The sequence below is a fragment of the Streptomyces sp. NPDC002896 genome, assembly GCF_040295225.1.
Classification (GTDB): domain Bacteria; phylum Actinomycetota; class Actinomycetes; order Streptomycetales; family Streptomycetaceae; genus Streptomyces.
Map to the genome: position 1 here is coordinate 111,915 of NZ_JBEOVA010000010.1, position 230,686 is coordinate 342,600.

A 230,686-nucleotide genomic window follows, 5' to 3' on the forward strand; every position below is an offset into this window, starting at 1 on the left:
CGGCTTGTGTCCGAGAGTTCCTCACAGAGGAATTCTAACCCGCTATGTGTTCCGCAGAAGAAAACTCGCTCTATGGTCATCGCCATGCGAGACAGCGCCGTCCGCAACCGGCGGCGCCCGTAGGAGAAAGGGACGTGCTCCTCATGTCCGAACAGGAAACGGCCGCCGAGCCGCAGGACCCCAGACTCACCGAGCTCTACAAGGAGTTCGACGCGCTCGGGCTGATCCCGCTGTGGACCGAGCGCGAGGACCTGATGCCGCTTCACCCCAAGCCGGCCGCGATCCCGCACCGCTGGCGCTGGGCCGAGCTGTACGCCACCGCCGTCAAGGCGGGCGAGCTGGTGCCGGTCGGCCGGGGCGGCGAGCGCCGTGCGATCTCCCTCTCCAACCCGGGGCTGCACGGCCTGCCGCACGCGACCCCGACGCTGTGGGCCGCGATCCAGTACCTCGGCCCGAACGAGGTCGCGCCGGTCCACCGCCACGCGCAGAACGCGTTCCGCTTCGTCCTGGAGGGCGAGGGCGTGTGGACGATCGTCGACGGCGACCCGGTCGCGATGCGCCGCGGCGACCTGCTGCTGACGCCGGGCTGGGCCTGGCACGGCCACCACAACACCACCGACCAGCCGATGGCGTGGCTGGACGGCCTGGACATCCCGCTGTCCTCCGCGCTGAACACGGAGTTCTTCGAGTTCGGCCCGAACACGCTGGACGACCGCTCGACGCCCGAGCGCTCCAAGGCGGAGCGGGTCTGGGGCCACCCGGGTCTGCGCCCGCTGTCCGGCCTCGCGGACACCCCCAAGTCGCCGCTCGCCGCCTACCGCTGGGAGCACACCGACGCCGCGCTCGCCGGCCAGCTGGAGCTGGAGGCGGAGGGCCACGAAGGCGTCACCGCCCACCCGGGCCACGCGGCGATCCGCTTCTCCAACCCGACCACCGGCGCCGACGCGCTGCCGACCATCCGCACGGAGATGCACCGGCTGCTCGCCGGGGCGACCGTCCCCGCGTCGCGCGAGGTCGCCTCCTCCGTGTGGCAGGTCTTCGAGGGCGAGGGCGCGTTCGTCGTGAACGGCGAGCGGTTCGACGTCACGCACGGCGACCTGGTCACCGTCCCGTCCTGGGCCGAGGTGTCCATCGAGGCGGGCGCGGGCGAGCAGCTCGACCTGTTCCGCTTCAGCGACGCCCCCGTCATCGAGAAGCTCCACTTCCACACCCTTCCCGCCTCGGTCGCCGAAAGGACCACCCACTGATGAAGCTCGCCACTATCCGCACCGCCGGAACCACCGCCGCCGTACGCATCGACGGCGACACCGCGGTCGAGACCGGCCACCCCGACCTGGGCGCCCTGCTCGCCGACCCGAACTGGAAGCAGACCGCCGCCGCGGCCTCCGGCGCCTCGCACGCCGTCGACTCGCTCGACTACGCGCCGGTCGTCCCCAACCCGGGCAAGATCATCTGCGTCGGCCTCAACTACCGGAACCACATCCTCGAGATGGGCCGCGAGCTGCCGCAGTACCCGACGCTGTTCGCCAAGTACCCCGAGGCGCTCGTCGGCCCGTACGACGAGGTCGTGCTGCCCGCCGCGTCCGACGCGATCGACTGGGAGGCCGAGCTCGCCGTCGTCATCGGCGCCACGGTCCGCCACGCCGACAAGGAGACCGCGGCCGCCGCCATCGCGGGCTACTCGGTCCTCAACGACGTGACCGCCCGCGACTGGCAGTACCGCTCCCCGATGTGGCTGCAGGGCAAGACCTTCGAGGCCACCACGCCCTTCGGCCCGGTCCTGGTCACGCCGGACGAGGCCGAGCCCGCGTCGGGTCTCACCCTCACCGGCGCCGTCGACGGCGAGACCGTGCAGCAGGCCGACACCTCCGACCTCGTCTTCGACGCAGCCACCCTCGTCTCGTACATCTCGACGATCCTGACCCTCAAGCCGGGCGACGTGATCGCCACCGGTACGCCGGGCGGTGTGGGCCACGCCCGCAAGCCGCAGCGGTACCTCGCCGACGGCCAGACGCTGACCACCTCGGTGTCCGGGATCGGCGAGCTGCGCAACGTGTGCCGCGCGGAGAAGACCGATGGCTGAGCGTGGTTTCGCGCGCACGCTCGGCTGGGTGCACGAGGGCTCGGCGCTCTTCCACAAGCGCCTGGACGAGCTGGGCGACGCGGCGGCCGAAGGGCCGTCGCTGCTGCCCGGCTGGTCCCGGGCGCACGTGCTGACGCATCTCGCCCGCAATGCGGACGCCCTGGTCAACCTGCTGACCTGGGCCCGTACCGGGGTCGAGACGCCGATGTACCCGAACCCCGAGTCGCGCCTGGACGACATCGAGCAGGGCGCCCACCGCCCCGCCTCCGTGGTCCTCATGGACTTCCGGGACGCCGACGCCCGGCTGCTCGCCACCATCGACGCGCTGCCCGCCGAATCCTGGGAGTCCATCGTCCGCAGCGCGCTGGGCCGCACCATCCCGGCGAGCGAGGTGCCGTGGATGCGCACGCGCGAGATCTGGGTGCACCTGGTGGACCTGGGCGGGGGCGACGACACCGACGCGTTCCCGGCCGACCTGGTCGACGCGCTGCTCGCCGAGGTGTCGGCGACGGTCGGAGCCAAGGACGACTGCCCGGCGGTGCTGCTGCGGCCGACCGACCGGGACGGCGCCGAGTACCGGCTGGGCCCGGACAGCACCAAGCCGGAGGTCGTCGCCGCTCCCGCGGCCGGGCTGTGCGCCTGGCTGCTGGGCCGTGACACGGCGGGCGCCCGCGCGGCGCGCAGCTCCGCTCAGGCGGTACTGCCGCGCTGGCTCTGAACGAGCGCGCGAAGGAGTGAACAGCGAGGGCTCGCACCCCCAAGAGCCGCCGAGCGGAAGCTCGCGCACGAGCCCTCGCACGATCTTGCAAAGGAGCAAGCAATGAGCAGCCATGACAGGCTCATCGTCATCGGCGGCGGCATCGGCGGCGTGGCGACGGCCCTGGCGGCCCGTCGCGCGGGCCGCGAGGTGACCCTGCTCGAGCAGGCGTCCGCCTTCACCGAGGTCGGCGCGGGCCTGCAGATGGCACCCAACGCCACCCGCGTACTGCGGGACCTCGGCGTCCTCGACCAGGTCGTCGCGGCGGGCGTCCTCCCCGAGCACCTCGTCTTCCACAACGCGGTCGACGGCAAGGAGCTGACGCGGGTCCGCCTGGACGCCGCGTACGAGGAGCACTTCGGCGGCCCGTACGTGGTCGTCCACCGCAGCGACCTGCTGGACATCCTGGTCCGGGCCGCCGAAAAGGCCGGCGTGGAGATGCTGACCGGTCGGCGTGTCGAGGACATCGAGCAGCACACCGGATCGGTCACGGTCCGCACGGCCGACGGCACCGAGTACACGGGCGCCGCGGTCGTCGCCGCCGACGGTCTGCACTCGCGTACGCGCACGCTGTTCAGCGACGACGAGCCGATCCAGTCCGGCTATGTCGCCTACCGCGGAACGATCCCGATGGAGGACGTCCAGGGCGGCGAGAACCTGCGCGACGTGCTGGTGTGGATGGGCCCGAAGCTGCACCTGGTGCAGTACCCGCTGCGCTCCGGCGCCCTCTACAACCAGGTCGCCGTCTTCCGCAGCCCCGGCTTCGACCGCGGCGAGGAGAAGTGGGGCGGCCCGGAGGAGATGGAGCAGGTCTTCACGGCCGCCTGCGAGCCGGTGCGCCGGGCGCTGCCGGGCCTGGGCCGGCAGCGGTGGTGGCCGATGGCCGACCGCGAGCCGATCTCCTGCTGGACGAAGGACCGGATCGCCCTGCTCGGCGACTCCGCCCACCCGATGCTCCAGTACCTGGCGCAGGGCGCCTGCCAGGCCCTGGAGGACGCGGCCACGCTGGCCTCCGCGGCGACCCGGCACACCGCCGCCGACGGCACGGTCGCCTGGCCGTCCGCCCTGGAGGAGTACGCCGCGGAGCGCGCGCCGCAGACCGCCCGCGTGCAGTCCACCGCCCGTATCTGGGGTGAGATGTGGCACGTCGAGGGCGTCGCCGCGCTGCTGCGCGACGAGGTGTTCCGCAACCGCGCCGACGACGATCTCAGCTACGCCGAGTGGCTGTGGGGCCGTCGAGCAGCGTGAACGCGCCCATGAGCGGGGTCCGGCGTGTGCCGGGCCCCGCTCCGCGCTGCCCGCAGGTGGTCTGTCCCGACATGCCCACCCGCGTGAATTCATGCACAAGCTCGGCTCTAGCATGGGGCGCGTGCCAAAAGTGACCCGAGCCGATGCCGCCCGAGCCGTGCGCAACCCGCTGGCCTTCATCGCCGACCGCTGGACTCCGCAGCCGCGGACCGTTCAGCGCGCGGCCCTGTCCGCCGTCGTCATGATGGCGGTCATCGTGGTCACCGGCGGTGCGGTACGGCTGACCGGTTCGGGCCTCGGGTGCCCGACATGGCCCAAGTGCACCGACGACTCGCTCACCGCGACCAGCGCGATGGGCGTCCACGGCGCCATCGAGTTCGGCAACCGGATGCTCACCTACGTGCTGTGCGCCGCGGTCGGCTGGGCGATCATCGCCGCGCGCTCGCAGAAGCCGTGGCGGCGGAGCCTCACGCGGCTCGGCTGGGCGCAGTTCTGGCTGGTCATGAGCAATGCGATCCTCGGCGGCATCGTCGTGCTCGTGGGCCTCAACCCGTACACGGTCGCGGCGCACTTCCTGCTCTCCTCGGCACTGATCGCCGTCGCCACGGTGATGTGGCAGCGCACCCGCGAGGGCGACGCCGCTCCCCGCCCCCTTGTCGGCAAGCCTGTCCGACAGATGGTGTGGGTCCTGGTCGCCGCCTCCGTGCTGCTGATCATGGTCGGCACCGTGGTCACCGGCGCGGGCCCGCATGCGGGCGACTCGAGCGACGTGCCACGCATGCCGGTCGACTGGGAGGCCGTCGCCAAGCTTCATGCCGTCCTGGCCTGGATCGTGGTGACCCTCACCTTCGCCCTGTGGTTCGTCCTCAAGGCAGTGGACGCCCCCAAGGGGCCGCTGCACCGCACCCGTGACCTGTTCCTGGTCCTGCTCGCCCAGGGCGCGATCGGCTACGTCCAGTACTTCACGGACCTCCCCGAGGCCCTGGTGGCGCTGCACATGCTCGGCTCGGCCGTCATGTGGATCGCGGTCCTGCGCGTCCTTCTGTCGCTACGGGAGCGGCCCGTCGAGGAGCCGGCCGCCGTGGCCCCGGCGCAGCGGCACGCGGTGGCGTCGCCCGCGTCCTGACGCGGCCGGCACCCGCCCCCGGCCCGCGCGCCCGCCCTGGCCTGTGCCTGCCCCTGGCCTGCACCGGGCGGCCCGGATCCGGCCATTCTCGGTCGGCGTTCTCCTGAATACGCCCGTCCGCTCCCACCATGAGACCGCATGCGAGATCACATCGAGATCGCATCGGACTGCTGGGGGGCGGGACATGGGTGCATGCTCCGGTGAGAACCGAGCCGCGTGCTTTCACATCAAGGGCGTGCCTCTTGATGCGCCCGGGCTCGGTTACGAGATGCCGGTCGGGCGCGACGGGCTCTCGTCGGCGGGGTACGCCGTCGCGGCGGTGATCGCGGCGGTCGCCCTGCTTCCCCTGTTCAGCGACTTCAGCTGGGGGCGGCTCGGCATGGCGGTCCTGCTCGTCCCGGCCGCGCTGGCGGTCGCCTCTGGGTGGCGTCGCAGGAGGGAACGGGCGGCCAGGTTCGCCGAGCGGGTGCTCAACACGGGCGCGAGCGAAGGCCCGGACCTACGTCACTGCACGGGCTGCCACTACGTCCTCGATCGCCGGGCCGCAGGCACGATCGACGCGCCCACGCACCAACGCGGTTATCGCCAGTGGGCGGCGGGGCAGGGGGCCTGGTTCGCACGGCCCGCGGCGGACGAGAACAGCAAGTCCTAACCCACCCCGTACACCCGCCGCGCATTGCCCGCCGCGATGAGCCCCGCCACCCGCTGCGCATCCGCAAGTGACCACGCTCCGTCGGCGACCCACCCACCGAGCACCCTGCTCAGCGCCTCCCGGAAGAGGCGTGCTCCGACCACATGGAGTTCGGCCAGGGCGTGTGCGCCGCTGGAGAACAGGAGCTTGCCGAAGGGGGCGAGTTCCAGGATCTCGGCGAGGACGGTCGCCGCTCGGGCCCCGATGCGAACGAGGGCCGCGCCCAGGTCGGCGTACACGTGCGGGAAGACGGCGGCCAGGTGGGCCGTGTGCCGGTGGTACGGGTAGCCATGCAGCAGCACCAGGTCCGTGCCGAGCCCCGCTGTGGCCCGTACGAAATCCGTGAGCAGGGCCGGGTCCGTGCGGTCTACGCGCAGGCCCGGCTCGGCGAGCCCGGCGTGCAGCTGCAGCGGGCGGCCCGAGGCGACGGCCATCCACAGCAGGTGCCGCAGCAGTACCTGGTCGGTGAGGGTGCCGCCCGCCCGGCGGCCGGCCAGCCAGCGGCCGGCGGCGCCCCGCACCTCTCCCGGGCCGGGCGGTTCTGGCGCGAGCGCCAGGCCGTCGCGTACGCCCGCGACCGAGGTGAAGGCCACGGCGTGCGCGGCGGCGGCGTGCACCGACTCGGCGAGGTTGGCGAGGAACGAGGCCACGCTGCCTGAGGTGTCCGCGACCTGCTCGGCCAGCAGCTCCAGGCGGATGATCTCGTGCGCCTCGGCGTTCCCGGCGGCGGCCATCTCGCGCGGGCCGCTCAGATCGCCCGGCAGCCCCGTGTCGACGAGGTACGTCGTGATGCCGCTGCCCCGCAGCAGCCTGCGCCCCGCCTCGAGCACGCCGAGTTCGCGGCGCCGCGCGAGATAGCGGGCCGGGTCGCAGTGCGGTTCCAGGCCGAGCAGCGGCGGGCACCAGCGGCGTACGGCGAACCCGGTCTGGGTGTCGAAGAAGGTGGTCCCGGCGGCGGGCGGCCCCTCGCCTCGGCCCAGCTGGGCCTCGAAGGTGCCGAGCCCCAGCTCCGTACGCAGCACGCCATGGCAGTACTGATCCACCAGCGACGGCGTTTCGATCATCCGGATCCCCCCGAAAATAGACCGCGCCTACACGGTCCTAACGGGTGAACCGGCCGCCAGGTGTTGCCCTGGCCTCAACCAGTTGGGCCCCGGGACACACTTCGGCCGCGGCAGGGCTACCGCACCGCCGCGGCCGGGACTTCCCACAGGCCCGGGCAGTCAGCCGTTGCTGCGGCCGCCGACCTGGATTCCCGCCATGCGCGACCACTCGTAAGGCCCGGTCTTCACCTTGGCCGCGAATTCGCCGTCGAAGGCCTCGTGGCGGGTGATTCCGGACTTCTCCACGGCCCGCTCGGCGATCTCGTACGAGGGGGCCACCAGGTCGCCCCAACCGCCGTCCTCACCGACGAGGACGATGCGGGCGCCCTTCTGCCCGATGTAGGCGATCTGTCCCTCGGCGCCGCCGTGCGCCTTGGCGAAGGTGCCGATCTCCTTGGCGAGCTTGGCCGTCCTGCGCTCGGCCCTGGCGGCCTCCTTGCGGTCGCCGCCGGACTTCTCGCTGCTCTCGTCAACCTGCTGGGTCTCTGCCATGGCCTGATGCTACCCACGGGTAGATCAACTGGCGACGGGCGGGCCACGTGGCCTTGGCCACGCTCCCCCAAGTCTCGGCTTCTCCCCCAGTGCCTTAAAGGCCTGGGAGGTACCCCCAGACCAGGTGGCACCCCCATCGCCCGCCGGACGAACAGCTATGGAGAAGCGGCTGCGGCTACCTCAGGAAGGGGTCCACCGCGACCGCCACGAACAGCAGCGACACATAGGTGATGGACCAGTGGAACAGGCGCATCTCCTTGAGCTTGCCGCCCGTGACTTCGGCCTGGGCACGCGCCTGCAGCGCGTGGGCCTCCCACAGCCACCAGCCGCCCGTCACCAGGGCCACCACCGTGTAGAACCAGCCGGTGTAGCCGAGCGGCTGCAGCAGCAGCGATGCGCCGACCATCACCCAGCTGTAGAGGACGATCTGCCGGGCGACCACCTTGTTCGAGGCGATGACCGGAAGCATCGGCACGCCCACGCGCGCGTAGTCGTCCTTCACCTTCATCGACAGCGGCCAGTAGTGCGGCGGCGTCCAGAAGAAGATGACGAGGAAGAGGATGACGGCGGCGTACGACAGGGAGTTCGTGACCGCCGACCAGCCGATGAGGACCGGCATGCAGCCGGCGATGCCGCCCCACACGATGTTCTGCGCCGTACGCCGCTTCAGGATCATCGTGTAGACGACGACGTAGAACAGCAGGGCGCCCAGCGAGAGCCACGCGGACAGCCAGTTGACGAGCAGTCCGAACCAGAGCGTGGAGACGACGGCGAGGGTGATGCCGAAGACGAGGCACTCGCGCGGGGAGACCATGCCGGTGACCAGCGGCCGCTGCGAGGTGCGGTCCATGAGCGCGTCGATGTCGCGGTCGATGTACATGTTGAGCGCGTTGGCGCCGCCCGCGGACAGATAACCGCCGACGCAGGTCACGAGCACCAGCCAGAGGTCCGGCACACCCTGCTCGGCGAGGAACATCACCGGGACCGTGGTGATGAGCAGAAGCTCGATGATCCGTGGCTTGGTCAGCGCCACGAACGCCTTGACACGGGCCCCGAACGGCCGGTGGCTCGGGCTCGTCCCGGTTACTCCCGCAGGACGGGATTCAACGGCCGTCACGCACACCCCTGACAGAGACATCCCAGCGAGCCTCGGCGTGAAGGCCGAGTAAAGGCTCGCGCGTACCACGCCACTTTAGACGTTGCCCGTCCTCGCCCTTCGCGGGGGGTCGCCCGTGTTGGTCAAGGGGCGCTGCAACGTGCACGGATGTTCTCGAATGAGCATTCAAATGAGCGGCTCCGTATTCACCTGCTGAATACGGAATACGGCCCCGGCCATGCGGATACCGCCGGGGCCCGGCAGTCTGGAATGGCCCGATAAAAAGCCCCTACTCACAGCGGTAGTCTCGACACCGGCCGGCGAGCCCAGAGAACGCCGGCATTCGACATGTGGAGAGGAGCCCTGACCCAGGGTGAGCACCGAGCCGACCACTACAGACCTCGAGTGGACCGAGTTGGACCAGCGGGCCGTCGACACCGCCCGCATCCTGGCCGCCGACGCCGTACAGAAGGTCGGCAACGGCCATCCCGGTACGGCGATGAGCCTGGCCCCCGCCGCCTACACCCTCTTCCAGAAGGTGATGCGGCACGACCCGGCGGACTCCGACTGGACGGGCCGTGACCGGTTCGTCCTGTCCGCGGGTCACTCGTCCCTGACCCTCTACACCCAGCTGTACCTGGCCGGCTTCGGCCTGGAGCTGGACGATCTGAAGGCCTTCCGCACCTGGGGCTCCAAGACCCCCGGCCACCCCGAGTACGGCCACACCAAGGGCGTCGAGACGACGACCGGCCCGCTCGGCCAGGGTGTCGCCAACGCGGTGGGCATGGCGATGGCCGCCCGCTACGAGCGCGGCCTGTTCGACCCCGAGGCGGCCTCCGGCACCTCGCCGTTCGACCACTTCATCTACTGCATCGCCGGTGACGGCTGCCTCCAGGAGGGCATCTCCGCCGAGGCGTCCTCGCTGGCCGGGCACCAGAAGCTCGGCAACCTGATCCTGCTGTGGGACGACAACCACATCTCGATCGAGGGCGACACCGAGACCGCCGTCTCCGAGGACACCGTCAAGCGCTACGAGGCGTACGGCTGGCACGTGCAGCGGATCGCCCCGAAGCCGGACGGCGACCTCGACCCGCACGCCATCTACAACGCGATCGAGGCCGCGAAGAAGGTGACGGACAGGCCGTCCTTCATCGCGATGCGCTCGATCATCGCCTGGCCCGCCCCGAACGCGCAGAACACCGAGGCCGCGCACGGCTCGGCGCTGGGCGACGACGAGGTCGCCGCCACCAAGCGCGTCCTCGGCTTCGACCCGGAGCAGTCCTTCGAGGTCGCCGGCGAGGTCCTGGCCCACACCCGCCAGGCCCTTGACCGCGGCCGCGAGGCCAAGGCGAAGTGGGAGAAGTCGTTCCAGGAGTGGCGCAGCGCCAGCCCGGAGCGGGCCGCGGAGTTCGACCGCATCGCCGCGGGCGAGCTGCCCGACGGCTGGGAGGAGAAGCTCCCGGTCTTCGAGGAGGGCAAGGCCGTCGCCACGCGCGCCGCGTCCGGCAAGGTGCTGCAGGCGCTCGGTGCGGTGATCCCGGAGCTGTGGGGCGGCTCGGCCGACCTGGCCGGCTCCAACAACACCACCATCGACAAGAACTCCTCGTTCCTGCCCGCGGACAACCCGCTGCCGGAGGCCGATCCGTACGGCCGCACCATCCACTTCGGCATCCGCGAGCACTCGATGGCCGCGGAGATGAACGGCATCGCGCTCCACGGCAACACCCGCATCTACGGCGGCACCTTCCTGGTGTTCTCCGACTACATGCGCAACGCCGTCCGCCTGTCCGCGCTGATGCACGTGCCGGTGACGTACGTGTGGACGCACGACTCCATCGGTCTCGGTGAGGACGGTCCCACGCACCAGCCGGTCGAGCACCTGGCCTCGCTGCGCGCCATCCCGGGCCTGAACGTCATCCGTCCCGCCGACGCCAACGAGACCGCGATCGCCTGGCGGGAGATCCTCAGGCGCTGGACGAAGGAGTTCGGCAAGGGCGCCCCGCACGGTCTGGCGCTGACCCGCCAGGGCGTGCCGGTCTACGAGCCCAACGAGGACACCGCGCGCGGCGGTTACGTCCTGTTCGACGCCGAGGGCGGCGACGCTCAGGTGGTCCTGATCGCGACCGGCTCCGAGGTGCACGTGGCCGTCGAGGCCCGCGAGCAGCTGCAGGCCGCCGGCGTCCCCACCCGCGTGGTGTCGATGCCGTGCGTGGAGTGGTTCGAGCAGCAGGACCAGGGGTACCGGGACAGCGTCCTGCCGCCTTCCCTGAAGGCACGCGTCGCAGTCGAGGCCGGCATCGGCCTGACCTGGCACCGGTTCGTCGGTGACGCCGGCCGCATTGTTTCGCTGGAGCACTTCGGCGCGTCGGCGGACGGCAAGGTCCTCTTCCGCGAGTTCGGCTTCACTCCCGAGAACGTGGCCGCCGCCGCGCGGGAATCCATCGACGCCGCTCAGCGCTGACGCTTATATACGACCAAGTAGGAGATGCATTTTCCATGACAGACGCACTCAAGCGCCTCTCGGATGAAGGCGTCGCGATCTGGCTGGACGACCTGTCCCGCAAGCGGATCACGTCCGGGAACCTTTCGGAGCTCATCGACCAGCAGCACGTCGTGGGCGTGACGACCAACCCGTCGATCTTCCAGAAGGCGATCTCGTCGGGTGACGGCTACGAGCAGCAGCTCGCCGACCTCGCCGCCCGCAAGGTCACGGTCGAGGAAGCCATCCGCATGATCACCACTGCGGACGTGCGGGACGCCGCCGACATCCTGCGGCCCGTCTTCGACGAGACCGGCGGCCAGGACGGCCGGGTCTCGATCGAGGTCGACCCGCGCCTGGCCCACAACACCACGGCGACGATCGCCGAGGCCAAGCAGCTCGCCTGGCTGGTGGACCGACCCAACACGCTGATCAAGATCCCGGCCACCAAGGCGGGTCTCCCGGCCATCACCGAGGTGATCGGCCTGGGCATCAGCGTCAACGTCACGCTGATCTTCTCGCTGGAGCGCTACCGCGAGGTCATGGACGCCTACCTGGCGGGCCTGGAGAAGGCCAAGGCCGCGGGCCTCGACCTCTCCAAGATCCGCTCGGTCGCGTCGTTCTTCGTGTCCCGCGTGGACACCGAGATCGACAAGCGGCTGGACGCCCTGGGCACTCCGGAGGCCAAGGAGGCCCGCGGCAAGGCCGCCCTCGCCAACGCCCGCCTCGCCTACCAGGCGTACGAGGAGGTCTTCTCCTCGGACCGCTGGGCGGCCCTCGACAAGGCCGGCGCCAACAGGCAGCGCCCCCTGTGGGCCTCCACCGGCGTGAAGGACCCGGCGTACAAGGACACCCTGTACGTCGACGACCTGGTCGCCCCGGGCACGGTCAACACCATGCCGGAGGCCACGCTGGAGGCGACCGCCGACCACGGCGAGATCCGGGGCAACACCATCGCTGGCACGTACGAGCAGGCCCGCGCCGACCTCGACGCCGTCGAGCGGCTCGGCATCTCCTACGACGACGTGGTGCAGGTCCTCGAGGACGAGGGCGTCGAGAAGTTCGAGTCGTCCTGGAACGACCTGCTCAAGTCGACCGAGGCTGAGCTTCAGCGCCTCGCCCCCTCGGAGGGCTGACGCCTTGACCGCAGTACACGGAGCGAATCCGCTTCGTGACCCCGCAGACCGACGGCTCCCGCGTATCGCGGGGCCGTCGGGCCTGGTCATCTTCGGTGTCACGGGCGATTTGTCACGCAAAAAGCTGATGCCTGCCGTCTATGATCTCGCGAACCGAGGTCTGCTGCCCCCGGGCTTCTCGCTCCTCGGCTTCGCCCGCCGCGAGTGGCAGGACGAGGACTTCGCGCAGGTGGTTCACGACGCCGTCAAGCAGCACTCCCGCACCCCCTTCCGCGAGGAGGTGTGGCAGCAGCTCATACAGGGGATGCGCTTCGTCCAGGGCGACTTCGACGACGACACCGCCTTCGAGCAGCTGCGCGCCACGATCCAGGAGCTGGACAAGGCGCAGGGCACCGGCGGGAACTTCGCCTTCTACCTCTCCGTACCTCCCAAGTTCTTCCCGCAGGTCGTCCAGCAGCTGAAGAAGCACGGACTGGCCGACCAGCAGAACGGCTCCTGGCGCCGCGCGGTCATCGAGAAGCCCTTCGGGCACGATCTGGCCTCCGCCAAGGAGCTCAACTCGATCGTCCACGAGGTGTTCGCCCCGGAGCAGGTCTTCCGGATCGACCACTACCTGGGCAAGGAGACCGTCCAGAACATCCTGGCGCTCCGGTTCGCCAACACCCTCTTCGAGCCGATCTGGAACCGGTCGTACGTCGACCACGTGCAGATCACGATGGCCGAGGACATCGGCATCGGCGGCCGCGCCGGTTACTACGACGGCATCGGCGCCGCCCGCGACGTCATCCAGAACCACCTGCTCCAGCTCCTCGCGCTGACCGCGATGGAGGAGCCCGCCTCCTTCGATGCGGACGCGCTGGCGGCCGAGAAGACGAAGGTCCTCGGCGCCGTGAAGCTGCCCAAGGACCTCGGCAAGGGCACCGTGCGGGCCCAGTACGCGGCCGGCTGGCAGGGCGGCGCGAAGGTCACCGGCTATCTGCAGGAAGACGGCATCGACCCGCAGTCGAAGACCGACACCTACGCGGCGATCAAGCTCGGGGTCGACAACCGCCGCTGGGCGGGCGTCCCGTTCTACCTGCGCACCGGCAAGCGCCTGGGCCGTCGCGTCACCGAGATCGCGGTCGTCTTCCAGCGCGCGCCGCACTCCCCGTTCGACCACACGGCGACGGAGGAGCTCGGGCAGAACGCCCTGGTCATCCGCGTCCAGCCGGACGAGGGCGTGACGGTGCGGTTCGGCTCCAAGGTGCCGGGCACCTCCATGGAGGTCCGGGACGTGTCGATGGACTTCGCGTACGGCGAGTCCTTCACGGAGTCCAGCCCGGAGGCGTACGAGCGGCTCATCCTCGACGTCCTGCTCGGCGACGCCAACCTCTTCCCGCGCACGGAGGAGGTCGAGCTGTCCTGGAAGATCCTCGACCCGATCGAGGAGTACTGGGACAACAACGGCAAGCCCGCGCAGTACCCGGCGGGCACGTGGGGACCCGTCGAGGCGGACGAAATGCTCGAACGAGACGGACGGAGCTGGCGTCGGCCATGAACATCGACCTCACGAACACCACCGCCAGCAAGATCAACAAGGCGCTCATCGAGGGCCGCCGCGCGATCGGCACCCCCGCGGTGGGCATGGTGCTCACGCTCGTCATCGTCACCGACGAGGAGAACGCGTACGACGCCCTCAAGGCGGCCAGCGACGCCTCCCGCGAGCACCCCTCACGCACCCTGGTCGTCATCAAGCGCGTCTCGCGTTCGCCCCGCGACCGCACGAGCTCGCGCCTCGACGCCGATGTGCGCGTGGGCGCGGACGCGGGCACCGGCGAGACGGTCGTGCTGCGGCTGTACGGCGAGGTCGTGAACCACGCCCAGTCCGTGGTGCTGCCGCTGCTCCTGCCGGATGCCCCGGTGGTCGTCTGGTGGCCGGTCAACCCGCCGCTCGACCCCGCGAACGACCCGCTCGGTGCGCTCGCCCAGCGCCGGGTCACCGACACCTACGCCGCCGAGCAGCCCGTGAAGGAGCTGAGCGCGCGCGCCGAGGCGTACACGCCGGGCGACACGGACCTGTCGTGGACCCGCATCACCCCGTGGCGGTCCATGCTGGCCGCGGCCCTGGACCAGGTGACCTGCGAGGTCACGTCGGTCGAGGTCGAGGGCGAGGAGTTCAACCCGAGCTGCGAGCTGCTCGCCATGTGGCTCGCCGACCGGCTGGACGTGCCGGTCCAGCGGTCGGTGTCGGCCGGGCCCGGCCTGACGGCCGTACGGCTGGCCACGAGCTGCGGCCCGGTCGTGCTGGACCGCGCGGACGGTGCGCTCGCGACCCTGTCCATCCAGGGCCAGCCCGACCGTGCGGTGGCGCTCCAGCGGCGCGACACGGCCGAGCTGATTGCAGAGGAGCTGCGCCGGCTCGACCCCGACGACACGTACGCGTCGGCCCTGAGGTATGGCGTGGAGCGGCTGGCCGGTCCGTCGTCGGCGCCCGTGGAGGGTGAGGACGTGCCGTCGGCCGCCGCCGAGTCGAACGGGTCCGCCGAGGCCGCCGAGTCGGCCGGGGCCGCGGAGGCACCCGCCAAGGCCGAGGCACCCGCCAAGGGTCCGGCGAAGAAGACGACGAGCAAGGCCCCGGCGAAGAAGGCGGCGGCGAAGTGACCATGGCACCGCAGCTCGTCGTGCACCGCGACAAGGAGCTGATGGCACAGGCCGCGGCGGCCCGGCTGATCACGAAGATCGTGGACGCCCAGGCCGCCCGCGGCTTCGCCTCGGTGGTCCTCACCGGCGGGCGCAACGGCAACGGCCTGCTGGCCGCGCTGGCCGCCGCGCCCGCCCGGGACGCCGTCGACTGGGGCCGCCTCGACCTGTGGTGGGGCGACGAGCGGTTCCTGCCCGAGGGCGACCCTGACCGCAACGTCACCCAGGCCCGCGAGGCCCTGCTCGACGCGGTCCCGCTGGACCCGAAGCGCGTCCACGCCATGCCGGCCTCGGACGGGCCGTACGGCAACGACGCGGACGCGGCAGCGGCGGCCTACGCGGCCGAACTCGCCGCCGCGGCAGGCCCGGAGGACCACGGCCCCGTCCCGTCCTTCGACGTGCTGATGCTCGGCGTCGGACCGGACACGCACGTGGCGTCGCTCTTCCCGGAGCTTCCCGCGGTCCGCGAGACGGAACGCACGGTGGTCGGCGTGCACGGCGCCCCGAAGCCGCCGCCCACCCGGATCACCCTCACCCTGCCGGCGATTCGGGCGGCGCGTGAGGTGTGGCTGCTGGCGGCCGGGGAGGACAAGGCGCAGGCCGCGGCCATCGCCCTGTCGGGTGCGGGCGAGATCCAGGCCCCGGCAGCGGGCGCTCGCGGCCGCTCCCGCACCCTCTGGCTCCTGGACGCGGCAGCGGCCTCGCGGCTGCCCCGGTCGCTGTATCCGCCGGCGTCGCCCTGAGCGGACCGCCCTGTTTTCGCACACTCCGAAGCCTCTCGAGGGAGCCACCACTGGTGGCCTCTGCGCGAGTTGGTTCTCTGCCCCGCTGGATGTCATCCGGCGGGGCAGAGTGCATGAGGCGCGATCACGCCAAGACCGGGTCCCAGCCCCTCAGCACACGCTGTGTATGGCAGGACGCCTGTATGGCGACAGCCCGGTGTCGGCTCTTGATGAGTGCGTGATTGTCGCGACGCCAACCGGCACGAAGGCTGCTCCGGGCAGAACCGGAGGTCTACGCCGCCACCCGGCGGTAACTGCTGCCGTCCCGCTCCCGCGCCAGCAGGCCGTTCTCCACGCAGTACCGCCGCAGCGCCGACGTGTCGTCGTGAACCGTGCGGAACGCGTCGTTGATCTCGCGCTCGGTGTAGCTGCGGTCGGCGGCGAAGAGGGTTTCCGTGAGGTGGGCGAGGAGTTCACGGCGCACGACGGGACGTACCGGGATGGTGGTGAGGCGCCCCTGGGCGAAGAACCCGGTCAGGCGGCGCGGCACGCCCGCCGGGGCCGCCTCCGCGGGGCGCTCGCGACGGAACACGGACGGGTCCGCACGCAGGGAGCCGTCCGGGAGCCGCTCGACGAGGCCCGCGGTGAGCAGCCGCCCCAGGTGCCTGCGCGCCGCAGCTGAGTCCTCGTCGAGCGGCGGCAGGTCGCCGAGGACGATGCGGGCGTAGAGCTGCAGTCGTTCCGGATCGGCGAGTGCGGCTAGAAGCTGGTCCATGGGGGCCCTCCCGGCAGGTGATGGAGCCGGAGCAGTGTCACCTGCCGGACGGCACCCACGCATCCGATTAACGGCCGCGCACGTGTCCGATCAACGGCCGTGCAGCTCGCGGTACTTGGCGACCAGCGCCTTGGTGGACTCGTCGAGCCCCGGCACGTCGGCGCCCTCGGTGAGGGCCGGCTCGACGCGCTTGGCGAGGACCTTGCCGAGCTCGACACCCCACTGGTCGAAGGAGTCGATGTTCCATACGGCGCCCTGCACGAACACCTTCTGCTCGTACAGCGCGACGAGCTGTCCGAGCACGGAGGGCGTGAGCTCGCGCGCGAGGATCGTGGTCGTCGGGTGGTTGCCCTTGAACGTCTTGTGCGGCACGAGCTCCTCCGCCACGCCCTCGGCCCGCACCTCCTCAGGCGTCTTGCCGAACGCCAGCGCCTGGGTCTGCGCGAAGAAGTTGGCCATCAGCAGGTCGTGCTGGGCGACCAGGCCCGGCTGCAGATCGGCGACGGGGTTGGCGAAGCCGATGAAGTCCGCCGGGATCAGCTTCGTGCCCTGGTGGATCAACTGGAAGTACGCGTGCTGTCCGTTGGTGCCCGGCGTACCCCAGACGACCGGTCCGGTCTCCCACTCCACCGGCGTGCCGTCACGGGTCACGGACTTGCCGTTGGACTCCATGTCCAGCTGCTGCAGATACGCGGTGAACTTGGACAGGTAGTGCGAGTAGGGCAGCACCGCGTGCGACTGCGCGCCGTGGAAGTTGCCGTACCAGATGCCCAGCAGGCCGAGCAGCAGCGGCACGTTGGACTCGGCGGGTGCGGTGCGGAAGTGCTCGTCGACCAGGTGGAAGCCGTCGAGCATCTCCCGGAACCGGTCCGGGCCGATGGCGATCATCAACGACAGGCCGATCGCCGAGTCGTACGAGTACCGCCCGCCGACCCAGTCCCAGAACTCGAACATGTTGGCCGTGTCGATGCCGAAGTCGGCGACCTTCTCGGCGTTCGTGGACAGCGCCACGAAGTGCTTGGCGACGGCATCCTGACCGGCCCCCAGCTCGTTCAGCAGCCAGGTGCGCGCGGACGTCGCGTTGGTGATGGTCTCGATGGTGGTGAAGGTCTTCGACGCGATGATGAACAGCGTCTCGGCCGCGTCCAGGTCCCGCACGGCCTCGTGCAGGTCGGCACCGTCGACGTTCGAGACGAAGCGCACGGTCAGGTCGCGGTCGGTGAAGGCGCGCAGCGCCTCGTACGCCATGGCCGGGCCGAGGTCGGAGCCGCCGATGCCGATATTGACCACGTTCTTGATGCGCTTGCCGGTGTGGCCGGTCCACTCGCCGGAGCGGATCCGCTCGGAGAAGGCGCTCATCTTGTCGAGGACGGCGTGCACCTTAGGGACCACGTTCTCGCCGTCGACCTCGATGACCGCGTCACGCGGGGCGCGCAGCGCGACGTGGAGAACCGCGCGGTCCTCGGTGGTGTTGATCTTCTCGCCCCGGAACATGGCGTCCCGCAGCCCGAACACGTCGGTGGCGGCGACCAGGTCCCGCAGCAGGGCCAGCGTCTCGTCCGTGACCAGGTGCTTGGAGTAGTCGACGTACAGATCGCCGACCTGCAGCGTGTAGCCCGTGCCGCGCTCCGGGTCCGCGGCGAACACCTCACGCAGCTGCACCTCCCCCAGCTGCTCCCGGTGCTTGGCCAGAGCGGTCCACTCGGGCGTCTGGTTGAGCCTGGTACGGCGTTCTGCATTCATCTCGGACTTCAGCCTTCTCTTGTACCTGCGTACGTCCTGCGTACCTTGCCCCGCTGCACTCCCAAACCTAATTGATCAGGTGTCGCCACGAGCGGTCTGTCCGCCGTTGGTGGGTTTAAGGGCGGGCAACAGGGCGGTGACGGACAGGACGAACAGCGCGGCCGCCAGCAGCGCGGGTGTGTTCAGTCCCCAGGCAGTGGCCACGGCACCGCCCAGCAGGGCACCGAGCGGCGCTCCCGCGACCGCCAGGGTGCGGAAGGCCGAACTGATCCGGCCGAGCATCTCCGCGGGGCCCCGCTGCTGCATCAGCGTCGTCGTGCTGACGTTCCACACCATGCCCATGAGACCGAAGACCGCCAGACTCGCGACCACCGCGGCCAGGCTGCGCACCGTGCCCACCACCACCAGGGCGCCGATCTGCGCCGAACCCGCGATGACGACGCTGCGTATCCGGCCCACCCGGGCCACGAGTCTGCCCTGCACCCATCCCCCGGTCAGGCTGCCGACCGCGTACGCCGTCATGGCGGCCGCGTATCCGCCGTTGCCCGCGTCGAGCCAGCCCGTCACGAGGAGCACCATCGTGGCGATCAGCGCCCCCATGCCGATGTTGCAGAGGGCCGTCGCGGCGCACAGCCCTCGCAGCGCACGGTCGCGCCACAGTGCCCGCAACCCGGCGGCGATGTCCCCGCGCAGGGTGCTTCCCGCCGGTCTGGGGCCGCGCTGAGGGGCAGAGGTCCGCAGCGATGCCACGAGCGCCGCCGCCACCAGATAGGTCAGGGCGTCAGCCGCGAACGGGACGGCCATTCCCGCGATGATCAGCAGGGGCACCGCGGGCGCCGCGAGCAGACCGCCCGCGATCTGCTGACCGGTGAGCAGACGCGCGTTCGCACTGCCCAGTGCGTCCTCGTCCACCAGGGTGGGAAGCAGCGCCGTGGCGGCGTTGTCGAAGAGCGTCTGGAGTGTGGTGAGCGCGAAGGCGAGGGCGATGAGCAGCCCTATGGTCGCGTGCCCGAGCGCCACGGCCGCCGCGAAGCCGGCCACCAGCAGGCCCCGCACTACATCCACGCTCCACATGACGCGCCGCTGGTCGACGCGGTCTGCCACCGCCCCGCCCAGCAGCCCGAAGACGATCCACGGCAGATAGCCGCAGGCCGTCACGGACGCGATCAGCATCGGCTCGTCCGTCAGCGAGGCCGCGAGCAGCGGTAAGGCCGCCATCCGCAGCGCATCGCCGAATCTCGACAGCACGGCAGCCGTCCACAGGCGCCCGAATCCCCCGCGCCACGTGGGCGCGGAGGCACCCACAGCTTCGGTCGTCGTCACAACGTCCCCCTCCGGTCCAGTGATTCAGAACCGTAGAGGCCGCCACTGACAATCGACCGCGCGCGAGGGCCGGGCAGGCCAGATCCGAAGCCCAGCCCGGATCCGAAGCCGTAAGACGACTCCGGCCGGACACCGCACATGGGTGCCCGGCCGGACTCCGACTCCTAGATTTCGCCGCGCAGTTTGGCGAGCGCCTCGGCGAGGATCGCCTCGCCGTCCGCGTCGCTGCGCCGCTCCCGTACGTACGCGAGATGCGTCTTGTACGGCTCGGTGCGCGGCGGGTCCGGCGGGTTGTCCCGGTCCTGCCCGGCGGGAAAGCCGCAGCGCGGGCAGTCCCAAGTCTCGGGAACCTGCGCGTCGCTTGCGAAGCTCGGCTGCGTCTCGTGCCCGTTAGAGCACCAGAAGGAGATGCGCAGCCGCGGCGCGGACTCACCGCGCTCGGCCTCGCCCATCGGCCCCGCCCCGACCCGGCTTCCTCGGATCGCGTTGCCACTTGCCACGGTCGTAACTCCCTGCGTGATGGTGCCGCGAAGCACATGGCCTGTCGCTTCGCTGCGGGCGCCTCAGTCTACGTAAGGCCCAACGCGCGTCCAGTGACCGGAGTTACACCCCGTCCAAGACGCAAGCCCCATGATAAGCCGCGCATAAAGAGCGCGTACCGAGCATGGGGCCTTACGTGAGCTGTGTTCAGTTGTCGGCGTGCCGTCGTACCACCGCTGCGTCGTCAGCTGTTGACCTTCATCAACACGCCGAGTACGACAATGCACGCAAACCACAGCAGACCGATCACCAGAGTGATCCGGTCGAGGTTGCGCTCGGCGACCGAGGAGCCGCCGACGGACGACTGCATGCCGCCACCGAACATGTCGGAGAGGCCGCCGCCCTTCCCCTTGTGCATCAGCACCAGCAGCATCAGCAGCAGGCTGAAGACGATCAGGGCGATCGAGAACCCCAAAACCACAGCTGGACCAACTTCCTCGGATTCGGATGAACGACGGGGGCACAGCGACAGCGCTGTGCCCCCGCAAGGGTACGACGGATCGCCGCTACCGCATACTCACTGGTCGCGGAAGCGCACGATCTTGACGAACTCGTCCGCGTCCAGCGAAGCGCCGCCCACCAGGGCACCGTCGACGTCGGGCTGAGCCATGATCGCGGCGACGTTGGAGCCCTTCACGGAGCCGCCGTACTGGATTCGGACCTTGTCGGCCAGCTCCTGCGAGTACAGCTCGGCCAGGCGGCCGCGGATCGCCCCGCAGACCTCCTGAGCGTCCTCGGGCGTGGCGACCTCGCCGGTGCCGATCGCCCAGACCGGCTCGTACGCGATCACGATGGACTCGGTCTGCTCGGCCGGGACGTCCTTGAGGGCGCCGTCGACCTGCGCGAGCGTGTAGGAGACCTGGTTGCCCGCCTTGCGGATCTCCAGGCCCTCGCCGACGCAGAGGATCGGGGTCAGGCCGTGCTTGTAGGCGGCCTTGACCTTGGCGTTGACGAGCTCGTCGGTCTCGTTGTGGTACTGGCGGCGCTCGGAGTGGCCGATGGCCACGTACGTGCACTTCAGCTTGGCCAGCAGCGAGCCGGAGATCTCGCCGGTGTAGGCGCCGGCGTCGTGCGCCGAGACGTCCTGGGCGCCGTACTTGATCTTCAGCTTGTCGCCGTCGACCAGGGTCTGGACGGAGCGCAGGTCGGTGTAGGGCGGCAGGACGGCGACCTCGCAGGCCTCGTAGTCCTTGTCGGCCAGGGCGAAGGCGAGCTTCTGGACGTGCGCGATGGCCTCGAGGTGGTTGAGGTTCATCTTCCAGTTGCCCGCCATCAGCGGGGTGCGGGAGCTCACGGGTGTTCAGTCCTCCAGTGCGGCGAGGCCGGGGAGCGTCTTGCCCTCGAGGTATTCGAGGGAGGCGCCGCCGCCGGTCGAGATGTGGCCGAATGCGTTCTCGTCGAATCCCAGGATGCGGACGGCCGCGGCGGAGTCGCCGCCGCCGACGACCGTGAAGGCCTTGGAGTCGAGAAGGGCCTGGGCGACCACCTTGGTGCCCTCGGCGTAGTCGGGGTGCTCGAAGACGCCCATCGGACCGTTCCAGAAGACGGTGGCCGCGTCGGCGAGCTTCGAGGCGTAGAGGTTGCAGGTCTCCGGGCCGATGTCGAGGCCCATCCCGTCGGCGGGGATGGCGTCGGCTGCGACCGCGGTGGGGTTGGCCGGCGCCTTGGTCTTCAGGTCCGGGAACTCGGGCGCGACCAGGGCGTCGACGGGCAGGACCAGCTCGACGCCGGTCTTCTCCGCGCGCTCGATGTACTCGATGACGGCCGGGATCTGGTCCTCCTGGAGGAGGGACTTGCCGATCTCGTACCCCTTGGCCTTCAGGAAGGTGTACACCATGCCGCCGCCGATCAGCAGACGGTCGGCCTTGCCGAGCAGCTGGTCGATGACGGCGAGCTTGTCGGAGACCTTGGCGCCGCCGAGCACGACGACGTACGGGCGCTGGACGTCCTCGGTGAGCTTCTTGAGGACGCCGACCTCGGTGGCGATGAGGTAGCCCGCGTAGTGCGGCAGGCGGGCCGGGAGGTCGTAGACCGAGGCGTGCCGCCGGTGCACGGCGCCGAAGCCGTCGCCCACGTACACGTCGGCGAGGGCCGCGAGCTGGTCGGCGAACTCGCCGCGCTCGGTGTCGTCCTTGCTGGTCTCGCCGGCGTTGAAGCGCAGGTTCTCGATGACCGCGACCTGGCCGGGCTGGAGGCCGTCCACCGCGTCGTGCGCGGCGGGGCCGACGGTGTCCTGCGCGAAGGCCACGGGCTTGCCGAGCAGTTCACCGAGCCGCTCGGCGGCGGGCAGCAGCGAGAACGCCGGGTCCGGGGCGCCCTTGGGGCGGCCGAGGTGGGAGGCGACGACGACCTTGGCGCCCGCGCCGGCCAGTGCCTTCACGGTCGGCAGCACGGCACGGATACGGCCGTCGTCGGTGATCCGGCCGTCGGCCAGCGGCACGTTGAGGTCGGCGCGGACGAAGACCCGCTTGCCGTCGACGCCTTCGGCGAGAAGTTCGTCGATGGTCTTCATGGAGTGGCTCCTTAGGGATGCTCTGAGGGAAGCTCTGGACGTGCGGCAGGGCCCGGGTGGCGCCGCGTCGCGCCACCCGAGCCCTGCTGCTCACATCGGAGTGCCTGCCGTGTCAGATACGGATCAGAGCTGGCCGCCGACGAAGACCGTGAGGTCGACGAGGCGGTTGGAGTAGCCCCACTCGTTGTCGTACCAGCCGAGGATCTTCACCGACTTGCCGTCCTGGACCATGGTCAGGGAGGAGTCGAAGGTGCAGGACGCCGGGTCGCTGACGATGTCCGAGGACACGATCGGGTCCTCGGTGTAGAACAGGATGCCCTTGAGGTCGCCGTCGTCGGCGGCCTTCTTGAACGCGGCGTTGACCTCGTCCTTGGTGACCTCGCGCTGCAGCTCCACGACCAGGTCGGTGGCCGAGCCGGTCGGGACCGGGACGCGCATCGCGATGCCGTCCAGCTTGCCCTTGAGCTGCGGGAGGACCAGCGCGGTGGCCTTCGCGGCACCGGTGGTGGTCGGGATGATGTTCTCCGCGGCGGCACGGGCGCGGCGCAGGTCCTTGTGCGGGAAGTCCAGGATGCGCTGGTCGTTCGTGTACGCGTGCACGGTGGTCATCAGACCCTTGACGATGCCGAAGTTCTCGTCGAGGACCTTCGCCATCGGCGCCACGCAGTTGGTGGTGCAGGAGGCGTTGGAGATGACGTGGTGGTTCGCCGGGTCGTACTTGTCCTGGTTGACGCCCATCACGATGGTGATGTCCTCGTTCTTGGCCGGAGCCGAGATGAGGACCTTCTTGGCGCCGCCGGCGATGTGCTTCGCGGCGTCGTCGCGGTTGGTGAAGATGCCGGTCGACTCGACGACGATGTCGACGCCCAGCTCTCCCCACGGGATGTCGGCCGGGTTGCGCTCGGACAGCACCTTGATGGTGTGGCCGTCGACCGTGATGGTGTCCTCGGTGTGCGACACGTCGGCCTTGAGGCGGCCGAGGATGGTGTCGTACTTCAGCAGGTGAGCGGTGGTCGCGGTGTCACCCAGGTCGTTGACAGCCACGATCTCGATGTCTGCACCCTGCTCCAGCAGCGCGCGGAAGTAGTTACGACCGATGCGGCCAAAGCCGTTGATGCCTACGCGGATCGTCACGAACCGATCTCCTCGTTAGGTACGCCGGGTTTCGACGCCGGCGAGTTGTATAGGGATGTCCCCGACCGCCTATGACCCTACCTCTCCAGGGGCCCCGGAGTGACATCGAGAGGGTCGCGACGCGACACGTGCGATGCGTACCAGCCAGTAGGTGTGTGGGCCCCTGTTTACAAGGGCTGACGGCCGAGAGTCGGCCCGCTCCGATGAGCGGGATTTACCCCTTGGCGACCGCCTCCGGAGCACCTTGACGACACCCTCCGCCGGGGTCTGATGTCCACCCGCGGCCACCGGCGCCGCGCGTCAACGGCGCCCACGATGACGGGCGACGTACGGTGCCCGCGCCCCGAGTGGGCGCAGGAGCCGGGGCGTTGGGTTCCGCATCCGAGGGCCGGCGGTCAGCCCGCGAGGTTGTCCGCCAGCTCCTCCGAGAGGTTGGACTCCGTCCCCGGGATGCCCAGGTCCTGGGCCCGCTTGTCGGCCATGGCCAGCAGGCGGCGGATACGGCCCGCGACGGCGTCCTTGGTCAGCGGCGGGTCGGCGAGCGCGCCCAGCTCCTCCAGGGACGCCTGCTTGTGCTCCATGCGCAGCCGGCCGGCGGCCGCGAGGTGCTCGGGGACCTCCTCGCCGAGGATCTCCAGGGCACGCTGGACGCGGGCGCCGGCGGCGACCGCGGCGCGCGCGGACCGGCGCAGGTTGGCGTCGTCGAAGTTGGCGAGGCGGTTGGCGGTGGCGCGGACCTCGCGGCGCATCCGCCGCTCCTCCCAGGCCAGCACCGACTCATGGGCGCCGAGCCGGGTGAGCAGCGCGCCGATCGCGTCGCCGTCGCGCACGACGACCCGGTCCACGCCCCGTACCTCACGGGCCTTGGCTGCGATCGACAGCCGGCGGGCCGCGCCGACCAGCGCGAGCGCCGCCTCGGGGCCCGGGCAGGTCACCTCGAGCGAGGAGGAGCGGCCGGGCTCGGTGAGCGAACCATGGGCGAGGAAGGCACCGCGCCAGGCGGCCTCCGCGTCACAGGTGGCCCCCGAGACCACCTGCGGGGGCAGCCCGCGGATGGGGCGGCCGCGGCCGTCCACAAGACCCGTCTGGCGGGCCAGCTGGTCACCGCCCGCGACCACGCGTACGACATAACGCGAGCCGCGCCGCAGCCCGCCGGGAGCCATCACGATCAGCTCGGAACTGTGTCCGAAGATCTCCAGGATGTCCCGCTTCAGCCGGCGCGCCGCCATCGCGGTGTCCAGCTCCGCCTCGATCACGATGCGGCCGCTCACCAGGTGCAGCCCGCCCGCGAACCGAAGGATCGCCGAGACCTCCGCCTTTCTGCAGCAGGTCCGGGTGACGGGTAGCCGGGAGATCTCGTCCTTCACCGCTGCCGTCATCGCCATGGGCCGATCCTTCCATGCATCCGAAAAATACGGTCGTACGCGGCAGCCAACAGCTCCGGGTCGTGCCGGGGGCTGCCGTCGGTCCGGGCGACCGGCGCCAGCTCGACCGCGGCGCCGAACCGCCTGGCGGCCTCGGTCAGCGACTCGCAGTCGGGCACGGCGGCCTCGTCGGCCAGCACCACGTCCAGGGCGAGTTTAGGGGCGTGTCGTCCCAAAACCTCCAAATGACGCTGCGGGGAGAAGCCTGAGGTTTCGCCGGGCTGCGGGGCCAGGTTGAGGGAGAGCACCCGGCGGGCCTTGGTCTCCATGAGGGCGTCCAGCAGCTCGGGCACGAGCAGATGCGGGATCACGGAGGAGAACCAGGAGCCGGGGCCGAGCACCACCCAGTCCGCGTCGAGGACGGCCGCGACGGCCTCGGGGACGGCGGGAGGGTCGTTCGGCACGAGGTGCACGGACTGCACCTCACCCGGGGTGAGCGCGACGGTTGCCTGGCCGCGGACCGTGTCGACCTCGTCGGGCCGCTCCGGATCATGGCCTCGTACGAGCGCCTGGAGCTCCAGTGGGACCGCGGACATCGGCAGGACGCGGCCGTGCGCGCCCAGCAGCTTGCCGACCAGGTCGAGGGCCTGGACATGGTCGCCGAGCTGCTCCCACAGGGCCACGATCAGCAGATTGCCGACCGCGTGCTCGTGCAGGTCCCCCTTGGACTGGAAGCGGTGCTGGATGACGCGGGCCCAGGTCTGGCCCCACTCGTCGTCACCGCACAGCGCCGCCAGGGCCTTGCGCAGATCGCCGGGCGGGAGCACGCCGAGTTCGTCGCGCAGCCGTCCGCTGGAGCCGCCGTCGTCGGCGACCGTGACGACGGCGGTGAGGTCACCGGTGATCCGGCGCAGCGCGGCGAGCGAGGCGGACAGGCCCATGCCGCCGCCGAGCGCGACGACCTTGGGCTGGGCGCCGCGGCGGCGTACCCTCCCGGCGCCACCTGTGATCCGGCGGAGCCTGCGCAGCCGGAGATTGGGTTCGCTCACTCGCGCCCCATGTCCCGGTGGACGACGACGGTCTCCACTCCCTCGGAGGCGAGTCGCTTGGCGAGCTTCTCCGACATGGCGACGGAACGGTGCTTGCCGCCGGTACAGCCGACCGCGATGGTCACATAGCGCTTGCCCTCGCGGCGGTACCCGGCGGCGATGAGCTGGAGCAGCTCCGAGTACTGGTTGAGGAACTCCTTGGCGCCGGGCTGGTTGAAGACGTAGCCCGAGACCTCCTCGTTGAGGCCGGTGTACGGGCGCAGCTCCGGGACCCAGTGCGGGTTCGGCAGGAAGCGGCAGTCGACGACGAGGTCGGCGTCGACCGGGAGGCCGTACTTGTAGCCGAAGGACATCACCGTGGCGCGCAGCTCCGGCTCCTCGTCGCCCGCGAACTGGGCGTCCATCTTGGCGCGCAGCTCGTGGACGTTGAGGCTGGAGGTGTCGATCACCAGGTCGGCGTCGCCGCGCAGCTCGCGCAGCAGATCGCGCTCGGCTGCGATGCCGTCGACGATCCGGCCGTCGCCCTGCAGCGGGTGGGGCCGGCGCACGGACTCGAAGCGGCGGACCAGGGCGTCGTCGGAGGACTCCAGGAAAACGATCCGCCGGGTGACGTGCCTGGCCTCCAGGTCCGCGAGCGACTCGCGGAGGTTGTCGAAGAAGCGGCGGCCGCGGACGTCGACGACCACCGCGATCCGTGCGACGTTGCCCTGCGAGCGGGCGCCGAGCTCCACCATGGTGGGGATCAGCGCGGGCGGCAGGTTGTCGACGACGAACCAGCCGAGGTCCTCGAGACACTTGGCCGCCGTGGACCGGCCGGCGCCGGACATTCCCGAGATGATCACCAGCTCGGGGATCGCGGAGTCGGGAGCTCCGTTCCCCTCGTTGGTCGTGCCCGTACTCACCTGTGCTCCATGTTCGGCTTGTGCGCTGGGCGCGCTGTGTGCGTTCGGTGCGCTGCGCGAGTCCGGTGCGCTCGGTTCGCTGCTCGCGCCGGGGGCGCGGTTCGCGCTCGGTTCGTTGCTCGCGGTCGGTTCGTTGCCTGCGTTCGTGGCGTGCTGTTCGCTCTGCGGACGATGATCGCTCTCGTTACTGTGTGCGCCCTGTCCGTGTGCGCCGTGCTCGCTCATGTCTCCTGCCCCCGTCTTTCGTACGAGGCCCCCGCGGCCCCGGCCTCTTGCCCGGAACCCGCGGGTGCGGGCTCCTCGTCCTCAATGATCTCTCCAGTGGCCGTGTTCACGGCGGGTGCCGCGGGCGCCGTACGCGCCAGGGCCCCGAGGATCGTCTCGGCCGTCTTGCGGCCCACGCCCGGCACCTCGCAGATCTGCTCGAGGGTCGCGGCCCGCAGCTTCTTCACCGAACCGAAGTGCCTGATCAGGGCCTGTTTCCGGGCGTCGCCCAGGCCCGGCACCTCGTCCAGGGGGCCCGCCTTGAAGCGCTTGGCCCGCTTGGTGCGCTGATAGGTGATCGCAAACCTGTGCGCCTCGTCGCGTACGCGCTGCAGGAGATACAGGCCCTCGCTGGTGCGCGGCAGGACCAGCGGGTCGCCCTCGTCGGGCACCCACACCTCTTCGAGGCGCTTGGCGAGCCCGCACACCGCGATGTCGTCGATGCCGAGCTCGTCGAGGGCCTTCTTGGCTGCGGCGACCTGCGGCTGGCCGCCGTCGACGACGACGAGCTGCGGAGGGTAGGCGAACCGCTTGGGGCGGCCGGTGTCGTCGACCAGACGCGCGCGGGCGTCGTCGTCCTCGGCGCCCGCGAGCGAGCCGTCCACGGTCGGCTCCGCTGAAGAGCCGTGCACGGTCGGTTCCGCGAAAGAGCCGTCCACAGCGGGTTCCGTCGAGGAGTCCTCGGCCAGTTCCGGCGAGGAGCCGTCGCCGGCCCACTCCCCCGTCTTCTCCTGCTCGGCCAGGTACCGCTTGAAGCGCCGCGTGATCACCTCGTGCATGGACCGGACGTCGTCCTGTCCTGCGAAGCCCCTGATCTGGAACCGCCGGTACTCGCTCTTGCGAGCCAGGCCGTCCTCGAAGACGACCATGGACGCGACGACGTCGTCGCCCTGCAGATGCGAGATGTCGTAGCACTCGATCCGCAGCGGGGCGCTGTCGAGGTCCAGGGCCTCGGCGATCTCCTCCAGGGCGCGCGAGCGCGTGGTGAGGTCCGATGCACGCTTGGTCTTGTGCAGCGCGAGGGCCTGCTGGGCGTTGCGCTGCACGGTCTCCATGAGCGCCTTCTTGTCGCCGCGCTGCGGGATGCGCAGTGACACGTTCGACCCGCGGCGGCCGGTGAGCCATTCCTGCACCGGTTCGGCGGGTTCGGGCAGCGCCGGGACCAGGACCTCCTTGGGCACGGAGTCGCCGGTCTCCTCGCCGTACAGCTGTTGCAGCGCGTGCTCCACCAGATCACCGGTGGTGACGGCCTCCACCTTGTCGGTGACCCAGCCGCGCTGGCCGCGCACCCGGCCGCCGCGGACATGGAAGATCTGGACGGCTGCCTCGAGCTCGTCCTCGGCGACCGCCATCAGATCGGCGTCCGTCGCGTCCGCGAGCACGACCGCGTTCTTCTCCATCGCCTTCTTCAGGGCGCCTATGTCGTCGCGCAGGCGTGCCGCCTTCTCGTACTCCATCTCCTCGGCGGCGTCCATCATCTGCTTCTCCAGACGACGGATGTACGTGCCCGTGCGTCCGGCCATGAAGTCGCAGAACTCCTCGGCGAGTTCGCGGTGCTCGTCGGGGGAGACCCGGGCGACGCAGGGGGCCGAGCACTTGCCGATGTAGCCGAGGAGGCAGGGGCGGCCGGTGCGGGCCGCGTTCTTGAAGACGCCCGCGGAGCAGGTCCGTACGGGGAAGACGCGCAGCAGGAGGTCCACGGTGTCGCGGATCGCCCACGCGTGCGCGTACGGCCCGAAGTAGCGCACGCCCTTCTTCTTGTGGCCGCGCATGACCTGGACCCGCGGAAACTCCTCGTTCATGGTCACCGCGAGATACGGATAGCTCTTGTCGTCGCGGTACTTGACGTTGAACCGGGGGTCGAACTCCTTGATCCAGGAGTACTCCAGCTGCAGCGCCTCGACCTCCGTCGACACCACTGTCCACTCCACGGACGCGGCCGTGGTGACCATGGTGCGCGTGCGCGGGTGCAGGCCCGCGAGGTCCTGGAAGTAGTTCGCCAGGCGCTGGCGCAGGCTCTTCGCCTTGCCGACGTAGATCACGCGCCGGTGCTCGTCGCGGAACCTGTAGACCCCCGGCGAGTCGGGGATCTGTCCCGGCTTGGGGCGGTAGCTGGAGGGGTCTGCCATGTCTCACACCCTACTTGCGGGGACCGACAGCGGGGCGTGCCCGCGGAGCTCTCGCCCGCCGGGACGGAGTGGAGGGTCCGGCATGGACGACGGAAGAACGATCAGCATCAAATCCCTATGTAATGGATGAAACACCGTGTATGGGGTTCACGCGGGCGTTTACGCTCGGGCGGAGATGAGATACGTTCCCGCGGGCACCGCAACCGGGGAGGGCGTGCCTGGCGATGACCGGCCGCGCCCGCGCCCACCTCTGAACACCGATCACTGCGCCTCGTGAGGGTGCGCGAGAAAGGAACCGTCTCGTGATCGTCGTCGCCGGTGAGGCCCTGATCGATCTCGTTCCGCAGCCGGGACCGAACGTCGGCGGGCTGCCGGACCTCGCCCCGCGCCTGGGCGGCGGCCCCTACAACACCGCTGTGGCGCTGGGCCGCCTCGGCTCCCCCACGGCCTTCTGCTCGCGGGTGTCGGCCGATGCGTTCGGCGAGGCGCTGCTGGGCGGGCTGCGTGCCGCCGGTGTGGATGTGTCTTACGTCGAGCGCGGTCCGGAGCCGACGACGCTCGCCGTCGCCTCGATCGGCGCTGACGGTTCGGCGGGCTACTCGTTCTACGTCGAGGGAACGGCGGACCGGCTGTTCTCCGTGCCGGACCAACTGCCGCCCGGTACGCGCGCGGTGTCGTTCGGAACCTGTTCGCTGGTCCTGGAGCCGGGTGCGACCGCGTACGCGGAGCTGATGCGGGCCGCTGCCGGGCAGGGTGTGTTCACGACGCTGGACCCGAACATCCGGCCGGGGCTGATTCCGGACGCGGACGCCTATCGTGCGCGGTTCCGCTCCTGGCTGCCGCACACCGGCCTTGTGAAGCTGTCGGAGGAGGACGCCGAGTGGCTCGGCGGCGCGCCGAAGGAGTGGCTGGCGGCCGGGCCCGCCGCGGTCGTGCTGACCCACGGGGGCGACGGCCTCACGGTTCTGACCAGGGACGGCGGGGAGTTCGCGGTGCCGGGCGTGCGCGTCGACGTCGTCGACACGATCGGCGCGGGTGACACGGTGAACGCCGCGCTGCTGCACCGGCTCGCCGCGCACGACGCGCTGTCCGTGGAAGCCGTGGCGGCGCTCGGCGAGGACGACTGGCACGACATCGTCGGCTTCGCGGCCCGCGCCGCGGCGATCACCTGCTCCCGCCCGGGAGCGCAGCCGCCGTACGCCGCCGAACTGGGCCTGTAGGTCAGCCGCTGACGGTGCGTGCTTTCAACGTGCTGTGCCCCACGGGGAGTTCCCGTGGGGCACAGCACGTATCGAGCCCACGTAGCGAGCGCACGTCTCGAGCGCGCCTATCCGGGGCGTCCGCCGACGGCGCCGCGCGCTGGGCGGCTCAGGCCTTCCGGGACGCCGCCGCCTTCTTGGCCGCGGTCTTGGCCGTGGCCGTCTTCCTCGGCGTGGAGTTGACCGCGACGGTCTTCCTGGCCGCCGTCTTGCGCGGCGCCGTGGTCGACGACGCGTCGCTGATGCGGTCGGCGCCAAGGATCTCGCGCAGGAACTTGCCGGTGTGGCTCGCCGGAACCCCGGCGACCTGCTCCGGCGTGCCCTCCGCGACGACGAGGCCGCCGCCGTTGCCGCCCTCGGGGCCCATGTCGACGACCCAGTCGGCGGTCTTGATCACGTCGAGGTTGTGCTCGATGACGATGACCGTGTTGCCCTTGTCGACCAGGTCGGACAGCACCGAGATCAGCTTGCTGATGTCCTCGAAGTGCAGACCCGTGGTCGGCTCGTCCAGGACATACACCGTGCGTCCCGTGGAACGCTTCTGCAGCTCGCTCGCGAGCTTCACACGCTGGGCCTCACCGCCGGAGAGCGTGGGCGCGGGCTGGCCGAGACGGACGTATCCGAGACCGACGTCGTTGAGCGTCCTCAGGTGGCGGGCGATCGCGGGCACTGCCTCGAAGAAGCCGAGGGCCTCCTCGATCGGCATGTCCAGCACCTCGGCGATGGACTTGCCCTTGTAGTGCACCTCCAGGGTCTCCCGGTTGTAGCGCGCGCCGTGGCAGACCTCGCACGGGACGTACACGTCCGGCAGGAAGTTCATCTCGATCTTGATGGTGCCGTCACCGGAGCAGTTCTCGCAGCGGCCGCCCTTGACGTTGAAGGAGAAGCGGCCCGGCAGATAGCCGCGCACCTTCGCCTCCGTCGTCTCCGCGAACAGCTTGCGGACGTGGTCGAAGACGCCGGTGTACGTCGCCGGGTTCGACCGCGGCGTACGGCCGATGGGCGACTGGTCGACGTGCACCACCTTGTCGACGAGGTCGTCGCCGTCGACGCGCGTGTGCCGTCCCGGAACGCTCCGGGCGCCGTTCAGCTCTCGCGCGAGGTGCGTGTAGAGGATGTCGTTGACCAGCGTGGACTTGCCGGAGCCGGAGACGCCCGTGACGGCCGTGAGGACGCCGAGCGGGAACGACACATCGATGTCCTGCAGGTTGTTCTCACGGGCACCGTGCACCGTGAGCTGACGCTTCGGGTCGACGGGCCGGCGGATGTCGGGCAGGACGATGGACTTCTTGCCGGACAGGTACTGGCCGGTCATCGACTCGCTGTTGGTCAGCAGCTCCGCGAGCGGGCCGCTGTGCACGACCTTGCCGCCGTGCTCACCGGCGCCCGGGCCGATGTCGACGACCCAGTCCGCGACCTTGATGGTGTCCTCGTCGTGCTCGACGACGATGAGCGTGTTGCCCATGTCGCGCAGCCGGACCAGGGTCTCGATGAGCCGGTGGTTGTCGCGCTGGTGCAGGCCGATGGACGGCTCGTCGAGAACGTAGAGCACGCCGACGAGACCGGAGCCGATCTGGGTGGCCAGACGGATGCGCTGGGCCTCGCCGCCGGACAGCGTGCCGGCCGCACGGTTCAGCGACAGGTAGTCGAGGCCCACGTCGACCAGGAAGCGCAGCCGCTCGTTGACCTCCTTCAGGACCCGCTCGGCGATCTTCTTGTCACGGGCGCTGAGCTTCAGCTCGCCCAGGAAGTCCGCGCAGTCGCTGATCGACATGGCCGAGACCTCGGCGATGGACTTCTCCATGATCGTGACAGCGAGCACGATCGGCTTGAGGCGCGTGCCCTCACAGGTGGGGCAGGGCACCTCGCGCATGTAGCCCTCGAAGCGCTCGCGGCTGGCGTCGCTCTCGGCCTCGCTGTGCCGCCGCTTCACGAACGTGACGGCGCCCTCGAACGGGGTCGTGTACCGCCGCTCGCGGCCGTACCGGTTGCGGTACCGCACCTCGATCTGCGTCTTGTGCCCGTACAGCAGGGCCTTCTTGGCGCGCTGCGGCAGCCCTGCCCACGGGATGTCGGTACGGAAGCCGAGGGCGTCGGCGAGCGCCCCGATCAGACGCCCGAAGTAGTCCTTGGTGTGGCCGTGCGACCAGGGGTGGATGGCCCCCTCGTCGAGGGACTTCTCCTCGTCGGGGACGATCAGCTCGGGGTCGACCTCCATGCGCGTGCCGATGCCGGTGCACTCGGGGCAGGCGCCGAAGGGCGAGTTGAAGGAGAAGGAGCGGGGCTCGAGCTCCTCGAAGGACAGGTCGTCGTACGGGCAGTAGAGGTGCTCCGAGTACATGCGCTCGCGCTCGGGGTCGTCCTCGGGGAGGTCGACGAAGTCGAGCACGACCATGCCGCCGGCGAGGCCGAGGGCCGTCTCCACGGAGTCGGTCAGGCGGCGCTTGGCGCCGTCCTTCACCGTGAGGCGGTCGACGACCACCTCGATGGTGTGCTTCTCCTGCTTCTTCAGCTTCGGTGGGTCGCTGAGGTGAATCGTCTCGCCATCGACGCGGGCCCGGCTGTAGCCCTTCGTCTGCAGGTCGCTGAAGAGGTCGACGAACTCGCCCTTGCGCTCGCGCACGAGAGGCGAGAGGACCTGGAAGCGGCTGCCCTCGGGCAGCTCGAGGACCTTGTCGACGATCGCCTGCGGCGACTGGCGCGAGATGGGGCGGCCGCACTCGGGGCAGTGCGGCTTGCCGATGCGCGCGAAGAGCAGGCGCAGGTAGTCGTAGACCTCGGTGATGGTGCCGACCGTCGAGCGCGGATTGCGCGAGGTCGACTTCTGGTCGATCGAGACGGCCGGGGAGAGGCCCTCGATGAAGTCGACGTCCGGCTTGTCCATCTGCCCGAGGAACTGCCGGGCGTACGAGGAGAGCGACTCGACGTACCGCCGCTGGCCCTCGGCGAAGATCGTGTCGAAGGCGAGCGACGACTTGCCCGACCCGGACAGACCCGTGAAGACGATGAGGGAGTCGCGCGGGAGGTCGAGCGAGACGTTCTTCAGGTTGTGCTCGCGCGCTCCACGGACGATGAGACGGTCGGCCACGCCGGTCCGCACCTTTCTTGAGAGAAGCGACAGGGGCGGGGCCCCCGTCTCTCACAGACTAGGGGGAGCCACCGACAGCGCCGGATGGGTTTCGCTGGTTGGTAACAATTCCGGACCTTCCAGCATGCCCGACGCCGCGCTCGAGCTTATAGCACGCGCATTCGATTTTGGTCGGCGCTCCACCACCTTCACCCGAACGTGTGGCGGGGCTATCGTCGGCCCCATGAACGATCATGTGCGCGACCTGGCGTCTGTACGTGACGCGACCGACCGGCTGCTGAACGCAGCCGCCGAACTGGACAACGCGTCCGTCGCCGAGCCGTCACGGCTTCCCGGCTGGACCCGCGGCCACATCCTCGCTCACCTCGCCCGCAACGCCGACGCGCTCGTGAACGTCCTCGCCGGTCGCCCCATGTACGCGACCCCCGAGCAGCGGGAGGCCGACATCGAGCGGGACGCCTCGCGCCGGCTCGGGGAACAGCTCACGGACCTGCGCGAGAGCGCCGCCCGCTTCCAGGAGGCGGGCGCGACCCCCGCCGACTGGTCCCGCACGGTGAAGCTGCGCAACGGCGTGACGGATGCGGCGTCCCGGGTGCCGTTCCGGCGGTGGATCGAGGTCGAGCTGCACCACGTGGACCTCGGCATCGGATACGAGCTGGAGGACCTGCCGGAGGAGTTCGTCCAGCGGGAGATCGACTTCCTGACGGAACGCTTCCGCGGACACCCCGGCGTACCGGCCGTCCTCATCCGGCAGGACGACGGCCGCGAGATCCCCACGGGCCGCGCGCGCAAGGACGGGGACGCGATCACCGTGACGGGCCGCCAGGCCGACCTCCTCGGCTGGCTCGCGGGCCGCCGCGACGGCTCGGGCCTCACGGCCGCGGGCGGACCCCTTCCCGTACTGCCACCCCTGTGATCCGCTGAGTAGGCTGACTGGCATGACGTACAGCGGAGCGGTGAAGGTCGGCGGACCTGCGGACGTGCACGAGTTGCAGGACCTGATGATCTCCAAGGTCGCGGTCGGCCCCATGGACAACAACGCCTATGTGCTGCGCTGCCGGGCCACGGACGAGCAGTTGCTGATCGACGCGGCCGCCGAGCCGGAGACATTGCTGACGCTGATCGGTGACGACGGCATCACGTCCGTCGTCACCACGCACCGGCACGGCGACCACTGGCAGGCGCTGGCGCAGGTGGTGGAGGCCACGGGCGCACGCACCTATGCCGGGCGGTACGACGCGGAGGGCATCCCCGTCCCGACCGACGTGCTGGTCGAGGACGGCGACACGATCCGCGTGGGCCGCGTCGAGCTCACCGCCCGACACCTGGTGGGCCACACCCCCGGCTCGATCGCCCTCGTCTACGACGACCCGCACGGGCACCCGCACGTGTTCACGGGCGACTGCCTGTTCCCGGGCGGCGTCGGCAACACCCGCAAGGACCCGAAGGCCTTCGCCAGCCTCCTGCACGACGTGGAGACGAAGATCTTCGAGCCGCTACCGGACGAGACGTGGGTGTACCCGGGGCACGGCAACGACACGTCGCTGGGCTCGGAGCGCCCGCATCTGCCGGAGTGGCGCGCGCGGGGCTGGTAACGCGCGCCACCTGCCCGGCGCGCGTGCACCGCGGGCTCGTAGCCGGACACGGCGAAGGCGATCCGTCGGTCCGTCCTCACCCGTATCCGCGGCCTCGCCGGAGGAACCCCCCGCTGCCGTGGGTGTGTCCCTGCACGTTGGTGCTGCGCGTGTCCCCGCGCGCTAGTGCGCCGCGTCCAGCCGGGCCCGCTGATCCTCCGTCAACTCCAGTTCCACCGCGGCCAGGTTCTCCTCCAACTGCGCCACCGACGACGCCCCGGCCAGCGGGATCACGGGCAGGCTGCCGCCGATCTGCCAGGCCAGCACGACCTGGTTGACGGTCACCCCGGTCTCCTTGGCGACCTCGCGCAGCACCGCGAGCCGGGTGGGTGTTCCCGGGTGTTCGTAGTCCGGCGGCAGCGGCCTGTCCTCCCTGGCGTAGGCGCCCTTGAGCAGGGGCGAGTAGGCGACCAGGGTCAGGCCGGGCTCGGCCCGCAGGTAGCTGAGCAGCTCGGCGCCGGCATGGCCGAGGCTGCCGTCCGGGAAGATCGGCTCGGGCACATCGGTGCGCGGCCTGAGGTGGCTGTGCTGGTACTGCAGGACCTCGTAGCCCGGCAGCCCGGCCGCCGCGGCGAGAGCGCGGGCCCGCTCCACCCGCCAGATCGCGTGGTTGCTCACCCCGAGCAGCCCTACCGTCCCTTCGGCCACCAGTTCGGCGAAGCCCTCGACGGTGTCGCGCAGGGGGACGGTCCGGTCCTCGACGTGCGCGTAGAGGAGGTCGATCCTGTCCACCCCGAGCCGCTCCCGGCTGCGCTCGGCGGACTCCCGGATCACCTTCGGGGACAGCCCCTCCGGATTGTCGACGTAGCTGGTGCCGGGCGCGAGCGGCCGCGCGCCCAGCTTTGTGGCGATGACGATCTCGTCGCCGACGCCCCGGCTGCGCCGCCAGCGTCCGAGCAGTTCCTCGCTCTGCCCGCCCTGACTGCCGTCGATCCAGAAGGCGTAGTTGTCGGAGGTGTCGATGAACGTCCCGCCGGCCTCGACATAGCGGTCCAGGATGGCGAAGGAGGTCTTCTCGTCCGTCTGCGAACCGAAGAGCATCGCGCCGAGAGCAAGCACGCTCACCTCGCGTCGGGTTTTCGGATCGGTGCCTATGGTGCGGTACTTCACGGGGTCCCCTCCCGTTCGGGCCCGTAGTCCCGGGCTTTGAACGGGAGTCTGCGACTTGGAGCGCACGCGAGGGCAAGGTCTTCGGGCCAACGGAAGAAATGTGATGACGGCTCGACGGGCAGGGGGCGCAGGAGCCCAAGAAGCCCGTTGACACGGTGCGTTCACACGGCCGCAACGCCCGTTCCCAGTATGCGGAACGTTATCGGTGTGATCTCGACAGACCGCTGCGCAAACGGTAATTCTCCCGCCATGCACCTCGCTCACCGCGCCCTGCGCGTTTACGCCTGCTCCGCCGTCCTTCTGCTCGCGGCGGCCGCGGGCTGTGCGCCTCAGCCCGAGGAGAATGCCGCGGACAAGCCCTCCGCCAAGGAGACCTGCGCCAAGGGCGGACTGCCCACGCAGACGTCCGGGAAGCTGACCGTCGGCACCGACAAGCCCGCGTACGCGCCGTGGTTCCAGGACGACGATCCGGCCAATGGCAAGGGCTACGAGTCGGCTGTGGCGTACGCCGTGGCGAAGCAGCTCGGCTACGGCAAGAGCGATGTCGTCTGGCAGACCGTGCCGTTCAACAGCTCCTTCGCGCCAGGTGAGAAGAAGTTCGACTTCGACATCAACCAGGTGTCCATCAGCGACGCCCGCAAGAAGGCCGTCGATTTCTCCTCCGGCTACTACACCGTGCGCCAGGCGGTCATCGCGCTGAAGTCGTCCAAGGCCGCGGACGCGAAGAGCGTGGCCGACCTGAAGGGCTTCAAGCTCGGCGCCCAGGTGGGCACCACGAGCCTGGACTACATCAACGACGTCGTGCAGCCCAAGCAGAAGCCGGCCGTCTACCAGAAGAACGACTTCGCCAAGTCGGCGCTGAAGAACGGTCAGGTCGACGCCATCGTCGTCGACCTGCCGACCGCGTTCTACATCACCAGTGCCGAAGTAACGGACGCCGAGGTGGTCGGGCAGTTCGAGGACGCCGGGGGTGAGCCGGAGCAGTTCGGGCTCGTCCTGGCCAAGGGCAGCTCGCTCACCTCGTGCGTGACCGGTGCGGTGGACGCCCTGCGCAAGGACGGCACGCTCGCGGCACTGGAGCAGAAGTGGCTCTCTGACGTCGTCGACGCACCGGTGCTCAAATGACCGTGAGCGAGGGGCTGTCGAAGGACGACGGCACTCGGGACGACCGGGCCGGGGTTGGTGGCGGCCGGGTCGGAATCGATGGCGACCGGACCGGGGACGGCGGCGGACGGGCCGGCGAGGAGACGGTGACCGATGGGTACGTCCCCTCGCAGCGCCGTATCGAGCGGGAGCGCTACAAGCGCTCCCGGACCCGCCGCGCGACCGCCGTCGCCGCGCTCAGCACCCTGGCCTCCGCGACCGTGCTATATCTCGTCGTCACCAACTCGCCGGGCTGGCCGACCACGAAGGAGACGTTCTTCAGCGCCCACTACGCGCGCGTGGCGCTCCCCCAGGTGCTGGAGGGGCTGTGGCTGAATCTGCGGCTGCTGGTCGTGTGCGGCGCGTCGGTGCTGGTCATCGGCTTGCTGCTGGCTGTTGCGCGCACGCTGCGCGGCCCGGTCTTCTTCCCTCTACGGGTCCTGGCGGCCGCGTACACGGACTTCTTCCGCGGCCTGCCGCTCATCATCTGCCTGCTGATGGTGATCTTCGGTCTGCCGGCGCTGCGGCTGCAGGGCACCCCCAATGACCCGGTGGTGCTGGGCGGCATCGGGCTGGTGCTGACGTATTCGGCGTATGTCGCCGAGGTGTTCCGCGCCGGGATCGAGTCCGTGCATCCCTCGCAGCGCGCCGCCGCCCGCTCGCTGGGGCTCAGCAACGGGCAGGCACTGCGGTACGTGGTGCTGCCGCAGGCGGTGCGGCGCGTGGTGCCGCCCCTCCTGAACGATCTGGTGTCCCTGCAGAAGGACACCGGCCTCGTCTCGATCGGGGGCGCGGTCGACGCCGTGTACGCGGCCCAGATCATCGTCGGCAAGGACTGGAACTTCACGCCGTACGTCGTCGCCGGCCTGCTCTTCGTCGCGCTGACGATCCCGATGACGCGCTTCACGGACTGGGTGACGGCCCGCATGGACCGGCGCCGGGCACAGGGAGGGATCGTATGACGGCGGGGAAGTCTGAGCCGGCGGGCGCAGTGCCTGCGTCGGCGGCGGGAACGCCTGTGCCCGCGGCCGGGACACCGGTGTTGCGCATGGAGTCGGTGCGTAAGACCTTCGGACGCACAGTGGTGCTGCGCGATGTGGACCTGGAGGTCGCTCCGCACACCGTGACGGCGCTGATCGGCGCCTCCGGGTCCGGGAAGTCCACGCTGCTGCGCTGCGCGAACCTCCTGGAGGAGATCGACGACGGGGCCGTCTTCCTGGACGGCGAGGAGATCACCGATCCCCGGACCGACCATGACGCGGTCCGCCGGCGCATCGGTGTGGTCTTCCAGGCCTACAACCTCTTTCCGCACATGACAGTGCTCGACAACGTGACGCTCGCCCCGCGCCGGGTGCACGGCGTGGACCGCGCGGCGGCGGAGGAGCAGGCGCGTGAGCTGCTGGAACGGCTGGGTCTGGGTGCGAAGGCCGGTGAGTATCCGGACCGGCTGAGCGGCGGACAGCAGCAGCGGGCCGCGATCGTACGGGCGTTGGCGGTCCGCCCCCGGCTGCTGCTGCTCGACGAGATCACCGCGGCCCTCGATCCCGAACTGGTGGGTGAGGTCCTGAGCGTCGTCCGGGATCTGAAGGACGACGGGATGACCATGGTCATCGCCACCCATGAGATGGGCTTCGCACGGGACGTCGCTGACCAGGTCTGTTTTCTGGACGGTGGGGTGGTTCTGGAGCGGGGCACGGCGGACGAGGTCTTCGGCGATCCGCAGCAGGAGCGTACGAGACGGTTCCTACGGCGGATCGTTGAGGCGGGGCGGCTGTAACCCCTCGCGCGGGGCGTGTGTCGCCCCTCGCGCGGGGCGTGGTCGCTACGCCGTGCGCTGCGCGACCAGCGCGGCCACTCGTTCAACGGCGAACGCGTACCCCTGGACGCCGCAGCCCGCGATGACGCCGTCCGCACGCAGTGAGACGTACGAGTGGTGCCGGAACTCCTCGCGCTGGTGGATGTTGGAGATGTGGACCTCCAACACCGGCATACCGTCACAGGTGTTGAGGGCATCCAGGATCGCCACGGAGGTGTGGGAGTAGGCGGCCGGGTTGATCACGATGCCGACGTGGTTCTGGCGGGCCTCGTGGATCCAGTCGACCAACTCGCCCTCGTGGTTCGACTGACGGAAGTCGACGGCGCCGCCGTGCGCGGCCGCCGCCTTGGCGCACAGCGCCTCGACGTCGGCGAGGGTGTCGGAGCCGTAGATCTCCGGCTGCCGCTGGCCGAGGAGGTTCAGGTTGGGCCCGTTGAGGATCATGATGGGGGCGCTGGCGAAGGTGCGGGGCACGGGTCCTCCTGTGTCGATCGGCAGCCGCGTTCGGCCTGGGCCTGCGGCTGCGTCCTGCGGCTGCGTTCGGTGCTGTCGAGACCGGTCTATCACGGTGCTCCGGGCCGCCGCTCTGGGATGGAGCGCCGCTGGCTAAGGCGTGATCGCCAGCTCCAAGTACGCCGCGAACAGCACCAAGTGGACACCGCCCTGCAGCGGGGTCGCGCGGCCCGGCACAACGGTGAGGATGCTGACCCCGATCGTGAGGGCGAGCAGCACCAGGTGGACGGAGCCGAGCCCAAGGACGAGCGGCCCCGACAGCCACAAGGAGGCCAACGCCACTGCGGGAATGGTCAGCCCGATGCTGGCCATCGCCGATCCCAGGGCCAGGTTCAGACTGGTTTGCACCCGGTCGCGGCGGGCGGCACGCAACGCGGCGATGGTCTCGGGCAGCAGCACGAGCAGCGCGATGATGACGCCGACCACCGAGTGCGGCATTCCGGCCGCCTCCACGCCGGACTCGATCGTCGGTGACACGCCCTTCGCGAGGCCGACGACGCCGACGAGTGCACATCCCAGGAGAAGAAGGCTGATGAGGGCGATCCGGGCGGACGGGGCTTCCGCGTGCTGGTCCGCGTCGATCACCTCGCCCTTCCTGGTCATCGGAAGGAAGTAGTCGCGGTGCCGGATCGTCTGCGTGGCGACGAACAGGCCGTAGAGCACCACTGAGGCCAGCGCGGCGAAGACGAGCTGGGCCGTGGAGAACTCGGGCCCCGGCTTGCTGGTCGTGAAGGTCGGCAGCGCCAGGCTGAGGGTGGCCAGCGTGGCCACGGTCGCGAGGGCGGCGCCCGTTCCCTCCGGGTTGAACACAGCCACGCGATGGCGCAGCGCGGCCACGAGCAGGGTCAGGCCGACGATGCCGTTGCAGGTGATCATCACGGCGGCGAAGACGGTGTCCCGGGCGAGCGTGGCGCTCTTGGCGCCGCCGTCCGCCATGAGCGCGACGATCAGCGCGACTTCGATGACCGTCACCGCCACGGCGAGGACGAGCGAGCCGAAGGGTTCGCCGACGCGGTGTGCGACCACCTCGGCGTGGTGCACCGCGGCGAGCACCGCGGCCGCGAGCACCAGCGTCATGAGGACGACGACGGCTCCGGGAACGGAGCGTCCCCAGGTGGCGACCAGCAGCAGCACTGCGAACAAAGGCATGACGGTCGTCCAGTGCGCCGCCAGTTCCCGGAGCCGTACGATCATGATCCTGATGCTTTCAGACGAGTACAGATGGTGCATTCCAGGCACGCACGGCGAGCCGCGGGCGATCTGCTGCCGAGCGCCTGCCGCCGAATGCCTCCTGCCTTCCTGCCTACGGGGGGCTTCCGCCGTCGACTGACAGCACCCCGGCCGGCGGCCGCAGCCGGCGACAGCGCGATGGCCGATGGGCACGGCCACGCACGCCGCCGCGGCCGGGGGCCACCGTCGGCGGCCGATTCCTCTGCCGCCGACGGTGCCGGGCTCAATCGCCCGCACCCGCTGTCAACCGCAGCTGCCGTCAGCTGCCGACACTGTTCTTCGAGGTCTCGGCAACCTCCGCTGCCTCCGCGGACTCGGCCTCGGCCTGCTTCCTGGACGCCATCAGGCTGGTGATGGTCGTGACGATCAGGACGGCACAGATGACGCCCAGCGAGACCGGTATGGAGATCTCCGGGACATGCACGCCCGACTCGTGCAGGGCGTGCAGCACCAGCTTGACGCCGATGAAGCCGAGGATGACCGACAGCCCGTAGCTGAGGTGGACCAGCTTCTTGAGCAGCCCGCCGATGAGGAAGTACAGCTGCCGCAGACCCATCAGGGCAAAGGCGTTGGCGGTGAAGACGATGTACGGGTCCTCGGTGAGACCGAAGATCGCGGGAATCGAGTCCAGCGCGAAGAGCACGTCCGTGGTGCCGATCGCCAGCATCACGACCAGCATCGGCGTCATGACGCGCTTGCCGTTCTGCTGGATCCACAGCTTGGTGCCGTGGTAGCGGTCGGCCACCCCGAAGCGCTTCTCGGCGGCCTTGAGCAGCCGGTTCTCCTCGTACTCCTCGTCCTCATCGTCGGCCCTGGCCTCCTGGATCAGCTTCCAGGCGGTGTAGATCAGGAACGCGCCGAATATGTAGAAGACCCACGAGAAGCTGGCGATGATCGCGGCACCCGCCGCGATGAACACCGCGCGCAGGACCAGGGCGATCAGCACGCCGACGAGCAGTACGCGCTGCTGGTACTGCGATGGCACCGCGAACTTCGCCATGATCAGAACGAAGACGAAGAGGTTGTCGACGCTCAGCGACTTCTCGGTGATGAAGCCCGCGAAGAACTCTCCGGCGGGCTGACCGCCCCCGAAGACCAGCAGCCCGAGCCCGAACAGGGCCGCGAGGGCGATCCAGACGACCGTCCAGATCCCGGCTTCCTTGATCGATACGTCATGGGGTTTGCGGCCGATCAAGAAGTCGACCGCGATCAGGGCACTCAGGCCCAGGATTGTGAGGACCCATAGGGTCAGGGAAACATCCACTGCGCCTCCGGCAGTACGTAACGTCATTTCTCAGCGCGTCGCTGCCGGAGGTCTCTTCCACCCAGGAGGCATGTGTCGCGCATGATGTGCGCGTGCGCCTCGGGCCGGCGCCCCGGGACCTGGCCTGGTCCGTATTGACGGGTACGCCGCAGCAGGAGTACTCCCCTCCGCGGAGAACACACTACTTGAATTACCAAGGAAAGGTAAAGGGTGAGGTAAAGCACAGCCCAAATCCGCAGGTCAAAGGCGCTCTTCGACCTCACTTGGGATGCAGGCCCGGTTGCCGGGTTGACGCAGGGAGGGACCGCCGCTGACGCGGCGAGCCGACCCGCAGCGGGGTGCTCAGGGGTCCTCAGGAACGCTCAGCGGCTTCCCAGGGAGTCCTCGGCGTCCTCAGCGGTTCCACGGTCGGCGTGCGGCAGCGACCTGGTTCAGCACATGATGCAGAACCTGGCTGCCAGGCGGGACGAGCGGCGGCTCGTACGTCCACGCGTGACCGACCCACGGGTCGGCCAGGTGATCGTCGGGGACCGGCGTCAGGCGCAGCATCGACCGCCACAGAGGGTCGAGCAACGGACCGTACGCCGCGGCGTCCTCGCGGTCAGCCACCAGCATCAGGTGTACGCCGACGTCCGGACCCTCGTCCGCGAGATAGCGCAGCTGTGTCACGGCGCGGTCGTCGAAGCCGTGCGGGAAGTCGTTGACGATCAGCAGTTGTTGCGCGGTGTCCAGGTCGGGCGGCAGTGCGTCCGTGGCGCCGCTGCGGATCGCCATCTGCACCAGGTCCACGCGCTGGGTGAGCTTGGCGAGCACGCCCGAGACGCCCGCCGGACCGACGGCCGGCGGCCCGGCCAGCACACCGGCCGCCACGAGTGGGCCGAGCGGACCGGCACCGGAACCGGCGGCATCGATCACGTGCACGGTGAACTCGCCCGCCGGGTAGGCGGCGAGCAGGCGCGCGGCATGGGCGACGGCCGCGTCCAGGGCCAGGCGGCGCAGCTGCCCGGAGTCGGCGAACGAGGCGGAGCCCGAAGAGGAACGGCCGCTGTCGATCCAAAGGCCCCGCTCCAGCGGCAGCCGCACGAGCATCGGAATCCGGAGATCGGTGCGCTCGGGCAGATGGAGGTCGCCCAGGCGCAGGGCCATCGGTATCTCCGTCGGTGCCCGGTAGGCATGCCAGACCGGGTTGTCCCAGCGGGCGTAGGCAGGGGGAAGGGCGGGCTCGACGACGTCGGCCTCGGCACGGAGCTGGGCGAGGTCCCGGTCGAGTACCTGCCGTGCCTGCTCCACGAGTTGGGCGTGTCTGGCGCGGGCTGCTTCGCGCGCCGCGTCACCGGCGCCGCCGATGCGGCTGCGCGGGTCGGAGAGGACCTTGTCGAGCTCCTGCTCCATGCGGGAGTCGGCGAAGTCGACGGCGCTGCGGTAGGCCGCGGCCGTCCGGGCAAGGTCCTCGAACATGCCCCACACCTGGTTGTAGAGCCGCTCCTCCATGGACCAGCCCGTGGCGTCGCCCGCGACCGGCTGGGCCGCCTGCCCAGGCCCGGCGGGCGGCGTGGTGGGCGGTGGCGGCGGAGGCGCGGTGGTCTGGCGGCGCGGATGCGTGTAGTCGATGGAGCCGCCGGAAGAGGGCGCCGCGCTGCCACCCGGTGCGGCGGTCTGGGCGCCGGAAGCTGCAGATACGGGATCCATGGGGCTGGGTGACCCTGCGGGCGGCGCCGCATCCGAAGGGCCCGCCGGAGCCGTGCCGGGCCCGCCCCCCGCGCCCGTTGCACCCGCCCCAGGTGATGCCGTACGCACCCGTGTCTCGTCCGATGTGCGCGGTGGCGGCGGCGCGACCGAGCGGGCGAGCCCTCGCGCCACGGCGTCGTTGATTGCTTGTGCAAGTTGAGGCGCGGCTCCCGCCAGGCCCTGGTCGGTCAGCAGCGCGGCGAGGCCGCCCGCGTATCCCTGGCCGATGGCGCGCACCTTCCAGGCGCCCTGGCGGCGGTAGAGCTCCAGAGCGACCACGGCGGACTCGACGTCCAGCCCCGTGATGGTGTAGCTGGCGACCTCGCTGCCGTCGAGTCCGGTGACCGCCACGAAGGGGGCGGCCACGGCGCCGAAGCGGACCGGGCCCCCGACGCCCACAGGCAGCGCGAGCAGCACACTGACCCGGTGCACCGTCTCCGGCAGCACGCCCAGGTCCACCGCGAGACGGTGGTCGGCCGCGGCCTGCTTGGAGACCTCGAGCCCGGGCAGGATCGGTGATCCGGGATGGACCACCCATTCCGCGCCGGGCACGCTGCCCTGCTCGTCGCTCAGCGTGGCGCCCGCCACGACCGGCGTGCCGGCCGACACCCGTATTTCCAGACGGGTGTGGGTGAGGGCATGGTTCTGCCCCCGGACCAGCTCGGCCGTCATCGCCTTCGTCCCCCTCTTCGAGCAGCTTGCTGTGCCGCCGGTGCTCGTGTTCGTGCCGTGTGCGCTCGGGCGGGCCGCGCCCGCCCGCCGTGGCTACAGGTGCGGCAGGATCGCCGGCATCAGGTCCTGGAAGGTGCGGCCATTGGCCGGCGTGCCCAGGGCGGTCATCTGCCAGCCCGAGCCGGCGCGGTGCACCTTTGCCATGATCTGTGCCGTGTACGCGCCGCCACCGTTGAGCGTGTAGCGAGCGAGCTCCTGGCCGTTGGTCTCGTCGACCAGGCGGCAGAACGCGTTCTGCACCTCCTGGAACGTCTGGCCGGTGAACGAGTTCACCGTGAAGACGATCTGGTCGATGTGGACCGGGATGCGCTGCAGGTCGACGAGGACCGCCTCGTCGTCCCCACCCTGGCCCACACCGCCGACGAGATTGTCACCGGTGTGCCGCACGGAGCCGTCGTCGCTGACGAGGTGGCGGAAGAACACGACGTCCACCGGCTGCTTGTCCGCGAACAGCACGGCCGAGGCGTCGAGGTCGATCTCCCGAGTGCGCGAACCGAACAGTCCACGCCTCGGGGCCGCCTGCCAGCCGAGACCCATACGCACCGCGGTCAGGGTGCCCCCGTCGTTCTTCTGCAGACTGATGGCCTGACCCTTGGTCATGTTGACCGTCACGTGCTGTTCCCCTCTCGAACTCTCCCCTGAACCGCAGTCAGTGCGGTTGCTCAGCACCCTATGCACGGCCACTGACAGTGCCGCCCGCCGGACAGCACTTTGTGTCGGTCTTGCAACACATCGGAGTTCGCCGCCTCGGGCACCTCGTCGGCTTCGGCCCGGCCGGACTCGGTGAGCGCCGGATCCCGGAGATCGGCTGTCAGGCCAGGCCCGCCTCCTTCATCTGCCGCAGCTCCTTCTTCATCTCCGACACCTCGTCGCGCAGCCGCGCCGCAATCTCGAACTGCAGATCGGCGGCAGCGGCACGCATCCGCTCGGTCAACTCCTCGATCTGCCCGGCCAGTTCGGCCGCAGGACGGTCCGTGGGCACGGTCTCCTTCACCTTGCCCTTGGCGGACTTGGCCGGTTTGGCGCCCTTGCCGGCCGCGGCCGCGGCGCCGGCACGCGAGGGCACCGGCACCTTGCCGCCCTTGCCGTCCTTTGTCTGGCGGTATCCCGTTCCCAGCAGCTGCTCGGTGTCGACCTCCTCGCGCGCGATGGTCGCCACGATGTCGTTGATCTTCTTGCGGAGCGGCTGCGGATCGATACCGTTCGCCGTGTTGTACGCGACCTGCTTCTCCCGGCGGCGGTTGGTCTCCTCGATGGCCTTCTCCATCGCCGGGGTGATCTTGTCGGCGTACATATGGACCTGGCCGGAGACATTGCGCGCCGCTCGGCCGATGGTCTGGATCAGCGAAGTGCCCGAGCGCAGGAAGCCCTCCTTGTCGGCGTCGAGGATCGACACCAGGGAGACCTCGGGGAGGTCGAGGCCCTCACGCAGCAGGTTGATGCCGACCAGCACGTCGAACTCGCCGGACCGCAGCTCGCGAAGGAGCTCGACGCGGCGCAGGGTGTCGACGTCGCTGTGGAGATAGCGGACCTGGATGCCCAGCTCCAGGAAGTAGTCCGTGAGGTCCTCGGCCATCTTCTTGGTGAGCGTGGTGACCAGGACCCGCTCGTCCTTCTCGGTGCGCTTCCGGATCTCGTGCACCAGGTCGTCGATCTGCCCCTGGGTGGGCTTGACCACGACCTCCGGGTCGACCAGGCCGGTGGGGCGGATGATCTGCTCGACGTACCCGTCAGCGCGCGAGAGCTCGTACTTGCCGGGGGTCGCCGACAGGTACACGGTCTGCCCGATGCGCTCCTGGAACTCCTCCCACTTCAGCGGCCGGTTGTCGAGGGCGGACGGCAGCCGGAAGCCGTGCTCGACGAGGGTGCGCTTACGGGAGGCGTCGCCCTCGTACATGGCGCCGATCTGCGGGACCGTGTTGTGCGACTCGTCGATGACGAGCATGAAGTCGTCCGGGAAGTAGTCCAGGAGGGTGTTGGGCGGGGAGCCGGGCTCGCGGCCGTCGAAGTGCATCGAGTAGTTCTCGACGCCGGAGCAGGAGCCGATCTGGCGGAGCATCTCCAGGTCGTAGGTGGTGCGCATGCGCAGCCGCTGGGCCTCCAGGAGCTTGCCCTGCTTCTCCAGCTCGGCGAGGCGCTCCTCGAGCTCCTTCTCGATGCCGTTGACGGCCTTCTCCATGCGCTCCGGGCCCGCCACGTAGTGCGATGCCGGGAAGACATAGAGCTGCTCGTCGTCGCTGATGACCTCGCCGGTCAGCGGATGCAGCGTGGAGAGGGCCTCGATCTCGTCGCCGAACATCTCGATGCGGACGGCCAGTTCCTCGTAGACCGGGAAGATCTCGATGGTGTCGCCGCGGACCCGGAAGGTGCCCCGGGTGAACGCCACGTCGTTGCGTGTGTACTGGATGTCGACGAAGCGGCGCAGCATGTCGTCACGGTCGATCTCGTCGCCGACCTTGAGCGGGACCATGCGGTCCACGTACTCCTGCGGAGTGCCGAGGCCGTAGATGCAGGAGACCGAGGCGACCACGACGACGTCGCGACGGGTCAGCAGCGAGTTCGTCGCGGAGTGGCGCAGGCGCTCGACCTCCTCGTTGATCGAGGAGTCCTTCTCGATGTAGGTGTCGGACTGCGGGACGTACGCCTCGGGCTGGTAGTAGTCGTAGTACGAGACGAAGTACTCGACGGCGTTGTTCGGGAGCAGCTCGCGGAACTCGTTCGCCAGCTGGGCGGCCAGCGTCTTGTTCGGCGCCATCACGAGCGTGGGACGCTGTAGCTTCTCGATCATCCACGCGGTGGTCGCCGACTTGCCGGTGCCGGTCGCACCGAGCAGGACGACATCCTTCTCACCTGCGCTGATGCGCCGCTCCAGCTCGGCGATGGCCGCCGGCTGGTCACCGCTGGGCTGGTAGGGGCTGACGACCTCGAAGGGCGCCACCGTGCGTTCGATCTTGGATACGGGCCGCATGGAATCCACCGTACGACCCCCCACTGACAACGCGGGCGCATCACCGGGTTTGTGCAGGTCAGGCCCTGGTCACCAGCTCTGAGGGGTCCGTGCGCGGCCGGAGCGCGGCGGACGATGACCGGCGCGCGCGGGCGAGTGGGCCGGGGGGACCGGTGCGTCGGTGGTGCCGTGCCCGTGCCCGTGCCAGGCGGGCCTGCCCGTCACCAGCAGCGGGTCGAGTATCACGACGGCGCCGGCCACGACGAGGATGACCAGCGGGCCGATCATCATGGGCGCAAGCATCTCGGCCGATGAGTGGTCTGCGTGAGATCCGGTCGGACTGTCCAGCTGGACACGGAGGGCCGCCATGCCTGTGTAGTGCATGCCGCTGACGGCAAGGCCCATGACGAGACTCGCGCCCAGGCTCCACCGGAATCCCCTGACCTGGCCGGCGGCCCACAGCGACGCGGTGGCGGCCGCCATGGCGATCACCACCGACACGGCGACCATCAGGGTGTTGTACTGCAGCTCCCCGGGCAGACGCATTCCGGCCATTCCCAGGTAGTGCATGGAGGCGATCCCGAGCCCCGTGATGGTGCCTCCGGTGAAGAGGGCCGCACCTTTGGCGCCCCGGTAGCCGACGATGAAGATCCCGATGCCGACCATGACGACCGCGAGCCCCAGGGACGCGAAGGTCATCGGCTTGTCGTAGTGGATGGGGGCCCCTTTGACGGTGAAGCCCATCATCGCGACGAAGTGCATGGTCCAGATTCCGGACCCGATCGCCGCCGAGCCGAGTGCCAGCCAGCCCGGCCGCCAGGACGGCGTGCGCAGCGCTCTGGTCGTGCACCGCAGGCCGAGCGCGCCGCCAAGACAGGCCATCACATACGCCACCACCGGGGTGACGAGTCCATAGCTGAATCCGTCGACCGTGCCCTGCATGCGCAACCCTTCCACCCTTTGTGCCCTGCGATCTCTGTGGGCCCATGACTCATGGTCGCCTGAGCGGGCGTACTCGAGGCAGAGAGTATGGCCCGCCCGGAACGGGCGAGCGATTTTCCTGCAAAGAATTCGTAGCCATCGCGCGCGTGCGGGCACACAACCGGCCTCGCGCACCTCTGTTCAGCGTCTGGCCATCCTGCACCTGTCTTCCGTTGCTCCTCCGCTGTCACGCTCGAGCAGTCCATGATCTCAGTGTGTGATCTGACGAACGCGAGGAGTACACGTGTACGCACGCCCTGCCGCAGCAACCACCGCCGCGCTCCTGGGGGGCATCGCACTCATCCTCCCCACAGCCTCCGCTCACGCCGCCGAGCACGACGAACCGCTGGTCATCGCCCACCGCGGGGCCTCCGCATACGCCCCGGAGAACACTCTCGCAGCCGTCGACCTGGCGGCCGACATGGGGTTCCGGTGGGTCGAGAACGACGTCCAGCGCACCAAGGACGGCGAGCTCGTGGTGATCCACGACGACAATCTGAAGCGGACGACGAACGTCGAGGAGGTCTTCCCGGACCGCGCCCCGTGGAAGGTCGCGGACTTCACAACGGCGGAGATCGCACGGCTCGACGCGGGCAGCTGGTTCGGCCCCGAGTACGCCGGCGCGCGCGTGCCGACGCTCAAGCAGTACATGAACCGGCTCTCGCACAACCACCAGAAGCTCGTCCTGGAGATCAAGAAGCCGGAGCTGTACCCGGGCATCGAGCAGCAGACCCTGCATGTGCTGCGCAACGAGGGCTGGCTCGACCGCGCCCACGTCAGCAGCAAGCTCGTCATCCAGAGCTTCAGCGCGCAGAGCGTGCAGACGGTGCACGCTCTGCGGCCCGATATCAAGACGGGCTTCCTCGGCACACCGGCGACAGCAGACCTGCCGAAGTACGCCGAGTTCGCCGACCAGATCAATGCGACGCACACCTCGATCTCCGCCGACTACGTGTCCGCGATCCATGCCCTCAAGGGACCGCACGGCAAGCCGCTGGAGATCTCCACCTGGACCGTCGACAGCGCGGCGAACGCACGGCGGGCGGCAGGCTTCGGCGTGGACGGCATCATCACGAACGCCCCTGACGTCGTACGCAGCGCCGTGACCGAGGACTGAATCCGGCCTCGTCGGCCGTCATCCGATGGGCCGGGGGCCGGTGGTGTCCCGGTGGTGCGGGCGGAGGCGGTGCCCGTCCGCACCCCGGCGCCACGGCCGGTGCCGGGTCGTTGTCAGTGCCGGGTCGTACGGTGGTCCGCATGAACAGCCATGGGCAGGACGGACAGCAGAACGGGCAGTCCGGGCAGCGGGTCGTGTGGACCGTCGTCCGCACCGACATCGGACCGCTGCTGCTGGCCGCGACCGAGGACGGCCTGGTCAACGTCGTCTTCCACGCGTCCGAAGCGGTGCGGGACAAAGCGGTCGAAGCGCTCGCAGCGCGTCTGGGCACCGAGCCGGTCGAGGCACCCGACTCGCCGCTGCTGGCCGAGCCCATACGTCAGCTCGCCGCGTACTTCGCCGGTGAGCGGCACGATTTCGAGCTCCCGCTGGACTGGACCCTGGTCTCCGGCTTCAACCGCCAGGTCCTGCGCGAACTGGCAGCAGCCGTCCCGTACGGCGCGCTCGTGGGCTATGGCGACCTTGCGGCCCGGGTGGGCCAGCCCGGCGCGGCACAGGCGGTCGGGGCAGCCATGGGTGCCAATCCCCTGCCGGTCGTCGTGCCGTGCCACCGGGTGGTGGAAAGCGACGGCGGCATCGGTGGGTTCGGCGGCGGCCTGGAGACCAAGCGGCACCTCCTCGCCCTGGAGGGGGTGCTGCCGCAGCCGCTGTTCTGAGCGGGATGCGATGACCGATCCCTCCCGCTCCCGCTCCTGATCAGACCGCTGCGGGAAGCAGAGAGGAACGCCCAACGCGGGGCTGAAGACCGCTACGGGGAACGTCCAGCCCAGCCCAGAGCCGAAATGAGCCCTGAGCGATAACCCGTGTCCGGATGTCAGTGCGGGCTGACACACTGCGCCGGTGACCTCCTCCACATCCCTCGTGCCCCAGCCGCGTGCGTACGCCCGGTGGCTGCCGGTCCGGCACCGGCTTCTGCTGCCCGCGCCGACGCCCGTCGCCGGTGTCTCCGTGGCCGCACGCGCCTCGGCGGGCGACCAGGGGTGCGCGCGATGAGCACGACCGAGAAACGGCCTGCCGCCGCGTCCGTCGCACCGCATGCGATGGCCGCCCTGCGACGCCGTATATCCGTCGTGCTGATCGCCAGTCAGATACTCGGCGGGCTGGGCGTGGCCACCGGCATCGCCCTGGCCGCCGTACTGGCCCAGCAGGTCAGCGGCACCGAGGCGCTGGCCGGGCTCGCGCCCACGGCGACCGTCGCGGGCACGGCGCTGCTGTCGGTGCCGCTGGCCGCGCTGATGACCGCCCGCGGCCGCCGGCCCGGTCTGGTGCTGGCTTATCTGATCGGAGCGCTGGGCGCGGGGGTCGTCGTCGCGGCCGCAGTCATGGGGAGCTTTCCACTCCTGTTGGTGGGCATGGCAGGGTTCGGTGCGGCCTCGTCAGCCAATCTGCAGGCGCGGTTCGCGGCCGCGGATCTGGTGGAGCCCCAGCGGCGGGCCCGAGCCATTGCGAACGTCGTGTGGGCGACAACGATCGGGGCGGTCCTGGGCCCGAACATCGCGGCGCCCGCGGGCGCCGGCGCGTCCGGACTCGGCATACCCGCGGCCGCTGGCCCCTTCCTCTGGGCCGCAGGCGTCTTCCTCGTCGCGGCGGTGCTGGTGCTGGTCCTGCTGCGCCCCGACCCACTTCTGACGGCTCGCGCCCTCTCCCCCGACGATGAGCAGTCCGCCGAAGGCCGCTCCATCCGGGCGGGCATCGCCGCGGTCCGTGCCTCGCCACGCGCCCGGCTCGCGCTGGCGACGGTCGCCGTCTCGCACACCGCGATGGTCGCGGTCATGTCGATGACCCCGGTGGACCTGGGCCATCACGGCGCGAGCATCGACCTCATCGGACTGGTGATCAGTGTGCACATTGCGGGCATGTACGGGTTCTCGCCAGTGATGGGGAGGCTCTCGGACCGGTTCGGCCGGCTCTCCGTGATCGGACTGTCCGTCGGACTTCTGGCCTGCGCGGCGCTGCTCGCGGGCACTGCGGGAGGCAGCCATGGGCAGAGCGCGGCGGGCCTTTTTCTGCTGGGACTGGGCTGGTCAGCGGGGCTGGTCTCTGGTTCCGCGCTGCTCACCGACTCCGTCCCGGGGCCCGCGCGGGCCGCTGCGCAGGGCCTCTCGGACCTGACGATGAACACGGCGGCGGGCCTCGGCGGCGCGGCGGCCGGACTCGTGGTGGCGCAGGCGAGCTACGGCTGGCTCAACCTGATCGCCGCCGGCCTGCTCCTGCCGCTCGCCGCGCTCGCTCTGTTCACCCGCGCTCGCTGAGCGGTTCAAGGTGCGAGCAGCGGTTCAAGGTGCATGACGGTGCACAACGCACCGGGCGCCCCGAGGTGCATGGTTCGCAGTTTCACCAGCAAGCGCGCCGTTGTGCTTCCGCACGCCCGGACTGGAACCCGCCACACGGGGAAGGCGGTTGGGGAACCCACCTGGCGTGGGAAGGCGTGGCGGGGGCAGGGACAGAAGCCTGACGCTGCCCGCTCGCCGGTATGCAGAGGGAGTCGTGGACGCATGGAGATCTCCGGCATCATCAGCGCGATAGTGATCGGCATCCTCATCGGCGCCCTGGGGCGCCTCGTGCTTCCCGGCCGACAGCGGATCGGCATCCTGTTGACGATTCTGGTGGGCATCGTGGCCGCGCTGCTCGGCTCGGCGATCGCTGCAGGAATCGGAGTGGCCGACACCGATGGTGTCGACTGGGCCGAGTGGCTGATCCAGATCGGCCTGGCGGCGCTGGGGATCGCACTGCTCGACCGCGGACGCGTTCGCCGCTGACGCCTTACGGCGGCCCAGGCAGCCGACGCCCCGGCGGCTCCCGTGCCCTGGCCGCCCGATGCTGAACGGTGCCGTAGCACGTGATGGCACATCGTCAGGCGTCACGCCGGCGCGGCGTCATGCCGGGTCGTAGTGCCGGGCCTCGAAGATGTTGCCGTCCGGGTCACGGAAGTAGAAACTGCGCCGGGCGTTCCCGCGGGCGCCGAACGCGTCGTAGGAGAACTCCGAAATGGGCGTGTTGCGCTCCTCCAGCCGGGTGTGCAAGGCGTCGAAGTCCTCTCCGGGCAGGGAGATGCAGACATGGTTCACGGGGTGCCCGGCGCTGTCGGCCGCGCCGGGGACTGCGTCCATCCGCTCGGCCAGGGACAGCGGCGCCAGGTCGAAGATGGTCTCCTCGTTGAGCCTCACGGACGGGAAGGAGACCTTTCCCTGGGCGAACTCCGTCAGTCGCAGCGGCGTCAGTCCCACCACCTTCTCGTAGAACTCCGCCGACGCGAGCGGATCGCTCACCCAGAGGACGACGTGGTCGAGGCGCGCGATATCTGTCATGCCCCCAGGCTGCTGCGGTCTCCTGCGCCGCACAAGGGTTTGACCGGGCGCCCCGGCTGCCAGGGATGAGGGGGAGACCGACAGGCAGGAGGCAGGCGCGTGCTGATGGTGTCCGAGGAAGTACGGGAGGCGGTCGGGGCGCGGCGGCCGGTCGTGGCGCTGGAGTCCACGATCATCGCTCACGGGCTGCCGCGCCCGCACAATCTGCAGGTGGCGCTGGAGCTCGAGGCGGTCGTACGCACGGAGGGCGCCGTTCCCGCGACGATCGCCGTGCTGGACGGGCGGCCCCATGTCGGTCTGGACAAGGAGCAGCTGGAGCGGGTCGCCAACGAGGACGGGATCCGCAAACTGGGCCACCGGGATCTCGCCCTCGCGGTCGCTGCGGGAGCGAGCGGGGCCACGACCGTGTCGGCGACGGCGCTGCTCGCCGCGCGCGCGGGAGTACGGGTGTTCGCGACGGGCGGGCTCGGCGGGGTGCACCGCGAGTGGACGGTGACACAGGACGAGTCGGCCGACCTGGGGCTGCTGGCCCGTACCCGCATCACGGTGGTGTGCGCAGGCGTGAAGTCGATCCTGGACGTGGCTGCGACGCTCCAGCGCCTGGAGACGCTGGGGGTGGCGGTGGCGGGGTACGGCACGGCGCGCTTCCCCGGCTTCTATCTGTCCGACTCTGGACATCCGGTCGAGTGGACGCTGAACTCGCCCGGCGAGGTCGCGGACGTCATGCGGGCCCAGGACGCGCTCGGCGCCCCCGAGTCGGCGCTGATCGTCGCCAACCCCGTGCCCGAAGCCGAGCAGCTCGATCCCGCGCTGCACGCGCGCGTGCTCGCCGACGCGCTGCGGGCCTGCGACGAGCAGCGCGTCACAGGGCAGGCGGTCACACCGTTTCTGCTGGACTACCTGGTGCGGCACACCGACGGTGCGTCCTTGCGCGCCAATCTGGCGGCGGTGCGCGGCAACGTACGGCTGGCGGCGCGCATCGCGGCGGCCTGGTCCCCGGCGTGACTGCGACCGATCACTGTGCGTCGGGCGCGACGCCGACGGCTTCAGGCACCGGTGCGGCTGGGCTGTCAGAGATTTCGGGGGCGCCTACTGCGTCGGAGACGAGGGGTGTGCCGAGGACGCCGAGTGAGCCGGGTGCCCTGCTGGTCGTCGGTGACGTCATCACGGACGTCGTCGCCCGGCACCACACGCCACTGGCCCCGGGCACGGACACGGTGGCCACTGTCCGGACGCTGCCTGGCGGCGCCGGCGCCAACGTCGCCTGCTGGGCGGCCCGCTGCGGCTGCGCGGACGTTCGGCTGCTGGGGCGTGTGGGCGCCGAAGCCGTTGCGTGGCACGAGCGGGCCTTGACCGACTCGGGGGTACGCCCCCGCCTCGTCGTGGATCCGGAGGCGCCCACGGGGACGGTGATCTGCCTCGTCGATGCCGGCGCATCGGCGGAGCGAACCTTCCTCACGGACAGCGGGGCGTCCCTACGGCTCTCCCCCGCCGACTGGTCGCCGTCGGGGCTGGACGGCGTCGCACGGCTGCATCTGTCCGGCTACCTGTGCTTCTCAGAGCCGAGCCGCGCCCTGGTGAGGGCGGCTGTGGCGTCGGCACGCGCGCGTGGCGTGCCGGTGAGCATGGACCCCGCCTCTGCAGGCTTCCTCAGGGAGCTGGGCGTGGACCGGTTTCTGGAACTGACGAAGGGCATCGACGTGCTACTGCCCAGCGGGGACGAGGCGCGGTTGCTGACCGGCGTACCGGATGACGTCGACGCGGCGGCCGAGCTGAGCCGCCATTTCTCGTTGGTCGTGGTCAAGCGGGGCTCCGAGGGCGCGGTGGTGGCACGCGCGGGAGCGGTGCGGGCCCGGATTCCTGCGGTGCCCGCAACGGCACGGGACACCACGGGCGCCGGCGACGCCTTCACCGGCGCCTTCCTCGCCGCCCTGCTCAGGGGCTCGGACGCGGACGCGGCGGCCATCGAGGGCTGCCGGGCGGGGGCACACGCCGTACAGCTGGTAGGCGCCAGGCCCGATACGACGACTCCGGATTCGGCGGCTCCGGATTCGGCGGCTCCGGATTCGGCGGCTCCGGATTCGGCGGCTCGGGAAGCATCAGCTCCAGAGGCTTCCGCCCAGGTGCGATCGGTATCGGGTCAGGGTTTCCCGGCGCACGGGCGGTAGACACCGCCCGGCGGACCACCGGCCCCCCCTGTCATCGCGAGCCTCACGGCTTGCGACAGGGCGTCCCGGCCCCTACTCCTTGCGACCCCACGCGGAGATCATCGGTGCGGTGGCGAGGTCCATCTCGCCGGAGGCCACGTTCATGAGGTGCCGGTCGATCTCCTCGTCGGTGGCGAGCCCCGCGGCCACGAGATGGGCGCGCACCTCCTGGACGGTCGCGGTCTCCAGCTCGGCGCAAGCGGGTGAGGCGAGCGGGAAGTGGACCTCCGCCTCCACCTTGTGCAGCCCGGCCTCGCGCATGAGCCGGGGCAGACTGCGGCCGTACGAGAGGTCGGCGCCGCGCTCGGCAAGCAAGGCACGGAATGCCTTGCGCAGCCGGTTCGCCAGCTCCTGGGCGGGGCCGTGCTCATCGGGGCAGAGAAGGGGTTGCAAGGCGGGGTCGGTGTCCTCGACAAGCAGATGTCCGCCAGGCCGCAGGGCCTTGACCATGGACTGCAGCGCCGGTGCGTGGTCCGGTAGATGAACGAGGACGTGCCGTGCGTGCACGATGTCGAAGCGCTCGGCGGGCAACGGCTCGGTGCCCACGTCGTGGCGGCGCACCTCGATGGGCGGCCGGGCCGCCAATGCCACCCGGGAGGTGTCGGTGTCGGTCACGAGGACCCGCCCGGTGGGCCCGACCTTCTTGGCGAGCCAGGTCGCCACGGAGGCGCCGTAGGCACCGACCTCCCAACATCGCCGGCCCGGGCTGATGCCGAGTCTTTCGATGTGGCGGAACGTCGTGGGGTCGAAGAGTGCGGCGAGTGCGTCGAATCGCCGCCCTGCCCCGGTCTGGTTCTGCGTCTGCTTCTGCGTCTGGCTGCTGTTGAGGAGACGACTGTCAGTTCGCGTCATGCCCTGATCATTCCAGTTTGCCCTGTTCAACCGTGTAGTTCTGGTTCGTCCATGCAGTTGACGATCGCGTTCCGAAGCGGATTACTCCGTTCCCACAGGCCGCCACGGGGGGTGTGGCACGTGCTGGCAGACTGGCTCGCCAAGTCATCGAGTCCAGCGCAAGGAGCTCCGCATGTCGATGGCAGGGAACCTGTTGAAGGTGGGCGGTCTCCACAAGGTGGGTGGCCTCCGGAAGGTGGCGCGCCTGGGGAGGCGACGCCCGCGTGTCGATCTGAGTCACCCCGCCCGCTCCCCCCTGGGCTCCGCGGTGGTGAACTGCGTGACGTACCGGGACGGCATCCGCCAGCCGGGAGGCCGCGACCTGGTCGAGGCGGTCGAGCTCGTCCGCAAAGCCAGGGAGGGCTTCGTGTGGCTGGGCCTGCACGAGCCGACCGAGCGGGAGTTCGCGGGGATAGCGGAGCTGTTCGACCTGCACCCGCTGGCGGTGGAGGACGCGATCGACGCCCACCAGCGCCCGAAGGTCGAGCGGTACGGCGACACGCTCTTCGCCGTGTTCAAGACCGTCTGCTACGTGGATCACGCCGAACTGACCCCGACCAGCGAGGTGGTGGATACCGGCGAGATCATGGTCTTCGTCGGCCGGGACTTCGTCATCACGGTCCGTCACGGAAGGCACGGCTCGCTCGGCCCGGTGCGCGAAGGACTGGAGGCGACCTCGGAGCAGTTGGCCAAGGGCCCGGCCGCGGTACTGCACGCGATCGCCGACCATGTGGTGGACGACTATCTGGCCTGCACGGACGCAATGCAGGCCGACATCGACCAGGTCGAGACGGATGTGTTCACCGAGACCGGGGCGCGTGCCGATCCCGGTCGCATCTATCAGCTGAAGCGTGAGCTGCTGGAGCTGAAGCGAGCCGTGGTCCCCCTCAGCCGGCCGGTGCAGGTGCTCGCCACGGAGCCGCTGCGGGTGGTGGACCCGGAGATACAGGCGTACTTCCGGGATGTCTCCGACCATCTGCTGCGGGCCACGGAGCAGATAGCCGCGTTCGACGAGCTGCTGAACTCGATCCTGCAGGCGCACCTCGCGCAGGTGACGGTGGCTCAGAACGAGGACATGCGGAAGATCACGGCCTGGGCGGCGGTGATCGCGGTGCCGACGATGGTCTGCGGGGTGTACGGCATGAACTTCGACTACATGCCGGAGCTCCACTGGCGGCTCGGCTACCCGGGCGTCCTTGTGCTGACCGCGGTGGCCTGTCTCGTCCTGTACCGCGGATTCCGGCGCAGCGGCTGGCTGTGACGGGGACGGAAGCGCTGCTCAGCAGACGATCACTTCAGCCGTTCCAGGCCGGATGCCGTGGGTCGTCGGCTCGTACGAGTACGTCGGCCGCCGAGCCCGGGTCCACCTCGGACTCGTACCGCTCGAAGGCCGGCAGCGTCCAGTGCTCGTTCTCGGGCGTGCGCCGCCGGAGCGCGCCCGTCGACAGCCGCACGTGAACGGTCAGGTCGAAGGGGAACCAGCGTCCCAGGAGGAGGGGGCCGTGCAGCAACAGGATGCCGCCGGGCGGGAGTTGTACGTAGGTGCTGCGTGTGGCCCGGTCGGCGGCAGCGTCCCAGAGATCGGGCAGCACACGACCGGTGCCCCCGGGGTCGAGAGGCCCGAAGACCTCCCGCCACAGCGCGCCCGTGTCGAACCAGCCGGCGTAGTAGGAGTCCACGTCCTCGCGTCCGTACTCGAACCGCAGCGACGCGGGCCGCAGAAATCCTTCGGCGCCGACGACGAGCACGGCGCGGCCCCGGGAGCGCAGGACCTCGGCGACCTGCTGGGCAAGGTCGCCGGGGCGGGCGGCCGGTGCCCCGTCGAAGGCGATTCGCGGCCAGGAGCTCCCGTCGTGGGGCTTCAGGTCGAGCAGTCGGTCGGCAAGCGAGTCGCCGAGCCGTTCCCAGGTGATCGCTTCGAGTCGCACATGGTCCATCATGCCGCGCCCCCGGACACGGCCCTTCGGGCATTCGGGCCTCCACCCGCCGACCACGGCAGGTCCATGGTGCGCGGCGGGAATGAAACGCGTATGGCGACCTCCCCCACTGCCCCTGGCCCCGATGGGCCTCTCGTGTTCCAGTCCGTGAAGCGGCAGCGGCACTGTGCACAGTGCCGCGGCGGGCCGCTGTCGCTGCTCGTACTCGAGGGCGGCGCGCCGCGCTGTCTCGACTGTGCCGACCTGGGCCATCTGGTGTTCCTCGCCCGCGGCGACACCGCGCTGACGCGGCGGGCTCGGGAGGGCAGCACGCTGTCCGCGGTCGTCGTCCGCTTCAACCGGCGACGCGGCCGGTACGAGCGGCAGGGCGTCCTTGTCGAGGAGGACGCGCTCGCGCGGGCCGAGGAGCGGTGTCTGGCGGATGCCGAGGCCCGGGCGCGGCGCCGGGCGCGTGACGCGAAGCGGCGGGAGGCTGAGGACGTGCGCTTCACCGTGGCGTTCGCAGAGGAGATACGCCGCCTCTTTCCCGGCTGCCCACCCGGCCGGGCACGGGCGATCGCTGCTCACGCCTCGGCGCGGGGCAGCGGCCGCGTCGGCCGTAGCGCCGCGGGCCGGGCTCTGTCCGAGACCGCGGTGACGGCTGCGGTCTCGGCGGCGGTGCGGCACACGGACACGCCGTACGACGGTCTGCTGATGAGCGGCGTGCCCCGGCAGGAGGCACGCCACAGGATCGGACCGACGGTGGAAGCGACGCTGCGGGCCTGGCGTGCGGGCGCGGACACGGGCACGAGCGCGGGCACGGCCACGGCCACGAGCACGGGCGCCGGCGCCGGCGCGGCCACGGCTACGCGCACGGGCGGGGACGCGGGCATGGCCACGGCTACGGGTACTGCCACGGCTCCGGGCACGGCCAGGGATACGAGGCGTGAGGCGTATGGGAGTTGACGTGATCGAGGGACCTTACTTCGTGCTCACTCTGCTGGGGGCGCTCGCCTGCGCGCTGGTGGCCGGAGTCTTCGTCGCCTTCTCCACCTTCGTGATGAAGGCACTCGCCTCACTCCCCGCCCCTCAGGGAATCGCCGCGATGAACGCGATCAACGTGACAGCGGTCGGCCCCGCCTTCATGGCCCTCTTCATAGGTGCGGCCGGGTTGTGTGCCGTGCTGGCCGTGGTGACCTTCGTGCTGTGGCCGGACAAGGGGACGGTCGAGCTGCTGCTGGGTTGCGCGCTGTATCTGGTCGGCTCGTTCGGGGTGACCGTCGCGGCGAACGTCCCACGGAACGAGGCGCTCGCCAAGCTCGACCCCGAGGCGCCGGAGAGCGCCGAGTACTGGCGTAGATATGTGGACGAATGGAGCATGTGGAACCACATACGCAGTGCCGCGTCGCTCATCGCGAGTGCCTCGTTCGTTCTGGCCCTCACCCTCTGACGAGGCTGGCCCCCACGACGTGCACCGCGGACGCGACGCATGGTGGCGGCGCGACGTATGGTGGCGGGAAGACGCTGTCCCCCGCAGGCAAGGGAGACGGCCATGGCCGATCCCAAGGGTTTCCTCACCACCTCCCGCCAGGAATGGCCGCGGCGCCCGGTCGAGGAGCGGGTCCGGGACTGGGACGAGGTCTACGTCCCCGGCGCCCTGCTCCCGATCATCAGCGCGCAGGCCAACCGCTGCATGGACTGCGGCATACCGTTCTGCCATGACGCCTGTCCGCTGGGCAATCTGATCCCGGAGTGGAACGACCTGGTCTCGCGTGAGGACTGGCGGGCGGCGAGCGAGCGGCTGCACGCCACGAACAACTTCCCGGAGTTCACCGGGCGGCTCTGTCCCGCCCCGTGCGAGGCGGGCTGTGTGCTGGCGATCAACCAGCCGGCGGTCACGATCAAGAACGTCGAGGCGGCCATCGCGGACCGCGCCTGGGCCGACGGGCTGACACCGCCGCGGCCCCCCGACCGACTGTCGGGTCGCACGGTCGCGGTCGTCGGCTCCGGCCCGGCCGGGCTCGCCGCGGCGCAGCAGTTGACGCGGGTGGGGCACACCGTCGCGGTGTACGAGCGGGACGACCGTATCGGGGGGCTGATGCGGTACGGGATCCCCGGGTTCAAGATGGAGAAGCACCACCTGGAGCGGCGGATCGGGCAGATGGAGGCGGAGGGCACCAAGTTCCGGGCGAGCACGGCCATCGGGCGGGACATAGGGGCGGAGGAGCTGCGGGCGCGGTACGACGCGGTGGTGCTGGCCGTCGGCGCCACGGCGTGGCGTGAACTGCCCGTACCAGGGCGGGAGTTGGCTGGCATACACCAGGCAATGGAGTATCTGCCGCTGGCCAACCGGGTGTGCGAGGGCGATCTCGACGTCTCGCCCCTGTCCGCCAGGGGCAAGCACGTCGTGATCGTGGGCGGCGGCGACACCGGGGCGGACTGCCTGGGCACGGCGGTACGCGAAGAGGCGGCGTCCGTGACCCAGCTGGACATCTATCCGCAGCCGGCGACCGAGCGGACGGAGACGGATCCCTGGCCGACGTACCCGAAGATCTACCGGCTGTCGGCCGCGCACGAGGAGGCCAGGGACCTGGTCACCGCGCCCGCGGCGGACGCGGACGCACGCCTCTTCGCGGCGTCCACGCTCCGCTTCACAGGGGACGAGACCGGACATGTGCGGGCCCTGCACCTCGTTGAAGTGGACGCGGCGCGGAAGCCCAAGCCCGGCACGGAGCGCACGCTCCCCGCCGACCTGGTCCTGCTCGCGCTCGGGTTCTCCGGACCTGACCGGGGGGACGGGCTCGTCGATCAGCTGGGGCTCGCCCTCGACGAGCGCGGCACCATCGCGCGGGACGCGGGCTTCGCGACCAACGTCCCGGGCGTCTTTGCCGCCGGGGATGCGGCGCGCGGCCAGTCACTGATCGTCTGGGCGATCGCCGAGGGCCGCGCGGTGGCGGCGGCCGTCGACCGCCATCTGACGGGCTCGGACCGCCTCCCGTCCCCGATAGGTCCATACGACCGCCCGCTGCGCGCGTAACGCTCACCGCGCCCCGCGCCCGACGGCCCACGCCCCTCAGGACTGTCCGCCAGCCCGTGTGCGCGCCGCCGCGGCCCCCTGCCGCTGACCCTTTACCTCTTGCGCGCCACCCCCGCATACCCCGGAACAGGCCCGTCGTCCTGCCCCGGGACAGGCTCGCCGAGCTCCGGGTGCCAGACGGTCGGGACCACGACTCCAGGTTCCACGAGGTCCAGGCCGTCGAAGAAGCGGGCGACCTCGGCGTGGCTGCGCAGCGCCATGGTGAGCGCCCGGGCCTTGTACATGTCACCGGCCTCCGACGCGGTGTCCGGCGTGAAGTCGGCCGTCGCATGGGACAGCATCAGAAAGCTCCCGGCGGGCAGATCCGCCATGAGCCGGTCCACCAGCTCGTACGCCCCGTCCTCGTCGGAGATGAAGTGCAGCAGCGCGACGAGCGACAGGGCGACGGGCTGCGTGAGGTCCAGGATCTTCCGCGCCTGGTCGAGGATCGTGCCCGGATCGCGCACATCGGCCTGGACGAACTCTGTGGCGCCCTCGGGCGTGCTGCGCAGCAGCGCCTCGGCGTGGGCCAGCACGATGGGGTCGTTGTCGCAGTACACGACGCGTGCGTCGGGCGCGATGCGCTGCGCGATCTGGTGGAGGTTCGGCTCGGTGGGTATGCCCGTGCCGATGTCCAGGAACTGGCGTACGCCCTGCAGGGCCAGCCAGTGCGTGGCGCGCTGCATGAAGGATCGGTTGATGCGCGCCAGGACCGGAACACGCGGCTCGAGAGCCAGCAGCTGCTCACCCATCTCCACGTCGACGGGGTAGTTGTCCTTGCCTCCCAGGAACCAGTCGTACATGCGCGCCGGATGGGGCTTGCTCGTGTCGATCACCGGGTCTTTCCGGGATGCCGTGGATTCCGGCGCAGCAGCGGCGTCTTGCCCAGTCACGGCGTCTTGCCCCGTCATGAGTAACTCCATAAGTCGGAAGAACGACCAGCACGGTCCAGCGTGCCGAAAGGATCGAGAGAATCGAGAGAGTGGAGAAAATGGCTGGTCACGACAGCAAGAAGTCCGCTTCTCCGGCCTTTGCGCCCTCGATGAACGCGTTGATCTCGCCGGGCGTGTAGATCAGGGCAGGTCCGTCGGGGTCGGCCGAGTGGCGCACCGCGACCCTGCCGTCCGAAAGCTTCATGGCCTCCACGCAGTTGCCGCCGTTGCCGCCGCTCCACGGCTTGTGCCAGCCCTCGGTGCCGAGTTCGCGGGCGGGCATGCCGTTGTAGATCCGCCCGCCGTCGGCACGGTGGATGCCGTCGGTGGTGCGTATCCGGGCCTTGATCCGGTCCATTCACAGCTCCTTGCGGAATTCCCGGAGGATTTCCTTCGTGCGTCGTGCCGTTGCGGCCTGCGCCGCCATGCGGTCCAGGACCTCGAGATGCGTGGCGACCTCGGCACGCGCGTCCAGATAGACCGCACCGGTCAGGTACTCGCTGTAGACCATGTCCGGGAGCTCCGGCATGGCGAAGCGGAAGAGTAGGAACGGCCCGTACGTGCCCGGGTGCGGTCCGGACGCGAACTCGGCGATCTGCAGCGTCACATTGGGCAGCTGCAGGGCCTCGAGCAGCCGGTCGGCCTGCGCCCGCATCACCTTCGGCCCGCCGACGGGACGGCGCAGCGCCGTCTCCTCCATCACGACCCACAGTCGCGGGGCGTCCTCGCGGGTGAGCAGCTGCTGGCGCTGCATCCGCAGGGCCACATGGCGTTCGATGTCGTCGGGCCGGGTCTGGCCGATCGCGCCGGACTCCATGACGGCGCGGGTGTAGTCCTCGGTCTGCAGCAGCCCGGGGACGAAGTGCGGTTCGTACGAGCGGATGAGGCTCGCGGCCCCCTCCAGGCTGACGTGCATGCTGAACCAGCCCGGCAGGATGTCGTGGAACCGCTGCCACCAGCCCGGCCTGTTGGCCTCCTCGGCGAGCGTGACGAACGCGTCGGCCTCGCCGTCGGGGACTCCGTAGGACTTCAGCAGCAGCTGCAGATACGGGATCTTCAGCGCGACCTCGGCCGTCTCCATACGGCGGACGGTGGCCGGGGCCACGCGCAGGACGCGGGCGGCCTCCTCGCGCTTGAGGCCGGCCCGCTCCCGCAGGTCCTGGAGGCGTCGGCCGAGGACGACCTGACCGACTGTGGGTGCGGACCGCGGTTCGCTCACGCTCCACCTCCGTCCGGTTCCAAGTAGCCCGACAACAGCCCCGGCCCCGCCGGGCCGTTCCCTCGACCGACTACGCCAAGCCGCACGAAACCACGCCAACTCGGCCCGCACAGCGGGTCGTTGCGAGCAGTGTGCCATGGCCCTTCACCAGGGCACACTGCACTCTGCACTTTTCAGAGTGGCTCTTGCCAAGTGTTCGGGACGGGGAGATAGTTGCTTCCGTGACTACTTCCGCGCGGTTAGGAGCAGACGCCGCCGAGGCGGGCCCCGGCATGCCCGCCGGGGTGTACGTCGGTGCGCCCGCCGGACGCCGGTTCAGCTTCGAACTGGCGGTGCATCCGCGCTCCGCAGGGCAGGCCCGGCGGCTGACGCGCGCCCGGTTGAGCGGCTGGTCCGTCGGCGAGGACACCTGCGAGACGGCCGCCCTGGTCATCTCCGAGCTGGTCACGAACGCACTGGTCCACACCGCGTCCCGGGTGATCGTGTGCGAGCTGCGCGACGACGCCCGTCGGCTCCGGATATCCGTCCGCGACGAGGGATGTACGCCCGGCGAGCCGCACCCGTCTCCGCGGCGGCCCGAGGAGGAGCACGGGAGGGGATTGCTCCTCGTCGAGGCCGTGAGCAGCGCGTGGGGCGCCCAGGAAGCCGGGTCCGGCCTGCTCGTGTGGGCGGACCTGCGGCGGGCGGGGGACGACGCCCGCGAGGCGGAGGCCGGGGCGGACGGGGTTCGCGGCACGGGGACCTCGTGGCTGTGACAAGGCCGCGAGCCCTGACCGTCGACACGCTGGCCGGCCTGGCGCGCCGACGGCGCCCGCTCCGCTTACCGCCGCTACGGCTGGCTGTTCCCTCCGGGATGTCGGCGCCCCTGGGCTGCGACGCGGTCGCGGTGCCGGCGGCGTACGGGCGGCGGCTGCTGGCACGGCTGCCGCGGGCGGGGTGCGTCTACGGCGACGGAGCGCACTGGTGGTGGCTCGTGCCGTCCGACTCCGACGTCGCCATGGAGTGGCCCGCGCCCGCGCACTACGCCGCGGGAGCGGTGGTTCCGGATGCCTGCGCGCGGCCTGGGCTGGTCCACCGCCCGGATGGCACGTCCGTGGCGTACACCCCGCCGATCCCGCTCTATCTCGCCGTGTGCCAGATCACGGGGGCGAGGCCCGCGTGGTCGCGCCCGGTCAGCGGTTAGCCGGTCGCGGACGGTTCACCGGCGCGGCTAGTCCGAGGCCTCCCGCGGCCGTACGACCACCAGGAACGCGTCCGACGCCAGGTCCATCACGACCTCGGCGAGCTGCCCCTCCAAGCGGAGTGTGTTCGCGAACTCCTCCGCCGGCCAGGACCCTCGCGGACCACCGGCCGGAAAGCGCTCCAGCACCACGCATCCGTTCACCGCACTCTCCTGTTCTCGTGCCCGGCCCACACCTTCGAGGACCGTTCAGGAACTAGAACGCATCGCGAGCCTGTTCGGTCTGCGACGTGACGGTACTGAAACCTAGTTGAAACGCCAAATGTACTCAGGGTTCACTCTCGTACCGTGGCCCTCCCCTCACACACCGTGCTCAGAAGTGGCGCGGCCCACGGTCTACGGATCGCAGCGGCCTTGCCGCTCGGAGGTTAGGCCGTCGTGATCCGGGTGCGAGGCTCCGCCAGCTCCTTGCGCCGGGTGAGCTCCGCGAGGTCAGCGCAGAGTGCGGTCAGGTGCCGGGCATGCTGCTCGGGCATGCGGCCGGTGTCGTCGAGGTGCACGGCGCAGGCCGTCGCGGTGTCCACGATCAGTTCGAGCATGGCCGCGACCTCTCCTGCGCCGGCCGTGTGCCGGGCGAGTGTGGGCAGTTCGGCGGCTGAGACCTCGCTGGCGGCTCGGGCCTGGGCGAGCGCGCGGTAGGCCGCCCGGCGCAGCGCCCAGCGGGCCGCGCGGTCATCGGAGCCGCTCAGCACGTGGCCGAGGTAGGCGTCCGCGGCCCGCATGGCTGCCGCCAGGCGGGTCCGCACGCCGCTCCCGCCGTGCCCCGGCAGCGGCAGATGCCCGACGATCAGCACGATCGCGCAGGCCAGCAGCGTCTCGCCGATCCGGCTCCAGGCCGCCTGCGGTTCGCCGCCGACCATCACGAGGCCGAGCACGAGGACGGTCACGACGGCGGTCTGCGCGGCGAAGTGCCGGGTGGCGACGGGGATCAGGGCACCGCTGAGGGCCACCAGGCCGACCAGCCCGTACGGCGAGGGCAGCAGCGCTGCGAAGGCGGCGAAGAGCGCGGCGCCCAGCACGGTGCCGAGGGCCCGGCACAGCACGCGCGACACGAGCGGTCCGAGGTCGGGCTTGACCAGGAAGACGGCGGTGGCGGGCAGCCAGTACCAGTGCACGTGGTGCAGGGCCTGCGCCACAGCGGCGCTGGCACCGAGGCAGAGCGCGACCCGCACGCCGTACTCGCGGCCGCCGGATCCCAGGGCCCGGCGGGCGGCGGGCAGCAGCCGGCTCTTGCGCCGCGGCAGGTGTCCCGTGCCGCTGTCGAAGGCTTCGGCCGCGTGCAGCAGGGCGTCGTCGAGGGCGCGCAGGCCGGCGTCGTAGCGGGCCGGCGCGGGGAGCGGACCGGGCGCCTCCCCGCTGCGGACGGCGCCCGCGAGCCTGCGCGGGCCTTCCGAGGCCTCGGCGGGGAGGGTCCGGCCCGCCCAGGCGAGCGCGGTCGCGGCCTCGGCGAGCGGCAGCGCGGCGAGGTACTGCGCATGCAGCCGCCGCTCGGCCGAGGAGCTGGGCCTGGCCCGCAGCCGCGGACCGGACAGGGCATCCTGCGCATGGTCGAGCGCGGCGGTGAGCGCGGCGCGACGGGCGAGGGCGTCGGGCCCTCCGACCGCGTCGAGCAGGCCGGCGATGGCGGCGTAGACGTCCCCGACAGCCGTACGCTCACCGTCGAACCGGAAGGACCCGGCGGCGCCCGGGGCGCCTGGCGACGGCAGCAGGAGGCGCAACGCGATCAGCCAGCCCGCGCCGGCGAGGTAGCACAGGGCGCGCTGCCATCCGGGCTCGGGCAGCTGCATCCCTGCGCCGATCGCCGCGCCCACCAGCAGTTGCGTCCCCACCGCGGAGGCGACGGGCCCCACGGCACTGACGGCACCGGCGACGAGTCCGAGCACGGCGAGCCCCGCGATCAGCGCGACGGCGCCCGTCCGGCCTTCGGCATCCGCCGCATACCCCGCGGTGTACGACCCGAGAAGCAGCCCGCACGCCCCGGCGACGGCCGGCACGCCCAGCCGCTGCACGGCGGAACGCCGGCTACCCCGACGGTCGTTGATCCCCGCCAGCATGGCCCCGAGCGCGGCGACGACACCGACGGACGGCCGCCCCCACAACACCGCCGCCAGCAACAGGGGCCCGGCGGCCAGCGCGCCGCGGACGACGGCGCTCCAGGCCACGGGTCCGCGCTGGGCACGCAGGGCATGGGCCAGCCAGGGCGGTATGGCGGAGGAGAAACGGGCGGGGACGTGCACGGGGCTCCTGTCGGGCGGGGGCGGGGTGCGCCTTCGGACGACTTCGGCCAGGGCTGTCAGTCCGACGATAGGGGATGGATTTGAAGGGATCGGGACGTGACCATTTCCGTAATGTGACAGCCCCTGGCGGCTCGTGTGTGTTCCCGGATCCCGATGTGTCCCGGATCCTGAGAACGACCGAAACGGCCGGATCCAGAGCACGGCCGAAACACCGGCCTGCCGAACGGTCGACCGGTCGGCCGCAGGACAGCGCACTGCGGAGCCGAAACGGACCCCCGATCGGAGCCGCCGTCAGCCCTTCACAGCGTTCTCCACTGCCCGTTCGAAGAGCGCCTGTGCCTCGTCGACCGCCAGGGCGATCGCCTCGGGACGCTCTCCCAGCGACGCGACGATGTCGTCAACCGCCCGCAGCCCCGCCCGCTCCAGCAGCCGCTTCTCGTTCGTCACCCATTCCCCGCGCGCCGCGAGGATTGCGTGCGCCGTCTGCATCGCGGCGATCGCGAGGGAACCCGCGACCTCCGTACGGCGGCCGGCGGGCGCGTGGTTGGCCTTCGCGTACGCGAGGGTGGACCGTGCGGTGCCGTACCAGCGCTCGGGGGCGGTGCCGCGCAGCTTCTCCGGGTAGGCCGAGGGGCGGGGCAGTTCGCCCCGCAGTACCCGGTTCACGGCGAGCTCGGCGACGAGCAGGTAGCTGGGGATTCCCGCGAGATGGAACAGCAGCGGCTCGACGTGGAAGCGCCCGGCCTCCGCCTCGGCCAGTTCGTGCTCGACGACGTCGAGGTCGCGGTAGTGCACGTCGGTGCGCCGCCCGTCGATCGTCAGCCAGGCGCCGCCGTTGAAGATGCCACCGCCCCATCCGCCGATCTCGGATACCTCGCCCTCCCAGCCGATGGCGCCCAGGGCCCGCAGGCCCGCGGGGTCGAAGTCTCCGCGGTAGTAGACCGCGAGGTCCCAGTCGCTGTCGGGCCGGTGGGTGCCCTGGGCGCGGGAGCCGCCGAGGGCGACCGCGCGGACGGTGGGGAGGGCCGCAAGATGGTCGGCCACGTGGTCGAGAAAGGTTTCGTCGTTCATCACCTGGTGGGTGGTCGGGTGGACCCGATGGTCACATTACCGACCGACCGGGCCCGGATCACCGTGCCGTGCTGCACGCCGCCACTGACCTTGTCGGGCGCGCTCCCTCGCCGCCGTGCGGATGGCTCGGGGCCCAACTCGGCCAGGAGTGCGCGCAGTTCGGCTGCCGCGGTCGGGTCCGATCGCAGGGTGCGGCGCAACCGGTTGCGCCATTCCGCCTGTACGCCGGCCTCGGCATCCTGATCCTCGGCGCCGCGTGCGGCGACGAGTTGGGCCCGCGAGGCCTCGAGTTCGCCCTCGACCACCGTCTCGTCGCCGCCCCGCCGCCGCGAGAAGAACGCGACCGCGCGGCCGCGTGCCTGCACCCATCCTTCGGTCACCATCTGCTGCACGAGCGCCGTCGCCCCCGCTGCCGCCAGTGCACTCAACTCCGCGTCCACCGAGCCCCCTTTGTCGCTCGTCGCCGCTCCGGCCGGACGCCCCCACGGTATCCCGGTGACTAACGTGACGTATCCGACCGCGCACGATGAGTGCCGCTCGTGGCGCACGTAACCCGAGGCCACGCGCCAACCGAAGTCCGCCCAAGCCTCGGGCGCGTCCCCCTTCCGGCGGTCGCACTCGCGGGCCCTTCGGTGGCTCCATGTCCGCAATTCAGGTGCGTACGCAGCGCTTGGCACCACATGATCGGCCGGTAGGGCCCCACCGCCGGTACCGACCAGCCGGCCCCCGGCGCCCGGCCCGCGCCCGAACAGATCCCGGAGTAAGCAACCCATGCTGATCGAACACCGCGGTCACCGCCCCACGGTCCCCGCCTCCGCCTACGTCTCCCCCACCGCCACCCTCTGCGGCGCCGTCGTGCTGGGTGAAGGTGCCCGTGTGCTGCACGGGGCCGTGCTCACGGCCGAAGACGGCGAGGTACGGGTCGGGGCTGACGTCGTCGTCATGGAGAACGCGCTCGTGCGGGGGCGGGCGCGGCATCCGGCCGTCATCGGGGACGCCGTTCTCGTAGGGCCGCACGCGCACGTCAACGGGGCCACCATCGAGGACGAGGTCTTCGTCGCCACCGGCGCCTCCGTCTTCCCGGGTGCGGTCGCCGGCGCCGGGTCGGAGCTGCGGATCAACAGCGTGCTGCAGGTCAACTCGGTCCTGCCGCCCGGAACCACCGTCCCCATCGGGTGGATCGCCGTCGGCAACCCGGCCCGGCTCTTCTCGCCCGACCGGCACGACGAACTGTGGGAGGTGCAGCAGACCCTGGACTTCCCCGGCACCGTCTACGGCGTCCCCCGCGGCACACCCCTGCGCGACATCATGGCCCGCCAGAGCAGCTTCTACGGGGCCCACAAGGACGACCGGGTCGTGGAGGGCTGAGTCTCCACCGGTACGGCGGCTGCCTCCAGCGGTACGGCGGCCGCGTCCGCCGCCGCGAAGAGTCCGTGGTCACCGCACCGGCCCGCTCGTCCCCCGTACCACCAGCTCGGGGTCCACCACCGCCTCCCGCGGCTCGACGCCCTCCCCCTCCAGCCGCTCCACGGCGAACCGCACCGCGCGCTCGGCCATCAGGAGGAAGTCCTGGCGGACCGTCGTCAGGCCCATGGGCATGAGGTGGGAGAGATGGCTGTCGTCGTAGCCGACGACCGAGACCTCGCCGGGGACGTCGATGCCCGCGCGGCCTAAGGACATCAGCAGGCCCATCGCACAGCGGTCGTTGGCCGCCAGGACCGCCGTCGGCAGCTCGTCCTGCGCCGCCAGGATGCGGCCCGCCTCGATGCCGGCGTCCTCGTCGTGCGCTCCGGGGATGACGCGGATCTCGTCGGCCAGGCCGTGCCGGCGCATGGAGTAGCGGTAGGCGCGGCGGCGCTCGGCCGAGCCGGGCCCGCGGCCGCCGTCGACGTGCGCGATGCGGCGGTGGCCCAGTTCGACGAGGTGGTCCAGGGCCTGCCGTACCCCCTTCGCCTCGGCGGTGCGGACGCTGTCGACGCGGGCGCCGCGCACCCGGCGCGCGACCGCGACGGCGACCGTGCGATGGCCGAGTGCGTCCAGGTCGGCGGCGGTCGAGCGCGGGCCGAGCAGGATCAGTGCCTCGCAGCGGTGGCTCAGCAGGGCCTCGATCGCCTTGCGTTCGTCGCGGCCCGGGGCGTCGGCCGAAAGCAGGACGTCGTAGCCGAGGCGTTCGGCCTCGCGGTAGATGGCCTCGACGAGGTCCGCCTGGAAGGGCTGGTGCAGGGTCAGCATCACGCCGAGCGTGCGGCTGCGGCCCCGCGCGAGGAGGCGTGCCGCGCTGTCGGGCCGGTAGCCGAGCTCTTCGGCGACGCGCAGCACGCGTTCGCGGGTCTCCTGGCTCGCCCCCGGCTGGTTGCGGAAGACGATGGAGACCAGCGCCCTGGACACGCCCGCCCTCTCGGCGACGTGCGCCATCGTGGGGCGCCGCCTGCCCGGTGCACGCATCAGAGGTCTGACCTTCCTGTCCGTTCGGAGGTCCGACCTTCGCGTATTCGTGGATCTGTGTATTGGAGTAATTCGAGCCCTCCTGGACGTGCCGATGAGCAGCCCCACAGGAGCCTATTGACATGACATTCGAACGGCAGTCATCGTTACTCGCCGCTAGAGCGCGCTAGCGGAGCGGAGCAGCACCGGGTGTGCCTGAGGGCCAACTCGCCCCGGATGGGGATCGATGACAGGGGAACCGATGACCGAGACGATACGGCTCACCACTGCGCAGGCCCTCGTCCGCTTCCTCGCCAGTCAGTACAGCGAGCGCGACGGCCTGGAGCAGCGGCTGATCCCGGGGGCGTGGGGCGTCTTCGGGCACGGCAACGCCTCCGGCATCGGTCAGGCACTCCTCCAGGCGGCCCTCACGGGCGAGGCCGATCTGCCGTACTACGTGGCCCGCAACGAGCAGGGCATGGTGCACGCCGCCGTGGCCTTCGCCAGGATGCGGGACCGGCTGGCCGCCTTCGCCTGCACGGCGTCGACAGGGCCTGGTTCGACGAACATGATCGCGGGTGCGGCGCTCGCCACCGCCAACCGTCTCCCCGTACTCCTCCTCCCCGGCGAAATGGTCGCGACCCGGGGCCCCAACCCGGTGCTGCACCTGGAGGCAACCGGGGCCGGGGACATAACGGTCAGCGACGCGTTCCGCTCGGTGTCGAAGTTCTTCGACCGGATCACGCGTCCCGAGCAGCTCATCCCCGCCGCGACGGCCGCGATGCGGGTGCTGACGGACCCGGTGGAGACGGGCGCGGTCACGCTCGTGCTGCCGCAGGACGTGCAGGCGGAGGCCTCCGACTGGCCGGTGACGTTCTTCCGGCGCCGGGTCTGGCGCGTGGGCCGCCCGGTGCCGGAGCCGGCCGCGCTGGCGCGGGCCTCCCATCTGCTGCGGGAGGCGAAGAGGCCGCTGATCGTCGCGGGCGGCGGTGTCGTGTACTCCGGCGCCGAGACGCTGCTGCGCGCGTTCTCCGAGGCCACCGGCATCCCGGTCGCCGAGACAGGCGCCGGCAAGGGCGCGGTGGCGTGGGACCACCCGTACGCGGTGGGCGGCATCGGCCCGACGGGTTCGTACGCGGCGCAGGAGGTGGCGAGGGAGGCCGACGTGGTCCTCGGCATCGGCACCCGCTACAGCGACCTCGCGACCGCCGGCCACGCCGTCTTCGGAAACCCGGACGTCACGTTCGTCAACCTCAACGTCGCCCGGCTCGACTCGGTCGGGCAGTCCGCCGAACCGCTGGTCGCCGACGCCCGGCTCGGCATCCAGGCGCTCGTGGGCGCGCTCACGGACTGGGAGGTCGGCGAGGCGTACCGCCGGCGCACCCGTGAACTCGTCGCCGAGGCCCGGCGGCTCGAGGACGAGAGCTTCCGAGGCGGCCACGGCCCGCTGCCCGCCACGGCCGACATCCTGCGCACGCTCAACGAGATACTCGACGACCGCGACGTCGTGATCAACGCGGCCGGGTCCGTACCGGGCGACCTGCAGCAGCTGTGGCGGGCCCGCGACCCGAAGGCCTACCACGTCGAGTACGCGTACTCGTGCCTGGGTTACGAGGTCGCGGCCGGCGTCGGCGCGAAGCTGGCCGATCCCTCGCGCGAGGTCGTCCTGCTGGTCGGCGACGCCTCGTATCTGATGATGGCTCAGGAGATCGCCGGCATGGTGTCCGAGGGCATGAAGGTAGTCATCGTCCTGGTCCAGAACCGCGGGTTCGCGTCGGTCGAGGCGCCGGCGGAGCTGCCCGGCCCGCAGTGGTCCGGTGCACAGTATCGTTTCCGCGACGGGGAGCAGGCGCTGCCCGCCGGCGGCAGGCGCCCCGTCGACCTGGCCGCCAACGCCGCGTCGCTCGGCGCGGACGTCCTGCACGCCGCGACGGTGGACGAGTTCCGCACGGCGGTCGAGAAGGCGAAGGCCGGCAGCCGCACCACGGTCGTGCACGTCGAGACCGACCCGTGTTCCGTTCTGGCTCCTGCGCCCGGAAACCCGGATGCGGAGGCGCTCGCGTTCTGACGGTGTCCGCCGCCACGGCGCCTGCGCCTACGCCTGGGACGGGGGACGAGCTGGCCGCAGCACCATGGTCCGGGTCCGGGTCCGGGTCCGGGTCGGATCATCCCCTCGTCGGCCCGGCCGAGGCCCCCGGTGATCCCCAGGTGCGCCGCTTCGGCCGTGGCCGGGCGTAGCTGCCCGCGCGACTGGTCGCGAGCCCCAGCGCAACCAGCGAATCCGCGAGCTTTCACGGCCGCCGCGACCCCGTCCACCACGGGCAGGCCCAGCTTGTCGCCGACCGCGCGGCGCAGCCCGGTCATGTCTTCAGCCGCCCTGGCCGGTCAGGCCCTGTCGCCCTCGCCCTCGCCCTCGTGCGCGACCGCGTACTTGTCCGTGGCCGCCACCAGCGCTTCCTTCATGCCCGGCGCCCCCGCGTTGTGCCCGACGTCGTCCACGATCACCAACTCGCTGCCCGGCCAGGCGTGGTGCAGCCGCCACACGATGCCCAGCAGGTTGCCGAAGTCGAGGCTGCCCTGGACCAGCGTGCCGGGGATGCCCTTGAGCAGCGGGGCGTCGCGCAGGACGACGCCCTCCTCGTTGCCATCGCCGAGGAAGTGGTCATTGCCGAAGTAGTGCGTGACGATGCGGGCAAAGGCGGCGCGGAAGACGGGGTCCTCGTAGCGCGGGATGGAGCGCGGCGGCGCGGGCGCCATCGCCGTCTCCCAGTCCGTCCAGGCCCGGGCGGTGCTCTCCCGTACCTCGGCGTCCGGCGACTCCAGCAGCCGGTTGTACGCGGCCGCGAGATCGCCGTCGCGCTCGTCCTCGGGCACATGGTCGCGGAACCGGGCGAACTCCTCGGGGAAGATCTGCCCGAGGCCGCGCGTCAGCAGCGCCACCTCGGGACTCGAGCCCGTGGCCACACCCGTGAGGACCAGCTCCGACACACTGCCCGGGTGCGTCTGCGCGTACCGCAGCCCCAGCACCGAGCCCCACGAGACCCCCCACACCAGCCACCGCTCGATGCCGAGATGGCGGCGCAGCAGCTCCAGGTCGGCGATCACATGAGCCGTCGTGTTGACGCTCATGTCCGTGTCGTACGCGCTCGCGTGCGGAGTGGAACGGCCGCAGCCACGCTGGTCGAGGAGGACGATGCGGTACGCGGCCGGGTCGAACAGGCGGCGGAAGTACGGCGTGCAGCCGGAGCCCGGCCCGCCGTGCAGCACCACGGCGGGCTTGCCGCGCGGATTGCCGCAGACCTCCCAGTACACGTGGTTGCCGTCACCGACGTCGAGCATGCCGTGGTCGTGCGGTTCTATGTCCGGATAGAGGCCCATCCGGGCAATCTAGCCCGCGCTACGGCTGCGTCGCCTGCACATTTCTCATCCGTCCGTACGCGTACACGCAGCCCGCGAGCGCCAGGTCGGACAGCAGCATGAAGCCGATCGAGTAGGAGTCCTTGGCGCTGTAGATCGCGCCCATGACGAGAGGCGGCACGAAACCGCCGAGGCCGCCCATCGCGCCGACGATGCCGGTGACGGAGCCGACCTGCGGCTGTGGCGTGACCCTGGAGACGAGCGCGAACACGCTGCCGCTGGTGGTGCCGAGGCCGGCCGCCATCAGCAGGAAGCAGAGCGTGCCGACGGGGGCAAGCGCCGGGTCGAAGGACTGGACGATGGCGAACAGCGCGACGACGCCGAGCGCGACGCAGGTGACGATCGCGGGGTGGATGTGGTCCGAGAGCCATCCGCCGATCGGCCGGAAGATGACGGTGACCAGGGCGAATCCGGCCGCCTTGGTGCCGGATTCGGTGGCGCTCAGGCCGTACCAGGTCTTCAGATACGTCGGCAGGTACACGCCGAACGCGACGATGCCGCCGAACCCGATCGCGTACAGCGCGGACAGCTCCCACGTCACCCGGAGCCGGCCCGCCTGCCCGAGCCGGGTGCCGAGCGAGGTGGACGGGATCGGCCGGCCCGGCCGGTCGGTGATGAGAAGCGCGGCGAGCACGGCGAAGACGGCGAGCGCGATGGCGACGACGATGAATGGCAGGTTCTCGCCCTGCTTGGCGATGCGCGGCGTGAAGAATCCGGACAGCGCCACACCGCCCATGCCCATTCCGAAAACGCCGAGTGCGAAGCCCCGGTGGGCCGGTGGAAACCACGAGTTGACCAGCGGAACGCCGATCGCGAAGGTCGTGCCGCCGAGGCCGAGCAGGAATCCCACGACGAGCATCGCCCCGTAGCTGCCCCGGGCGGGGATGACCAGCAGCACCGGAATGATGGTGAGCGCCGTGACCAGCGGGAACATCAGTTTCGCGCCATAGCGGTCGGTGAGCGCGCCCGCCGGGATGCGGCCCAGCGAGCCGACGAGCACCGGGATCGCGACCAGCAGCGACTGCTGGAAGGAGCTCAGGCCCAGACTCTCCTTGAAGTCCCCGCTGAGCGGCGAGATCAGGTTCCAGGCCCAGAACGTGAGCCCGAACCCGATCGTGGCCATGATCAGATTCCGGTACGCGGCCGCGGAGGGGGCAGTCGCCGGTCCGCCCTCAGCGACCGAGGGGGCCGTCTTCGTGTCTTTCACGCCCCCACGCTAGGAACAGCCGTCCGGGGAGGCCCGATCTACTGCTCCATACGAGGGGCGCCCGCCTGCTGCTCCATGGGCTGCGGCCCTTCCGGAACCTCCGGAAGCAGCCCTGCCGCCCGGGCTGCCGTCCCGAGCACGTCCCGCAGCATGGCGGGGGTGAGCCTCCCCGTGAACGTGTTGCGCTGGCTCACGTGGAAGCAGCCGAAGACCTCGAGCGGTGAACCGCCGTCCGTGGCGGGCAGCGTCAGGCGGGCGCCGTGCGCGAAGGCCGGGCGGGGCCGGGGAACGGCCCAGCCGGCCGCGCCGAACGCCGGAAGCGCGGCGTCCCAGCCGAAGGCACCGAGGGCGACGGCGGCGCGCAGATGGGGGCGCAGCAGTTCGAGCTCGCGCACCAGCCAGGGCCGGCAGGTGTCGCGTTCCTCAGGCGTGGGCTTGTTGGCGGGGGGCGCGCAGTGCACGGGCGCGGTGACGCGGACGCCGCGCAGGGTGAGGCCGTCGTCGCGCGAGACGGCGTCGGGCTGTGATGCCAGGCCCAGGTCGTACAGCGCCGCGTACAGCACATCGCCCGAGCGGTCTCCGGTGAACATCCGACCGGTGCGGTTCCCGCCGTGCGCGGCCGGCGCCAGGCCGATGACCAGCAGCGGCGCGGTGGGCGGGCCGAAACCGGGGACCGGGCGGCCCCAGTACGTCCAGTCCGCGAAGGACGCGCGCCTGGTCTCCGCGACCTGCTCGCGCCACTCGACGAGCCGTGGGCAGGCACGGCAGTCGGTGAGGGCGGCGTCGAGCTCGGCGAGGTTGCGCACGCCTCCACCGTAAGCGCGCGGAGAAAAAGCGGAGAAAAAGACGTCCGGGGCGGCCGCAGCGGGGCACTAAGGTCGAGGCATGGCTGGTCGAGACATGGCTTCAGGGGACCCGGACGGCACGGCGGGCGCCGCGGGTGAGGGATCCGCGCGCGTCGACAGCTGGATCTGGTCCGTACGGCTGGTCAAGACCCGGTCGTTGGGGGCCGCCGCATGCCGCGGCGGGCATGTGCGGGTCAACGGCGAGCGCGTGAAGCCCGCCCACGGTGTGCGCGTCGGCGACGAGGTGCGGCTCCGGCACGAGGGCCAGGAGCGGATCGTCGTGGTGAAGCGCATCATCCGCAAGCGCGTCGGCGCGCCGGTCGCCGTCGAGTGCTACGTCGACAACAGCCCGCCGCCTCCGCCCCGCGAGGCCGTCGCCCCGGCAGGCGTACGAGACCGGGGCACCGGCCGTCCGACCAAGCGCGACCGCCGCGAGATGGAGCGGCTGCGCGGCCTCGGCGGCCCTGGCGGGCCGCCGGCCGAGCAGTAGGTCGATTCACGCTCGTCGCCGGATGAGCCGCAGCAGCTCGGCGTTCTGCCGACGGCGTGCCCAGGCGATGAGAGCGAACGGCACGATGAAGATCACCGGTGTGGCCGCGTACTGGCCGTCGAAGACCGCGATCTGCGTGATGAACGCCCCGATCATCAGCCCGATGAAGGCCACGGACGCCACCGATGACAGCACCGGGATCAACAGGGCGACGGCTCCGGCCAGCTCCAGGGCGCCGATGGTGTACATGCCACCGGCGCCCCACCCGAGCTTGTCGAAGGACTCGGCCGCCGACGGATGCGCGATGAGTTTGGGCAGAGCGCTCGCGGCCGCGAAGAACAGGGCGAGCAGCACCTGGAGGGTGAGCAGCGCGAGATGGGCACGGCGGCCAAGCTGCCCGGCGGCGGCGCTCTCGGTGGCTCCAGCGGCGGAGGTGTCTGCGGTGGCGGGGTTGGTGGTCTCGGACATCGGGCTCTCCTCGGTGATCAGGTGCCGTTCGGCAGTCACCAAGACAGACCGGCCCGTGCCCCCGAACTCATCGGCCAGGCCCGGATTTCCCGAAGAGGGCTAGCGGACCGGCAGCGCCCGCACCCACGTCCCGTCGTCCGTCAGATACCGGTCGACCGTCAGGCCTGCTCCCGCGAGCGCCTCCTCGAAGGCCTCCTTCGTGAGAGGGCGGGACAGGAACGTCTGGGTCCACGTGGCGTCCGGGAAGACGTATTCCGCGTGCACCGAGTTCACGCGGTCCCCGACCGGCTCCGCGGACACGATGCGTACGGTGAAGCCGCTCGGGTCGACCCTCTCCCTCGGCAGATTCGTGTGGTAGTCCTCGCCTTCGCGCTGGATCAACACGCAGCCGCCGTCGGCGACATGGCGCCGACAGGTGTTCAGCAGGCCGCTCTGCACGTCCACGTCGCCTGCGTGCACCAGGAAGGAGCCGAGCACCACCGCGTCGAACGTCTCGGCGAGGTCCAGGTCCTCGATGGGCGTGCACACCGTGCGCGCGCCGCGGACCCGCTCCAGCATCTCGGCCGACTCGTCCACCGCCGTGACCATGAAACCCCGCTCAAGCAGCGGATGCGTCACCCGCCCCACACCGCTGCCCAGCTCCAGGATGTGCGCCCCCGCCGGCACGGCCCCGGCGATGACGTCCGGCTCGGCGCCCACGGGCAGCCGCGCATACAGATCGACCGCGCAGCCGTCCGGCGTGATCGCGCCGGGCCCCGTCCCTTCGTATCCCTTACGCATCCCACCGCTCATGGCCCGCCAACGAACCCCTGTCTCCGTGCGTTCCCTCGCCCCCGGTACCGCGGCGGAAACCAGCCACGGCCGCGTACCAGTTCCGCTCTCCCCCTTCGCATTCCTTCGCCGCTCGCTCCCGCGTTCGCCGCACCCCGTCAGGGGTACTCCGGGGGCAGGGAGCAGTGGTGGCGATGCGTACAGGCAGTGAACCGTTGACAGCGCGCAGTCCCCTGCGGATGCGCTTCTGGCTGAGCGTCTGGGGCGTGATCGTCACGGTCGCGGGCACGGTGGCGTTCGCCCTGGCGGGTCGTCCGGGGTGGGCGGCGGCGTGCGCAGCCGTGTGGCTGATCACCATCATCGACATGGCGGTGATCCTCAAGCACATCCGCGAGGGTCCGCATTACCAGCCAGGACGGGACGTTCCGCCCTACCCGCCCGACCGATGACCGGTGGTGATGGCGGCCGCTCATCGTCGGTGCCGGCGGCTGCGTCAGGAATCGAACCGCGCGGCCTTGACGTACTGGGGTCGCGGGTCGAGCGCCGCGGCGAGCCGGAAGTGCCGCAGCGCCTGGTCGGGCTTGCCCGAGCGCTCATAGGTGCGGGCGAGTGCGAAGTGGGCGAACGCGTTGTCGGGCTCGCGCTCCAGGACGATCGTGAACTCGAGCTCGGCAGGGCGCAGTTGTGCCGCGGCAAAGAACGCGCGCGCACGCAGCAACCGCGCCGCGGTGTTCTCCGGGTGGGCGGCGATGACCCGGTCGAGAAGCTTCACCGCACCGCGCGGGTCACGGGCGGCCAGCAACTGCTCGGCCGCACGGAAGTCGATGACATCGGTTTCCGGCGTACGTTCGGCGTGTTCGGGCACGACTGAGTCCTTCCCTGACTGCACGTCTTCAACGCCCGCCCCAGCCCCTGCTATTCCGGGGCCGGCCGCGAAGCCCTGTGCGCCAGATCCCGCCACACGGCGTGGACCTGTTCCCGCAGCTCGGCGAGCGGCACGTCGTTGTCGATCACGATGTCCGCGATCTCCAGGCGCCTCTCCCTGGTCGCCTGCGCGGCCATGCGCGCCCGTGCGTCCTCCTCGGTCATGCGGCGCAGGCGGACCAACCGGTCCAGCTGGGTCTCCGGGCTCGCGTCGACGACGACCACCACGTCGTACAGGGGGGCCAGGGTGTTCTCGGCGAGCAGCGGCACATCGTGGATGACGACGGCGTCGTCGGGAGCGGCGGCCTCCAGTTCGGCGGAGCGCGCGCGCACCAGCGGATGCACGATCGAGTTGAGCAGGGCCAGCCGGTCTGCGTCGGCGAAGACGATCGTGCCCAGCTTCGGACGGTCCAGGGAGCCGTCCGCGTGCAGGACCTCCTCGCCGAAGGCCTCAACGATCGTGGCGAGCCCCGGAGTTCCGGGCTCCACCACCTCACGTGCGATCTTGTCCGCGTCGATCAGCACCGCGCCGCACTCGACGAGCAGCCGCGACACCTCGCTCTTGCCGGCACCGATGCCCCCGGTCAGGCCCACTCTCAGCATGTCCGGAAGCTTAGGCCCTCGCGTCACGCACCGCTCCGGTGCCCGTGCCGCCAGGCGCTAGAGGTCGCCCTCCCGCTCCGCGAGGAACTTTTCGAACTCCCGGCCGATCTCGTCGGCGGACGGGATGTCGGCGGGTTCCGCCAGCATGTTGCCGCGGGTCTCGGCGCCCGCCGCGGCGTCGTACTGGTGCTCGAGACCCTGGACCAGCGCGACGAGCTCCTCGTCGCCCTCCCGGATCTGCCGGTCGATCTCGGTCTGCGTGCGCTGCGCGTCGGTGCGCAGGGAGTGCGCGACGCCGGGCAGTACGAGACCGGTCGCAGCGGTGATCGCCTCCAGGACGGTCAGCGCGGCGTCGGGATACGGGGAGCGAGCGACGTAGTGCGGAACGTGTGCGGCGACACCGAGCACATCGTGTCCGGAGTCGATGAGCCGGTACTCGATGAGCGACTCGGCACTTCCGGGCACCTGGGCCTCTTCGAAGGGGCTGCGGTGGCCCGGGACGAGGTCGGTGCGATTGCCGTGCGGGGTGAGTCCGACCGGACGTGTGTGCGGAACGCCCATCGGAATGCCATGGAAGTTCACCGACAGCCGCACGCCGAGCCGTTCGACGATCTGCCGGACGGCGGCCGCGAAGCGCTCCCACTCGACGTCGGGTTCGGGGCCGGACAGCAGCAGGAAGGGCGCCCCCGTGGCGTCCTGGACGAGAAGTACCTCCAGTGTGGGCACCTCATAATCGGTCCAGCGGTCGCGCTTGAACGTCAACAGCGGGCGTCGGGCGCGATAGTCGACGAGGCGGTCGTGGTCGAAGCGCGCCACGACCTGGTGGGGCAAGGAATCGAGGAGACGTTCGACGATCTGGTCGCCGGTGTCGCCCGCGTCGATGTAACCGTCGAAGTGGTAGAGCATGACCAGTCCCGCCGACTCCTGTGCGAGCGCCATGTCGACGGCGGTGAGCCCCTTGGGCTCCCATGCGTACAAACCCTGCGGATCAAGCACTGTGACCGCTCCTCCTCGTGTTCGTACAGCAGAACGCGCGACGGGGCGCGGGCATTCCCGCCCGCGCCCCTGCACACCTGCTCTCAGCAGTGCGTTGCGTGCCTCACGACGCCAGTACGCGCGCGTGGAGCGCCGTAACAGCCTTGCGCGCCGACGTGAAAGCGCCGTGCTGCCACGCGTCGGTGTAGCTCAGCCAGTCGCCCGCGAAGTACACGCGCCCGGTGGGCTCGTTCAGGGGCTTGTACCGCGGGTGGTCGGGACCGTCGGGGGTGTCGTGCCAGGCCGCCTCGAGATACGGGGTCTGCCGCCAGTGGTGCGAGAAGGAGGAGGCGAGCTCGGTGCGGTACTTCTCGCCGTAGATCTTCACTCCGGCGCCCACGGCGCGCTTCTCACGCTCCTTCGGGGTGAGTGCGGCATACGAGTCCGCGTCCTCGTCGTAGTTGTAGTAGCCGACCATCACGCCTCGCTCACCGTTGTAGCCGTACGAGGGGTGCCAGATGTGGGTGACGTCGAGGTCGGTCTCGGTGATGCCGCCGTAGATGTTGTGGTCGAGCTCCCACCAACGGGACTTGTACTCGAGGCCGATCTTGCCGGCGGACTGCGGCGTGATGGCCTCGAGGGCCGTCTGCACGCCGGATCCGAGGTTATTCGGGACCTTGGCGAGGATGTTGGGCGGCGTGGCCGCGATGCAGTAGTCGGCGTCGACGGTGTAGGTGCGGCCGCCCTGTGTGTAGGTGACGGTGACGCCGTCTCCCTTGTCGGTGATCTTCGTGACGGCGGCGCCGGTACGGACCCGGTGCTCGCCGATCGCCTTGGTCAGCGCCTTCGGTATCTGGTCCATGCCGCCGACCGGCTGGAACATCAGCATCGCCTGGTCGAACTCGAACTCGAAGGAGAAGTAGCGCCCGACGCCGGTCGCGAAGACCTCGGACGCGGACGGAACGTCGCCGAGGAGCACACCGGGGGTGCCCGCCGCGGCCGGGACGGTGGTGTACCCCCGGCGCGGACCGCCCTCGTACTGCAGCTTGTCACCGAGCTCGCCGAAGTCCTTCAGGAACTCAATCAGCCGCTCCTGATCGGCGGTGGTCAACTGCGCGTTCAGGGCGCCCTTGTCGGTCGCCTTGGCCAGGAACTCGGAGACGTAGCCGTATACATCGGCCTTGGCCGTGCGGTAGCGCATCGGCTTGGTCATGCCGGCGGACTCGTTGAAGATGTAGGCGTCGGCGTTGACGTTGGTGAATACCTCGACCGGTACGCCGAGTTCACGGCAGTAGTCGAGGGTGACCATCCACTGCGGGAGGCGCGCGGGGCCCGCGTTCATGTACTGGCCGTCGCTGAAACGCGCAGTCTGCTTGTTGCCGTTGAGGTCGGTGGTGGAATCGCCTCCGCGCACCGTGAAGTTGCGTCCACCGGTGCGGTCTCTGGCTTCCAGGACCGTACAGTCGTAGCCCGCCTTGCCGAGTTCGTACGCGGAGGCGAGCCCGGCGATGCCGCCGCCGATGACGACCACCTTGGCCGCGCCACGACCGCTGAGCGTGAAGTCCCCGGACTGCGGGGCACGGAAGGGCTGTTCACGCTGCGCCGCCTGCGCGGTGGGGGCAAGACCCAGGGCACCCATGGTGGCGAACATCGCGCCCGCACCACCCGTGAGACCCACATTGCGGAGAAACGCTCGTCGGCTGGTGCCCGTACCGGCCTGAGGCTGTGCCATGTGTTCGGCTCCCCTAATCGATCATGACTGATGAAGGGATCCTGACAAGAACCTGTTACAACCCGACGGGATTCATGTATCCACCACATTTCTCACGCTGTGGCACGGCTGCGCTGCTATGAGCGCACGCGCCGTTCCCGCCATGGGCAGCAATCTCGCGCAACGCCGACGCTGTACCGCTGTGGGCGGAGCGCCCGACCGCTGTGGGCAGGCGTTCCGCAGGGCGACGGGGGTCCCCCCTGCTCGAACGAAGCCGAGAGCTTGGGGGAGGGTGGGCACAGCCCACGACGGCCGGCAACCGGAAAACTAGGGCGCCGGGGCTACCCAGGCAACGCACTGGGGCCCGCACCCAAAGGGTGCGGGCCCCAGTGTTACCGGCTAAGCCCTAGCGGCTGGGGGTCCCCCCGGCCGAAGGTTGGGCGAGTTCAGCTCTGACCACCGGCGAGCTTCTCGCGCAGCGCAGCCAGCGCCTCATCCGAGGCAAGCGCCCCGGAGTTGTCCGCGGACTCCGAGGAGTACGACCCACCGGTCGCGGCCGGAGCCGCACCCGCCGCGTCGCCGCCCTCGGCCGCAGCCTGGGCGTCGGCCTCGCGGGACTTGATGACCTGCGCCTGGTGCTGCTCGAAGCGAGCCTGCGCCTCGGCGTACTGGTGCTCCCACGCCTCGCGCTGGGTCTCGTAGCCCTCGAGCCAGTCGTTGGTCTCGGGGTCGAAGCCCTCGGGGTAGATGTAGTTGCCCTGGTCGTCGTACGACGCGGCCATGCCGTACAGCGTCGGGTCGAACTCGACCGAGGCCGGGTCGGCACCGAAGGCCTCGTTGGCCTGCTTCAGCGAGAGGCTGATGCGGCGGCGCTCGAGGTCGATGTCGATGACCTTGACGAAGATCTCGTCGTTGACCTGGACGACCTGCTCCGGGATCTCCACGTGGCGCTCGGCCAGCTCGGAGATGTGGACCAGGCCCTCGATGCCCTCGTCGACGCGGACGAACGCACCGAACGGAACGAGCTTGGTGACCTTACCCGGGACGACCTGACCGATCTGGTGGGTCCGGGCGAACTGCTGCCACGGGTCCTCCTGGGTCGCCTTCAGCGACAGGGAGACGCGCTCGCGGTCCATGTCGACGTCGAGGACCTCGACGGTGACCTCCTGGCCGACCTCGACAACCTCGGAGGGGTGGTCGATGTGCTTCCAGGACAGCTCGGAGACGTGGACCAGACCGTCGACGCCACCCAGGTCCACGAAGGCACCGAAGTTGACGATCGAGGAGACCACACCGGACCGCACCTGACCCTTCTGGAGGGTGGTGAGGAAGGTCTGGCGGACCTCGGACTGGGTCTGCTCCAGCCAGGCACGGCGGGACAGGACCACGTTGTTGCGGTTCTTGTCCAGCTCGATGATCTTCGCCTCGAGCTCCTTGCCGACGTACGGCTGGAGGTCGCGGACGCGGCGCATCTCGACGAGAGAGGCCGGGAGGAAGCCGCGGAGGCCGATGTCGAGGATGAGACCACCCTTGACGACCTCGATGACGGTACCGGTGACGATGCCGTCTTCTTCCTTGATCTTCTCGATCGTGCCCCAGGCACGCTCGTACTGGGCGCGCTTCTTCGAGAGGATCAGGCGCCCTTCCTTGTCCTCCTTCTGGAGGACCAGGGCCTCGATCTCGTCGCCGACGGCGACGACCTCGTTCGGGTCGACGTCGTGCTTGATCGAGAGCTCGCGGCTCGGGATGACACCTTCGGTCTTGTAACCGATGTCGAGCAGGACCTCGTCCCGGTCGACCTTCACGATGACGCCGTCGACGATGTCGCCGTCGTTGAAGTACTTGATCGTCTCGTCGATCGCGGCGAGGAAGGCTTCCTCGTTACCGATGTCGTTGACCGCAACCTGCGGGGTGGTGGCGGTGGTCTCGGTGCTGCTCGTCATGTGGGAAAGGGCTCCGGTACGGACATTGAGTCGTAGGTACTGCTTACGCCGGGAGCCCGTTTCGCTCTGCAGAAGCCGGACAGCTTAGGAGGCACGTTTTCCGGTTTTCCATTGAAACGGAAAGCGCCTCGACAACCGAGGGGACATACAACAGATGCGAGCGCAGCCTGCTATGTCTGAGGTGCGCAGGCCCGCAGCGCAACTTGTAGCATACGGGGGCAGCGGGGCAGGGTCAATGCGCGAACGCGCACACCCGGGGCGGATCGCCGCATTCCCGGCACAAGACCTGTTGTCTGAGGCCACAGGGGCCGCACCGCACTCCGTCGCGACACGCACGCAGCGTCACGACCGGCGCGGCAGCGCAGCCCCGCGGCACGACGCCGTCGAGACCCGTCACGACAGATCTGCAGCAGGTGACCGAAGAGTACGACGAGGGAGCCGACCATCCAAGAGCCTGAGCTGCCGGAACCGGAAGCCACTCGACGTGAGACCGATGTCACGGAGAGCAGTCGCGCGAGTCGCGGCTGGTGGGACCGGAACGCGGACGAGTACCAGCGCGATCACGGCGCCTTTCTCGGCGACGACCGTTTCGTCTGGGGCCCGGAAGGGCTCGACGAGGCGCAGGCGGCGCTGCTGGGCCCCGCGGCCGAGCTGAAGGGCAAGCACGTCCTGGAGATCGGTGCGGGCGCGGCGCAATGCTCGCGGTGGCTGGCCGCGCAGGGCGCCCGGCCTGTCGCACTCGACCTCTCGCACCGGCAGCTGCAGCACGCGCTGCGGATCGGCGCCGACGGGGTCGGGTTGGTGCAGGCCGATGCGGGGGCCCTGCCGTTCGCGGACGGCTCCTTCGACCTGGCCTGCTCGGCGTACGGGGCGCTGCCGTTCGTCGCGGACCCGGTGCGGGTCCTTCGGGAGGTGCGCCGTGTGCTGCGTCCCGGTGGCAGGTTCGTCTTCTCCGTCACGCATCCCATCCGGTGGGCGTTCCCGGACGAACCGGGCCCGGAGGGCCTGTCGGTGGCCGCCTCATACTTCGACCGCACGCCGTACGTGGAACAGGACGAGCAGGGGCGTGCCGTGTACGTCGAGCACCACAGGACGCTCGGTGACCGCGTCCGGGACGTGGTCGCGGCGGGTTTCCGGCTCGTCGACCTCGTCGAGCCGGAGTGGCCGGCCTGGAACAGCCAGGAGTGGGGCGGGTGGTCGCCGCTGCGCGGGAATCTGATCCCGGGTACGGCGATCTTCGTCTGCGTACGGGACCGGTGACTGCTTACGGGACCGGTCAGGTGACGTGCGCACGGGGCTGGAGACTGGGGGCGTGATCCGTACCGACGCCCTCGAGCGGCTGCCCGTCCGTACCGCCGTGTCCGCGCTGCGGGAGGCGCTGGATGAACACGGCACCGCGGTGCTGTGCGCGCCGCCCGGGACGGGCAAGACGACGTTCGTGCCGCTGGCGCTGGCCGGTCTGCTGGGCGACTCTCCGGCGGGCGCAGGGGATGCGGTGCGGCGCGTCGTCGTCGCCGAGCCGAGGCGCATCGCCGCGCGTGCCGCCGCCCGGCGGATGGCGTGGCTGCTGGGCGAGAAGACCGGGCAGCGGGTGGGTTACACGGTGCGCGGTGAGCGCGTGGTGGGGCGGCACGCGCGCGTGGAGGTCGTCACGACGGGTGTTCTGCTGCAGCGGCTGCAGCGGGATCCCGAGTTGGCGGGTGTCGATGCGGTGGTCATCGACGAGTGCCATGAGCGGCATCTGGACGCGGACACGGTCGCGGCGTTCCTGCTGGACGTACGGGCGGCGCTGCGGCCGGAGCTGCGGTTGCTGGCGGCCTCGGCGACGACCGATGCGGAGGGGTGGGCGCGGCTGCTGGGCGGTGCGCCGGTGGTGGAGGCGGAGGGCGTCTCGTATCCGGTGGACGTGGTGTGGGCGCCGCCCGCGCAGCCGGTGCGGCCGCCGCACGGGATGCGGGTGGATCCGGCGCTGCTGACGCATGTGGCGGCGGTGGTGCGGCGGGCGCTGGCGGAGCGGGGCGGGGATGTCCTGTGTTTCCTGCCGGGGGTCGGGGAGATCGCCCGGGTGGCCGGTCATCTGGCGGGGCTGGGCGGGGTCGAGGTGCTTCAGGTGCACGGCCGGGCGCCGACAGCGGTGCAGGACGCGGTGCTGGCGGGCTCGCCGGACGGTACGCGCAGGGTGGTGCTGGCGACGTCGGTCGCGGAGTCGAGTCTGACGGTGCCGGGGGTGCGGGTGGTCGTCGACTCCGGGCTGGCGCGGGAGCCTCGCGTGGACCATGCGCGCGGGCTCAGCGCCCTGACCACGGTGCGGGCCTCACAGGCGGCGGGACGGCAGCGGGCGGGACGGGCCGGGCGTGAGGCACCGGGTGCCGTGTACCGGTGCTGGTCGGAGGCGGAGGACGGGCGGTTGCCGCGGTTCCCGGCGCCGGAGATCAAGGTGGCGGACCTGGCCTCGTTCGCTCTGCAGGCTGCGTGCTGGGGCGACCCGGACGCGTCGGGTCTGGCGCTGCTCGATCCGCCGCCGGGCGGGGCGATGGCCGCGGCGCGGGAGGTCCTCCACGCCATCGGTGCCGTCGACCCGGCCGGCCGGGCCACCGAGCGGGGCACCCGCATGGCACGGCTCGGGCTCCATCCGCGGCTGGCGCGCGCCCTGCTCGACGGGGCCGGCGAGGTGGGAGCGCGGCGGGCCGCGGAGGTGGTCGCCCTACTCAGCGAGGAGCCGCCGCGCGAGTACGGCGACGACCTGGCCGCGGCCTGGCGGACCGCTCGCCGCGGCCGTGACGCCTACGGGGCGCGCTGGCGGACGGAGGCACGGCGGCTGGAGTCCGCTGTCGCACCGGGCGGGGGCGCGGCGGACGCCCGGTCCACCGAGCCCGCCGAGGCCTCGGGGCCTGGCTCGGACGCCGACGACGCGGCTCGCGCCGTGCCCGCGAACGGCGGGCACGCGGACAGCGGGATCCCGGACCGCGAGCGCTCGGACGACGGTGCCCCGCGTGTCGGTGCCGCGCGCGACGGGAGCGGAGCGGACGCCCGGCCTGCCGAAGCCGCGGGGCCGGGCCCAGCCGCCGAGGATGCGACTCACGCCGTGCCCGCGGACAGCGGGCACGCGGGCAGCAGGACCCCGGACCGCGAGCGCTCGGACGACGGTGCCCCGCGTGTCGGTGCCGCGCGCGACGGGAGCGGAGCGGACGCCCGGTCTGTCGAGGCCGTCGGGGCCGCGGCGTCCGGCTCGGACGCCGCGGGCACCATTCACGCCGTGCCCGCGGGTGGCGAGCGCCCGGATCGCGGGCCGGCGGACGACGGTGCCGGGCGTGCCAGGGGTGCCGCGCCCGGCAGGGGCGCGCACAACCGTGCTGCTCCGCAGGCCCTGTCCGCAGGCGGCGGTGCGTACGCCCGGCACACCGACGACCTTGTCGCCGGGCTCGTTGCCGCGCTGGCGTTTCCCGAGCGGGTGGCGCAGGTGCGGGGCGGAGGGGTGTACCGCATGGTGTCCGGGACCGGTGCCGAACTCGGCGAGGGTTCCGCGTTGCGCGGGACACCGTGGATCGCGGTGGCCGTGGCCGACCGGCCCGTGGGGGCCGGGCACGCGCGCGTGCGGCTCGGCGCCGTGATCGACGAGGCGACCGCGCGCCGGGCGGCCGCTTCCCTGTACGCCGAGGGCGAGGAGGTCGGCTGGGCGGACGGCGACGTCGTCGCCCGGCGTGTCGAGCGGCTGGGGGCCGTGGAGCTGGTCGTGAGCCCGCTCAAGGACGCCGACCCCGGCCTCGTACGCGAGGCGCTGATGGAGGGGTTGCGGCGCGAGGGGCTGGGGCTGCTGCGCTGGTCGCGGGACGCCGAAGCGCTGCGGCAGCGGCTCGCCTTCCTGTACCGGCACAAGGGCGCCCCCTGGCCGGACGTATCGGACGATGCCCTGCACGCGCGCGTGGGCGAGTGGCTGGAGCCCGAGCTGAGCCGTGCCCACAGGCGGACCGATCTGGAGCGCATCGACGCGGGCCAGGCGCTCACGCGGCTGCTGCCGTGGGCGTCCGGTGAGGCGGTCCGACTGGACGAGCTGGCGCCCGAGCGCGTCGAGGTGCCGAGCGGGTCCAGGATCCGGATCGACTACGGCGACCCCGAACAGCCCGTACTGGCCGTGAAGCTGCAGGAGATGTTCGGCCTTGCCGAGACGCCGCGCGTGGCCGGAGTTCCGCTGCTCGTACACCTGCTCTCGCCCGCCGGCCGCCCGGCCGCCGTCACCGCCGACCTGGCCTCCTTCTGGCGCGACGGCTACCGGTCCGTGCGCGCCGAACTGCGCGGCCGTTACCCCAAGCACCCATGGCCCGAGGACCCGGCCACCGCCGAGCCCACCCGCCACACGAACGCGCGGCTCAGGCGTTGACCGGTTGCGGCTCCGGCTGGCGCTCCCCCGCCGCCGCCGGGTCCCCCGGCCTGCGGCCGCGCGCCTCCAGTACGAGCGACAGCGTGAGCAGGGCGACGCCGAGGCCGAGGAAACCCCAGGGCAGATACGACGTCAGCAGCAGGACGAGCGTGCGCTGGGACTTGACCAGGGCGACCGTCGACCTGATGTAGTCCTCGCGCATCTTGACGTGTCCGGCGAACACCGTGACCTTGTCGCGGTCGCCGAGCAGCGTTCCGCCGCGCAGTTCCTCCTTGTGGATCTCCTCGCCGTAGACCGGGGCGCCGGTGACGGGTTCCACCCAGAACCTCCGCACGGTCGTGTACCAGCGGGTGGTGCCCGTCTTGGCGACCGACTCGGGGGTGATGCCCTCGACCGGCATCGTCTTCGGCATGCTGACCTTGGTCCAGGGGATGGTCTGCTCGAAGTAGTAGACCTCGACGCCGCGGAAGTTCTGCGTGCCCTTGTAGTGGATGGGTGTGGTGATGCGGGCCTGGGCGTCGAAGTACTCGTAGTCCCGCTTCTCGGTCAGGAAGGGCCACTTGAACTCGATGCCCTCCCGTTTGACCGGGTCCCCGTCGACCATCTCGCCGGGTGCGTGGACGGGCTCCTGGGTGTGCGCGTCAAAGATGTACCGTTCGGGGATCTTGGAGACCATGCTGCCGTCCGGGCCCTGGACGTAGGAGAGCCCGTCCCAGACCACGACGTCGCGGCCGGCGCTCTTCTCGATCTTTTCGGACTCCTCCACGTTGCCCTTGAGGGTCTGCACGATGGTGATCTTGCCAACCTTCTTGGCCTGCATGGTGCCGTAATCGAGGAAGGTCGCGGGCGTCGCCTCCAGCACCATGGTCTGGTAGTGGTTCGCCGGGATCTTCGCCAGCCGGGGGAAGCCGTACCAGCGCATGAGCGGGGACAGCGCCGTGCAGAACACGGCGAGGGCGAGCAGGACCAGGCTGGCCTTGCGGCGCATCTCGACGGCCCTCCTACGGGTCAGGGGTGTGCGGGGACGGTGGTGAGCAGCGGGTTCGGTGAGGTCTCGCCCGGTGGTGAGCCGACGGCGGTGAGCGTGAGCACCAGGGCGAACGCGACGGCGAGACCGGTGGCAGCGGCGATGAGGGCACGCACAGAGGGCCTCCCGGCGGTCTGATGACAGTGATCTGATGCAGCGTCAGGGCTGGGGCACCGTAGCAACGGCCGCGCGAGATGAGAACACGTTGCACATGCAGAACGGCGCCCCTCTGCCGGCGGTGGCAGAGGGGCGCCGCTGTGTGCGAGCTGCCGTGCTTACGAGGCGGTGGCCGCCTCCACGTTCAATTCGACCGTGAGCGTCGCGCCGCCCGTGGTGTTGATGCGGAGCAGGAACGTGCCGGTGGTGTCGTCCGCGTACAGCTGCGGCAGCTTCAGCAGACCGTTCGCGTCCGTCTCGAGGCCCGTGAGGGTGCGAACGGGGTTGCCGTCGGCGTCCTTGAAGTAGGGGCCATTGTCGTTCTGCGTGGTGTCGTCCGCCGACTTGATCAGGGTCGCGGTGGCCGCGACACCGTCCGCGGCGGCGCCCTTGTAGGTGGCCTTGACCTCGACGGCGTCCGCGAACTGGCCGCCGGGCGTGCAGGTCAGCGCGGTGTCGCTGGTGCGTACGAGGGTGTCGGCCTGGCGCTCGGTGACCGTCGCCGTGTAGTCGAGACCGGAGAGGGTGCGGCCCACGACGGCTGCGCGAACGGTGAAGTCGCCCGTCTTCTCGCCCGCCTGGAGCGTCGGAGCCGTGGCCGTGCCGGTCGCCGACGTGGTGACCGTGGCGATGGTCTCTCCGCCGGTGAAGGTCGCGTCCGTGTCGCCGACGATCGTGAACCGCACCCTGACCTTGGGCACGCCCACGCCCGACGCGGACTCGGCCCGCACGGACACCCGCTCGCCGAACGCGTCGCCCGCCATCGCCGTCAGGCCCCCGGTGCCCGCGTCCTCCAGGCGCGCCACGGTGTCGGTGGGGGTGGGCGAAGGGCTGGGCGTGGCCGAGCCGGTTCCGGGATCGGTCGGGGCGGGGCTCGTCGTACCGCCGCCCGGCTTCGTGGTGCCCGGCTTCTGCGTACTGGGCTTGGTCGTCCCGGGAGTGGTCGGGGACGGGCTGGGGCTCGGACCGTCGCTGTCGTCGCTGCGGTCGGTCGGCAGGACGCCCGTGCCGTCCGGGACCTCGTGGGTGCCCTTGCGGTAGTACTCGAGCCACTTCAGGACCGTGTTCAGGTAGTCCTGCGAGTGGTTGTAGCTGAGGATGGCCGCGTGCAGCTGCGAGGTGACCGACAGGTCGCGGTCGCCCGCACACAGATAGCGGCCGGCGGCGAGCGCCGCGTCGTAGATGTTGTTGGGGTCCTTCTTGCCGTCGCCGTTGCCGTCCGAGCCCCAGCTCTCCCACGTCGAGGGGATGAACTGCATGGGGCCGACAGCACGGTCGTGCACCGTGTCGCCGTCGTACGCGCCGCCGTCGGTGTCGGTGATCTTCGCGAAGCCGTTGCCGTTGAGGGGCGGTCCGAGGATGCCGGTCGTGGTGCCATTCGCGTCCACGCGTCCGCCGCGGGCCTGGCCCGACTCGACCTTGCCGATGGCCGCGAGCAGTTGCCAGGGGAGGTTGCAGCCGGGCTTGGACTCCGCGAGGGCGGCCTCGGCCTTCTTGTACGCGTCGAGGACGGTGGCGGGTATGCCGGCTTCGGTCTCACCACTGTTGCCGCTACCGTCATCGTCGCCGTCGCTGGGCGTCTCGGTGGGGCTGTTGAGGGGCGGCAGATCCATGTAGTAAGGGGAGTTGCCGGTCGCGCCGGGGTCGGTGTCGGTGTCGGCCGCGGGGCTGTCCGTGCGCTGCCGACCGGTGTCGCTGTCGGTCAGGCCGGGGGCCTGGGACGCGGACAGTGCCGCGACCGTGGCCGCCGCCAGGGCGGCGGTTGCCATCCCCTTGCGCAGCCTCCTGCCGAAGTGCGCCGCCATTCCGAGAACCCCTCCCATTGACGATCGTGCGGGACCGTCCGCGCTCCCCAGCGCGCGACCCACGTGACACTACGACAACTTGGGGCGCCTAGACACCTGTTCGTGCCCGATATTCACCGGTTGGCCACTCCTGATTTCAGCCATCCTCCACGTCCGGGCACCCGCATCGGCCCGATCGGCGCGTCCCGCATACTGGGCGGCATTGATCGCGACACGGTTACGGGGCGCACGGTCGGGGCGGCGCGATCAGTGGGCACTGTCCAAGGGGCACTGTCCAAGGGGGAACTGTCCGAGGGGGACTCTTGCCGTTCACGCTCAGCCATGCGGCCGCAGTACTGCCGGTGATCCGCCGTGACGGCACGGGGCGGGGGCTGCTGATTCCGTCGGCGCTCGTCGCGGGCTCTTTTACGCCCGACATGACGTACTTCGCGGCGAGTGTGCTGCCCGGAGCCATGGAGTTCGGGGATTACACGCACTCCGCCCTGGGTGTGTTCACGGTCGACGCCCTTATCGCGGCGGCGCTCGTCGGCGTGTGGAGGGTGCTGCGCGAGCCGTTGGTGGCGCTGCTGCCGCGTACTTGGCAGGGCCGTACGTATGCGCTGCTGCGCGGGGGCGAAGGAGCAGGGCAGCGGGGGCGGTGGTCCCCGGGGGCGTTGATCGTGTGGGGGTACGTCTCGGTGGTGCTCGGGGCGGCCACGCATGTCGTATGGGATGCGTTCACGCATCTCGACCGGTGGGGGATGCGGGTGTTCCCCGTGCTCGGCGAGGAGGTCGCGGGCTCGCCGCTGTACTGGTACGCGCAGTACGGCGGTTCGGCTCTGGCTCTGGTGGTGATCGCGCTGTTCATCGGCTCGGCGCTGCGCCGGCTGCCGTCACCGTCCGCCGAGCCTGTTCGTGTGCCTGAAATGTCCGTCCGCGGGCGGTGGTTGGCGGCTGTCCTGATCGGCGGATGCGCGGCGGTGGGTGCCGCGCACCGGGCGCTCCGCTGGTGGGCGTACTGGGGCGCGACCGCCAAGGCGTGGGAACTGATCCCGACGCTGTGCTTCGGCGCGGGGGCAGGACTGGCCGTGGGGTTTGTCTTGTACGGAGTGGGGGTGCGGGGGTTGCGGGCAGCGGGGCCGGCCACTGCCGCCGACTCCGCCTCCGCGGCAGCGGAGGCCTCAGCGCGCACGGACGCGGGGCCCGCGACGCCGCGTTGACACGGCCGCGCCTCACCGTTGTGGGCAGGCGGGGCGGAACGCCTGCCCACAACGGCGGCAGCGCTAGTGCGCTGCCGACTCCCAGTCCGCCCCCACCCCCACAGAAACATCCAGCGGCGCCCGCAGCTGCACGGCCGACGCCATCTCGCGGCGGACGATCTCCTCGGCCGCCTCCCGCTCGCCGGGGGCGATCTCGAGCACGATCTCGTCGTGGACCTGGAGCAGCATCCGCGACTTCAGCTGCGCCTCGGTCAGTGCCTGGTCCACCTTCAGCATGGCGAGCTTGACGATGTCGGCCGCAGTGCCCTGGATGGGTGCGTTGAGCGCCATCCGCTCGGCCATCTCGCGGCGCTGCCGGTTGTCGCTGTTGAGGTCGGGCAGATAGCGGCGACGGCCGAACAGCGTCTCCGTATATCCCGTGGCTCGGGCCTCGTCGACGACGCGGCGCAGATAGTCGCGTACGCCGCCGAACCGCTCGAAGTACGTCTCCATCAGCCCGCGCGCCTCGGCGGCCTCGATGTTCAGCTGCTGCGAGAGGCCGAAGGCCGAAAGGCCGTACGCGAGGCCGTAGGACATGGCCTTGATCTTGCGGCGCATCTCGGCGTCGACCGCGGACCGCTCCACGGAGAACACCTGCGAGGCGACGGTGGTGTGCAGGTCCTCGCCGGAGGTGAACGCCTCGATGAGGCCCTCGTCCTCGGACAGGTGCGCCATCACGCGCAGCTCGATCTGGCTGTAGTCGGCGGTCATGAGGGACTCGAAGCCCTCGCCGACGACGAAGCCGCGACGGATGGCGCGGCCCTCGTCCGTGCGCACCGGGATGTTCTGCAGGTTGGGGTCGGTGGAGGACAGCCGGCCCGTCGCCGCCACCGTCTGGTTGAAGGTGGTGTGGATGCGGCCGTCCTCGGCGATCGTCTTGATCAGGCCTTCGACGGTGACGCGCAGCTTCGCCTGCTCACGGTGGCGCAGCATGATCACGGGCAGTTCGTGGTCGGTCTGCGCCGCCAGCCAGGCGAGCGCGTCCGCGTCCGTCGTGTAGCCCGTCTTCGTCTTCTTGGTCTTGGGCAGGGCGAGTTCGCCGAAGAGGACTTCCTGGAGCTGCTTGGGCGAGCCGAGGTTGAACTCGTGGCCGACGGAGGCGTGCGCCTCCTTTATGGCCTGCTGCACGGCGCCCGCGAACATCTGCTCCATGGCCTCGAGGTGCGCGCGGTCGGCGGCGATGCCGTGCCGCTCCATGCGGGCAAGGAGCTCCGACGTGGGCAGTTCCATGTCGCGCAGCAGCTCGGCGGCGCCCACGTCCCGCAGCCTGTCGCCGAAGGCGGTGCCCAGGTCGAGGATGGTGCGGGCCTGCACCATGAGCGCCTCGGCCTCGGCCTGCTCGTCGGTGCCGAAGGCGAGCTGTCCGTCGGCCGCGGCGGCCGGTGCCAGCTCACGGCCCAGGTACTCCAGGGACAGCGCGTCCAGTGCGAAGGAGCGGCGGCCGGGCTTGACCAGATACGCGGCGAGGGCCGTGTCCATGCTCACGCCCTCGATGCTCCAGCCGTGCTCGGCGAAGACCCGCATCGCGCCCTTGGCGTTGTGCACCACCTTGGGCTTCGCGGGGTCGGCGAGCCACTGCGCGAACGCGGTCTCGTCGGCCTCGTCCAGCTGCGTCGGGTCGAACCAGGCGGCCGCTCCCCCGGCGGCGGCGAGCGCGATCTCAGCGACTGCGCCGCTGCCGAGCTTCCAGGAGTCGACCGTGGCCAGGCCCAGGACCGCCTTGCCGTGCTCGGCGAGCCAGGGCGCCACCTCGCCCCCGCCCAGCACGGTGCCGTCCAGCTGGACGCCCTCCCCGACGGGCGCCTCCTCGGGCTCCTCGGCGCCGGGGTCGACGGCGAGCAGCCGCTCGCGCAGCGACGGGTTGCGGATCTCCAGGGTGTCGAGGAACAGGGCGACGGCCTTGCGGTCGTACGGGGCGCGGGCCAGGTCGTCGACGGTCTTGGGCAGCTCGACGTCCCGCACCATCTCCGTGAGGACGCGGTTCATCTTCACCGCCTCCAGGTGGTCGCGGAGGTTCTGCCCGGCCTTGCCCTTGACCTCGTCGACGCGCTCCACCAGCTCGGCGAACGAACCGAACTGAGTGATCCACTTCGTCGCAGTCTTCTCACCGACGCCCGGAATACCCGGAAGGTTGTCCGACGGGTCACCGCGCAGCGCCGCGAAGTCCGGGTACTGCTGGGGGGTGAGGCCGTACTTCTCCTCGACCTTCTCCGGCGTGAACCGCGTGAGCTCGGAGACGCCCTTCGTCGGGTACAGCACCGTGGTGTGGTCGCTGACCAGCTGGAACGAGTCGCGGTCGCCCGTGACGATCAGCACCTCGAAGCCCTGCGCCTCGGCCTGCGTCGCGAGCGTGGCGATGACGTCGTCCGCCTCGAAGCCGTCCACCGCGAACCGCTCGGCGTGCATGGCGTCGAGCAGCTCGCCGATCAGCTCGACCTGGCCCTTGAACTCGTCCGGGGTCTTGGAGCGGTTCGCCTTGTACTCCGCGAACTGCTCGGCCCGCCAGGTCTTGCGGGACACGTCGAACGCCACCGCGAAGTGCGTGGGCGCCTCGTCGCGCAGCGTGTTCGCCAGCATCGACGCGAAGCCGTAGATCGCGTTGGTCGGCTGGCCGGTCGCGGTGGTGAAGTTCTCCGCGGGCAGCGCGAAGAACGCGCGGTACGCCAGCGAGTGCCCGTCCATGAGCATCAGGCGCGGCCGGTCCCCGGCGGTCGTCTTCTCGGTCTTCTTCGATGCTGTCTCTGCCACGCCCCCGATCCTGCCACGGCCCACTGACAACCGAGCCCGCCACCGCAGCCGGGCCAACCAATGCTTGCAGGGCCGTGGCGGCCCACCCGCGCCGGTTGTCAGTGCGCCGTGGCAGGATCTGCGACGTATGCCACACACGCGGTCGCAGGGGACCGAAGATCGTGCCGAAGAGGAGCAGCGATGGCCACCAAGCCGCCCGCCGGTGACCCGGTCCAGGACGCGCCGCAGGTCGCGGCCCCCAAGCACGCTGCCGCGGGCCTGCCCGCGATCGGCCACTCGCTGCGCATGGCGCAGCAGCAAATGGGCGTGCGCCGCACGACGCTCACGCTGCTGCGCGTGAACCAGAAGGACGGCTTCGACTGCCCCGGCTGCGCCTGGCCCGAGCCGGAGCACCGGCACACGGCGGAGTTCTGTGAGAACGGCGCGAAGGCGGTCGCCGAGGAGGCGACGCTGCGCCGCGTCACGCCCGACTTCTTCGCCGCGCACTCCGTGGCGGACCTCGCGAACCGCAGCGGCTACTGGCTGGGCCAGCAGGGCCGGCTCACCCACCCCATGTATCTGGCGGAGGGCGCCGATCACTACGAGGCGGTGCCGTGGGAGCGTGCCTTCGACATCATCGCCGAGGAGATGGCGGCCCTCTCCTCGCCGGACGAGGCCGTCTTCTACACCTCGGGCCGCACCAGCAACGAAGCCGCGTTCCTCTACCAGCTGTTCGCCCGCGAGCTCGGTACGAACAACCTGCCGGACTGCTCCAACATGTGCCACGAGTCCTCGGGCTCCGCGCTCACCGAGACGATCGGCATCGGCAAGGGCAGCGTCCTGCTGGAGGACCTCTACCAGTCGGACCTGATCATCGTCGCCGGGCAGAACCCGGGCACGAACCACCCGCGGATGCTCTCCGCCCTGGAGAAGGCCAAGGCGAACGGCGCGCGGATCATCTCGGTCAACCCGCTGCCCGAGGCGGGCCTGGAGCGGTTCAAGAACCCGCAGACCCCCAAGGGCCTCGCCACGGGCGCGGCGCTCACCGACCTGTTCCTGCAGATCCGCATCGGCGGCGACCAGGCCCTGTTCCGGCTCCTCAACAAGCTGATCCTCGCTGAGCACGACAGCGCCTCCGGCGCGGGGTCCGGCGCGGTCGACGAGGAGTTCGTCCGCGAACACACCCATGGCTACGAGGAGTTCGCGGAGGCCGCGCGGGCGGCCGACTGGGACGAGACGCTGACCGCGACCGGCCTCACGCGCGAAGAGATCGAGGAAGCGCTGCGCATGGTGCTGGCCTCGAAGCGCACCGTCGTGTGCTGGGCCATGGGCCTGACCCAGCACAAGCACTCGGTGCCGACCATCCGCGAGGTGGTCAACTTCCTGCTGCTGCGCGGCAACATCGGCCGCCCGGGCGCGGGCGTGTGCCCGGTCCGCGGCCATTCCAACGTGCAGGGCGACCGCACGATGGGCATCTTCGAGCGCCCCGCGCCCGCCTTCCTCGACGCCCTGGAGAAGGAGTTCGGCTTCGCTCCCCCGCGCGAGCACGGCTACGACGTCGTACGGGCCATCCGCGCGCTGCGGGACGGCGAGGCGAAGGTCTTCTTCGCGATGGGCGGCAACTTCGTGTCGGCCTCGCCCGACACCGACGTGACCGAGGCGGCGATGCGCCGCGCACGCCTGACGGTGCACGTGTCGACGAAGCTCAACCGCTCGCACGTCGTCACGGGCGCGCGCGCCCTGATCCTGCCCACGCTGGGCCGCACCGAGCGGGACCTGCAGGGCAGCGGCGAGCAGTTCGTGACCGTCGAGGACTCCATGAGCATGGTGCACGCCTCGCGCGGCCGCCTGGAGCCGGCGAGCCCGCAGCTGCTGTCCGAGCCGGCCATCGTGTGCCGTCTCGCGCGGCGCGTGCTGGGCGAGGACAGCCGCACCCCGTGGGAGGAGTTCGAGAAGGACTACGCGACGATCCGCGACCGCATCGCGCGCGTCATCCCCGGCTTCGAGGACTTCAACGCGCGCGTGGCCCGACCCGGCGGATTCGTCCTGCCCCACGGCCCGCGCGACGAGCGCCGCTTTCCGACGGCCACCGGCAAGGCCAACTTCACGGCCGCCCCCGTCGAGTACCCGACGGTTCCCGAAGGCCGTCTGCTGCTGCAGACACTGCGCTCGCACGACCAGTACAACACCACGATCTACGGCCTCGACGACCGCTACCGCGGCATCAAGAACGGCCGCCGGGTCGTCCTGGTCAACCCGGACGACGCTGCCGCGCTCGGCCTGGCCGACGGAGCGTACACGGACCTGGTCAGCGAGTGGGAGGACGGCGTGGAGCGGCGGGCACCCGGCTTCCGCGTGGTGCACTACCCCACCACGCGCGGCTGCGCCGCGGCGTACTACCCGGAGACGAACGTCCTGGTCCCGCTCGACGCGACCGCCGACACCAGCAACACGCCCGTGAGCAAGTCCGTCGTCATACGCCTGGAGCGCCGATGAGCGGACCCGTCGTACGACGGGAGCGCTGACGAGAGCAAGCCGGTCGCGGTACGGCTGGACGGCGCGGGGCCTGACGACGGGCACCACTGCACAGAAGTCGGGAACAGAGTCGGGAACAGAAGACCCGGCCTAAGCGTTCGCTCAGCTGTCCTGATAAAACGGTGCACCTGCCATGCACCGCCGTACGGCAACGGCGGCGAGACAACGAACGGAGCCCGGCCACCCCATGGGCGAACAGCACACCGTGAAGTTCCCGCAAAAGGTCATCGACGAGTACGCCTCGCTCGGCGTCGATCTGCCCGCGCTCTTCTCCGCGGGGCACCTCGGCACCCGTATGGGCATCGAGATCAAGGAGGCGTCGGCGGACCGCGTCGTCGGCACCATGCCCGTCGAGGGCAACACCCAGCCGTACGGACTGCTGCACGGCGGCGCCTCCGCCGTGCTCGCCGAGACCCTCGGCTCGGTCGGCTCGATGCTGCACGGCGGCAGCACGAAGATCGCCGTCGGCGTCGACCTCAACTGCACGCACCATCGCGGGGTGCGCTCGGGCCTGGTGACCGGCGTCGCGACGCCGCTGCACCGGGGCCGCTCCACGGCCACGTACGAGATCGTCATCACGGACGAGCAGGACAAGCGCGTCTGCACGGCGCGGCTGACGTGCCTGCTGCGGGATGTCGGCCCCAGCGACGAGGAGCGCGTCCGCGCCGCGGGCTGACACAGAGGCTCCGTTCCGGGGCGGGCCGCGCTCTTGTTGCGGCCCGCCCCAGGCGCTTCACTGGCGAGCACCTCCCGCAGGAGAACACCCGTTCCACACGCACTGCGATCGAAGGGGCTCTACTTGACCGCCGTACGCGCCACCGCCGTCACCGCAGCGGCCTGTGCCGCCGTGCTCGCCACCGCGCTGCCCTCCGCCGCGATCAACTCCTACAACGCGACGCCCGCGCCCGAACGCACCGAGGTCGGCGCGCTCGTCGCCACCTGGGACAACGACGACGACCCGGCGACCCCGGACCGGGTCGACTGGGTCTGCTCCGGCACCATGATCGACGCGGACACGTTCCTGACCGCCGCGCACTGCACCACCGACTGGCCGGACAACGTGAAGTTCTACGTCTCGCTCGACCAGGACGTGCAGGCCGGGCTGGACGCCGCCGCGAAGAAGTACCCGGGCGACCCCGCCGCCCAGGCCGGCGCCGTCGCCGTCCAGGGCACCGCCCACACCCACCCCGACTACCCGGGCCCCGCGTCGGACCCGCACGACATCTCGGTGATCGAACTGCCCGCCGCGAAGGTCAAGTCGCGCTGGTCCTTCACGCCTGCCACCCTGCCGGCCGCGAACCAGCTGGGCGCGCTCGGCCCGCAGGGGCTGAACTCCACCGACTGGTTCGTCGCCGGTTACGGCACCCAGGAGGCCGTCAACGGCCCCGGCGGCCAGACCCACCCCGGCGGCGGCGTCCGCATGAAGGCCCCCGTGACCTTCAACGCCCTCAACGACGCCTGGGTGCGCCTCGGCATGACCGCGCCCCAGGGCAACGGCGGCGCCTGCTACGGCGATTCTGGCGGTCCCAACTTCGCGGTCATCGGCGGCAAGAACGTCCTCGCGGCCACGACCATCACGGGCGACACCCCGTGCTACGCGACGAACGTGTCGTACCGGCTGGACACTCCCGGCGCGCGGGCCTTCCTCGCGCCTTACGTGAAGCTGCCCTAGCACCCGCCACTACCCCGGCAGCGGGCGGCCTGGCGGGACGGCTCTTTCCCGCCAGGCCGCCGCCCGAAGCCGCACCCCGGCCGGGCCACAACATCATCACCGGCTCCGTCAACTCGCCACGCGGGACGCCGGTCTCCCCTCCTGAATGTAACGCTGCGTAACACGCGCGCAATACAGCAGCGCGGTTTCATCTTCGGCGGAGCGCACTCCCGCGATCTTTCCGAGCTGCTCCGCAGCGCCCGCGACGGCATTTCCCCCAGGTCCGGCCCATCCGCAAGGGGAAGTGCAGATTCTCAAAATGTGGACTTTTGGGAACTCCACCAAACCGGCCGAGAGTCACCTTTGCGGAAGGGAGGATTCCGGCACGTCATAACAAGAAAGTCACAAGCCAGCCCGCGTAGATGCCTCTGGCCAGGCACCGGGCTTAGAGTCACGCCCAGTCACCGCTCCATCGGGAGTTCGGTACCAGCGCGGCACAGATCGTCCCAGAAGGGGGACGATCCTGCCTGCCGAAAGGACTGATTGTGCGACAGCGTTCTCTGGTGATACTTACCTCCGTGCTGACCACCGGAGCTCTGACCCTCACCGCTTGCGGCTCCCGTGACGAAGGCAGCGGCGACTCCAAGGACAACGGCAGCAGCACCACCCTCACCATCAGCGTCGACGCCCCGCTCTCGGGTGAGAACTCCACCACCGGCCTCGGCATCCAGTACGGCGCCCAGATCGCCGTCGACGACGCCAACAAGAAGAAGCTCGTGCCCGGGGTGACCTTCAAGCTCAAGGCCTACGACGACAAGGCCCAGCCCGCCACCGGCCAGTCGAACGCCACCGCCATCACCGGCGACAAGACCTCCGTCGGCGCCGTCGGCCCGCTGAACTCCGGCGTCGCCCAGACGATGCAGCAGGTGTTCGCCTCGGCCAACATGGTCCAGATCTCCCCGTCGAACACCGCCCCCGAGCTGACCCAGGGCAAGAACTGGCAGACGGACAAGAAGCGTCCGTTCAAGACGTACTTCCGCACCGCCACCACCGACGAGCTCCAGGGCAGCTTCGCCGCCGAGTACGCCTACAGCGGCCTCAAGAAGAAGAAGGCCTTCGTCGTCGACGACAAGCAGACCTACGGCGCCGGCCTGGCGAAGATCTTCAACGAGAAGTTCAAGGAGTTCGGCGGCAAGGTCGTCGCCACCGACCACGTCAACACCGGCGACAAGGACTTCGGTTCCCTCGTCACCAAGATCAAGAACTCGGGCGCCGACCTGCTCTACTACGGCGGCCAGTACGACGAGTCCTCGCTGATCACCAAGCAGCTCAAGGACGCCGGCGTCAAGATCCCGCTGTTCGGCGGCGACGGCATGTTCGCCTCCACCTACATCGAGACCGCCGGCAAGTCCGCCGAGGGCGACCTCGCCACCGCCATCGGCGTCCCCGCCGACACCCTGCCCGCCGCCAAGCAGTTCATCGAGACCTACAAGGCCAAGGGCTACAAGGGCGACTACGGTGCCTACGGCGCCTACTCCTACGACGCCGCGACCGCGATCATCAACGCCGTGAAGGCCGCCGTGGACGCCAACGGCGGCAAGGTGCCCACCGACATCAACGACCTGCGCTCCAAGGTGGTCGACGAGGTCCAGAAGTCCGACTTCGAAGGCATCTCCGGCAAGGTCTCCTTCGACGAGTACGGCGACACCACGAACAAGCAGCTGACGGTGTACCAGGTCGAAAAGGGCGAGTGGAAGGCCGTAAAGACCGGCACCGCCAAGTAGTCCAGGCCCCCCAGCACGCCACACACGGGCCGCGCGGAAGGAGGACCCCGACCGCGCGGCCCGTTTCCACACCCAGACCCAGCACGCGACCAGTGCTCACGACCACCAGCGACATGGAGGCCACGCGGTGAACACCCTGCCGCAGCAGCTGGCCAACGGGCTGCTCCTAGGCTCGATGTACGGGCTGATCGCCATCGGCTACACGATGGTGTACGGCATCGTCCAGCTCATCAACTTCGCGCACGGCGAGATCTTCATGACCGGAGCGTTCGGCGCCCTCACGGTCTACTTCTACATCCTGCCCGACGGCACCCCCATGGCTGTCGCCGTCCCCCTGATGCTGATAGGCGGCGGAATCGTCGCCATCCTCATCGCGGTCGGAGCGGAACGATTCGCCTATCGACCCCTGCGCGGAGCACCACGCCTGGCACCGCTCATCACCGCCATCGGCCTCTCCCTGGCCCTCCAGGAAGTCGTCCGCAACTTCTACCCCGGCGCCGACCGCGCCCGCGCCTTCCCCGGCCTCGACGCCACCCACGACCTGGGCTCCATCACCATCAAGGACGCCGACATCTTCCTGATCGGCGCCGCCATCATCTGCATGTCCGCCCTCGCCTACTTCGTCCGCAAGAGCCGCACCGGCCGGGCCATGCAGGCCACCGCCCAGGACCCGGACACCGCACAGCTCATGGGCATCGACACCAACCGCATCATCGTCATCGCCTTCGCCATCGGCGGCTTCTTCGCCGCAGTCGCCGCCGTCGCCTACGGCCTCAAGTACGGCAACATCGACTACCGCATGGGCTTCCTCATGGGCCTCAAGGCCTTCACCGCCGCCGTCCTCGGCGGCATCGGGAACATCTACGGCGCCATGCTCGGCGGCATCGTCCTCGGCATCGCGGAAACCCTCGCCTCCGCCTACATCGACGAGATCCCCGGCATGCACCAGCTCGGCGGCCAGAGCTGGGCCAACGTCTGGGCCTTCTGCCTCCTCATCATCGTGCTCCTCGTCAGGCCCCAAGGCCTGCTCGGCGAACGCGTCGCGGACAGGGCGTGATCACATGACCGAGACCAAGACCACCCCGGTCACCCCCGCCCCCACCACGCGCGGCCTCCTGCCGCTGCCCACCGCAGCCGCCCGCGCACTCCTCCTCGTCGGCGGCATCGCCACCGCCGCCTCCGCCTTCCTCGCCTGGACCTGGACCTCCGACTTCCCCGGCGACCTCACCATCAACGGCTACCCCGGCGGCCTCCAGTGGCTCACCTTCGTAGCCGGCATCCTCACCGTCCTGTTCACCCTGGCGTCGAGCGGCATCCGCGGCCTCGGCTGGCTCCTGCCCGCCCGCAACAACGCACCGCTCGTGCTCACCGCAATCGGCGGCTTCGCCACCACCTGGTTCACGATCATCGCGATCAGCGTCGAACTCGGCGGCCTCGCCAACCTCGAACCCGGCGGCTGGGTCGCGGCCATCGCCGCCGTACTCCCCCTCCTCGGCGCCCTCGCCCTCCCCCAGGAGAGCACCGGCGACACCAGGGAGACCCTCAAGGCCTCCATCGCCAAGGCCGAACACATCCCCGCCCCCCAAGCCGTCTCCCCCTGGATCGAACGGCTCATCATCACCGTCGTCACCGCGGTCGGCCTCGGCGTCTTCACCTACGGCATCGACACCGAATACGGCGAACTCTTCATCGGCTACCTCATCGTCGTCGCCTTCGCCATCTGGGCCCTGCACACCGGGGGCCTCCTCGACCGGTTCTCCCGCCTCGTCGCCCACAACCGCAGCTTCACGCTCGCCATGGGCTTCGTCGCCGCCATCGCGTTCCCCTTCACCCAGACCGACGACCACTACGCCAACATCGGCGTCAACATCCTGATCTTCGGAACCGTCGCACTCGGTCTGAACATCGTCGTCGGCCTCGCAGGCCTCCTCGACCTCGGATACGTCGCCTTCCTCGGCGTCGGCGCCTACACCGCCGCCCTCGTCTCCGGCTCCGAGTTCTCCCGCTTCTCCGGCGTCCAGTTCCCCTTCTGGGCCTCCGCCCTCGCCGGCGCCGCCGCATCCCTGATCTTCGGCGTCCTCATCGGCGCCCCCACCCTGCGGCTCCGCGGCGACTACCTCGCCATCGTCACCCTCGGCTTCGGAGAGATCTTCCGCATCGCCGTCAACAACATGGACGGCGACTCCGGCCCCGACATCACCAACGGCCCGAACGGCATCCCGTCCATCCCGGACCTGAACTTCTTCGGATTCAACTTCGGCAAGGCGCACGACCTCGGCGGGTTCACCCTCGGCCGCTTCGCCAACTACTACCTGCTGATGGTCCTCATCATGGCCATCGTCGTCCTCGTATACACCCGCGCCGCCGACTCCCGCATCGGCCGCTCCTGGATCGCCATCCGCGAGGACGAGACCGCCGCCACCGCCATGGGCATCAACGGCTTCCGGGTCAAGCTCATCGCCTTCGCACTCGGCGCCGCCCTCGCCGGCCTCGCCGGCACCGTCAGCGCCCACGTCACCTACAGCGTCGTCCCCACGCCATACCAGTTCGCCGGCTCCACCCCGCCCAACTCGGCCTTCCTCCTCGCCGCCGTCGTCCTCGGCGGCATGGGCACCGTCGCAGGCCCCCTCCTCGGCGCGGCACTCCTCTACCTGCTCCCCGAGAAGCTCGTCTTCCTGCAGGACAAGTCGCTCCTCGCCTTCGGCATCGCCCTCATCCTGCTCATGCGCTTCCGGCCCGAAGGCATCATCGCCAACCGCCGCCAGCAACTCGAGTTCCACGAAACCGGCCAACTCGACGTACCCGAACAACGAACCGACGACACCGACGACACCGCCGTCAGCGTCACCAAGGCGGGGGCATGACCACCATGACCACTTCCACCACGACCGGCACCCCGGTACTCGAAGCCACCAACGTCACGATGCGCTTCGGCGGCCTCACCGCCGTACGCTCCGTCGACTTCACCGTCAACAGCGGCGAAATCGTCGGCCTCATCGGACCCAACGGCGCAGGCAAGACAACCTTCTTCAACTGCCTCACGGGCCTGTACGTCCCCACCGAAGGCACCGTCTCCTACAAAGGCACCGTCCTCCCGCCCAAGCCGCACCTCGTCACCAAGGCCGGCATCGCCCGCACGTTCCAGAACATCCGGCTCTTCGCCAACATGACCGTCCTGGAAAACGTGCTCGTCGGCCGCCACACGCGGACGAAGGAAGGCCTCTGGTCGGCGCTGCTGCGCGGCCCCGGCTTCAGGAAAGCCGAACGCGAGAGCGAAGAACGCGCCATGGAACTCCTCGAGTTCATCGGCCTCGCCGCCAAACGCGACCACCTCGCCCGCAACCTCCCCTACGGCGAACAACGCAAGCTCGAAATCGCCCGCGCCCTCGCCAGCGAACCCGGACTCCTCCTCCTCGACGAGCCCACCGCCGGCATGAACCCCCAGGAAACCCGCGCCACCGAAGAACTCGTCTTCGCCATCCGCGACAAAGGCATCGCCGTCCTCCTCATCGAGCACGACATGCGCTTCGTCTTCAACCTCTGCGACCGCGTCGCCTGCCTCGTCCAAGGCGAAAAACTCGTCGAAGGCACCTCCGACGTCGTCCAGAGCGACGAACGCGTCGTCGCCGCCTACCTCGGCACCCCCTTCGAAGGCGCCCCCGAAGACAGCGCACTCGAAGAAGTCGAAGCCGCCGAGGCACACAGCGCCACCAGCACCACCAGCGTTGAAGGAGAGCAGAAGTGACCGCACTCCTCGAGGTCGAAGACCTCAAGGTCGCCTACGGCAAAATCGAAGCCGTCAAAGGCATCTCCTTCAGCGTCGAAGCCGGCCAGGTCGTCACCCTCATCGGCACCAACGGCGCCGGAAAGACGACCACGCTGCGCACGCTCTCGGGCCTCCTCAAGCCCCTCAGCGGCAAAATCACCTTCGACGGGAAACCACTGAGCGGAGTCCCCGCCCACAAGATCGTCGCCCTCGGACTCGCCCACTCCCCCGAAGGCCGCCACATCTTCCCCCGCCTCACCATCGCGGAAAACCTCCAACTCGGAGCATTCCTCCGCAAAGACACAGCGGGAATCGAAAAGGACATCCAGCGCGCCTACGAGCTGTTCCCCATCCTCGGCGAACGCCGCAAACAGGCCGCAGGCACCCTCTCCGGCGGCGAACAGCAAATGCTCGCCATGGGCCGCGCCCTCATGTCCCAGCCGAAGCTCCTCATGCTCGACGAACCCTCCATGGGCCTCTCACCGATCATGATGCAGAAGATCATGGCGACCATCGCCGAACTCAAGTCCCAGGGCACCACCATCCTGCTCGTCGAACAGAACGCCCAGGCGGCGCTCTCCCTCGCCGACCAGGGCCACGTCATGGAAGTCGGCAAGATCGTCCTCTCCGGCACAGGACAGAACCTCCTGCACGACGAATCCGTACGCAAGGCGTACCTCGGCGAAGACTGACCCGACACCCACACACGACGAGGCCCGCCTCCCAGACAAGGGAGGCGGGCCTCGCCACTGAAAAGAAACAACCGGGCCTACTACTGACCCTTCGCCGCCTTCTTCTCCTCAGAATCCTGAATAACCGCCTCAGCAACCTGCTGCATCGACAAACGCCGATCCATCGACGTCTTCTGAATCCAACGGAACGCCGCCGGCTCCGTCAGCCCATACTCCGTCTGCAGAATCGACTTCGCCCGATCCACCAGCTTCCGCGTCTCCAACCGTTGAGAGAGGTCCGCGACCTCCTCCTCCAACGTCTTCAACTGCTGGTACCGCGACACAGCCATCTCAATGGCCGGAACCACATCACTCTTACTGAACGGCTTCACCAGATACGCCATCGCACCCGCATCCCGCGCCCGCTCCACCAGATCACGCTGCGAGAACGCCGTCAGCATCAACACCGGAGCAATCGACTCCTCACCGATCTTCTCCGCCGCCGAGATGCCATCCAACTTCGGCATCTTCACATCCAAGATCACCAGATCCGGCTTGTGCTCCCGCGCCAGCTCCACCGCCTCCTCACCATCACCGGCCTCAGCCACGACGGTGTAGCCCTCCTCCTCCAGCATCTCCTTGAGATCCATACGGATCAGCGCCTCGTCCTCGGCGATGACGACACGCGTCGTCAGCGGAGGCACGTGCGACTTGTCATCGTCATCGGCTACGGGCTGGGGCGACTCGGGGGCGGTCACGTGGGCTCCTCGTTGCGCAGGTCGGGCATGGTACAGCTGCCTATGCAGAGTACCTAGCGGCGGCGAGCTGTGGTGACCCGGTACACTTCCGTGCAGCCACTCAGGCCGGGTTGGTGGAATCGGCATACACACGGTCCTCAAAAGACCGCGCCTCACGGCTTGCGGGTTCGAATCCCGCACCCGGCACCCTGAAAAGCGGATGTTCACGTTCTCGTGAACATCCGCTTTTTGATACGTACGGCCACTTTGCGTGACGCACAGTAGCCGCATGGACCAGCACAGCCCCTCCATTCGTGCCCAAGCGGTCGCTCTGATGCGAAGCGGCGTCCCCAATCGCATCGTCGCAGAACGTCTCAACATCCCTCGCGGGACAGTGGGCTGGTGGCGCAGCGAAGACCGCAGACTGCGGGGCGAGGTGTACGAACAGCCGATGGACTGCCCCAAGTGCACGGGCCGCGACTTCGACCAGCGCGCCTACGCGTACCTGCTGGGCCTCTATCTCGGGGACGGACACATCATCTCGAAGCGCAAGCGAGCACCACCTGTCGATCTTCTGCAACGCGACGCAGGTAGGACTGATCGCTGCCGCCGAAGAAGCGATGCGCAAGGTGATGCCGCTCCCAAGCGTCAGAACGCGGTACAAGCCCGGCTGCGCCGAGGTCAAGTCGTACACGAAGCACTGGACCTGCATGTTCCCGCAGCACGGCCCCGGCAAGAAGCACGAGCGGACCATAGCCCTCGAGTCCTGGCAGCAGGAGATCGTGGACGCCCACCCGTGGGAGTTCGTCCGAGGGCTCATCCACTCGGACGGCTGCCGGATCACCAACTGGACCACTAGTCTGGTCGGCGGCGAGCGTAAGCGCTACGAGTACCCGCGGTATTTCTTCACCAATGTCTCCGACGACATCAGGCAGCTCTACACCGACACACTCGACAAACTCGGCATCGAGTGGACGCGCTGCACCCGCAACGGCAACCCGTACAACATCTCCGTCGCCCGCCGCGCCTCCGTAACCCTCATGGACGCACACGTAGGGCCGAAGTACTGACCCCAGTACTTCGGCCCGCGTAAGACCCGTAAGAGCAGCCGCTCCCCTACTTCGGTGCGTCGTCCTCGCCGATGTGGTGGACGCGGACCAGGTTCGTGGAGCCGGGGACGCCGGGCGGGGAGCCGGCGGTGATCACCACGATGTCGCCCTTCTCGCAGCGGCCGATCTTGAGGAGCTGCTCGTCGACCTGGTCGACCATGGCGTCGGTGGAGTCGACGTGGGGGCCGAGGAAGGTTTCGATGCCCCAGGTGAGGTTGAGCTGGGAGCGGGTGGCTGCGTCGGGGGTGAAGGCGAGGAGGGGGATGGGTGAGCGGTAGCGGCTGAGGCGGCGGGCGGTGTCGCCGGACTGGGTGAAGGCGACGAGGTATTTGGCGCCGAGGAAGTCGCCGATTTCGGCGGCTGCGCGGGCGACGGCGCCGCCTTGGGTGCGGGGTTTGTTGCGGTCGGTCAGGGGCGGGAGGCCCTTGGCGAGGATGTCTTCCTCGGCGGCTTCGACGATCCGCGACATGGTCTTGACGGTCTCGATGGGGTATTTGCCGACGCTGGTTTCGCCGGAGAGCATGACGGCGTCGGTTCCGTCGATGACGGCGTTGGCGACATCGGAGGCCTCGGCGCGGGTGGGCCGGGAATTGTCGATCATCGAGTCGAGCATCTGGGTGGCGACGATGACCGGCTTTGCATTGCGCTTGGCGAGTTTGATGGCGCGTTTTTGGACGATGGGGACTTGTTCGAGGGGCATTTCGACGCCGAGGTCGCCGCGGGCGACCATGATGCCGTCGAATGCGGCGACGATGTCGTCGATGTTCTCGACGGCCTGGGGTTTTTCGACTTTGGCGATGACGGGGAGGCGGCGGCCTTCTTCTCGCATGATGCGGTGGACGTCGACGATGTCGCGGCCGCTGCGGACGAAGGAGAGGGCGATGACGTCGGCTCCGATGTTCAGAGCCCAGCGGAGGTCGGATTCGTCCTTTTCGGACAGTGCGGGGACGGAGACGGCGACGCCGGGGAGGTTGAGGCCCTTGTGGTCGGAGACCATGCCGCCTTCGACGACGGTGGTGTGGACGCGGGGGCCGTCGACGGCGGTGACTTCGAGGCAGACTTTGCCGTCGTCGACGAGGATGCGTTCGCCGGGGGTGACGTCGGTGGCGAGGCCGCCGTAGGTGGTGCCGCAGGTTTGGCGGTCGCCTTCGATGCCTTCTTCGACGGTGATGGTGAATTCGTCGCCGCGTTCAAGGAGTACGGGGCCTTCGCTGAAGCGGCCGAGGCGGATCTTCGGGCCTTGAAGGTCGGCGAGGATTCCGACGCTGCGGCCGGCCTCGTCGGATGCCTTTCGTACGCGCTGGTAGCGCTCCTCGTGTTCGGCGTAGGTGCCGTGGCTGAGGTTGAAGCGGGCGACGTCCATTCCTGCTTCGACCAGGGCTTTGATCTGGTCGTACGAGTCGGTGGCGGGGCCCAGAGTACAGACGATCTTTGCTCGGCGCATGGTTTGAGCGTATGCCTTACCGGCGGGTAGGGAATTGGCTGCGCATGACTACTCAACAACCTTTGCGTGAAGGTCTCTTGACAAGGGTTGAATTGTGCGCAGGGGTGCTCCGATGAGCATTCGAGGTGCCCCCCGTCTGGGTATTCCTGTGGTTTTTCCATCTCGTTTCCGCTAGGGCTCGAGCCGGGGTGGCGTCATGGTGAATCGGGCGTTGACCTGGGCGTAGACGTGCTGGCGTTGGGGTTCTAGGTCGAGAGGTGGGGCCTCCTCTGCGGCTGCGGCGGTGTAGGCGGCGGTGCGCATGCTGCGTGTGGCGGTGGGCTCCATGGCGCTGTAGGGGGTTGCCTCGGCGCCGATGTCGGCGAGTTCGACGAGGGAGGCGAGGGTGGTGCCGAGGGCGGCGGCGTATTCGCGGGCGCGTTGGACGGCGTCGTGTACGGCTTGCTGGCGGGCTTCGCGGTGGGCTGGTGAGTCGGGGCGGAGGGCCCACCAGGGGCCGTCGATGCGGGTGAGGTCGAGGTCGGCGAGGCGGGTGGCGAGTTCGCCGAGGGCGGTGAAGTCGGTGAGTTCGGCGGTGATGTGGACGCGGCCGTGGTAGGCGCGGATGCGTTCGCCGCGGCCGTGTCTGGTGAGTTCGGGGGCGATGGAGAAGGCGCCGGTTTCGAGTTTTTCGACGGCTTCTCCGTAGGTTTTGACGAGGTCGAGGACGGTGGTGTTGCGGCGGGTGAGGTCGTCGAGGGCTTCTCGGCGGCTGGTGCCGCGGGCGCTGACGGTGATGCCGATGCGGGCGATTTCGGGGTCGGCTTCGAGGTGTGCTTCGCCGCGGACGGCGATGCGGGGGGCGTCGGGGGTGCCGTAGGGAGGGTGCGGGGTGGGCGGCTGGGGGGTTTCTGCGGTCATGGGCCCACTGTGGCACCGTCGTCCTGGGGCCGTGGTCATCAGATCGAAACGCTGAAGGGGTGTTGTCGGTGGGGTGGTTGCGCCAGACTTCTACGCGCGTTGTGTCATCGCGCGTAGATCCCGTCGTTGCGTCAAGCTAGGAGACGAAATGCCGTTCGACAGAAGGTCGTTCCTGGGCCGGTCTGCTGCCACGGGTGCGGGTGTCGCGCTCGCGGGTGCGGCCGCCGTGCCCGCCTCCGCCGCCTCGGCCGGGCCGACGGCCGGGCAGGCTCCGAAGCGGTATGCGTTCACGGTGATGGGCACGACGGATCTGCACGGCAACGTCTTCAACTGGGACTACTTCACGGACAAGGAGTTCGACGACAAGGCCCACAACGATGTGGGTCTGGCGAAGATCTCCACGCTGGTGGACCAGGTCCGCAGGGAGAAGGGCCGGCGGAACACGCTGCTGATCGACGCGGGTGACACGATCCAGGGCACGCAGCTGTCGTACTACTACGCCAAGGTCGATCCGATCACCGCGGAGAACGGTCCGGTGCATCCGATGGCGCAGGCGATGAATGCGATCGGCTACGACGCGGCGGCGCTGGGAAATCACGAGTTCAATTACGGCATACCGGTGCTGCGGAAGTTCGAGCAGCAGTGCCGTTTTCCGCTGCTTGGCGCGAACGCGCTGGACGCGAAGACGCTGAAGCCGGCTTTCCCGCCGTATGTGATCAAGAGGCTGCGTACTCCGTACGGCCATGATGTGCGGGTGGCGATCCTGGGTCTGACCAATCCGGGGATCGCGATCTGGGACAAGGCGAACGTGCAGGGCAAGATGACGTTCCCGGGTCTGGAGGAGCAGGCGGCGAAGTGGGTGCCGAAGCTGCGGTCGATGGGTGCGGACGTGGTGATCGTGTCGGCGCATTCGGGTTCGTCGGGCACGTCGTCGTATGGTGATCAGTTGCCGTACATCGAGAATGCGGCGGGTCTGGTGGCGGAGCAGGTGCCGGGGATCGACGCGATTCTGGTCGGGCATGCGCACACGGAGATTCCCGAGTATTTCGTGGCGAACAAGGAGACCGGCAAGCAGGTGGTGCTGTCGGAGCCGCTGAAGTGGGGGCAGCGGCTGACGCTGTTCGACTTCGGTCTGGTGTGGGAGAAGGGCCGCTGGACGGTGGAGTCCGTGGGCGCGCAGGTCCTCAACTCGAACACGGTGGATGAGGACCCGGAGATCACGAAGATTCTGCGGGACGAGCACGAGAAGGTCGTGGCGTACGTCAATCAGGTGATCGGTACGAACGCCGCGGAGATGACGTCGGTGGAGGCTCCGTACAAGGATGTGCCGATCATCGATCTGATCAACCATATTCAGGCGGCGACGGTGAAGGACGCGCTGGCGGGCACGGAGTATGCGTCGCTGCCGGTGCTGTCGCAGGCGGCGTGTTTCTCGCGGAGTGCGGTGATTCCGGCGGGTGAGGTGACGATTCGCGATGTTGCGGGTCTGTATGTCTTCGAGAACACGCTGGAGGCGCGGCTGATGACGGGTGCGCAGATCAGGGCGTATCTGGAGTTCTCGGCGAATTACTACGTCCAGACGGCTGCGGGTGCGGATGTCGACCCGGCGAAGCTGACGAATGCGAGCGGTACGCCGGACTACAACTACGACGTGGTGAGCGGTCTCACGTATGAGATCGACATTGCGAAGGCGGCGGGGTCGCGGGTGACGAATGTGCAGTTCGAGGGTGCGCCGCTGGCCGATGACGCGCAGTTCGTGCTGGCGGTGAACAACTATCGGGCCAATGGCGGCGGCAATTTCCCGTTTGTGGCCGCCGCCAAGCAGCTGTGGGCGAATTCCGACGAGATCCGGAACACGATGATCGCGTGGGTGAAGGAGAAGGGGTCGATCGACCCGGCGGAGTTCGCGTCGGTGGACTGGAAGCTGACGCGGGACGGGGTGCCGGTCTTCTAGGGGTGCCCGTCTTCTAGCGGCTGATCGTGTGACCTGCCGACGCCGGCCTCGCCCATCCGGGCGGGGCCGGCGTCGGTTGTTCGTCCAGGCCGAAGGTGGTGAACGCGGTGCGGCGGGGCAGCGGGTAGGGGTCCTTGCCGGTGACGGCGTTGAGGATGGTGGCGCTGCGCCAGGCGGCGAGTCCGAGGTCGGGGGCGCCGACGCCGTGGGTGTGGCGTTCGGCGTTCTGGACGTAGATGTTGCTGCCGGTTGCCGTGATGGTGGGGTCGAGGTCGATGCGGTACTGCTCGTCGATGCGGGGGCGGCCGGCGGTGTCGCGGCGGATGTGGGGGGCGAGGCCGGCGAGGAGTTGGTCGAGGGGGCGTTCGCGGTAGCCGGTGGCGAGGACGACGGCTTCGGTGACGAGGCGGGAGCGGGTGCCCTGCTGGGGGTGTGCCAGGTCGAGTTCGATCGTGGTCTGCCCGGTGCGGGTCGCGGCGCGGACGCTGACGCCGGGGGTGAGGACGGTGTCGGGCCAGCCGCCGTGGAGGGTGCGCTGGTAGAGCTCGTCGTGGATGGCGGCGATGGTGTCGGTGTCGATGCCTTTGTGGAGTTGCCACTGGCGGGGCACGAGGCGGTCGCGTACGGGCTGGGGCAGGCCGTGGAAGTAGCGGGTGTAGTCGGGTGTGAAGTGTTCGAGGCCGAGCTTTGAGTACTCCATGGGGGCGAAGGCCTCGGTGCGGGTCAGCCAGTGGAGTCGTTCGCGGCCGGCGGGGCGGTGGCGGAGGAGGTCGAGGAAGACCTCGGCGCCGGACTGGCCGGAGCCGACGACGGTGACGTGCTCGGCGGCGAGGATGCGTTCGCGGTGCCGGAGGTAGTCGGCGGAGTGGACGACGGGTACGGCAGGTGCGTCGGCGAGTGCTCGGAGGGGTTCGGGGATGTGGGGGGCGGTGCCGATGCCGAGGACGATGTTTCTGGCGTGGGTGCGGCCGAGGGCCTCGGCTGCTCCGTCGGCGTCGAGCTGGGCGAAGTCGATCTCGAACAGGGAGCGTTCGGGGTCCCAGCGGACGGTGTCGATCTGGTGGCCGAAGTGCAGGCCGGGGAGGTTGTCGCTGACCCAGCGGCAGTAGGCGTCGTATTCGGCGCGCTGGATGTGGAAGCGCTCGGCGAAGTAGAAGGGGAACAGCCGTTCGCGGTGGCGCAGGTAGTTGAGGAACGACCAGGGGCTGGCGGGGTCGGCGAGGGTGACGAGGTCGGCGAGGAAGGGCACCTGGAGCGTGGCGCCGTCGATGAGCAGTCCTGGGTGCCAGTGGAAGGCGGGCCGCCGGTCGTAGAAGGCGGTGTCGAGTTCGGCGAGGGGGTGGGCGAGGGCTGCCAGGGAGAGGTTGAAGGGGCCGATGCCGATGCCGACGAGGTCGCGGGGGGCTTGGGGTGTGGGGTGGGTGCACTCTCGGTGAGTGGCGGGGCCGCGGCGGTGGGGGGGCCGGGGGGCCGGACGGTCGGCGTGCCGGCCGGGGTCGGGGGGCATCGGGCTCATCGGGCGGTGTTTCCTTCCACCAGTTTCAGCAGGCCGGCGAGGTCGCCGGGCCGGGTGTGCGGGTTGAGCAAGGTGGCTTTGAGCCAGAGCCGGCCGTCGAGCCGGGCGCGGCCGAGGACGGCGCGGCCTTCGGTGAGCAGCTGTCGTCGTACGCGGGCGAGAGCGGCGTCGTCGGCGCCGGTGGGCCGGAACAGGACGGTGCTGATCGTGGGGGTGTCGTAGAGCTCGAAGCCGGGGTGGGCGTCGATGAGGTGCGCGAAGTCGTGGGCGGCCGCGCAGACCTGGTCGACGAGCGCGCCGAGGCCGGTGCGGCCGAGGGCTCTGAGGGTGACGGCGATCTTGAGTATGTCGGCGCGGCGTGTGGTGCGCAGTGAGCGGCCGAGGAGGTCGGGCAGGCCGGCTTCGGTGTCGTCGTCGGCGTTGAGGTAGTCGGCGCGGTGGGCCAGTGCGTCGAGGTCGCGGCGGTCGCGTACGGCGAGAAGGCCGGCGGCGACGGGTTGCCAGCCGAGTTTGTGCAGGTCGAGCGTGACGGTGTGGGCGCGGTCGAGGTCGTCGAGTTTGGTGCGGTGCCGGTCGCTGAAGAGGAGTCCGCCGCCGTATGCGGCGTCGATGTGCAGTCGTGCGCCGTGGGTGGCGCACAGGTCGGCGATCTCGGGGATGGGGTCGATGAGTCCGGCGTCGGTGGTGCCGGCGGTGGCGGCCACGAGGAGGGGGCCGTCCAGACGGATGAGGGTGTCCGCGAGGGCGGTGGGGTTCAGGGTCCCCGCGGGTGCGGGCACGGTGACGGGTTCGGGGAGTCCGAGGAGCCACGCGGCGCGGTGCAGGGAGTGGTGGGCGTTCTCGCCGCATACGAGCTGGACGGTGCCGTGGCGTTCGCGGGCGAGGAGGAGGGCGAGCTGGTTGGACTCGGTGCCGCCGGTGGTGACGACGGCGTCGGCGGTACGGGTGTGTGGGTACACCTCGGCCGCGAGGGCCGCCGTGACGAGGGCTTCGAGTGCGGAGGCCGCGGGGGCCTGGTCCCAGGAGTCCAGGGACGGGTTGAGCGCGGAGACGGCGAGGTCGGCGGCGGTCGCGACGGCGAGGGGTGGGCAGTGGAGGTGTGCTGCGCACAGGGGTTCGGCGGGGTCGGCGGCGCCTTCGGTGAGGAGGCGGACGAGGGTGTGGAGGGCCTCGTCGGGGCCGGTGCCGTGTGGGGGGAGGGCGGTGCCGACGGTTTCGCGTACGCGGGTGGCGACGGCCGCCGGTCCGCCCGCCGGGAGGGGGCCGCGGCGGGCGGCGGCTCCGTCGTGGAGGGCGTCGAGGACGGTGGTCAGCAGGGGGCGGAGGGCGGTGGGGCCTTCTGGGCCGCCGGACAGGGGCGGCGCCGAAGGCCCCTCTGACGGCGGGGGCGTCCCCTCCTCTTGCGGCGGGGTCCTCATGGGGTGTCCTTCAGGTGGGCGTGTGGCAGGGGCACCAGCCTCAACGATCGGGACACGCAAGTGGTACTGGCGTTACCCGTGTTGTGGCCGGGGCCACCCTGCCCCTGCCGGGGGGCCTACCCCACCCGGGGTGCAGGTTCCACGCCGGGGCATCCGCCGTCGTGGGTTGCGCCCACCCCTCGCCGGGGCCGGGCAATACGTGACGCACCCGCCGTCGTGGGTTGTGCCCACCCTCCCCCAAGCTCTCGGCTTCTCCCCCAGTGCCTTAAGGGCCTGGGAGGTACCCCCAGAGCAGGGGGACCCCCATCGCCCTGCGGAACGATTGCCCACAACGGTACTCAGGCGCGTACCCGCAATGCCCGTGCCAAGTCGTCCAGTTGGTCGGCCAGGCGGCGGCGCAACGCCGGGATGGGGGTGGCGTCGCGTAGGCAGGTCTCGCCGAGGTGGAGGGTTTCGGTGTCGACGGCGTAGACGGGGAAGGCGTAGCGGCCGGCGGCGTCGGCGATGGCGGGGCCGCGGCGCTCGGCGACGGCGACCGCGTCGGTGTAGTAGCGCGGCACGTACTCGCGTACGAGCGCGGCCTGTTCGGGCTGCCAGAAGCCCTGGGCCGTGGCGGTGAACAGGTAGTTGGAGAGATCGTCCGCGGCGAACATCTCGTCCCACGCCTTGCGCTTCGTCTCGGGGTCGGGCAGCGCGGCCCGGCAGCGGGCGGCGCCCTCCTGGCCGCTGGCGCTGGGGTCCTGGACGAGCTCGGCCTCGATGACGGCGTCGTCGATGGCGCCGAGGACGGCGAGGCGTCCGAGGATGCGCCAGCGCAGTTCGGGGTCGAGTTCGGGCCCGCCGGGGACGGTGCCTTCGGAGAGCCAGGCGCTGATGGTGTCGGGCCGGGTGGCGGTGTCGATGCGGTGGCGTACGGCCGTGAGGCGGAGGCCGGGGTTGTCGCCGTCCTCGGTGCGTCGGATGAGGTCGCGGCAGAGGTCGGTGAGGGTGGCGAGGGCGTCGGGCCGGTCCTCGTCGGCGACGTACCGGCCTGCGACGTGGCTGGTGGCGAAGGCGAGGACGCCCTGCACGACGGCGAGGTCGGTCTCGTGCGGGAGGTGGGTGCGGGCGGCCTTGAGGTAGTCGGCGGGCGGCAGTTCGCCGTCGCGGACGGCATCGCGCAGCGCGTTCCACACGACGGCGCGGGTGAGCGGCTCGGGAATGCCGGAGAGGGCTTCCTGGACGGTGGTGAAGGACAGGTCGTCGAAGCGGATCTTGGCGTAGCTGAGGTCGCCGTCGTTGAGGACGATGAGGGCGGGGCGGCTGCCGATGGGGCGCGCGGTCCCGTTGTGCGGTACGTCGAGTTCGAACCGTTCGCGCAGGGTGAGCCGGCCGTGGTCGCTGAGGTCCTGGTCGTAGAGGCCGACGGCGATGCGGTGGGGGCGGCTGCCGTGGTGGTCGACGGTGAGGGTGTGGCTGCTGTTGTGGCCGGCTGTGCGGGGCACGAGGGTGTCGACGCCGGTGGTGCGCAGCCAGGCGTCGGCCCAGGCGTGCACGTCGCGTTCGGTCGAGTCCGCGAGGGAGTCGATGAAGTCGGCGAGTGTGGCGTTGGCGAATTTGTGGCGGGCGAAGTGGGTGTTGATGCCGGCGAGGAAGTCCTTCTCGCCGAGCCAGGCGACGAGCTGGCGGAGTGCGGAGGCGCCCTTGGCGTAGGAGATGCCGTCGAAGTTGAGGAGTGCGGAGGCGGTGTCCTCGACGGCTTCGGGGGCTACGGGGTGGGTGGAGGGCCGCTGGTCGGCGTCGTAGCCCCAGGCCTTGCGGGCGACGCCGAAGTCCACCCAGGTGTCCGTGAAGCGGGTGGCTTCGGTGAGGGTCTGGTAGCCCATGTACTCGGCGAAGGACTCGTTGAGCCAGATGTCGTCCCACCACTTGAGGGTGACGAGGTCGCCGAACCACATGTGGGCCATCTCGTGGGCGATGACCATCGCGCGGGTCTGCCGCTCGGTGTCGGTGACGGCGGAGCGGTAGACGAACTCGTCGCGGAAGGTGACGAGGCCCGGGTTCTCCATGGCGCCCGCGTTGAACTCGGGGACGAACGCCTGGTCGTAGGAGTCGAAGGGGTAGGGCTCTTCGAACTTCTCGTGGTAGCGGTCGAAGCACGCGCGCGTGACGTCGATGATCTCGTCGGCGTCGGCGTCGAGGTGGGGGGCGAGGGAGCGGCGGCAGTGGATGCCGAAGGGCAGGCCGCGGTGCTCGGTGCGTACGGAGTGCCAGGGGCCGGCGGCGACGGCGACGAGGTAGGTGGAGATGAGCGGGGTCGGTGCGGCCTTCCAGACGCCACCCCCGGTGTGTTCGGTGACGCCGTTGGCGAGGACGGTCCAGCCGTCGGGTGCGGTGACGGTCAGCTCGAAGACGGCCTTGAGGTCGGGCTGGTCGAAGGCAGCGAAGACGCGCTGCACGTCGTCCATGAACAGCTGGGTGTAGGCGTAGGTCTCGCCGTCGGTGGGGTCGGTGAAGCGGTGCATGCCCTCGCCGGTGTGCGAGTACCGCATCGAGGCGTCGATCCGCAGTTCGTGTTCGCCGGAGGTCAGGCCGGTGAGCGGGAGGCGGTTGCCGTCGAGGGTGGCGGGGTCGAGGGGCTGTCCGTCGAGGATTGCGGAGCGCAGCTCGGCGGGCTTCAGCTCGACGAAGGTGTCCGCGGCTTTGAGGTCCCCACGCGCCGTGAAGTGGATGACGGTGAGGGAGTCGAAGGTCTCCTCGCCCCGGGTCAGATCGAGGTCGATGGTGTATCGCCGGACATCGAGGAGCTCGGCTCGGGTCTGCGCTTCGGCGCGCGTCAGTACGGACATGAGGGCCATGCTGCCTGATGAGCGGGGCGGCGCGACAGGGCCTTTCTCCCCGGGCGGGCCCCTGCGGGGACGACGCGCGAGGGCACTCGACTGTCGGGGCTGTGCGGGGCTCAGCTGTCCGGTTGTGCGGGGCTCGGCTGTCCGGCTGTGCAGGGCTCAGCTGTCAGGCAGTGCGGGGCTCACGCGACTGTGAGCGCCCGCGCGTGTGCCGTCTGTCATGTTCCTTCTGGTGCGGATCCGTCCGCGCCCGCCGAGTCGTTCGCGATCGTCTCGTGGTGGCGGATGACCTCCGCGATGATGAAGTTCAGGAGCTTCTCGGCGAAGGCCGGGTCGAGTTTGGCGCTCTCCGCGAGGCGGCGGAGCCGGGCGATCTGACTGGCCTCGCGGGCGGGGTCGGCCGGGGGAAGCTGGTGGGCGGCCTTGAGGTGGCCGACCTGCTGGGTGCACTTGAAACGCTCGGCGAGCATGTGTACGACGGCCGCGTCGATGTTGTCGATGCTGTCGCGCAGCCGGGCCAGCTCGGCGCGGACGGAGGGGTCGATGTCGTCGGCCGTGCCGGGCCCGTTCGGCGTACCAGGCTCGTTGATGTTGCTGGTGGTCATGGGGCGACACCCTACGTGGCCGGTGGACGGAGGGGCTCGCCAGGACCGTCGGTGCCTCGTTTCAACGTCCGTCGCCAGGACCGTCGACGCCCGTCCCGCTTACAGTGGGGGCAGCAGGGAGGCCGCAGCGCGGAGCTCTGTTCAGGCGTCTGAAGGGGGTGCGGGCGTGGCGGACGGCGGACCGGTCGAGCACGGCTATCCGCATTTGGACACGGTGCGGTCGGCCATCACCGCGCTGTACAGAAGGCTCTCGTACCACACCGTCAACAGCTTCGAGACCAGCGTCGTCCCGGCCGACGTGGCGTTCTGCGACCAGGATGATCTCCACCTGGGTGTGCAGCGTGTGGCCCGCGAGATCGTGCAGCACTACCGGCTGCCGGACGCCCGCATGGTCATCAGCTTCCGCGAGATGGAGCACGCGGCGAACGTCGAACTCGCCGCGGGCCCCGAGTACTTCATCGAGCTGAACGACCGGTTCCGAAACCATCGCAGGGATATCGGCGCGGCCCTCGCGCACGAGGTGATGCACGTCTATCTGCACCGCCTGGACCTGTCGTTTCCCGGCACCCGCGACAACGAGATCCTGACCGACACCGCCGCTGCGTATCTGGGCGCGGGCTGGCTGCTGCTCGACGCCTACCGGGAGGACGCCGCGTCGTCGCAGAAGCTCGGCTATCTGACGCCGGAGGAGTTCGGGTACGTGCTGGCCAAGCGGGCGCTCGTGTTCGGCGAGGACCCGTCGGTGTGGTTCACCAGTCCGCAGGCGTACACGGCGTACACGAAGGGCATGGCGCAGGCCCGGCGTGACGAGCAGCAGCCGCCGCTGACGGCGGCGGGGTGGGCGGGGCGGCGGCGGTATGCGAAGGACCGCCGGTTCGCGCAGGACCATCAGGTGCCGGTGCCCCCGCCGGGTCTGGATCCGGGGCCGTACTCGTTCGACGGGCGGACGCCGCTGCGGGTGTCCTTCCCGTGTCCGACGTGCCATCAGCGGATCAGGGTGCCGGTGCGGGGGCGCGTCCGCGCGCGGTGTGCGCTGTGCCGCACGGTGGTGGAGTGCGACACCTGAGGACTGCTGTAGGGGCCGCGAAACCTTCCGGTTCCGCGGCCCTCATGCCATTGCGGGCGCCAGCCGTCACTGCTCCCCCGCGGCCACCGCCTTCCCCGGCAGCGCCAGGCACAGCGCCGCGCAGAGCAGGAAGCCGGCCGTCACCCAGGGCATCGCCGTGGTCAGCGCGGGCGTGAGGCCGTCGGCGGTGTGCTCGAAGAAGACCGTGCCGATCACGGCCGCGCCGAGCGCGCCGCCGAACTGCTGGGCCGTGGAGAAGATCCCGGACGCCCCGCCGGCGAGATCGGCGGGCACCGCCGACAGGACGACGTTCACCAGCGGCACGACGAGGAAACCGAGCCCGGCGCCGGCGATCAGCAGGCCGGGGACGAGTGGCCAGGCCCCTGTGTGCGTCGCGTCGGAGCCGCTGACGGCGTACCAGACCCAGCCGAAGCCGCCCGCCATCATCAGCGCGCCCGCGCTCAGGACCAGCCGCCCGGCCTTCACGGCCAGGGTGTCGGCGACCGGCGCGGTCAGGAACCCGCCCGCCGAGAACGCGACGGTGACGACGCCCGCCTGCATCGGCGTGTAGCCCTGGCCGCCCTGCAGCCAGATCGCGAAGACCAGGAAGAAGCCCTGCATGCCGAGCGCGAACAGCAGTTGTACGGCGATGCCGACGGAGAACGCGGGGAGCCGGAAGGCGCGTGCCGGCAGCAGCGGCACGGGCGTGGCGCGGCGGCGTGCCTCGGCGACCGCGAGCCCGGCGACGGCGAGTGCTCCGCAGGCGAGGCAGATCCAGCCCCACACCGGCCAGCCGTTGCTGTGCCCCTGCACCAGCGGCAGCACGATCGCGACGAGCCCACCCGCCAGCATGAGGCTGCCGAGCACATCGGGCCGTCCGGCTGAGCGCTCCTTGGTCGACGGTACGAGGAACAGCGCGGCCGCGAAGGTCGCAAGCGCCACGGGCACGTTGACGAGGAACACGGAACGCCAGCCCCAGCCGAAGAGGTCGGCGCCGGTGAGCAGACCGCCAAGGAGCAGTCCGACCGCCGAGGCGAATCCGGCGACAGCCCCGTACATTCCGAACACCGCGCCGCGCTCCTTGCCGTGGAACAGCGTGCGGAACGAGCCGAGCACCTGGGGCATCAGCAGCGCCGCCATCACGCCCTGCACGGCCCGCGCGGCGATCAGCTGATCCGGCGACTGCGCGATCCCGCAGCCCAGGCTGGCGACGCCGAAGCCCGCCGTGCCGGCGAGGAAGAGGATCTTGCGGCCGTACCGGTCGCCGAGGTGTCCGGCGACGATCAGCGTGGCGGCGAAGCCCAGCAGATAGGCCGAGACCACCCACTGCAGGGCGCTTTCGGAGGCGCCCAGTTCGCGGCCTATGGACGGGATGGCGACGTTGACGATGGTCACGTCCAGGAGGTCCATCAGTGCCGCGATCATCATGACGACGGCGGCTGTCCAGCGGCGCGGGTGGAGAGCGGGGGCGGCGGCAGCGGGCGCGGGGCCGCCGCTCGCGGAGTTCGTGAGGGTCGCGGTCATGTCGACTCCAGGGCTCGTGTCCGGTCGGGCTCCAGATTTATTTCGTTCGAGCTAACGAAAGACTTGCACGCAGTCATGCGTGATCACAAGTCTTTCGTTAGCCCGAACGAAATATTTGCTAGGCTCGGCTGCATGAGCAGCGAGGAGGAGCCCGGCGGCGAGACCAGGGCCAACGCCAAGGAGCAGGCCCGGGAGCACGACGAGCGCGCCGACGTCCTCGCACGACTGTCGGCCGCCGGCCGCGAGAACAGCGCGGTCACCGTGATGTTCCACTCCGCGGTCGCCGCGACGCAGGGGCTGAACGCCACCGAGAACAAGACGCTCGACCTGCTGGAACGGCACGGCGCGCTCACCGCGAAGGAGCTCGCCGAGCACACCGGCCTGGCCCCCGCCTCCGTCACCGGCCTCGTCGACCGCCTGGAGGCCAAGGGGTTCGTACGCCGGGTCGGGCACCCGACGGACAAGCGCCGGGTCCTGGTGGAGCTGCACCCGGAGAAGATCGCCGAGCTGCGGGCCGTGTTCGCCGACTGGCAGCGCGATGTGAACGAGTTCTGCGAGGAGTTCACCACCGAGGAGCTGGAGACGGTGATCCGGTTCCTCAAAGTCGCGGCGGAGCGCCAGCGGAAGGCGGTCGCGCGTCTCGCCCGCTGACGGGCCGCGGCCGTCGCGTGGCCCCCGCCCCGTACACCGGCTGCGGCGGCTCGGATGCTGCTGAAGGCAGGGCGCTGTCGATCACAACACCCTCCCCGACTCGGCGTTGAAACCTAGGCCGCGCGCCGCCCTCCTTGTGCCCCGCGCTCAGTGCGGTTCGAGCGCGCTTGGCCCTCCCCCGTACGGCGGCCCTGCTGACGTCGTTGAGCGGTGCCGCGGGCTTCGCCGTTCCGCGGTTGCTCGCCGTGGGACTGCGCCTGAGTCTGGCCCGTGCGCCGGGAACGGCCTGCTCCGCCTGCTCCGCCTGCACGCCGGGCGCCGCTCCGTCGCGACCGCGGCTTGGCCACTTGCTGCTGCACCGGCTGCGGAACCTCGATCGTCACCGCGACGCCCGACGGCTCGCGCGCTCCCGTGAGGCGGACCAGCTCCTCGTCGCTCGACTTGATCCGCGCTGTGCGCGGCTCGATGCCGGCGTCGCGCATCAGCAGGCTCATCTCCCGCTTCTCGTCGGGGAGTACGAGGGTCACGACGCTGCCCGACTCCCCGGCCCTGGCGGTGCGGCCACCCCGGTGGAGGTAGTCCTTGTGGTCGGTGGGCGGGTCGACGTTCACGACGAGGTCGAGGTCGTCGACGTGGATGCCGCGGGCCGCGACGTTCGTCGCCACCAGGGCGGTGACCTGGCCGTTCTTGAACTGGTCGAGGGTGCGGTTGCGCTGCGGCTGCGAGCGGCCGCCGTGCAGCGCCGCCGCCCGAACGCCACTGGCCAGCAGACGCTTGGCGAAGCGGTCCGCGGCGCGCTTGGTGTCCACGAAGAGGATCACCCGGCCGTCGCGGGCCGCGATGCGCGTGGCGACGGCCTTCTTGTCGGTCTCGTCGGCGACGTACAGGACGTGGTGCTCCATCGTGGAGACGGCGCCCGCGGACGGGTCGACGGAGTGGACCACGGGATCGGTGAGGAACATCCGCACCAGCCGGTCGATGTTCCTGTCGAGCGTCGCCGAGAACAGCATCCGCTGGCCGTTCGGCTCCACCTGCTCCAGCAGCGCCGTGACCTGCGGCATGAAGCCCATGTCGGCCATCTGGTCGGCCTCGTCGAGCACGGTGACCGCGACCTCACCGAGCCGGCAGTCTCCCCGGTCTATGAGGTCCTTGAGCCGCCCGGGCGTGGCCACGAGCACCTCGGCGCCGCGCCGCAGCGCACCGGCCTGCTTGGTGATCGACAGCCCGCCGACGACGGTGGCCAGCCGCAGGTTGACCGCGGTGGCGTACGGGGTCAGGGCGTCGGTGACCTGCTGTGCGAGCTCCCGCGTGGGGACGAGTACCAGTGCGAGCGGCGCCTTGGGCTCGGCGCGGCGGCCCGCGGTCCTGGCGAGCAGGGCGAGCCCGAAGGCGAGGGTCTTGCCGGAGCCGGTGCGCCCGCGTCCGAGTATGTCCCGGGCCGCGAGGGAGTTCGGCAGCGTGGCGGCCTGGATCGGGAAGGGCTCGACCACACCCTGGGCCTCGAGGGTCTTCAGCAGGGCGGCGGGCATGTCCAGCTCGGCGAACGCCTCGACGGCGGGCAGCGCGGGGGTGGTGCTGCGGGGCAGCGTGAATTCCTGGGGCGGCGCCGACCGGCGGGCTGGAATCTTACCGGGCCTCTTCGCCGAATTCGCCGGAGCCTGCGCGCGGGAGCCCGCGGAGCGTCGGCGGGCGGAGCGTGCGGACCGTTCTGAGCTGGGGCGGGTCATGTGGCTTTGCCTTCCTGAGGACAGCAGAAGCCGGGGCCCGCACCGTACAGGTGCGGGCCCCGGCTGCGATTACGCGATCGCCGCGATCAGGCCGGGAGGATGTTCTCCGCCTGCGGGCCCTTCTGGCCCTGCACGACGTCGAAGCTGACCTTCTGGCCCTCCTGGAGCTCACGGAAGCCCTGGGTGGCGATGTTGGAGTAGTGGGCGAAGACGTCGGCGCCGCCGCCGTCCTGCTCGATGAAGCCGAAGCCCTTTTCCGAGTTGAACCACTTCACGGTTCCAGTAGCCATTTTCTGTCTCCCTAACGGGTGTGCTGCGGAAATCCGCGACCTGCGGATTCCTCGTCGCCGCGCAATGACCCCGTGCCGGAAAATCCGGTAAAAACAAAATGCGCCCGACGATCATTCCGTCAGGCGCACACAAAGTTCATGGGTACCAAAACCGCAACGCATTCACCGTAGCACGTCCGGGCGGCAGAACCACGAACACCTCCCGGATGGTCCCCCGAACGGCTTAGAGGCGCTCGACGATCGTCACGTTCGCCTGGCCTCCCCCCTCGCACATCGTCTGCAGCCCGAACCGGCCGTTCGTGCGCTCCAGTTCGTGCAGCAGCGTCGTCATCAGCTTCACGCCGGTGGCGCCCAGAGGGTGGCCCAGGGCGATGGCGCCCCCGTTGACGTTGACCTTGTCGGGGTCGGCGCCGGTCTCCTTGAGCCACGCGAGGACGACCGGGGCGAAGGCCTCGTTGATCTCGACCAGGTCGATGTCGTCGATCGTCAGGCCGGTCTTCTTCAGGGCGTACGACGTCGCCGGGATGGGCGCGGAGAGCATCCGGATCGGGTCCTCGCCGCGCACCGAGAGGTGGTGGATGCGGGCGCGGGGGGTGAGCCCGTGTTCGCGTACGGCCTGCTCGGAGGCGAGGAGCATCGCCGCCGCGCCGTCGGAGACCTGCGAGGAGCAGGCTGCGGTGATCGTGCCGCCGTCCAGGACGGGCTTCAGGCCCGCCATCTTCTCCAGGGTCGTGTCGCGCCGCGGCCCCTCGTCCACGGTCACGTCGCCGTACGGCACGGTCTCGCGGGCGAATCGGCCCTCGTCGATCGCGCGGACGGCCCGCTGGTGGGAGCGGAGCGCGAACTGCTCCTGGTCGCGGCGCGTGATGCCCCACTTCTTCGCGATCAGTTCGGCGCCGTAGAACTGGTTCACGGGCTGGTCGCCGTATCGCGCGCGCCAGCCCTCGCTGCCCGCGTACGGGCCCTCGGTCAGCCCCAGCGGCTCGGTGGCCTGCCGGGACGCGTACGCGATGGGGATCATCGACATGTTCTGGACGCCGCCGGCGACCACCAGGTCCTGGGTGCCGGAGAGCACGCCCTGTGCCGCGAAGTGCACGGCCTGCTGCGAGGAGCCGCACTGCCGGTCGACGGTCACGCCCGGCACCTCCTCGGGCAGCCCGGCGGCCAGCCAGCAGGTGCGGGCGATGTCCGCGGCCTGCGGGCCGACCGTGTCCAGGCAGCCGAAGACGACGTCCTCGACCGCGGCCGGGTCGATCCCGGTGCGCTCGACGAGCGCCTTCAGCACGTGCGCGCCCAGGTCGGCGGGGTGGACGGCCGCGAGGCCACCCCTGCGCCGCCCGACCGGGGTGCGGACCGCTTCGACGATGTAGGCCTCGGGCATGGCTGGACCTCCGTTGGTCAGCTGTCGCTATGGGCTTCCGGTGTCGCTGTGGGCTTCGCTTTCGGCTTCCGAGCTTTCGGCCTTCCGCTGTCGCTGTGGGTTCGGCCCTCGGCTTTCGGGCTTCCGCTGTCGGCCGTCGGGTTTCCGCTGTCTTGTACGGCGACACCGTCCAGCACCATCGACAGGTACTGGCGGGCGATCTCCTCGGGGCTGTGCTGTCCGCCCGGCCGGTACCAGGACGCGGCGACCCACACGGTGTCGCGCAGAAACCGGTAGGTGAGGCGGATGTCCAGGTCGGCGCGGAACACGCGCTCGGCGACGCCCCGCTCCAGGGTGCCGAGCCAGGCCTTCTCGAACTTCTCCTGGGACTCGGCTAGATAGGCGAACCGCGGCTGCTTCGCGAGGGTCCGGGACTCCTTCTGGTAGATCGCGACGGCCGGCCCGTGCCGGTCGATCTCCCGGAATGACTCCGTGACCAGGGCCTCGACGGTCTCGCGCGGTCCGAGTCCGGCGGCGAGCACGGCGTCGTACCGGCCCCAGAGCTCGTCGAGGAAGGTGGACAGGATCTCGTCGAGGATCGACTCCTTGGAGTCGAAGTGGTAGTAGAGGCTGCCCGCGAGCATGCCTGCCTCGTCGGCGATCCTGCGGACCGTGGTCGCTTTGTAGCCGTGCGCGGCGAACACCTCGGCCGCGGTGGCGAGGAGTTCACGGCGCCGCTCGGGCGGCGGGGTCACCCGGGGCTCCGCCTTGTCGGCCGCCTTGTTGTCCGTCACGGCAGCACGTTAACCTGCCAAACACTTGTTAGGGAAGCGTAGGGCTCGCTCCGCGCACGAGCCCCTGCGCCCTGGCCGCCGCCAGCCACGCCGGGAACTCCCCGACCAGCCGGTCGTACAGCTCCGCATCCGAGACCTGCCGGGGGTCCGAACCGGCGTGGAAGAAGCCCGCGTTGTCGATCGGCCGCTTCTGCGGCACGGCCAGTTCGTCGAGCTTGCGCAGAAACTCGAACTGCTTGCTGCCCGGGTCGCCGAAGCCGATGAACTGCCAGAACATCGGCAGCTTCGCCGCCTTGCACAGATAGCGCTCCGCCGCGAGCTTGTTGATCGGGCCGCCGTCCGTCTGGAAGACGACGAGCGCGGGGGCGGTCGCACCACTGTCGAAGTAGTGGTCGATGACCGCGTCCATCGCCAGGTGGTAGCTGGTCTTGCCCATGTGGCCGAGGCCGGCCACGATCTCGTCGATCCGCCCGCGGTGGCCCTCGAGGGCGATGTCCGTGACCGCGTCGATGTCCGTGGAGAAGAAGACGACGGGGACGCGCCCGTCGTCGTCCAGATGCGAGGACAGACCGAGGACCCGGTCGGCGAGCGCCTGCACGCTGCCGTCCTTGTAGTACGGCTTCATCGAGCCGGAGTAGTCGACGACGAGGTAGACCGCCGCCCTCGTACCGCTCAGCCCGTGCTTCTGCAGGGAGACGCCCGCGGTCTTGTAGAGGCTGACGAGGGCGGGCGCGGTCTGCTCCATCTTGCTGAGGCTGATGGCCGGTCCGGTCGTGGTGGTGGACGTGGCTGAACCGGCCATACGGGCGCTCCGCTCCGTGGGTCGATGTGGGTACCAGGGTCGATGTGGCGCGGGTCCTGCGTACCGGGAGTGCCGAGGCTAACGCAGGCCCGGCCGCGCCGGAGCCGGAACGATCTCGTCCGGCATCGGCCACCGCATGAGCCGTCCGGCAGCGCGTGCGCGGCCGGGCAACCCGTTCCGCGGCGACCGTCCGTGAACGGCCGGCACCCCGTTCCGCGAGGACCGCCCGAGTTCGCTATTTTGATCGCCGCCGTCCCCACCGGCTCTCTGTTCCGTGACCCCCCGCAGTTCCCGAGGAGCCGGCCGTGCAGCCTTCCGTCACCACCTGCTACAGACACCCCAAGGTCGAGTCGTACATCCGCTGCACCCGCTGCGACCGGTTCATCTGCCCGGACTGCATGCGCGAGGCGGCGGTCGGCCACCAGTGCGTGGAGTGCGTGAAGGAGGGCAACCGGTCCATACGCCAGGCCCGTACGGTCTTCGGCGGACGGATCTCGGCCGTCCCCGTCGTCACGTACACACTCATCGCCCTCAACGTGCTGGCGTATCTGGGCGAGCTGGTGCGGCCCGGGCTCGTCGACCGGTTCGCGATGCTCGGCGCCGGGCTGATCGGCCCCGACGGCGGCCACTACCTCTACCAGGACACCTACCCGGCGGAGTTCCACACCGAGGGCGTCGTCGACGGGGAGTGGTACCGGCTGATCACCGGGGCGTTCCTGCATCTGCCGCCCACGCAGGGCACGTTCGGCATCCTGCACATCGTCCTCAACATGCTGTCGCTGTGGAACATCGGCCGTGCGGTGGAGGGCGGCCTCGGACGCTCCCGCTATCTCGCCCTGTATCTCCTCTCCGCGCTGGGCGGTTCGGTGCTCGTGCTGCTGATCGCCCCCGAGCAGTCCGCGGTCGGCGCCTCCGGGGCGATCTTCGGCCTGGCAGCCGCGTACTACGTGATGAGCCGCCGCATCGGAGCGGACATGCACGCCGTCAACCGCTTCATCGCGGGCTTTCTGATCTGGATGGTGATCTCGGCGTCGTTCACGTCCTGGCAGGGCCACCTGGGCGGGCTGCTCGCGGGCGGCGCGGTCACGGTCGCCTACGCGTACGCTCCGCGGAAGCGCCGCACCCTGGTGCAGGCGGCCGGGGCGGTAGCCGTGCTGGTGCTGCTGCTCACGCTGGCGGTGCTGAAGGTGTCGGAGCTGACGGGCGGGGCCGGCGCCGTCTGAAGTCGTAGGTGACGACCGGCGGTCGGGCCGCGGCATCCTGGACTCCGTGCCCGTCCCGGCCGCCCGTACCCTGTGCCCTTATGAAGCGTGCTGGCTGTCTCTTCCTCGCCGTCGCCCCCGTGGCCACAGCGGCCGTTTTTCTCTTCGGGACCGGCTCCGGCTCGGGTGACTCGCAGGACGACAAGGGCCCCAAGGTCTCCGCTGCCCCGAGCAGGTCAGCCGGTGCGTCGTCGGCCTCCGAGCGGGCGAAGGAAGACGCCCTGATCGCGAAGCTGCCGCCGGGTCTCGCCGCGGCCGACAAGAAGGAGCTGGCGCAGCAGATCGTGGCGAGCGCCGAGAACTCCACGCTCGACTGGCGCGGCCAGTACGACTACATCGAGGACATCGGCGACGGCCGCGGCTACACGGCGGGCGTCATCGGCTTCACCACCGGCACGCACGACCTGCTCACGCTCGTCGAGCGGTACACCAAGTCCCACCCGGACAACGGCCTCGCCCGCTATCTGCCCGCCCTGCGCAAGGTCGACGGCACCGGCTCCCACAAGGGCCTGGACCCCGGTTTCCCGGAGGCCTGGGTGAAGGAGGCGCAGAAGGCGGAGTTCCGGAAGGCCCAGGAGGACTTCCGGGACGAGATCTACTTCGACCCGGCGGTGCGCCTGGCGAAGCTCGACGGGCTCGGCACTCTCGGCCAGTTCATCTACTACGACGCGATGGTGCTGCACGGCCCCGGCACGGGACCGCGCGGCTTCTACGGCCTGCGCGAGGCCGCCATGGCCGAGGCCGACACGCCTGCCGAGGGCGGCAAGGAGAAGGCGTACCTGGACATCTTCCTGGACGTCCGCCGCAAGGCGATGAGGTACAAGAAGCCCGACCGCGACACATCCCGCATCGACACGGCGCAGCGGCGGTTCCTCTACGACGGCAACCTGGACCTGCACACTCCGCTGGTGTGGCAGGTGTACGGGGAGACGTTCCGGGTGCCGTAGCCGTCGGCTGCCGTACCTTCAGTGCTCGACGACCTCGCCGTCGCTCAGTTCCAGTACGCGGTCTGCAAGGCCCAGCAGCTGGGGGTCGTGCGTGGCGACCAGCGCCGTGACGCCCTCGCTGCGGACCACGGCCCGCAGCAGTTCCATGACCGCCAGGCCGGTCTGGGCGTCCAGCTGCCCGGTCGGCTCGTCGGCGAGCAGCAGGGCCGGTCGGTTGGCGAGGGCCCGGGCGATGGCCACACGCTGCTGCTGCCCGCCGGAGAGTTCGGCCGGGCGCTGGGCCGTGTGGTCGGCGAGGCCCACCAGGGCGAGCAGCAGTGCCACTCGCTCCTCGCGTTCGCGTGGATCGGTTTTGCGGAGCCGCAGGGGTACGCCCACGTTCTCGGCCGCGGTGAGGATGGGGATGAGCCCGAAGGACTGGAAGACGTAGCCGATGCGGTCGCGGCGCAGTTCCAGGAGCTCGTTCTCGCCGAGGGCGGACAGATCCGTGCCGTCGATGACGATGCGGCCGCGGTCCGGTGAGTCCAGTCCGCCGATGAGATGGAGCAGTGTCGTCTTGCCGGAGCCCGAACGGCCTTTGAGGGCGACCAGCTCGCCGCGGCGGATGTCGAAGGATGCGCCGCGCAGCGCATGCACGGCCACGGCGCCCGTGCCGTACGAATGGTGCAGGTTCTCCACCCGCACCATCGGTTCCCCGGACGGATCTCCCGCGAGGGCGGCACCGGACTGCGTGCTGGCGTTCTCCGTCATCGGTGCATCCCACACGGAACGAGCCAGGAGCGTCAAGAGCACTGGACCCGAGCCTCGGGAGCACTTCTGCGCTTGAGCGCATATCCCGGAATGCGAACACCGTGATATGCATGCCGGGTTGACGAGAGGGCAGCTCGGCAATCACGTGGGGGGAAGGGTGACGGGCTTCTTACTGCTGCGCGTTCGAACGCATCGGCTGCTGCTCGCCGCCGCCCTTCTCGCGGTGCTGCTGACCACCTCGGTGCTCGCCGCGCTGACCGCGTTCTCCGGTGCCGTCGGGGACGCGGCGCTGCGGAACACCCTGCGCGGCCGGGCCGCGGCCTCCGCCTCCCTCGTCATCAGCGCGAACGTACCCAGGGACGCGCGGAACGCGGCGCAGGAGGCAGTGGTCCGAGGTGCGCGGGGGACCTTCGACGGGCTGCCGGTGACCGTGCGGAAGCTGGAACGTTCCGGGCCGTACGCACTGCCTCGCTCCCTGCAGGACGCCGATGCACGCGCGGGACAGCCGGACCTCACGCACTTCGCCGCCCTGGACCGGTCGCGGATCAGGCTTGTCTCGGGCACGCTGCCGGACCGGGCCCCGGCGGCGCGCACCGCTGCCGTACCCGTCGCGCTGCCCGAAGCCGCCGCCGATCGGCTGAAGCTGCGGCCCGGCGAGCGGATCACGCTCACCGACCGGCTGGGCGGCGCGCCCCTGACGGTCCGGGTGACCGGCGTGTACCGGCCGGTGGACAGCACCGATCCGTACTGGCAGCTGGACACTCTCGGCGGCCGCGGGGTCCGCACCGTGCTCTTCACCACCTACGGGCCGCTGCTCACCGACCCGTCCGTCCTCGCCTCAGGGCGCACCTCCGCGGGCACCACCGGGTGGGTGGCGACCGCCGACTACCGGACCATCACCACCGGCGGGATCGGTGCGCTGCGCGAGGCGTCCGTGCGCGGGCCCGAAGCGCTGCGCAGGGACCCGGCGTTCGGTGACGGCGCAACCGTGCGGACCGCGCTGCCTGCCGTACTCGACCGGACCGGACGTGCGCTGCTCGTGTCCCGGTCCACGCTGATGATCGTCTCCGTCCAGCTGATGCTGCTCGCCGGGTACGCGCTGCTGCTGGTGGCCCGGCTGCTCGACACCGAGCGGGCGGGCGAGACCGATCTGCTGAGGGCGCGGGGCGGTTCGCGCCGCCGCATCGCGGGCCTCGCCGCGCTGGAGGCGCTGCTGCTGGCCGTCCCGGCTGCGGCCTGCGCCGCGTTGCTGTCAGGCCCGCTGGTGCGGCTGCTCGCGCGCTGGTCGTCGCTGGAGCGGATCGGGCCCCGGCTCGGGGACGCTCCCGCGAGCCGGGTCTGGCTGGTCGCGGCCGGGGTCGCGGTGTGCTGCGCGGCGACGGTCGTCGCACCCGCGCTGGCCGCGACCGCGGGTGGGCCGCTACGGCTGCGGCGGGTCCGTGCCGCGGCGACGGCCGCGCCCGTGCGCGCCGGGGCCGATGTCGGGCTGCTCCTGATCGCGGCGGTGGCGTACTGGCAACTCGACCGGCAGACCGGCTCGTTCGGCGGCGGCGCGCTCAGCCGTGACCACGAGGGCGGCCTGGGCATCGATCCGCTGCTGGTCGCGGCGCCCGCTCTGGCGCTGCTGGCCGGCGCGGTGCTGACGCTGCGTCTGCTGCCGCTCGCCGCGCGGCTCGCGGAGCGGCGGGCCGCGGGCGGGCGAGGACTTCCGGCGGCGCTCGCGGGCTGGCAGTTCAGCCGACGTCCGCTGCGCGGGGCGGGGCCGGTGCTGCTGCTGGTCCTCGCCGTGGCGGCCGGGATGCCGGCGATCGGGCAGAGCGCGTCGTGGAGCCGGTCGCAGGGCGACCAGGCGGACTTCGGGACGGGCGCTTCCGTACGGGTGCTGGACAGCCGGCCGGGCGGCCCCGGCCAGACCGGTCTCTACGCCACGCTGCCCGGGGTACGGGATGCCGCGCCCGCGCACCGCACCACCACGGACCTCTCCGGCGGCCGTACGGCGACGGTTCTCGCGCTGGACACGGCCCACGCCCGCGAGGGGATGCTGATGCGCGCTGATCTCGCCGATGAGCCCGTGGAGCGGCTGCTGCGGGCGGTCGCGCCGCGCGAGAAGGCGACCGAGCCCGCGGTGCTGCTGCCCGACGGCACCCGGCGGCTCGCACTCGACGTGCGGATCACCGACGAGGGGGCGAAGACGGGCCGTTCCCGATCCGGGCTCGCACCGCTGATCACGGTCGTCGTCGAGGACCGCTACGGCATCGCATACCGGCTGGGTGCCGGGGAGATCCCCGTCGACGGCCGGGTCCACCGGGTGACCCTCGATCTGGATGTGTCGGCGTCGGGCAGCCGTGCCGCCCCGGCCGGGCCGCTCCGTGTGACCGGGCTGCAGCTCGACGGCACGGCACCCGCCGAGAGGCCCGAGCAGCACCGGCTCACCGTCGAAAGGATGCTGTCCACGGGCTCCGGCGGGGCCGACCGCGCGGTCGTCGTGCCCGCCGGGGTGCGGTGGCAGGGCAGCAGGACCGAGACGAGGAACGGGGAGGTACGCCCGCCGGCGGCCCTGGATCCGGGCGCGTCGAAGACGGCGCCGCTGACGGTCTCCTACGGAACGGGCGCAGGGCACGGGAGCGACGAGTCGCCCGCCGACCCGCCGGTGTTCACCGTCCGCGTCGATGTCGCGCGGGCCGCTCCTCCGGCGCGGATCGCCGCCGTCGCCACGCAGGGCTTTCTGCGCGCGGCGGGGGCCCAGCGCGGCGAGAGCGTCGACGTGACGGTGGCCGCCGGGGAGCAGCTGCCGGTGACGATCGTGGGGTCGGTCAGGGAGCTGCCGACGACCGGAACGGGCACGGCCGGGGCGGGTGCCGGAGACGAGGTGGGCGCCGGGGACGGGGCGGGCTCTGCTGAAGCGGGTGCCGACGGCGGAGCCGGGTCCCCGGACGGCGGTGCGCTGCTGCTCGATCTACGCGCCGTCAACGCGGTGTTGGCCCACCGCGCGAGCACTCCGCTCGCGCCCAACGAGTGGTGGCTGAGCGCCGCCCCCGGCAGGGCCGCAGAGGTCGCGTCGGCGCTGCGGGCCCGCCCCGACATCGACCCTGACCAGGTGCTGGTACGTGATGAGGCCGCAACCGAGCTGCTGGGCGACCCGCTCGGCGCCGGGCCGCGTTCGGCGCTGATGGCGGTGGCGGTGGCCGCCGCGGCCCTGGCCGCCGGGGGCTTCGCGGTGAGTGCCGCCGGTGCGCGGCGGGAACGGTCCGCGGAGTTCGCCGTTCTCCGTGCCCTGGGCGCGGCCCGCCGGGATCTCGCCAGGCTGGTCGCCGTGGAGCAGAGCCTGCTGATCGGGGTCGGTCTGCTCACCGGTCTCGGGCTCGGGACCGTCCTGACGCGGGCCGTCGTGCCCCTGATCGTGCTGACGCCGCAGGCCGCCCGGCCGGTCCCCCACGTCCTCGTCGAACTCCCGGTGGCCCAGGTGAGCCTGCTCCTCGCGGGCGTCGCGGCCCTGCCCCTGCTGATCACCGCCGCGTCAGCCGTCCGCCGCGCCGACCCCGCGGTCGCGCTCCGCCACCAGGGGGACAGCTGAGATGAGCATCGCGCCTGACCGCGAGGAGCCCCGTCAGCGGAGAGAGCGCAGTGTCGCGCCCTGGGTGCGGACGCGCATGCGGACCGCCCCCGGGACGGCCGTCGCCTTCGGTGTGCTCGTGCTGGTCACGGCTTTCCTCGCAGCCGTACTGCCGCGGGCCGTCGACGCATACGAGGCCGAAGGGCTGCGCCAGGACATCGCCGGTGCCCCACCGGCCTCCACCGTGCTGGAGCTGAGCGCGCCGCAGCCGGGGCTGGAGTTCCCGCAGCCCGCACGGGAGAAGGCGCTGCGGCCCGAAGCGCTTGCGGCCGTCCACCGCAAGGCACTCGGCAGGCTGCCCGAGCCGCTGCGGGCGGACACCGCGCAGTCGGCGTACGGGGTGCGGACCTCCGAAAGCCTCGTCGGGCTGGACAGATGGCTGCCGCGGCTCAACGCGCCGCCCCGCTTCACGCTGGCCGCGCAGTCGGACCTCGCCGGCCACGCCACCGTACGAAACGGGCGGCTGCCGACCGCCGACGGAGCCGTGACCGAGAACACCAGGGAGGTGGAGGCCGCCGCGACCGCGGAGACCGCCCGGGTCATGCGTCTGCGTGTCGGCTCCGTCGTCAGCCTGGGCGGCTTCCCGAGCCGGCCGCTGGCCGTGCGGATCACCGGGATCGTCGAACCCCGCCGCCCGCAGGGCGGCTACTGGTCCGCGGAACCGGCCCTGCGTACCCCTGCCATGGCCGCTCTGCCGACCAGCACCCCGCAGTTCTACTGGGAGGCGGGCCTCCTGCTGGCGCCCGGCGCCGCCCCCGCACTCCTCGGCAGCCAGGGAAAGCCGGAGCGGTACTGGCGGTTCGCCCCCGCCGCCGGACGGCTCACTGCACAGGACGCCCCGGAGCTCGTCGACCGGATCGCGTCTCTCGAAGGCGGTCCCGGGCTGCTGACGATGCGTCAGGTCGCGGGTGTCACCGCGGCGTTCAGCACCGACCTGGAGACGGTCGTCGGCTCGTATACGGAGACGCGTGAGGCGATCACGCCCGTCGTCGCGGTCGCGGTATTCGGGCTCGGAGCGGTCGCCGCCGTCGTGCTGGCCATGACCGGCGGGCTGATCGCGGCCCGCCGCGCCGCCGAACTCGCCCTGCTGCGCGCGCGTGGCGGCTCCCTGCGCGGCATCGCCGGACGGCTCCTCGCCGAGACCGGGGTGGTGGCGCTGCCCGCGGCCGCCTGCGGTCTGCTGCTCGCCGTACTCGCCGTGGACGAGGCCCGGCTGCTGCCCGCCGTGCTCGGCGCGGCCGCCGTCGCGCTGCTCGCCTGCGCCGTGCTGCCGATGCGTGCGGCCATGGCGCACCGCAGACCGCGGGCGCACGGCGAGCGCGACGATCTCGCCCACGCCAGGCCGGGCAGGCGCCGCACGGTCGCCGAACTCACCGCGCTGGTCCTGGCCGTCGGCTCGGTCGTGGCGCTCCGCCGACGCGGCACGGCCGGCGCGGGGGACCTTCTGGTGAGCGCTGCTCCGGTGCTGGTGGGGCTGGTTGCGGCGCTGGTGCTGGTACGGCTGTATCCGCTGCCGCTGCGGTGGGCCGCCCGCCCGGCCGGGCGGTTGCGCGGGGCGGTGGGTTTTCTGTCGCTGGCCCGCGCGGGCCGCGCGCCGGCGACCGGCGCCGTGCTGCCGTTGCTGGCCCTGCTGATGGCCCTGACGACAGCGGCGTTCGGGGGTTCCGTACTCGCCGGCGTCTCGGATGCCCGGGACCGGGCGGCGCTGCTGGCCACGGGCGCGGACGCACGGATCTCCACCACGGGCGATGCGGCTCCGCTCCCGGCCGGAGTGGAAAAGGCAGTACGGGGAGTTGCCGGCGTATGGGAGGTGACGGCCGTGCGGATCGAACGCACCGCGGAACTATCGATGTCCGGCGCGACCGACTCCGGCGAGAAGAAGTCGCTGACGCTGATCGCGGTCGAACCGGAGTCGTACGCCCGGCTGGCCCGGCAACTGGGTCTCGGGCCCTTCCCCGCCAACGCGTTGAAGGGCACGGGTGGCATGCTGAACGCCGTCGCCTCACCCGGCGTCGCGGAGCGGCTCGGCCGCGCACCGCGCCGGATCACATCCCCGGCCGGTGATGTCACGGTGCGGATCGCCGCCGTGCGGTCCCGGACGCCGGCCGCCCCCGGCACCGGATTCCTGCTGGTCGATTCCGCGGGCCTGGAGCGCTCCGCCCCGACGACGCTGCTCGCCACCGGTGGCACGCTCGACGCGCAGGAGCTGCGGGCGGCCGTGCGCGGCTCCGCGAAGGGCCTTTCCGTGACGCTGACGCTGCGCGGCGAGGAACGGGCGGCGCTCTCCGACTCGCCGCTGCAGACAGGCGCCGAGCGGGTCTACGCCGCCGCCGTCGCGGCCGGTGCGGGCTACGCCGTACTCGCCCTGCTGCTCTTCTTCCTCCAGGCCGCGCCGGACCGGTCCGCGCTGCTGGCCCGGCTTCGGACCCTGGGCCTCACGAGCCGCCAGGGCCGCCGGCTGATCGGCCTGGAGGCGCTGCCCCAGGCGCTGCTCGCGGCCGGAGGGGGCATGGCCGCCGGCTGGGCCACGGTCCGGCTGCTCGCGCCCGGCGTCGACCTGGACCGCCTCGCCCTGGCCGCCGCACGCGGCCACGCAGGGGCGGCCGGTGCGTCGCTGGGCATCGACGTGTGGTCGCTGGCGCTGCCCGCGGCGGGCATGGTGCTGCTCGCGGGGGCGGTCGCCGCCGCGCAGGCCTGGTGGGCGGGGCGCCGCACACCGATCGACGAACTCAGGGCAGGAGGCATGCGATGACCCGGACGACGACCTCGCGGACGACCCTGGCCGAGCTGGAGCAGCGGGCGGCGGCCCACCGCGACGGGCCCTCGTACGGGCATGACGCGCTGATCGTCTGCGACCGGCTGGTCCGCATCTTCTCCGGCCGGGGGTCGGGGGGCGGCTCCCCGGGAAGGAAAGGGGCTGCCTCCGGGGTGGAGGTGCAGGCGCTCCAGGGGCTCGATCTCCTGGTCCGCGAGGGCGAGTTGATGGCCCTGGTCGGCGCCTCCGGCAGCGGAAAGTCGACCCTGGTGAACATCCTCGCGGGCCTCGACGTACCTACCGCGGGCGCCGCGAAGGTCGCGGGCCGCGATCTGCTCACGATGGACGCGAAAGCGCGGTTGCGCTACCGCCGCGAGGTCGTCGGCTTCGTGTGGCAGCAGACGGCACGCAATCTGCTCCCCTACCTGACGGCGGCCCAGAATGTGGCGCTGCCGATGCAGTTGCGGGGTGGTGGTGGCCGGGGCCGCAGGAAGAAGCGGGGCGAGCGGGCCGAGGAGCTGCTGGCGATGCTCGGGGTCGCCGACTGCCGTGACCGCCGTCCGCAGCAGATGTCCGGCGGGCAGCAGCAGCGCGTCGCCATCGCCGTCGCCCTCGCCAACTCACCGTCCGTACTCCTCGCCGACGAGCCGACCGGCGAGCTGGACTCCGCGACCGGGCAGCAGGTATTCGCGGCGTTCCGCCGGGCCAACGAGGAGCTGGGCACGACCGTCGTGATCGTCACGCACGACCAGGCGGTCGCCGGGGAGGTGCGCCGTACGGTCGCGATCCGCGACGGGCGCACCTCGACGGAGGTGCTGCGCCGCACGGAGGTCGACGAGGAGGGGCAGGAGTCCTTGGTGGCCCGGGAGTACGCGATGCTGGACCGGGCCGGGCGGCTGCAGTTGCCCGCCGAGTACACCGCAGCGCTCGGTATGGAGCACCGGGTGATGCTGGAGCTGGAGCAGGACCATATCGGGGTGTGGCCGGACGACAGCGGGGGGCGGGCCGAGTGAGTTTCCCCCGGGAACGAGCCCGCCAGGCCGATCAGGCGGGCTGGGGGGACATCAAAAGCAAATGCACGGCGCCCGCCCAACGTCCGGTCGGGGACAAGGGCAGGCGCCGCAGGGTGTTCCGTACGCCTTTGTACGGGACGTTTTGTTGACGGGCCGTCAGACCATCAGTGCGCGGTCCGTCGGACGGATCGGCGCCGGCAGGTCGCTCGCGCCCGTCAGGAAGCGGTCGACACCGCGGGCGGCCGAACGGCCCTCCGCGATCGCCCACACGATGAGGGACTGGCCGCGGCCCGCGTCACCGGCGACGAAGACGCCGGGGACGTTGGTCTGGAAGTCGGCGTCGCGGGCGACGTTGCCGCGCTCGTCGAGGCCCAGGCCGAGCTGCTCGACAAGCCCGTTCTCACGGTCGGTGCCAGTGAAGCCCATGGCCAGCGTGACCAGCTGAGCGGGGATCTTCCGCTCGGTGCCCGGCTTCTGGGTCAGCTTGCCGTCGACGAACTCGACCTCGATGAGGTGCAGCCACTGGACGTTGCCGTCCTCGTCGCCCTCGAAGTGGGTGGTGGAGACGGAGTAGACCCGCTCGCCGCCCTCCTCGTGCGCGGAGGTGACCTTGTACAGCATCGGGAAGGTCGGCCAGGGCTGGCTGACCTTGTTCCGCTCGTCGTTCGGGCGGGGCATGATCTCCAGCTGCGTCACCGAGGCCGCGCCCTGGCGGTGGGCGGTGCCCACGCAGTCCGCGCCGGTGTCGCCGCCGCCGATGACGACGACGTGCTTGCCCTCGGCGGAGATCGGAGGCGCCACGAAGTCGCCCTCCTGGACCTTGTTGGCCAGGGGCAGGTACTCCATCGCCTGGTAGACGCCCTTGAGCTCGCGGCCGGGGACCGGCAGGTCGCGGGCCGTGGTGGCACCGGCGGCGATGACGACCGCGTCGTAGCGCTTCTTCAGGTCCGTCGCCGTCAGGTCGCGGCCGATCTCGATGCCGGTGCGGAAGCGGGTGCCCTCCGCGCGCATCTGCTCGATGCGGCGGTTGATGTGGCGCTTCTCCATCTTGAACTCGGGGATGCCGTAGCGGAGCAGACCGCCGATGCGGTCCGCGCGCTCGTACACCGCGACCGTGTGGCCCGCCCGGGTCAGCTGCTGGGCGGCGGCCAGGCCCGCCGGGCCCGAGCCGATCACGGCGACGGTCTTGCCCGACAGGCGCTCGGGGGCCTGCGGCTCGACATCGCCGCTGTCCCACGCCTTGTCGATGATCGAGACCTCGACGTTCTTGATGGTGACGGCCGGCTGGTTGATGCCGAGCACACACGCCGACTCGCACGGAGCGGGGCACAGGCGGCCCGTGAACTCCGGGAAGTTGTTCGTGGCGTGCAGGCGCTCGGACGCGGCCCCCCAGTCCTCGCGGTACGCGTAGTCGTTCCACTCGGGGATCAGGTTCCCGAGCGGACACCCGTTGTGACAGAACGGGATACCGCAGTCCATGCAGCGCGACGCCTGCTTGGAGATGATCGGCAGCAGCGAGCCGGCGACGTAGACCTCGTTCCAGTCCTTGAGGCGCTCGTTCACCGGGCGGGACTTGGCGACCTCACGGCCGTGGTTCAGAAAGCCCTTGGGGTCAGCCATTGATCGCCGCCTCCATCATCTTCTCGGTGATCTCGGACTCGGAGAGCCCGGCTCGCTCGGCGGCGTCCTTGGCGGCGAGCACTGCCTTGTAGGTGCCGGGAATGATCTTGCTGAAGCGGTCCACGGCGGTGTCCCACTCGGCAAGGAGCTTCTCGGCGACGGTCGAGCCCGTCTCCTCCTGGTGGCGGCGCACCACGTCGTGCAGCCACTGCTTGTCGGCGTCGTCGAGGGCCTCGACGGCGCCCTGGTTGCCGGAGTTGACGTTGCTGCGGTCCAGGTCGATCACGTACGCGATACCGCCGGACATGCCCGCCGCGAAGTTGCGGCCGGTCTCGCCGAGGACCACCGCGCGGCCACCGGTCATGTACTCGCAGCCGTGGTCGCCCACACCCTCGGAGACGACGGTGGCGCCGGAGTTGCGGACGCAGAACCGCTCGCCGGTGCGGCCGCGCAGGAACAGCTCACCGCCGGTCGCGCCGTACGCGATGGTGTTGCCCGCGATCGTCGAGTACTCGGCGAGGTGGTCGGCGCCCCGGTCCGGGCGGACGATCACACGGCCGCCGGACAGGCCCTTGCCGACGTAGTCGTTGGCGTCGCCCTCCAGCCGCAGCGTCACACCGCGCGGCAGGAACGCACCGAACGACTGGCCCGCGGAGCCGGTGAAGGTGATGTCGATGGTGTCGTCGGGCAGGCCCGCGCCACCGAACTTCTTCGTCACCTCGTGGCCGAGCATGGTGCCGACCGTGCGGTTGATGTTGCGGATGGCGACCTGGGCGCGCACCGGCTGGGCGTCGTTCGCCGAGTCCACGGCGAGCGCGTCGGCGGCGAGCTTGATCAGCTCGTTGTCGAGCGCCTTCTCCAGGCCGTGGTCCTGCTCGATGAGCTGGTGGCGCACCGCGCCGTCGGGCAGCGCGGGCACGTGGAAGAGCGGGGCCAGGTCCAGGCCCTGCGCCTTCCAGTGGTCGACGGCGCGCGTGACGTCGAGCGCCTCGGCGTGGCCGACGGCCTCCTCGATGGAGCGGAAGCCCAGCTCCGCGAGGATCTCGCGGACCTCCTCGGCGATGAACTGGAAGAAGTTCACGACGTACTCGGCCTTGCCCGCGAACCGTTCCCGCAGGGTCGGGTTCTGCGTGGCGATACCGACCGGGCAGGTGTCCAGGTGGCAGACGCGCATCATGACGCAGCCGGAGACGACGAGCGGCGCGGTCGCGAAACCGAACTCCTCGGCGCCCAGCAGCGCGGCGATGACGACGTCGCGGCCGGTCTTCAGCTGGCCGTCGGTCTGCACGACGATGCGGTCGCGCAGGCCGTTGAGCAGCAGCGTCTGCTGGGTCTCGGCGAGGCCGAGCTCCCAGGGGCCGCCCGCGTGCTTCAGCGAGGTGAGCGGCGAGGCGCCCGTACCGCCGTCGTGGCCGGAGATCAGGACCACGTCCGCGTGCGCCTTGGAGACGCCCGCGGCGACCGTGCCGACACCGACCTCGGACACCAGCTTCACGTGGATGCGGGCGGCCGGGTTGGCGTTCTTGAGGTCGTGGATCAGCTGAGCCAGGTCCTCGATGGAGTAGATGTCGTGGTGCGGCGGCGGGGAGATCAGGCCCACGCCCGGCGTCGAGTGCCGGGTCTTGGCGACCCACGGGTAGACCTTGTGGCCGGGCAGCTGGCCGCCCTCACCGGGCTTGGCGCCCTGGGCCATCTTGATCTGGATGTCGTCGGCGTTGACCAGGTACTCGGAGGTCACACCGAAGCGGCCGGACGCGACCTGCTTGATCGCGGAGCGGCGCGCCGGGTCGTACAGACGGTCGGCGTCCTCGCCGCCCTCACCGGTGTTGGACTTGCCGCCCAGCTGGTTCATGGCGATGGCGAGGGTCTCGTGCGCCTCCTTGGAGATGGAGCCGTACGACATGGCGCCGGTGGAGAACCGCTTGACGATCTCCGAGACCGGCTCGACCTCCTCGACCGGGATCGAGGGGCGGTCGGACGTGAAGCCGAACAGGCCGCGCAGCGTCATCAGCCGCTCGGACTGCTCGTTCACGCGGTCCGTGTACTTCTTGAAGATGTCGTAGCGGCGCGTGCGCGTGGCGTGCTGCAGGCGGAAGACCGTCTCCGGGTCGAACAGGTGCGGCTCGCCCTCGCGGCGCCACTGGTACTCGCCGCCGATCTCCAGCGCGCGGTGCGCCGGGGCGATGCCGGAGGCCGGGTACCCCTTGGCGTGGCGGGCGGCGACCTCGTCGGCGATGACGTCGATGCCGACGCCGCCGATCTTGGTGGCGGTGCCGTTGAAGTACTTCTCGACGAAGGCGTCGTCGAGACCGACGGCCTCGAAGACCTGCGCGCCGCGGTAGGAGGCGACGGTCGAGATGCCCATCTTGGACATGACCTTCAGCACGCCCTTGCCCAGGGCGTAGATCAGGTTGCGGATGGCCTGCTCGGGCTCGACGCCGGGGAGGAACGTTCCCGCCCGGACGAGGTCCTCGACGGACTCCATCGCCAGGTACGGGTTGACGGCCGCGGCGCCGTAGCCGATCAGCAGCGCGACGTGGTGGACCTCGCGGACGTCGCCGGCCTCGACCAGCAGGCCCACCTGGGTGCGCTGCTTGGTGCGGATGAGGTGGTGGTGGACGGCCGCGGTGAGCAGCAGCGACGGGATCGGCGCGTGCTCGGCGTCCGAGTGGCGGTCCGACAGGACGATCAGGCGGGCGCCGTTGTCGATGGCGGCGTCGGCCTCGGCGCAGATCTCCTCGATCCGCGCGGCCAGCGCCTCACCGCCGCCGGAGACCCGGTACAGACCGGACAGGGTCGCGGCCTTCATGCCCGGCATGTCGCCGTCGGCGTTGATGTGGATGAGCTTGGCCAGCTCGTCGTTGTCGATCACCGGGAAGGGCAGGGTGACCGAGCGACAGGAGGCCGCGGTCGGCTCCAGCAGGTTGCTCGCGGGGCCGAGGGACGAAAGCAGCGAGGTGACGAGCTCCTCGCGGATGGCGTCCAGCGGCGGGTTGGTGACCTGCGCGAACAGCTGGGTGAAGTAGTCGAAGAGCAGCCGCGGGCGCTCGGACAGGGCCGCGATCGGGCTGTCCGTACCCATGGAGCCGATCGGCTCCGCGCCGGCCTTGGCCATCGGCGCGAGGATGACGCGCAGCTCCTCCTCGGTGTACCCGAAGGTCTGCTGGCGGCGGGTGACCGAGGCGTGGGTGTGCACGATGTGCTCGCGCTCGGGCAGGTCGGAGAGCTCGATCTCGCCGGCCTCCAGCCACTCCTGGTACGGCTGCTTGGCGGCGAGGGCGGCCTTGATCTCGTCGTCCTCGATGATGCGGTGCTCGGCGGTGTCGACGAGGAACATCTTGCCGGGCTGCAGACGGCCCTTGCGGACGACCTTGGACGGGTCGATGTCGAGGACGCCGACCTCGGAGCCGAGGACGACGAGGCCCTCGTCGGTGACCCAGTAGCGGCCCGGGCGCAGACCGTTGCGGTCGAGGACCGCGCCGACCTGGGTGCCGTCGGTGAAGGTGACGCAGGCCGGGCCGTCCCAGGGCTCCATCAGCGTGGAGTGGTACTGGTAGAAGGCGCGGCGGGCCGGGTCCATCGAGTCGTGGTTCTCCCACGCCTCGGGGATCATCATCAGCACGCTGTGCGGCAGTGACCGGCCGCCGAGGTGCAGCAGCTCCAGGACCTCGTCGAAGGACGCGGAGTCGGAGGCGTCGGGCGTACAGATCGGGAAGATCCGCTCGAGGTCCTTGTCGCCGAACAGGTCGGAGACCAGCTGCGACTCGCGGGCCTCCATCCAGTTGCGGTTGCCCTTGACCGTGTTGATCTCGCCGTTGTGCGCGACGAAGCGGTACGGGTGGGCGAGCGGCCAGCTCGGGAAGGTGTTCGTCGAGAACCGGGAGTGCACGAGCGCGACCGCGGAGGCGAAGCGGCGGTCGGACAGGTCCGGGAAGAAGGGCTCCAGCTGGCCGGTGGTCAGCATGCCCTTGTAGACGATGGTGCGGGCCGAGAGCGACGGGAAGTACACACCGGTCTCGCGCTCGGCGCGCTTGCGCAGCACGAAGGCCTTGCGGTCGAGCGCGATGCCCTCCGAGGCGCCGTCGGTGACGAAGATCTGCCGGAAGGCCGGCATCGTCGAACGGGCGGTGGCACCGAGCAGCTCGGGGGCGACCGGGACCTCGCGCCAGCCCAGGACCGTCAGGCCCTCCTCGGCGGCGATGGCCTCGATCTGCGCGACCGCGCCGGCGTTGTCCTCGAGCGGCAGGAATGCGATACCGGCCGCGTACGAGCTCGCGGCGGGCAGCTCGAAGTCCACGACCTCGCGGAAGAAAGCGTCCGGGACCTGCGACAGGATTCCGGCACCGTCGCCGGAGTCGGGCTCGGAGCCGGTGGCGCCGCGGTGCTCCAGGTTCCGCAGAACCGTGAGCGCCTGCTCGACCAGCGTGTGGCTCGCCTCACCGGTGAGGGTCGCCACGAAGCCGACGCCGCAGGCGTCATGCTCATTGCGCGGGTCGTACATACCCTGCGCAGCAGGGCGTGCATCCATGTGCGACCAGGCGGACCTGTCGGTCGCGGAATGCAGGGACGGCTGGCGCGGCGTACGCATCGGCTCTCCCGTCGTCGTCGTGGCATATAGCAGGTGCCGAGGGACGACGCTGGCCCTCTGCAAAATTTCACGCAGGTTACATGATGGAACGACTATCGGAAACGGGATAGCTCGTTCCAGCATGCGGACATCGCTGGCTGGCGATGGAGAGGGGACTATTACGGATCCAATACGGACAAGATCCGCGACGTCGGCCCAAGGCAGGCGGGCGTCCTTGCCCGCAAGTGCTTACGGCTCATGCCCAGCGGTTATGGGGCTGAAACCATGGGGTAACGACTACTTATGCAGTCCCCTGTATAGCCCCTCATCCTAGGGCTGTACCAAACAGATTACCCAGGACGTACGTCACACCTGCGGCGGCGCCGCCCAGGGCCAGCTGCCGCAGCCCGCTGAACCACCAGGACCGGGCAGTGACCTTCGCCACGACGGCCCCGCAGAGGAAGAGCCCGAGCAACGCGAGCACCAGCGCGGGCCACAGGGCGGTGGCCCCGAGCAGATATGGCAGCACCGGCAGCAGGGCGCCCAGCGCGAAGGACCCGAAGGACGAGACGGCGGCGACGGTGGGCGAGGGCAGGTCGCCGGGGTCGATGCCGAGCTCCTCGCGTGCGTGTATCTCCAGGGCCTGCTCGGGGTCCTTCGACAGCTGTCTGGCGACCTCGCGGGCGAGTCCGGGCTCGACGCCGCGCGACACGTAGAGCGCGGCGAGCTCCTTCTCCTCGTCCTTCGGGTGCTTCCTGAGCTCCCGGCGCTCGACGGCGAGCTCCGCCTCGACGAGCTCACGCTGCGAGGCGACGGAGGTGTACTCGCCCGCGGCCATCGAGAAGGCTCCGGCGGCGAGGCCGGCGAGGCCCGTGAGGACGATGGTCCCGTGCGCCACGGATCCTCCGGCGACACCGGTGATCAGGGCCAGATTGGACACGAGGCCGTCCATCGCGCCGAAGACGGCGGGGCGCAGCCAGCCACCGTTGACGTCACGGTGGGTGTGGTTGTCGCGGTGCGCCTCGTGCAGTGCCGCTTCGGTGTCGATGATGGACATGCCGGTCGTGCCCCCTCTTTCACGCCTGAACCGGCGCCGCTCTCGCGGAGCTGATCGGCGTCGTGGTTCCTCAATCGATGGTTGCGGTGATCGACCCTTCAGGTCTTCAAGCCCTCAACACCGTCGAAAGTACGCGCGGAAAATGGTCCCCGCTAGCAAGGAAGGCCGTACTTACCTGCGCTTTTGCGGTAGTTGCGGGGCTGGGCGAGGGCCCGCACAGGACCCCTGACGCTCATCGGTACGAGCTCGCGCACAGATGTCGAAGGGGTGACGCTGGGGCTCCGGGGCTCCTGCCCGCCGCCCGGCGTGGCAGAGATCCAGGAAAGGGCCGGCGGGCAGCGTCGCGTGCCGGCCCGGCCGGTCCGTCCTGGAGGGACCGGCGCGCAGGACGGAACTGCGCCCGCAGACCGCAGACCCGCAGAGAGGCCCGCATGGCGTCCATTGCCCGTATTCCTTCGGTCCCGGCACCGGGTGGAGCGGCAGAGCTCCGTGAGCGGGGGCGGGGTGCGCTGCTCGGCCTCGCCGTCGGCGACGCGCTGGGCGCGCCCGCGGAGAACATGAAGCCGTCCCAGATCCGCCGCCGCTGGGGCCGTATCACGGGATACGTCGCCGAGCGTCCGTCGGGCACGGACGACACCGAGTACGCGATCTTCTCGGGGCTGCTCCTCGCCCGGTACGGCTCCGGGCTCACCGTGGCGCACGTGGAGGCGGCCTGGCACCAGTGGATCGCCGACCGGGACGAGGGCCCCTTCAAGGGGGCCGGCTTCAGTGAGCGGGGCACGCTGGAGAACCTGCGGCGCGGGCTTGCGGCCCCCATCTCCGCGCAGCACCGGCACGCGTGGAGCGACGGCCTCGCGATGCGCGCCGCGCCGTTCGGCGTGTTCGCCGCGGGCCGCCCCGCCGAGGCGGCCCGGCTCGTCGCGATCGACGGCTCGGTCAGCCATGACGGGGAGGGCATCTACGGCGGTCAGGCGGTGGCCGCGGGCGTCGCGGCGGCGATGGCCGGGGCACCCACGGTGGCGGTGGTGGCCTCCGCGCTCTCCGTCGTGCCCGACGACTCCTGGACGGCGCGCTCCCTGCGCCGCGCGGTGGCCGTCGCGCACCGCGGCGAGCGGGCGGTCCGCCGGGCCGTCGTCATCGGCGGCTACCCGTGGACCGATCTTGCGCCCGAGGCCGTGGCCCTCGCCTTCGGCGCGTATGCGGCGGCCGACGGCGCGTTCGTCCAGGCGGTACTGACCGCGGTCAACATGGGGCGCGACGCCGACACCACGGCGGCCGTCGCGGGCGCCCTGGCCGGCGCCACGTGCGGCATCTCGGCGATCCCCGCGGACTGGGCGACCGCCATCGGCCCGGCCAGGGGGACGTGCCTGCCGTCGATGAAGGGCCACCACGTCCTGGAGGTCGCGGACCTGCTGACACCGGAGGAACGCGCGGCGGGGCGGTCGGGAGCCTGGTCGGGGGCCGGGGCGGGGCGGTGGCTGAGTGCGGGCGTTCGGCCGGGGCCGCGGTCGGGATCGGCGTCGGGGGCGGGGTCGGGATCGGCGTCGGGGGCGGGGGCGGGGTCGGGATCGGGTGATCCCGACCGCCCGTCTGATCCCCACCGTCCCCCTGATCCGCAGTGCGATCCCGGCAGGCCGGTTGTGAACGGCAGCCCGGTGGACATGGCCGATCCCGACGAGGGGGCGGCTCCGTGACCGACATGGACGTACCGACCGGCCCCAGAGGCCGCAACCACCCACCTGAGGGCGACACCCGCCACGCAGGCCCGACACCGGCGACGCCGGAAGCCGACGGCTACGTACCCGATGGCGAGGCCGCGTCCCCCGGCCGCCCGGCGGGCCCACGCCGGGCCCCGGCCGAAGAGACACCGCGGGCGGGACGCACGCCGACAACGCCGGAAGCCGACGGCTACGTGCCTGGTGGCGAGGCCGCTCCCGGCCGCCCCGGCAGCCCACGCCCGGCCCCGGCCGACCAGACACCTCGAGCGGGACGCACGCCGACAACGCCGGAAGCCGACGGCTACCTGCCCGACAGCGAGGCCGCTCCCGGCCGCCCCGGCAGCCCACGCCCGGCCCCGGCCGACCAGACACCTCGGACCGGACGCACGCCGACGACGCCGGAAGCCGACGGCTACGTACCCGATGGCGAGGCCCCTCCCCGCCGCCCCGCAAGCCCACGCCAGACCCCAACCGACCAGGCACCTCGCGCGGAACGTGCACCGGCAACGCGGGCCGCGGACGGTCGTGGGCGGAGGCGTAAGGGGCCCGGCCGCACCCCGCACGGACGCACACCGGCGGCCTACGACGATGCGAGCGCCACAGCCAGATACGTGCTGGCAGCTGACGGCTACGTGCCTCCGGCGGATGAGTACGCACTCGCCACGACCCCGGACACACCGGACGTCCCCGCGCCCGACACCACCCCCGCCACGCCCGACACCACCCCCGCCGGACCGGGAGCCCCCGGCACGGCGGACGGCGGCCCCACCGCGGCCGTCCGAGCGCGCGAGCGCGAGGAGCGACCCCGTGGCGGTGATGGCGCGTCCGGCGCTCAGCTGCTCGAGCGCGCCGACAGCTTCCCCACCGGCATCGCCCCGGACACGGGCCTCACCCGCGACACCGGCAGCGCCGGCAGCGCCCCCTCCACGCGCACCCGAACCCGCGAGAGGCGACTCCGTGGCGGTGGCGGCGCAACGGGCACTGCTCCGAGGAATGCCCCCGCCCCGGCCCGGGGTCTCGGAGCGGGCCGCGGCCCAGGGAGCGGCGCCGGAGATTCCGGGCCGGCCGCCGACACGGGCGCCGCCCAGGAAGCCGGCGGCGCCCGCCGCCCCGCCCGCCGTATCGAAGGCCTCCTGCTCGGGCTCGCCGCAGGTGACGCCGCCGGGTGGCCGGCCGCCCGGCACCGGGCCGCCCGGATGCCCGAATGGACGCGGCGGCTGACGCGGGAGCTGGACACGTTCGCCGAGGAGAACGCGACCACCACGCTGCCCGTGCCCATCGCGCTCAACCAGCCCCCGGAGCCCCTCCGCCTCGGCCCCTCCGACGACGCGGAGTGGGCAGCGTTCACCGCCGGGGCCCTGCTGTGCGCCGCCGACAGCAGCGCCCTCGGCGACCTCGGCCGGGGACGCCGGATGCGCGCCGCCATCGACCTGTCCTGGAACGCCCTCGCCGGCGAGGTCGCCGCGGCCGCCGACCGCGCCCCCGAGGTCGAGTCGGCCGTGCTCCAGCTGCGCGCCCGCATCTCCGTACGGGCCGGCCTCGGCAACCTCGCCACCGGCCTGCGCCCGCCCGCCACGGGCCACGACAACCCGCACTACTTCGACGACGCGGCCTGCGTACGCGCCTGCGTGCTCGCGATCGCGCACCCCGGCGACCCCGAGGAGGCCGCGGACCTCGCCGAGTTCGACGCCCGCTACACGCAGGACGGCGACGGCGTGCACGGCGCCCGCGCCATGGCCGCCGCGGTCGCCGCCGCACTCGGCGGCGCGGACGTCGACACCTGCGTGGCCGCGGCGCTCGCCCAGCTGCCCGAGCCCACGGAGGTCGGCCGCAACGCGCGCCACGCCCTGAAGCTCGCCCGCGCCGCCGACAGCGCCTTCGGCCTGGTACCGCTCCTCGAGCACCAGATCGTCGACCACGTCTACAGCTACGGAATCGCGGCCGCCGAAACCGTCCCCGTCGCCCTCGCACTAGTGGCCGCCGCCCGCGGCCGGCTGCAGGAGGCCGTACCCGCGGCCGCGTGCCTGTCGCGCGTCGCCGACTCGGCCCCCGCCCTCGCCGGCGCCCTGGCCGGCGCGCTCGGCGGGGGCGACGCCGTGCCCGCCGCCTGGCGCGACGCCTGCCGCACCCTCCCCGGCTGCGCCCTTCCCCGCCTCACCGGCACGGATCTCGTGGAACTCGCCGAACACCTCGCACACACGGAATTGACCACCACAGAGGGATGATTCACATATGCGGGACATTAACGACGTAACCGACGGCGTTACCGATGACCTGACCCTGGAGGAACGGATCTCCGGCTGCCTCGTCGGCGCCGCCGTCGGCGACGCGCTCGGCGGCCCCGTCGAGGGCTACTCCCCCGAGCAGATCGTGGAGCGCCACGGCGGCCGCGTGCACGGCGTCGTCGGCCCCTGGCACGGCGACGACTGGCGCACCGCCCGCCCCATCGCCCCGTACCACAAGGGCGACGGGCACGTCACCGACGACACCCTGATGACGCACGCGCTGGTACGCGTCTACGCCACCGTCCGCGACCACCTCGACGCCTACGCCGTGGCCGAGCACCTCGTCCCCGAACTGATCAGCCGCCCGGTGTGGATCCCGGAACTCCAGGCCGAGGCGCTCCCTCTCCAGCGGATCTTCCTCGCCGAGAAGTGGCTGGTGGCGCGGCTCCACTACGGCCATGTGGATCCCCGCGAGGCGGGCAGCGGCAACATCGTCAACTGCGGTGCGGCGATGTACATGGCCCCGGTCGGCCTGGTCAACGCGGCCGATCCGCGGGGCGCGTACGGGGAGGCGATCGACGTCGCCGGCGCGCACCAGTCGTCGTACGGGCGGGAGGCCGCGGGTGTCTTCGCGGCCGCCGTGGCCGCGGCATGCCGGCCCGGCGCGACGCCCGCGTCGGTCGTCGACGCCTGCCTGGCCCTCGCGAAGGACGGCACGCGCGCCGCGATCGAGGCCGTCTGCGAAGTCGCCTCCCACCACACGGAGTTCGAGTCCGCCCTGGCGCCGCTGCGCGCGGCGGTCGAGCCGTACGACACGGTGGGCCCCGACTACCGCGCACCCTCGCTCGGCGCTCGCCGCCCCTCCCGGCTGCACGCCATCGAGGAACTGCCCATCGCGCTCGGCATGCTGGTCGTGGCCGCCGGCGACTACCGCCACGCCGTTCTCGGCTCGGTCAACTACGGCCGGGACTGCGACTCGATCGCCACGATGGCGGGCGCACTCGCGGGCGCGCTGGGCTCCGACGTACCGGACGAATGGGCGAAGGCGGTGGCCGACGCCAGCCGCCTGGATCTGCACACACCGGCACGGACACTCGCGGAGGTGACCCGCGAGGTCTTCACCCGCGACGTACGCCGCCGCCGCGCCCACGAGGCCGCGTTCGCGGAGATGGCGGGCCTGCGATGACGGGCCCGCCCCAACACCCGGGCAGTACGCCGACCGGCCCGGCGCTCCGCCTCACCTGGGTCCAGCCCGAGGACCTGCTCGGCCACGAGCTACGGCAGGCGGCGGAGGACGGCCGCGACGCGACGGCCATCGCCGCACGCTGGCGATCGGCGGGCGGCCCGGAGGCCCCGTCCCGGGCGGGCGCGTCCCCGACTCCGAAGACTCCGGAACTGCGCACCCTGGCGGAGCACCTCCTCACGGAACTGGCAGCTCTCCCGACGCCGTTGGCGGAAGCAGAGCCAACGGACCTCGCCGACATCAGGACGATGTGCCCGGAGTGGCCGCGGCTCGCCGACGCCGCTGTGGGCAGTGGGCACAGCGGACCTCAGCCCCTCACATGGGGGCCTGGGGGCACACCCCCAGTTCCGGGAAGGGGCGGGCTTGGGGAAGAAACCACTCCCTTGCTCCCCCGCCTGGAAGCCGCCTGGCTGGGCAGAGCCACCGGCTGCCTCCTCGGCAAGCCGGTGGAGAAACTCCCCCTGAATGGCATCCGCGCCCTCGCCCGAGCAACGGGCAACTGGCCCCTCAACACCTGGTTCACCGCCCAGGGCGTCCCCGACGCCCTGACCCGCGCACACCCCTGGAACCGCCGCTCCGCCACCACATCCCTCGCCGAGAACATCGACGGCATGCCGGAGGACGACGACCTCAACTACCCGCTGCTGAACCTCCTGTTGCTCCAGCGGTACGGCCCCGACTTCACCACCACGGACGTGGCCCGGCTCTGGCTCGACGAACTCCCCGCCGGCCGCACGTTCACCGCCGAACGCATCGCGTACCGCAACCTCCTCGACGGCATCGAGCCACCGCATACGGCCCGCCACCGCAACCCGTTCCGGGAGTGGATCGGCGCCCTCATCCGCGCCGACGTGCACGGCTGGACGCACCCGGGCGACCCGGGCACCGCGGCCGCGCAGGCGCACCGCGACGCGGTGCTCACGCACACCGCGAACGGCGCCTACGGCGCGATGTTCGCCGCCGCCGCGATCGCCGAGGCGGCGGGTGGGCGAAGCGACGTCCACGGGTGCCTGCGCACCGGGCTCGCCGTCGTACCACCGGACTCCCGCCTGGCCCGCGCCGTACGCCACGGCATCCAACTCGCTGAATCCGAGGGCGACTTCGACACGGTGGTCGACAAGCTGCACGCCGCGTACGGCACGTACCACTGGGTGCACGTCATCCCCAACGCCGCCCTGCTCGCCGCCGCGCTCACCCACGCCGACGGCGACTTCACCGGCTCCATCTGCCGTGCGGTGTCGGGCGGCTGGGACACCGACTCGAACGGCGCGACCGCCGGTTCGCTCGCAGGGCTGCTCGCGGGCCGTCCGGACGCGCTGCCCGAGCGCTGGACCGCCCCGCTCAAGAACCGCCTCGCCACGTCCGTCGCCGGCTTCGACGGCATCGGCTTCGACACCCTCGCGCAGCTGACCCATGCCCAGCTCACCCAGTCACAGCACGCCCAACTGACCCACGCCCGCGTCACCTACCGGGAGGCACGTCACCCATGACCCAGATCGTCGTGTTCGGCAGCGCGAACATGGACCTCGTCGCGTACGTCGCGAAGGCCCCGCAGCGCGGAGAGACCGTCACGGGACGCGAGTTCCGTACGCTCCCCGGCGGCAAGGGTGCCAACCAGGCCGTGGCCGCGGCCCGCGCAGGCGGCACGGTGTCGATGATCGGCGCGGTGGGCGCCGACGCCCACGGCACCCAGCTGCGGGCCACGCTCGAACACTCGGGCGTGGACACCGACCTGCTGCGCACCGCGGAGGGCCCGTCCGGAACCGCGCACATCGTCGTGGACGACGAGGGAGGCAACGCCATCGTCGTCATCCCCGGCGCCAACGGCACCGTCACGTCCCTCGCCCCCGGCGACGAGGCCGTCCTGGCCCTCGCCGACATGCTGCTGCTGCAACTGGAGATCCCCTTGGAGGGCGTGCTGGCCGCGGCCGAGGCCGCGCGCCGGCACGGTGTACGCACTGTCCTCACCCCGTCGCCCGTCCAGCCCCTGCCGGCCGGGCTCCTCGCCGCCACCGACCTCCTCGTCCCGAACGAGCACGAGGCCGCCGCCCTCACCGGCGTCACCGACCCGTACGAGGCGGCGGACGCCCTGCTGGAACAGGTGCCGGAGGTCGTGGTCACGCTGGGTTCGTCGGGATGTCTCTACGCCGCCCGGGGTGCCGAGAAGATCACCGTCCCGGCTCCGCACGTGACGGCCGTGGACTCGACGGGCGCGGGCGACGAGTTCGTCGGCTCCCTGGCCGTGGCACTGGGCGAGGGCAGGCCGATGGCCGAGGCCCTGGCCTGGGCGTCGTCCGCGGCCGCGCTCTCGGTGCAGCGGCCCGGAGCGTCGGCCGCCATGCCCTGCCGCGGCGAGATCGACGAACTCGCCCTGCACGAGGAGCAGGAGCAGCATGAACAGCAGGACAAGCAGGGCGAGCACCTCTCATGAACACCGCATCGAACCCCGCATCGAACCCCGCACCAGAGCAGCCCGCGGCCGGGCCACCCTGGACACAGCAACCTGCCGCCCCGGCCCAGCAACCGCCACCTCTCACCGGCCTCCGCGTACTCGACATCGCGACCCTCTTCGCCGGGCCGCTGGCCGCCACCCTGCTCGGCGACTTCGGCGCCGAGGTGATCAAGGTCGAGCATCCCCGCAGACCCGATCCGTCCCGCGGCCACGGCCCGTCGAAGGACGGCATCGGCCTGTGGTGGAAGCTGCTCGGCCGCAACAAGCGCACGATGACCGCCGACCTGTCCACGGCGGGCGGCCGCGCGACGCTCCTGCGCCTGGCCGCCACCGCGGACGTCGTCGTCGAGAACTTCCGTCCGGGCACCCTGGAGCGCTGGGGCCTGGGCTGGGAGGAACTGTCCGCGGTCAACCCACGGCTGGTCCTGGCGCGCGTCACGGGCTTCGGTCAGTTCGGGCCGTACGCGCACCAGCCGTGCTTCGGCACCCTCGCGGAGGCCCTCAGCGGCTTCGCCGCGGTGACCGGTGACCCGGACGGCCCGCCGACACTGCCCCCCTTCGGCCTCGCCGACTCGATCGCGGGCATCACCACGGCGTACGCGGTGATGACGGCGCTCCACGCCCGCGACCGCACCGGCCGCGGCCAGATCGTCGACATGGCGATCATCGAACCGATCCTGACCGTGGTCGGCCCGCAGCCGCTCTGGTACGACCAGCTGGGCCACGTCCAGCCGCGGACCGGCAACCGGTCGGCGAACAACGCACCCCGCAACACGTACCGCACGTCCGACGGGCACTGGGTCGCCGTCTCCACCTCGGCGCAGTCCATCGCGGAGCGCGTGATGCATCTGGTGGGGCGGCCCGAGCTGATCTCCGAGCCCTGGTTCGCGACGGGCGCGGACCGGGCCCGCCACGCCGACGTGCTCGACGACGCGGTCGGCACGTGGATCGCCCGGCGCACCCGCGACGAGGTGCTCGAGGCCTTCGCCAAAGCGGAGGCGGCGGTCGCTCCCGTCCAGGACGTACGCGACATCATGGGCGACCCGCAGTACGCGGCCCGCGACGCGCTCACGACCGTCGACGACCCCGAACTCGGCCCGCTGCGCATGCAGAACGTCCTCTTCCGCCTCACCGAGACCCCCGGCGCCATCCGCTGGGCCGGCCGTCCGCACGGCGCGGACACGGACGCCCTCCTGACGGAACTGGGCCTGACGGAACAGGAGATCGCGACCCTGCGGTCGGAGGGTGCCGTATGAACCGCATGAACGACATGCACGGCTGGCACGGCGGCAGCGATATGCGCGGCACCGTCGGCCGGCCCGCCGCGCCACCCCCGCTGACCTGGCTGTATGCGCCCGGAGACCGGCCCGAGGTGGCAGCCAAGGCCCTCGCCTCCGGCGCCGACATCGTCGTGATCGACTTGGAGGACGCGGTAGCCGCGCACCGCAAGGAGTACGCGCGCGCTGCCACCGCCGAGCTGCTCTCCGAGAGGCCCCCCGTCCCGGTCCATGTCCGGATCAACGCGCTGGACAGCCCGCTCGCCGAGGCCGACATCCGAGCCGTCGCCGCCCTCCCCGGCCTCTCCGGGCTGCGGCTGCCGAAGGTCACATCCCCGGACGACGTCGTTCGTATCGCGGAACTCGCGGCGCCCGCCGAGGGCGGCGCCCTTCCGCTCTACGCCCTCCTGGAATCCGCCCTCGGCGTGGAGCGCGCCTTCGCCGTGGCGAGCGCCCATCCGGCGCTACGCGGCATCGCGCTCGGCGAGGCCGACCTCCGCGCGGACCTGGGGGTAATGCACGACGCCGGGCTCGACTGGGCGCGCGGCCGCATCGTGCTGGCGGCGCGCGCCGCGGGGCTCGCGCCGCCCGCCCAGTCCATGTACCCGGACGTACGCGACCTCGAGGGACTCATGGCCTCCTGCGCCCACGGCCGCGCCCTGGGGTTCCTCGGCCGTATGGCGATCCACCCGCGCCAGCTGCCGGTGATCAAGCGGGCCTACCTCCCGTCCCCGGCGGAGATCGCGTCCGCGGAGGAGATCCTCAAGAGCGCCACGTCGGACTCCGGGGCACTCGCCCTCCCGGACGGCCGCTTCGTCGACCCGGCGATCGTGGCCTGCGCCGAGCGCACGCTGGCGCTGGCGCAACGCGCGGACTGAGTGTCCGGTCACTCGTCCTCGATGGCCTTGCGTACCTCCTCGGCGATCGGGGTGCTTCGGGTCAGCTCCCTGATCCGGTGCCTGATGTCGCGATGCCCCCGGCCCGGGAAGAGGCGGTACTGCAGTCCGCCGGCCCCCGCCAGGGCGGCCCGGTGCAGGTCGCGGTCGTCCAGCGGCGGGCGGCAGTCCGGCCGCCATACCCCCGCCACGTCGGCGATCCGGCGCGCCGGCTCCGCCCTCGAGCCCGGCTCCGTGGCGTACCAGGCGGTGTACGGGAACAGGCCCAGGATCCGGAAGCGGGGCTGGGCGCGCAGCTGGCCGCGCGCGGCCAGCGCCTCAAGATAGGGCTGGTCGACCGAGGGATAGGGCGCGCTGACATCGTGCAGGATCTTGTCGAGCCATCGCTCGATCCGCAGGCTCCACCGGCTCTTGCCTTCACGCGCGAGCGCGTCGAGCACATGGTCGCCGACCGGGTCCCCCAACGGGAGCGGCCGTACCCGGGTGATCTGCCGGCCCTCGACGGCGATCGCCCCGGCCAGCAGCAAGTCGGTGAGCACCGCTCCGGCCAGGACCCGGTCGAAGTACCACGGCTGCTTCAGCTGCCCGGTCTCCGGCACGGCGCTGAGCAGCAGGAGCTCCTCCGCCAGTGTGATGCGCGGCCTGTCGTACATCGGCGGCCCCTCCCCCGCGGGATCTTGCCCTTACCGGGACCGCACGCACAGGGGCCGCCGGACATCTCGTCCCGCGGCCCCTGTGCGTACCCGGCCCGTCAGCTCTTCTGGGCGGACCCGGCCTCGTCCTTGTCCTTGTCCTCCGCGGAGCCCGAAGGCTCGGGTACGGCGGCGTCCTCGGGGCCTTCCGACGCTTCCCCGGAGTCCCCCGGAGTGTCTGCGGCCTTCTCGCCCTCGTCGGAGGTGGTCTCCGCGATGGCCTTCCCGTCCTCGTCGGAGGCGCTCTCCGAGGTGGCCTTCTCGCCCTCGTCGGATTCGGCAACCGGCTCCACGATCTCCTCGCGTCCCGGCCGCCGCTTCGACGAGACCACGATGTAGACCACCGCGAGCAGGAAGACGAGCAGCGCGGTCCAGTTGTTGAGCCGCAGACCGAAGATGTGGTGCGCCTCGTCGACGCGCATGTACTCGATCCAGAAGCGGCCCGTGCAGTACGCGGCGACGTAGAGCGCGAAGGCCCGCCCGTGCCCGAGCTTGAAGCGCCGGTCGGCCCAGATGACGAGCAGCGCGACGCCGATGCACCACAGCGACTCGTAGAGGAACGTGGGGTGGTACGTGCCGGGGATCCGGCCGTCCTCGGACGACGTGATCTTCAGCGCCCACGGCACGTCGGTGGCCCGGCCGTAGAGCTCCTGGTTGAACCAGTTACCCCAGCGGCCGATCGCCTGGGCGAAGGCGATGCCCGGCGCGACCGCGTCGGCGTACGCCGGAAGGGGGATGCCCCGCCGCCGGCAGCCGATCCAGGCGCCGAGCGCACCGAGGGCGATGGCGCCCCAGATGCCGAGGCCGCCCTCCCAGACCTTGAAGGCGTCGACCCAGTCGCGGCCCTCGCTGAAGTACAGCTCGTAGTCCGTGATCACGTGGTAGAGCCGGCCGCCGACAAGGCCGAATGGCACCGCCCACACGGCGATGTCGGCCACGGTGCCGGACCGCCCGCCCCGGGCGATCCACCGCTTGTTGCCGAGCCAGACGGCCACGAAGACACCGATGATGATGCAGAACGCGTAGCCGCGCAGCGGAATGGGGCCGAGGTACAGCACACCGCGCGACGGGCTGGGAATGAAGGCAAGGTCCATGGCAGGGTCGACGCTACCCTGCCGGACGGGAGACGCGGCAACCCGCCCGGCTACGGCTCCATAACACCGATCCGTATGACACCGGTCCGTGTCAGGCCTTGGCGGCCTCCTCGACCATCTGCTTCAGCTTCTCCGGCGTGAGCGGGTTCTGCTGGTCGCCGGACACCTTCTTGCCGTTGAGCAGGACGGTCGGGGTGCCCCCGAAGTTTCCGGCCTCGAAGGCCTCGTTGGACTTGGCGACCCAGCTGTTGTGGGTGCCGTCGTTCACGCACTTCTCGAACGCGGGGGTGACCAGCCCGTCCACCTTGCCCGCCAGCTCGATCAGCTTGCTGTTCTTCGCGAAGGCGTCGTCCGTCTCGACGGGCTGGTTCTCGTAGAGCACGTCGTGGTACGCGGTGAACTTGCCGGCGTCCTGGGCGCAGGCCGCGGCGTTGGCCGCGCGCAGGGAGCCGCTGCCGCCCATGTTCTTGTCGATGAGCGTGGCCAGGCGGTACTCGACGCGGAGCTTGCCCGCCGCGGTCAGCTCATGGATCGTCGCGCGGTACGTGTCCTCGAAGTTCTTGCAGGCCGGGCAGCGGAAGTCCTCCCAGACCGTGAGGGTCGATTTGGCGGTGTCCTGTCCGACGGGGATCACCAGGCTGTCCTGCCCGGCTGCCCCGGTGGGCGCCGCGACCGGGCCCGAGGTGTCGGTCTTGTCCTCGCCCGAGTTGGCGGCGATCACGCCGATCACGGCGGCCAGTGCCAGCACGCATACCACGGTCGCCCCGACGATCAGCGTCCGGCGCCGCCTCTCCCGCGCCTTGTCACGCTCTCGCTCGGCCGCGATCCGCTCGCGTGCGCTGCGCTTTCCCTCACGGTTCTTGTCACTCACACTCCGCCAAACGAACCGGGGAGGCACCAGCGTGCCTCCCCGGTCCAGGACCACCCATAAGAGTTATGCACCCTTAGGAGCGATTCGTACGGGTCCCCTCGTACGGGTCACCGGCCGGCGCGACCGGTGCCTGCTCGTGGGCTATGCGTTTCCGCGTCGAACGCCCTCCGCGAGGGCGCCCGCGAGCGCGCGGACCGCCTCGACACCCGCCGCGTCGTCCTCCGCGTCCAGCATCCGCTTGACGAACGCGGAGCCGACGATGACGCCGTCGGCGAAGCCCGCGACCTCGGCGGCCTGCTCGGCGTTCGACACACCGAGGCCGACGCAGACGGGCAGGTCGGTGGTGGCGCGGGTACGTCGTACGAGGTCCTGCGCCTGTGCGCCGACGGACTCGCGGGTGCCCGTGACACCCATCAGCGAGGCCGCGTACACGAAGCCGGAACCCGCCGCGGTGATCTTCGCGAGCCGCTCGTCCTTGCTGCTCGGCGCGACGACGAAGACCGTGGCGAGACCGTGCTTCTCGGCGTGCTCCCGCCACGTCGCGGACTCCTGGACGGGCAGGTCGGGCAGGATGCAGCCCGCGCCGCCCGCCTCCGCGAGTTCGGCGGTGAACCGCTCGATGCCGTAGCGGTCGATCGGGTTCCAGTACGTCATGACGAGCACGGGCTTCCCGGTCGCCTCGTACGCCTCGCGCACGGTGCGCATGACGTCCGCGATCTTCACGCCGCCGCGCAGCGCGATGTCGTCCGCGGTCTGGATGACGGGCCCGTCGAGGACCGGGTCGCTGTGCGGCAGCCCCACCTCGACGACGTCGGCGCCGCCGTCGAAGGCGGCCTTGATCGCCTCGATGCCGCCGTCCACGGTCGGGAAGCCGGCCGGGAGGTAGGCGATGAGGGCCGCGCGCCCCTCGGCCTTGGCGGCCGCGAGGGTGTCGCTCAGCAGTTGGCGCTTCCCACCGATGAATGCAGTGCCGCTCACTTCGCGTCCCCCCGAATCTCGGCGACCCCGCCGTTCGCGTCCGCCTCGACGGCGGCGTCGACCGCGGCCGCGTCCTTGACCTCGTTCCGGTCGTACAGCCCGAAGTAGCGGGCGGCGGTGTCCATGTCCTTGTCGCCGCGCCCGGACAGGTTGACGATGATCAGCCCGTCCTTGCCCAGTTCCCTGCCGACCTCGAGGGCCCCGGCGAGCGCATGGGCGCTCTCGATGGCCGGGATGATGCCCTCGGTCTGCGACAACAGGCGCAGCGCCTGCATCGCCGCGTCGTCGGTGACGGCGCGGTACTCGCCGCGACCGCTGTCCTTGAGGTACGCGTGCTCGGGTCCGATGCCCGGGTAGTCGAGCCCGGCCGAGATCGAGTACGGCTCGGTGATCTGGCCTTCCTCGTCCTGCAGGACGTACGACCGGGAGCCGTGCAGGATGCCGGGTTCGCCCGCGGTGAGGGTCGCCGCGTGCTCGCCGGTCTCGATGCCGTGACCTGCGGGTTCGCAGCCGACGAGGCGTACGGACTCGTCGGGGATGAAGGCGTGGAACAGGCCGATGGCGTTGGAGCCGCCGCCGACGCAGGCGACCGCCGCGTCGGGCAGGCGGCCGGCCCGCTCCAGGATCTGGCGGCGGGCCTCCACGCCGATGACGCGGTGGAAGTCGCGCACCATGGCGGGGAAGGGGTGCGGTCCGGCCACGGTCCCGAAGAGGTAGTGGGTGCGGTCGACGTTGGCGACCCAGTCGCGGAAGGCCTCGTTGATCGCGTCCTTCAGCGTCCGGGAGCCGGACTTCACGGCGATGACCTCGGCGCCGAGCATGCGCATGCGGGCGACGTTGAGGGCCTGGCGCTGGGTGTCGATCTCACCCATGTAGATGGTGCACTCGAGCCCGAACAGCGCACAGGCGGTGGCCGTCGCGACGCCGTGCTGGCCGGCGCCGGTCTCGGCGATGACGCGCGTCTTGCCCATCCGCTTGGTGAGCAGGGCCTGGCCGAGCACGTTGTTGATCTTGTGTGAGCCGGTGTGGTTCAGGTCCTCGCGCTTGAGGAACACCCGGGCGCCGCCCGCGTGCTCGGCGAACCGCGGCACCTCCGTGAGCGCGCTCGGGCGCCCCGTGTAGTTCACGAGCAGGTCGTCCAGCTCGCGGGCGAACTCCGGGTCGGACTTCGCCTTCTCGTACTCGACGGCGACCTCGTCCACGGCGGCGACCAGCGCCTCCGGGATGAACTTGCCGCCGAACGCGCCGAAGTACCCCTCGGTGCTGGGGACCTGACCCTCCGGGTCGGGAATGAAGAACTCGCTGGGCATGCGAACCTCGCAGGGGCGTTGTGCCCCGTCTCTCGGGGTTGACGATGGTCACGGTAGCGCTGCCGCGCGCCTGAGCCGCCGTGGGCGCCGTTCCGCCGCCGCTCCGCCCGCCTGTGGGCATGCGTTCCTCCCCCAGCGCCTTAAGGGCCTGGGAGGTACCCCCAGGGCGGAACGATTGCCCACAACGGTCGCGGACCCGGGCACTCGTGCCCAGGCCCAAAAAGCGGGTGCCGCTTCAGGCGGCGGCGAGGCGGGGCGCCCGGCAGGGGCGCGCGGCACGCTCACGCCATCGCATGCCGTTGACCTGCCCGGGCTCGTCTCCGATCACATAGCGGACACGCCGCCCGTGCACCCGCCGGGCCGGCGCACGACAGCCACGCGGCCGACAGCCGCGGGCAAGGCGGGCGTACGGGTCCTGTGGGGCCGCCCCGGGACCGCCAGGCCGCGCGCAGGCGGCGGCACCGGCCGAGCAGGAGCTCGTCCGGTGCCGGACTGCGAGGCGGCCCTGGGTCACGTCGGGATCAGCCCCTGCCGTGCCGCAGCGCGGGATGCGCCCCTGCGGCGACGAGGTCGGAGACCGCCGTCTTCGGGTCCTTACCGGTGACCAGGGACTCGCCGACCAGGACGGCGTCGGCACCGGCGTTGGCGTAGGCGATCAGGTCGTGCGGGCCCCGGACGCCGGACTCGGCGACCTTGACGATCGAGTCGGGGATCTCGGGCGCGACGCGCTCGAAGGTCGACCTGTCGACTTCGAGCGTCTTCAGGTTGCGCGCGTTGATGCCGATGATCCGCGCACCCGCGTCGATCGCCCGCTCGGCCTCGTCCTCGTCGTGCACCTCGACGAGCGGCGTGAGTCCGATTGACTCGGCGCGCTCGATCAGCGACTCGAGGGCGGGCTGGTCCAGGGCGGCGACGATCAGCAGCACGAGGTCGGCGCCGTACGCCCGGGCCTCCCACAGCTGGTACGACGTGACGATGAAGTCCTTGCGGAGCACCGGGATCTCGACGTTGGCCCGGACGGCCTCCAGGTCGGCGAGCGATCCTCCGAAGCGGCGCTGCTCGGTCAGGACGGAGATGACGGCTGCGCCGCCCGCCTCGTAGTCGGCGGCGAGCCCGGCCGGATCGGCGATCGCGGCGAGCGCGCCCTTGGACGGGCTGGAGCGCTTGACCTCGCAGATCACCTTGACGCCGTCGCCACGCAGCGCGGCGACTCCGTCCTTGCCCTGAGGAGCCTTTGCCGCACGCTCCTTGAGCTCGTCGAGCGTGACGCGTGCCTGCCGCTCCGCGAGGTCGGCACGGACTCCGTCGATGATCTCGTCGAGCACACTCACGCGAGCGGCCCCCTTCCCTGACGGTTGCGGCATTGAAGCTGTTCGAACTGACGCACCGGCAATCCGATGGTCACTTGCGATGGTATCCGCAGGAGGGCCTTGGCCCCGCATCCGGCGGACCGTGGTCCCACTACCTGGACATTCGCTTGTTGATCAAGGGTGCAGCCAGCCACCGAACGGCAGGTTCCGGACAATGGTGAACGCCAGGACCAGCACACCGAACGCCCACAGGTGCGCCGGACGGGGGTCGATCCGCAGCGGCCGCCCCCGGGCCGCCCTGACGGCCCAGACGCCCCATAGCGCCGCGAAGAGCACATACCCGGCGACGGCCAGCGCGTTGTCCCTCAACGCGGCCGCGAAGTCTCCGTGCACGAAGGCGTGCGCACTGCGCAGCCCGCCGCAGCCGGGGCAGTAGATGCCGGTGAACCGGAGCAGCGGGCAGACGGGGTAGTGCCCGGGCTCATTGGGGTCGACCACTCCGACGTAGGCAAAGGCGGCGACAACCGAGGCGAACACACCGACGGGCACGAGCAGACGCTGGAGGGGGGTGGTCGGTGACGTGCCGGGTGTGGGTGTGGTGGGGATGGGCGCGGCCGGGGTTGTGTGACGGGTCACGGCCGGTTGGCCGGGCACATCGACGTGATGGGGCACGTCAGCGTGACCGGGGATGCCATGCCCGGACGACACGGCATAGCCGGACGGCACGGCCTGCCCGGACGGAGCCGCCGCAGGGGCAGCCGGCACCGCAGAGGCAGCCGGCGGCGCGGCGTGGCCGGTGGACGCTGTACTCCGGCGTTCGGGGTTCACGCGGGCATTCTCCCCCGGACCCACACCCTCCGCCCGCCGGACGGCATCCTCGCCGGTCGCGAAGAAGGCGGCGCCGGTACGCGAAGAAGGCGGCGCCGGCGCCGGGCCGGTGCCGCCTCCTTCGGCGTGGAGAACCGGGGAGCGCGGAAGCGTCAGCTCTCGGCCTGTGCGGGCTGCGGCTGCGGCCGCTTCTGGCCCAGGCCGGCCACGCTCATGGCGCCGCCGACGACCGCGCCGGCGGCGATGATCACCATGCCGGCCCAGAAGCCCAGCGGGTTGGCCATGACCATGAAGGCACCCGCGACGCAGAAACCGATGAAGGCGATGATGACACCGGTCCACGCGGCCGGGGTGTGTCCGTGTCCGTGGCTGCCCGCCATTGCTTTGCTCCTCGTTGCTCTCGTTGCTGTGTGCGCCGTACGCGGCTGTGTGCGTGACGTGCTACGCGGTGGTGAGCCGGACGCTCGGCACCATTCTCCCGTACTCACCCGTATGGCTGAGCCGCGGGGGGTCCCGGACCGCCGGGCCCGAAGACCCAGGGGCTCAGGGACTTCCGGGCCATGAGATCCAGCGACCCATGAGATCCGGACCCGGATCGCCCGGTTCACGCCCGGGAGCGGGTCGGCTCCCGGGTTCACACCTCGCGGGTGGGGTCCTCGCCCCGGTCGAGGGCCTTCCAGAGGTCCTCGGGCCGGTCGGGGTCGACGACCGGGGCCTTACGGGGACGGGGGGTGCCGTCGCGCTCGTACCGGCCGGACATGGCGGGCCAGCCGCGGCCGTAGCGCAGGGCGAGCAGCCCCGCGAGGAGCAGGAGTGCGCCGCCCGCGGCCGCCACGTACGGCCAGGCGGTGTGGGTCAGGGCGCCGACGGTCGCCGCGGTGTTGCCGGCCGCATCGGCGGCCTGCTCGTCGAGTGCGGCGCTGTCGCCGGCTCCGAGCACGGCCGCGGCGACGGTGCCCGCGCCGGAGAGCGTGAGGAGGGCCGAGACGAGCAGGCGCCCCGCGCGGCGCACCGCGAAGACGGCGACGAGTGCGGCGAGGCCCACTATCGCGAGCGCGGCCGGCACACCGGTGATGTCGCTGCCCTTGGCTTTGAGCGCGTAGTCACCGCCCGCCACGGAGACGGTACCCGCGGCCCACTCCTGCCGGGAGGTGAGCAGGACGACAGCCGCGCCGACGGCGCCCAGCAGCAGGGCGGCTGCGAGGCTGCGGCGGCCGCCGCGGGGGGCGGAGGTCGCGGACGTCCCTTCACGGCCTTCGCGACGGGGCTGGGGAACTGCTGCAGAAGTCACCCGTCCACTATCCCCCACGCCCGCCGATGCCCGACGGGGTGGGGTGCCGGGCCCCGCCACAGGGCCCCGACCAGCAGGGGCAGCACGGCGCCGTAGAGCAGGCGTGGGCCGCCGCCCCATGCGGCTGCCCCCATGGACCAGCACCCCGAAATCGCTACGAAGAGGCCGCGTCCAGCCGGTTCGCCGTGTGGACCGCCCGTAGGACCGCCGCCGCCTTGTTGCGGCACTCCGTGTCCTCGGCGAGCGGGTCGGAGTCGGCGACGATGCCGGCGCCCGCCTGGACGTACGCCGTGCCGTCCCGCAGCAGGGCGGTGCGGATGGCGATGGCCGTGTCGGAGTCGCCCGCGAAGTCGAGGTAGCCGACGCAGCCGCCGTACAGGCCGCGGCGCGCGGGCTCGAGCTCGTCGATGATCTGCATCGCGCGGGGCTTCGGCGCGCCCGACAGGGTGCCCGCGGGGAAGCAGGCCGTCAGGACGTCGAAGGCCGTACGCCCCTCCGCGACCCGCCCGGTCACGGTCGACACGATGTGCATCACGTGCGAGTACCGCTCGATGGACATGAAGTCGACGACCTCCACCGAGCCGGGCTCGCACACCCGGCCGAGGTCGTTGCGCCCGAGGTCGACGAGCATCAGGTGCTCGGCGCGCTCCTTGGGGTCGGCGAGCAGCTCGTCCGCGAGCGCCTGGTCCTCCTTCGGCGTCGCCCCGCGCGGCCGGGTCCCCGCGATGGGATGGACCATCGCCCGCCCGTCCTCGACCTTCACGAGGGCCTCCGGGCTGGATCCGACGACGTCGAAGCCGTCGAAGCGGAAGAGGTACATGTACGGCGACGGGTTGGTCGCCCGCAGCACGCGGTAGACGTCCAGCGCGCTTGCCGTGCACGGCGTTTCGAACCGCTGCGAGGGCACGACCTGGAAGGCCTCGCCCGCGCGGATGCGCTCCTTGATGTCCTCGACGGCGTCCTGGAAGTCCGGCCCGCCCCACTGCGCGGTGAACTCCGGCAGCTCCGACGGCGGAAGCGCCGCCGGGGGCTGGGCGATCGGCCGGGACAGGTCCGCCTCCATGGCGTCGAGGCGGGCCACCGCGTCGGCGTAGGCCTCGTCGACGCCCGTGTCGAGGTCGTTGTGGTTGATCGCGTTGGCGATGAGCATGACCGTGCCGTCCCAGTGGTCCAGGACGGCCAGATCGCTGGTGAGCAGCATGGTCAGCTCGGGGAGCTTCAGGTCGTCGTGGTCGCCGGGGCCGATCTTCTCCAGGCGCCGCACGATGTCGTACCCGAGGTAGCCCACCATGCCGCCCGTGAACGGCGGCATCCCGGCGCCCAGGTCGTGCGGCGTGTGCAGCGCCTCGACGGTGGCGCGGAGCGCGGCGAGCGGGTCGCCGCCGATCGGTACACCGACGGGCGGGGCGCCGAGCCAGTGCGCCTGCCCGTCGCGCTCGGTGAGCGTGGCGGCGCTGCGCACGCCGACGAAGGAGTAGCGGGACCAGGAGCGGCCGTTCTCCGCGGACTCGAGCAGGAAGGTGCCGGGGCGCTCGGCGGCGAGCTTGCGGTACAGCCCGACGGGGGTGTCGCCGTCCGCCAGCAGCTTGCGGCTGACGGGGATCACGCGGCGGTCGGCGGCCAGCTTGCGGAACGTCTCGAGGTCCATGGCGGCCGACCTTACTGACTCAGAGGGAGGACGTCTGCGTCGAAGCAGGTGCGGTCGCCGGTGTGGCAGGCGGCGCCGACCTGGTCGACCTTCACCAGCACGGTGTCGGCGTCGCAGTCGAGGGCGACGGACTTGACGTACTGGAAGTGTCCGGACGTGTCGCCCTTGACCCAGTACTCCTGGCGGCTGCGCGACCAGTACGTGCACCGTCCCGTGGTGAGCGTGCGGTGCAGCGCCTCGTCGTCCATCCACCCGAGCATCAGCACCTCACCGGTGTCGTACTGCTGGGCGATGGCGGGCAGGAGCCCGTCCGCGCTGCGCTTGAGGCGCGCGGCGATCTCCGGGTCCAGGCTGCTGGGAGGGGGCGTGCTGCTCATGGGTGCCATTGTGCGCGATCGGTACGACAACGCGGCGCGCCGTCCGCCCGGTGGACACCCGCGCGGGTCTCCGCGGGTCGGGCGTCGCGCCCGCACGGCCCCGTACCGTGGCAAGCGCCGCGGCGCGGCCGTACGCTGGCCCCATGTCGACCCATGCCAAGCGTGAACGACTGCTCCTCGCCGACCTGTTGGAGGCGGCGGGGCCCGAGGCGCCCACCCTCTGCGAGGGCTGGCAGACCCGTGACCTGGCCGCGCACGTCGTGGTGCGCGAGCGCCGTCCGGACGCGGCGGGCGGAATCCTGATCAAGCCGCTTGCGGCCCGCCTGGAGCGGGTGATGGCGGAGTTCGCCGACAAGCCGTACGAGGAGCTGATCCAGCTCATCCGCACGGGCCCGCCGCGCTTCTCGCCGTACGCGCTGAAGCAGATCGACGAGGCGGCGAACGCCGTCGAGTTCTACGTCCACGCCGAGGACGTGCGCCGCGCCCAGCCCGACTGGACGCCGCGCGAGCTCGACCCGGTCTTCGCCGACGCCCTCTGGTCCCGCCTGGAGCGCTCGGCCCGCGTCCTGTGCCGTGGTGCGACGTCGGGCCTGGTCCTGCGCCGCCCGAACGGCCAGACGGCCGTGGGCAAGCGCGGCACCCCGGTCGTCACGGTCACCGGTGAACCGGGCGAGCTGACCATGTTCGCGTTCGGCCGCCAGGAAGCGGCGAACGTGGAACTGGACGGCGACAAGGACGCGATCGCGAAGCTGCACGAGACCAAGCAGCTGGGGATCTGAGCCGCCCTGCCGCGTCCATGATCCGCCTTCAGCGCACGGGGTGCCCCGCCGCCCGCAGCGTCTCCTTCACCTCGCCGATCCGCAGGTCCCCGAAGTGGAACACCGACGCGGCCAGCACCGCGTCCGCGCCCGCCGCGATCGCCGGCGGGAAGTCGGCGAGCTTGCCCGCGCCGCCGGAGGCGATGACGGGGACGGTGACGTGCTTGCGGACGGCCTCGATCATCTCGATGTCGTAGCCGTCCTTCGTGCCGTCCGCGTCCATCGAGTTGAGCAGGATCTCGCCCGCGCCGAGTTCGGCCGCGCGGTGGGCCCATTCGACGGCGTCGATGCCGGTGCCCTTGCGGCCGCCGTGGGTCGTCACCTCGAAGCCTCCGGACGGGGTACGGCGGGCGTCCACCGACAGGACCAGGACCTGCCGGCCGAACCGCTCCGCGATCTCGCGGATCAGGTCCGGGCGGGCGATCGCCGCCGTGTTCACGCCGACCTTGTCCGCGCCGGCGCGCAGCAGCTTGTCGACGTCCTCGGGGGTGCGCACGCCGCCGCCCACGGTCAGCGGGATGAAGACCTGCTCCGCTGTGCGGCGCACCACGTCGTACGTCGTCTCGCGGTTGCCCGACGACGCGGTGATGTCCAGGAACGTGAGCTCGTCCGCGCCCTCGGCGTCGTACACCTTCGCCATCTCGACGGGGTCGCCCGCGTCGCGCAGGTTCTGGAAGTTCACGCCCTTGACGACACGGCCGTTGTCCACGTCCAGGCAGGGGATGACTCGGACCGCCAGGGTCACCTCAGGCTCCTCTGAAAGCTTCTAGTTCCACTTCGACCAGGATGCGCGGGTCGACGAAGCCCTCCACGACCAGCAGGGTCGCGGCCGGGCGGACGGAGTCGAACAGCTCCTTGTGGGCCCGGCCCACCTCGTCGACGTCCCGTGCATGGGTCAGATACATACGCGTACGGATCACGGACTCGATGCCGAGCCCGAACTCGCCGATCGCTTCGAGCGCGTGCGAGAAGGCCACCTTGGCCTGCTCGTACGGGTCGCCCTCGCCGTACAGCACGCTGCCCTTGAAGGACGTCGTGCCGGCGACCAGGACACGGTCGCCCGCCGCGACGGCGCGTGCGAAGCCGACGGAGTCCTCCCAGGGGGTTCCGCTCTGCACGCGCCGCACGGCATCGGACGTCATGACGACACAGCCTCCAGGGCCTCTTCCAGCGTGAACGCCTTCGCGTACAGCGCCTTCCCGACGATGGAGCCTTCGACACCGAGGGGCACCAGCTCGGCGATCGCCCGCAGATCGTCCAGGGACGAGACGCCGCCGGAGGCGACCACCGGGCGGTCCGTCGCCGCGCAGACGTTCTTCAGCAGCTCCAGGTTCGGGCCCTGCAGCGTGCCGTCCTTGGCGATGTCGGTCACGACGTAGCGGGCGCAGCCCTCCTTGTTGAGCCGCTCCAGCGTCTCGTAGAGGTCGCCGCCGTCGCGGGTCCAGCCGCGGCCGCGCAGCGTCGTACCGCGGACGTCGAGGCCGACCGCGATCTTGTCGCCGTGCTCGGCGATGACCTTGGCGACCCACTCGGGGGTCTCCAGGGCCGCCGTGCCCAGGTTCACGCGGGTGCAGCCGGTGGCGAGGGCGGCGGCGAGCGTGTCGTCGTCGCGGATGCCGCCGGACAGCTCCACCTTGATATCCATCGCCTTGGCGACCTCCGCGATCAGCGCGCGGTTGTCGCCCGTGCCGAACGCGGCGTCCAGGTCGACCAGGTGCAGCCACTCGGCGCCCGACCGCTGCCAGGCCAGGGCCGCCTCCAGCGGGGAGCCGTACGAGGTCTCCGTACCGGACTCGCCGTGCACCAGGCGGACGGCCTGGCCGTCGCGGACGTCCACGGCGGGGAGGAGTTCGAGCTTCGCGGAAGACTTCGAGGGCATCAGAGGGTTCCGATCCAGTTCTTGAGCAGCTGCGCTCCGGCGTCGCCGGACTTCTCGGGGTGGAACTGCGTGGCCCACAGGGCGCCGTTCTCGACGGCCGCCACAAACGGCTTGCCGTGCGTGGTCCAGGTGACGAGCGGGGCGCGCATGGCCGGGTTCGCGGTCTCCAGGGACCAGTCGTGCACGGCGTAGGAGTGCACGAAGTAGAACCGGGCGTCCGGGTCGACGCCGTTGAACAGCTCCGTGTCGGCCGGGGCCTCGACCGTGTTCCAGCCCATGTGCGGGACGATCTCGGCCTGGAGCGGCTCGACGGAGCCGGGCCACTCGTCGAGGCCCTCGGTCTCCACGCCGTGCTCGATGCCGCGCGCGAACAGGATCTGCATGCCGACGCAGATGCCCATGACCGGGCGGCCGCCGGAGAGTCGGCGGTCGATGATCCAGTCGCCGCGGGCCTGCTTCAGCCCCTGCATGCAGGCGGCGAAGGCGCCGACGCCGGGGACGAGGAGTCCGTCGGCGTTCATGGCCGTGTCGAAGTCGCGTGTTATCTCGACCTCGGCGCCCGCGCGGGCCAGGGCGCGCTCGGCGGAGCGTACGTTCCCGAAGCCGTAGTCAAAGACGACCACCCGCTTTGAAGGGGTAGCAGAGGTACTCAATTCCACACCTCCAGCCGGAGGACGCCCGCGACGAGACACATCGCGGCACCGATGGACAGCAGCACGATGAGGCTCTTGGGCATCTGCTGCTTGACGAAGGAGTAGATGCCGCCGATGAGGAAGAGCCCGATGACGATCAGGGCGGTGGACAGACCGCTCATGACTTACAGCGCACCCTTCGTGGAAGGAAGGATGCCGGCCGCTCGTGGGTCACGCTCGGAGGCGTAACGCAGCGCCCGCGCCAGGGCCTTGAACTGGCACTCCACGATGTGGTGTGCGTTGCGCCCGTACGGCACGTGCACGTGCAGGGCGATCTGCGCCTGGGCGACGAAGGACTCGAGGATGTGCCGGGTCATCGTCGTGTCGTACTCGCCGATCATCGGCGCCATGTTCTCGGGCTCGGTGTGCACGAGGTACGGGCGGCCGGACAGGTCGACCGTGACCTGGGCGAGCGACTCGTCCAGCGGCACCGTGCAGTTGCCGAAGCGGTAGATCCCCACCTTGTCGCCGAGGGCCTGCTTGAAGGCGGCGCCCAGCGCGAGAGCGGTGTCCTCGATGGTGTGGTGCGAGTCGATGTGCAGGTCGCCCTCGGTCTTCACCGTGAGGTCGAACAGGCCGTGGCGGCCGAGCTGGTCGAGCATGTGGTCGTAGAAGCCGACCCCGGTCGACACGTCGACCTTTCCGCTGCCGTCGAGGTCGATCTCGACGACGACGGACGTCTCCTTGGTGTTCCGTTCGACACGGCCTACGCGGCTCATGCGCTCTGCTCCTTCTTCAGTTCACGGACCGCGTCGAGGAACGCGTCGTTCTCTTCGGGGGTGCCGGCGGTGACCCGCAGCCATCCCGGTACGCCGTTGTCCCGGACCAGGACGCCCCGGTCGAGGATCTTCTGCCAGACCTTGTGCGCGTCGTCGAACCGCCCGAACTGGACGAAGTTGGCGTCGGACGCGGTGACCTCGTAGCCGATCGCCCGCAGTTCGGCGACCAGCCGGTCGCGTTCGGCCTTCAGCTGCTCGACGTACTTCAGCAGCGTGTCGGTGTGCTCCAGGGCGGCCAGCGCGGTGGCCTGCGTGACGGCCGACAGGTGGTACGGCAGCCGTACGAGCTGGACCGCGTCCACGACCGCCCGGTGCGCGGCGAGATAGCCGAGGCGCAGCCCGGCCGCGCCGAACGCCTTGGACATGGTCCGCGAGATGACGAGGTTCGGGCGTCCTTCGAGCAGCGGCAGCAGCGAGTCGCCGTGGCTGAACTCGATGTACGCCTCGTCGGCCACGACCAGCGACGGCTTCGCGGCCTGGGCGGCCTCGTAGAGCGCGAGAACCGTCTCGGGCGGGACCGCGTTGCCCGTCGGGTTGTTGGGCGTCGTGATGAACACGACGTCCGGCCGGTGCTCGGCGATCGCCTTCCTGGCGGCCGCCAGGTCGATCGTGAAGTCCTCGTTCCGCGGGCCGGAGATCCAGCCGGTGCCGGTGCCGCGGGCGATCAGGCCGTGCATCGAGTACGAGGGTTCGAAGCCGATGGCCGTGCGGCCGGGGCCGCCGAAGGTCTGCAGCAGCTGCTGGATGACCTCGTTGGAGCCGTTGGCGGCCCACACGTTCTCGACACCCACCGGGTACTTGCCGGTGCGCGTCAGGTACTTGGCGAGCTCGGTGCGCAGCTCGATGGCGTCCCGGTCGGGGTAGCGGTTCAGGTTGCGCGCGGCCTCGCGCACACGCTCGGTGATCCGCTCGACGAGCGGCTCCGGGAGCGCGTACGGGTTCTCGTTGGTGTTCAGCCGGACCGGCACGTCCAGCTGGGGCGCCCCGTACGGGGACTTGCCGCGCAGCTCGTCGCGGATGGGCAGGTCGTCGATCGTCACGTCGGTCACTTGCTCTCGGGAACCTTCCATCCGAACCGTGCCTTCACCGCGGCGCCGTGCGCGGGCAGATCCTCCGCCTCGGCCAGCGTCACCACGTGGTGCGCGACCTCCGCGAGGGCGTCGCGCGTGTAGTCCACGACGTGGATGCCGCGCAGGAACGACTGCACGGACAGGCCCGAGGAGTGGCAGGCGCAGCCGCCGGTGGGCAGGACGTGGTTGGAGCCCGCGCAGTAGTCGCCCAGCGAGACGGGCGCCCACGGGCCGACGAAGATCGCGCCGGCGTTCTTCACGCGGTCCGCCACGGCGGCGGCATCCGCGGTGTGGATCTCCAGGTGCTCGGCGCCGTACGCGTCGACGACCCGCAGACCCTCCTCCAGGCCGTCCACCAGCACGATCGCGGACTGCTTGCCGCTCAGGGCCGGAACGATCCGGTCCTCGATGTGCTTGGTGGCGGCGACCTGCGGCTCGAGCTCCTTCTCGACCGCGTCCGCGAGATCCGGCGAGTCGGTGACGAGGACGGCGGCCGCGAGCGGGTCGTGCTCGGCCTGGCTGATCAGGTCGGACGCCACGTGCGCCGGGTCGGCGGTGTCGTCGGCGAGGATCGCGATCTCGGTCGGCCCGGCCTCGGCGTCGATGCCGATACGCCCCGTGAAGTACCGCTTGGCCGCGGCGACCCAGATGTTGCCGGGTCCTGTGACCATGTTGGCCGGGGCACAGGACTCCGTGCCGTACGCGAACATGGCGACGGCCGTGGCGCCGCCGGCCGCGTACACCTCGTCGATGCCGAGGAGCGCGCACGCGGCGAGGATCGTCGGGTGCGGGAGGCCGCCGAAGTCCTTCTGCGCCGGTGAGGCAAGGGCCATGGACGGGACGCCGGCCTCCTGCGCCGGGACCGCGTTCATGATCACGGACGACGGGTAGACAGAGCGGCCGCCCGGCGCGTACAGGCCGACGCGCTCGACCGGCACCCACTTTTCGGTCACCGAGCCGCCGGGCACGACCTGCGTGGTGTGCGTGGTGCGCCGCTGCTCGCGGTGGACGATGCGGGCGCGCCGGATGGACTCCTCCAGGCCCGCGCGCACGGCGGGGTCGAGCTCGTCGAGGGCCCGGGTCAGCGCGGCCGCGGGCACCCGTACCTGGTCAAGGCGTACGCCGTCGAAGATCTCCGCGTAGTCGATCAGCGCCGCATCGCCTCGATGATGCACGGCCTCGCAGATCGGACGCACCTTCTCGAGGGCGGCCTGAACGTCGAAGTCGGCTCGGGGCAGCAGGTCGCGCAGGGCGGGGCCCTCAGGAAGGGCGTCGCCGCGCAGATCGATTCGGGAGATCACATGGCCAATTCTCTCAGACCGGGACCGGCGCCCGGACGCCTGTATCAGTGACTGATACGCGTGTCCGCATCCACTGATACAGATGATCCGACAGCCGCCGGACGTGCGGCGGCATCCGGTGGACACAGTCCCTCCGTATCCGCACACGAAATCGCCACTCCGGGCGTTCAGCCGGTCACCCAGCGGGCATGACCGGTTGTACGAACCCACGAGTAGCTGAGGTTCCGGGCATACGGGGAGGAAGAAGAGACGTGGTCGACACCACGGGCACCGGCGAGCCGCCGGAAGGGCTGACAGACGTCGAGCGCGGGATGTGGCAGGCGTTCCGCAGCGGCACCGTGTACGACCTCAGCAGCGGCGACCGGACGGTGGACGATCCGCACGGCGGCCACGCATGGGGCCCGGAGCGCAGTGTGCGGGCGCGGATCGTGTGCTGGCTGCTCCTCGACGGGCCGCCCGCGCTGGCCGGCCGGGTGTCCGCGCTGAAGCTGGTCGGGGTGCAGATCACGGACCTTCTCGATCTCGCGGGCGGCACGGTCGTCCCGTATGTCGAGATGAAGGCGTGCCGGTTCGAGAAGGAGATCCTGCTTCCGGAGGCCCGCTTCACCACGGTCCGGCTGGTCGACTGCTCGATCCCCCGGCTCGAGGCGGCCCGGGTCCACACCGAGGGCGATCTGCATCTGCCGCGGTGCCGCTTCCACAACGGGATACGGATGACGGACGCCCAGATCGGCACGGATCTGCTGCTCAACCAGGCAGTGGTGCACCGGGACCGGCGCGGGCGCTCGATCATGGCGGACGGGCTGACCGTGGGGCAGGACCTGCAGGCCGAGATGCTCCAGGCGCACGGCGAGCTGAGCCTGCGCGGCGCAAAGATCGGCGTCTCGCTCAGCCTGCGCGGCAGCCGGCTGGCCAACCCGGAGGGCCGCAGGGCGCTGAACGCCCCCCAGCTGACCGTGGAGCGCAGCCTCTACCTGACCCCGGCGGGCCTCGGCAATCCGGTGCTGACCAGCGGCACGACGCCGGCCCGCGGCACCCGGGTCCAGCCCTTCGAGTGCCTGGGCGGTATCCGGCTCGACGACGGGCGGTTCGGTGACGCCGTCGACCTGGAGCAGGCGTGTTTCGTCATGGAGCACGACCAGGAGCTGTCGCTGCGCCGCATCCAGACGCCCGAGCTGCGCTTCCTCGGCCGGCGTCCGGAGCGCGGCCGGGTCGTGCTGTCCGGGGCGAGGATCGTCAACCTCGTCGACATGGCGGCCAGTTGGCCGGGCCCCGGCGGCCTCGCGATGGGCGGCTTCGCGTACGAGAACCTGGTGCCGCGCCGCAGCTTCCCGCTCGCGCGCCGGCTGGACTGGTTGGCGGCGGCGACCCCCGAGTACAACCCGGAGCCGTACGAGCGGCTGGCGACCGTGCTGCGCAACAGCGGTGAGGACGCCGACGCCCGCGAGGTGCTGCTGGCCAAGCAGCGCCGCCGCCGCGAGACGCTGCCGCTCGCCGGGAAGCTGTGGGGATACGTGCAGGACTGGACGGTCGCCTACGGGTACCGGCCGGGGCGGGCCGCCGTGTGGATGACCGTGCTGTGGGCGGTGAGCGCGGTGGCCTTCGCGCACGCCGACCACCCGCCCCTCAAGGGCGGCGGGGAGCATCCCGAGTGGAACGCCTCGCTGTTCGCGCTGGACCTGCTGCTGCCCGTCATCGACCTCGGCCAGGACGGCTACTGGAGACTGCACGGCAGCTGGCAGTGGGCCGCCTCGGCGCTGATCATCCTGGGCTGGATCCTGGCTACGACGGTGGCGGCGGGAGCGACTCGGCTGCTGCGCAGAAGCTGAACCGTTACCTGGACTTGGGCAACCATCACCGCAGCTCAGCCGTCTTCCCAGCGCAACCGTCAATTGAGGAACCCTGCGGCGAGCACACAGCTTCGCGCGAGCGGCGCCGGCTAGGCGCAAAGGAGGGCGAGCCCCCCACCATGGCCCTGCTGAATGCTCTGCTTCGCGCCGCCCGGATGGCCAGGCACACCCCGCGTCTCGCCGCCGGTCTGCCTCCCGACGACGAGGTGCTCCTCGACGCACCCGACGACCGCCTCGCGCCCGCCCTCGTCGCCGCGGGTCGGGGCGAATACGACCTCGCCGCCAAGCTGCTGGCCGCCACCCGCGAGTCCGCCGAGTGGGAGAACCGCGACCGCTACGTGATGCGTCTCGCGGACTTCGCGCAGTCCCGCCCCGAGTGGTTCACGTACTGGCAGTTCGCCGCTCCGCACGACTCGGACGCCCTGCTGGTGAAGGCGCAGCTGGCCGTCGACCGCGGCTGGGAGTCCCCCGCCCGCGCCGAGCTGCTGCGCGAGGTGAGCCCGCTGATCGCGGCGGCCGCGGACAGCGACCCCCGCGACCCGGTGCCCTGGCGCATCGCGCTGGACCACGCCCGCGGCACCAACGCCCCGCACACCGTCTTCGAGGAGCTGTGGGCCGATGCGGTACGCCGCTCGCCGCACCACTACGGCTGCCATGTGGCGGCTCTCAAGTATCTGTCGGCCGCCTGGTACGGCTCGCACCGCGAGTGCTTCGACTTCGCCGAGCGGGCCGCCCAGGACGCGCTGCCCGGCTCCCTGGTGCAGGCGCTTCCGGTGCGCGCCGCCTTCGCGTATCTGACGAGTGATCCGAGCGGCGGCCCGGCCGGTTTCGCCGGGCTGGTGGCGCGCGAGCGTCTCGACACGGCCGCCGACCTCGCGATCGCCCTGTCGTACGAGTACGCGGCCGCGGACCCCTGGCCGGCGGAGGTCCGCAATCTCCTCGTCTACGTGCTCGTCCGGCTGGAGCGCTGGACGGATGCCCTGGAGCAGCTGCGGCGGACCGGGCCGTACGCGACGTCGTTCCCCTGGGACCGGGTCTCGGACGATCCGCTCGGCCAGTTCCTGGTACTGCGCGACGGCGTCCGCATAGAGGTCGCGTCGGCCATGCCGCTGCGCGCCCGCCGCGTGCATGAGGGCACCGGCGGCCGATAGTCCGCGGCGACCATTAGTCTTTAACGTCGTGACCACCGTCCGGCTCCCGCTCTTCCCTCTCAACTCGGTGCTGTTCCCGGGGCTCGTCCTGCCCCTGAACATCTTCGAGGAGCGCTATCGCGCCATGATGCGCGAGCTGCTCAAGACGCCCGAAGGCGAACCGCGCAGGTTCGCCGTCGTCGCGATCCGCGACGGCCACGAGGTGGCACCCAGCGCCCCCGGCCTGCCCGACCAGACGGCCCGGCCCGAGCGCGGCCCGGCCGCGGGCTTCGGCGACGACCCGGTGAAGGCCTTCCACGGCGTGGGCTGCATCGCGGACGCGGCGACCATACGGGAGCGCGAGGACGGCACCTTCGAGGTGCTGGCGACCGGCACCACCCGGGTCCGGCTGCGCTCGGTCGATGCCTCCGGGGCGTTTCTGACCGCGGAACTCGAGGAGCTGCCGGAGGAGCCGGGCGACGAGGCGGGGGCCCTGGCCGCCGGGGTGCTGCGCGCCTTCCGCACCTACCAGAAGCGGCTGGCCGGAGCGCGTGAGCGGACGCTGTCGACGGGCGCGGAGCTGCCGGACGAGCCGTCGGTCGTCTCGTACCTGGTGGCCGCCGCCGCGATGCTCGACACGCCGACGAAGCAGCGGCTGCTGCAGGCGCCGGACACGTCGTCGCGGCTGCGCGACGAACTGCGGCTGCTGCGCACCGAGACGGCGATCATCCGTCATCTGCCGTCGCTGCCCGCGACCGAGCTGACCCGCGCCCCGACCAGCTTCAACTGAGAAACAAGCCCCAACTGCCGCAGCGGAGAAGCCGGATGGCGAAGAAGTCGAAGAAGCAGAACCAGTCCGGGGGCACTCCTGCGACGGTGGCCCTCTCCGCCGCGGGCACGTCGTTCACGGTGCACGCGTACGAGCACGACCCTGCGCACCCCTCGTACGGCGAGGAGGCCGCCGAGGCCATGGGCGTGTCGCCTGAGCGGGTGTTCAAGACGCTCGTCGCCGAAGTCGACGGCGAGCTCACGGTCGCCGTAGTGCCGGTCTCCGGCTCACTCGACCTCAAGGCGCTGGCGTCTGCGGTGTCGGGCAAGCGCGCCGCGATGGCCGACCCGGCGGCCGCGGAGCGCACCACCGGCTACGTACGCGGCGGCATCTCCCCCCTGGGCCAGCGCAAGAAGCTGCGCACCGTACTCGACGCGTCCGCGGAGAGGCACGAGACGATCTGCGTCTCGGCGGGCCGCCGGGGCCTGGAAATCGAACTCGCACCGGCGGACCTGGCGAAGCTCACGGACGCGGTGGTGGCGCCGATCGGCCGGGCGTAACGCACGTACGTACCCGACCATACGGCGGGTACCGCTTACGACTGCGGCGCGGCCCCGTACGGCCCGGGGTACGGCTCCGGATCCCGCGGCCCGAAAAGCGCGGTCAACCCAAGATGCACGGCCATGGCCGCAACAGACCACGCCAACAACGCCCCCTTGGCGTTCAGCTTCAGCGGAGCGTCAAACGTGACGCCCTTCCCGACCGCCTTCGCGTGCGCGACCACGTCCTGGGCCGGCCCGAGCCAGACACCGAGCCGCCAGGCCAGCACCGAGCCGAGCAACCCGCCCAGGGCGAGCCCGACGACCAGCGGGACGCCGCCGCGCCTGCGTATCAGGAAGACGACCAGCCCGCTGACCGCGCCGAAGGCAAGCGCCAGAAGGGTGAAAGTGCCGTCGACGCCGATGGCCTGCTCGCCCTCGGTGTCCTTCAGATAGACGGCGCCGGCGTCCGCGACCAGCGGGACGCGAGGTGCCAGCCAGAGCCACAGCAGTCCCAGCAGGACACCGAAGACGGCCACCGCGACCGCGATCACGGCGGCCTGCCGCACTTCGGTCTTCATGCCGGGGCCGTCCTCTTCGTATGCGTACGAGACAGGAGGCACCGCACCGTCTCCGGCGGGCTCGGCCTGCCAGGGGTTGTGCGCGGGCGGTTGATGCGGCGGTGGTGTCAGCGGTGCGGTCACCCTGACATCGTGCCAGTCCGCGCCGCGCGGCGCGTCACCGGACGGCTGCCCGGCGGTACGCCATGGTGGCCACGGTCAGTGACACGACGCCGACGGCGGCGCACACGGCGAGGTCGAGGAGCACGACGGCCCAGTCCGGGTGGGGGTCGAAAGTGCGTGCGAAGGCCTCCACGCCGTACGTGGAGGGCAGCAGATCACGCGCGTACTGCACGACGGACGGCAGCCGGTCCGCCGGCAGCACGCCGAGCAGCAGCGCGGCGGACATGCCGAGCTGGCCGAGCAGCGTGGCGAGTTCCGGCCGCGGCGCGAGGAGCCCGAGGGCGGCGCCGAGCCCGGCGAGCGCGGCGCCCGCGAGCGGGATGACCGCGGCGAGCACCCACAGGTGCGCGAGCGGCAGCTGGAAGAGGGTGCAGCCGACGACGGCCGTGACGACCGTGCCGGGCACGGTGAAGGAGGCGTACGCGGCCGCGGCGCCCAGTACGACGGCGGCGGGCGGCACCGGCAGCGTGGCGTAGTGGTCGAGCCCGCCGTCCGCCCTGAGCTGCCCGAAGTACTGGGCGAGCAGGTTCAGCGCGACGAAGGCGACGACCAGGACGGACGACCCGGCCACAACGGCCCGCGCCTCTCCCCCGCCGTCGACGACGCCCCGCATCAGGATCATGATCCCGATGGACTGGAACGTGGCCACGAAGAGGAGCGGGATCCGGGCGACCCGCGCCCGGGAGAGCTGCGCTTTGTAGACGGCCGAGAGTGCGGGAAGCAGGCGGGCGCGAGGCGCGAGCACGGCGGCTTCGTGGACGGCCTCTCCGCCGCCGGCGCCCCCGCCGCCCGCGTGAACGGGGGCCTCCAAGGGCACGGCACTCATCGCACACCACTCCTGTCCGGGCCGTCGACGTCCCCGTGCGCGCCGATTGCGCCATTGACCCGGGTCACACCGTGGGCAGCCGTCACGACTTCACCAGGCCCTTCGCGCTGTTCTCGCTGCCGCCGAGGGCGAGGTAGACGTCCTCGAGGCTCGGTGTGGCGAGCGTGAAGTCGTCGAGGGCCGCGAAGGCGGCGCCGCCGGTGACCGCGGCGACTGCGGCACGGGCCTCGTCCGGGGCCAGACGCAGCGCCCAGCGGCGGCCGGACTCGACGGCGGAACCGCGCAGCGCGGCGACCTCCGGCACGTCGAGCGGCGCCCGCTCGCGCCACACGAGCTCAACCCGTACCTCTCCGGCGACCTTCTCCTTCAGCCCGGCGGGAGTGTCGCAGGCGATGACGCGGCCGCGGTCGAGGACCGCGACCCGGTCGAGGACCGTTTCGGCCTCGATGACGTTGTGGGTGACGAGCAGCACGGTCGTGCCGCGCTCGGCGCGGCGCCGGTCGACGGCGGCCCACACGGCGCGGCGTGCCACAGGGTCCATGCCGGTCGTCGGCTCGTCGAGTACGAGGAGGGGGCGCTCGCCGACGAGCGCGGCGGCGAAGCAGGCGAGGCGCCGCTGCCCGCCCGAGAGCTTCTTCAGCGGGCGGCCGGCCAGGGGGCCGAGGCCGAGCTCGTCCAGCACGGAGTCCCGCTCGGCCCGTGCGCGCCGCACGTCGAGTCCGCGCAGCCGTGCGGTGGTCTCGGCGGCGAGCGCCACCGTCAGCTCGTCCAGGGCGGTGGACTCCTGCCCGAGGTAGGCGAGGATCCGCGCGGCCCGCTCGGGGTGGCGCACGATGTCGTGCCCGAGGATGCCGATGCTTCCGGCAGCGGGCCGCATCAGCCCGGTCAGCTGGCGTACGAGGGTGGACTTGCCGGCGCCGTTCGGACCGAGCAGCCCGAAGATCTCACCGCGCCGGATGTCGAGATCGACGCCGTCGGTGGCCCGCACCTCGGGCGTACCGGGCGCCCCGCGCCGCCCGCGCGTCGCGGAATAGATCTTCACCAGACCCCGCACGGCACACACGACATCGATGCCGTGTCCTGACAGTGCGGTGCGCGTACTCACGAAGGACGAGCCTAAGGGGTCGAAGCCCCGACGGTTGCGCCGGGGCCGTCCCGCCGCCGCCTGTGGGCAATCGTTCCGCTGGGGCGATGGGGGTCCCCCTGCTCGAGCGAAGCCGAGAGCTTGGGGGAAGGCGGGCACAGGCGGACCCCGCGACGTCGGGCACCCACGTCGTACTCCCGGGCAACCCCGGCGGGGGTTGCCCGGTCACTCCGCCGCGGAAGCGTGTTCCGCGGCAGTCCGCGTATCAACCTCCCGCCAGAACCCCGCCCGAATCGCATACCGATCATGCTCATCGATCTGGTCATCCTTATGGGCGAGCAGCCCGAACCGCGCCGCGTACCGCAGCAGCTCCCCGTCGATGCGATGCGGAATCCGCGGATACATGGTGGACAGCCTCTGCAGATGCCCTTGGTCCGGCAGCCGCTCCATCCAGCGGCGGGCGAAGACCTCCCCCACCTCGTAGGGGTCGCCGCCCACGGTCGTGATGTCCTCCTCGCGGTCCGCCCACCCCTGCTCGGCGGTCGTGAGCTGGGCGAGCGTCGGCAGCGATGCGGCCTCCGCGGGCTCGGCGATGCCGGTGCGGTCGACCCAGCCCTTGTCGGACGACCAGCGCAGCGTCGCCGTCGCGGGATGCTGCGCCGCCTGCGTGCCGGGGCCGCGCAGGGCCGCCAGGTCCTTCGGCGTGGGAACCCCCTTGGCGGCCGCCGGGCCGCGTTCCCCCGTCCCGTTGGACGTGCGGGCCGCAGGCGGGTGCTGGGCACCGGACGGCTCGCCGTCAGGCCGCTCGGTCGCGGCGGCGAGCGCGGACTCGGGCAGCGGCGCGGAGAGGATCGCGGCGATCTCGGGGCGCGGCGCGGGCGGCGTCGCGCAGATCCCGCCGAGCTCCTTGGCCCGTACGGCCTTGGTGATCCAGGCACGGTCGAGGACGCGCCGCTCGTCGGCCTCGGCGACCAGGTCCTCGGACTGGTTGTAGTCGCTGCCCGCGGCCTGCACGGCCCACAGGTGCACCGCGACCCCGTGCTCCTTGGCCGCCATCATGCCGGGCAGCAGATCGCCGTCGCCGGTCACGAGCACCACATCGGAGCAGGCCCGGTTGCGCGCCAGTTCCGTGAGCTCGGCGTGCATCGCGGCGTCGACGCCCTTCTGCGCCCAGCGCCCGTCGCTGCGGGTCAGGGCACCGAGCCGGACGGTCACCCGCGGCATCACGCGCAGCCTGCGGTGCTCCGGCTGCGGTACGCGGTCGGGGGCGCCGTCGAACCAGTAGATGCGCAGCAGCGGCCGCTCCGTATCCGACTCGGCGCGCTCGCGCAGCCCCTGGATCAGGGCGGCGTGATCGACGGTGATCCGGGACCGGGACGGCTCCCCGGCGAGGAGACTCGCGGCGGCCCCCAGCAGATACCCGGCGTCCACCAGGACGACGCAGCGGTCCACGCGATCCACCCTCTTTCCCTGGGCATTTCCTCGAGGTTTCCCTCAAGGTTCTTCGGAGGCCCGCAATTACCGACGAGTGCGGGTGTGCTTCGGGTTTCCTTCGAGTCTGCCCGACCATACGGGTGTTAACGGCCCGAACTCGATCTTCGGCGTGGCGTATCGGCGGATTGGTTCCCTGCATCCCTTATTACGCACGGTAATTCTCTGAAATGCGCTGCTTGTCATCGTATGTGAATCTGGTCCCGGCCCTGGCCCCTAGATCCCCCACAGGAGGCATCACCATGGCCAAGAACAAGAACCGCAAGCAGGGTGCCCAGCAGGGTCGCGCTTCGCAGGCCGAGCACGCGGCGCAGGAGGCGAAATCGGTCGCGACCGAAGCGCACTCGGAGATACCCCAGGGCAACCCCGCTGATGTTGCCCGTAAACAGCAGCGTCGCTTCGGCCACAACTGACGCCTTTCCGTCAGGCTGACACGGCCGTAGGTACGCCAGGAGGGGCGCACCCGAAGTCGGGTGCGCCCCTCAACTGTCCCTGCAACTGTCCCTGCGTCGACGTGCCTCCGCTCACCCCGCCAGGCAGGACGGGCCGAGGAGCACCTTCAAGTCGCCGAAGAGCGCCGGGTCCGGCTGGACCCGGTGCCGGTCGAGCCGCAGCACGGTCGTCTTGCTGGCGCCTTGGAGCTTGATCCGCACCTCGCTGTTGCCCTTGTGGTGGCTGAGGATCTCGCCGAGGCGGCTGACCATCGGCGGGGTCACGCGCGTGGTCGGAATGGTGATGACCACCGGGGCGTTGGCGCCCGCGTTGGACAGGTCCGGGACCATCAGCTCCATCGCGACCAGCCGCGGCACGTCCTCACGCTTGTCGAGGCGGCCCTTGACGAACACCACGGCGTCCTCGACGAGTTGGGTGGACACCAGCTGGTACGTGGCCGGGAAGAACATGCACTCGATGGAGCCGGCCAGGTCCTCCACGGTCGCGATCGCCCACGCGTTGCCCTGCTTGGTCATCTTGCGCTGCAGGCCGGAGATGATGCCGCCGATGGTGACCACGGCGCCGTCGGCGTGCTCACCGCCGGTGAGCTGGGAGATGGCCGCGTCGGTCTTGTCCGAGAGCACGTGCTCGATGCCGAAGAGCGGGTGGTCGGAGACGTAGAGGCCGAGCATCTCGCGCTCCTGGGCGAGCAGGTATGTCTTGTCCCACTCGTCCTCGGAGAAGATGACGTCGAGCCCGAAGCCCGGCTCGTCGGTGCCCTCATCCATGCCGCCGAAGAGGTCGAACTGCCCCTCGGCCTCCTTGCGTTTGACCTGGACCACGTTGTCGATCATCGGCTCGTACTGCGCGGTGAGGCCCTTGCGGGTGTGCCCCATCGTGTCGAACGCGCCCGCCTTGATGAGCGATTCGGTGGTGCGCTTGTTGCAGACGACCGCCTCGACCTTGTCGAGGTAGTCGGGGAACGAGGTGTACTTCCCCTTGGCCTTGCGGCAGCGGATGATCGACTCGACGACGTTCGTGCCGACGTTGCGCACCGCGGAGAGGCCGAAGAGGATCACGTCGTCGCCCTGCGCGGCGAAGTTCGCCTCGGACTCGTTCACATTGGGTGGCAGCACCTTGATGCCCATGCGCCGGCACTCGTTGAGATAGACCGCCGACTTGTCCTTGTCGTCCCGCACCGAGGTCAGCAGCCCGGACATGTACTCGGCGGGGTGATTGGCCTTCAGATACGCGGTCCAGTACGAGACCAGGCCGTACGCCGCCGAGTGCGCCTTGTTGAACGCGTATCCGGCGAACGGGACCAGTACGTCCCACAGGGCCTGGATCGCCTCGTCGCTGTAGCCGTTCTTCTTGGCGCCCGCCTGGAAGATGGTGAAGTTCTTGGCCAGCTCGTCGGGCTTCTTCTTGCCCATCACCCGTCGGAGGATGTCGGCCTCGCCGAGCGAGTAACCGGCGATGATCTGGGCGGCCTTCTGCACCTGCTCCTGGTAGACGATCAGGCCGTAGGTGACGTCCAGGACCTCCTTGAGCGGTGCCTCCAGCTCGGGGTGGATCGGGGTGATCTCCTGCTGGCCGTTCTTGCGGAGCGCGTAGTTGGTGTGCGAGTTCATGCCCATCGGGCCCGGCCGGTACAGGGCCGAGACGGCGGAGATGTCCTCGAAGTTGTCGGGCTTCATCAGGCGCAGCAGCGAGCGCATCGGGCCGCCGTCGAACTGGAAGACACCGAGGGTGTCGCCGCGCTGGAGCAGGTCGAACGTCGTCGGATCGTCGAGCGGGAGGCTCAGCAGATCGATGTCGATGCCCTTGTTGGACTTCACCATCTTGACGGCGTCGTCCATGATCGTGAGATTGCGCAGGCCCAGGAAGTCCATCTTCAGCAGGCCGAGCGACTCACAGCTCGGGTAGTCCCACTGCGTGATCGTCACGCCGTCGGTGTGCCGGACCCACACCGGGACATGGTCGGTAATGGTCTCGCTGGACATGATCACGCCGGCCGCGTGCACACCCATCTGCCGGACCAGGCCCTCGACGCCCTTGGCGGTGTCGATGACCTTCTTCACGTCCGGCTCGTTCTCGTACATCCCGCGGATCTCGCCCGCCTCGCTGTACCGCGGGTGCTGCGGGTCGGTGATGCCGGAGAGCGGGATGCCCTTGCCGAGGACGTCGGCGGGCATGGCCTTGGTGAGGCGGTCACCCATCGCGTACGGGTAGCCCAGCACGCGCGCGGAGTCCTTGATCGCGTTCTTGGCCTTGATGGTGCCGTACGTGCCGATCATGGCGACCTTGTCGGCGCCGTACTTCTCCGTCACGTACCTGATGACTTCGACGCGCCGACGCTCGTCGAAGTCGATGTCGACATCGGGCATCGAGACGCGCTCGGGGTTGAGGAACCGCTCGAAGATCAGGCCGTGCGGGATCGGGTCGAGGTCGGTGATGCCCATCGCGTACGCCACGATCGAGCCGGCCGCCGAACCACGGCCCGGGCCCACCGCGATGCCGTTGTTCTTGGCCCACATGATGAAGTCGGCGACCACGAGGAAGTAGCCCGGGAACCCCATCTGGATGATGACGTCCATCTCGTAGTCCGCCTGACGCTGGCGGTCCTCGGGGATGCCACCGGGGAAGCGGCGCTCCATGCCGCGCCGGACCTCCTCCTGGAACCAGGTGACCTCGGTGTACCCCTCGGGAATGTCGAACTTCGGCATCAGGTCGCGCTTCTCGAACATCCCGGAGGTGTCGATCTGCTCCGCCACCAGCAGCGTGTTCGCGCAGCCCTGCTGCCAGGCGTCCGAGGAGTCGATGGCGTACATCTCGTCCGTGGACTTCAGGTAGTAGCCCGTGCCGTCGAACCGGAAGCGGTCCGGGTCGGAGAGGTTCTTGCCGGTCTGGATGCACAGCAGTGCGTCGTGCGCGGTCGCCTCGTGCGCGTGCGTGTAGTGCGAGTCGTTGGTGACCAGCGGCGGGATGCCGAGCTTCTTGCCGATCTCGAGGAGGCCGTCGCGGACGCGGCGCTCGATCTCGATGCCGTGGTCCATCAGCTCCAGGAAGTACCGGTCCTTGCCGAAGATGTCCTGGTACTCGGCGGCCGACTTCAGGGCCTCGTCGAACTGGCCGAGGCGCAGCCGCGTCTGGAGTTCACCGGAGGGGCAGCCGGTGGACGCGATGAGCCCCTCCGACCACTGGGAGATGGTCTCCTTGTCCATACGCGGCCACTTCTGCAGCCAGCCCTCCTTGTACGCGTCGGAGGAGAGCCGGAAGAGGTTGTGCAGACCGGTCGCGTTCGCCGCCCAGATCGTCTTGTGGGTGTAACCACCCGAGCCGGACACGTCGTCCCTTTTCTGGTGCGGCTGGCCCCACTGGATCTTGCGCTTGTTGCGCCGCGATTCCGGGGCGACATACGCCTCGATCCCGATAATCGGGACAACTCCGGCCTTCTTCGCGGAATGGAAGAAGTCATACGCGCCGTGGAGGTTGCCGTGGTCGGACATGGCGATGTGGGTCATGCCCATCTCGTTGCACGCGTTGAACATGTCCTTGAGCCGCGCCGCACCGTCCAGCAGGGAGTACTGGGTGTGCACGTGCAGGTGCGTGAAGGGCGGCTTCGACACGGTCTGGCCTCCAACGGCGGGGATCGACGACAGTTCCGGGGACAGCCTCGAAGTCTATGCCCGGGCACCGACAGGCAAGGGCACTCCACCACACGCAGGGCACGCCCGTGCGCTACAACGGCTCACGTGCAGGGCACGCCCGCGTACCGCCGCAGTGAACACAGGCCGGGCACTCCCGCGTACTGTCGTCCGTTGGAAGGGACGGAATGCCGTCCCAGACACACCACGCACACCAGCCGTACCAGGAGGCACCCAGCGATGTCGGTCCCGCAGCCCAGCGCCGAGCAGCGCGGCGACGAGATCCTTGCCGTCTTCGAGACCGCCTTCGGCGAGCTGCTGGCCGCCGATCCCGCGGCGTTCCGCGTGAAGTTCCGGAAGATGGCGGCCTCCGCCTTCGCCTTCTACCGGGGCACGGCCTGCCTCTTCTACCGCGACCTGGAGGCCGAGAAGCACGGCGGCCCGTACCTGGACGACCGCACCGCGCGCGTGTGGATCCACGGCGACCTGCACGCGGAGAACTTCGGCACCTACATGGACTCCACAGGCCGCCTGATCTTCAACGTCAACGACTTCGACGAGGCCTATGTGGGCCCGTTCACCTGGGACCTCAAGCGCCTGGCCGCCTCGCTGGCGCTGATGGGGTACGCGAAGGCGCTGAGCGACGAGCAGATCACCGAGCTGGTGCGGGTCTTCGCGGCGTCGTACCGCGAGCGCGTCCGCGCCCTGGCGACCGGCGCCAAGAGCGACGAGGTGCCGCCGTTCACGCTGGACACCGCCGAGGGCCCGCTCCTCGACGCGCTGCGCGACGCCCGCTCGCTGACGCGCTTCGGGCTGCTCGACTCGATGACGGAGATCCGCGACTTCGAGCGCCGCTTCGCGCCGGGCGGCGGCTCCATCGAGCTGGACGCGGCCACCCGCTACAAGGTGCTGGCCGCCTTCGACGGCTATCTGGAGACGCTGCCGGAGACCTCGCTGGCCCGCCCGGACTCCTACCGCGTCAAGGACGTCGTCGGCCGCCGCGGCATCGGCATCGGCTCGGCCGGCCTGCCGTCGTACAACATCCTCCTCGAGGGCCACAGCGACGCCCTTGAGAACGACGTCGTGATCTACATCAAGCAGGCCCAGACCCCGGCCGTGTCCCGGCACATCACCGATCCGGCGATCCGCCACTACTTCCAGCACGAGGGCCACCGCACGGTGATCTCGCAGCGCGCCCTGCAGGCGCACGCCGACCCGTGGCTCGGCTGGACCGAGCTGGACGGCTCCGGCCAGCTCGTCGCCGAGGTCTCGCCGTACGCGGTCGACCTGGACTGGTCCGACATCGACGACCCGGAGGAGATCGCCGCGGTGGTCGCCGACCTGGGGCGCGCCACCGCCACGATGCACTCGGCCGCCGACGACCAGTCCGGCGAGTCCCTGGTCCCCTTCTCCACAGAGCGCGCCATCGACGCGGCGATCGCGGCCGACGAGGAGGGCTTCGCGCCCCTGCTGGTCGACTTCGCGCACGCCTACGGCGCACGCGCGCGTGCGGACCACCAGATCTTCGTGGACCTGTTCCGCAACGGCCGGATTCCGGGTCTGCAGCCGTCGGTTCTGTAATCGTCGGGACTCTCACAGGGACCCTTTAAGGGTCGCTTATGAGTTCCCATGGCACACTCCTCGGCGATACTGCAATTCCCCCCGGGGGACTCCCCCGGACCCCCGGCCCGAAAGAGAATTCGTGGGCATATCCGAGACAGCACCCAGAGCCGTGCGCGCGGCGATCTTCACGGCACTCGTCGTGATGCTCTCCGTCGCGTCGCACGTCCTGCTGTCCCGGACGCCGCTGCCCCTGGCCACCGTCGCCGTCATCGCCGCCGCCGTGTTCGCCGTCGCCTATGCGCTCGCGGGCCGCGAGCGCGGATACGGGCGGATCGCCGCGCTGCTGATCCCGATGGAGCTGACCGCGGACACGGTGTTCACCGCGGGCCAGCACGTCTGCTACGGCATGGCGGGCGGCCCGGTCGCAGGCCCGCTGCGCTCGGTCGGCATCGACGTGCTGTGCGGCGGCGGCGATGTGGGCACCCCCCTGGCGCAGGTGGCAGGCGGGGACACCGGCCGAGCCACGGCGCTGCTGGCGCACGCCGACCCGGCCACCGCCTGGCTGCTGCTCGGCGCCCATGTCGGCGTCGGTCTGCTGGCGGCCGCGTGGCTGCGGCGCGGCGAGCGGGCGCTCGCGCAGCTGCTGCGGGCGGTGGCTGCGTGCACGTTCCGGCCCCTGCTGATCGCGGTCGCCGCCGTGACGGCGCGTCCGGCACCGGCGCGCCGCCGGGCACGGCCCGCGCGCCGGGTGCGCACCGCGCGCACGCGCCTGCTGGTGCACTCCGTGGGACGACGCGGACCGCCGCGCTCGCCTGCTTTCGCCTGATCAGAGCGGCCAGAGCAGAGCGGCCGGTCGCAGAGCGGCCAGTCGCAGAGCGATCAGTCCCCCTCAGTTCCCGCGTACGCACGACGTACGCAGTCACGTCATCACGTATCACACGGAGAAACACCACCATGAGCAAGAGGAACAGCCAGACGGCGAAGACGGCGGCCCGCGAGCGGCTGCGTGCCGAGCGCGAGCGGCAGGCCAAGAAGGCCAAGGTGAGGCGCCAGCTAATCGTCGCCTGCTCGGCCGTCGGCGTGCTGGCGATAGCCGGCGGCGTCGGCTTCGCGATCGTGCAGGCCAACAAGCCCTCCTACTGGGACGCCGCCAAGGACGACAAGCTGGTCAAGCCGGCGAACACGTCCGGCACGAACGGCACGACCGTCATCATCGGCAAGGACACGGCGAAGAAGACCCTCAAGCTGTACGAGGACCCGCGCTGCCCCGTCTGCGCCAGCTTCGAGCAGACCGTCGGCTCGACGGTGCACAAGGACGTCGAGGACGGCAAGTACAAGATCCAGTACATAGGCGCCACGTTCCTCGACGGCAACCTCCAGGGTGAGGGCTCGAAGAACGCGCTCAGCGCGCTCGGCGCCGCCCTCAACGTGAGCCCGGAAGCCTTCCTGGACTACAAGACCGCGCTCTACTCGGCCAAGTACCACCCCGAGGAGACCGAGGACAAGTTCAAGGACGACTCCTACCTGATCAAGGTGGCGAACACCGTGGACGCCCTCAAGAACAACACGGCGTTCCAGAAGGCCGTGAAGGACGGCACCTACGACAAGTGGGCGCTGGACATGTCGGAGCTGTTCGACAAGAACAAGGACGGGGTCACGGGGACGCCGGGCCTGGTGATGGACGGCAAGAAGCTCACGGGCTCCGACGGCCAGAACGCGCCGATGACCGTCGCCGAGTTCAACACTGCGATCGACAACGCGCTCAAGGCCTGAGCGGCCGAACCCCCGGCGGCCACCCGGTAGCCACCCAGCAGGCAGCCACCCAGCAGGCAGCCACCCGGCAGGCAGCCACCGGCAGCTGCATCCGGGCAGAAATCCGGGTGCGGTCCCGGTTGTCGAGCAAAATACGCCGTAAGCACGGCGGAAGAGCGGGCGAACTTTTCGAGTTCGCCCGCTCTGCGTTCATACCGATCAGTAATCTGATCGGCCGTGACCAGACGACTCAGCTCTCCGGATCCCTCCAACTCCCCTGCGCCGCGCCGCCGTACGGTCGTCAAGGCCGCGGCCGCCACCGCCGCACTCGCCCCGCTCGTCGCGGCCCCCCAGGCACTGGCAGCCGACGGCCCCGCCTTTCTGCACGGCGTTGCCTCCGGCGATCCGCTGCCCGACGGCGTCCTGCTGTGGACCCGGGTCACCCCGGTTCCCGAGGCCGTCCCCGGATCCGGCAAGGGCCCGGACACCGAGGTGAGTTGGGAGATAGCCGAGGACAAGGGGTTCACCACGGTGGTGGGCCGGGGCACGACCACCGCGACGGCCGGCTCCGACCACACGGTCAAGGCCGACGTAAGGGGCTTGCGCCCGGCGAGCGTCTATTACTTCCGCTTCCGCGCGGGCGACGCCGTCTCCCCCGTGGGCCGTACGCGCACCACACCCGCGTACGACGCCACCGCCTCCGGCGTCCGGTTCGGGGTCGTGTCCTGCGCCAACTGGGAGGCGGGCTGGTTCTCCGCGTACCGCCACCTCTCGGGCCGCGCCGACCTGGACGCGGTGCTGCATCTCGGCGACTACATCTACGAGTACAAGACGGGCGAGTACCCGGCGGCCCAGTACGGCGTCCGGACGCACGAACCGCAGCACGAGATCCTCACGCTGGCTGACTACCGCACCCGGCACGGCCGCTACAAGACCGACCCGGATCTGCAGACCCTGCACGCCGCCCATCCCGTCATCGCGATCTGGGACGACCACGAGTTCGCCAACGACGCCTGGTCGGGCGGCGCCGAGAACCACACGCCGGACACCGAGGGCGACTGGGCACAGCGGCAGGCCGCCGCCAAGCAGGCGTACTTCGAGTGGATGCCGGTGCGCCCCTCCACGGCGGGCACCGTCTACCGCAGGCTCCGCTTCGGCAAGCTGGCCGATCTCCATCTGCTCGACCTGCGCTCGTTCCGCTCCCAGCAGTCGGCGGTCGGCAACGGCGACGTGGACGACCCGGACCGTACGATCACCGGCCGCGCCCAGCTCGACTGGCTGAAGTCGGGCCTGGCGGCGTCGGACGCCTCCTGGAGGCTGGTCGGTACGTCGGTGATGATCTCGCCCGTCGCCTTCGGCTCGCTGCCGGCCGATCTGCTCGGCCCGCTGGCGGAGCTGCTCGGCCTCCCCAAGGAGGGACTGGCGATCAACGTCGACCAGTGGGACGGCTACACGGACGACCGCAGGGAGCTCATCGCGCATCTGCGGGACAACGGCATCACCAACACCGTCTTCCTGACCGGCGACATCCACATGGCGTGGGCCAACGACGTGCCGGTGAAGGCGTCGACGTACCCCCTGTCGGCGTCGGCGGCGACAGAGTTCGTGGTGACGTCGGTGACCTCCGACAACCTCGACGACATCCTGCATGTCGCCCCGAACACGGTGTCGCTCGTCGCCGAGGCCGCGATCAAGGGCGCCAACCGCCATGTGAAGTGGCTGGACATGGACTCCCACGGCTACGGAGTCCTCGACGTCACCGCGGACCGCTCCCAGATGGACTACTACGTGATCTCCGACCGCGCCGACGCCAAGGCGACGGCGTCCTGGGAGCGCTCGTACCGAACGCTCAGCGGCACGCAGAAGGTCGAGCGGGTCTACATGCCGGTGCGCTGAGCCCGTCTACCGGTCCGCAGGCGCGCTCCGGAGTCCCCATCACCTGGGCTCGCCTCTCGTAGGGCCGGTGGCGACCGATCAGATCCGGCCAAGGTCACGTCTGTTAAAGACAGGTCACACCGCTACGGCGGGTGGTGCGCGCCGCGTCCCGAATGCGGACACACCACCCGCCCCGGTGACGCCGACCGTTACGTGCACATCTCGAACTCCGGGACGCAGCCGGGTTTTCTGCCCATAGATCCGATTCGCCCTGCGAGTGATTGGGCCAGATCGATCCTCTGCCGTTTCTGGCATGAGCACGTAATCTCCCCCGGACGGCGAGGAAGACCTCCTCGCCCGCGTCCGCGAGGAGTCAGTCACCATGCGCGCTCTTGCCCATATATCGCCGCGTCTGCGCAGGCGCTTCATCGGTACGGCAATCATGGCCGGAACCCTGGCCCTGGCCCCGCTCTCCACAGCCACGGGGACGGCGGCCGCCGCCAAGTCCCCCTCGGCCGCCCAGGAATGCGCCGACGACACCCAGGCCACCGCCCGCAAGGCACGCCCGTCGGGCGCCGAGCAGGCCCACGAGCCCAACGAGATCAGCGCGGCCAAGGCCAAGGCCATGGACGCGGATCTGCAACAGAGACTCGAGAAGCTGCGTACGGAGGGCAAGGTCTCCGCCGCCGCGGTCACCACGATCCCGGTGTACTTCCACGTCGTCCACGACGGCACCACGGGCAAGCTCACCGCGACCGACATCAGCCAGCAGATCGACGTGCTGAACGCGGCGTACGGCGGACAGGGCACCGGAAACACCGACTCGGGCTTCCAGTTCACGCTGGCCGGCACCGACTACACCGACAACGCCGCCTGGTACAACGGCATCACGCCCGGCTCCACCGCCGAGTCGGCCATGAAGTCCACGCTCCACCAGGGCGGCGCCACCGCGCTCAACTTCTACACGGCCAACCTCGGCGACGACCTGCTGGGCTGGGCCACCTTCCCGTCCTCGTACAAGTCGAAGCCGTCCGACGACGGTGTGGTCGTCCTCGACACTTCACTGCCCGGCGGCTCGGCCACGAACTACGACGAGGGCGACACCGCCACGCACGAGATCGGCCACTGGCTGGGGCTCTACCACACGTTCCAGGGCGGCTGTAACGGCAAGGGCGACTACGTGTCGGACACGCCTGCCGAGGCGAGCCCGGCCTTCCAGTGCCCGACCGGGCGCGACACCTGCACCAAGCAGACGGGCGTCGACCCGATCCACAACTTCATGGACTACACGTACGACTCCTGCATGTACCAGTTCACCGCGGGCCAGGTGCAGCGGATGCAGGACAGCTGGGCGGCGTACCGCGCGGCGGGCTGATGCCCGGGCGGGCGGCGCCGAACCCCGGCGAACCCAGTGAGCTCTGGTGTCTACAGGGTCTCCAGGAACCCCAGCGCCGTCCGCCACGTGGCCTCCGCGGCCTCCGCGTCGTAGTCCGGCAGGTCGGGGTCGGTGTAGAGGTGGCCGGCCCCGGCGTACCGGTAGACCTCCACATCGGCGCCGGTCTTGCGCATCTGCAGGTACCAGGCGCTCAGCCAGTCGTCCGGCTCGAACGGGTCGGGCTCGGCGACGTGCAGCTGTACGGGCAGATCCTCAGCGGACGCGTTCTCGGCGATGTCGGAGGTGCCGTGCAGAAGCAGCAGGCCACACGCCTTCTCATCGCCGAGCGCCAGCGTCTGGGCGAGCGCGGCTCCGAGTGAGAACCCCGTATAGACGAGGCCCCGGTCCGAGTAGGGCGCGGCGGCCAGCACGGCACGCTTGAGCAGCTCGTCCTTGCCGATCTCGTCCTTGAAGTCCCTGGCCTCCTCGACGTCGTCGAAGGTACGGCCCTCGAACAGATCGGGGGTCCACACCTCGTGCCCGGCCTCGCGCAGCCGGTCCGCGGCCGCGCGGACGGCGGGCCGGAGCCCGTACGTCGAGTGAAACAGCATGATGTTCATGAGGCCCATGGTGCCAGGCGGCATGTTCAGGGGCGCCAAGACTGGTTACGTTCGAAGGCATGGAGAGCGTACTGCGTCCGCTGATCGTCATCGGTGGCTCGGTCGTGTTCACTCTGCTCGTCGGGTGGGCTGTGGACCGGCTGCTGCGCCGGGCCGACGACCGGCACAACGAGACCCCCCTGTGGGGGCTGCTGCGCCGCTGCCGCCTTCCCTTGCAGGTCGTGCTCTGCACGGCGCTGTTGCGGGGGTCGTACGAGCAGGCGAGGGTCGCCGAAGACCACGGGGCGGCGATCGGCCGTGTCCTGACCCTGGTGCTCATCGGCTCCACCGCCTGGCTGGTGATCCGTATCGCTGCGGCGGTGGTCGAGTCCTCCTACGCCCGGTACGCCGCGGCGCGCCGCGACCCCGCGCGGGTCCGCAGGGTGCGTACGCAGGTGACGCTCATCCAGAGAGTGGTCTCCGCCGTCGTCGGTGTGGTGGCAGCCGCCTCGATGCTGCTGACGTTCCCGGCGATGCGGACGGCGGGTGCCTCGCTGCTCGCCTCGGCGGGCATCCTCGGCATCGTCGCCGGTATCGCCGCGCAGTCCACGCTCGGCAATCTCTTCGCGGGGCTGCAGATCGCGTTCGGCGACATGGTGCGGCTCGGCGACACGGTCGTCGTGGACGGCGAGTGGGGCACGGTCGACGAGATCACGCTGACGTTCCTGACCGTACGGACCTGGGACGAGCGGCGGATCACGATGCCGGTGTCGTACTTCACGAGCAAGCCGTTCGAGAACTGGTCGCGCGGCGGCGTCCAGATGACCGGCACGGTCTTCTTCCATCTGGACCACCGTGCTCCGGTACCCGAGATGCGCGAGAAGCTCGGGGACATCGTGCGCGGCTGCCCCGCATGGGACGGCCGCGACTGGGGCCTGGCCGTGACGGACACCACGCCCAGCACCATGGAGGTACGGGCGCTGGTCACGGCGAAGGACGCGGACGACATCTGGACGGTGCGGGTCACGGTGCGCGAACAGCTGATCCGCTGGCTGACAGAGGAACACCCGTACGCGCTCCCGCGGATCACCACCGCCCAGGCCTCATTGCCACCGCCCATTCCACACCAGCTCCGCGGACCGGGCACCAAGTCCACGGAGCCGTCCACATCGACGGACGGGGTGGCACCGCGAACGGGACGGGGGTAACAGGACGACGCAGGGCAACCGAATCAGTGCCCCCGCTCCGCACCCCCGTTGACCTGCACCACCTGCGCAGTGATGTGACTGGCGGAAGGCGAGGCCAGCCAGTGAAGGGTGGCGGCAACATCCCCCGGCGTCCCGGCCCGCCCCGTGGAGGTCTCGCCGATCAACTGCTCCCGCCGCTCCGAGGTCATACGCCCCCCGAAGAACTCGGTGTCCTCGATGTAGCCGGGAGCAACGACGTTGACCGTGATACCCCGCGGCCCAAGCCTGCGGGCCAGATCGAAGGCGTACGGATGGAGCGCGGCCTTGGACGCCGCGTAGGACCCGGAACCCGAGCCGCGATAGGCCGCGATGGAGCTGAGGAACAGCAGCCGGCCGCCAGGTGATGCGAGCCGGTCACTCAGCGCCTCGGTGAGCAGCGCCGCGGTGAGCGTGTTCAGCCGAAAGGCCACGGTCCAGGCGTGTGCGACGGCGGCGAGCGGATCGTCGGCCTCGGACCCGGGCCCCGGTTCGAGCATGCCGCTGCCGCCCGCACTGTGGATCAGCACGTCCACGGTGCCGAGCTCGGCCGCCACGAACTGCGCGACCCCGCGGACGTCTTCGACCTCGGTCAGGTCGGCGGCGTACGTCAGCGCGCCCGGCACCCCGGCCTTCTCCAGCACCTCGGCGCGGCGCCCGAGCAGCAGCACCTGGTCCCCGTCCGACGCGAAGGCGAGCGCCGCCGCGAGACCGATGCCCGTACCGCCACCGCTGATCACCACGTTCCGAGTCATGCGGCGACGTTACCTCGCGATTCCTGCGCGCCCCACGCCCCAACAGCCCAAGTGGATGCAGTTATCAGAGACTTCACACGAGTGCCGCCTCCGTGGGCACCGCCGTCTCACCGCAGACTGCGCACGTCCAGATGCCGCAGCACGCGGTCGACAACCTCCGGGTCGGCGCCCGGTTCGCTGCGCGCGGAGAGCACCTCGTGGCGTGCGGCGGAGAGCATCTCGCCCTGGATGCGCCGGATGTGTCTGATCCGCTCCACGCGGTGGGCCTGTGCCTCGCGCCGTTCCTCGTCGCCGATGTCGGGGCTGATCCGCAGCCCGATGTCGAGCGCGCGGCGCAGGAGCTGTTCGGTCACCTCCTCCGGCAGCTCCTCGACGTCCCGGATCTCCTTCAGCCGCTGTCGGGCGGCATTGGCAGCGCGCACAGCGAGCTCCTTCTCGAGCACCTTCTCGGCCTCGGTGTCCGCCTGCACCCCGAGCCTCCTGACCAGCCAGGGCAGGCTGAGCCCCTGCATGACGAGGGTCGCCATGATGACGCCGAACGCGATGAAGACGATCTCGTCGCGGTCCGGGAAGGGCGAACCGTCCTTCGTCGTCATCGGAATGGCGAGGGCCAGGGCGACGGAGGCCACGCCCCGCATTCCGGCCCACCACATGACGACCGTCTCGCGCAGGCTGACGGGGATGTCCTCGTCGTCGCGGCGGCGCGCGTGCAGCCGACTGGTGAGCCAGGTCGCCGGCAGCAGCCACAGCAGTCGTACGAGGACCACGACGCCGACGATCGCGGCGGCCCAGCCGAGCATCTCGCCCCAGCGGCCGGACGCCGTGCCGATGGCGTTGTGCAGTTCGAGCCCGACGAGGCCGAACGCCGCACCGGTGACCAGGGTGTCGACGACGTTCCAGAAGGTGCGCCCGGTGAGGCGGGTCAGCACGTCGTCGGCGTCGAGGGCGTATTCGGCGAGGAACAAAGCCGTGGTGAGGACGGCGAGGACGCCGGAACCGTGAAGCTCCTCGGCCAGGACGTACGAGACGTAGGGCACCAGCAGGGTCAGGCCGACCTGGAGCGTGGCGTCGCCGAGGAAGCCCATGAGCTTGTTGGCCGCCCAGCCGAGCGCAAGGCCGATCACGACGGCGACGACGGCGGACAGCACCAGTTCGCCGGCGGCTTCGCCCCATGAGAAGGAACCGCTGATGGCGGCGGTGATGGCGACGTGGTACAGCACGATGGCCGTCACGTCGTTGAACAGGCCCTCGCCCTCCAGGATCGAGACCATGCGGCGCGGCAGGCCCAACTGCCCGGCGACGGCGGTCGCCGCGACCGGGTCGGGCGGGGCGACGAGCGCGCCGAGCGCGACGGCGGCAGCGATGGGCAGCCCCGGCACGATGGTGTGGGCGACGGCGGCGACGGCCGCCGTGGTCACGAACACAAGGGCCACGGCCAGCAGGAAGATCGGCCGTTTGTTGGACGCGAACTGCCGCCAGGAGGTGCGTTGTGCGGAGGCATAGAGCAGCGGGGGCAGTACGGCGGGGAGGATCAGTTCAGGGGGAACGTTGACGTTGGGCACTGCGGGCACGAGTGCCAAAACGATTCCGCCGAGCGTCATCAGCACGGGCGCGGGAAGCCCGAGCCGATCCGCCAACGGCACGCTCACCACGGCCCCGAGCAACAGCACGAACAGCAGGGCCAACTGATCCACGGAACCGCTCCGACCGCTCTCGACGACGAGGCATCAAGCGTGCCACGCGGTCACCGCCGGAACTGGGCTCCGCCACCGGGGGTGTTTCAGCCCGTGTGGGGGGCACCCCGTATCAGCCCGTCTGGGGGCACTCGTATCAGCCCGTCGAAGGGCACCCGTATCAGCCCGTCTGAGGGCACACCCGTATCAGCCCGTCCGGCGTTTGAGGACGAGCCCGAAGGGCGATTGCGGGGGTCCAGGGGGCGGAGCCCCCGGCGGGTGCGTGGGGGCTTGCCCCCACAAACAGGGCGGGCGGGTGGGACAGAACCCCGCCGGAGGCGGACACCCGCCGGCTCCCTAGAGGGCCCTCCGCATAGCCCGATGCGGAATCCCCGCATCGGGAAACTCGGCCCCGTACGCCACGTACCCCAACCGCTCGTAGAAGCCCAGCGCATGCGTCTGCGCATGCAGGTCCACCGCGGTCAGCCCCCGCTCCCGCGCCGCGTCCTCGATGGCGCGCACCAGGGCCGCCCCGGCGCCGAGCCCCCGCGCAGCCTTGGCCACCGCGAGCCGCCCGAGGGAGCCGACCGCCGGATCACCACCGGTCTTGGCGGCCACCGCCTCGCCATACAGCAGGCGCCCCGTGCCCAGCGGGACCCCGTCGTCGCGCACGGCGAGCACATGCACGGCATCGGCGTCGTACGCGTCGTACTCGATGTCCTGCGGGACGCCCTGCTCGACGACGAAGACCTCCTTGCGCACCGCGAAGCACGCCTCACGGTCGGCCGTGTCCTCGGCGACCCGCACCACGTACGAGGGGAGGCTCATGCGTACGTCTCCGCCCGCACCTGGTCCAGCGCATGCTGCAGATCGTCCGGGTAGGCGCTCTGGAACTCGACCCACTCGCCGCTGCCGGGGTGCTCGAAGCCGAGCCGCACCGCGTGCAGCCACTGCCGGGTCAGACGGAGCCGCTTGGCGAGCGTCGGGTCGGCGCCGTACGTGAGGTCCCCGACGCAGGGGTGGCGGTGGGCCGCCATGTGCACGCGGATCTGGTGGGTGCGGCCGGTCTCCAGCTTGACGTCGAGCAGCGAGGCCGCGCGGAACGCCTCGACCAGGTCGTAGTGCGTGACGGACGGCTTGCCGTCGGCCGTCACCGCCCACTTGTAGTCATGAGTGGGGTGGCGCCCGATGGGCGCGTCGATGGTGCCGCTCGTCGGGTCGGGGTGGCCCTGCACCAGCGTGTGGTAACGCTTGTCGACCGTGCGCTCCTTGAACTGGCGCTTCAGCGACGTGTACGCGCGCTCCGACTTGGCCACCACCATCAGCCCGGACGTGCCGACGTCCAGCCGGTGCACGATGCCCTGGCGCTCTGCGGCGCCGGACGTCGAGATCCGGTACCCGGCGGCGGCGAGCCCGCCGATCACCGTCGGGCCGCTCCAGCCGGGGCTCGGGTGCGCGGCCACACCCACCGGCTTGATGATCACGACCACGTCATCGTCGTCGTGCACGATCTCCATGCCCTCGACCGGCTCGGCCACCACCTGCACCGGCGCGGGCGCCTGCGGCATCTCCACCTCGAGCCAGGCACCGCCGCGCACCCGCTCGGACTTGCCGACCGCCGCGCCGTCGACCAGCACCTTGCCTGCCGCCGCCAGCTCGGCGGCCTTCGTACGGGAGAAGCCGAACATGCGCGAGATGGCGGCGTCGACGCGCTCGCCCTCCAGGCCGTCGGGCACGGGCAGGGTACGGATCTCGGGAAGCGTGCTCACCCGTCGAGTATGCCGGACGGGTCCGACACCCCCGCACGCGAGCCCGAAACCCCCCTTGGGCCTCCAGTCCCAGTGGACGGTCCCATCAGTCCTTGTGGACGGTCCCGTCAGTCCTTGTGGACGGTCCCGTCAGGGTCGAGCCCGCGGAACGACAGCAGCACGATCAGGATGCCGCCGCACACGATCGCCGAGTCCGCGAGGTTGAACACCGCGAAACCCTTCGGCGCGATGAAGTCGACCACCGCGCCCTCGAAGACACCCGGCGAACGGAACAGCCGGTCGGTGAGGTTGCCGAGCGCACCGCCGAGCAGCAGGCCGAGCGCGATCGCCCACGGCAGGCTGTAGAGCTTGCGGGCGAGGCGCGCGATCACGACGATCACGGCCGCCGCGATGACCGTGAAGATCACGGTGAAGGCCTCACCGATCCCGAACGCGGCTCCCGCGTTCCGGACCGCCTCGAACCTGAGCCAGTCGCCGATGATCTGCACCGGCTCGTGGTGCTCCAGCTTCGCGACCACGATCATCTTGCTGACGAGGTCGAGGACGTAGGCGAACGCGGCCACCGCGATCAGCACGAGCATCTTGCGCTTGCCCTTGGGCCGCTCCGCGGCGGACGGCACCGGACCCTCCTCGGCACCGCCCTGCCGCCCCGGCGCCGCAGTGTCGCCGGATGACGGCGCGGCCGCGGCAGCATCGCCGTCGGACGGCTCCGGCGGCACGGCCCCTGCCGCCTCTGGGGTATCCGGCGTACCGATGATGCGCTCCGCCTCTGCCACGTGAGTCCCTCAACCTAGGTGCCTGACTGAGGACGAGAGTACGACACGCGCGCGGGGCCCCACGTGCTCAGGAGCCGCTTGATCGCACACGAAAGACCACGAAGACGCAGAGCGGTACGGGCGGCCGGACGGCCCGCTACCGCCGCTCCTGCTTCTGCTTGCACTCCACGCACAGCGTGGCACGCGGGAACGCCTGCATACGGGCCTTGCCGATGGGGTTGCCGCAGTTCTCGCAGAGCCCGTACGTCCCGGCCTCGATCCGCTGCAGGGCGTGCTCGGTCTGGACGAGCATCTCGCGGGCGTTGGCGGCGAGCGCCATCTCGTGCTCGCGCGTGATGTTCTTCGCGCCGGTGTCCGCCTGGTCGTCGCCCGCGCCGTCGCCGGAATCACGCATCAGGCCGACGAGCGACGCCTCGGACGACTCGAGCTCGTCACGCAGCCGCGTCGCCTCGCTGAGCAGCTCGCCACGGGCCTCCTCGACCTCTTCCGTGGTCCAGGGGTCCTCCCCCGGCCGTACCGGGAGCTCGCCCGGCTCCACACCACGCGCCTTGGGCACCGCGGTGGCTTGTGCTGCTTCCGTGGCCGTGCCCGGAGTCTTCTTCGCAACCACCGTCGTGACTCCCGTCGTCGTCGCGGCCGCAGCCGCGTCCTCGGCCGCGGACGCGACCGTCTTCTTGGCCGTGCTCTTCTTCGCCGAGGCCTTTGCGGGCCTGCGCTTGCCTGCCGCTGCCGAACCTTCCGCAGCGGCCTCCTGAGCGACCTCTGGTACGGGTTGTACGGGCGTCTCGCTGACCACGGCCTCATGGGCTGCCGCCGTCTGGGCCGCCGTCTCGGCCGCCTCCCCGGCTGCAGCCTTCTTGGCCTGCGGTTTGTCGTCCGACGCCTCTTTGCCGGGTTCTTTGCCCGGTGTCCTTTTGGTGGTCTCCGCGGTGACCGTCTTCCTGGCCGCCGTCCTTGCGGGTACGGCGGTCCTGGCCGCCGCACGCTTGGCCGGGGTCTTCTTCGCGGGCGCCTTCGTGACCGTGGCTTTCTTGGCCGTGGCTTTCTTGGCCGTGGCTTTCTTGGCCGTGGCTTTCTTGGCCGTGGCTTTCTTGGCCGTGGCTTTCTTAGCCGTGGCTTTCTTAGCCGTGGCTTTCTTAGCCGTGGCCGTTTTCGCCGTAGTCGTCTTCGCCGTGGCCTTCTTGGCCGTGGCCTTCTTCGCGGGCGCCTTCTTTGCCGCTGTCTTCTTCGCCGTAGCGGTCTCGGTCGGGACCTGCCGCACGGCCGTCTTCTTCGCGGGCGCCTTCTTCGCAGGAGCCTTCGCCACGGCCGCCTTCTTCGCAGGAGCCCTCTTCGCAGCGGCCTCCTTCACCGGGGCCTCCGCAGCCGTCTTCTTCGCCGGCACCTTCGCCGAGACCGCCTTCTTGCCAGCGGTCTGCTTGGCAGCGCCCTTTTCTGCCGCCGCCTTCCTGGCCGGTGTCTCCACTGCGGCAGCCTTCTTGGCCGCCCCCCTTCCTGCCGCGGCCTTCTTCGCCGGTGTCTCCGCCACTGTCGCCTTCTTCGCGGGCGCCCTCTTCGCGGGCCCCTTCACCACGGCCGCCTTCTTCGCAGGGGCCTCCTTGGCCGCCCCCCTCTTCGCCGGCGCCTCCACAGCGACGGTCTTCTCTGCCACCGCCTTCGCCACAGCCGTCTTCCCGGCCGTCTTCTTGGCCGTCGTCCGCGCGGTCGCCGCCTTCGCAGGCGTGCCCTTCGCGGGCGTGGCCTTAGGAGTCGTGGACTTAGTAGTCGTGGCCTTCGCCGACGCCTTCCCGGCCCCGGTCTTCCCACCGGCTACGGCCGCCTTCCCAGCCGTAACCTTCCTTCCGGACCCGGCCGGACCCTTCTTCACCGGCCCGCCTGCCGTCCCCTCGGCCGCACCGTTCACCGCAGGCACTTCCTCGGCGGCAGCCTTCCTGGCCGGCACCTCCTTGACCTGCGCCTTTTCACCAAGCCCCTGGGCTGTCGCGGACTCCCCGGCCATGCTCTTCACGCCCAGGGTGCTCAAGGTCTTCCGAGCGACATCGAGCGCCGCCTGGAAAAGCCACATCCCAGACGTGCTCTTCTTGCCCGTCGCGTCCTTGCCGGTCACGTCCTTGCCCGTCACGTCCTTGGCCGCCGCGTCCTTGGCCGCCGCGCCCGCCGTACTCCCAGTGGATCTGACGGATGCCGAGTTCTGTACGGCGGTCTTCCTCGCCACCATGGCCGCGGCCCCTTCACATATTGTGATCTTGCTCGCGAATCGTGCTGGGACGATAAATCGACTCTCGGCCCGCGGCAACGGGGCACGCCGCCCGATTCGCCCGCCCCGCTGGTCCGCGCGGCAAGCCTGCATGCGTTGTGCCCAGCTCGTCGCCAGGTATTCCGCCGAGCAGGCCGAGCCGGGACCCGGCGGTCCGCGGACGGATGGAATGGCCATTTGGCCCAGAGCACGTGCCCGGACTCGCCCAGCCTCGGGGCGACCGCTCCCGGCTGCCGGGGCCCGCCCCGCCCCGGGCCCCGGAAAACCGGTCGGCCGCGCCTCCCGGAGCGCCGTACACTGGGCGGAGCGAAAAGCTTGGATGGGGACGAGTAGCGGCGTACGCAGCCATGAGCGACCCGGGGACGGTGTGAGCCCGGGGGCCTGCGCGACGTGAAGATCACCCCGGAGCCGCCGGAAGAACGCCGAAGCCTCGCAGTACGCGAGCGGACGCAAGTAGACCCGGCATCGCGACCCCAATGAGGGGGCTCATCGGCGCACAGACAAGCGCCGAGGGGCCAAGGAGGGTGGTACCGCGGGAGCGCACAGCGCCTCTCGTCCCTCCGACGGAAGACAGCAGTCCGTTGGAGGAGCTCTTCGATGACGCCGCCCCAGTACCGCCCGGTACCCGCTCAGGTAGACCTGCCCGCCCTCGAGCACGCCGTTCTCGACTTCTGGCGCGAGCAGAAGATCTTCGCCAAGAGCCTGGAGCAGTCCGAGGGCCGCCCGGAGTGGGTGTTCTACGAGGGCCCACCCACCGCCAACGGCATGCCCGGCGCCCACCACATCGAGGCCCGCGTCTTCAAGGACGTCTTCCCGCGCTTCCGCACCATGCGGGGCTACCACGTGGCGCGCAAGGCCGGCTGGGACTGCCACGGCCTCCCGGTGGAGCTCGCCGTCGAGAAGGAGCTCGGCTTCAGCGGCAAGCAGGACATCGAGGCGTACGGCATCGCCGAGTTCAACGCCAAGTGCCGCGAGTCCGTGACCCGCCACACCGACGCGTTCACCGAGCTCACCAACCGCATGGGCTACTGGGTCGACCTCGACGACGCGTACTGGACGATGGACCCCGAGTACGTGGAGTCCGTCTGGTGGTCGCTCAAGGAGATCTTCAACAAGGGCCTGCTGGTCCAGGACCATCGTGTCGCCCCCTGGTGCCCGCGCTGCGGCACGGGCTTGTCGGACCACGAGCTGGCTCAGGGCTACGAGACGGTCGTGGACCCGTCCGTCTACGTCCGCTTCCCGCTCACCTCCGGCCCCCTCGCGGGCGAGGCCGCGCTCCTGGTCTGGACGACCACGCCCTGGACGCTCGTCTCGAACACCGCGGTCGCCGCGCACCCCGAGGTGACGTACGTCGTCGCGACGAACGGCGAGGAGAAGCTGGTCGTCGCCGAGCCGCTCGTCGCGAAGGCCCTGGGTGAGGGCTGGGAGGTGACGGGCCAGAGCTTCACCGGCGCCGAGATGGAGCGCTGGACGTACCAGCGCCCGTTCGAGCTGGTGGAGTTCCCGGCCCCGGCCCACTTCGTGGTCAACGCCGAGTACGTGACGACCGAGGACGGTACGGGTCTGGTCCACCAGTCCCCCGCCTTCGGTGAGGACGACCTCAAGGTCTGCCGTGCCTACGGCCTGCCGGTCGTGAACCCGGTCCGCCCGGACGGCACCTTCGAGGAGGACGTGCCGCTGGTCGGCGGCGTCTTCTTCAAGAAGGCCGACGAGGCCCTGACCAAGGACCTGCAGGAGCGCGGCCTGCTCCTCAAGCACCTCCCGTACGAGCACAGCTACCCGCACTGCTGGCGCTGCCACACGGCGCTCCTCTACTACGCGCAGCCGTCGTGGTACATCCGCACCACGGCCATCAAGGAGCGCCTGCTCGAGGAGAACGAGAAGACCAACTGGTACCCGGACTCGGTCAAGCACGGCCGCTACGGCGACTGGCTGAACAACAACATCGACTGGGCGCTGTCCCGCAACCGCTACTGGGGCACCCCGCTGCCGATCTGGAGTTGCGAGGAGGGTCACCTCACCTGCGTCGGCTCCCGCGCGGAGCTCACGGAGCTGACCGGCACCGACCAGTCGGGCCTCGACCCCCACCGGCCGTACATCGACGAGGTCACGTTCGCCTGCCCGCAGGACGGCTGCGGCCTGACGGCGACCCGCGTCCCGGAGGTCATCGACGCCTGGTACGACTCGGGCTCGATGCCGTTCGCGCAGTGGGGCTACCCGTACAAGAACAAGGAGCTCTTCGAGAGCCGCTACCCCGCGCAGTTCATCTCGGAGGCCATCGACCAGACGCGAGGGTGGTTCTACACCCTCATGGCGGTCGGCACGCTCGTCTTCGACAAGTCGTCGTACGAGAACGTGGTGTGCCTCGGCCACATCCTCGCCGAGGACGGCCGCAAGATGTCCAAGCACCTGGGCAACATCCTGCAGCCGATCCCGCTGATGGACCAGCACGGCGCGGACGCCGTCCGCTGGTTCATGGCGGCCGGCGGCTCCCCGTGGGCGGCGCGCCGCGTCGGCCACGGCACGATCCAGGAGGTCGTCCGCAAGACGCTCCTCACGTACTGGAACACGGTCGCCTTCCAGGCGCTCTACGCCCGTACGTCGAACTGGGCGCCGTCCGCCGCCGACCCGGCCCCGGCCGAGCGCCCGCTCCTGGACCGCTGGCTGCTGTCCGAGCTGCACGCGCTCACCGACCAGGTCACGGGGGCCCTGGAGGCGTACGACACCCAGCGCGCCGGCAAGCTCCTGTCGGCGTTCGTCGACGACCTGTCCAACTGGTATGTACGCCGGTCCCGGCGCCGCTTCTGGCAGGGCGACGCGGCGGCGCTGCGCACCCTGCACGAGGTCGTCGAGACGGTCACGCGCCTGATGGCCCCGCTGACCCCGTTCATCACCGAGCGGGTCTGGCAGGACCTGGTCGTGCCGGTGACGCCGGGCGCGCCCGAGTCCGTGCACCTCTCCTCCTGGCCGGAGGCGGACCTGTCCGCGATCGACCCGGAGCTGTCGAAGCAGATGGTGCTGGTGCGGCGCCTGGTGGAGTTGGGCCGTGCGACGCGTGCCGAGTCTGCTGTGAAGACGCGTCAGCCGCTGTCCCGTGCGCTGGTCGCGGCCGCGGGCTTCGAGTCGCTCTCGGACGAACTGCGCGCCCAGATCGCCGAGGAGCTCAACGTCTCGGCTCTGGCCTCGCTCTCGGAGGTCGGAGGCTCGCTGGTCGACACGACCGCCAAGGCCAACTTCCGTGCGCTGGGCAAGCGTTTCGGCAAGGGCGTCCAGGCGGTCGCGAAGGCCATCGCGAACGCCGACGCGGCCGCGCTGTCCCTTGCCCTGCGCGAGGGCACGGCGTCGGTCGAGGTCGACGGCGAGACGGTCACCCTGGCCCCGGACGAGGTGATCATCACGGAGACCCCGCGCGAGGGCTGGTCCGTGGCGTCCGACTCGGGTGCGACGGTGGCACTGGACCTGGAGATCACCGAGGAGCTGCGGCGGGCGGGTCTCGCGCGTGACGCGATCCGTCTGATCCAGGAGGCCCGCAAGAACAGCGGCCTGGACGTCGCGGACCGTATCGCCCTGCGCTGGACGGCCACGGAGCCGGCGGTCGTCACGGCCCTGTCCGAGCACGCCTCGCTCATCGCGGACGAGGTCCTTGCGACGGACTTCGCCGAGGGCGAGGCCGACGACACGTACGGGGCGCCCTTCACGGACGAGCCGCTGTCCCTGACGTTCAGCCTCCGCAAGGCGTAGCCGTACGCCCCGGCGGGCAACCGAAGGGCCCGGCCCCCAAAGAATCTTGGGCGCCGGGCCCTTCGGCGTTTTGTACCGTCGCACAGCTGCGCGCCGACTGCGCCGCCACGGCCATGGGCTGCCGCTCCGACCACCGTGGGCGGCGTCCCGCCGCACCGCTGAGGGCAGCCGCTCCACCGCTGTGGGCAGGCGTTCCGCAAGGCTGGGGGCAACTCCCAGCGGTAGCTGGGGGAGGGTGGGCACAGCCCCACGACGGCGGGCAACCGGAACGACACAGCTCAGTCCACGGCGGTACGGCGGAACGCCCGCCCACAGAGGTGCACAACAAAGGGCCGGGCCCCCGGAAATCCGGGGGCCCGGCCCTTTGAAGCGTTGCCGACGCCTATGGCGTGCTCACGCGCCCGTCAGTTGTCGTCCTCATCGATGAGGAACCCACGCATCGGCGAGGGAGCCTGCTGCATCGGCGAAGGCCCCTGCGGCCGCACCGGCGCCATCGGCTGCGTCATCGCGGGCGACATCTGCTGCTGACCGCCGTAGGAGGGCGCAGCCGGAGACGGGTTGCCACCCATCGTCTGGTTGCCGCCGTACGACGGGGCGCTCGCGCCGGCCGGTGCCATCGAGGGCGCCGGGGACGGCGGCAGAGAGGCCGTCGCCGGGGTCCGCGGCGGGGCCAGCGAGTCGTCGGCCTGGGTCTCCAGCTGACGCAGCTGCGACTCCAGGTAGGACTTCAGACGCGTGCGGTACTCCCGCTCGAAGCCGCGCAGGTCCTCGACCTTGCGCTCCAGCGTCGCGCGAGCGGACTCGAGGGAGCCCATCGCCACGCGGTGCTTCTCCTGAGCGTCCCGCTCAAGGGCGTCCGCCTTGGCGCGGGCGTCGCGCTCGAGGCCCTCGGCGCGGCTGCGCGCCTCGCCGACGATCTTGTTGGCCTCGGAACGGGCCTCCGCGATCGCCTGGTCGGCGGTCTGCTGCGCAAGGGACAGGACGCGCGCGGCGCTGTCGCCGCCGGGGCCCTGACCGGGCTGCGGCAGCTGCGGGCCGTGACCGCCCATGGGGCCGCCCATCGGGCCACCCATCTGCCCCTGCATCGGACCCTGGCCCATCGGACCGGGACCACCGGGGCCGGGGCCGTGGCCACCCGGACCGGCGGGCAGCTGCGGTGCGCCGCTGGGCAGCTGGGGCGGGCCGCCCATCTGGTGCTGCTGGTGCTGCGGGTGCTGCTGCTGCGACGGCACCGGCGGTCCAGATATGGCAGCGGGTACCGGAGCGCCGGGACGATCCTGCTGCTCAGGCGGTTTCCGCATCGCCTGCTGCTGGCTCTGGGCGGCGGCCCGGGTGGCCGCGGCGAGCTTGGCGCGCAGGTCCTCGTTCTCGCGGAGCAGACGGGTCAGCTCGGCTTCGACCTCGTCGAGGAAGGCATCGACCTCGTCCTCGTCATAGCCTTCTCGGAGGCGGACGGTCGTGAACTGCTTGTTCCGCACGTCCTCGGGGGTCAACGGCATCTCTTCACCTCAACGTAGTCGTCGGCATTCGGCAAGACCGTATCGTTCACAGCCGGCTCACGATGGAGATCAGGATGTAGACGATGATCATCAGGACGAAGAAGGACAGGTCGAGCGCCACGCCCCCGAGACGCAGCGGCGGAATGAACCGCCGCAGAAGCTTCAGCGGTGGATCGGTGACAGTGTAGGTGGCCTCCAGAACGACCACCATCGCCTTGCCGGGTTGCCACGAGCGGGCGAACTGGAAGACGTAGTCCATGACCAACCGGAAAATCAGCACGATGAGGAAACACATCAGCGCGATGTGAAGCACATCCAAGACCACGCTCATGACCGTGCTTCCCTCTCCCCTGTTCCGTGCCTTGTGCCGGCCTGCGTCTCAGCTCTGGTTGAAGAACCCGCCCTCTGCGATACGGGCCTTGTCCTCCGCCGTGACATCGACGTTAGCAGGCGACAACAAGAACACCTTCTGCGTCACGCGCTCGATACTGCCATGAAGACCGAAGACCAGACCCGCGGCAAAGTCGACAAGTCGCTTCGCGTCCGTATCGTCCATCTCCGTCAGATTCATGATCACCGGGGTGCCCTCACGGAAGTGTTCCCCGATGGTACGGGCCTCGTTGTAGGTCCGCGGGTGCAGAGTGGTGATGCGGTAGGGCTCCCTCTCGGACACAACCTTGGGCATGATCACCGGCGCGTTCTTCTCCAGGCTCTGACGTTCAGGTGTGATGGATGACACGGGGGCAATTCGTGCTGGACGTCCGGTTTCTGCCGGAATCGCCAGCGGTTCCCGTTGTGCCGGAGGCTGCACTACTCGTACAGGTTCTTCCCTTTGGGGCTGATGCGACTGGTGCGACGGCTCATGCCGCCGACGGTCGCGCTCGGGCTCCGGGTCCAGTTCGGGCTCGAAGTCGTCGTCAGGGTCAAAGCCCCGGCCGTCGTACCCATCGTCCTCCACGAGGCCGAGGTAGACCGCCATCTTGCGCATCGCGCCGGCCATGCTCTGAATCCTCCGCTCTGTGGTGGATCGGCGTGGTGGATCGGCTGACGCCAACCAAGTGCCCGCGATCCACGGGTCCGCCCCGCTATCGGCGGGAATGACCATATTTTCTGCTGTGGTCCGACTTCTTGGCGACGTTACCCGAGCCTGGGTCGGACTCCGAGTACCGCGGTACCGACGCGCACATGTGTCGCCCCTGCAGCCACGGCCTGTTCGAGGTCCGCACTCATCCCTGCTGACACCATGTTCGCAGCAGGATGGTTCCGGCGCACGAGGGTTGCCAATTCCATCAGCCGGTCGAAGGCGGCCCGTTGACGACCGGCGTACGGTCCGGTGAGCGGGGCGACCGTCATCAGACCGTCGAGGCGCAGTCCGGGCGCGCCCGCGACGAGGTCGGCCAACTCTTCGATTCCGTCCGGCCCCACGCCACCCCGCGCCCCCCGGCCGCTCTCGTCCGCGTCGAGCGCGACCTGGATGAGGCAGCCGACCTCACGCCCCGCCCGTACGGCCTCCTTCGAGAGCGCGGTGACGAGCCGGGAACGGTCGACGGACTGCACTACACCGGCATAACCGACCACAGAACGGACCTTGTTGGTCTGCAACTGACCGACAAAGTGCCATGTAAGCGGCAGATCCGAGCATGCGGCGGCCTTCGGTGCGGCGTCCTGGTCGCGGTTCTCGGCCACGTGCCGCGCACCGAGTTCCGACAGGATCCGCACATCGCTCGCCGGATAGGTCTTGGTGACCACGATCAGGGTCACTTCTTCGCGCTTGCGGCCCGCCGCCGCGCACGCCGCGTCGATACGCGCCTCGACTTTCGCCAGATTCGCGGCGAGTTGAGCCCTACGGTCAGTCATGCCCCATCAGTCCAGCCAGACATAGCCCGCGAGCCGCCCGGTGGTGCGGTCGCGACGGTACGAGAAGTGGTCGCCCGACTCGAGCGTGCACACCGGCGCCTGCTCCCGGTCGCGCACCCCGAGCCGTTCGAGCTGTGCATGCACACCGGCGGCCACGTCGACCGCGGGAGTGCCCCAACTCGTCTCGGCGTACGCCGCCGGTTCGACGGCCGCGACCTCGGCGCGCATCGCGTCGGGCACTTCGTAGCAGCGCCCGCAGACCGCGGGGCCGGTGCGGGCGGTGATGCGGTCCGGCTCGGCGCCGAGCTTCACCATCGCCTCGACTGCGGCGGGGACGACCCCGGCCACCATGCCCGGGCGTCCGGCGTGGGCGGCGGCCGCGATTCCGGCGACCGGGTCGGCCAGCAGGACCGGGACGCAGTCCGCGGTAAGGACGGCGAGTGCGAGACCGCGCCGGGAGGTGACGATCGCGTCGACGGCGGGAATCGCTGGATTTGCAGCGGTACCCCACGGCCCTTCGATCACGGCGACGTCGGCGCCGTGCACCTGGTTCATCCACACCACACCAGCAGGATCGAGCCCGAGCGACTTGGCCGCCAGTTCCCGGTTGGTGCGTACGGCCTCGGGGTCGTCTCCGACCGCTCCGCCGAGATTGAGCTCCTCGTACGGAGCGGCGCTCACCCCGCCCCACCGGTCGGTGAAGGCGAAGTGGGCGCCGCCCACGATGTCGTGCTGTCCTATCACTTCAGCGTGTCCGGTCCGTCACTTCAGGAAGTCCGGTACGTCCAGCTCCTCGGCGGCGCTGTCCGAGTACGTCCGGGACGGCGGCACCGGCGGCGGCAGCTCGCTGGTCGGGACCGGCTCGGGCTCCACGGAGGCGCTGTCCTCGCGGGGGGTGACGCTGCCGAGTCCGCCGAAAGCCGGGCGGGTCTCGGCGGGGCGGGCCGGCGCAGGCTCGTCGCGCTTGGCGGAGGACGATCCGAGGACGTTGTCCCGCTTGGACGGAGGCTGGCCGCCGTCGAACCCGGCGGCGATCACGGTCACCCGGACCTCGTCGCCGAGGGCGTCGTCGATGACCGCACCGAAGATGATGTTGGCCTCGGGGTGGGCGGCCTCGCTCACCAGCTGGGCGGCCTCGTTGATCTCGAAGAGGCCGAGGTCCGAGCCGCCGGAGATGGAGAGCAGCACGCCGCGGGCGCCGTCGATGGACGCCTCGAGCAGCGGCGAGGAGATGGCCATCTCGGCCGCGGCCACCGCGCGGTCGTCGCCGCGGGCCGAGCCGATGCCCATGAGCGCCGAACCGGCCTCGGACATCACGGACTTGACGTCGGCGAAGTCGAGGTTGATCAGGCCCGGCGTGGTGATGAGGTCGGTGATGCCCTGGACACCGGAGAGCAGCACCTGGTCCGCGGACTTGAACGCGTCCAGCACGCTGACCTGGCGGTCCGAGATGGACAGCAGCCGGTCGTTGGGGATGACGATGAGGGTGTCGACCTCTTCGCGGAGTTCGGCGATGCCGTCCTCCGCCTGGTTGGCGCGGCGGCGGCCCTCGAAGGTGAACGGGCGCGTGACGACGCCGATAGTGAGGGCGCCGAGGGAGCGAGCGATGTTGGCCACGACGGGTGCGCCGCCGGTGCCGGTGCCGCCACCTTCGCCGGCGGTGACGAAGACCATGTCGGCCCCCTTGAGGACCTCCTCGATCTCCTCGCGGTGGTCCTCTGCGGCCTTGCGGCCGACGGCCGGGTTGGCTCCGGCGCCGAGTCCGCGGGTGAGTTCCCGGCCGACGTCGAGCTTGACGTCGGCGTCGCTCATCAACAGAGCTTGCGCGTCGGTGTTGATGGCGATGAACTCGACGCCCTTGAGACCGACCTCGATCATCCGGTTGATGGCATTGACACCACCGCCGCCGACACCGATGACTTTGATGACTGCGAGGTAGTTCTGCGGTGCTGCCACGTCGAAGGCCTCTCGCCTCGAGTTACGTGTCGCCGCCTCGCGAAGTGCTGCGATCCGACGACTGATGCCGAATGGGACGGTCCGAACGCCGACCCGAACCCTAAACCTGAAGTTTAGGGTTACCAGTGTGCCTGTTTCCTGGACTCTTCCGAACAGGACACTAAGTCGACAAGTGGCGCACGTTCAACGAACACGCCGAACCTCCCGTTTTTCTTTTCACCCTATGTGATCACCCATAGCGATGAACAACCAGGGTGCTGGCCTGCGACGACGCCCGTCAACTCCCTGACACCGCGGGGGCCGTGGGAACGCTGACGTCGAAGTCCCGCGCGCCCGGGGCTGCTTTCATCAGGGCGGAGAGTGTGGCAGCCTTCGCGCGACCCCTCTCGCTACTGCCCCAGGCGACGGTACGATCGCCAGTCAACTCCAGCGAGATGGAGTCGTAGGTACGGACCTTGACGACGCGGGTGTCGCGGGCCACCGCGGCCGGCAGATCACCGGCGACCCGTACCGCTTCCCGCACCAGACGGTCCGGTCCGAAGCGCTGTCTGCTCGCCGACTGATCCGCCGTCAATTCCAGCATCGGGATGCCCTTCGGGGCGTTGCCGACGGTAGCGAAACGGACTCCTTCGGCGTCCACTTCGATGAAGTTTTCGCCCTTTTTAATAAGAAGTACCGGCTTACGTTCGGTCACTTTGAGTGCGATTCCATGCGGCCAGGATCGGACGACATCAACCGAGTCAATTCGGGGCAATTTCCGGCGCAACCGATCCTCAATGGCATCGGTGTCGACTGAAATCAACGGCGAACCGACCGGAACACCGGCTGCTTCGCGCACCTCTCCGGGCGTCAGCACCTGTGTGCCCGAGGTCGTGACCCTCTCCACGCGCAGCCACTGCGAGCCGTAGAGCACCCAGACGGCCCCCGCACCCAGCAGGGCGACGACGGCGAGCAGCAGGATCAGAACACGGAGGCGTCGCACCCGGAGCCGCGGTCGGCCGCCGGGTCCGGGCGGCCGGGGCGGGCCGGACGCCGGCGGCTGCTTTTCACCGTGCTCGGCGGTCGTAGCTCCGGCCACACTCCCCTGCCTTCTGTCACATATGCGCAGTGCCCTAGTGGCGCGAGGCGATCGCCTCGTACACCATGCCGACCAGCAACTCGTCGGCGTCCCGGCGGCCGAACTCGGCGGCGGCGCGGGACATCTCGTACAGCCGGTGCGGGTCCGCCAGCACTGGCAGGACGTTGCCCTGCACCCACTCGGGTGTGAGCTCGGCGTCGTCGACGAGGAGCCCGCCGCCCGCCTTGACCACCGGCTGGGCGTTCAGCCGCTGCTCTCCGTTGCCGATGGGCAGCGGTACGTATGCGGCCGGAAGCCCGACGGCGGACAGTTCGGCGACGGTCATCGCGCCCGCGCGGCAGAGCATCATGTCGGCCGCGGCGTACGCGAGGTCCATCCGGTCCACGTACGGTACCGGGATATAGGGCGGCATTCCCGGCATGTTGTCGACGTGCGGCATTTCGTTCTTCGGGCCGACCACGTGGAGGATCTGGATGCCGGACTGCTGAAGGTACGGGGCGACGCGCTGGACGACCTCGTTGAGGCGGCGGGCGCCCTGCGAGCCGCCGGAGACGAGCAGCGTCGGCAGGTTCGGGTCGAGCCCGAAGGCGGCGCGGGCCTCGGGCCGCATGGCGGCGCGGTCGAGGGTGGCGATGGAGCGCCGCAGCGGGATGCCGACATACCTGGCATTGCGCAGCTTGCTGTCCGGGGTGGAGACGGCGACCTGGGCGGCGTACCGGGAGCCGATCTTGTTGGCCAGGCCCGGCCGGGCGTTGGCCTCGTGCACCACGATCGGCACGCCGAGCCGCTTGGCCGCCAGGTAGCCGGGCAGCGCCACATAGCCGCCGAAGCCGACGACCGCGTCGGCCTTGGTGCGCTCCAGGATCTGCTCCGCCGCCTTGATCGTGCCGCGCAACCGTCCGGGGACGGTGATCAACTCGGGCGTGGGCTTGCGGGGCAGCGGGACGGCGGGGATCAGCGCGAGTTCGTAACCCCGCTCCGGGACGAGACGGGTCTCGAGTCCACGCTCCGTGCCGAGGGCCGTGATCCCCACGGTCGGGTCCTGCCTGCGCAGGGCGTCCGCGAGGGCGAGCGCGGGCTCGATGTGGCCGGCGGTCCCCCCACCGGCGAGTACGACATGCACCGAAATTCACCGCTCTCCGGACGGACGCGCCGTGGCGCGCCGTCGCATCGTGTTCCATCTCCGAGGCCCCCGACCACTCTCGGAGCCTCTCACCGCAGCCCGCTTTCTACCAAAGACAGGTTGCCGCATCGCAAGCGCCGCCCGTGCAGCGGGTTCCTCGCGTGCGAAGGCGATCAGCAGCCCGACGGCGAACATGGTCGGCAGCAGGGCGGACCCACCGTAGGAGAACAGCGGGAGCGGGACTCCGGCGATCGGCAGCAGGCCGAGCACCGCACCGACGTTGACCACGGCCTGGGCCGTGATCCAGGTGGTCACGCCTCCCGCGGCGTACCTCACGAAGGGGTCCTCCGTGCGTCCGGCCACGCGGATACCCGCATAGCCTAGAGCCGCGAAGAGTGCGATCACCGACAGCGTCCCCGCGAGGCCGAGTTCCTCCCCGGTGACAGCGAAGATGAAGTCGGTGTGCGCTTCGGGTAGTTGACCCCATTTTTCCACACTCGCACCGAGGCCGGAACCGAAGAGTCCGCCGGAGGCCAGGGCATAGATGCCGTGCACGGCCTGCCAGCACTGGTCGCCGGGTCCCGGTTCGGTCGCGCCGATGCAGGCGAGCCGGGCCATACGGTTGGGGCTGGTCCTGATGAGGATCAGCCCGATCACGGCGGCGATGCCGAGGACTCCCGCGAAGAGCCGGGTCGGCGCCCCGGCCAGCCACAGCAGCCCGAAGAGGATCGCGGTGAGGATGATCGCCGTGCCCATGTCGCCGCCGAGCATGATCAGCCCGAGCAGCAGGAACGCCACCGGAACCAGCGGCACCAGCATGTGCTTCCACTGGGTCAGCAGCCGCTTGTCCTGTTTGCGGGCGAGCAGATCGGCCGCCCACAGCACGAGCGCGAGCTTGCCGAACTCACTGGGCTGCAGCTGGAAGGGCCCACCCAGGGAGATCCAGTTCTGGTTGCCGTTGACCGCCATCCCTATCCCCGGAATCTGCACGAGGACCATCAGGAAGACCGACCCGGCGAGCATCGGATACGCCAGTGCGCGATGCAGCTTGACGGGCATCCGCGCGGCGATCAGCAGCAGCAGCCCACCGATCATGGCGGCGACGAACTGCTTCCGGAAGAAGTACGACGCGGGCAGCGACAACTGCAGCGCCTTGATCATCGAAGCCGAGTAGACCATCACTAGCCCGAGCACGGTGATCAGCAGACTGCTGCCGAGGATCACGTAGTACGCGGTGAGAGGTCGATCCCAGGCACGGCGGGCCTGAGTGTGAAGCCGGCGGAGGGGGTTCTCACGCGGGGGGCGGGGAGGGGCGGGGCGTACGGGGGCCCGCTTGGCAGGGGCACGACCAGCACTACCGGGCATCGGCAGCACCCCCGCCCGCACCGCTGCGGGAGGGCGTCCCCCTGGGGGTCCCCCCAGGCCCTTCAGGCACTGGGGGAGGGACAGGCCGGCACAGCGCCGTGCCACCAGCGGACACCCGCCAACGAAACCTCAGCCACGACGCACCCACGCGACCCTCCCGGGGATTTCCGGGGCACCCGCGAACCACGGGGCCCCGTTCAGGCGCCTACGGCGCCAAGGGCGCGAACCGCCTCCGCGAACGCCTCACCGCGCTTGTTGTAGTTGGTGAACATATCCATCGACGCACAGGCCGGCGCCATCAGCACCGTGTCCCCCGGCACGGCGAGCCGCGCCGCCTCCCGTACCGCCGCGGACATCGCCCCAGTGTCCGTCCGGTCGAGGTCCACCACCGGCACCTCGGGCGCGTGTCGCGCGAGCGCCTCGCGGATCAGGGCGCGGTCCTTGCCGATCAGTACGGCACCCCGCAGCCGCTTCGCCGACTTGGCGACCAGCTCGTCGAAGGTCGCGCCCTTGGCGAGCCCGCCCGCGATCCACACGATCGACTCGTACGCGGCCAACGAGGCTTCCGCGGCATGGGTGTTGGTGGCCTTGGAGTCGTCGATGTAGGCGACGCCGTCGACGTCGGCGACGTGCGCGATGCGGTGCGCGTCGGGCCGGAAGGCCCGCAGGCCGTCCCGTACGGCGGCCGGCTCGACGCCGAAGGCGCGCGCCAGGGCGGCGGCGGCCAGCGCGTTGGCGATGTTGTGGGGGGCCGGCGGGTTGACGTCGGAGATCTGGGCGAGCTCCTGGGCCTGCTTCTGCCGGTTTTCGACGAAGGCGCGGTCGACCAAAATGTCGTCCACGACGCCGAGTTGGGACGGTCCTGGCGTGCCGAGCGTGAAACCGATCGCCCGGCAGCCCTCCTCGACGTCGGCCTCGCGCACCAGGTCCTCGGTGGCCTTGTCGGCGACGTTGTAGACGCAGGCGACGCGATTGCCCTCGTAGATGCGGCCCTTGTCGGCGGCGTACGCCTCCATGGAGCCGTGCCAGTCGAGGTGGTCGGGGGCGAGGTTCAGCACGGCCGCGGAGTGGGCGCGCAGCGAGGGGGCCCAGTGCAGCTGGTAGCTGGAGAGCTCGACCGCGAGCACGTCGTACTTCTCGTCGCCGAGGACGGCGTCCAGCAGGGAGACACCGATGTTGCCGACGGCGGCCGTGCGCAGCCCGGCGGCCGTCAGGATGGACGCGAGCATCTGGACGGTCGTGGTCTTGCCATTGGTGCCGGTGACCGCGAGCCAGGGAGCGGCGTCGGGGCCGCGGAGGCGCCAGGCCAGCTCGACGTCGCCCCAGACGGGCACGCCCGCCTCGGCGGCCGCGGCGAACAGCGGCTTGTCCGGCTTCCAGCCGGGCGCCGTGACGATGAGCTCCGTACCCTCCGGCAGGGTCGCCCCGTCACCGAGCCGGACCGCGATGCCCTCGGCTTCCAGCTCTGCGGCCTGCGCCCGCGAACGCTCGTCGTCGCCGTCATTGACGACCGTGACGACCGCGCCCAGGCCACGCAGGACCCGGGCCGCCGGGACGCCGGAGACGCCGAGCCCGGCGACGGTGACGTGCTTGCCCTGCCAGTCGGTCACTTGTCGGCCGCCCATCCCGCGTAGAAGATGCCCAGTCCGACGATCACGCAGATGCCCTGGATGATCCAGAAACGGACCACCACGAGGACCTCGGACCACCCCTTGAGCTCGAAGTGGTGCTGGAGCGGGGCCATCCGGAAGACGCGCTTGCCGGTCAGGCGGAACGAGCCTACCTGGATGACGACCGACATGGTGATCAGGACGAAGAGGCCGCCGAGCAGCGCGAGCAGCAACTCGGTGCGGGAGCAGATCGCCAGGCCGGCGAGCGCGCCGCCGAGGGCCAGCGAACCGGTGTCGCCCATGAAGATCTTGGCGGGTGACGTGTTCCACCACAGGAAGCCGAGGCAGGCGCCCATCAGCGCGGATGCGACCACGGCGAGGTCGAGTGGATCTCGTACCTCATAGCAGGCGGCCGGGTTGGTCAGGGTCGTCGCGTTGGCGCAGGACTCCTGGAACTGCCAGACGCCGATAAAGGTGTAGGCGCCGAAGACGAGCACGGAGGCGCCGGTGGCGAGACCGTCGAGACCGTCGGTCAGGTTCACGCCGTTCGACATCGCGAGGATCATGAACAGCGCCCAGATGACGAACAGCACCGGGCCGATGGTCCAGCCGAAGTCCTGGACGAAGGAGAGCTTGGTGGAGGCCGGGGTGTTACCGCGGTTGTCGGCGAACTGGAGCGCGAGGACCGCGAAGGCGATGCCGACGGTCAGCTGGCCGGCCATCTTCGCCTTGGCCCTGAGGCCCAGCGAACGCCGCTTGACGATCTTGATGTAGTCGTCCAGGAAGCCGACCAGGCCCATGCCGCCCATCAGGCCGAGCACCAGCAGACCCGAGAAGGTCGGCGAGTAGCCCGTGATCATCTTGGACAGGAAGTACGCGGCGATCGTCGCCAGGATGAAGGCGATGCCGCCCATGGTCGGCGTACCGCGCTTGCTGTGGTGCTCTTTCGGGCCGTCGTCGCGGATGTACTGGCCGTAGCCCTTGCGGGCGAGCAGCTTGATCAGCAGCGGGGTGCCGATCAGCGTCAGGAAGAGCCCGATGACTCCCGCGAACAGGATCTGCTTCATCATCGGGCGGCAACCTCACCCTCTGCGGCGGCCGTGTCCTGTTCGAGCAGCGCCATTGCAACCCGCTCCAGGCCCACCGACCTGGAGGCCTTCACGAGTACGACATCGCCCGGGCGCAGCTCGCTGCGCAGCAGGTCGACGGCCGCCTGTGCGTCGGACACGTGCACCGACTCCTCACCCCACGAACCCTCGTTGTATGCGCCCATCTGCAGCCAGGCGGCTTCCCTGCCCCCGACCGCGACGAGCTTGCCCACGTTCAGCCGGACAGCGAGCCGTCCGACCGCGTCGTGTTCGGCGAGCGCCTCGTCACCGAGCTCGGCCATCTGACCGAGCACCGCCCACGTGCGGCCCCCCTTGGCCCGTGCGGCCTCGCCCATCGCGGCGAGTGCGCGCAGAGCGGCCCGCATGGACTCGGGATTCGCGTTGTAGGCGTCGTTGACAACCGTCACGCCGTCCGGGCGCTCGGTGACCTCCATCCGCCAGCGGGAGAGGGAGCCCGCCTCGGAGAGCGCGAGGGCGATCTCTTCCGCGGACATGCCCAGCTCATGGGCGACGGCGGCCGCGGCGAGCGCGTTCGACACGTGGTGCTCACCGTACAGGCGCATGGTCACGTCACTGCACCCGGAGGGTGTGAGAAGCCTGAACGAGGGTTGGCCGGCCTCTGTGAGCCGGACGTTTTCGGCGCGTACGTCCGCGTCGTCCGACTCTCCGAAGAGGATCACTCGAGCTTTCGTACGCGAGGCCATCGCGCGTACGAGGTGGTCGTCGGCGTTGAGGACGGCCGCGCCGTCCTCGGGGAGTGCCTCGACGAGCTCGCCCTTGGCTTCGGCGATCTGCTCGCGGCCGCCGAACTCGCCGATGTGGGCGGTGCCGACGTTGAGCACGACGCCGATCTTCGGCGGGGTCAGGCCCGTGAGGTAGCGGATGTGGCCGATGCCGCGGGCGCCCATCTCCAGGACGAGGAAGCGGGTCTCCTCGGTGGCGCTGAGCGCGGTGAGCGGCAGCCCGATCTCGTTGTTGAGGGAGCCGGGCGTGAAGACCGTGGGGGCCTTGCTCCGGAGCACCTGGGCGATGAGGTCCTTGGTGCTGGTCTTGCCCGCCGAGCCGGTGAGGGCGACGAGGGTCGCGCCGAGCCGCTGGACCACGGCGCGGGCGAGGGCGCCCAGCGCGCTCTGCACGTCGTCGACGACGATGGCCGGGACGCCGACCGGTCGGGACGCCAGCACGGCGGCCGCGCCCGCCGCGACCACGTCGGCGGCGAAGTCGTGGCCGTCGACGCGCTCGCCGGCGAAGGCGACGAAGAGGCTGCCGGGCTCCACCTCGCGGGAGTCCCGGACGACCGGTCCGGTGACGGTCACGGACGGATCCGGTATGTCGTGGGTCTGCCCGCCGACGATTTCGGCGATCTCGGCGAGGGAGAGGGCGATCACAACTTCATCCCTGGGTGTTCTGGATAGCTTCGCGAAGCACCTGGCGGTCGTCGAAGGGACGTACCACGCCGGCGATGTCCTGGCCCTGCTCGTGGCCCTTGCCGGCCACCAGCACGGTGTCGCCGGGCCGCGCCAGGGCGACGACGGCGACGATGGCGGCGGCCCGGTCCTCGAAGACCTGGACCTCGCCTCGTTCGTGGGCCGGCACCTCGGCGGCGCCGGCGAGCATGGTGGCCAGGATGGCCAGGGGGTCCTCGGAGCGGGGGTTGTCGGAGGTCAGTACGGCGGTGTCGGCGAGGCGCGCCGCGGCCGCGCCCATCGGCGCGCGCTTGGTCTTGTCCCGGTCGCCGCCACAGCCGAGGACTACGTGCAGCCTGCCCTGGGTGATCTTGCGTAGGGCGCGCAGAACCGACTCGACGGCGTCGGTCTTGTGGGCGTAATCCACGACCGCGAGGTAGGGCTGGCCGACGTCGACGCGCTCGAGGCGGCCGGGGACGCCCGGCACGGAGGCGACGCCGTTCGCCGCGCCCTGCGGGTCGAGTCCGGCGACAGCGAGGGCGACGATCGCGGCGAGCGTATTGGCTACGTTGAACGGGCCCGGCAGCGGCGACTTCGCGGTGATGCGCTCGCCGCGGGGGCCGACGGCGGTGAAGTGGGAGTCCATGGGCCCCACCACGACGTCCTCGGCGCGCCAGTCCGCGTCGGGGTGGCCTTCGGCGGAGAAGGTGACGACCGGTACGGACGCCTCCTTGGCCAGCCTGCGGCCGTATTCGTCGTCGACGTTGACGACGCCCTGTTTGCTGCGTTTCGGCGTGAACAGCTGTGCTTTCGCCCGGAAGTAGTCCTCCATATCGGAGTGGAACTCCATGTGCTCCGGGCTGAGGTTGGTGAAGACCGCGACGTCGAAGACGCAGCCGTCTACCCGGCCCAGGACCAGCGCATGGCTGGAGACCTCCATGGCGAGCGACTGCACACCGCGCTCGCGCATCACGGCGAACAGCGCCTGCAGGTCGGTGGCCTCGGGCGTGGTGCGCTCGGACTTGATGCGCTCCTCCCCGATGCGTGTCTCGACCGTGCCGATGAGCCCGGGCGTCCCGTCGGCGACGGCGAGGCCGCCCCGGATCAGATACGCGGTGGTGGTCTTGCCCGACGTACCGGTGATGCCGATCTGCAGCAGGTCGCGGCCCGGGTGTCCGTAGACCGTCGCCGCCAGCTCGCCCATGCGGCCGCGGGGGTCGTCGACGACGAGGACCGGCAGGCCGGTGGCGGCGGCGCGGTCCGCGCCCGTCGGGTCGGTGAGGATCGCCACGGCGCCGAGGCCTGCGGCCTGCGCGGCGTAGTCGGCCCCGTGGAGGCGGGCGCCGGGCAGCGCGGCGTAGAGGTCGCCCGGGCGCACCGCGCGGGAGTCGTGCGTGATGCCACTGACCTCCGCGGCGCCGGGGACGGTGACCCCCAGCTGATCGGCGAGCTCCGCGAGCGGGGTGGCGGAGGCCTGGACCGGTCGTGGCGGCCCCGGATATGTCACAGGAGCGCCCTTCTGGGTGTTTTGGTACTGATCAGCATGTGGCACGGCGGTGAGCGTACCGGGCGTAGCCCCGCTGGAGCTAAATGAGGTCGGTGGGCTGGAGTGGTTCCCGGAGTCGGGGGTGATGGTTCTCACGGGCGGTTCCTGGTCGCTCTCAGGGCTTGAACTCGACGGGCAGCCGGGCCGGCTCCGCTCCGGTGGGCGGCACCTGGAGCGTCTTCAGCGCGAACTCCATCACCGTCTTGTAGATGGGTCCGCAGATCTGGCCGCCGAAATAGCTGCCCTTCGTGGCGTTCTGGATGGCGCAGTAGACGGTGACGCGCGGCTTGTCGGCGGGCGCGAAGCCGGCGAACGACGAGGTGTAGCCGCTGTACTTGCCGGTGGCGGGGTCGACGCGGTTGGCGGTTCCGGTCTTGCCCGCGACCCGGTAGCCGGGGATGCGGGCCTTGACGCCGGTGCCCTGCTCGTCGTCGACGACCGACTCGAGCATCTGCGACAGCGTCTTCGCGGTCTTCTCGCTGATGACCCGGGCCTTCTTGGGCTTGACCGCGGGGGTGAAGCGCCCGTCGGGTCCCGTGGTGCCGCGCACCAGCGTGGGCTCGACGCGTACGCCGCCGTTGGCGATGGTCGAGTAGACGGAGGCGGCCTGCATCGCGTTGATCGAGACGCCCTGGCCGAAGGGGATCGTGTACTGCTGCGACGTCGACCAGGTGTCGGGCGGAGCCAGGATGCCCGCCGTCTCGCCCGGGAAACCGAGCCCGGTGGCGCCGCCGATGCCGAACTTGCGCAGGTACGAGTAGAGGACCTGGTTGGCCTCGGCCTGCGTCTTGCCGAGCTGTCCCGCGGCGAGAATGGTGCCGATGTTGCTGGACTTGGCGAGGACGCCGTTGAGCGTCAGATACCAGGTCGGGTGGTCCACGTCGTCCTGGAACAGCCGGTCACCGCGGTGCAGTCGGTTCGGGACCGTCACATGGGTGTCGGGGGTTGCGACGTTCTCCTCCAGCACGGCGGCCATGGACATGACCTTGGCGGTGGAACCCGGCTCGTAGGCGTCCTCGAGCGCGAAGTTGTGCATGTCCGCCGAAGTGGCCTGCGAGAGGTCGTTCGGGTCGAAGCCAGGGGCGTTGGCCATGGCGAGGATCTCGCCGGTCCTGGTGTCCTGCACGATCACATAGCCGCGGTCCGCCTTGGACTTCTTCACCTGCTCGGCGATGGCGTTCTGCGCGGCCCACTGGATGTCCCGGTCGATGGTGAGCTCGACCTGGGAACCGGGCACGGCGGGCACCTCGCTGGTGCCGGCGGTGGGCACCTGGCGGCCGCCCGACTGGGCATACGTGATCTTGCCGTTCTCGCCGGACAGGTCCTTGTCGAGCTGCTTCTCCACGCCGCCCGCGCCCTTGCCTTCGGCGTTGACCCAGCCCAGTATCCCGGCGGCGAGATCGCCGTTCGGGTAGACGCGCTTGCTGCTCGGGTCCTGGAAGACGCCCGCGAGGACGTTGACGGTCTTGCCGTCCTTCTGCGCCTCCGTCTGGAGCGCGTTCTTCAGGTCCTTGATCTGCTTCCAGACCTGGGGGGTCTGCCGGGCGGCCAGCCGGACGTAGCGGGTGTTCGGGGTCCGAAGCTTCGCGGCGATGTCGGCCTGGTCCTTGTCGAGGATCGGCGCGAGCAGCGCGGCCGCCTGCTCGGGCGCGTCCGCGATCTTCGCCTGCTTCTGCGTGAACATCGTGGGGTCGGCCGTGATGTCGTACGCGTCCACGCTGGCCGCCAGCTCGACGCCGTTGCGGTCCGTGATCCCGCCGCGCTCGGCGGTCAGGGTGTGGCTGAGGTACCGGTTCTTCTCGGCCTTGGCGGCGTACGCGCTCGCGTCGACGGCCTGCACCTGGAGCAGCCGCACGACGAAGGCCAGCATGACGAGGGTGAGCCCGAGGCTGACCATGCGCAGCCGGGGACGTGGGCTGCCGAGGCGGATGGTGCGGGGACCGGTCGCGCGGGGGCGGGGCCTCGGTGCGCCCGAGCGGTACTGGCGGGCGGCGGAGCGTGCTCCGGGGCCCGGGCGCCGTGCGGTGCCGGGGCGCGCGGGCCTGGCGGGTCCTGGCACCCGGCGCCGCGTGGGTTCCCTGTCCGTCATGTCCGTCACCTGCCGGAGGCCGTGGGCTTCGGGGACGGCGCGGGGGCCGGGGCCGTACCGGCGAGGGGGGTCCTGGAGGGGGTGGCCGCAAGAGGGGTCCTGGACGGGGTGGCCGAGGGCTTGGCCGTAGCCGCGGAAGAGGCGGTTCCGGAGGGCTTGGCCGATGCCGACCCGGACGGTGTCGCCGAGGCGGCGGGTGACGGCGGCACCGTGTTGCCCGCCACCGCCTCCGGCGGGGTCGCAGCCGGCAGGCGCCAGCCGGACGGGGTGGCGGCCGACCCCGGCACGCCCTTGACGGTGCCGTCGGGGTTCAGGAACGCGGGGTCGCCGCCGGGCACCATGCCGAGCTCACGGGCGCGGCGCTGCAGGGCCTCGGGGGCCGAATAGGCGTCCACGTCCCGCTGGAGGGCCTGCTCCTCCTCGGTGAGGGATGTGGTCTCCTTCTTGAGGTCGTTCAGCCGGAACGACCCTTCGTTGAGCGCGGAGTTCAGCATCAGCAGCGTGATCAGCCCGCCGGCAAGCAGCACCACGACCAGCAGGACGAACGGGGTGCGCGCGGCCTGGCTGGGCCCCGCGGGCAGCAGCCGCGCGAGCCTGGCGGCCCTCCCCCTCAGCTCCTGTCTCCTGCTCATTCGCCCCTCCCCCGGCGTACGGATCCGCGTGCAGGCGGCCTCCGCGCCGTACCGCGGAAGCAACTCATTCAGCTTCCTCGCGGATGCGCTGCGCGCCGCGCAGCCGCGCCGGGGCGGCCCTCCGGTTCTGGGCGACCTCTTCCTCGGTGGGCAGTTCCGCGCCGCGCGTGAGCAGCTTGAGCCGCGGCTGGTAGCGCTCAGGCACCACGGGCAGGCCGGGCGGCGCGGTGATGGCGGCCCCGGCCGCGAACACCTGCTTGACCAGCCGGTCCTCCAGCGAGTGGTACGAGAGGACGGCGATACGGCCGCCGACGGCGAGGGCGCCCACAGCGGCGGGAATGGCCCGCTCCAGGACGGAGAGCTCGCCGTTGACCTCGATGCGCAGGGCCTGGAAAGTGCGCTTGGCGGGGTTGCCGCCGGTGCGCTTCGCGGCCTGCGGCAGGGCGTCGCGAATGAGCTCGACGAGCCGGGCGCTGTTGGTGAAAGGCTCCTTCTCGCGCTCGCGCACGATGGCGGAGACGATCCGCTTGGCCTGCTTCTCCTCGCCGTAACTGCGCAGGATCCGCACCAGTTCACCGGCGGGATAGGTGTTGAGGACCTCGGCCGCGCTCATGCCGGTCGACTGGTCCATCCGCATGTCGAGCGGGGCGTCCTGGGCGTAGGCGAAGCCGCGGTCCGCCTCGTCGAGCTGCATGGAGGAGACCCCGAGGTCGAACAGGACGCCCTGGACGCGCGGGATGCCGAGCCGGTCCAGTACGTCGGGCAGTTCGTCGTACACGGCGTGCACCAGCGTGGCCCGTTCGCCGTAGGGTGCGAGCCGCTCACCGGACAGGCGCAGCGCCTCCTTGTCCCGGTCGAGGCCGATCAGGCGCGCCGAGGGGAAGCGGGTCAGCAGCGCCTCGCTGTGCCCGCCGAGGCCGAGGGTGCAGTCGACGACGACGGGTTCGCCGTCGCCGGGCTGCTCGAGGGCCGGGGCCAGCAGGTCCAGACACCGCTGGAGCATCACCGGGACGTGCCGGGACTGGTTGGTGTTCATGCGTCGCTCCGCGCGGGCCGGCGGTCGTCGGAGGCGCCCCTTACTCTGGTTCGCTCGCTACGCTCGCTCACGGCGCGCCCTCTCAGGTCCGGCGCGGCCGCCGCACGCGCCGCCGGGTCCCCGCCCTCCCCCGGGCCGACGCAGGCAGGTGCCCCCGGAAGGGGAGCGGGCCGGCACCGGAAGGTGGCGTCAGCCGACCGGGAGCGGGAGGAGGCCGAGCCGCACGTACGCGCCGCGCACGCGGGGAGATGTCCGGTGGTGACCGGGCGTCTCCGGGATAAAAGTCCAGCAGGGAGAGCCTCTCGCCTCCCGCTTCGCGTCACTTTAGTCCACCCTGTCTCGCGGTCAATCAACCGGCCTGCGCGTCGCGAGCCGGGGCGCGGCGAGGACGTGGACGATCGCATGGATCGGGCGAAGTCACCCGCACGGCCGCACCGGGGCCGGACTTGTGGGGTAGGTCACAACAACGTTCATTGACCTTCTTTGTCGCCCCTCACATCGAGCCTGATCCACTCGTGACCAGTACCTTCATAGACATGACGACTTCTGCATCCGTACCCACAGAGCCCCAAGGCGCCATACGCGACGCCGGCACCGTCACGGACCGACTCGTCGAGGCGAACCAGACGTACGCCGCCGCCTTCACGGATCCGGGCATGGACGCGCGGCCCGTCCTGCACGTCGCCGTCGTCGCGTGCATGGACGCGCGGCTCGACCTGCACGCCGCGCTCGGCCTGGAGCTCGGCGACTGCCACACCATCCGCAATGCCGGCGGTGTCGTCACGGACGACGTGATCCGCTCCCTGACCATCAGCCAGCGCGCGCTCGGCACCCGCAGCGTCGTCCTGATCCACCACACCGGCTGCGGCCTGGAGAGCCTCACCGAGGACTTCCGGCACGAGCTGGAGATGGAGGTCGGCCAGCGTCCGGCCTGGGCGGTGGAGGCGTTCCGGGACGTCGACCAGGACGTCCGCCAGTCGATGCAGCGGGTGCGTACTTCGCCCTTCCTGCTGCACACCGACGACGTACGCGGATTCGTCTTCGACGTGCACACGGGTCTGCTGCGCGAGATCGACCCCGCCTGACCACTCTCACGACTGCACGCGCCTGACCCGCGGGTCGGGCGCGTCTGGCGCGTACATCGGCCGCGCGGGCCCCATAAACAGCCTCAAGCCCCGACATAACGCCGCCAGTTGTCCACAGTCGAGTGACACGAACCGGTAACGGCAACAAGAATGCCCTTGTGGCACCGCGCGGAACTTTTCGCGCGTGGTGTCCGTGTTTCGGGGTGGGCCGGTCCGCATCGCAGCGTCGGCCCTGGAATGGTCCCCTGCTCCAAGGAGCGCGGGAAAGGGCCGAGGAGGGCCGGGTGACGACCTATGACGATCGAGCGAGCCTCACAGATCTGACCACCACCGCGGAGCGTGTCCGCAAGTCGGTCGAGGCTGTGATCGAGGGCAAGCCCGAGGTCGTACGGCTTTCGCTGACCGTGCTGCTCGCCGAGGGGCATCTGCTCATCGAGGATGTGCCGGGCGTCGGCAAGACCATGCTGGCCAAGGCACTCGCGCGGTCCATCGACTGCTCGGTGCGCCGCATCCAGTTCACGCCCGACCTGCTGCCGTCGGACATCACCGGCGTGTCCATCTGGGACCAGCAGCGGCGGGACTTCGAGTTCAAGCCGGGCGCGATCTTCGCGCAGATCGTGATCGGCGACGAGATCAACCGCGCCTCGCCGAAGACGCAGTCGGCGCTGCTCGAGTCGATGGAGGAGCGCCAGGTCACCATCGACGGGCAGACGTACGAACTGCCGAGCCCCTTCATGGTGGTGGCCACGCAGAACCCGGTCGAGATGGAGGGCACCTACCCGCTGCCCGAGGCGCAGCGCGACCGCTTCATGGCCAGGGTGTCGATCGGCTATCCGAGCCCGGAGGCCGAGCTGCAGATGCTGGACGTGCACGGCGGCGTCTCGCCGCTCGACGACCTCCAGCCGGTGGCGCACGCGCACGAGATCGCGAAGCTCGTCGACGCGGTGCGCCAGGTGCACGTGGCGGAGGCGGTGCGGCGGTACGCCGTGGACCTGGTCGCGGCGACCCGCAACCACCCCGACCTCAGACTCGGCGCGTCGCCGCGAGCGACGCTGCATCTGCTGCGGGCGGCGAAGGCGGCCGCGGCGCTCAGCGGCCGCGAGTTCGCCCTGCCGGACGACGTGCAGGCGCTGGCCGTGGCGGTCCTGGCCCACCGCCTGCTGCCCACGGCCCAGGCCCAGCTGAACCGGCGCACGGCCGAGCAGGTCGTCCTCGAGATCCTGCAGCGCACTCCCGTGCCCGCCGCGGCGCCCCAGCCGGGCGCCGGCTTCGCCACCGGCCGTGGCCAGGGCTCCCCGGTCTACGGCCAGCAGCCGCCCGGCGCCCGGAGGCTGTGATGACGGCCGGGGGGCTGCCGGCGGCAGCACCCGACGAGGACGGAGACAAGGGCGGCCTGCGCACGGCCCTCGCCGGGCTGACCACGCGCGGGCGCTCGTTCCTGGCCGCGGGCGTCGCCGCCGCCATCTGCGCGTACGTACTCGGCCAGAGCGATCTGCTGCGGGTCGGTCTGCTGCTCGCCGTACTGCCGCTGGTCTGCACGTTCGTGCTCTACCGCACCCGCTACCGGGTCGCCGGCAATCGGCGGCTCTCCCCCGCGCGCGTGCCCGCGGGTTCCGAGGCCCGCGTCCATCTGCGGATGGACAACGTGTCCCGGCTGCCCACCGGTCTGCTGATGCTGCAGGACCGCGTGCCGTACGTGCTCGGGCCGCGGCCCCGCTTCGTACTGGACCGCGTTGAGGCGGGCGGCCGTCGCGAGGTGTCGTACCGCGTCCGCTCGGACCTGCGGGGCCGCTATCCGCTGGGCCCGCTCCAGCTGCGTCTGTCGGACCCGTTCGGGATGTGCGAGCTGACCCGCTCCTTCTCGACGTACGACACGCTGACCGTGATCCCGCGCGTGGAGCCGCTGCCGCCGGTGAAGCTGACCGGCGAGGCCAAGGGATACGGCGACGGGCGGCAGCGCGCACTCGCGCTGGCCGGCGAGGACGACGTCATCCCGCGTGGCTATCGCTACGGCGACGACCTGCGCCGGGTGCACTGGCGCTCCACCGCGCGGTACGGCGAGCTGATGGTGCGCCGCGAGGAGCAGCCGCGGCGGGCCCGCTGCACGGTGCTGCTCGACACCCGCGGCCTGGCCTTCCAGGGCGCGGGCCCCGACTCGGCCTTCGAGTGGGGGGTGTCCGGCGCCGCGTCCGTCCTTGTGCACATGCTCGAACGGGGCTTTTCGGTGCGGCTGCTGACGGACACCGGCAACTCGGTGCCCGGTGAGGGCTCGGACGGTTTCGCGGGCGCCGCCCAGGAGTCGGCGGACGCGGCCGGCCTGATGATGGACACCCTCGCGGTGATCGACCACTCGGACGGCGCGGGCCTCTCCCGGGCGTACGACGTGCTGCGCGGAGGAAACGAAGGGCTGCTGGTCGCCTTTCTCGGAGACCTGGACGAGGAGCAGGCGACGGTGGCCGCGAAGATGCGCCGGCGCAGCGGTGCCGCGATCGCCTTCGTCATGGACAGCGCGGCATGGGCCCCCGGCCCGGGCGGCACGCCGTCCGCCGGCCGCGGTAAGGACCGGCTGCGGCTGCTGCGCGAGGCGGGCTGGACCGCCCTGGCGGTGACGCCGGGCACGAGCGTCGCCGACCTGTGGCGCCAGGCGGACCAGCACCACGCCACGGCCGCGCCATCGGGGATCACGACAGGGGGATGGTCATGAGCGGGCAGGCGCGGCTGACGCTGTGTGCGACGGCGGCCACGCTGCTGGCCGCGTGTGCGCTGCTGCCGCTGGTGATTTCGTCGACGTGGATCGTGCAGGCCGCGATCCTGCTCGCGATCCAGGCCGCGGTGGGCGCGCTGGCCCGGCGGGTGCCGCTGGCCCGGCCGCTGACGGTGGCGGCCCAGGCCCTCGTGACGCTCCTGCTGCTGACCGTGGTCTTCGCGCGCGGGCACGCTGTCGCCGGTGTGCTGCCCGGCCCGGAGGTGTTCCGGGAGTTCGGCCTGCTGCTACAGGACGGCGCAGCGGACGTCGGGCAGTACTCGATACCGGCACCGCTGACGGACGGCATCCGGCTGATGATCGTCGGCGGCGTCCTGGTGATCGGCCTGGCGGTGGATGCACTCGCGGTGACGTTCCGCAGCGCGGCCCCGGCGGGTCTGCCGCTGCTGGCGCTGTACTCGGTCGCCGCCGGCCTGTCGGACGGCGGCGCAGGATGGGTGTGGTTCCTGCTGGCGGCCGCCGGCTATCTGATGCTGCTCCTGGCGGAGGGCCGGGACCGGCTCTCGCAGTGGGGCCGGATCTTCGGCGGTACGCCGCGCACGGGCCGGCTCCCCGGCGGCCCTGAGGGCCCGGGCGGCGGTGCGGTCTCACCGGTCCGCACGGGACGGCGCATCGGCGCCCTGGCCCTGGGCATCGCGCTCGTGGTGCCGCTCGCCCTGCCCGCCCTGGACGGCGGCCTGCTGGACAGCACCGGGGCCGGCGCCGGTACGGGGACGGGCGGCGGAGGCACGATCTCGGCGGTGAACCCGCTGGTGTCGCTACAGAACAGCCTTAACCAGCCCGAGGACCGCGAGGTCATGACGTACCGCACGAGCAGCGACGACACGCAGGACCTGTATCTGCGGATCGTCTCCCTCGACGAGTTCGACGGCACGGCGTGGAAGCCCTCCGTGCGGAGCATCGGGGCTGTGCCGGGCACGTTCCCGAACCCGCAGGGCCTCGGTGGCTCCGTCCGCAGGACCGAGATCAGGACGAACATCAAGGCGGCCGGCTGGTACGCGCAGGACTGGCTGCCGATGCCGTATCCGGCGAGCCAGGTGGACATCGAGGGCCGCTGGCGGTACGAGCCGGTGGGCCGCACGCTCGTCGGTGACCGCGGCCAGACCACGCGCGGCGCGGACTACGACGTGACGAGCCTGATAGTGCAGCCCACGGCCGAGCAGCTGGCCACGGCACCGGAGCCGCCGGCGGCCCTGAAGCGCGAGTTCACCAAGGTGCCGGACTCACTGCCTCCGGTGGTGGCGGCCACGGCCCTCCGGGTCACCCGGGGTGCGGCGAACGACTACGAGCGTGCGGTGAAGCTCCAGGACTGGTTCGCCTACGAGGGCGGCTTCACCTATGACACGCAGGTGCAGGCGGGCAGTGGTTCGGCCGCGATCGCGCGCTTCCTGCAGCAGAAGGAAGGCTTCTGCGTCCACTTCTCGTTCGCGATGGCGTCGATGGCGCGGACTTTGGGGATTCCGGCCCGGGTGGCGGTGGGCTTCACCCCCGGAACACCGGAGTCCGACGGCTCGATGTCGGTGGGCCTGCGGGATGCGCACGCCTGGCCGGAGCTGTACTTCGAGGGCGTGGGCTGGACCCGCTTCGAGCCGACCCCGAACCGCGGCACGGTGCCCGACTACACCCGCTCGGACACCCCGGCCGGCGACCCGAGCAACCCGGCGGCGACCCAGCCCAGCGCATCGACCGCACCGTCCGCGGAGCCCTCGGCCTCCGAGAGCTGCCCGGTGCAGGAGAGGAAGCAGGGCGGCTGCGCCAGCACGGCCCCGCAGGCGACGAACACCTCCGACGGCGGCGGCCCGCCGTGGGGCCTCATCGGGGGCCTAACCCTGGCGGTACTGGCCGTGCTCGCGGTGCCCCTGCTGCCGATGCTGTGGCGGCTGCGGATCCGTGCCGTCCGGCTGGGTTCGCCCGGCCGCACGGAGGCGGACGCCGCCACCCGGGCGCTCGCGGCATGGCTGGAAGCGACCGACACAGCGTGGGACCACGGCATCCCACCGGACGACTCCCAGACCCCGCGCACGGCGGCCGCCCGTATCGTGCGGCTCGGACAGCTCGATCCGGAGGCCGCGGAGTCGGTCCACCGGCTGGCGGCCGGGGTGGAGCAGGTCCTCTACGCACCGCGTCCGCAGCCCCCGGCGGGCCTCGCCGACGACGTACGACGCGTGACGGACGGCCTGAGTACCAAGGCGAGCAGAGCCAGGCGCCTCCGAGCGGTGTTCGCCCCGCGCTCAGCCGTCCGGGTGCTGTGGACTCTCTCCGACCGCTGGACGACGCTCCGAGCGGACTGGACCGAACGGTGGGCGGAGCACCGGCCGACAGTGCGGCGCGCACGCGCGTCCCGGCAGGAGGGCTGACCGCCACGTAAGACCCTGAAGGCCCGGAGAGCTTCCGAGCTCCGGGCCTTTAGGGCTGGCACACCGACCGCCCGTACGCCAAAGGGGTGCCCACCCGAAGGTGGTCACCCCTCACGTACGTCCGTCGTATCAAAACCGTCCGGCACCGGCCCGAAAGGGCAGATGCCGGACGGCGGTGGAGTTCAGTGGCCCTGTTCGTCGCGGCGGCGCTGCCAGCGCTCTTCGATGCGGTCCATCATGGACCGCCTCTGCCTGCCCTGACGGCGCGTCGGGCCGGTTCCGCCCGGCGCTCCGGGGGCGGCCTGCTCACCCGGCTTCGGCGCCTTGCGCCAGCCGGTGACAGCAAGCACTGCGCAGCCCAGCATGACGAGGAACCCCACCACGCTGATCCAGATCTGCTGTGCGACCATACCGGCCATGAGGAGCGCGATACCCACCAGGAAGCCCGCGACCGCCTGATAGACCCGTCGCCGGGTGTATGTACGCAGCCCGCTTCCCTCAAGCGCTGTCGCGAACTTGGGATCTTCGGCGTACAGCGCTCGCTCCATTTGCTCGAGCATTCGCTGCTCGTGCTCCGAGAGCGGCACGGAGTCCTCCTCATCGTGCAGTCGCCGGGGCGACCGGGGGGTCCCCTTCAGGATAGGCAGGGAATCGCCCCCGTGAAACCCGCCCCTCTACGCCAATTCGCCATCCTGGACCGCCATGGCGCGTCGGCTCACTGAAGCGTGCATTCCCCAGCGGCCGACTGCTCATGCCGGAACCGTCTCCCTCGATCATACGGCCCGAGACGCCCGATCGGGGGGCCTGTGGCGTACTCCATGTGCGGCTGCGCTGCTGATCAGCGGCGCGTGGGCCGCAGAGGGCTCAGGTCTCGTCGCGCTCCTGCTTCTCACCGAGCACATGGAGCTGGGTTGCGACGGAGTGGAACGAGGGCAGCTCGGCAGCGGCCGCCTCGAGCTTGAGCAGTGCCTCGAGGGCACCCGGCTCGGTGTCGACCAGGACGCCCGGCACCAGGTCGGCGAAGACCCGCACACCGTGCACCGCGCCGACGTGCACGCCTGCGTCCGCCACGAGTTCGGTGAGCTGCTCGGCGGTGAACCGGCGGGGCACGGGGTCGCCTTCGCCCCAGCGTCCGGCCGGGTCGGTGAGCGCGCGCCGGGCCTCCGTGAAGTGGCCGGCCAGCGCCCGGGCGAGCACCGCGCCGCCGAGGCCCGCGGCGAGCAGGCTCAGCACACCGGAGGGGCGCAGCGCCTCGACGGCGTTGCGTACCCCCTCGGCCGGGTCGTCCACGTACTCCAGGACGCCGTGGCACAGCACCACGTCGTAGCCACCGCGCTCGGCGACGTCGAACAGGCCGTGGGCGTCGCCCTGCACGCCCTGCACGCGGTCTGCGACGCCGGCCTCGGCTGTCCGGCGCTCCAGCGCGAACAGCGCGTTCGGGCTGGGGTCGACGACCGTGACGCGGTGACCGAGGCGGGCCACGGGCACCGCGAAGTTGCCGCTGCCGCCCCCGGTGTCGAGGACGTCCAGCGACTCCCGCCCCGTGGCTTTCACCCGGGCCTCGAGGGCGTCCTTCAGGACCTCCCAGACCACGGCGGTACGGAGAGAGGCGCGGGGGCGCATCGGGTCCGACACGGCAGTTGACTCCTCGGCGCGGCACCGCCTCGTGTGCGGCGGAGCGATGGGCGTGCCTTCCCTGCCCGGTCGGGCGCGGGAAGGGTGCAGGCGCCTCCACCTTATTGCCTTCCGCGCGGTGCCCCGTCATCTGTCCGGCGGCGCCCGCGTCATCCGTATCGGCTGCCGGCTCATCCGTACCGGCAGCCCGTCCCCGCACGCCAGGGATGCATCCGGGGACCTCAGCCCGCGTCCGGGACCTCGCCGCCCGCGCCGTCCGGCCTGGGCTGCGGCAGTACGGGCTGCAGCACCAGCATCCGCTCGACCAGGCGCAGGAACATCGCCACGTCGCGCAGCAGGTCGTCGGCGTCACGGCGGCTGGCCGCGCCCCGTATGCCCGCTTCGGCGCGGGCCCTGCGCTCGGCTCCCGAGGCGAACAAGGCGCTCCACTCGGTGAGTTCGGGCGCGATTTCGGGGAGCACTTCCCAGGCGCTCCGGATCCTGGCGCGGCGTCGCACCGTCGGCTCCGGACGGCCGCGCACGGCGAGCACGGCGGCCGCGGTGCGCAGGGCCGCGAGGTGGGCGGTCGCGTAGCGCTCGTTCGGGGTCTCCAGCAGGGCCGCCTCGTCGAGTCCCGCGCGGGCCTGGGCAAGCAGGTCGAGCGCGGCGGGCGGGGCCGTGGCCCGGCGCAGCACGGGGTGCACATCGCTCGCCGGGCCTGTCAGTGAGGGGGCAGGGCCGGAGGCGCGGCGCCGGCCTGCGGCGGCTGCGGACGAACTGGCCATGACGAACCTCCTGTCGTCTGTGTGACGGCACAGCGGCCGTATGTGCTCATCGTGAAGCACGCCACTGACAATCGGCTCTGACCTGGGACTTTGCTTCGAAGACGGGTTCGAGCTAGTTTTTGCACTGACCAGTCAGTTCAAAATAGTCCGAGGGGGAGCTCGATGGGGGAAACGGTGGACGGTCCGCACGGGGTGAGGGTCGTCGGTCCGCACGGAGTGACCGTCAGCGCCCAGGGGCTCGGTCTCCGCGGGCCGCGCGGCTGGGCGTTCCGGGGCATCGACATCGACGCGGAGCCCGGAGCGCTGATCGCGATCGCGGGCCCGTCCGGCTCCGGCCGCAGCAGCCTGCTGCTCACGCTCACCGGACGCATGAAGCCGACCGAGGGGCAGGCGTCCGTCGGACGGTTCCCGCTGCCGAAGCACATGGCGGCGGTGCGGCGCATCAGTGCGCTCGGCCCCGTCCCCGGGGTCACCGATCTCGACCCTTCCCTGACCGTCGCGGAACACCTGCGCGAACGAGCCCTGCTGCAGCGGCGCTACGACGGATCGCTGCAGACACTGGTGCGAGCCCTGCTGCGACCGCGCGGGGAGCGGGCGGCCGAGGCGCGGCTGCGGATCGAGGCGGCACTCTCTGCCGCCGGTCTCGACATGTCGACTCTGCCCAAGGGGCCGCGTACGGCCGTACGGGATCTGGAGCGGCTGGAGGCGCTGCGGCTGTCCGTGGCGCTTGCGCTGATCGGCCGGCCGGGCGTGCTGGGCGTCGACGACACGGACCTGAAGCTCTCGGACACGGAACGCGCCGAGGCCTGGGCGCTGCTGCGGTCGATCGCCGAGGCGGGGACCACGGTGGTGGCGGTGTGCAGCGAGGCCCCCGAGGACGTGCTGACCGTGTCCACGGCACCCCACACAGAGGACCCCGGCACGGACGAGGACGAGAACACGGCCAAGACGGACGAGGACGAGAAGGAGACGGCGGATGCGCTCGCCGAAGCTGGCCGCGCTTGAGCTGAGGCGCTTCCGCAGGGGGAGGCTCCCGCGCGCGGCACTCGCGTCGCTGCTCCTGCTCCCCCTGCTGTACGGCGCGCTGTATCTGTGGTCGTTCTGGGACCCGTACGGCCGGCTGGACCGGATACCCGTGGCGCTCGTCAACGAGGACAAAGGGGCGACCGTCTCCGGCACGAAGGTCGCGGCGGGCGACGAGATCGCCGGGAAACTACTGGACAGCAAGGTCTTCCAGTGGGACGAGGTGACTGCCACCGAGGCGCGCGA

Annotated in this window: 197 protein-coding genes, 1 tRNA gene and 3 pseudogenes (2 of these 201 only partly in view); 81 read left to right on the forward strand and 120 right to left on the reverse strand. The window is 70.8% G+C overall.

Translation table 11 applies throughout. The features are described from left to right. Positions 1-25 carry the start of an IclR family transcriptional regulator gene (locus ABT009_RS20210; RefSeq protein WP_351296326.1) on the reverse strand. Its footprint begins 818 nt before the window's first position, so the window shows 25 of its 843 coding nt (coding positions 1-25); it begins with the start codon at positions 23-25; its stop codon lies off the left edge, out of view. A 118-nt stretch (positions 26-143) separates the two neighbouring features. Between ABT009_RS20210 and ABT009_RS20215 the strand changes: the two genes are divergently transcribed. The 6 genes from ABT009_RS20215 (at position 144) to ABT009_RS20240 (ending at position 5,866) form a co-directional block, all read left to right on the forward strand. Continuing rightward, positions 144-1,247 (forward strand): cupin domain-containing protein, encoded by a 1,104-nt coding sequence (locus ABT009_RS20215; RefSeq protein ID WP_351296328.1) that lies wholly within the window; start codon positions 144-146, stop codon positions 1,245-1,247. Next, the gene (locus tag ABT009_RS20220; protein WP_351296331.1) at positions 1,247-2,083 is read left to right on the forward strand and encodes a fumarylacetoacetate hydrolase family protein; all 837 of its coding nucleotides are present in this window, start codon (positions 1,247-1,249) and stop codon (positions 2,081-2,083) included. Before ABT009_RS20215 ends, ABT009_RS20220 begins: the two co-directional genes overlap by 1 nt. Beyond that, entirely contained in the window at positions 2,076-2,801 is a 726-nt protein-coding gene (locus ABT009_RS20225; protein ID WP_351296334.1) for a maleylpyruvate isomerase family mycothiol-dependent enzyme, read from the forward strand. The genes ABT009_RS20220 and ABT009_RS20225 overlap by 8 nt, the downstream gene beginning before the upstream one ends. A 102-nt stretch (positions 2,802-2,903) precedes the next feature. Further along, positions 2,904-4,088 (forward strand): FAD-dependent oxidoreductase, encoded by a 1,185-nt coding sequence (locus ABT009_RS20230; RefSeq protein WP_351296337.1) that lies wholly within the window; start codon positions 2,904-2,906, stop codon positions 4,086-4,088. A gap of 112 nt (positions 4,089-4,200) precedes the next feature. Beyond that, a complete protein-coding gene (locus ABT009_RS20235; RefSeq protein ID WP_351296340.1) occupies positions 4,201-5,214 on the forward strand; it encodes a COX15/CtaA family protein in 1,014 nt (337 codons plus the stop codon). Positions 5,215-5,449: 235 nt separating this feature from the next. Beyond that, on the forward strand, positions 5,450-5,866 hold the full coding sequence (locus tag ABT009_RS20240; RefSeq protein WP_351296342.1) for a hypothetical protein: 417 nt from the start codon (positions 5,450-5,452) through the stop codon (positions 5,864-5,866). Here the strand turns inward: ABT009_RS20240 and ABT009_RS20245 are convergent. The 3 genes from ABT009_RS20245 to ABT009_RS20255 all read right to left on the reverse strand — a co-directional run bounded on the left by ABT009_RS20245 (position 5,863) and on the right by ABT009_RS20255 (position 8,638). After that, entirely contained in the window at positions 5,863-6,969 is a 1,107-nt protein-coding gene (locus tag ABT009_RS20245) for an amidohydrolase family protein (RefSeq protein ID WP_351296345.1), read from the reverse strand. The genes ABT009_RS20240 and ABT009_RS20245 overlap by 4 nt on opposite strands. A gap of 159 nt (positions 6,970-7,128) precedes the next feature. Next, positions 7,129-7,500, reverse strand: a complete 372-nt coding sequence (locus tag ABT009_RS20250) for a hypothetical protein (protein WP_351296348.1) — start codon at positions 7,498-7,500, stop codon at positions 7,129-7,131. Positions 7,501-7,675: 175 nt separating this feature from the next. Beyond that, the gene (locus ABT009_RS20255; RefSeq protein ID WP_351296351.1) at positions 7,676-8,638 is read right to left on the reverse strand and encodes a heme o synthase; all 963 of its coding nucleotides are present in this window, start codon (positions 8,636-8,638) and stop codon (positions 7,676-7,678) included. A gap of 331 nt (positions 8,639-8,969) precedes the next feature. Here ABT009_RS20255 and tkt point away from each other — a divergent pair, with 331 nt between their 5' ends. The 5 genes from tkt to pgl are packed head-to-tail and all read left to right on the forward strand — an operon-like array spanning position 8,970 to position 15,633. Beyond that, complete coding sequence (gene tkt / locus ABT009_RS20260; protein WP_351296354.1) at positions 8,970-11,057, forward strand: transketolase; 2,088 nt, start codon at positions 8,970-8,972, stop codon at positions 11,055-11,057. Positions 11,058-11,092: 35 nt separating this feature from the next. Next, positions 11,093-12,211, forward strand: a complete 1,119-nt coding sequence (tal, locus tag ABT009_RS20265) for a transaldolase (RefSeq protein WP_351296357.1) — start codon at positions 11,093-11,095, stop codon at positions 12,209-12,211. A 4-nt stretch (positions 12,212-12,215) separates the two neighbouring features. Continuing rightward, positions 12,216-13,748: a glucose-6-phosphate dehydrogenase gene (zwf, locus tag ABT009_RS20270; RefSeq protein ID WP_351296360.1), complete on the forward strand. Its 1,533-nt coding sequence runs from the start codon at positions 12,216-12,218 to the stop codon at positions 13,746-13,748. Then, positions 13,745-14,851 (forward strand): glucose-6-phosphate dehydrogenase assembly protein OpcA, encoded by a 1,107-nt coding sequence (gene opcA / locus ABT009_RS20275; RefSeq protein ID WP_351296363.1) that lies wholly within the window; start codon positions 13,745-13,747, stop codon positions 14,849-14,851. Before zwf ends, opcA begins: the two co-directional genes overlap by 4 nt. Positions 14,852-14,853: 2 nt before the next feature. After that, entirely contained in the window at positions 14,854-15,633 is a 780-nt protein-coding gene (gene pgl, locus ABT009_RS20280) for a 6-phosphogluconolactonase (protein WP_351297022.1), read from the forward strand. 271 nt (positions 15,634-15,904) lie between these two features. Here pgl and ABT009_RS20285 read toward each other — a convergent pair whose 3' ends face one another. The 12 genes from ABT009_RS20285 to uvrC form a co-directional block, all read right to left on the reverse strand. Then, positions 15,905-16,162, reverse strand: coding sequence for a DUF2087 domain-containing protein (locus tag ABT009_RS20285; RefSeq protein ID WP_502989931.1), 258 nt, complete (start codon positions 16,160-16,162; stop codon positions 15,905-15,907). A 315-nt stretch (positions 16,163-16,477) separates the two neighbouring features. Further along, positions 16,478-18,130 (reverse strand): glucose-6-phosphate isomerase, encoded by a 1,653-nt coding sequence (pgi, locus tag ABT009_RS20290; protein ID WP_351296366.1) that lies wholly within the window; start codon positions 18,128-18,130, stop codon positions 16,478-16,480. Positions 18,131-18,205: 75 nt separating this feature from the next. After that, positions 18,206-19,453: an MFS transporter gene (locus ABT009_RS20295; RefSeq protein WP_351296369.1), complete on the reverse strand. Its 1,248-nt coding sequence runs from the start codon at positions 19,451-19,453 to the stop codon at positions 18,206-18,208. Positions 19,454-19,617: 164 nt separating this feature from the next. Beyond that, positions 19,618-19,953 carry an RNA polymerase-binding protein RbpA gene (locus ABT009_RS20300; RefSeq protein WP_003976875.1) on the reverse strand — a complete coding sequence of 112 codons (336 nt, stop codon included), beginning with the start codon at positions 19,951-19,953 and terminating at the stop codon, positions 19,618-19,620. A 224-nt stretch (positions 19,954-20,177) separates the two neighbouring features. Next, complete coding sequence (secG, locus tag ABT009_RS20305) at positions 20,178-20,414, reverse strand: preprotein translocase subunit SecG (RefSeq protein WP_351296372.1); 237 nt, start codon at positions 20,412-20,414, stop codon at positions 20,178-20,180. Between the two features lie 96 nt (positions 20,415-20,510). Beyond that, positions 20,511-21,287, reverse strand: coding sequence for a triose-phosphate isomerase (gene tpiA / locus ABT009_RS20310; protein WP_351296375.1), 777 nt, complete (start codon positions 21,285-21,287; stop codon positions 20,511-20,513). Between the two features lie 6 nt (positions 21,288-21,293). Continuing rightward, positions 21,294-22,505, reverse strand: coding sequence for a phosphoglycerate kinase (locus tag ABT009_RS20315; protein ID WP_351296378.1), 1,212 nt, complete (start codon positions 22,503-22,505; stop codon positions 21,294-21,296). A gap of 123 nt (positions 22,506-22,628) precedes the next feature. Then, positions 22,629-23,639 (reverse strand): type I glyceraldehyde-3-phosphate dehydrogenase, encoded by a 1,011-nt coding sequence (gap, locus tag ABT009_RS20320; RefSeq protein WP_351296381.1) that lies wholly within the window; start codon positions 23,637-23,639, stop codon positions 22,629-22,631. Positions 23,640-24,034: 395 nt separating this feature from the next. Next, complete coding sequence (whiA, locus tag ABT009_RS20325) at positions 24,035-25,024, reverse strand: DNA-binding protein WhiA (RefSeq protein ID WP_351296384.1); 990 nt, start codon at positions 25,022-25,024, stop codon at positions 24,035-24,037. After that, on the reverse strand, positions 25,015-26,052 hold the full coding sequence (locus ABT009_RS20330) for a gluconeogenesis factor YvcK family protein (protein WP_502989925.1): 1,038 nt from the start codon (positions 26,050-26,052) through the stop codon (positions 25,015-25,017). The genes whiA and ABT009_RS20330 overlap by 10 nt, the downstream gene beginning before the upstream one ends. Then, positions 26,049-26,954 carry an RNase adapter RapZ gene (rapZ, locus tag ABT009_RS20335; RefSeq protein WP_351296387.1) on the reverse strand — a complete coding sequence of 302 codons (906 nt, stop codon included), beginning with the start codon at positions 26,952-26,954 and terminating at the stop codon, positions 26,049-26,051. The genes ABT009_RS20330 and rapZ overlap by 4 nt, the downstream gene beginning before the upstream one ends. A gap of 221 nt (positions 26,955-27,175) precedes the next feature. Then, positions 27,176-29,347 (reverse strand): excinuclease ABC subunit UvrC, encoded by a 2,172-nt coding sequence (gene uvrC, locus ABT009_RS20340; protein ID WP_351296390.1) that lies wholly within the window; start codon positions 29,345-29,347, stop codon positions 27,176-27,178. A 302-nt stretch (positions 29,348-29,649) separates the two neighbouring features. Here uvrC and ABT009_RS20345 point away from each other — a divergent pair, with 302 nt between their 5' ends. Then, positions 29,650-30,567, forward strand: a complete 918-nt coding sequence (locus tag ABT009_RS20345) for a carbohydrate kinase family protein (protein ID WP_351296393.1) — start codon at positions 29,650-29,652, stop codon at positions 30,565-30,567. A 148-nt stretch (positions 30,568-30,715) separates the two neighbouring features. On the opposite strand, the gene uvrA is transcribed toward ABT009_RS20345, so the two are convergent. Next, the gene (gene uvrA / locus ABT009_RS20350; RefSeq protein WP_351296396.1) at positions 30,716-33,694 is read right to left on the reverse strand and encodes an excinuclease ABC subunit UvrA; all 2,979 of its coding nucleotides are present in this window, start codon (positions 33,692-33,694) and stop codon (positions 30,716-30,718) included. A gap of 223 nt (positions 33,695-33,917) precedes the next feature. Here uvrA and ABT009_RS20355 point away from each other — a divergent pair, with 223 nt between their 5' ends. Next, positions 33,918-34,610: a maleylpyruvate isomerase family mycothiol-dependent enzyme gene (locus tag ABT009_RS20355; protein ID WP_351296399.1), complete on the forward strand. Its 693-nt coding sequence runs from the start codon at positions 33,918-33,920 to the stop codon at positions 34,608-34,610. Positions 34,611-34,632: 22 nt separating this feature from the next. After that, on the forward strand, positions 34,633-35,289 hold the full coding sequence (locus tag ABT009_RS20360; RefSeq protein ID WP_351296402.1) for an MBL fold metallo-hydrolase: 657 nt from the start codon (positions 34,633-34,635) through the stop codon (positions 35,287-35,289). A gap of 162 nt (positions 35,290-35,451) precedes the next feature. Here the strand turns inward: ABT009_RS20360 and ABT009_RS20365 are convergent, their stop codons facing one another. After that, positions 35,452-36,438, reverse strand: coding sequence for an aldo/keto reductase (locus tag ABT009_RS20365; RefSeq protein ID WP_351296405.1), 987 nt, complete (start codon positions 36,436-36,438; stop codon positions 35,452-35,454). A gap of 249 nt (positions 36,439-36,687) precedes the next feature. Here ABT009_RS20365 and ABT009_RS20370 point away from each other — a divergent pair, with 249 nt between their 5' ends. The 3 genes from ABT009_RS20370 to ABT009_RS20380 all read left to right on the forward strand — a co-directional run bounded on the left by ABT009_RS20370 (position 36,688) and on the right by ABT009_RS20380 (position 39,358). Continuing rightward, the gene (locus ABT009_RS20370; protein WP_351296408.1) at positions 36,688-37,563 is read left to right on the forward strand and encodes an ABC transporter substrate-binding protein; all 876 of its coding nucleotides are present in this window, start codon (positions 36,688-36,690) and stop codon (positions 37,561-37,563) included. Then, complete coding sequence (locus tag ABT009_RS20375; protein ID WP_351296411.1) at positions 37,560-38,543, forward strand: amino acid ABC transporter permease; 984 nt, start codon at positions 37,560-37,562, stop codon at positions 38,541-38,543. The genes ABT009_RS20370 and ABT009_RS20375 overlap by 4 nt, the downstream gene beginning before the upstream one ends. 86 nt (positions 38,544-38,629) lie before the next feature. After that, on the forward strand, positions 38,630-39,358 hold the full coding sequence (locus tag ABT009_RS20380) for an amino acid ABC transporter ATP-binding protein (RefSeq protein ID WP_351296414.1): 729 nt from the start codon (positions 38,630-38,632) through the stop codon (positions 39,356-39,358). 45 nt (positions 39,359-39,403) lie between these two features. Here the strand turns inward: ABT009_RS20380 and aroQ are convergent, their stop codons facing one another. The 7 genes from aroQ to ABT009_RS20415 all read right to left on the reverse strand — a co-directional run bounded on the left by aroQ (position 39,404) and on the right by ABT009_RS20415 (position 48,753). Next, a complete protein-coding gene (gene aroQ, locus ABT009_RS20385; protein WP_351296416.1) occupies positions 39,404-39,871 on the reverse strand; it encodes a type II 3-dehydroquinate dehydratase in 468 nt (155 codons plus the stop codon). Between the two features lie 132 nt (positions 39,872-40,003). Then, positions 40,004-41,104: a calcium:cation antiporter gene (locus ABT009_RS20390; protein WP_351296419.1), complete on the reverse strand. Its 1,101-nt coding sequence runs from the start codon at positions 41,102-41,104 to the stop codon at positions 40,004-40,006. Between the two features lie 295 nt (positions 41,105-41,399). Then, complete coding sequence (locus ABT009_RS20395) at positions 41,400-42,404, reverse strand: TerC/Alx family metal homeostasis membrane protein (RefSeq protein ID WP_351296421.1); 1,005 nt, start codon at positions 42,402-42,404, stop codon at positions 41,400-41,402. A gap of 393 nt (positions 42,405-42,797) precedes the next feature. Beyond that, positions 42,798-44,804 carry a TerD family protein gene (locus tag ABT009_RS20400; protein WP_351296424.1) on the reverse strand — a complete coding sequence of 669 codons (2,007 nt, stop codon included), beginning with the start codon at positions 44,802-44,804 and terminating at the stop codon, positions 42,798-42,800. A 93-nt stretch (positions 44,805-44,897) separates the two neighbouring features. After that, entirely contained in the window at positions 44,898-45,476 is a 579-nt protein-coding gene (locus tag ABT009_RS20405; RefSeq protein ID WP_351296427.1) for a TerD family protein, read from the reverse strand. Positions 45,477-45,675: 199 nt separating this feature from the next. Further along, positions 45,676-47,832: an excinuclease ABC subunit UvrB gene (uvrB, locus tag ABT009_RS20410; protein ID WP_351296430.1), complete on the reverse strand. Its 2,157-nt coding sequence runs from the start codon at positions 47,830-47,832 to the stop codon at positions 45,676-45,678. A gap of 69 nt (positions 47,833-47,901) precedes the next feature. Further along, complete coding sequence (locus ABT009_RS20415; RefSeq protein ID WP_351296433.1) at positions 47,902-48,753, reverse strand: MHYT domain-containing protein; 852 nt, start codon at positions 48,751-48,753, stop codon at positions 47,902-47,904. 283 nt (positions 48,754-49,036) lie between these two features. Between ABT009_RS20415 and ABT009_RS20420 the strand changes: the two genes are divergently transcribed. From ABT009_RS20420 to ABT009_RS20440, 5 genes are all read left to right on the forward strand, one after another. Then, complete coding sequence (locus tag ABT009_RS20420) at positions 49,037-49,909, forward strand: glycerophosphodiester phosphodiesterase (RefSeq protein WP_351296436.1); 873 nt, start codon at positions 49,037-49,039, stop codon at positions 49,907-49,909. Positions 49,910-50,049: 140 nt separating this feature from the next. After that, positions 50,050-50,625, forward strand: coding sequence for a methylated-DNA--[protein]-cysteine S-methyltransferase (locus tag ABT009_RS20425; protein ID WP_351296439.1), 576 nt, complete (start codon positions 50,050-50,052; stop codon positions 50,623-50,625). A gap of 184 nt (positions 50,626-50,809) precedes the next feature. After that, positions 50,810-50,962, forward strand: a complete 153-nt coding sequence (locus ABT009_RS20430) for a hypothetical protein (RefSeq protein ID WP_351296442.1) — start codon at positions 50,810-50,812, stop codon at positions 50,960-50,962. Then, positions 50,959-52,221 carry an MFS transporter gene (locus ABT009_RS20435; RefSeq protein ID WP_351296445.1) on the forward strand — a complete coding sequence of 421 codons (1,263 nt, stop codon included), beginning with the start codon at positions 50,959-50,961 and terminating at the stop codon, positions 52,219-52,221. The genes ABT009_RS20430 and ABT009_RS20435 overlap by 4 nt, the downstream gene beginning before the upstream one ends. Positions 52,222-52,464: 243 nt before the next feature. Further along, positions 52,465-52,728: a GlsB/YeaQ/YmgE family stress response membrane protein gene (locus ABT009_RS20440; RefSeq protein ID WP_351296447.1), complete on the forward strand. Its 264-nt coding sequence runs from the start codon at positions 52,465-52,467 to the stop codon at positions 52,726-52,728. Positions 52,729-52,845: 117 nt separating this feature from the next. Here the strand turns inward: ABT009_RS20440 and ABT009_RS20445 are convergent, their stop codons facing one another. Next, entirely contained in the window at positions 52,846-53,277 is a 432-nt protein-coding gene (locus ABT009_RS20445; RefSeq protein ID WP_351296450.1) for a VOC family protein, read from the reverse strand. Between the two features lie 105 nt (positions 53,278-53,382). Here ABT009_RS20445 and ABT009_RS20450 point away from each other — a divergent pair, with 105 nt between their 5' ends. Both ABT009_RS20450 and ABT009_RS20455 read left to right on the forward strand, forming a co-directional pair. Then, positions 53,383-54,282 (forward strand): pseudouridine-5'-phosphate glycosidase, encoded by a 900-nt coding sequence (locus tag ABT009_RS20450; RefSeq protein WP_351297031.1) that lies wholly within the window; start codon positions 53,383-53,385, stop codon positions 54,280-54,282. 71 nt (positions 54,283-54,353) lie between these two features. Continuing rightward, complete coding sequence (locus tag ABT009_RS20455; RefSeq protein WP_502989932.1) at positions 54,354-55,445, forward strand: carbohydrate kinase family protein; 1,092 nt, start codon at positions 54,354-54,356, stop codon at positions 55,443-55,445. Positions 55,446-55,517: 72 nt separating this feature from the next. On the opposite strand, the gene ABT009_RS20460 is transcribed toward ABT009_RS20455, so the two are convergent. Beyond that, positions 55,518-56,336, reverse strand: coding sequence for a methyltransferase domain-containing protein (locus ABT009_RS20460; protein WP_351296456.1), 819 nt, complete (start codon positions 56,334-56,336; stop codon positions 55,518-55,520). A 172-nt stretch (positions 56,337-56,508) separates the two neighbouring features. On the opposite strand from ABT009_RS20460, the gene ABT009_RS20465 reads away from it, so the two are divergent. Then, on the forward strand, positions 56,509-57,636 hold the full coding sequence (locus ABT009_RS20465; RefSeq protein ID WP_351296459.1) for a magnesium and cobalt transport protein CorA: 1,128 nt from the start codon (positions 56,509-56,511) through the stop codon (positions 57,634-57,636). A gap of 34 nt (positions 57,637-57,670) precedes the next feature. Here ABT009_RS20465 and ABT009_RS20470 read toward each other — a convergent pair whose 3' ends face one another. Beyond that, positions 57,671-58,312, reverse strand: coding sequence for a nucleoside/nucleotide kinase family protein (locus ABT009_RS20470; RefSeq protein WP_351297034.1), 642 nt, complete (start codon positions 58,310-58,312; stop codon positions 57,671-57,673). A 93-nt stretch (positions 58,313-58,405) separates the two neighbouring features. Here ABT009_RS20470 and ABT009_RS20475 point away from each other — a divergent pair. From ABT009_RS20475 to ABT009_RS20485, 3 genes and pseudogenes are all read left to right on the forward strand, one after another. Then, positions 58,406-59,080: pseudogene (locus ABT009_RS20475) on the forward strand (DUF2293 domain-containing protein); the annotation flags it as partial. Between the two features lie 178 nt (positions 59,081-59,258). Next, positions 59,259-59,741 carry an anthrone oxygenase family protein gene (locus ABT009_RS20480; RefSeq protein WP_351296465.1) on the forward strand — a complete coding sequence of 161 codons (483 nt, stop codon included), beginning with the start codon at positions 59,259-59,261 and terminating at the stop codon, positions 59,739-59,741. A gap of 102 nt (positions 59,742-59,843) precedes the next feature. After that, positions 59,844-61,328: a glutamate synthase subunit beta gene (locus ABT009_RS20485; RefSeq protein WP_351296468.1), complete on the forward strand. Its 1,485-nt coding sequence runs from the start codon at positions 59,844-59,846 to the stop codon at positions 61,326-61,328. A gap of 92 nt (positions 61,329-61,420) precedes the next feature. Here ABT009_RS20485 and ABT009_RS20490 read toward each other — a convergent pair whose 3' ends face one another. From ABT009_RS20490 to ABT009_RS20500, 3 genes are all read right to left on the reverse strand, one after another. After that, positions 61,421-62,260 (reverse strand): SAM-dependent methyltransferase, encoded by an 840-nt coding sequence (locus tag ABT009_RS20490; protein ID WP_351297037.1) that lies wholly within the window; start codon positions 62,258-62,260, stop codon positions 61,421-61,423. Between the two features lie 106 nt (positions 62,261-62,366). Further along, complete coding sequence (locus ABT009_RS20495) at positions 62,367-62,657, reverse strand: DUF397 domain-containing protein (RefSeq protein WP_351296470.1); 291 nt, start codon at positions 62,655-62,657, stop codon at positions 62,367-62,369. After that, the gene (locus ABT009_RS20500) at positions 62,658-63,518 is read right to left on the reverse strand and encodes a Sco1979 family transcriptional regulator (RefSeq protein WP_351296473.1); all 861 of its coding nucleotides are present in this window, start codon (positions 63,516-63,518) and stop codon (positions 62,658-62,660) included. A 221-nt stretch (positions 63,519-63,739) separates the two neighbouring features. Here ABT009_RS20500 and ABT009_RS20505 point away from each other — a divergent pair, with 221 nt between their 5' ends. Together ABT009_RS20505 and ABT009_RS20510 are read left to right on the forward strand one after the other, a co-directional pair. After that, a complete protein-coding gene (locus ABT009_RS20505) occupies positions 63,740-64,273 on the forward strand; it encodes an ATP-binding protein (RefSeq protein ID WP_351296476.1) in 534 nt (177 codons plus the stop codon). Further along, positions 64,270-64,701 carry a hypothetical protein gene (locus ABT009_RS20510; protein WP_502989933.1) on the forward strand — a complete coding sequence of 144 codons (432 nt, stop codon included), beginning with the start codon at positions 64,270-64,272 and terminating at the stop codon, positions 64,699-64,701. Before ABT009_RS20505 ends, ABT009_RS20510 begins: the two co-directional genes overlap by 4 nt. A gap of 27 nt (positions 64,702-64,728) precedes the next feature. Here the strand turns inward: ABT009_RS20510 and ABT009_RS20515 are convergent, their stop codons facing one another. The 4 genes from ABT009_RS20515 to ABT009_RS20530 all read right to left on the reverse strand — a co-directional run bounded on the left by ABT009_RS20515 (position 64,729) and on the right by ABT009_RS20530 (position 68,506). After that, the gene (locus tag ABT009_RS20515) at positions 64,729-64,902 is read right to left on the reverse strand and encodes a DUF8839 family protein (RefSeq protein WP_351296482.1); all 174 of its coding nucleotides are present in this window, start codon (positions 64,900-64,902) and stop codon (positions 64,729-64,731) included. Between the two features lie 224 nt (positions 64,903-65,126). Next, positions 65,127-66,995, reverse strand: coding sequence for an FUSC family protein (locus ABT009_RS20520; protein WP_351296485.1), 1,869 nt, complete (start codon positions 66,993-66,995; stop codon positions 65,127-65,129). Between the two features lie 291 nt (positions 66,996-67,286). Continuing rightward, positions 67,287-68,066 carry a nucleotidyltransferase domain-containing protein gene (locus tag ABT009_RS20525; RefSeq protein ID WP_351296488.1) on the reverse strand — a complete coding sequence of 260 codons (780 nt, stop codon included), beginning with the start codon at positions 68,064-68,066 and terminating at the stop codon, positions 67,287-67,289. Continuing rightward, on the reverse strand, positions 68,066-68,506 hold the full coding sequence (locus ABT009_RS20530) for a hypothetical protein (protein ID WP_351296491.1): 441 nt from the start codon (positions 68,504-68,506) through the stop codon (positions 68,066-68,068). Before ABT009_RS20530 ends, ABT009_RS20525 begins: the two co-directional genes overlap by 1 nt. 331 nt (positions 68,507-68,837) lie before the next feature. On the opposite strand from ABT009_RS20530, the gene ABT009_RS20535 reads away from it, so the two are divergent. Continuing rightward, positions 68,838-69,434: a gamma carbonic anhydrase family protein gene (locus ABT009_RS20535; protein ID WP_351296494.1), complete on the forward strand. Its 597-nt coding sequence runs from the start codon at positions 68,838-68,840 to the stop codon at positions 69,432-69,434. 69 nt (positions 69,435-69,503) lie between these two features. Here the strand turns inward: ABT009_RS20535 and ABT009_RS20540 are convergent, their stop codons facing one another. Beyond that, the gene (locus tag ABT009_RS20540; protein WP_351296497.1) at positions 69,504-70,511 is read right to left on the reverse strand and encodes a LacI family DNA-binding transcriptional regulator; all 1,008 of its coding nucleotides are present in this window, start codon (positions 70,509-70,511) and stop codon (positions 69,504-69,506) included. 241 nt (positions 70,512-70,752) lie between these two features. Here ABT009_RS20540 and iolD point away from each other — a divergent pair, with 241 nt between their 5' ends. Continuing rightward, positions 70,753-72,558 carry a 3D-(3,5/4)-trihydroxycyclohexane-1,2-dione acylhydrolase (decyclizing) gene (gene iolD, locus ABT009_RS20545; protein WP_351296500.1) on the forward strand — a complete coding sequence of 602 codons (1,806 nt, stop codon included), beginning with the start codon at positions 70,753-70,755 and terminating at the stop codon, positions 72,556-72,558. A 97-nt stretch (positions 72,559-72,655) separates the two neighbouring features. On the opposite strand, the pseudogene ABT009_RS20550 reads toward iolD, so the two are convergent. The 4 genes and pseudogenes from ABT009_RS20550 to ABT009_RS20565 all read right to left on the reverse strand — a co-directional run. After that, positions 72,656-72,854, reverse strand: a pseudogene (locus ABT009_RS20550) (aspartate/glutamate racemase family protein); the annotation flags it as partial. A 21-nt stretch (positions 72,855-72,875) separates the two neighbouring features. Next, a complete protein-coding gene (gene pip / locus ABT009_RS20555) occupies positions 72,876-73,868 on the reverse strand; it encodes a prolyl aminopeptidase (RefSeq protein WP_351296503.1) in 993 nt (330 codons plus the stop codon). 19 nt (positions 73,869-73,887) lie between these two features. Continuing rightward, on the reverse strand, positions 73,888-75,030 hold the full coding sequence (locus tag ABT009_RS20560; RefSeq protein WP_351297040.1) for an MFS transporter: 1,143 nt from the start codon (positions 75,028-75,030) through the stop codon (positions 73,888-73,890). Positions 75,031-75,152: 122 nt separating this feature from the next. Next, complete coding sequence (locus tag ABT009_RS20565; protein ID WP_351296506.1) at positions 75,153-75,920, reverse strand: uracil-DNA glycosylase; 768 nt, start codon at positions 75,918-75,920, stop codon at positions 75,153-75,155. Between the two features lie 79 nt (positions 75,921-75,999). On the opposite strand from ABT009_RS20565, the gene ABT009_RS20570 reads away from it, so the two are divergent. Next, a complete protein-coding gene (locus ABT009_RS20570; RefSeq protein ID WP_351296509.1) occupies positions 76,000-76,449 on the forward strand; it encodes an RNA-binding S4 domain-containing protein in 450 nt (149 codons plus the stop codon). Positions 76,450-76,455: 6 nt separating this feature from the next. Here ABT009_RS20570 and ABT009_RS20575 read toward each other — a convergent pair whose 3' ends face one another. Both ABT009_RS20575 and ABT009_RS20580 read right to left on the reverse strand, forming a co-directional pair. Then, the gene (locus tag ABT009_RS20575) at positions 76,456-76,917 is read right to left on the reverse strand and encodes a DoxX family protein (protein ID WP_351296512.1); all 462 of its coding nucleotides are present in this window, start codon (positions 76,915-76,917) and stop codon (positions 76,456-76,458) included. A 99-nt stretch (positions 76,918-77,016) separates the two neighbouring features. Then, positions 77,017-77,697: a class I SAM-dependent methyltransferase gene (locus tag ABT009_RS20580; RefSeq protein ID WP_351296515.1), complete on the reverse strand. Its 681-nt coding sequence runs from the start codon at positions 77,695-77,697 to the stop codon at positions 77,017-77,019. 185 nt (positions 77,698-77,882) lie between these two features. Between ABT009_RS20580 and ABT009_RS20585 the strand changes: the two genes are divergently transcribed. Next, a complete protein-coding gene (locus ABT009_RS20585) occupies positions 77,883-78,137 on the forward strand; it encodes a DUF6343 family protein (protein WP_351296518.1) in 255 nt (84 codons plus the stop codon). A gap of 44 nt (positions 78,138-78,181) precedes the next feature. On the opposite strand, the gene ABT009_RS20590 is transcribed toward ABT009_RS20585, so the two are convergent. From ABT009_RS20590 to rpsA, 5 genes are all read right to left on the reverse strand, one after another. Then, complete coding sequence (locus ABT009_RS20590; RefSeq protein ID WP_351296521.1) at positions 78,182-78,553, reverse strand: tetratricopeptide repeat protein; 372 nt, start codon at positions 78,551-78,553, stop codon at positions 78,182-78,184. 50 nt (positions 78,554-78,603) lie between these two features. After that, positions 78,604-79,215 (reverse strand): dephospho-CoA kinase, encoded by a 612-nt coding sequence (coaE, locus tag ABT009_RS20595; protein ID WP_351296524.1) that lies wholly within the window; start codon positions 79,213-79,215, stop codon positions 78,604-78,606. Between the two features lie 57 nt (positions 79,216-79,272). Next, positions 79,273-80,211, reverse strand: a complete 939-nt coding sequence (locus ABT009_RS20600) for a PAC2 family protein (RefSeq protein WP_351296527.1) — start codon at positions 80,209-80,211, stop codon at positions 79,273-79,275. Between the two features lie 103 nt (positions 80,212-80,314). Then, positions 80,315-81,841 (reverse strand): flavin monoamine oxidase family protein, encoded by a 1,527-nt coding sequence (locus tag ABT009_RS20605; RefSeq protein ID WP_351297043.1) that lies wholly within the window; start codon positions 81,839-81,841, stop codon positions 80,315-80,317. A gap of 506 nt (positions 81,842-82,347) precedes the next feature. Further along, positions 82,348-83,844: a 30S ribosomal protein S1 gene (rpsA, locus tag ABT009_RS20610; RefSeq protein ID WP_351296530.1), complete on the reverse strand. Its 1,497-nt coding sequence runs from the start codon at positions 83,842-83,844 to the stop codon at positions 82,348-82,350. Between the two features lie 444 nt (positions 83,845-84,288). Between rpsA and ABT009_RS20615 the strand changes: the two genes are divergently transcribed. Further along, positions 84,289-85,104 (forward strand): class I SAM-dependent methyltransferase, encoded by an 816-nt coding sequence (locus tag ABT009_RS20615; protein ID WP_351297046.1) that lies wholly within the window; start codon positions 84,289-84,291, stop codon positions 85,102-85,104. A 52-nt stretch (positions 85,105-85,156) separates the two neighbouring features. Beyond that, the gene (locus tag ABT009_RS20620) at positions 85,157-88,222 is read left to right on the forward strand and encodes an ATP-dependent helicase C-terminal domain-containing protein (protein WP_351296533.1); all 3,066 of its coding nucleotides are present in this window, start codon (positions 85,157-85,159) and stop codon (positions 88,220-88,222) included. Here the strand turns inward: ABT009_RS20620 and pgfA are convergent. The 3 genes from pgfA to ABT009_RS20635 all read right to left on the reverse strand — a co-directional run bounded on the left by pgfA (position 88,212) and on the right by ABT009_RS20635 (position 91,210). Beyond that, entirely contained in the window at positions 88,212-89,210 is a 999-nt protein-coding gene (gene pgfA, locus ABT009_RS20625; RefSeq protein WP_351296536.1) for a cell envelope lipid trafficking protein PgfA, read from the reverse strand. The two genes, ABT009_RS20620 and pgfA, sit on opposite strands and share 11 nt — an antisense overlap. Positions 89,211-89,230: 20 nt before the next feature. After that, positions 89,231-89,365: an SPW_0924 family protein gene (locus tag ABT009_RS20630; protein WP_351296539.1), complete on the reverse strand. Its 135-nt coding sequence runs from the start codon at positions 89,363-89,365 to the stop codon at positions 89,231-89,233. 159 nt (positions 89,366-89,524) lie between these two features. After that, positions 89,525-91,210: a lytic transglycosylase domain-containing protein gene (locus ABT009_RS20635; RefSeq protein ID WP_351296542.1), complete on the reverse strand. Its 1,686-nt coding sequence runs from the start codon at positions 91,208-91,210 to the stop codon at positions 89,525-89,527. Between the two features lie 302 nt (positions 91,211-91,512). Between ABT009_RS20635 and ABT009_RS20640 the strand changes: the two genes are divergently transcribed. Continuing rightward, positions 91,513-92,409 carry a DUF4184 family protein gene (locus ABT009_RS20640; RefSeq protein WP_351296545.1) on the forward strand — a complete coding sequence of 299 codons (897 nt, stop codon included), beginning with the start codon at positions 91,513-91,515 and terminating at the stop codon, positions 92,407-92,409. 63 nt (positions 92,410-92,472) lie between these two features. Here ABT009_RS20640 and polA read toward each other — a convergent pair whose 3' ends face one another. Continuing rightward, the gene (gene polA / locus ABT009_RS20645; RefSeq protein WP_351296548.1) at positions 92,473-95,196 is read right to left on the reverse strand and encodes a DNA polymerase I; all 2,724 of its coding nucleotides are present in this window, start codon (positions 95,194-95,196) and stop codon (positions 92,473-92,475) included. A 180-nt stretch (positions 95,197-95,376) separates the two neighbouring features. On the opposite strand from polA, the gene ABT009_RS20650 reads away from it, so the two are divergent. The 8 genes from ABT009_RS20650 (at position 95,377) to ABT009_RS20685 (ending at position 105,603) form a co-directional block, all read left to right on the forward strand. Further along, complete coding sequence (locus ABT009_RS20650; RefSeq protein ID WP_351296551.1) at positions 95,377-97,671, forward strand: FdhF/YdeP family oxidoreductase; 2,295 nt, start codon at positions 95,377-95,379, stop codon at positions 97,669-97,671. 226 nt (positions 97,672-97,897) lie between these two features. Beyond that, the gene (locus ABT009_RS20655; RefSeq protein ID WP_351296554.1) at positions 97,898-98,386 is read left to right on the forward strand and encodes a PaaI family thioesterase; all 489 of its coding nucleotides are present in this window, start codon (positions 97,898-97,900) and stop codon (positions 98,384-98,386) included. A 123-nt stretch (positions 98,387-98,509) separates the two neighbouring features. Then, positions 98,510-99,382: a trypsin-like serine protease gene (locus ABT009_RS20660; RefSeq protein WP_351296557.1), complete on the forward strand. Its 873-nt coding sequence runs from the start codon at positions 98,510-98,512 to the stop codon at positions 99,380-99,382. Positions 99,383-99,921: 539 nt separating this feature from the next. Further along, a complete protein-coding gene (locus ABT009_RS20665; protein ID WP_351297049.1) occupies positions 99,922-101,145 on the forward strand; it encodes a branched-chain amino acid ABC transporter substrate-binding protein in 1,224 nt (407 codons plus the stop codon). A gap of 127 nt (positions 101,146-101,272) precedes the next feature. Beyond that, positions 101,273-102,202: a branched-chain amino acid ABC transporter permease gene (locus ABT009_RS20670; RefSeq protein WP_351296560.1), complete on the forward strand. Its 930-nt coding sequence runs from the start codon at positions 101,273-101,275 to the stop codon at positions 102,200-102,202. 4 nt (positions 102,203-102,206) lie between these two features. After that, the gene (locus ABT009_RS20675) at positions 102,207-104,009 is read left to right on the forward strand and encodes a branched-chain amino acid ABC transporter permease (RefSeq protein ID WP_351296563.1); all 1,803 of its coding nucleotides are present in this window, start codon (positions 102,207-102,209) and stop codon (positions 104,007-104,009) included. Further along, on the forward strand, positions 104,006-104,890 hold the full coding sequence (locus ABT009_RS20680) for an ABC transporter ATP-binding protein (RefSeq protein ID WP_351296566.1): 885 nt from the start codon (positions 104,006-104,008) through the stop codon (positions 104,888-104,890). Before ABT009_RS20675 ends, ABT009_RS20680 begins: the two co-directional genes overlap by 4 nt. Next, positions 104,887-105,603: an ABC transporter ATP-binding protein gene (locus ABT009_RS20685; RefSeq protein WP_351296569.1), complete on the forward strand. Its 717-nt coding sequence runs from the start codon at positions 104,887-104,889 to the stop codon at positions 105,601-105,603. The genes ABT009_RS20680 and ABT009_RS20685 overlap by 4 nt, the downstream gene beginning before the upstream one ends. A gap of 80 nt (positions 105,604-105,683) precedes the next feature. Here ABT009_RS20685 and ABT009_RS20690 read toward each other — a convergent pair whose 3' ends face one another. Continuing rightward, entirely contained in the window at positions 105,684-106,340 is a 657-nt protein-coding gene (locus ABT009_RS20690) for an ANTAR domain-containing response regulator (protein WP_351296572.1), read from the reverse strand. A gap of 104 nt (positions 106,341-106,444) precedes the next feature. Here ABT009_RS20690 and ABT009_RS20695 point away from each other — a divergent pair. Next, a tRNA-Leu gene (locus ABT009_RS20695) sits at positions 106,445-106,526 on the forward strand. 82 nt (positions 106,527-106,608) lie between these two features. Further along, a pseudogene (locus ABT009_RS20700) lies at positions 106,609-107,389 on the forward strand (helix-turn-helix domain-containing protein). A 46-nt stretch (positions 107,390-107,435) separates the two neighbouring features. On the opposite strand, the gene pyk reads toward ABT009_RS20700, so the two are convergent. Further along, on the reverse strand, positions 107,436-108,872 hold the full coding sequence (gene pyk / locus ABT009_RS20705; protein ID WP_351296575.1) for a pyruvate kinase: 1,437 nt from the start codon (positions 108,870-108,872) through the stop codon (positions 107,436-107,438). A 171-nt stretch (positions 108,873-109,043) separates the two neighbouring features. Then, entirely contained in the window at positions 109,044-109,772 is a 729-nt protein-coding gene (locus ABT009_RS20710) for an SIMPL domain-containing protein (protein WP_351296578.1), read from the reverse strand. 148 nt (positions 109,773-109,920) lie between these two features. Here ABT009_RS20710 and ABT009_RS20715 point away from each other — a divergent pair, with 148 nt between their 5' ends. Then, entirely contained in the window at positions 109,921-111,726 is a 1,806-nt protein-coding gene (locus tag ABT009_RS20715; RefSeq protein ID WP_351296581.1) for a bifunctional metallophosphatase/5'-nucleotidase, read from the forward strand. Between the two features lie 13 nt (positions 111,727-111,739). Here ABT009_RS20715 and ABT009_RS20720 read toward each other — a convergent pair whose 3' ends face one another. The 4 genes from ABT009_RS20720 to ABT009_RS20735 all read right to left on the reverse strand — a co-directional run bounded on the left by ABT009_RS20720 (position 111,740) and on the right by ABT009_RS20735 (position 118,090). Continuing rightward, positions 111,740-113,242: a lysine N(6)-hydroxylase/L-ornithine N(5)-oxygenase family protein gene (locus ABT009_RS20720; protein ID WP_502989926.1), complete on the reverse strand. Its 1,503-nt coding sequence runs from the start codon at positions 113,240-113,242 to the stop codon at positions 111,740-111,742. Then, entirely contained in the window at positions 113,239-114,660 is a 1,422-nt protein-coding gene (locus ABT009_RS20725) for a pyridoxal phosphate-dependent decarboxylase family protein (protein WP_351296583.1), read from the reverse strand. Before ABT009_RS20725 ends, ABT009_RS20720 begins: the two co-directional genes overlap by 4 nt. 338 nt (positions 114,661-114,998) lie before the next feature. Further along, positions 114,999-117,488, reverse strand: a complete 2,490-nt coding sequence (gene pepN / locus ABT009_RS20730; RefSeq protein WP_351296585.1) for an aminopeptidase N — start codon at positions 117,486-117,488, stop codon at positions 114,999-115,001. Positions 117,489-117,703: 215 nt separating this feature from the next. After that, on the reverse strand, positions 117,704-118,090 hold the full coding sequence (locus tag ABT009_RS20735; RefSeq protein WP_351296588.1) for a chorismate mutase: 387 nt from the start codon (positions 118,088-118,090) through the stop codon (positions 117,704-117,706). 166 nt (positions 118,091-118,256) lie between these two features. On the opposite strand from ABT009_RS20735, the gene ABT009_RS20740 reads away from it, so the two are divergent. Next, positions 118,257-119,156 carry a hypothetical protein gene (locus tag ABT009_RS20740; protein WP_351296591.1) on the forward strand — a complete coding sequence of 300 codons (900 nt, stop codon included), beginning with the start codon at positions 118,257-118,259 and terminating at the stop codon, positions 119,154-119,156. Positions 119,157-119,222: 66 nt separating this feature from the next. Here ABT009_RS20740 and ABT009_RS20745 read toward each other — a convergent pair whose 3' ends face one another. Then, positions 119,223-120,680, reverse strand: a complete 1,458-nt coding sequence (locus ABT009_RS20745) for an MFS transporter (RefSeq protein ID WP_351296594.1) — start codon at positions 120,678-120,680, stop codon at positions 119,223-119,225. 132 nt (positions 120,681-120,812) lie between these two features. Here ABT009_RS20745 and ABT009_RS20750 point away from each other — a divergent pair, with 132 nt between their 5' ends. Next, a complete protein-coding gene (locus ABT009_RS20750) occupies positions 120,813-121,331 on the forward strand; it encodes a MarR family winged helix-turn-helix transcriptional regulator (protein ID WP_351296597.1) in 519 nt (172 codons plus the stop codon). 113 nt (positions 121,332-121,444) lie between these two features. Here the strand turns inward: ABT009_RS20750 and ABT009_RS20755 are convergent, their stop codons facing one another. The 5 genes from ABT009_RS20755 to ABT009_RS20775 form a co-directional block, all read right to left on the reverse strand. After that, positions 121,445-123,058, reverse strand: coding sequence for a DEAD/DEAH box helicase (locus ABT009_RS20755; protein ID WP_351296600.1), 1,614 nt, complete (start codon positions 123,056-123,058; stop codon positions 121,445-121,447). A gap of 86 nt (positions 123,059-123,144) precedes the next feature. After that, positions 123,145-123,348, reverse strand: coding sequence for a cold-shock protein (locus ABT009_RS20760; protein ID WP_067270399.1), 204 nt, complete (start codon positions 123,346-123,348; stop codon positions 123,145-123,147). Between the two features lie 223 nt (positions 123,349-123,571). Continuing rightward, positions 123,572-124,729, reverse strand: coding sequence for an acetyl-CoA C-acetyltransferase (locus tag ABT009_RS20765; protein WP_351296604.1), 1,158 nt, complete (start codon positions 124,727-124,729; stop codon positions 123,572-123,574). Positions 124,730-124,746: 17 nt separating this feature from the next. Beyond that, on the reverse strand, positions 124,747-125,463 hold the full coding sequence (locus ABT009_RS20770) for a TetR/AcrR family transcriptional regulator (RefSeq protein WP_502989934.1): 717 nt from the start codon (positions 125,461-125,463) through the stop codon (positions 124,747-124,749). A gap of 67 nt (positions 125,464-125,530) precedes the next feature. Next, on the reverse strand, positions 125,531-126,304 hold the full coding sequence (locus tag ABT009_RS20775; RefSeq protein ID WP_351296607.1) for a vWA domain-containing protein: 774 nt from the start codon (positions 126,302-126,304) through the stop codon (positions 125,531-125,533). Positions 126,305-126,609: 305 nt separating this feature from the next. Between ABT009_RS20775 and ABT009_RS20780 the strand changes: the two genes are divergently transcribed. Then, complete coding sequence (locus ABT009_RS20780) at positions 126,610-127,527, forward strand: rhomboid family intramembrane serine protease (RefSeq protein ID WP_351296610.1); 918 nt, start codon at positions 126,610-126,612, stop codon at positions 127,525-127,527. A gap of 80 nt (positions 127,528-127,607) precedes the next feature. Continuing rightward, positions 127,608-128,513 carry a chitosanase gene (locus ABT009_RS20785; RefSeq protein ID WP_351296613.1) on the forward strand — a complete coding sequence of 302 codons (906 nt, stop codon included), beginning with the start codon at positions 127,608-127,610 and terminating at the stop codon, positions 128,511-128,513. Positions 128,514-128,531: 18 nt separating this feature from the next. Here the strand turns inward: ABT009_RS20785 and ABT009_RS20790 are convergent, their stop codons facing one another. Then, positions 128,532-129,263, reverse strand: a complete 732-nt coding sequence (locus ABT009_RS20790; protein WP_351296616.1) for an ABC transporter ATP-binding protein — start codon at positions 129,261-129,263, stop codon at positions 128,532-128,534. 157 nt (positions 129,264-129,420) lie between these two features. Here ABT009_RS20790 and ABT009_RS20795 point away from each other — a divergent pair, with 157 nt between their 5' ends. From ABT009_RS20795 to ABT009_RS20805, 3 genes are read left to right on the forward strand one after another with little or no spacing between them, the layout of a single operon-like run. Beyond that, entirely contained in the window at positions 129,421-132,837 is a 3,417-nt protein-coding gene (locus tag ABT009_RS20795; protein WP_351296619.1) for an FtsX-like permease family protein, read from the forward strand. 1 nt (position 132,838) lies between these two features. Beyond that, complete coding sequence (locus ABT009_RS20800) at positions 132,839-135,628, forward strand: thioesterase domain-containing protein (RefSeq protein ID WP_351296622.1); 2,790 nt, start codon at positions 132,839-132,841, stop codon at positions 135,626-135,628. Next, positions 135,625-136,644: an ABC transporter ATP-binding protein gene (locus tag ABT009_RS20805; protein ID WP_351296625.1), complete on the forward strand. Its 1,020-nt coding sequence runs from the start codon at positions 135,625-135,627 to the stop codon at positions 136,642-136,644. Before ABT009_RS20800 ends, ABT009_RS20805 begins: the two co-directional genes overlap by 4 nt. Positions 136,645-136,800: 156 nt before the next feature. Here ABT009_RS20805 and ABT009_RS20810 read toward each other — a convergent pair whose 3' ends face one another. The 3 genes from ABT009_RS20810 to ABT009_RS20820 all read right to left on the reverse strand — a co-directional run bounded on the left by ABT009_RS20810 (position 136,801) and on the right by ABT009_RS20820 (position 143,888). Beyond that, a complete protein-coding gene (locus ABT009_RS20810; protein WP_351296628.1) occupies positions 136,801-138,264 on the reverse strand; it encodes a glutamate synthase subunit beta in 1,464 nt (487 codons plus the stop codon). Continuing rightward, positions 138,257-142,852: a glutamate synthase large subunit gene (gene gltB, locus ABT009_RS20815; RefSeq protein WP_351296631.1), complete on the reverse strand. Its 4,596-nt coding sequence runs from the start codon at positions 142,850-142,852 to the stop codon at positions 138,257-138,259. Before gltB ends, ABT009_RS20810 begins: the two co-directional genes overlap by 8 nt. A 304-nt stretch (positions 142,853-143,156) precedes the next feature. Further along, on the reverse strand, positions 143,157-143,888 hold the full coding sequence (locus tag ABT009_RS20820; protein ID WP_351296634.1) for a VIT1/CCC1 transporter family protein: 732 nt from the start codon (positions 143,886-143,888) through the stop codon (positions 143,157-143,159). Positions 143,889-144,319: 431 nt separating this feature from the next. Here ABT009_RS20820 and ABT009_RS20825 point away from each other — a divergent pair, with 431 nt between their 5' ends. From ABT009_RS20825 to ABT009_RS20855, 7 genes are all read left to right on the forward strand, one after another. After that, positions 144,320-145,582 carry an ADP-ribosylglycohydrolase family protein gene (locus ABT009_RS20825; protein ID WP_351296637.1) on the forward strand — a complete coding sequence of 421 codons (1,263 nt, stop codon included), beginning with the start codon at positions 144,320-144,322 and terminating at the stop codon, positions 145,580-145,582. Positions 145,583-146,217: 635 nt separating this feature from the next. After that, a complete protein-coding gene (locus ABT009_RS20830; protein WP_351296640.1) occupies positions 146,218-147,831 on the forward strand; it encodes an ADP-ribosylglycohydrolase family protein in 1,614 nt (537 codons plus the stop codon). A gap of 7 nt (positions 147,832-147,838) precedes the next feature. After that, a complete protein-coding gene (locus tag ABT009_RS20835; protein WP_351296643.1) occupies positions 147,839-149,017 on the forward strand; it encodes an ADP-ribosylglycohydrolase family protein in 1,179 nt (392 codons plus the stop codon). Continuing rightward, a complete protein-coding gene (locus ABT009_RS20840) occupies positions 149,014-150,564 on the forward strand; it encodes an ADP-ribosylglycohydrolase family protein (protein ID WP_351296646.1) in 1,551 nt (516 codons plus the stop codon). The genes ABT009_RS20835 and ABT009_RS20840 overlap by 4 nt, the downstream gene beginning before the upstream one ends. After that, positions 150,561-151,505: a ribokinase gene (gene rbsK / locus ABT009_RS20845; protein ID WP_351296649.1), complete on the forward strand. Its 945-nt coding sequence runs from the start codon at positions 150,561-150,563 to the stop codon at positions 151,503-151,505. Before ABT009_RS20840 ends, rbsK begins: the two co-directional genes overlap by 4 nt. Beyond that, the gene (locus tag ABT009_RS20850; RefSeq protein ID WP_351296652.1) at positions 151,502-152,782 is read left to right on the forward strand and encodes a CaiB/BaiF CoA transferase family protein; all 1,281 of its coding nucleotides are present in this window, start codon (positions 151,502-151,504) and stop codon (positions 152,780-152,782) included. The genes rbsK and ABT009_RS20850 overlap by 4 nt, the downstream gene beginning before the upstream one ends. A gap of 41 nt (positions 152,783-152,823) precedes the next feature. After that, positions 152,824-153,681: an HpcH/HpaI aldolase/citrate lyase family protein gene (locus ABT009_RS20855; protein WP_351297055.1), complete on the forward strand. Its 858-nt coding sequence runs from the start codon at positions 152,824-152,826 to the stop codon at positions 153,679-153,681. Positions 153,682-153,689: 8 nt separating this feature from the next. On the opposite strand, the gene ABT009_RS20860 is transcribed toward ABT009_RS20855, so the two are convergent. From ABT009_RS20860 to hisI, 13 genes are all read right to left on the reverse strand, one after another. Then, positions 153,690-154,352, reverse strand: coding sequence for a GOLPH3/VPS74 family protein (locus ABT009_RS20860; protein ID WP_351296655.1), 663 nt, complete (start codon positions 154,350-154,352; stop codon positions 153,690-153,692). 98 nt (positions 154,353-154,450) lie between these two features. Continuing rightward, complete coding sequence (lgt, locus tag ABT009_RS20865; protein WP_351296657.1) at positions 154,451-155,485, reverse strand: prolipoprotein diacylglyceryl transferase; 1,035 nt, start codon at positions 155,483-155,485, stop codon at positions 154,451-154,453. 91 nt (positions 155,486-155,576) lie between these two features. Next, positions 155,577-156,356 (reverse strand): DsbA family protein, encoded by a 780-nt coding sequence (locus tag ABT009_RS20870; protein WP_351296660.1) that lies wholly within the window; start codon positions 156,354-156,356, stop codon positions 155,577-155,579. A gap of 141 nt (positions 156,357-156,497) precedes the next feature. Next, complete coding sequence (gene trpA / locus ABT009_RS20875; protein ID WP_351297058.1) at positions 156,498-157,316, reverse strand: tryptophan synthase subunit alpha; 819 nt, start codon at positions 157,314-157,316, stop codon at positions 156,498-156,500. 14 nt (positions 157,317-157,330) lie between these two features. Next, positions 157,331-158,644 carry a tryptophan synthase subunit beta gene (trpB, locus tag ABT009_RS20880; protein ID WP_351296663.1) on the reverse strand — a complete coding sequence of 438 codons (1,314 nt, stop codon included), beginning with the start codon at positions 158,642-158,644 and terminating at the stop codon, positions 157,331-157,333. 235 nt (positions 158,645-158,879) lie between these two features. After that, positions 158,880-159,158, reverse strand: coding sequence for a tryptophan biosynthesis modulator TrpM (gene trpM / locus ABT009_RS20885; RefSeq protein WP_502989928.1), 279 nt, complete (start codon positions 159,156-159,158; stop codon positions 158,880-158,882). A gap of 7 nt (positions 159,159-159,165) precedes the next feature. Next, a complete protein-coding gene (gene trpC / locus ABT009_RS20890; protein ID WP_351296665.1) occupies positions 159,166-159,975 on the reverse strand; it encodes an indole-3-glycerol phosphate synthase TrpC in 810 nt (269 codons plus the stop codon). A gap of 153 nt (positions 159,976-160,128) precedes the next feature. Then, on the reverse strand, positions 160,129-160,560 hold the full coding sequence (locus ABT009_RS20895) for a DUF2752 domain-containing protein (RefSeq protein WP_351297061.1): 432 nt from the start codon (positions 160,558-160,560) through the stop codon (positions 160,129-160,131). A gap of 374 nt (positions 160,561-160,934) precedes the next feature. After that, on the reverse strand, positions 160,935-161,162 hold the full coding sequence (locus ABT009_RS20900; protein ID WP_351296668.1) for an HGxxPAAW family protein: 228 nt from the start codon (positions 161,160-161,162) through the stop codon (positions 160,935-160,937). Between the two features lie 254 nt (positions 161,163-161,416). Next, positions 161,417-162,073 carry a TIGR02234 family membrane protein gene (locus ABT009_RS20905; RefSeq protein WP_351296671.1) on the reverse strand — a complete coding sequence of 219 codons (657 nt, stop codon included), beginning with the start codon at positions 162,071-162,073 and terminating at the stop codon, positions 161,417-161,419. Continuing rightward, positions 162,070-162,207, reverse strand: coding sequence for a hypothetical protein (locus tag ABT009_RS20910; RefSeq protein WP_351296674.1), 138 nt, complete (start codon positions 162,205-162,207; stop codon positions 162,070-162,072). The genes ABT009_RS20905 and ABT009_RS20910 overlap by 4 nt, the downstream gene beginning before the upstream one ends. A gap of 20 nt (positions 162,208-162,227) precedes the next feature. Beyond that, the gene (locus tag ABT009_RS20915; RefSeq protein WP_351296676.1) at positions 162,228-163,721 is read right to left on the reverse strand and encodes an anthranilate synthase component I; all 1,494 of its coding nucleotides are present in this window, start codon (positions 163,719-163,721) and stop codon (positions 162,228-162,230) included. An 11-nt stretch (positions 163,722-163,732) separates the two neighbouring features. Continuing rightward, a complete protein-coding gene (gene hisI, locus ABT009_RS20920; RefSeq protein WP_351296679.1) occupies positions 163,733-164,098 on the reverse strand; it encodes a phosphoribosyl-AMP cyclohydrolase in 366 nt (121 codons plus the stop codon). Between the two features lie 143 nt (positions 164,099-164,241). On the opposite strand from hisI, the gene ABT009_RS20925 reads away from it, so the two are divergent. Further along, on the forward strand, positions 164,242-164,877 hold the full coding sequence (locus ABT009_RS20925) for a TIGR03085 family metal-binding protein (protein ID WP_351296682.1): 636 nt from the start codon (positions 164,242-164,244) through the stop codon (positions 164,875-164,877). Between the two features lie 28 nt (positions 164,878-164,905). Here the strand turns inward: ABT009_RS20925 and hisF are convergent, their stop codons facing one another. Genes hisF through hisD form a run of 8 tightly spaced genes read right to left on the reverse strand, consistent with a single transcriptional unit; the run spans position 164,906 to position 170,637 of the window. After that, complete coding sequence (hisF, locus tag ABT009_RS20930) at positions 164,906-165,661, reverse strand: imidazole glycerol phosphate synthase subunit HisF (protein WP_351296685.1); 756 nt, start codon at positions 165,659-165,661, stop codon at positions 164,906-164,908. A 1-nt stretch (position 165,662) separates the two neighbouring features. Continuing rightward, positions 165,663-166,058: a RidA family protein gene (locus ABT009_RS20935; protein ID WP_351296688.1), complete on the reverse strand. Its 396-nt coding sequence runs from the start codon at positions 166,056-166,058 to the stop codon at positions 165,663-165,665. After that, a complete protein-coding gene (gene priA / locus ABT009_RS20940; RefSeq protein ID WP_351296690.1) occupies positions 166,055-166,795 on the reverse strand; it encodes a bifunctional 1-(5-phosphoribosyl)-5-((5-phosphoribosylamino)methylideneamino)imidazole-4-carboxamide isomerase/phosphoribosylanthranilate isomerase PriA in 741 nt (246 codons plus the stop codon). The genes ABT009_RS20935 and priA overlap by 4 nt, the downstream gene beginning before the upstream one ends. Continuing rightward, complete coding sequence (hisH, locus tag ABT009_RS20945) at positions 166,795-167,454, reverse strand: imidazole glycerol phosphate synthase subunit HisH (RefSeq protein ID WP_351296693.1); 660 nt, start codon at positions 167,452-167,454, stop codon at positions 166,795-166,797. The genes priA and hisH overlap by 1 nt, the downstream gene beginning before the upstream one ends. Further along, complete coding sequence (locus tag ABT009_RS20950) at positions 167,445-167,609, reverse strand: CG2302 family histidine operon protein (protein ID WP_351296695.1); 165 nt, start codon at positions 167,607-167,609, stop codon at positions 167,445-167,447. The genes hisH and ABT009_RS20950 overlap by 10 nt, the downstream gene beginning before the upstream one ends. A 3-nt stretch (positions 167,610-167,612) precedes the next feature. Further along, entirely contained in the window at positions 167,613-168,206 is a 594-nt protein-coding gene (gene hisB, locus ABT009_RS20955; protein ID WP_351296698.1) for an imidazoleglycerol-phosphate dehydratase HisB, read from the reverse strand. Then, positions 168,203-169,315, reverse strand: coding sequence for a histidinol-phosphate transaminase (locus ABT009_RS20960; RefSeq protein ID WP_351296701.1), 1,113 nt, complete (start codon positions 169,313-169,315; stop codon positions 168,203-168,205). The genes hisB and ABT009_RS20960 overlap by 4 nt, the downstream gene beginning before the upstream one ends. Further along, positions 169,312-170,637 (reverse strand): histidinol dehydrogenase, encoded by a 1,326-nt coding sequence (gene hisD, locus ABT009_RS20965; protein ID WP_351296704.1) that lies wholly within the window; start codon positions 170,635-170,637, stop codon positions 169,312-169,314. Before hisD ends, ABT009_RS20960 begins: the two co-directional genes overlap by 4 nt. Positions 170,638-170,825: 188 nt before the next feature. Here hisD and ABT009_RS20970 point away from each other — a divergent pair, with 188 nt between their 5' ends. From ABT009_RS20970 to ybaK, 4 genes are all read left to right on the forward strand, one after another. Then, positions 170,826-172,466: an oxidoreductase gene (locus ABT009_RS20970; RefSeq protein WP_502989929.1), complete on the forward strand. Its 1,641-nt coding sequence runs from the start codon at positions 170,826-170,828 to the stop codon at positions 172,464-172,466. A 140-nt stretch (positions 172,467-172,606) separates the two neighbouring features. Further along, positions 172,607-173,638 (forward strand): hypothetical protein, encoded by a 1,032-nt coding sequence (locus ABT009_RS20975; protein ID WP_351296707.1) that lies wholly within the window; start codon positions 172,607-172,609, stop codon positions 173,636-173,638. Positions 173,639-173,666: 28 nt separating this feature from the next. Continuing rightward, complete coding sequence (locus tag ABT009_RS20980; protein WP_351296710.1) at positions 173,667-174,407, forward strand: LON peptidase substrate-binding domain-containing protein; 741 nt, start codon at positions 173,667-173,669, stop codon at positions 174,405-174,407. 35 nt (positions 174,408-174,442) lie between these two features. Then, complete coding sequence (gene ybaK / locus ABT009_RS20985) at positions 174,443-174,946, forward strand: Cys-tRNA(Pro) deacylase (protein ID WP_351296713.1); 504 nt, start codon at positions 174,443-174,445, stop codon at positions 174,944-174,946. Between the two features lie 35 nt (positions 174,947-174,981). Here the strand turns inward: ybaK and ABT009_RS20990 are convergent, their stop codons facing one another. The 4 genes from ABT009_RS20990 to ABT009_RS21005 form a co-directional block, all read right to left on the reverse strand. Further along, positions 174,982-175,629: an AAA family ATPase gene (locus ABT009_RS20990; RefSeq protein WP_351296716.1), complete on the reverse strand. Its 648-nt coding sequence runs from the start codon at positions 175,627-175,629 to the stop codon at positions 174,982-174,984. A 34-nt stretch (positions 175,630-175,663) separates the two neighbouring features. Then, positions 175,664-176,494 carry an ABC transporter permease gene (locus ABT009_RS20995; protein ID WP_351296719.1) on the reverse strand — a complete coding sequence of 277 codons (831 nt, stop codon included), beginning with the start codon at positions 176,492-176,494 and terminating at the stop codon, positions 175,664-175,666. Positions 176,495-176,576: 82 nt separating this feature from the next. Further along, positions 176,577-177,557, reverse strand: a complete 981-nt coding sequence (locus ABT009_RS21000) for an ABC transporter ATP-binding protein (protein WP_351297067.1) — start codon at positions 177,555-177,557, stop codon at positions 176,577-176,579. Between the two features lie 246 nt (positions 177,558-177,803). Next, the gene (locus tag ABT009_RS21005; RefSeq protein ID WP_351297070.1) at positions 177,804-179,030 is read right to left on the reverse strand and encodes an NYN domain-containing protein; all 1,227 of its coding nucleotides are present in this window, start codon (positions 179,028-179,030) and stop codon (positions 177,804-177,806) included. 281 nt (positions 179,031-179,311) lie between these two features. On the opposite strand from ABT009_RS21005, the gene ABT009_RS21010 reads away from it, so the two are divergent. Beyond that, positions 179,312-179,482 carry a hypothetical protein gene (locus tag ABT009_RS21010; RefSeq protein ID WP_181659590.1) on the forward strand — a complete coding sequence of 57 codons (171 nt, stop codon included), beginning with the start codon at positions 179,312-179,314 and terminating at the stop codon, positions 179,480-179,482. 111 nt (positions 179,483-179,593) lie between these two features. Here the strand turns inward: ABT009_RS21010 and dnaE are convergent, their stop codons facing one another. Then, positions 179,594-183,130, reverse strand: a complete 3,537-nt coding sequence (gene dnaE, locus ABT009_RS21015) for a DNA polymerase III subunit alpha (RefSeq protein WP_351296722.1) — start codon at positions 183,128-183,130, stop codon at positions 179,594-179,596. 258 nt (positions 183,131-183,388) lie between these two features. Between dnaE and ABT009_RS21020 the strand changes: the two genes are divergently transcribed. The 5 genes from ABT009_RS21020 to ABT009_RS21040 all read left to right on the forward strand — a co-directional run bounded on the left by ABT009_RS21020 (position 183,389) and on the right by ABT009_RS21040 (position 189,713). Beyond that, on the forward strand, positions 183,389-184,729 hold the full coding sequence (locus ABT009_RS21020) for a DUF2252 domain-containing protein (protein WP_351296724.1): 1,341 nt from the start codon (positions 183,389-183,391) through the stop codon (positions 184,727-184,729). Positions 184,730-184,850: 121 nt separating this feature from the next. Continuing rightward, positions 184,851-185,537: a hypothetical protein gene (locus ABT009_RS21025; protein ID WP_351296726.1), complete on the forward strand. Its 687-nt coding sequence runs from the start codon at positions 184,851-184,853 to the stop codon at positions 185,535-185,537. Positions 185,538-185,665: 128 nt separating this feature from the next. Continuing rightward, positions 185,666-186,484: a thioredoxin domain-containing protein gene (locus tag ABT009_RS21030; RefSeq protein WP_351296728.1), complete on the forward strand. Its 819-nt coding sequence runs from the start codon at positions 185,666-185,668 to the stop codon at positions 186,482-186,484. Between the two features lie 216 nt (positions 186,485-186,700). Continuing rightward, on the forward strand, positions 186,701-188,359 hold the full coding sequence (locus tag ABT009_RS21035) for an alkaline phosphatase D family protein (RefSeq protein ID WP_351296731.1): 1,659 nt from the start codon (positions 186,701-186,703) through the stop codon (positions 188,357-188,359). A gap of 361 nt (positions 188,360-188,720) precedes the next feature. Continuing rightward, complete coding sequence (locus ABT009_RS21040; protein ID WP_351296734.1) at positions 188,721-189,713, forward strand: zinc metalloprotease; 993 nt, start codon at positions 188,721-188,723, stop codon at positions 189,711-189,713. Positions 189,714-189,763: 50 nt separating this feature from the next. On the opposite strand, the gene ABT009_RS21045 is transcribed toward ABT009_RS21040, so the two are convergent. Beyond that, positions 189,764-190,333 carry a dienelactone hydrolase family protein gene (locus ABT009_RS21045; RefSeq protein WP_351296737.1) on the reverse strand — a complete coding sequence of 190 codons (570 nt, stop codon included), beginning with the start codon at positions 190,331-190,333 and terminating at the stop codon, positions 189,764-189,766. A gap of 59 nt (positions 190,334-190,392) precedes the next feature. On the opposite strand from ABT009_RS21045, the gene ABT009_RS21050 reads away from it, so the two are divergent. After that, positions 190,393-191,520, forward strand: a complete 1,128-nt coding sequence (locus ABT009_RS21050; RefSeq protein ID WP_351296740.1) for a mechanosensitive ion channel family protein — start codon at positions 190,393-190,395, stop codon at positions 191,518-191,520. A 23-nt stretch (positions 191,521-191,543) separates the two neighbouring features. Here the strand turns inward: ABT009_RS21050 and ABT009_RS21055 are convergent, their stop codons facing one another. The 6 genes from ABT009_RS21055 to ABT009_RS21080 form a co-directional block, all read right to left on the reverse strand. Further along, positions 191,544-192,290 carry an SDR family NAD(P)-dependent oxidoreductase gene (locus ABT009_RS21055; protein WP_351296743.1) on the reverse strand — a complete coding sequence of 249 codons (747 nt, stop codon included), beginning with the start codon at positions 192,288-192,290 and terminating at the stop codon, positions 191,544-191,546. Between the two features lie 107 nt (positions 192,291-192,397). Next, positions 192,398-193,984: a Na+/H+ antiporter gene (locus ABT009_RS21060; RefSeq protein ID WP_351296746.1), complete on the reverse strand. Its 1,587-nt coding sequence runs from the start codon at positions 193,982-193,984 to the stop codon at positions 192,398-192,400. A gap of 336 nt (positions 193,985-194,320) precedes the next feature. Next, positions 194,321-194,791, reverse strand: a complete 471-nt coding sequence (locus tag ABT009_RS21065; RefSeq protein ID WP_351296749.1) for a GNAT family N-acetyltransferase — start codon at positions 194,789-194,791, stop codon at positions 194,321-194,323. Further along, positions 194,788-195,732, reverse strand: coding sequence for an RluA family pseudouridine synthase (locus ABT009_RS21070; protein WP_351296752.1), 945 nt, complete (start codon positions 195,730-195,732; stop codon positions 194,788-194,790). The genes ABT009_RS21065 and ABT009_RS21070 overlap by 4 nt, the downstream gene beginning before the upstream one ends. A gap of 107 nt (positions 195,733-195,839) precedes the next feature. Then, the gene (gene lspA / locus ABT009_RS21075) at positions 195,840-196,508 is read right to left on the reverse strand and encodes a signal peptidase II (RefSeq protein ID WP_351296755.1); all 669 of its coding nucleotides are present in this window, start codon (positions 196,506-196,508) and stop codon (positions 195,840-195,842) included. 136 nt (positions 196,509-196,644) lie between these two features. After that, positions 196,645-198,726, reverse strand: coding sequence for a TraR/DksA family transcriptional regulator (locus ABT009_RS21080; RefSeq protein ID WP_351296758.1), 2,082 nt, complete (start codon positions 198,724-198,726; stop codon positions 196,645-196,647). Positions 198,727-199,362: 636 nt separating this feature from the next. Here ABT009_RS21080 and ileS point away from each other — a divergent pair. After that, complete coding sequence (gene ileS / locus ABT009_RS21085) at positions 199,363-202,506, forward strand: isoleucine--tRNA ligase (protein WP_351296761.1); 3,144 nt, start codon at positions 199,363-199,365, stop codon at positions 202,504-202,506. 404 nt (positions 202,507-202,910) lie between these two features. Here the strand turns inward: ileS and ABT009_RS21090 are convergent, their stop codons facing one another. The 16 genes from ABT009_RS21090 to rsmH form a co-directional block, all read right to left on the reverse strand. Continuing rightward, entirely contained in the window at positions 202,911-204,005 is a 1,095-nt protein-coding gene (locus ABT009_RS21090) for a DivIVA domain-containing protein (RefSeq protein ID WP_351296764.1), read from the reverse strand. Positions 204,006-204,051: 46 nt separating this feature from the next. Further along, positions 204,052-204,336 carry a YggT family protein gene (locus tag ABT009_RS21095; RefSeq protein WP_351296767.1) on the reverse strand — a complete coding sequence of 95 codons (285 nt, stop codon included), beginning with the start codon at positions 204,334-204,336 and terminating at the stop codon, positions 204,052-204,054. Between the two features lie 48 nt (positions 204,337-204,384). Beyond that, positions 204,385-205,005: a cell division protein SepF gene (locus ABT009_RS21100; protein WP_351296770.1), complete on the reverse strand. Its 621-nt coding sequence runs from the start codon at positions 205,003-205,005 to the stop codon at positions 204,385-204,387. Between the two features lie 137 nt (positions 205,006-205,142). After that, a complete protein-coding gene (locus tag ABT009_RS21105; RefSeq protein ID WP_351296773.1) occupies positions 205,143-205,862 on the reverse strand; it encodes a YggS family pyridoxal phosphate-dependent enzyme in 720 nt (239 codons plus the stop codon). A gap of 6 nt (positions 205,863-205,868) precedes the next feature. Further along, positions 205,869-206,606 (reverse strand): peptidoglycan editing factor PgeF, encoded by a 738-nt coding sequence (gene pgeF / locus ABT009_RS21110; protein WP_351296776.1) that lies wholly within the window; start codon positions 206,604-206,606, stop codon positions 205,869-205,871. An 18-nt stretch (positions 206,607-206,624) separates the two neighbouring features. After that, positions 206,625-207,818 carry a cell division protein FtsZ gene (ftsZ, locus tag ABT009_RS21115; RefSeq protein ID WP_351296779.1) on the reverse strand — a complete coding sequence of 398 codons (1,194 nt, stop codon included), beginning with the start codon at positions 207,816-207,818 and terminating at the stop codon, positions 206,625-206,627. A 277-nt stretch (positions 207,819-208,095) separates the two neighbouring features. Further along, positions 208,096-208,896: a cell division protein FtsQ/DivIB gene (locus ABT009_RS21120; protein ID WP_351296782.1), complete on the reverse strand. Its 801-nt coding sequence runs from the start codon at positions 208,894-208,896 to the stop codon at positions 208,096-208,098. Positions 208,897-208,930: 34 nt separating this feature from the next. Further along, a complete protein-coding gene (gene murG, locus ABT009_RS21125) occupies positions 208,931-210,019 on the reverse strand; it encodes an undecaprenyldiphospho-muramoylpentapeptide beta-N-acetylglucosaminyltransferase (protein WP_351296784.1) in 1,089 nt (362 codons plus the stop codon). A 6-nt stretch (positions 210,020-210,025) separates the two neighbouring features. Continuing rightward, positions 210,026-211,384: a putative lipid II flippase FtsW gene (gene ftsW / locus ABT009_RS21130; RefSeq protein ID WP_351296787.1), complete on the reverse strand. Its 1,359-nt coding sequence runs from the start codon at positions 211,382-211,384 to the stop codon at positions 210,026-210,028. 197 nt (positions 211,385-211,581) lie between these two features. Continuing rightward, on the reverse strand, positions 211,582-213,009 hold the full coding sequence (murD, locus tag ABT009_RS21135) for a UDP-N-acetylmuramoyl-L-alanine--D-glutamate ligase (RefSeq protein ID WP_351296790.1): 1,428 nt from the start codon (positions 213,007-213,009) through the stop codon (positions 211,582-211,584). Beyond that, positions 212,991-214,061 (reverse strand): phospho-N-acetylmuramoyl-pentapeptide-transferase, encoded by a 1,071-nt coding sequence (gene mraY, locus ABT009_RS21140; protein WP_351297073.1) that lies wholly within the window; start codon positions 214,059-214,061, stop codon positions 212,991-212,993. The genes murD and mraY overlap by 19 nt, the downstream gene beginning before the upstream one ends. After that, entirely contained in the window at positions 214,061-215,491 is a 1,431-nt protein-coding gene (locus ABT009_RS21145) for a UDP-N-acetylmuramoyl-tripeptide--D-alanyl-D-alanine ligase (protein WP_351296793.1), read from the reverse strand. Before ABT009_RS21145 ends, mraY begins: the two co-directional genes overlap by 1 nt. Positions 215,492-215,495: 4 nt before the next feature. Then, positions 215,496-217,151, reverse strand: a complete 1,656-nt coding sequence (locus ABT009_RS21150; protein WP_502989930.1) for a UDP-N-acetylmuramoyl-L-alanyl-D-glutamate--2,6-diaminopimelate ligase — start codon at positions 217,149-217,151, stop codon at positions 215,496-215,498. Positions 217,152-217,170: 19 nt separating this feature from the next. Continuing rightward, positions 217,171-219,144 carry a peptidoglycan D,D-transpeptidase FtsI family protein gene (locus ABT009_RS21155; RefSeq protein WP_351296799.1) on the reverse strand — a complete coding sequence of 658 codons (1,974 nt, stop codon included), beginning with the start codon at positions 219,142-219,144 and terminating at the stop codon, positions 217,171-217,173. 5 nt (positions 219,145-219,149) lie between these two features. Next, positions 219,150-219,776, reverse strand: coding sequence for a cell division protein FtsL (ftsL, locus tag ABT009_RS21160; protein WP_351296802.1), 627 nt, complete (start codon positions 219,774-219,776; stop codon positions 219,150-219,152). 64 nt (positions 219,777-219,840) lie between these two features. Further along, on the reverse strand, positions 219,841-220,812 hold the full coding sequence (rsmH, locus tag ABT009_RS21165) for a 16S rRNA (cytosine(1402)-N(4))-methyltransferase RsmH (protein WP_351296805.1): 972 nt from the start codon (positions 220,810-220,812) through the stop codon (positions 219,841-219,843). A gap of 536 nt (positions 220,813-221,348) precedes the next feature. Here rsmH and ABT009_RS21170 point away from each other — a divergent pair. The 4 genes from ABT009_RS21170 to ABT009_RS21185 all read left to right on the forward strand — a co-directional run bounded on the left by ABT009_RS21170 (position 221,349) and on the right by ABT009_RS21185 (position 227,018). Next, the gene (locus ABT009_RS21170; RefSeq protein ID WP_351296808.1) at positions 221,349-221,897 is read left to right on the forward strand and encodes a beta-class carbonic anhydrase; all 549 of its coding nucleotides are present in this window, start codon (positions 221,349-221,351) and stop codon (positions 221,895-221,897) included. Between the two features lie 284 nt (positions 221,898-222,181). Further along, on the forward strand, positions 222,182-223,234 hold the full coding sequence (locus ABT009_RS21175) for an AAA family ATPase (RefSeq protein WP_351296811.1): 1,053 nt from the start codon (positions 222,182-222,184) through the stop codon (positions 223,232-223,234). After that, a complete protein-coding gene (locus ABT009_RS21180) occupies positions 223,234-224,601 on the forward strand; it encodes a DUF58 domain-containing protein (protein WP_351296814.1) in 1,368 nt (455 codons plus the stop codon). The genes ABT009_RS21175 and ABT009_RS21180 overlap by 1 nt, the downstream gene beginning before the upstream one ends. Further along, positions 224,598-227,018, forward strand: coding sequence for a transglutaminase TgpA family protein (locus tag ABT009_RS21185; protein ID WP_351296817.1), 2,421 nt, complete (start codon positions 224,598-224,600; stop codon positions 227,016-227,018). The genes ABT009_RS21180 and ABT009_RS21185 overlap by 4 nt, the downstream gene beginning before the upstream one ends. A gap of 182 nt (positions 227,019-227,200) precedes the next feature. On the opposite strand, the gene ABT009_RS21190 is transcribed toward ABT009_RS21185, so the two are convergent. The 3 genes from ABT009_RS21190 to ABT009_RS21200 form a co-directional block, all read right to left on the reverse strand. Further along, positions 227,201-227,605, reverse strand: a complete 405-nt coding sequence (locus tag ABT009_RS21190) for an SCO2097 family morphological protein (protein ID WP_351296820.1) — start codon at positions 227,603-227,605, stop codon at positions 227,201-227,203. Between the two features lie 277 nt (positions 227,606-227,882). Continuing rightward, the gene (locus ABT009_RS21195) at positions 227,883-228,653 is read right to left on the reverse strand and encodes a methyltransferase (RefSeq protein WP_351296823.1); all 771 of its coding nucleotides are present in this window, start codon (positions 228,651-228,653) and stop codon (positions 227,883-227,885) included. A gap of 221 nt (positions 228,654-228,874) precedes the next feature. Continuing rightward, positions 228,875-229,417, reverse strand: a complete 543-nt coding sequence (locus tag ABT009_RS21200) for an SAV_6107 family HEPN domain-containing protein (RefSeq protein WP_351296826.1) — start codon at positions 229,415-229,417, stop codon at positions 228,875-228,877. Between the two features lie 162 nt (positions 229,418-229,579). On the opposite strand from ABT009_RS21200, the gene ABT009_RS21205 reads away from it, so the two are divergent. Both ABT009_RS21205 and ABT009_RS21210 read left to right on the forward strand, forming a co-directional pair. Then, complete coding sequence (locus ABT009_RS21205; RefSeq protein ID WP_351296829.1) at positions 229,580-230,422, forward strand: ATP-binding cassette domain-containing protein; 843 nt, start codon at positions 229,580-229,582, stop codon at positions 230,420-230,422. Further along, positions 230,394-230,686 carry the start of a YhgE/Pip family protein gene (locus ABT009_RS21210; RefSeq protein ID WP_351296832.1) on the forward strand. It continues 1,816 nt past the right edge of the window, so the window shows 293 of its 2,109 coding nt (coding positions 1-293); the start codon lies at positions 230,394-230,396; the stop codon falls past the right edge of the window. Before ABT009_RS21205 ends, ABT009_RS21210 begins: the two co-directional genes overlap by 29 nt.

Bases quoted from the DNA above. Each gene is read 5' to 3' on its own strand.
- ABT009_RS20215 (WP_351296328.1), top strand. From the start codon at position 144: ATGTCCGAACAGGAAACGGCCGCCGAGCCGCAGGACCCCAGACTCACC.
- ABT009_RS20220 (WP_351296331.1), top strand. From the start codon at position 1,247: ATGAAGCTCGCCACTATCCGCACCGCCGGAACCACCGCCGCCGTACGC.
- ABT009_RS20225 (WP_351296334.1), top strand. From the start codon at position 2,076: ATGGCTGAGCGTGGTTTCGCGCGCACGCTCGGCTGGGTGCACGAGGGC.
- ABT009_RS20230 (WP_351296337.1), top strand. From the start codon at position 2,904: ATGAGCAGCCATGACAGGCTCATCGTCATCGGCGGCGGCATCGGCGGC.
- ABT009_RS20235 (WP_351296340.1), top strand. From the start codon at position 4,201: ATGGGGCGCGTGCCAAAAGTGACCCGAGCCGATGCCGCCCGAGCCGTG.
- ABT009_RS20245 (WP_351296345.1), bottom strand. From the start codon at position 6,969: ATGATCGAAACGCCGTCGCTGGTGGATCAGTACTGCCATGGCGTGCTG.
- ABT009_RS20250 (WP_351296348.1), bottom strand. From the start codon at position 7,500: ATGGCAGAGACCCAGCAGGTTGACGAGAGCAGCGAGAAGTCCGGCGGC.
- ABT009_RS20255 (WP_351296351.1), bottom strand. From the start codon at position 8,638: ATGTCTCTGTCAGGGGTGTGCGTGACGGCCGTTGAATCCCGTCCTGCG.
- tal (WP_351296357.1), top strand. From the start codon at position 11,093: ATGACAGACGCACTCAAGCGCCTCTCGGATGAAGGCGTCGCGATCTGG.
- opcA (WP_351296363.1), top strand. From the start codon at position 13,745: ATGAACATCGACCTCACGAACACCACCGCCAGCAAGATCAACAAGGCG.
- pgl (WP_351297022.1), top strand. From the start codon at position 14,854: ATGGCACCGCAGCTCGTCGTGCACCGCGACAAGGAGCTGATGGCACAG.
- pgi (WP_351296366.1), bottom strand. From the start codon at position 18,130: ATGAATGCAGAACGCCGTACCAGGCTCAACCAGACGCCCGAGTGGACC.
- ABT009_RS20315 (WP_351296378.1), bottom strand. From the start codon at position 22,505: ATGAAGACCATCGACGAACTTCTCGCCGAAGGCGTCGACGGCAAGCGG.
- whiA (WP_351296384.1), bottom strand. From the start codon at position 25,024: ATGGCGATGACGGCAGCGGTGAAGGACGAGATCTCCCGGCTACCCGTC.
- uvrC (WP_351296390.1), bottom strand. From the start codon at position 29,347: ATGGCAGACCCCTCCAGCTACCGCCCCAAGCCGGGACAGATCCCCGAC.
- ABT009_RS20355 (WP_351296399.1), top strand. From the start codon at position 33,918: ATGAACGATCATGTGCGCGACCTGGCGTCTGTACGTGACGCGACCGAC.
- ABT009_RS20360 (WP_351296402.1), top strand. From the start codon at position 34,633: ATGACGTACAGCGGAGCGGTGAAGGTCGGCGGACCTGCGGACGTGCAC.
- ABT009_RS20370 (WP_351296408.1), top strand. From the start codon at position 36,688: ATGCACCTCGCTCACCGCGCCCTGCGCGTTTACGCCTGCTCCGCCGTC.
- ABT009_RS20375 (WP_351296411.1), top strand. From the start codon at position 37,560: ATGACCGTGAGCGAGGGGCTGTCGAAGGACGACGGCACTCGGGACGAC.
- ABT009_RS20380 (WP_351296414.1), top strand. From the start codon at position 38,630: ATGGAGTCGGTGCGTAAGACCTTCGGACGCACAGTGGTGCTGCGCGAT.
- ABT009_RS20390 (WP_351296419.1), bottom strand. From the start codon at position 41,104: ATGATCGTACGGCTCCGGGAACTGGCGGCGCACTGGACGACCGTCATG.
- ABT009_RS20400 (WP_351296424.1), bottom strand. From the start codon at position 44,804: ATGACGGCCGAGCTGGTCCGGGGGCAGAACCATGCCCTCACCCACACC.
- uvrB (WP_351296430.1), bottom strand. From the start codon at position 47,832: ATGCGGCCCGTATCCAAGATCGAACGCACGGTGGCGCCCTTCGAGGTC.
- ABT009_RS20415 (WP_351296433.1), bottom strand. From the start codon at position 48,753: ATGCAGGGCACGGTCGACGGATTCAGCTATGGACTCGTCACCCCGGTG.
- ABT009_RS20425 (WP_351296439.1), top strand. From the start codon at position 50,050: ATGAACAGCCATGGGCAGGACGGACAGCAGAACGGGCAGTCCGGGCAG.
- ABT009_RS20435 (WP_351296445.1), top strand. From the start codon at position 50,959: ATGAGCACGACCGAGAAACGGCCTGCCGCCGCGTCCGTCGCACCGCAT.
- ABT009_RS20440 (WP_351296447.1), top strand. From the start codon at position 52,465: ATGGAGATCTCCGGCATCATCAGCGCGATAGTGATCGGCATCCTCATC.
- ABT009_RS20445 (WP_351296450.1), bottom strand. From the start codon at position 53,277: ATGACAGATATCGCGCGCCTCGACCACGTCGTCCTCTGGGTGAGCGAT.
- ABT009_RS20450 (WP_351297031.1), top strand. From the start codon at position 53,383: ATGGTGTCCGAGGAAGTACGGGAGGCGGTCGGGGCGCGGCGGCCGGTC.
- ABT009_RS20460 (WP_351296456.1), bottom strand. From the start codon at position 56,336: ATGACGCGAACTGACAGTCGTCTCCTCAACAGCAGCCAGACGCAGAAG.
- ABT009_RS20465 (WP_351296459.1), top strand. From the start codon at position 56,509: ATGTCGATGGCAGGGAACCTGTTGAAGGTGGGCGGTCTCCACAAGGTG.
- ABT009_RS20470 (WP_351297034.1), bottom strand. From the start codon at position 58,312: ATGGACCATGTGCGACTCGAAGCGATCACCTGGGAACGGCTCGGCGAC.
- ABT009_RS20485 (WP_351296468.1), top strand. From the start codon at position 59,844: ATGGCCGATCCCAAGGGTTTCCTCACCACCTCCCGCCAGGAATGGCCG.
- ABT009_RS20495 (WP_351296470.1), bottom strand. From the start codon at position 62,657: ATGGACCGGATCAAGGCCCGGATACGCACCACCGACGGCATCCACCGT.
- ABT009_RS20525 (WP_351296488.1), bottom strand. From the start codon at position 68,066: ATGAACGACGAAACCTTTCTCGACCACGTGGCCGACCATCTTGCGGCC.
- ABT009_RS20535 (WP_351296494.1), top strand. From the start codon at position 68,838: ATGCTGATCGAACACCGCGGTCACCGCCCCACGGTCCCCGCCTCCGCC.
- ABT009_RS20540 (WP_351296497.1), bottom strand. From the start codon at position 70,511: ATGCGTGCACCGGGCAGGCGGCGCCCCACGATGGCGCACGTCGCCGAG.
- iolD (WP_351296500.1), top strand. From the start codon at position 70,753: ATGACCGAGACGATACGGCTCACCACTGCGCAGGCCCTCGTCCGCTTC.
- pip (WP_351296503.1), bottom strand. From the start codon at position 73,868: ATGGGCCTCTATCCGGACATAGAACCGCACGACCACGGCATGCTCGAC.
- ABT009_RS20560 (WP_351297040.1), bottom strand. From the start codon at position 75,030: ATGGCCACGATCGGGTTCGGGCTCACGTTCTGGGCCTGGAACCTGATC.
- ABT009_RS20570 (WP_351296509.1), top strand. From the start codon at position 76,000: ATGGCTGGTCGAGACATGGCTTCAGGGGACCCGGACGGCACGGCGGGC.
- ABT009_RS20575 (WP_351296512.1), bottom strand. From the start codon at position 76,917: ATGTCCGAGACCACCAACCCCGCCACCGCAGACACCTCCGCCGCTGGA.
- ABT009_RS20580 (WP_351296515.1), bottom strand. From the start codon at position 77,697: ATGCGTAAGGGATACGAAGGGACGGGGCCCGGCGCGATCACGCCGGAC.
- ABT009_RS20585 (WP_351296518.1), top strand. From the start codon at position 77,883: ATGCGTACAGGCAGTGAACCGTTGACAGCGCGCAGTCCCCTGCGGATG.
- coaE (WP_351296524.1), bottom strand. From the start codon at position 79,215: ATGCTGAGAGTGGGCCTGACCGGGGGCATCGGTGCCGGCAAGAGCGAG.
- ABT009_RS20605 (WP_351297043.1), bottom strand. From the start codon at position 81,841: ATGTTCGCCACCATGGGTGCCCTGGGTCTTGCCCCCACCGCGCAGGCG.
- rpsA (WP_351296530.1), bottom strand. From the start codon at position 83,844: ATGACGAGCAGCACCGAGACCACCGCCACCACCCCGCAGGTTGCGGTC.
- pgfA (WP_351296536.1), bottom strand. From the start codon at position 89,210: ATGCGCCGCAAGGCCAGCCTGGTCCTGCTCGCCCTCGCCGTGTTCTGC.
- ABT009_RS20635 (WP_351296542.1), bottom strand. From the start codon at position 91,210: ATGGCGGCGCACTTCGGCAGGAGGCTGCGCAAGGGGATGGCAACCGCC.
- ABT009_RS20650 (WP_351296551.1), top strand. From the start codon at position 95,377: ATGGCCACCAAGCCGCCCGCCGGTGACCCGGTCCAGGACGCGCCGCAG.
- ABT009_RS20655 (WP_351296554.1), top strand. From the start codon at position 97,898: ATGGGCGAACAGCACACCGTGAAGTTCCCGCAAAAGGTCATCGACGAG.
- ABT009_RS20675 (WP_351296563.1), top strand. From the start codon at position 102,207: ATGACCGAGACCAAGACCACCCCGGTCACCCCCGCCCCCACCACGCGC.
- ABT009_RS20680 (WP_351296566.1), top strand. From the start codon at position 104,006: ATGACCACCATGACCACTTCCACCACGACCGGCACCCCGGTACTCGAA.
- pyk (WP_351296575.1), bottom strand. From the start codon at position 108,872: ATGCGCCGAGCAAAGATCGTCTGTACTCTGGGCCCCGCCACCGACTCG.
- ABT009_RS20710 (WP_351296578.1), bottom strand. From the start codon at position 109,772: ATGACCGCAGAAACCCCCCAGCCGCCCACCCCGCACCCTCCCTACGGC.
- ABT009_RS20715 (WP_351296581.1), top strand. From the start codon at position 109,921: ATGCCGTTCGACAGAAGGTCGTTCCTGGGCCGGTCTGCTGCCACGGGT.
- ABT009_RS20720 (WP_502989926.1), bottom strand. From the start codon at position 113,242: ATGAGCCCGATGCCCCCCGACCCCGGCCGGCACGCCGACCGTCCGGCC.
- ABT009_RS20725 (WP_351296583.1), bottom strand. From the start codon at position 114,660: ATGAGGACCCCGCCGCAAGAGGAGGGGACGCCCCCGCCGTCAGAGGGG.
- pepN (WP_351296585.1), bottom strand. From the start codon at position 117,488: ATGTCCGTACTGACGCGCGCCGAAGCGCAGACCCGAGCCGAGCTCCTC.
- ABT009_RS20735 (WP_351296588.1), bottom strand. From the start codon at position 118,090: ATGACCACCAGCAACATCAACGAGCCTGGTACGCCGAACGGGCCCGGC.
- ABT009_RS20745 (WP_351296594.1), bottom strand. From the start codon at position 120,680: ATGACCGCGACCCTCACGAACTCCGCGAGCGGCGGCCCCGCGCCCGCT.
- ABT009_RS20750 (WP_351296597.1), top strand. From the start codon at position 120,813: ATGAGCAGCGAGGAGGAGCCCGGCGGCGAGACCAGGGCCAACGCCAAG.
- ABT009_RS20755 (WP_351296600.1), bottom strand. From the start codon at position 123,058: ATGACCCGCCCCAGCTCAGAACGGTCCGCACGCTCCGCCCGCCGACGC.
- ABT009_RS20760 (WP_067270399.1), bottom strand. From the start codon at position 123,348: ATGGCTACTGGAACCGTGAAGTGGTTCAACTCGGAAAAGGGCTTCGGC.
- ABT009_RS20765 (WP_351296604.1), bottom strand. From the start codon at position 124,729: ATGCCCGAGGCCTACATCGTCGAAGCGGTCCGCACCCCGGTCGGGCGG.
- ABT009_RS20775 (WP_351296607.1), bottom strand. From the start codon at position 126,304: ATGGCCGGTTCAGCCACGTCCACCACCACGACCGGACCGGCCATCAGC.
- ABT009_RS20785 (WP_351296613.1), top strand. From the start codon at position 127,608: ATGAAGCGTGCTGGCTGTCTCTTCCTCGCCGTCGCCCCCGTGGCCACA.
- ABT009_RS20790 (WP_351296616.1), bottom strand. From the start codon at position 129,263: ATGACGGAGAACGCCAGCACGCAGTCCGGTGCCGCCCTCGCGGGAGAT.
- ABT009_RS20800 (WP_351296622.1), top strand. From the start codon at position 132,839: ATGAGCATCGCGCCTGACCGCGAGGAGCCCCGTCAGCGGAGAGAGCGC.
- ABT009_RS20805 (WP_351296625.1), top strand. From the start codon at position 135,625: ATGACCCGGACGACGACCTCGCGGACGACCCTGGCCGAGCTGGAGCAG.
- ABT009_RS20810 (WP_351296628.1), bottom strand. From the start codon at position 138,264: ATGGCTGACCCCAAGGGCTTTCTGAACCACGGCCGTGAGGTCGCCAAG.
- gltB (WP_351296631.1), bottom strand. From the start codon at position 142,852: ATGCGTACGCCGCGCCAGCCGTCCCTGCATTCCGCGACCGACAGGTCC.
- ABT009_RS20820 (WP_351296634.1), bottom strand. From the start codon at position 143,888: ATGTCCATCATCGACACCGAAGCGGCACTGCACGAGGCGCACCGCGAC.
- ABT009_RS20825 (WP_351296637.1), top strand. From the start codon at position 144,320: ATGGCGTCCATTGCCCGTATTCCTTCGGTCCCGGCACCGGGTGGAGCG.
- ABT009_RS20835 (WP_351296643.1), top strand. From the start codon at position 147,839: ATGCGGGACATTAACGACGTAACCGACGGCGTTACCGATGACCTGACC.
- ABT009_RS20840 (WP_351296646.1), top strand. From the start codon at position 149,014: ATGACGGGCCCGCCCCAACACCCGGGCAGTACGCCGACCGGCCCGGCG.
- rbsK (WP_351296649.1), top strand. From the start codon at position 150,561: ATGACCCAGATCGTCGTGTTCGGCAGCGCGAACATGGACCTCGTCGCG.
- ABT009_RS20850 (WP_351296652.1), top strand. From the start codon at position 151,502: ATGAACACCGCATCGAACCCCGCATCGAACCCCGCACCAGAGCAGCCC.
- ABT009_RS20855 (WP_351297055.1), top strand. From the start codon at position 152,824: ATGCGCGGCACCGTCGGCCGGCCCGCCGCGCCACCCCCGCTGACCTGG.
- ABT009_RS20860 (WP_351296655.1), bottom strand. From the start codon at position 154,352: ATGTACGACAGGCCGCGCATCACACTGGCGGAGGAGCTCCTGCTGCTC.
- lgt (WP_351296657.1), bottom strand. From the start codon at position 155,485: ATGGACCTTGCCTTCATTCCCAGCCCGTCGCGCGGTGTGCTGTACCTC.
- trpB (WP_351296663.1), bottom strand. From the start codon at position 158,644: ATGCCCAGCGAGTTCTTCATTCCCGACCCGGAGGGTCAGGTCCCCAGC.
- ABT009_RS20900 (WP_351296668.1), bottom strand. From the start codon at position 161,162: ATGGCGGGCAGCCACGGACACGGACACACCCCGGCCGCGTGGACCGGT.
- ABT009_RS20910 (WP_351296674.1), bottom strand. From the start codon at position 162,207: ATGGGGGCAGCCGCATGGGGCGGCGGCCCACGCCTGCTCTACGGCGCC.
- ABT009_RS20915 (WP_351296676.1), bottom strand. From the start codon at position 163,721: ATGGACCTCGAGACGTTCCGCAAGCTGGCCGCCGACCGCCGCGTGATC.
- hisI (WP_351296679.1), bottom strand. From the start codon at position 164,098: ATGAGCAGCACGCCCCCTCCCAGCAGCCTGGACCCGGAGATCGCCGCG.
- ABT009_RS20925 (WP_351296682.1), top strand. From the start codon at position 164,242: ATGTCGACCCATGCCAAGCGTGAACGACTGCTCCTCGCCGACCTGTTG.
- ABT009_RS20935 (WP_351296688.1), bottom strand. From the start codon at position 166,058: ATGACGTCCGATGCCGTGCGGCGCGTGCAGAGCGGAACCCCCTGGGAG.
- priA (WP_351296690.1), bottom strand. From the start codon at position 166,795: ATGCCCTCGAAGTCTTCCGCGAAGCTCGAACTCCTCCCCGCCGTGGAC.
- ABT009_RS20950 (WP_351296695.1), bottom strand. From the start codon at position 167,609: ATGAGCGGTCTGTCCACCGCCCTGATCGTCATCGGGCTCTTCCTCATC.
- hisB (WP_351296698.1), bottom strand. From the start codon at position 168,206: ATGAGCCGCGTAGGCCGTGTCGAACGGAACACCAAGGAGACGTCCGTC.
- ABT009_RS20970 (WP_502989929.1), top strand. From the start codon at position 170,826: ATGACCGGTTGTACGAACCCACGAGTAGCTGAGGTTCCGGGCATACGG.
- ABT009_RS20975 (WP_351296707.1), top strand. From the start codon at position 172,607: ATGGCCCTGCTGAATGCTCTGCTTCGCGCCGCCCGGATGGCCAGGCAC.
- ybaK (WP_351296713.1), top strand. From the start codon at position 174,443: ATGGCGAAGAAGTCGAAGAAGCAGAACCAGTCCGGGGGCACTCCTGCG.
- ABT009_RS20995 (WP_351296719.1), bottom strand. From the start codon at position 176,494: ATGAGTGCCGTGCCCTTGGAGGCCCCCGTTCACGCGGGCGGCGGGGGC.
- ABT009_RS21010 (WP_181659590.1), top strand. From the start codon at position 179,312: ATGGCCAAGAACAAGAACCGCAAGCAGGGTGCCCAGCAGGGTCGCGCT.
- ABT009_RS21020 (WP_351296724.1), top strand. From the start codon at position 183,389: ATGTCGGTCCCGCAGCCCAGCGCCGAGCAGCGCGGCGACGAGATCCTT.
- ABT009_RS21030 (WP_351296728.1), top strand. From the start codon at position 185,666: ATGAGCAAGAGGAACAGCCAGACGGCGAAGACGGCGGCCCGCGAGCGG.
- ABT009_RS21040 (WP_351296734.1), top strand. From the start codon at position 188,721: ATGCGCGCTCTTGCCCATATATCGCCGCGTCTGCGCAGGCGCTTCATC.
- ABT009_RS21045 (WP_351296737.1), bottom strand. From the start codon at position 190,333: ATGAACATCATGCTGTTTCACTCGACGTACGGGCTCCGGCCCGCCGTC.
- ABT009_RS21050 (WP_351296740.1), top strand. From the start codon at position 190,393: ATGGAGAGCGTACTGCGTCCGCTGATCGTCATCGGTGGCTCGGTCGTG.
- ABT009_RS21055 (WP_351296743.1), bottom strand. From the start codon at position 192,290: ATGACTCGGAACGTGGTGATCAGCGGTGGCGGTACGGGCATCGGTCTC.
- ABT009_RS21065 (WP_351296749.1), bottom strand. From the start codon at position 194,791: ATGAGCCTCCCCTCGTACGTGGTGCGGGTCGCCGAGGACACGGCCGAC.
- ABT009_RS21080 (WP_351296758.1), bottom strand. From the start codon at position 198,726: ATGGTGGCGAGGAAGACCGCCGTACAGAACTCGGCATCCGTCAGATCC.
- ileS (WP_351296761.1), top strand. From the start codon at position 199,363: ATGACGCCGCCCCAGTACCGCCCGGTACCCGCTCAGGTAGACCTGCCC.
- ABT009_RS21090 (WP_351296764.1), bottom strand. From the start codon at position 204,005: ATGCCGTTGACCCCCGAGGACGTGCGGAACAAGCAGTTCACGACCGTC.
- ABT009_RS21095 (WP_351296767.1), bottom strand. From the start codon at position 204,336: ATGAGCGTGGTCTTGGATGTGCTTCACATCGCGCTGATGTGTTTCCTC.
- ABT009_RS21100 (WP_351296770.1), bottom strand. From the start codon at position 205,005: ATGGCCGGCGCGATGCGCAAGATGGCGGTCTACCTCGGCCTCGTGGAG.
- ABT009_RS21105 (WP_351296773.1), bottom strand. From the start codon at position 205,862: ATGACTGACCGTAGGGCTCAACTCGCCGCGAATCTGGCGAAAGTCGAG.
- ftsW (WP_351296787.1), bottom strand. From the start codon at position 211,384: ATGCCCGGTAGTGCTGGTCGTGCCCCTGCCAAGCGGGCCCCCGTACGC.
- murD (WP_351296790.1), bottom strand. From the start codon at position 213,009: ATGGGCGGCCGACAAGTGACCGACTGGCAGGGCAAGCACGTCACCGTC.
- mraY (WP_351297073.1), bottom strand. From the start codon at position 214,061: ATGAAGCAGATCCTGTTCGCGGGAGTCATCGGGCTCTTCCTGACGCTG.
- ABT009_RS21155 (WP_351296799.1), bottom strand. From the start codon at position 219,144: ATGACGGACAGGGAACCCACGCGGCGCCGGGTGCCAGGACCCGCCAGG.
- ftsL (WP_351296802.1), bottom strand. From the start codon at position 219,776: ATGAGCAGGAGACAGGAGCTGAGGGGGAGGGCCGCCAGGCTCGCGCGG.
- rsmH (WP_351296805.1), bottom strand. From the start codon at position 220,812: ATGAACACCAACCAGTCCCGGCACGTCCCGGTGATGCTCCAGCGGTGT.
- ABT009_RS21170 (WP_351296808.1), top strand. From the start codon at position 221,349: ATGACGACTTCTGCATCCGTACCCACAGAGCCCCAAGGCGCCATACGC.
- ABT009_RS21180 (WP_351296814.1), top strand. From the start codon at position 223,234: ATGACGGCCGGGGGGCTGCCGGCGGCAGCACCCGACGAGGACGGAGAC.
- ABT009_RS21185 (WP_351296817.1), top strand. From the start codon at position 224,598: ATGAGCGGGCAGGCGCGGCTGACGCTGTGTGCGACGGCGGCCACGCTG.
- ABT009_RS21200 (WP_351296826.1), bottom strand. From the start codon at position 229,417: ATGGCCAGTTCGTCCGCAGCCGCCGCAGGCCGGCGCCGCGCCTCCGGC.
- ABT009_RS21205 (WP_351296829.1), top strand. From the start codon at position 229,580: ATGGGGGAAACGGTGGACGGTCCGCACGGGGTGAGGGTCGTCGGTCCG.